Origin of the sequence: Streptomyces sp. NPDC053069 (genome assembly GCF_044546895.1) — a bacterium.
Taxonomy (GTDB): domain Bacteria; phylum Actinomycetota; class Actinomycetes; order Streptomycetales; family Streptomycetaceae; genus Streptomyces.
The window spans coordinates 224,923-454,788 of the sequence record NZ_JBITZN010000006.1 but is presented as its reverse complement, the minus strand read 5'-3'; the positions used below and the strand labels follow the sequence as shown (position 1 = coordinate 454,788).

Genomic DNA, 229,866 nt, shown 5'->3' with positions numbered 1-229,866 from the left:
GTCCCTTCGGGGAATCCCGGGAATGCGGGTGTTCGCCGGGGGCGTAGCGCGTGGGGCTCCACCGGATGCAGGGCGCGGTTTGCGGGGACTGGTGCGCCTGGTCGTCGGGCTGCGGGTGCGTGGGGGGCGTGCGCGCAGTTCCCCGCGCCCCTTGAGGTTGGTCAGCCGCCCGGCAACGCAAACGGGCCCCGGGGATGGTCCCCAGGGCCCGCTGTACGTGCCTTACCGGCGCCGCAGGGCTGCTCAGCCCTCGGCGTTCTCCTCGGAGGTCTCCGACGCCTCTGCGGCCTCGGTCTCCTCCTCCTCGTCGTCCAGGTCGACGATCTCGCCGTTGGTGTCCTTCACCGTGGCGGCCTCGACCACGACGGCCAGGGCCTTGCCGCGGGCGACCTCGCCGACCAGGAGCGGCACCTGGCCGCCCTCGACGACGGCCTGGGCGAACTGGTCGGGGGACATGCCGGAGGAGGCCGCACGCCGCATGAGGTGCTCGGTGAGCTCCTCCTGGTTGACGTTGAGGTTCTCCTTCTTGACCAGCTCGTCGAGGACGAACTGGGTCTTGATGCCCTTGACCGCGGCCTCGCGGGTCTCGGTGTCGAACTCCTCGGCGGTCTTGCCCTGGATCTCCAGGTACTTGTCGAGGGTGAGGCCCATCTGGCCGAGCTGGTGGTGCTCCAGGTTGTGCTTGCGGGTGTTGATCTCGTCCTCGAGCAGCTTCTCGGGGACCGGGACCTCGACCAGCTCGAGGAGCTTCTCCAGGACGCGCTCCTGGGCCTGGGTGGCCTGGTCGAACTGCTTCATGTTCGCGAGGCGCTTGCGGCTGTCGGCCTTGAGCTCGTCCAGGGTGTCGAACTCGGAGGCGAGCTGCGCGAACTCGTCGTCCAGCTCGGGCAGTTCACGGGCGGCGACCTGGGTGACCTTGACGGTGACCTCGGCCTCCTTGCCCGCGGCGGAGCCGCCCTTCAGCTCGGAGGTGAAGGTGGCCTCCTCGCCGGCGGACAGGCCCTTGACGGCGTCGTCGATGCCGTCGAGGAGCTCACCGGAGCCGATGGTGTAGGAGACGCCGTTGGCGATGCCGTCCTCCAGCACCTCGCCGTCGACCTTGGCCTCCAGGTCGATGGTGACGACGTCGCCGTCCTCGGCGGCGCGCTCGACCGGGGAGGTGGAGGCGAAGCGCTCGCGCAGCTGCTCGACCGACTTCTCGACGTCCTCGTCGGTGACCTCGACGGCGTCGACCTCGACCTCGATACCGGAGTAGTCCGGGATCTCCAGGGCCGGGCGGACGTCGACCTCGGCGGTGAAGTTCAGCGTCTCGCCGTCCTTCAGCTCGGTGATGTCGACCTCGGGCTGGCCCAGCGGGCTCAGCTCGGCCTCGTTGACCGCCTCGGTGTAGAACTTCGGCAGCGCGTCGTTGACGGCCTCCTCCAGCACCGCACCGCGGCCGAACCGCTGGTCGATGACGCGGGCCGGGATCTTGCCCTTGCGGAAGCCCTTCACCGTGACCTGCTGGTTGATCTTCTTGTACGCCGCGTCGAGGCTGTCCTTGAGCTCCTCGAAGGGCACCTCGACAGTGAGCCGAACCCGGGTCGGGTTCAGGGTCTCCACGGCGCTCTTCACGGTTCGGTCTCCTTGTGGCTGACTTCTTGGGTTCTGCCGGAGCCAGACTGGTCCGGCGGATTTCGCCGCCCGGAGGAGTTCGTAGGCCGAGTGGGCCGGGACACACGGGCGCGCAGCTTGCATAGTAACCGCAGCCGGTCAGCGCCCCAAAAGGCGATCATCACGTGCCGTCGAGCCGGTGGTCGGGGTGGCGGGATTTGAACCCACGGCCTTCCGCTCCCAAAGCGGACGCGCTACCAAGCTGCGCCACACCCCGTCTGGTGCGACACGTAGGGTACATGCCCCGGACGATCGCGTCGGCCGCATTACCGGAGACGGCACGCGCGAGGGCTCCGGAACCAACTCGTTGGCCTCGGCGGCGGGCGACCCGCTACGATGCCTCCAGTGCCGCGGTCACCGACCTGCGGCGCAGTGTTGCGGGCGTAGCTCAATGGTAGAGCCCTAGTCTTCCAAACTAGCTACGCGGGTTCGATTCCCGTCGCCCGCTCTTCACGCCGAAGGCCCAGGTGAGAGGGTGTTTTCCTCTCCCTGGGCCTTCGGCCGTCCCGGGATCCGCCCAGCACTCCGTGTCGATGCGTCGATGTATCGATGCGTCGATGTATCGATCGTTCGGCCTGAATCCTGGCGTTCGACCTAGAGCCTGGGCTGATTGAACATGTTGCCGTTCGAGCAGCTGTTGGCGTGGACGGGGACGTAGTCGGTCAGGATGGGCAGCACCGACACCCCTGCGCCTTCCAGTCCGCAGACGGATGCCGGCGCGAAGGTCCAGTTGGGGGTCGACTCGTTGTCCGCATGGGCGGGAGCGGCCATGGCCATGGCTGCCAAGGCCAGCGTGGCGGTCGTGATGATCTTTCGCATGCTCGCTCCAACGACCATGAGAATCACCGGACACGGCTCACCATGGGCGTGTCCCCCGGGTGCCCGAATCGGTCAGGGGCTCTGGAGGGTGTTCACGTCCACGCTGTAGACCGAGCGCAGGCCGTAGGGGACGTAGAGGGCGTCTCCATGGAGGACCGGTTGCGCGCCGGTGTCTCCGGTGAAGGGTTCGAGGCCGGTGCCGCGGCCGGGCACGCTGTGGACCTCCTTGCCGCTGCGGCGGTCCAGGGCGGCGAGGCGGCCGCCCGGGGAGGCGATGAGGACGTAGTCGCCGGAGACCAGGGGCGAGCCGGGGCGTTCGATGGAGGAGTGGGCGTCCCACAGGGTGCGGCCGGTGGCCGGGGCGACGGCGCGGATCTCGCCGCTGTCGAGGACGAAGTAGAGGGTGCCGCCGGCCAGGGTGGGCGTGGCGGCCCAGGGCACGGCGCGGTCCAGCGGTACGACGCGGCGCGAGCGGTCGGCGAGGTCCAGCAGGGTGATGCGACGGTAGGGAGGAATCGTGGTCGCCTCCGGCCCCACGGGGGAGTCCGGGGAGGTGACAAGGACCAGGCGGCCGCCGGTCTGGCCGGCCAAGGTGAAGGGGCCGTCCACCCGGGTGGCCCAGCGGGCCGTGCCGTGGGCGGGGTCGAGCCGGGCGACCGTGGTGTACGTGCTGTCGTCGTCGACGCACACGAGATAGCCGTTGCCGGCCACGCTGCGGACCTGGCAGTTGCCGTACTCGGGCATGGTGCGTGTCCAGCGGGGGGTCCCGTGGGCGGGGTCCAGCAGGGAGTAGGTTCTGCCGCTCTCGCCGTAGGTGACGATCGGGCCGTCGGACGTGATGGCCACCGTGCCGTCCACGGTGGTGGGCTTCTCCTCGCCGACGGGCTTGTTCCAGCGGACCTTCCCGGTGCGGGCGTCGACGGCCTGGAAGACGAAGCGGCTGTTCTCGGCCGAGCGGGGCTTGCTGTCGGCGACGGTGTAGACGTCGTGTCCGTGCGTGCCGATCACCCCGCTGTCGGGGTAGCTGCCGCCCCCGTTGTTCCGGTCGGGGTGGTCGGCCTCCGGGAGGCTCCACGCGATCTTGCCGGTGGCCAGCGAGAAGCGAACGGCCTTGAGGCCGTCTCCGGCGCAGACCAGCCCGCCGTCGAGCGCGGCACAGGAGGTGAACGACCCACCGGCGGTGGTTGCCCTGTCGGTCTCCCGGGCCTGCCAGGCGTGCCACCCGGCGGGCAGGTCGCCGCGCGAGCCGTCCGCGCCCCCGGTCAGCCGCAGCGCGGCCGCGGAGGCCGTCGCCGCGAGCACCAGTGCGCCCGCCGCCGATGCCAGCCAGAGCCTGCGGCGCCGCACACGCGGCCGTACGGGCTCGGTGTGCGGCTGTGCGGGCTGCAGGCGCGGTTCGGGCAGGCGGCCCTCGCGGAGCAGGTGGAGGAGCTCGTCGGAGGTCGGCCGGGACTTGGGGTGCTTTTCCAGGCAGAGCCGGATGAAAGGGAGCAGATCGCCGGGCAGTCCGTCGAGGTCCGGCTCGCCCTCGACGACCTTCGTGGCCGTCTCCCAGTAGCCGGCGCTGTCGAAGAGCCCGCGCCCGGTGGCCGCGTACCCGAGGACCGCACCCAGGGAGAAGACGTCGGTGGCGGGACCGACCTCGTGCGGCGAGGTGAACTGCTCGGGGGACATGAAGGGCGGGGTGCCCATCACCCGGCCCGTCTGGGTGAGGGCGTCGGCGGCGGTGGACTCGGCGGCGCGCGAGACGCCGAAGTCGATGACGCGCGGGCCGTCCGCGGCGAGCATGACGTTGGCCGGTTTCAGGTCCCGGTGGACGACTCCGGCACGGTGGATGTCACGCAGTGCCTCGGCGAGGCCGGCGGCGAGTTCGCGCAGCCGGTGCGGCGGGAGCGGACCGTGGCGCCGGACATGGGTGCCGAGGTCCTCGCCGGGGATGTAGAGCGTGGCCATCCAGGGGCGCGGGGCGTCGGCGTCCGCGTCCACCACGGGGGCCGTGAAGGCGCCGCTGACCTGACGCGCGGCGGCCACCTCGCGGCTGAACCGGATGCGGAACTCGTCGTCGTCGGCGTACTGGCCGTGGACGACCTTGACCGCGAGCCGGCGGCCGGAGGCGGACCGGGCGAGATACACCACGCCCATGCCGCCGCTGCCCAGGCGGTCCTCGATCCGGTAGCCGCCGATCTCCGCCGGATCCGTCTCGCGCAGCGCCATACTCCTGAGGTCCCCCGTTGCTTCAGTTGTTCAGCACGTTCTGCTCCGGTCGCCCCGCACCGGTCAGAACTTGATCGAGCTGATGGAGTCCGCTATCGAGTTCAGGAAGCGGTCGATGGACGGGGCCATGCCGGTCGAGGCGAGGAAGAAGCCGAAGAGGATCGCGACGATCGCGGGTCCTGCCTTGATGTTCCCCCCTCGCAGCAGCACTACAAGGATGATCGCCAACAGCAGCACCACAGACAGTGAAATGGCCACAACTGATCACACCCTCGGTCGGTCCGCTCTCCCGGCCCGGAGGTACGGTCCGCGCACCCCCGCCAGAACCATCGTGCCACCAACCCGGCCGGGCTATGCGGCCCATGACGCAACGTGGGGCGCGGGCTCGGCACGAGGGGCGCGCCGGACAGTAATTCGAGGAGGCCTCCGCGGACGACTGCTCGGGATATTGCGCGACTTCGTTTCGCTGCGCACACACCATCTGCGCAGGTAATTCGAATTGACCGCACAGGCGTGACATATGCACCAATTGGCTTGGATTAATCGGACAACAGGGACGAACAGGCGGCCTACTGTGTGCCCATCATCACGCAGGTGCGGACGTCAAGTTCGGTAAATCGGGGGTATACGAAGCCGCTAACCAGGAATGCCTGCGGGAGTTTTACGAAATCCCACACACGACGCTAGGGTGCCTCAGATGTTTGACGCCGCCTCGCTCCCCGGCCAGAACCGCAGGCCGCTCCCCCCGGCACAGCCGCCGGCGGACGGAGCAGCCGGTCCGCACACCCCGATGGGTACGCAGGAGCGGCAGCCCCCGGTGGACAGACCGGGCAAACAGCGCGACGCGTTCTTCGACAACGTCAAGTACCTGGCGATCGTCCTGGTGGCGGTGGGCCACTCCTGGGCTCCGGTGAAGAGCGACAGCCGGATCCTCGAAGGCCTGTACGACGTGGTGTACACCTTCCACATGCCGGCGTTCATCATCATCTCCGGCTACTTCTCCCGCAGTTTCGATCTGCGGCCGGACCGCCTGAAGCGTCTGATCACCGGTGTCGCCGTGCCGTACGTCCTGTTCCAGGCGGCCTACTCGCTGTTCCGGCGCTACGTCGGCCATGTCACCGACCAGCCGTTCAACCTCTTCTCCCCCTGGTACCTGACCTGGTTCCTGTGCGCGCTGTTCGTCTGGCGCCTGCTCAGCCCCCTGTGGAAGCTGGTGCGCTGGCCGGTGCCGGTCGCGCTGGGGGTCGCCATGCTCGGCTCGGTCTCCGCGGGCACGGAAAGCGGTCTCGACCTCGGTCGTGTCCTGCAGTTCCTGCCCTGTTTCGTGCTGGGCCTCAGCCTGAAGCCCGAGCACTTCACCGCGCTGCGCCGCAGGTGGGTGCGGATCGCGTCGGTACCGGTGGTGGCAGCGGCACTGGCCGTCGGCTGGTGGAGCGCACCGCGCATGGACGTCGGCTGGTTCTACCGGGAGAGCGCCGCGCAGGACCTGGGTGCACCCTGGTGGGCCGGGCCGCTCATGACGCTGGCACTGTTCGGCTGCTCCCTGCTGCTGACCGCGTGCTTCTTCGCCTGGGTGCCGCGCCGCAGGATGTGGTTCACCGCTCTCGGAGCGGGCACGCTGTACGGCTATCTGCTCCACGGCTTCGTGGTGAAGGGCTGTCTCTACGCGGGCGGTTTCGACTTCGCCCAGCGGTACGGCGTGCTCGGCTCGGCCGCGGTCACCGTCCTCGCGGCCGCCGCCGTCACGCTGCTGTGCACCCGGCCGGTGCAGCGGGTGTTCCGCTTCGCGATGGAGCCGAGGCTGGAGTGGGCGTTCGAGCAGGACGCGGCCGAACTGGCCCGCGAGCGCCAGAAGAAGGAACGCGAGAAGGTCAGCGTCTAGTACCCGGCTCCTCCGGACCGAGCAGTGCGCGCATTCGTGCGTACTTCTCGGTCAGGCGTTTCCGGGTCGGCTCGTCCAGGGCCGCGAGCCGCTCCGGGTCGGCGTTGTGCGCCAGGTCGGCCTGCTTCACCAGCCGGGCGCCCTCCGTGGCGAGGATCCGCCGTGCGTACGCCTGCGGCCCCTCCCCCGGCCGCTTGGTGAGGGCGTCCACGATGGCCTTGGTCCGCGCGCTCAGCGCCGCCTGTGCGAGCCACTCCCGGGACAGTGCGTCGTCCTCTACGGAGTCGTGCAGCCAGGCCGCCGCGATCTGCTCGGCGTCCCCGCCCCGCGCCCGCACCCCCGCGGCGACGGCGGCGAGATGCTCGGCATACGGCCGCCCCGCCTTGTCGGTCTGTCCTGCATGGGCGGCACGGGCGAGAGCCTCGACCTCGGCGAGCGTGAGCTGTGTCATCGGCCCAGTGTCTCGCGAAGCCGCCCGTGACCGCGCCGTGGACGAGTCGTGGACGAGCGGTGGGACGTACGGCCCCTGCCCGGGCAGTCCCTCCCGGCGGAGCAGGCGCACGGCCTCAGCGGGCGGGTCCCGACGCCTGGCGGCAGATCAGGAGGAGGGCCCTGTCGTCGTTGACGTCCTTCGCGACCGCCTCGATGAGGTGCCAGGCGGCGCCGTGGAAGCCGCCGGCGACATAGCGGTCGGCCTCGCCGGTGAGGCGGTCGATGCCCTCGACGATGTCGCGGTCGGAGGTCTCCACCAGACCGTCCGTGAACAGCATCAGGACGTCGCCGGGGCGCAGGGAGCCCTTCACCGGGTCGAACTGCGCGCCGTCGTACACGCCGAGCAGCGGGCCCTCGGCGGCCTTCTCCTCCCAGCGTCCGCTGCCCGCGCTCAGCTGCAGGCCCGGGGGGTGGCCGGCGGAGTACAGCTCGTAGTCGCCGGAGTCCAGGTCCAGGACCAGGTGGATGGAGGTGGCGAAGCCCTCCTCCCAGTCCTGGCGCAGGAGGTAGCCGTTGGCGGCGGGGAGGAAGGCGTGCGGGGGCAGGGAACCGAGGAGGCCGCCGAAGGCGCCGGAGAGCAGCAGGGCGCGCGATCCCGCGTCCATGCCCTTGCCGGACACGTCCGTGAGGACGACCTCCAGGGTCCGGCCGCCGTTGGTACGGGCCGCGACGACGAAGTCGCCGGAGAAGGACTGGCCGCCGGCCGGGCGCAGCGCCATCTCGTGATGCCAGCCCTGCGGCAGCTTGGGCAGCTTGCTCTGCACCCGGATCCGCTCGCGCAGGTCGAACAGCATGGTGCCGCCGCGCCGCCAGGGCACGCCGACCCGGCTGCGGAACTGGGCCGTGAGCAGGCCGAAGAAACCGCAGGCCGCCACGACCAGGACGACGCCCGGGGTGACCCGGGAGGGGCCCTCGGTGTAGGGGCCGAGCCGTACCGACTCCACGATCAGCGCGGTGGCCCCCGCCGCGTACAGGCCGAGCAGGCTCGCCGGGCGCAGCAGCAGACCGCCCGCGACGATCGGCAGCACCAGCGTGGCCGGGGAGCACCACACCGAGTCGGCCAGCGTCATGGCCATGAGGACCGGGATGGCGAGCAGCAGTCCGGCGAACGCGATCCAGTCGGAACCGTCGCCGCGGAAGTAGTCCACGGCGCTTCTGCGCAGGCCGACGCGGACCCGGTGCCACTGCATCTTCCACCGGGCCGTGAACGTCTCGGCCTTCGCGCGCCGCCCTCGTCCTGCTGCCATTAGTCCGGGACCCTATCCATCGGACCGGCTGCTTGGCACGGGAGGTCCCACTTGTCCCTCGTGCGAGGCCCAACTTCATGGTTCGCCGGGTCGTTCGTCCCGCAGTGAACGGCACGCGGGGCCATCGCGCCGCCGGCGGGGAGAAATTCACTGGCTCGTCCCGCAATGCCCTGATAGGCATGGCTCATGGGGACTGACCGCGGGACCGAGCCGAAGACACTGCGCCCTGAGGAGTTCGACCGGTGGTGGGACCACCTGGTCCGTGCGTTCGGGGGCGGGCCCGCCTCGCCCGAAGAGCGCGAACTGGACAAATCCGTCACCGAGTTCGACCGCTCCCTGGCCGTCTGGGACGCGGACGCGATCGTCGGTACGTCCGGGGCCTTCAGCTTCCGGATGACCGTGCCGGGCGGAGCGGTGGTGCCCACGGCCGGCGTGACCATGGTCAGCGTGGCGGCGACGCACCGGCGGCGCGGGATCCTGACGGCGATGATGCGGCGGCTGCTGGACGACGCGCACGCCAAGGGCGAGCCACTGGCGGCCCTGTTCGCCTCCGAACCCGCCATCTACGGCCGCTTCGGCTTCGGCACGGCGACCTTCCAGATCAACGCCGAGATCGACACCGGCCGGGTCGGCCTGACCCTGCCCGCGGGCACCGACGAGGTTCGGGTGCGCTACGCCCCGCCCGCCGCGGTCCTGGCGGAGTGCGAGGCGGTGTACGCGGCGCTGGTGCCCCGCCGCCCCGGCATGCTGGCCCGGCAGCCCGGCTGGGAGCAGGTCGGCCTGCTCGACCCGGAGAGCGACCGGAACGGGGCGTCGGCCCTGCAGTGCGTGGTCGCCGAACGGGACGGGGAGGTCACCGGGTACGCCCGCTTCCGCACCAAGACGGGCTGGGGGCCGAGCGGGCACGACGGGACGGTGACCCTTGAGGACCTGGCCGCCCTCGATCCGGCGACCGGGGCCGCGCTGTGGCGTTTCCTGTTCGGCATCGACCTGATGACGACACTGCAGGTGCGGGGGCGGCCGGTCGACGAGGCCTGGCAGCACCTGGTCTCCGACATCCGCCGCTGCCGGCCACGGCTGCGGGACGCCGGACACCTCCGTCTCGTGGACGTGGGCACGTCCCTGCCGGCGCGTACGTATCTGGCGCCCGTGGACGTCGTACTGGACGTCGAGGACACCTTCTGCCCCTGGAACGCGGGGCGCTGGCGGCTCACCGGGGACGCCAAGGGGGCGTCCTGCGAGCGCACCTCCGATGCGGCCGAGCTGGCGCTGTCCGTACGGGAGTTGGGCGCGGCCTATCTCGGCGGGGTCTCCCTGCTGTCGCTGGCGGGCGCCGGACGGGTGCGGGAGCTTCGGCCGGGGGCGCTGGCACAGGCGTCGGTGGCGTTCGGATCAGCGGTGGCCCCGTGGCTGCCGCACGGCTTCTAGGGCCTGTGGCAGACCCCGCGGCTGCGACAGGATCCGGCGGACAGGTCCTGGGTCCCCGGTGTCATCGTTTCTGACAGGCGGGACACCAGAAGAGGTTGCGGGCGGCGAGGTCGGCGGTGCGGACACCGGTGCCGCAGATGTGGCAGGGCAGGGTGGCGCGGCGGTAGACGTACACCTCGCCGCCGTGGTCGTCCACGCGCGGCGGCCGGCCCATGGCCTGCGGGGTGTGCTCGGGCCGTACGGTGTCGATCCGGTTGTTCCGCACGCCCTCGCGCATCAGCGCGACGAGGTCGCACCAGAGGGCGTCCCACTCGGCCGGTGTGATGTCCCTGCCTGCCCGGTACGGGTCGATGCCGTGCCGGAAGAGGACCTCGGCGCGGTAGACGTTGCCGACGCCGGCGACGATCTTCTGGTCCATGAGCAGCGCGGCGATCGTCGTACGACTGCGGGAGATCCTCCGGTACGCCGCGGTGGGGTCGGCGTCCCCACGGAGCGGGTCGGGGCCGAGACGGGCGTGTATCGCGCGCTTCTCCTCGTCCGTGATCAGCGCGCAGGTGGTGGGGCCGCGGAGGTCGACGTACGACGTGTCGTGCGCGAGCCGGAGCCGGACGGTGTCGGTCGGTGGGGGCGCGGGGGCGTCCCCGAAGCCGACCTTGCCGAACAGGCCGAGGTGGATGTGGACCCAGTCGGTGTCCCGGAAGCGCAGGAAGAGGTGCTTGCCGTGGGCTTCGGTGGCCGTCAGCTCGGCGCGGTCCAGGAGGGCGGCGGCGTCGGAGAACTTGCCCTGGGGGCTGGTGACGCGGGGGGCCGTGCCGCGGAAGCGGGCGGCGTAGTCCTGGGCCAGCCGATGGATGGTGTGCCCTTCCGGCACGGCGGGGGTGTCCTTTCGGGTCCTCTTCGCCCGCCCGCCCACCCGGCTCGGTCGACCGAGGGACGAACGAGCGGGCCGGGCGGGGCGGACCAGCCGGCGGAGGCTACTGCTCGGGGTGGTGGGCGGGGATCGGCGGGAGGTCGCCGGTCGTCTCGTACGCCGACAGCATGTCGATCCGGCGGATGTGCCGCTCGTCACCGGAGAAGGGGGTGTTCAGGAACACCTCGACGAACTTCGTCGCCTCCTCGGTGCTGTGCATACGCGCCCCCACGGCGACCACGTTGGCGTTGTTGTGCTGCCGCCCCAGCGCCGCCGTCTCCTCGCTCCAGGCCAGCGCGGCCCGCACGCCCTTCACCTTGTTCGCCGCGATCTGCTCCCCGTTGCCGGAGCCGCCGATCACGATGCCGAGGGCGTCGGGGTCCGCACCCGCCTTCTCCGCGGCGCGCAGACAGAAGGGCGGGTAGTCGTCCTGGGCGTCGTAGATGTGCGGCCCGCAGTCGACGGGCTCATGACCCGCCGCCTTGAGCCAGTCGACGAGGTGGTTCTTGAGTTCGTAGCCCGCATGGTCGGAGCCGAGATACACGCGCATGCAATGAGTGTGACACGCCTCTTTGGGGGCAGCAGCCTCGGGTGGCGGCGCCACAAAATGTGCCAAAAATGTGAGCCGGGCCATAGAACCTCAAGGGAACCTCAAGTAACGATACGGATTCAGAGGTTCCCGAATTCGTTCGCCTCGGATTCACTGGACCGACTCGTACACCGCTCATACGAGCTGCTCCTCCTGGCGTAAAGGAAATCCGTCCATGACCCCTGGTTCGGGCCTCCAAGCAGGACTCAAGAACCGCCATCTGTCGATGATCGCGATCGGTGGTGTGATCGGAGCCGGCCTCTTCGTCGGTTCCAGCTCCGGCATCGCCACCGCGGGACCCGGCATCCTCCTGTCGTACGCCCTCGTCGGCACCCTCGTCGTCCTCGTCATGCGAATGCTCGGCGAGATGTCGGCCGCCAACCCCACCTCCGGCTCCTTCTCCGCGCACGCCGACCGTGCCCTCGGCCGCTGGGCCGGCTTCTCCATCGGCTGGCTGTACTGGTTCTTCTGGGTCGTCGTGCTGGCCGTCGAGGCCACCGCCGGCGCCGGGATCCTCCACGGCTGGGTCCCGAACGTGCCGCAGTGGGCCTGGGCGCTCATCGTGATGATCGTGCTGACCGCGACCAACCTGGTCTCCGTCGGCTCCTACGGCGAGTTCGAGTTCTGGTTCGCCGGCATCAAGGTCGTGGCGATCGGCGCGTTCATCGTCATCGGTCTGCTGGCCGTGTTCGGCGTCCTGCCGGGCGCACACGCCGACAAGGCGTCCTTCGGCAACCTGACGAACCACGGCGGCTTCCTGCCACACGGCCCCGGCGCCATCCTCACCGGTGTGCTGCTCGTCGTCTTCTCCTTCATGGGCAGCGAGATCGCGACCCTGGCGGCCGGCGAGTCGGAGGACCCGCAGCGCGCGGTCACCAAGTCCACCAACAGCATCATCTGGCGCATCGGCGTCTTCTACCTGGGCTCGATCCTGGTCGTCGTCTCGCTGCTGCCGTGGAACGACCCGTCCATCAAGAAGGACGGCTCCTACGTCGCCGCGCTGGACTCGCTCGGCATCGCCCACGCCGGCGAGATCATGAACGTCATCGTGCTGACCTCGGTGCTGTCCTGTCTCAACTCGGGCCTCTACACCGCCTCCCGCATGGCGTTCTCGCTGGGCCAGCGCGGCGACGCCCCGAAGGCGTTCGCCCGCACCACCTCCCGCGGTGTGCCGATGACGGCGATTCTCGCCTCGGTCGTCTTCGGTTTCGTGGCGGTGTTCTTCAACTACGCCTACCCGAAGACCGTGTTCCTCTTCCTGGTCAACTCCAGTGGCGCGGTCGCGCTGTTCGTGTGGCTGGTCATCTGCTTCTCGCAGCTGCGGATGCGGAAGATCATCCAGCGGGAGGCGCCGGAGAAGCTCATCGTGAAGATGTGGCTCTACCCGTACCTGACCTGGGTCACGGCCGCCTTCATCGTCGGCGTCCTCGGCTACATGCTGACCGACACCGAGGGCGAGAGCAGCGGCCGTACGACCGTGCTGCTGTCGGTGGGTGTGGCGGCGGTCGTGGTGCTGATCGCCGTGGTGAAGCAGAAGGTCCAGGCGAACCGCCCGGTCCCGGCCGCCGAGGCCCCGGCCGACAAGGTCTCCGTCGGCTGATCCGCCCTCCGGCTGAACATGGCCGCATAACCTGACGGCACTTGTCAGGTTATGCGGCCATGCTGCATGCCATGACCTACGTGGACGAGCACCTGGACCTGACCCTCCTGCGCCCCGGCGACGCCGGTTACGACGACGAACTCGCCGGTTTCCAGCTCGGTTTCGCGCAGCGGCCCGCCGTGATCGTGCCCGCCCGCTCGGCGGCCGACGTGGTGGCCGCCGTACGGTACGCGGCGGCCCAGGGGCTGCCCGTCGGGGTGCAGGCGACCGGGCACGGGCTGCCCGGCGGTTACGACGGCGGAATGCTCGTCACCACGCGGCGGATGAACGGGATCGGCGTGGATCCCGGGGCCCGTACCGTCCGGGTGCAGGCCGGGGTGCGCTGGGGACAGGTGGTCGCGGCCACCGAGCCGTACGGGCTGGCGCCGCTGAACGGTTCGGCGCCGAGCGTGGGCGCGGTGTCGTACACCCTGGGCGGCGGACTGGGCATCCTCGCCCGTGAGTTCGGGTACGCGGCCGACCATGTGCGCTGGCTGGAGGTCGTCACCGCCGACGGTGAGCTGCGCCGGGTCGGCCCGGAGTCCGATCCCGAGCTGTACTGGGCGCTGCTCGGTGCCGGGCAGAATCTGGGGATCGTCACCGAGCTGGAGATCGGGCTCGTGCCGGTGCGCACCCTGTACGGCGGCTCGCTCGCCTTCGACGGAGGCGTGGTGGACCCGGCGGCGGTGCTGCGGGCCTACGAGGCCTGGACACGGACCGTGCCGGACGGGCTGACCTCGTCCTTCGCCGCCGTACCGTACCCGGACCTGCCCGCGTTGCCCCCGCATCTGCGCGGCACGTACGTCGTCTCGATCCGGGTCGCCTGGACCGGCACCGACGGTGAGCGGATCGTGGCCCCGCTCCGGGAGATCGGCCCGCTGCTGTCGGACTCGCTGCGCGCGATGCCGTACGCCGAGAGCCACACCATCCACAGCGACCCCGACTTCCCGCACGCCTACTACGGGGACAGCGCGGTACTGCGGGACCTGGACGTCGAGCGGGCCGGTGACCTTCTGAGGGCGACCGGGCCGGGGGCGGGCCCGATGTGCGTGGTGCAGATCAACCACCTGGGCGGCGCGCTCGCCCGGCCGGCGCCGAACGCGGTGCCGTACCGCGAGGGGCGGTTCCTGGTGCGGTTGCTGACGGCCGGGGAGCGTGAGCAGGCGCGGGCCGTGCTGGACCCGGCGTTCGCGCTGCTGGCCGAGGACACCCTCGGCCGCTCACTCAACTTCGCCTTCGGGGCCGGGGACAGGAACACCGGGCTGTACGGCCCCGAAACGCGCAAGAGGCTCGCCCGGGTCAAGCAGACCCATGACCCGGCGAACCTCTTCCGCAGGAACTACGGCGTCTAGTGTCGGGGCACTAGCGCTTGTTCGCGAACTTCCAGGCGGTGGGCAGCGCGCCCATCGCCAGGGCGGCCTTGAGGGCGTCGCCGATCAGGAACGGGGTGAGGCCGAGCGCGACGGCCTGGGAGAGGGGCAGGTGGCCGGCGAGGGCCAGGTAGGGCACGCCGACGGCGTAGATGATCGCCTCGCCGAGGATCATCGTGGCCGCCATGCGCAGCGGCGAGCGGTCGGCGCCGCGCCGGGCCAGGGCGCCGACGGCCGCCGAGGCGAGCAGCATGCCGAGGAGGTAGCCGAAGGAGAGCGAGGCCGCACCGGAGGTGCCGCCCGCGAACCACGGCACTCCCGCGACACCGGCGAGCACGTACAGGGCGAGGGACAGGAAGCCGCGGCGGGCGCCGAGCGCGGTGCCGACGAGCAGCGCGGCGAAGGTCTGGCCGGTCACCGGCACCGGGGACCCGGGCACCGGGAGGGCGACCTGGGCCGCGAGCCCGGTGAGCACGGCGCCGCCGACGACGAGGGCCGCGTCGCGGACGCGGGATGCGGGGAGCAGGTCGGCGAGGACTGCGCCGGGGCGAGCGGTGGCGGTGGCGGTGCTCATGGGGACTCCGCGGGTGACGGGAACATGCTCGGACACGGTGACGCTATCCCAGCCGCCTCGGGTCGATCACCGTCAGCGCTCGACAAATGGCGGAACGAGAGCTTGGTGGGCTCCGGACAAAGAGTGCGGGTTACACCGATCAGGGCGTGACACTGGTCACTGAGGCAGGGGCGTGTCGCTCACTCGGGGGCGCACCGTGAGAACTGTGGAGTCCCACCAAAGGAATCCTGCCAAAGGAATCCGGGTCGTCTGGCCGGATCCAGCTTCCTGCCCTACTCTTCCAGCCATGGTTGCCCAGGCCCGGTACTTCACCTCGCGTCGCTATGTCGACCTGCGACGCCAGGGCACGGCCACCTGTCGCCGCCCGGGGTAGGGGCGGGCTTCGCGGCGCGCCTCGCCTTTCCGAGACGTGTCGGCCCCGCTTCCGAGGACGGTCCTCCATGCCCCGTACCGCGGTATCCACCCTTGTCTCCCCCGTTCCGCGTGCCGCCGACAGCGACCGGCGGCGCACCAGCGCCAGCGTCGTGCTGCGGTCCGTGCTGGAGCACGGGCCGGTGGCGCGCAGCACCATCGCCCGGCTGACCGGGCTGTCGCCCGCGTCGGTGACCGAGCACTGTGCCCGGCTCAGCGGACTCGGCCTGATCCGGGAGTCCGCCGCGCCCCGCCGCTCGAACGGGGTGGGCCGGCCGCACGTGCCCGTCGATCTGGACGACACGGGGTTCCTCGTCGGCGGGGTGCATGTGGCCGTGCCGTACACGACCGTCGCACTGCTGGATCTGCGCGGCCGGGTGGTGGCCCGGCGGGAGCTGAAGCACGAGCGGACCGATGCGGGGTGGGTGCTGGCCCGGGCCGCCGAGGGGCTTTGCGAGCTGCTCGCCGGGGTGCCGGGCCGGCGGCCGCTGGGGGTCGGGGTGGCGGTCGGCGGCTGGGTGGACCGGGAGACGGGCAGCGTGGTCGAGCACGAGCTGCTGGGCTGGCGCGAGGTGCCGGTACGGGAACTGCTCGGCGCCCGCACCGGACTGCCGGTTCATGTGGACGGGCATGCGCGGGCGTTGGTGAACGGGGAGCGGCTGTTCGGGCGGGCCCGGGGCAGCCGGAGCGTGCTGCACCTGTTCGTGGGCAATGTGGTCGACGCGGCCTTCGCCACCAACGACGAGGTGCACCACGGGCCGCGTTCGGCGGCCGGGGCGATCGCGCATCTGCCGGTGCCGGGCGGCACCGAGCCGTGCGCGTGCGGCCGTAGCGGCTGCCTCCAAGGGGAGCTGAGCGAGCGGACGTTGTGCCGGCGGGCCCGGGCGGCCGGGGTGATCGACTCGGCGAACCCGATGCATGTGGTGGCCGCGGCGGCGGCCGGGGACACGGTGGCCCGGCGGCTGCTGGTGGAGCGGGCGCGGGCCACCGGGCGGGCGGCCGGGCTGCTGCTGGACGTGCTCAATCCGGAGACGGTCGTGGTGACCGAGGTGGGCACGATCCACTTCGAGGACTGCCTTGCCGCGCTGCGGGAAGCGGCCGGAAAGAGCCGTGCGGCGGCCGTGATACCGACGAGTTTCCCGGCGGCCGTACTCGCCGTGGCAGGCGGATCCGTGGTTTTGGACGTCCTCTACCGGGACCCGTGGGGCACGTCGCCCGAATCGAATTAATTCAGAAACTCGGAATGTTGACAGGGGCTGAACATGGCCGGGAACATCCTGTTCATGAGCTGTCGCACCTTCTGTTGCTGACGCGCCGACGCGCCTCGGAGCGCGTGTCTCCCTGCGTGAATTCCCCTCTTCCCGCCCGGAATTCCGCATGTCTTCCTGCTTTCCCCGCATGCAGAAATCACGGAGTCCTCCCATGCACCGTCGTGTCTTTCTCACCTCCCTGCTGGGCGCGTCCGCCGCCGTCGGCCTCAGCGGCTGCGCCAAGGGCGACGCCTCCGCCGACACCAGCGGCGCCGCGACCAGGCCGCTCGCCGACAAGGTCCCGGCCGGCACCAGCCTGAAGATCGCCTCCTACCAAGGTGTGCAGCAGCTGCAGTTCAAGCTGGCGAAGCTGCCCCAGCTGCCGTTCGCGGTGTCGGACTGGCTGAACATCGGCGCCGGTCCGGATGTCATCAACGCCTTCCGCGCCACGTCGCTGGACCTCGCGAACAACGCGGGCATCCCGCCGATCCAGGCGCACTACCAGGGCTTCGACGCGAAGATCGTGGCGATCGACATCACCCGCAAACCCAACTATCGCTTCGCCACCAGGCCCGGCAGCGACATCCGCGCGGTCGGTGACTTCAAGGGCAGGCGGCTCGCGTTCTCGCAGGGGCAGGCGCAGGGTGTCGTCCTGCTGCGGGCGCTGAAGCAGGCGGGCCTGTCGTACGACGAGGTGAAGCTCGTCCCGCTGACCAGCAACCAGTTCCTGACCGCGCTGCAGTCCGGGCAGGTCGACGTGGCCCCGCTCCCCAACAACCAGGTGCCCGCGTATCTGAAGCAGTACGAGGCCAAGGGCGCCCGCACCGTCTCCACCGACGTGGTCGACCTGCTGAACCTGCTGTGGGCCCCGCAGTCGGTGCTGAACGACCCCGCGAAGGCCGCCGCGATCGCCGCGTACATCCCGCAGTGGGCCAAGGGCCAGGTGTGGCAGTACGAGCACCCGGACGTGTGGAACGAGGAGTTCTACGTCAAGACGCAGAACCTGACCCTCCAGCAGGCACAGGGCATCACCAGGCTCGCCAACAAGCCTCTCTTCCCGCCCAGTTGGGACGAGGCGATCAAGTGGGAGCAGGAGACGGCCGATCTGCTCGCCGAGGGCGGCTTCGTGAAGAAGTTCGACGTCTCCTCGCTCTTCGACCACCGCTTCGAGCCGATCGCCGCCAAGGCCGTACCCGAGGAGTACCGGAAATGAGCGCCGTGACCACGACGACGACCGCCGTCGCGGCGGCGGAGGCCGGGGAGCTGCCCCAGGTCCGCCGGCGCCGCCGCCTGTCCCCCGGCCGCCGGCTGCCCGCCGCCCGGCTGATCGGCCCTCTCGCCGTCCTCGCCCTGTGGGCCGCCGCCTCCGCCGCCGGAGCGCTCGACACCGGTGCGATACCGGCGCCCTGGACGGTGCTGAGGACCGCCGGCCACCTGTGGACCGACGGCACGCTGTCCACGGACGTCCTGACCTCGCTGACCCGGGCCGGATACGGCTTCGCGATCGGTCTCACCGCCGGCGTGCTGCTCGCGCTCGCCTCCGGGCTCAGCCGGACCGGGGAGGCGCTGATCGACGGGACCGTGCAGCTCAACCGGGCGATCCCGCCCCTCGGTCTGATCCCGCTGTTCATCCTCTGGCTGGGCATCGGCGAAACGTTCAAGATCGCCATCATCGCGATCGTCGTCTACATCCCGATCTATCTGAACACGCACGCCGCGCTCTCCGGTATCGACGGCCGCTACGTCGAGCTCGCGGAGGTGCAGGGCCTGTCGCGGCTCGCCTTCGTCCGCAAGGTCGTCGTCCCCGGCGCACTGCCCGGATTCTTCGTGGGGCTCCGGCTCGGCGTGACCGGCTCCTGGCTGGGGCTGGTGGTGCTGGAGCAGATCAACGCCACCAACGGGCTCGGCTACCTGATGTTCCAGGCGCAGAACTACGGCCAGTCCGACGTCATCCTGGTCGGCTTGCTGATCTACGGCGTCTTCGGCCTGGTCTCCGACAGCGTGGTCCGTCTGATCGAACGGAGGGTGCTGTCGTGGCGCCGCACACTGAGCAACTGACCCGGCCGGCCGTCCGGCTCCGCGGCCTGACCAGGTCCTTCGAGGGCCGTACGGTCCTCGACGGCATCGACCTCGACCTGCCCACGGGCCAGTTCACGGCCCTGCTCGGGCACAGCGGCTCGGGCAAGTCCACCCTGCTGCGGGCGGTCGCGGGCCTGGACCACGGGGTGACGGGCAGCGGGCGGCTCGCCGCGCCGGAGCGGGTCTCGGTGGTCTTCCAGGACTCCCGGCTGCTGCCCTGGCACCGGGTCCTGGACAACGTCGTCCTCGGCCTGGACGGCAAGGACGCCGCGGAACGCGGCCGTGCCGCCCTCGCGGAGGTCGGTCTCAAGGGCCGCGAGCGGGCCTGGCCGGGCGAGCTGTCCGGCGGCGAGGCCCAGCGGGCCGCGCTCGCCCGCTCCCTGGTCCGCGAACCGGAACTCCTGCTGGCGGACGAGCCGTTCGGTGCGCTGGACGCGCTGACCCGGATCAGGATGCACAACCTGCTGCGCGCCCTGTGGCAGCGCCACCGCCCGTCCGTGCTCCTGGTCACCCACGACGTCGACGAGGCGATCGCGCTCGCCGACCGCGTCCTCGTCCTCGACCGGGGACGGATCGGCCTCGACCTGGCCGTCGACCGCACAGCGCACGCACACGGCGAGTACCGGACACGACTGCTGACCGCACTGGGCGTCACGGAGGACCACCGGTGACACGGAGAAAGCTGCACCTGAACGCGTTCCTGATGAACACCGGGCACCACGAGGCCTCGTGGCGGCTTCCGGAGAGCGACCCGTACGCGCACGTCGATCTGCAGCACCATGTGCGGCTCGCGCGGATCGCCGAGCGCGGCACCTTCGACTCGCTGTTCCTCGCCGACGGCCCCCAGCTGTGGAGCAACCTCGCCCAGCGCCCGGCCGGTGCCCTGGAACCGCTCACCCTGCTGACCGCGCTGGCGACGGCCACGGAGCACATCGGCCTGATCGCCACCGCCTCCACGTCCTACAACTCCCCCTACAACCTGGCCCGCAGGTTCGCCTCGCTGGACATCATCAGCGGCGGCCGGGCCGGGTGGAACATCGTCACCACGGCGGGAGCGGAGGCCGCCCGGAACTTCGGGCTCGCCGCGGAGCCCGCGCACGCCGAGCGGTACGCCCGTGCCGCCGAGTTCCTCGACGTGGCGCGGAAGCTGTGGGACAGCTGGGAGGACGACACGGTCGTCGCCGACAAGGCAGCCGGTGTCTGGGGCGACGACAGCAAGATTCACCCGGCCCGGCACCAGGGCACGTACTTCGGTGTCGCCGGCGCCCTCAACGTCCCCCGTAGCCCCCAGGGCCACCCGCTCCTGGTGCAGGCGGGGTCGAGCGAGGACGGCAGGGCCTTCGCCGCCCGGTACGCGGAGGCGGTCTTCACCGCCCAGCAGACCCTCACCGACGCCCAGGCCTTCTACGCCGACCTCAAGTCCCGCGCCGAGCGGGCCGGACGCGACCCCGAGCACATCAAGGTGCTGCCCGGGATCGTGCCCGTCCTCGGGTCGACGGAGGCGGAGGCACGGGCGGCCGAGCAGCTGCTGGAGGACCACATCGTGTACGAGCACGGGGTGGTCCGGCTGGAGAGCCTGCTGCAACTCCCCCAGGGCACACTGGAGTTGGACGCCCAGCTGCCCGCCGACCTGCCGCCCGAGTCCGCCGTCGAGGGCGCCAAGAGCCGCTACACACTCGTCGTGGAGCTGGCCCGGCGCGAGCGGCTCACCGTCCGCCGGCTGATCGCACGGCTCGGCGGCGGGCGCGGCCACCTCACCTTCGCCGGGACGCCCGAGCAGGTCGCCGACGAGATCGAGACCTGGTTCACCCGGGGCGCGGCAGACGGCTTCAACATCATGCCGGCCGTGCTGCCCTCCGGCCTGGAGGCGTTCGTCGAGCACGTCGTACCGGTGCTGCGCGCCCGCGGTCTGTTCCGCGACGCGTACGGCCCCCGCCAGACCCTCCGGGAGCGCTACGGCCTCCCCCGCCCCGCCAACCAGTACCTGACCCCGGCCTTCACCTAGAGAGGACCCGCACATGTCCATCGAGATCACCAAGGTCACCGCCCGCATCGGCGCCCGCGTCTCCGGCGTCGACATCACCCGCCCGCTCGCCCCGAAGGAGGTCGCCGCGATCCGCGAGGCCCTGAACGTCCACAAGGCGCTCGTCTTCGACGCGGGTGCCGCCGGAGATTTCGACGACGCCGGCCAGCAGGCCTTCGCCCGCCACTTCGGCGATCTGACCACCGCCCATCCGACGGTCGGCGCGGTGGACGGCGCCCCGAACGTGCTGCCCGTGGACAGCGAGCGGGGCCGCGCCAACCACTGGCACACCGACGTCACCTTCGTCCTCAACCCGCCGCAGGCCAGCACCCTGCGTTCGATCACGGTCCCGCCGTACGGCGGCGAGACACTGATCGCGAACGCGGCGGCCGCCTACCGGGACCTGCCCGAGCCGCTGCGCCGCCTCGCCGACACCCTGTGGGCCGAGCACACCAACGACTACGACTACGCCGTACCGGACGAGGAGATCGACGAGGAGAAGGCGGCCCAGCGGGCCCAGTTCACGTCCATCACGTACCGCACCGCCCATCCGGTCGTCCGGGTGCATCCGCTGACCGGGGAGCGGGGGCTGTTCATCGGCGGGTTCGCGCAGCGGATCGTGGGCCTGTCGGCCGGCGAGTCCCGCAAGATCCTGGACCTCCTGCAGGGGTACGTCACCCGCCCGGAGAACATCCTGCGCCACCGCTGGGCGGAGAACGAGCTCGTCCTCTTCGACAACCGGATCACCCAGCACTACGCCGTCGACAACTACGACGGACAGCCGCGGCGCCTGCACCGGGTGACCGTCGCCGGTGACGTCCCGGCCGGCATCGACGGCAAGGAGAGCTACTCGATCGAGGGTGACGCCTCGCACTACACGCCGGTGGCCGCGTGATCGCTCGGTGACTCTGCGTACAGCGGATGTCCGGATACTGGACGGCCCCTTCGCCTGAGCGGACGGGCCGCCCAGACTGGCGGGGTTTTACCCGCCCATTGCCCGGGGGAGAGCCGCGCCCAATGCCCAGCAGCAGCACGACCACCGAGACGCCGCCGCAGCAACAGTCCGGCGGCTCCCTCTCCCACGGCCTCAAGCAGCGCCATCTGTCGATGATCGCCCTCGGCGGGGTGATCGGCGCGGGTCTGTTCGTCGGCTCCGGCGCGGGCATCGCCGCCGCCGGCCCGTCGATCGTCGTCGCCTACACGATCTCCGGCCTCCTGGTGATGCTGGTGATGCGGATGCTCGGCGAGATGTCCGCCGCGTATCCGTCGTCCGGTTCCTTCTCGGCGCATGCCGAGCGGGCGATCGGTCCCTGGGCGGGCTTCGCCGCCGGCTGGTCGTTCTGGGTGCTGCTGTGCACGGCCGTCGGCCTGGAAGGCATGGGCGCCGCACACATCGTGTCCGGCTGGCTGCCCGGCACCCCCGAGTGGCTCTGGGTCGCACTGTTCATGGTCGTCTTCTGCGGCACGAACCTGGCGGCCGTGAAGAACTTCGGCGAGTTCGAGTTCTGGTTCGCCGCACTGAAGGTCGGCGCGATCTCCCTCTTCCTGATCCTCGGCGTGCTGGCGATCACCGGCGTGCTGCCCGGCACGGACGCCCCCGGCACCGCGCACCTGACCCACTTCCTCCCGCACGGCGGAAACGGCCTGATCATCGGCCTGCTCGCGTCCGTCTTCGCCTACGGCGGCCTGGAGACGGTCACCATCGCGGCGGCCGAGTCGGAGAACCCGGTCAAGGGCGTGGCCCTGGCCGTCCGTACGGCGATGTGGCGCATCGCCCTCTTCTACATCGGCTCCATGGCGGTGGTGGTCACCCTGGTCCCGTGGGACTCCGAGGACGTCGTGGCGAAGGGCCCCTACGTCGCCACGCTGGACCACCTCGGCATCCCCGGCGCCGGCCAGCTGATGAACGTGGTCGTCCTGGTGGCCCTGCTCTCCGCCATGAACGCCAACATCTACGGCTCCTCGCGCATCGCCTACTCGCTGGTCGAGCGCGGCCAGGGCCCGAAGGTGCTGGCGAAGCTCTCCGGCGGGGTTCCCCGGATCGCCGTCCTGACCTCCTGTGTGCTGGGATTCGTCTGCGTGCTGCTCAGCTACTGGCGGCCGGACGACGTCTTCAAGTGGCTGCTGAACATGATCGGTGCGGTCATCCTGGTCGTCTGGATGTTCATCGCGGTCTCCCAGCTGCTGCTGCGCCGCCGTATCGAGCGCGAGGCTCCCGGGAAGCTGGTCGTGCGCATGTGGGCGTTCCCGTGGCTGACCTGGGTGGCGCTGGCCGGCATGGTCACGATCTTCGCCCTGATGGCCCGCGAGCCGGACACCCGGATCCAGCTGTACTCCACCGGCGCGATGACCCTGTTCCTGGCCGCGGCCGGCTACGCCTGGCAGCGGGCGCGCGCCCGGCGCTGACACCGCCGGAGACCGGCGAGGCCCCCACGTGCGACACGTGGGGGCCTTTCTGTCGTCCGCTCTGCTGCCCGGCCACTCTTGTTGCTGGTGTGCACTTGCAAGATAGTTGCAATAAGGTGGACGTCCTGCCTCGTGATCGTCTTCTCACCCTTCACGGCGGCAGACGGAGAAACGGAAAGCCCCCGTGAGGACGTGACTCACGGGGGCTTTCCCAGTCGGTGACCTGTCCGGTGACCTACAGGTTGCTGAAGTCGGGGCCCTTGGTGCGGGTCCGCTTGATCTCGTAGAAGCCCGGCACCGAGGCGACCGCGAGCGTGCCGTCCCACAGGCGGGCCGCCTCCTCGCCCTTCGGGGCCGGGGTGACCACCGGGCCGAAGAAGGCGATCTGCTCGCCGTCGGGGCCCGGGACCGCGATGACCGGGGTGCCGACGTCCTGGCCGACCTTCTCGATGCCCTCCTTGTGGGAGGCGCGCAGTTCCGTGTCGTAGGTGTCCTTGTCGATGAACCCGATCAGGTCGGCGGGCAGGTCCGCGTCGGCGAGGGCGGCGGCGATGCTGTCGCGGTTCACGCCGAGGCCCTCGTTGTGGAAGCGGGTGCCGAGCGCGGTGTAGAGCCTGCCGACCACCTCGTCGCCGTGCAGCTGCTGGGCCGCGATCGCCACCCGTACCGGCCCCCAGGTCCTGCCCCCGGGCCGCATGTTCTCGGCGTACTCCTCGGGCAGTTCGTCCAGCCTGTTCTCGTTGAGCACCGCCAGGCTCATCACATGCCAGCGGACCTCGATGTCGCGGACCTTCTCCACTTCCAGGACCCAACGGGAGGTCATCCAGGCCCAGGGGCACACCGGGTCGAACCAGAAGTCGACGGGGGTCTTGTCCGACATGTCTCTCCTCAAGGGGAACGCTTTTCCAGGCAAACACCCGTGTCCGCCCGGCCATTCCCCGGTGCTGCCCGTCAGGGGCACATGGCAGGATCGGTGCTGTTCAGCCGTCATCCACGCGATCACAAGGGAGTGCCGCCCGTGCCCGGTGAGAATCTGTCCCGCGACGAGGCCCGGGAGCGGGCCGCTCTGCTGTCCGTCGACGGGTACGACGTGTCCCTGGACCTCAGGTCCGCCGTCGGCGACGGGGACGGCGAGCCGCGCACGTTCCGCTCGGTGACCACGATCCGCTTCCGCTGCAACGAGCCGGGCGCGGCGAGCTTCGCCGATCTGGTCGCGCCGAGCGTGACCGCCGTGTCGCTGAACGGCCGTGACCTGGACCCCAGCGAGGTCTTCGACGGCTCGCGGATCACGCTGGAGGACCTGGCCGCCGAGAACGAGCTGGTGGTGGACGCCCAGTGCGCCTACTCGCGCACCGGCGAGGGCCTGCACCGCTTCGTCGACCCCGAGGACGGCGAGGTGTACCTCTACACCCAGTACGAGCCCGCCGACGCCCGCCGGGTCTTCGCCGACTTCGAGCAGCCGGACCTGAAGGCGCCGTACCGCTTCGAGGTGCGGGCGCCCGAGGGCTGGACGGTGTGGAGCAACGGCGCGGGTGAACTGGCCGACGGCGTGTGGCGGTTCGCGGAGACCAAGCCGATCTCGACGTACATCACCTGTGTGGTGGCGGGCCCGTACCACTACGTGACCGACTCCTACACCCGCAGGTTCGAGGACGGCACCGAGCTGGAGATCCCGCTCGGCGCGATGTGCCGCAAGGGGCTCGCCCCGCACTTCGACGCCGACGACGTCTTCCTGGTCACCAAGCAGGGCCTGGACTTCTTCCACGACCACTTCGACTACCCGTACCCGTTCGGGAAGTACGACCAGGCGTTCGTGCCCGAGTACAACCTGGGCGCGATGGAGAACCCGGGTCTGGTGACCTTCCGTGAGGAGTACATCTTCCGCGGGAAGGTGACGCAGGCGTCGTACGAGGGCCGGGCCAACGTCATCCTGCACGAGATGGCGCACATGTGGTTCGGCGACCTGGTCACCATGGAGTGGTGGGACGACCTGTGGCTGAAGGAGTCCTTCGCGGACTTCATGGGCACCTTCGCGAACGTCGGCGCGACCCGCTTCAAGGACGCGTGGATCACCTTCGCCAACCGCCGCAAGGCCTGGGCGTACCGCGCGGACCAGCTGCCGTCCACGCATCCGATCACGGCGGACATCCGTGACCTGGAGGACGCCAAGCTGAACTTCGACGGCATCACCTACGCCAAGGGCGCCTCGGTGCTCAAGCAGCTGGTGGCGTACGTCGGCCAGGACGCGTTCCTGGAGGGCGCCCGCCGCTACTTCAAGCGCCACGCGTACGGCAACACGCGCCTGGGCGACCTGCTGTCGGTGCTGGGCGAGACCAGCGGCCGGGACATGAGCGCGTGGGCCCGCTCCTGGCTGCAGACCGCCGGGGTCAACTCGCTGACGCCGCAGGTGCTGCTGGACGCGCAGGGCCGGGTGGCCGAGCTGGCGGTGGTGCAGGAGGCGGCCCCCATCGCCCCGGCGGAGCACCCCGAGGAGCGTCCGCACCGGGTCGCGGTGGGCCTGTACCGGCGGACGCCCGAGGGCGCGCTGGAGCGCTACGCGCGCGTGGAGACGGATGTGGAGGGCCCCCGCACGGTCGTCGCGGACCTGGCGGGTGCCGAGGCCCCGGAGCTGGTCCTGGTCAACGACGACGACCTGACGTACTGCAAGATCCGCTTCGACGACGTCTCGCTGGCCACCCTCAAGGAGCACCTGGGCGCGCTGACCGACCCGCTGGCCCGTGCCCTGTGCTGGTCGGCGCTGTGGAACCTGACCCGGGACGCGCTGCTGCCGGCACGGGACTTCGTGGATCTGGTGCTGCGGTTCGCGGGCCGCGAGTCCGACATCGGGGTGCTGCAGATGCTGCACGCGTGGGCGAACTCGGCGCTGGTGCACTATGCGGCGCCGGAGTGGCGGGAGACCGGCGGGGAACTGCTCGCCGAGGGCGCGCTGCGGGAGCTGCGGGCGGCCGGGGCGGGCAGTGAGCACCAGCTGGCCTGGGCCCGTTTCTTCGCGACCGTGGCCTCCGCCGAGCCGGACCTGAAGCTGCTGCGCGAGCTGCTGGACGGCACATCCACGGTCGAGGGCCTGGAGGTGGACCAGGAGCTGCGCTGGGCGTTCCTGGAGCCGCTGGCCGCGCACGGGGTGGCGGACGAGTCGGTGCTGGCGGCCGAGCTGGCCCGCGACGACACGGCGTCCGGCAAGCGGCACCAGGTGCGCTGCCTGGCCGCCCGTCCCTCGGCCGCGGTGAAGGCACAGGCGTGGGCGCAGGTGGTGGAGTCCGACGCCCTCTCCAACGCCCTGGTGGAGGCGACGATCGCGGGCTTCGGCCAGCCCTCGCAGCGGGAGCTGACCGCGCCGTACGCGGAGAAGTACTTCGCGGCGATCGAGCGGCTGTGGCGGGAGCGGTCCATCCAGATCGGCATGGACGTCGTACGCGGCCTGTTCCCGGCGCTGCAGGACCGCCCGGAGACGCTTCGGGCGACGGACGCGTGGCTGGACGCGCACCGGGACGCGGCGCCGGCGCTGCGCCGGCTGGTGCTGGAGGCGCGGGACGACCTGGCGCGGGCGCTGCGCGCCCAGGAGTGCGATGCGACGTCCGTCGGCCACTGAGCCTTGGCCTGAGCTTTCCCGGCCGGTGACCGTTACGAAATTCGGGCAAGAGTAGCCGTAACCCCTGGTCCGCACCCGATCGGACCAGGGGTTTTGCTTCCCTACTCGGCATCCGAACACCTGACCTTTAGTCCCGGCTTGTCCGCATTTCTCGACGGGCGTGTAACAGCGGTTACAGCGGGTACCGGGCGCGGGAATCCCGACGCCATGAACAACACCCCGCTCTCCCCCCGCCCCCTCCGTCACCTCTCCGAGGTCCACCGCCGCGTCCTGACGGCGGCTCAACTCCGGGCCCACGGTGTGACGACGGCCGAGCTGACCGAGCAGTGCCGCCCCGGCGGCCCCTGGCAGCTGCTGCTGCCGAACGTGGTCCTGCTGCACCCCGGACCGCCGACGAGCGAGGAGCGTCTGCACGGGGCGCTGCTGTACGCGGCCCGCGAGTCCACGCCGGGTGTCCCGGCCCAGCCGACGGCGGAGGAACCGCACCGCCCGGTCTACGCGGAGGCGATGATCACGGGCCTGGCCGCCCTCACCCTCCACGGCTTCTCGACCACCCCGCCGCTGCTCTCCCTGGACCACGTCGACGTGCTGGTCCCGCGGCTGCGCCGGCTGCGTTCCGCGGGCTACGTCCGGGTCCTGCGCACGCCCTCGCTGCCCAAGCCGCGCGCGGTGACGGGCCTGCCGGTGGCGCCGGTGCCGCGGGCGCTGGCGGACGCGGTGGCGGAGCTGACGGACGCGCAGGCGGTACGGCGGCTGCTGACCGAGGCGGTGCGCGGCGGCCACTGCGAACCCGCCTCGATCGTACGGGAGTTGACCCACGCCAAACTGCTGAACCGCCCCCACGTGGTGGACGCGGTGGACGCGCTCGTGGCGGAGGGCCGCTCGATCGCCGAGGACCGGCTGTACCGGATGGTCACCGAGTACGGGCTGCCCGACCCGGTCTGGAACGTCGACCTGCGCCTGCCCGGCGGCCCGCACCTCGGCGGCGTGGACGCGTACTGGCCCGACCAGGCGGTGGCGGTGGAGCTGGACACCCGCGCGACCCGGCAGGGCCACCAGCAGGACGACGACGCGCTGTGGTCGGAGTACGCCCGCAAGCGCGAGCACCTGGAACGCCTGGGGATCACGGTCGTGTACATCACCCCGAAGAAGCTGCGGGACGGGTTGGAGCAGCAGGCGGCGGTGGTGCGTACCGCCCTGATGGCGTCGGCCGACCGCGACCCGGCCGCCTATGTCGTGGTGCTTCCCCGGTAGTGACGGCCGGGGAGGACACCAGGAGGGGAGAGGAGGGGCCACCGGGCCGCACCGGTGGCCCCTCCTCGTGCGTGCCGCCTCCCGGCAACTTCTGCTGCGCCGCCCGGGTGAGCGTTCACCGGAACGGACCAGCACGGCGGGCGGGGCCGGGCGGGTCCGCGATAGGAGGGGACTCATGAGACAGTCCCGAACAGCGGCGGGTGCCTGCTCCCTCCTCCTGGCGGCTGCCTGCGCCTTCGCCGACCCCGCGACGGCAGAAGTGGCACCCGCGGCCACCGGCTACGTGGCCCTCGGCGACTCCTACTCGGCCGGTGTCGGAGCCGGCGACTACCTGTCCTCCGGCAAGGAGTGCAAGCGCAGCGCCCGGGCGTACCCGGCCCTGTGGGCCGAGGCCCATGCGCCGTCGTCGTTCGCCTTCGCCGCCTGCAACGGCGCCCGGACCACCGACGTCCTCGCCGACCAGCTCGGACACCTCAGCGCGCGCACGGGCCTGGTCACCCTCACCGTCGGCGGCAGCGACTCGGGCTTCGCCGGGGTCATGACGACCTGCGCGCTGGGCGGCGACACCCGGTGCCTGTCCGCCGTCTCCCGGGCCCGCACCTCGATGGACGGGACGCTCGCGCGCAACCTCGACCGTCTCTACACCGCGATCAGGGACCGGGCGCCCGCCGCCCATGTCGTGGTGCTGGGCTATCCGCACCTGTACCACCTGAGGGGCGCCTGCCGCATGGGCCTCGCGGACAAGGACCGCGCCGCCGTCAACGGCGCCGTGGACCACCTCAACGAGGTGATCGCCCGAGGCGCCGTCGGCCACGGCTTCACCTTCGCCGATGTCACCGCCGCCTTCGCCGGCCATGAGATCTGCTCGGCCAGCCCCTGGCTGCACGGCGTCGACGTGCCGGCGATCACCGAGTCGTACCACCCCACGGCCCCGGGCCAGTCCCTCGGCTACCTCCCGGTCCTCACCCGGGTGTCCTGACCTGGGTTCCCGGCCGCTACCGCGGCTCGGGCAGCGTCGGCAGCTGTGCGGTGCTCATGTGAACGCCGTCCAGCAGCGCGGCGTACGCCGCGATCATGCGCGTCCGGCTGAAGCGCTCGCGGCTCGCCGCCAGTGCCGGGGCGAGGCCGGCGCGGCCGGCGACCGCCGCCGTCCAGGCCCGCGCGACGGCGTCGGGGTCCTGCGGGGTCACGAAACCGTGGCCCCGGACGATCTCCGCGCTGTCGCCCACGTCCGTCGTCACGGGCACGGCGCCGCACATCATGCCCTCGATCAGGCACAGCGGTGCCGCCTCCCCCGAGGCGGAGGTCAGCGCGACGACGTCGGCGCCGGCGTAGACGGTCTCCATGTCGCGGCGCACACCGAGCAGGCGAATCCTTTCTGCAAGCTGCCGGTCCGCGCCGAACGCGCCCTCGATGTCGGACCACAGCGCCGGGTTCGTGTCGCTCATGCCCGCACCGCACATCAGGACGTGCCCCTCGGGCTCGCGGGCGAGCCAGGCGCGGGCGGCACGCAGGAGGAGCGGGATGTTCTTCATCGGGGCATAGCGGGCCGCGAAGACGACCACCGGGGCGGCGGCCGGGATGCCCAGGGACACCCGGAACGCCAGCCGGGCCGCCGGGTCCGGGCGGAAGCGGAGCAGGTCGACGCCGTTGGGGATGACATGCAGCAGCCGGCCCGGGATGCCGGCGGCCTCGTAGGCGGCCCGGGTGGACTCGGCGCAGCACACGCACGCGGCCACCGTGCCGTCGGCGATGGCGGCCTTCAGCTCGTCCAGCGCCGGGCCCTGGTTCTCCGGGTCCGAGCGGTGCAGGCAGACCACGACCGGGCGGCGGGGCAGACCGGCCCGGTTCAGCAGGGCCAGCGGCTGCTCCTTCAGGGAGAGGATCACATCGGCCCCGGCCATCGCCCGGGCCGTCTCGGCCATCTCGGGCCCGCTGAAAACGTTCGCCGCCAGAGCCCCGTCCACCAGTCCGGCGCTGCGGCCGAGCGAGGTGACGCCGATCCCGTCGGCGGTCAGCGCCCGGTAGCAGGCGTCGTCCTCCATGCGCTGCCGGGTGGCCTCGCGCCGGACCTCGCCGTGGATGCTGAGTACCCGGTGGGACTGGCCGCCCTCGGCCAGTCCCCGTATGACGTCGCTGTGCACGATCCGGGCTCCTCCGGAGAAGAAACCCTCGTAGACCGACAGCACCCGCAGTCCGCGCCCGTGCCGCACGCGACCACCCGCCTTGCATAAATGATCGAGAAGATCGAGCCATCCCCGTCCAAAGCGGGTTAGCCGATATGAGGCGGTACGGACATTGCGTACGGGTTAACACGGAATGTCGTGCATGAAACGGCGGCTAACAGAATTCCCCTTCGATCACGGGGTCCGCGTCCCCCGACCAGTCACCGTTGAAATTCAGCGCCAGGGAATGCCGGCCGTCGGCCGTCGCCACCGCCGCCGAGGCGGAGCCATGGATCCCTCCGCCGTGCCCCCAGACATGAACGCCGCAGGTCAGCCGGGTGTCCATGAGGCCGAGGCCATAGCGCGTGTCCGGGATGCCCTTGGCCTCGACGGTGGTCTTCATTTCCTTCAGCTGCTCGGGCGGCAGCAGCTTTCCGCGGAGCAGGGCGCTGTAGAAGCGGTCGAGGTCGGCGGAGTCCGAGATCATTTCACCCGCGGCGGAGGCGAACGAGGGGTTGAGGGTCGTGACGTCGTACGTCGGGCTGTCCGGATCGGTGAATTTCGAATAGGCACGGCTGCTCGGCCGCGGCACGGTGACCTTCGTACCGGGCAGGGAGGTGGCCCTCAGATGCAGTGGGCCGAGGATGCGGCGCTCGATCTCGGTCGCGTACGGGTGTCCCGTGACCTTCTCGATCACCATGCCCGCCACGACGAAGTTGGTGTTCGAGTAGCGCCAGGACGTGCCCGGCGCGAAGGACGGCTCGTGCCGCATCGCGACCGCCACCAGTTCGCGCGGGCGGACGGTGTCGTAGCGGTGCCGGGCGAAGCCCGCCGGGGTGAAGTAGTCACGGGCGAAGTCCGCGTCCTCGGTGTAGTCGGCGATGCCGCTGGTGTGGTTCAGCAGCTGCCGGACGGTGATGTGCCGGCCGTCGTGACCGTGCCCGTGGACGACGCCGGGCAGCCGCCTGTCCACCGTGTCGTCCAGGGACAGCCGGCCCTCCGCCTCCAGCTGGAGCAGGACGGTGGCGACGAAGGTCTTGGTGATGCTGCCGACGCGGTAGCGGTCGGCGGTGGACCGCGGCTCGCCCGTGCGCAGGTCGCCCACGCCGGCGGTGGTGGACCAGTTGCCGTGGGCGTCCCTCGCGGTGGCGGTCACTCCGGGAACACCGGCCGCGACGGCCGCCTCGACGGCCTTGCGGGTGGCGGTGTGCCCGTCGTCGAGACGGGCGCCGGTGGTGGCGGCGGCCGGTGCCGCCAGGGCCGCCGAGACGAGCAGGGCGGTGGCGCCCACCAGGGTCGTGCGTACGCGCATGTCTTCCCCCAACCTGGAATGTTCGGTCCGGTCGGGAAGGAGAACCTGCGTCGGATGCGCGAAGGTTGCCGTGCTGTACCCCAGTTGAGTGAATTTCAGCCCTTCTTCAGTACCAGCTCGGTGTTCCGGTCGGCCTCGCTGCCCGCGAGGGTCTTGTTGGCGCCGGGGGCGTTGTAGGCCAGCTCGCGGTAGAGGGCGGCGAGGCCGGTCTGGGACAGGTCGGCGTAGTCGGTGCGGTGCGGGGCGGCGGACTCGATCAGGGTGGTGAACACGGAGATCGTGCCGTCCTTGTTGTCGGCCAGCTCGATGATGCGGGCCAGGTGGGGGTAGTCGATGTGGGAGGCGGTGGAGATCTCCCAGAAGGACCGGCCGCCGAAGCCCTGGTGCGGGGTGATGACGTTCCTGTGGACGTGGCCGTTCACCCAGGCCAGGACACGGGCGTGGGCGGAGAGGACGGAGAGCACCTCGGCGCCGGTGTGCCGCTTCTCACCGGGGCGGGCCGGGTCGGGGCGGGTGTTGTTCATGCTCGTGCTGGTGTGGTGGCTGAAGACGACGGCGTAGGAGTCCTTGTTGCCCTTGAGCGTCCGCTCCAGCCACTTGAGCTGGGCGGTGCCGATCGAGCCGTTGTAGTGGCCGCCGGGATCGGTGGTGTCGAGGCTGATGCCGATGACGTCCTCGGAGATGCGGAAGGCGTAGTACTGGGTGCCCGCGTCGAGGTTCGCCGAGGAGTAGCCGTGGCCGGCCGGGCCGTGGCCCTGGTGGGCCGGGTCCAGGTGGGCCTTGAGGTAGTCGGCCTGGGTGTACGGGGCGCGCCTGTCGTCCGGGGTGACCGAGCGCATGGACCGGGCGTGGGCCTTGAGGAAGTCCCGGTAGCCGGTGCCCTTGGGGTCGGTGGCGTTGTTGATGCTCGCCAGGAGCTTCTTCGCGTCGGCGGCCGGGACATCCATCAGCTTCCTGCCGCCGATGGCCGCCTCGGCGAGGTAGGGGTCGCCGTGGGAGCCGTACGCGCCGAGCGGGAGGGCGTCGTGGTTGCCGACGGTGGAGTACCAGGGCAGATCGAGGCCGGGGCTGTTCACCTCGCGGATCGCGGCGGCCAGGAAGCCCTGCAGGTGCGGGAAGCCGAGCGCCTTGTCGCCGTCGCGGACGGCGGAGCCGGGCTGCCAGTACAGCTTCAGGCCGCTGTTCTGCACGCCCTCGTAGTGCCTGGGGTCTCCGGAGTTGGGGGTGATACGGCCACCGCTCATCACCTTCATGAACCACTCCAGCTCGGAGTGGGCGTTGTTGTCGGTGTTGTCGCCGGTGGTCATGACGAAGTGGAGCGGGGCGCCGGTGACGGGGGCGCCGCGCAGCGCGTTGACCCGCTCGACGAGCGAGACGGCGCCGGGCACGGTGAGCGCCTCGTGCGGGCGCCAGGAGTGCTGGTCGGCCGCGCGCAGGAACTCCCAGCGCAGGGGATGCTGGACGTCCATCAGGTGCAGGTCCGTGAACTGGACGAACGCGGCAAGGGCCGTACGGCGGTCGGCGCGGCCGGACTTGGCGGCGGCCAGCTCGCTGCGCACCACCCGCTTCCAGCCGGGGCCGTCGCCCAGACGCCGGTAGCCGGAGCTGTTCCGGGGCGCGGCGACGGAGGCGAGGGTGGTGCCCTTGGTGTAGGGGGCGGGCGAGGCGGAGGTGGAGACCTTCCGGGAGGCGGCGACGGGCGCCTCGGTGGAGGAGGTGGTGGCGGCCTGGCTGTCGGTGGGGCGCAGGGCGTAGCCGACGCCCGCGGAGAGCGAGACGGCTCCGGCGGCGGCGAGGACGGTACGGCGGTTGACCCCCAGAGCGGAGGCGGCGACAGAGCGTATGCGCGACATGGCGCGATCTCCCGGGTGCGAACGCGTCGGCAGTGGTCACGGGCCGTCGCTCGCGCGAACGCCCCGCTCACTGTGGATGCTTGGCACCCGGGATGACCTGCGCGTGAACGCGGCGGCAACGTGCAGCGCCGATCACCGTACGTGGATCACGGGGTACGGGACGCGGTCACGGAGTGGATTGCGCATGGCCGGGGCGCGGTTACTCCTCGTTCATCTCGCGGGGTAGGAGACGGGCTCCGGCGGCGAGATGGCCGTCCGTGGGACGCTCCCGCCACAGCCGCAGCGCGACGTCGACCAGGCGCACCCGGTTCAGGTCCAAGACGGCCGAAAGGTCCTGCCATGCGGCGAAATCGGTGGAGCCGCCGACCTCGTACCGGAGTTCACCGCCGGTGACCTCTCCTTCATAGAGGAGACGCAGGGCGTGGTGGTCGGTGGCGCGCCGCAGCCCCCGGCGGGCGAAGAGATGGTGCCGTGAGTCCACGCCGAGGAGACCGGTCACCTCGATGCGGTAGCCGGTCTCCTCGGTGACCTCGCGGCGGACCGTGTCGTACGGATCCTCGCCGTGCTCCATGCCGCCGCCGGGCAGCACCCACTCGGGGGTTCCGTCGGGGGATGGTGAACGAGCGAGCAGGATCCGTCCGTCCCGGACGCACACGGCGTAGGCCGCCACCCTCAAGTTCCGTCGCATTCCTGGACGTTAGCGCGCAGGGGCAGGGCGGCCGGAACCCACAGGGCCTCCTGTGCGGCAACCGCGCGAAGGCGTTCCCGGCATTACGCGCGCTCGAAGGAGAGTTGACCCATAGCGGGTTTTCCCTATACCTCCATATCGATTCGGTCAACGGTCACCAAAATTCCGTCCCTTGGGTAAAGCTGAGCGCCCTCGTTCGCTCGCTTCTTCACCTGAGGGATGCCGATGACCGAAATACCCGAGCGCACCCCCCGCCCCAGACGCCTGGCCCGCACAGCCGTCGCCGTGGGCGTGGTGGCCGCCCTGTCCGCGGCCGGGCCGATACCCCTGGCTCTCGCTGCGGACGCTCCCCCCTCCGGTGTCAAGTCCGCCCAGAAAAAGCTGGGTCCGGACGACGCCGGTCTGCTCGCCGAGGCCAAGGCCGACGGCGACAAGAACGTCACGATGATGATCGCGACGGCCCCCGGGCAGACCGAGCAGGTCGCCAAGGAGCTGGACGCGGTCCAGGGCGGCTCGGTGGGCCGTACCTACGACAAGGTCGGCTATGTCCGCGCCACCGTGCCGACGGCCCGGGCGGACTCGGCCATCGCCGCCGCCGCGAAGCTCTCCTCGGTCCACGCCATCGACCTCAAGCAGGAGATACCGCTCGACGACCCGTCCCCGAACGGCACCAAGTCCGGGAGCACGGCGTCCCCTTACCCCGGCCCCGGCAAGGGCACCCCCGCCGCGAACCCGTACAACCCCTCCTTCGAGACCGGTGCCGTCGAGTTCGTCAAGGAGCACCCGAAGGCGGACGGCCGCGGCATCACCATCGGCATCCTCGACTCCGGCGTCGACCTCGGCCACCCGGCCCTGCAGAAGACCACCACCGGCGAGCGGAAGATCGTCGACTGGGTGACCGCGACCGACCCGATCGCCGACGGTGACCAGACCTGGCGTCCGATGGTCACCGCGGTCTCCGGGCCCAGCTTCTCCTACGGCGGCGCGACCTGGACGGCGCCTTCCGGCTCGTACGGGATCAGCACCTTCAAGGAGTCCGCCACCACGGGCGGCGACGAGAAGGGCGACCTGAACCGGGACGGCGACACGACCGACAGCTGGGGCGTGCTGTACGACCCGGCGGCCGGCACGGTCACCGTCGACCTGGACAACAACCACGACTTCACCGACGACACGCCGATGAAGCCGTACAAGGACGGCTACCAGGTCGGTTACTTCGGCACCGACGACCCGAAGACCGACGTGGCCGAGCGGGTGCCGTTCGTCGTGCAGATCCGCAAGGACGTGCCGATGGACCCCTACGGCGGGACCTGGGTCGGCAAGAAGGCGGACTTCGTCAACATCGGGGTCATCGAGTCCGAGCACGGCACGCACGTCGCGGGCATCACGGCCGCCAACGGCCTGTTCGGCGGGAGGATGAACGGCGCTGCCCCGGGCGCGAAGCTCGTCTCCTCGCGCGCCTGCACCTGGACCGGCGGCTGCACCAACGTCGCCCTCACCGAGGGCATGATCGACCTGGTCACCAACCGGGGCGTCGACATCGTCAACATGTCGATCGGCGGCCTGCCGGCCCTGAACGACGGCAACAACGCACGCGCCGAGCTGTACACCCGGCTCATCGACACCTACGGCGTCCAGCTGGTGATCTCCGCGGGCAACTCCGGGCCCGGCGCCAACACCATCGGCGACCCCGGCCTGGCCGACAAGGTGATCTCGGTCGGCGCGGCCGTCTCCAAGGAGACCTGGGCCGCGAACTACGGCTCGGTCGTGGAGAAGAAGTACCAGATGATGCCCTTCTCCTCGCGCGGCCCGCGGGAGGACGGCGGCTTCACCCCGACCCTGGTCGCGCCCGGTGCCGCGATCAACACCACCCAGACCTGGCTGCCCGGCTCCCCGGTGGCCGAGGCGGGCTACTCGCTGCCGGCCGGCTACTCCATGCTCCAGGGCACCTCGATGGCCTCCCCGCAGGCGACGGGAGCGTCCGCGCTGCTGCTGAGCGCCGCCAGGGAGAAGGGCATCGACCTGACGCCCGCCAAGCTGCGCACGGCACTGACCTCGACCGCCGACCACATCAAGGGTGTGCAGGCGTACGAGGAGGGCGCGGGCCGCATCAACATCGTGGACGCGTGGGACGCGATCCGCGACGACGCGACCGCGCACGACTACACCGTGAAGGCCCCGGTCGACACCGCGCTCGACCAGGCGCTGAAGACCCCGGGCTTCGGCACCGGTCTGTACGACCGCGAGGGCGGTCTGAAGGCCGGCCAGAAGAAGACGTACGACGTCACGATCACCCGTACGTCCGGCCCGGACAAGGCCGTTTGGCACACGCTGCACTTCGAGAACAACGCGGGTGACACCTTCCGTCTCCTCGGCTCACCCCTGGTGAAGCTGCCGCTGAACCAGCCGGTGACCGTCAAGGTCCAGGCCGCGCCGAGGTCCGCGGGCATCAAGAGCGCGATCCTGGAGGTCGACGACCTGTTCACCGAGGGCGTCGACAAGCAGATCCTGACCACGGTCGTGGTGTCGACCCCGGTCGAGTACACCTACTCCGCGTCGAGTTCGGTGCAGCGCAACAGCACGCAGTCGTACTTCCTGAACGTGCCCGCGGGCGCCAAGTCCCTCGAGGTCGCGATCGGCGGGCTGAAGGACAAGAGCCAGACCCGGTTCATCGCCATCCACCCGTACGGCACCCCGGTGGACAACACCGGCACCCCGTACTGCTACCCGAACTATCTGGACGGCAACGGCTGCAAGCCCGACGTGCGCTCCTACGCCGACCCGCAGCCCGGCGTCTGGGAGGTGGAGGTCGAGTCCCGGCGTACGTCCCCGCTGCTGGACAACCCGTACACGCTGGACGTCTCCGTCCTCGGGGCGGCCTTCGACCCGGCGACGGTGACCGTGCCCGAGGCGAAGGTCGGCACGCCGGCCACCGCCGCCTGGAAGGTCACGAACGCGTACGCGGCCCTGGACGGCAAGCTGGCCGGTGGCCCGCTCGGCTCCGCCAGGACGACCCGCCCGTCCCTCAAGCAGGGCGAGAAGCAGACCACCACGGTGGACGTCCCGGCCGGCGCCAAGTCCCTGGACGTGGCGATCGGCAACGTCTCCGACGCGGCCGCCGACCTCGACCTGACCGTGTACGACGCGAGCGGCAAGCAGGTCGCCCAGTCCGCCGACGGCGACTCGGAGGAGTCGGTGTCCGTGCCGTCCCCGGCCGCCGGGACGTACACCATCGAGGTCGTCGGCTACTCGGTCCCGTCGGGTGCCACCGACTACGACTACCGGGACGTGTTCTTCTCCCCCACGCTCGGCACGGTCACGGTGGACGACTCGGCCCCGGTCGGGCTCGGCACCGGCGACTCCGCCACGGTCACCGGTCGGGTCACGGCCGCCGCCGAGGCACCGGCCGGCCGTGAGTTCTTCGGCCGGGTCCAGCTGGTGAATGCGCGCGGCACGGTCGCGGGCGTCGGCAGCGTGAAGATCGGCAAGGTCACGCCGTAACGGGCGGGTCAGGCTGAGGGGCGGGTGTCCGGGGGGACACCCGCCCCTCTTCGTCACGGGGGCGGGCCGCCCACGCCGGGACGGCGTCCACCGGCCGTGCTCATGCGTCGCCGTGCCACAGAGGTGTACGTCACACCGCCGTGTGGCCGCGAGCCGGACGGGCAGGGACGGGACAGCACAGCTTGCGGCCCGGGCGCCCAGCGGAGGGAATATCTCCAGCTCAGCGCGGTGTCCGACGGACACAGGGAACCGTCCGGCGGGTGATCGTGTCCCACTCTTCGGGCACGCCTCGCAAAGAATTGGACAGGTGGACCGGGGTCGGCCGCATGATGGAAAAGCCCCGGTCATGCACGAGACACAAAGAGGGAGTCACTGTGAGGGTCGGAATCGTCGGAGCCACCGGTCAGGTCGGCACGGTCATGCGCAGGATCCTCACGGAACGCGACTTCCCGGTGACGCAGCTGCGCCTGTTCGCCTCGGCCCGCTCGGCCGGGACCGTGCTGGACGGGGTGACGGTGGAGGACGCGGCGACCGCCGACTACACCGGCCTGGACATCGTGCTCTTCTCCGCCGGCGGCGCGACCTCCAAGGCGCTGGCCGAAAAGGTCGCCTCCCAGGGCGCCGTGGTGATCGACAACTCCTCCGCCTGGCGCCGGGACCCGGACGTACCCCTGGTGGTCTCCGAGGTGAACCCGCACGCGGTCGCCGACCGCCCCAAGGGCATCATCGCCAACCCGAACTGCACGACGATGGCCGCGATGCCGGTCCTGAAGCCGCTGCACGAGGAAGCGGGCCTCGAAGCGCTCGTCGTCGCCACGTACCAGGCGGTGTCCGGTTCGGGTCTCGCGGGCGTGGCCGAGCTGCACGGCCAGGTGCAGAAGGTCGCCGCCGAGGCCGACAAGCTCACCCACGACGGCCGGGCGGTCGACTTCCCCGAGCCGAACGTCTACCAGCGCACCATCGCCTTCAACGTGCTCCCGCTGGCGGGCTCGATCGTCGACGACGGTCTGCACGAGACCGACGAGGAGCAGAAGCTGCGCAACGAGTCCCGCAAGATCCTGGAGATCCCCGCCCTGAAGGTCTCCGGCACGTGTGTGCGCGTCCCGGTCTTCTCCGGCCACTCCCTCCAGGTCAACGCCCGTTTCGCCCGCCCGGTCAGCCCGGAGCGCGCGACCGAGCTGCTCGCGAAGGCGCCGGGCGTCGCCCTGTCCGACATCCCGACCCCGCTGCAGGCGGCCGGCCAGGACCCGTCGTACGTCGGCCGCATCCGCCGTGACGAGACGGTGGACAACGGCCTCGCCCTGTTCATCTCCAACGACAACCTCCGCAAGGGCGCCGCGCTGAACGCGGTCCAGATCGCGGAGCTGGTGGCGGCGGAGCTGTCCGCGAAGTAGGTCGTCCGCGGGCAAGGGGCGGTCACGGTCACGTGGCCGCCCCTTGCGCACGCCGGCCCCGGTCCCGCCGCACCTCGTACAGAAAGCACCCGTACTCGACCGCCCGCACATGCACCACCGCCACCTCCGGATCGCTGAAGGCGTCCGTGAAGGCGTCCGCGAAGGCCCCGTCGCGGTTCTCCGCGGGCTCCACCAGGCGGCCGCCCAGGATCCGGCCGTCGGCTGCATAGCGGCGCAGTACGCGGTGGGCGTTCGTGAAGGGCAGGGCGGCGGTGCCGGACGGGCCCGGGCAGTCCTCCGCGTGGATGAAGACCGGGCCCTGCTCGTCGTACGCGCCGGGAGCGGCGCCCGTCTCGGCGGCCCAGCGGCGCAGCGGCGCGTACGAGACCAGGGCGATCGTCTCGCCGGGCTCACTGCGGCGCAGGCAGCAGCGCAGCGGGGCGCCGCCCTCCGCGTCGGTGAAGGGGGTCATGGGGCGCCCGGCGTCATCGGCGGCCCGCAGCTCCTTCAGGACCCGGGGCGGGACGGGGCGCGGGGTGTGTGTCGTCGTCATGGGTCCAGCGTCCTGCCGCGGCGCCCCGCTGACCGGCGGGAACCGGACATCGCGTTCCCTATGGGTCCCATGGAAGGATGGCGGAACCGACACATAACGAGGAGATGACCGCGTGCCTGGCACAAACCTGACTCGCGAAGAGGCGCAGCAGCGGGCCGAGCTGCTCACCGTTGACTCGTACGAGATCGATCTCGACCTCTCCGGTGCGCAGGAGGGCGGCACCTACCGGTCCGTGACCACGGTGCGCTTCGACGTCGCCCGCACGGGCGCGGAGTCGTTCATCGACCTGGTGGCCCCGGCCGTCCACGAGGTGGTCCTCAACGGCGACCAGCTGGACCCCGCCGAGGTCTTCAAGGACTCGCGGATCGCCCTGCCGGGGCTGCTGGAGGGGCGCAACGTCCTGCGCGTCGTCGCGGACTGCGCCTACACCAACACCGGCGAGGGTCTGCACCGCTTCATCGACCCCGTCGACGAGCAGGCCTACCTCTACACCCAGTTCGAGGTCCCGGATGCCCGCCGCGTCTTCGCCTCCTTCGAGCAGCCGGACCTGAAGGCCACCTTCCAGTTCACCGTGAAGGCGCCCGAGGGCTGGACGGTGATCTCGAACTCGCCGACGCCCGAGCCCAAGGACAACGTCTGGGCGTTCGAGCCGACCCCGCGCATCTCGTCGTACATCACGGCGCTGATCGTCGGCCCCTACCACTCGGTGCACAGCGTGTACGAGAAGGACGGGCAGAGCGTGCCGCTGGGCATCTACTGCCGTCCGTCCCTCGCCGAGTTCCTGGACTCGGACGCGATCTTCGAGGTGACCCGGCAGGGCTTCGACTGGTTCCAGGAGAAGTTCGACTACGCGTACCCCTTCGCGAAGTACGACCAGCTGTTCGTGCCGGAGTTCAACGCGGGCGCGATGGAGAACGCGGGTGCGGTGACCATCCGGGACCAGTACGTCTTCCGGTCCAAGGTGACCGACGCGGCGTACGAGGTGCGGGCCGAGACCATCCTGCACGAGCTGGCCCACATGTGGTTCGGCGACCTCGTCACGATGGAGTGGTGGAACGACCTGTGGCTGAACGAGTCGTTCGCCACCTACACCTCCATCGCCTGCCAGGCCGCCGCGCCCGGCTCCCGCTGGCCGCACTCGTGGACCACGTTCGCCAACTCGATGAAGACCTGGGCGTACCGGCAGGACCAGCTGCCGTCCACGCACCCGATCATGGCGGACATCCGCGACCTGGACGACGTCCTCGTCAACTTCGACGGCATCACGTACGCCAAGGGCGCGAGCGTGCTGAAGCAGCTCGTCGCGTACGTCGGCGAGGACGAGTTCTTCAAGGGCGTGCAGGCGTACTTCAAGGCGCATGCGTTCGGCAACACGCGCCTGTCCGACCTGCTCGGCGCGCTGGAGGAGACCTCCGGACGTGATCTGAAGACGTGGTCGAAGAAGTGGCTGCAGACGGCGGGCATCAACGTCCTCCGCCCGGAGCTCCAGACGGACGCCGAGGGTGTCATCACCTCCTTCGCCGTCCGCCAGGAGGCCCCGGAGCTGCCCGCCGGCGCCAAGGGCGAGCCGGTCCTGCGCCCGCACCGCATCGCGATCGGCCTCTACGACCTCGACGCCGGCTCCGGCAAGCTGGTGCGCACCGAGCGCATCGAGCTGGACGTCGACGGTGAGCTGACGGCCGTACCGCAGCTGACGGGCAAGCGCCGCCCGGCGGTCGTCCTGCTCAACGACGACGACCTGTCGTACGCCAAGGTCCGGCTGGACGAGGAGTCGCTGAAGACGGTCACCGAGCACCTCGGCGACTTCGAGCAGTCCCTGCCGCGCGCCCTGTGCTGGGCGTCGGCCTGGGACATGACCCGCGACGGGGAGCTGGCCACCCGCGACTACCTGTCCCTGGTGCTGTCCGGCATCGCCAAGGAGTCGGACATCGGTGTCGTCCAGTCGCTGCACCGCCAGGTCAAGCTCGCCATCGACCTGTACGCCGACCCGGCCGCCCGCGAGTCGCTGCTGACCCGCTGGACCGACGCCACGCTGGCCCACCTGCGTGCGGCCGAGCCGGCGAGCGACCACCAGCTGGCCTGGGCCCGTGCCTTCGCGGCGACCGCCCGCACCCCCGAGCAGCTGGACCTGCTGGAGGCGCTGCTGGACGGCACCCAGACCGTCGAGGGCCTGGCCGTGGACACCGAGCTGCGCTGGGCGTTCGTGGAGCGGCTGGCGGCGGTCGGCCGCTTCGACGAGGCGGAGATCGCGGCCGAGTACGAGCGGGACAAGACCGCGGCCGGTGAGCGGCACGCGGCCACCGCCCGCGCGGCCCGCCCGACGACGGAGGCCAAGGCGGAGGCCTGGGCCTCGGTCGTCGACTCCGACAAGCTGCCGAACGCCGTGCAGGAGGCCGTGATCGGCGGCTTCGTCCAGACCGACCAGCGCGAGCTGCTCGCGCCGTACGCGGACCGCTACTTCGAGGTCGTCAAGGACATCTGGGACGCGCGCTCGCACGAGATCGCCCAGCAGATCGCCATCGGCCTCTACCCGGCGGTCCAGGTCTCCGAGGAGACCCTGGCCAAGACGGACGCCTGGCTGGCCGCAGCCGAGCCGAACGCGGCCCTGCGCCGCCTGGTCTCGGAGTCCCGCGCGGGCATCGAACGCGCGCTGAAGGCCCAGGCGGCGGACGCCGCGACGGCCGAGTAGTCACGCACCCGAGGGGCGCCCGGCAGCACGCCGGGCGCCCCTTTCGCCGTCCTGGTCACTGCCCTGGTCACGGCGGGTCGTCTCGGTGAGTTCCCGTACGCGTCCGGTCCGGCGTGACCCGGGCCCCGGCCGCCGCCCGTAGGGCTTCGAGTACGTGTGCCACCGCCCGCCCCGTCTCCCCGCCCCTGCGCACCGCCGCCGTCACATGCCGCACCGGGCCGTCCGGGCCGAGGTCGCGCATGAGGACGCCGGCCCGGCGGACCGCCGCCATCCGTGGGACCAGGGCCACCCCCATGCCCGCCTCCACCATGGCCAGGATCGCGGTCCAGCCGGAGGCCGAGTGGCCCTGGTGGGGGCTGAAGCCGGCCGCCTCGCAGGCGCGGCGGGTGATGTCGGACCAGGGGCCGCTGCCGCCGAAGATCCAGGGTTCGGCGGCCAGGTCGGTGAGGGTCGGGGCGGGGGCCGTGGCCAGGGGGTGGCCGGGGGGCAGGGCGATGTCCAGGGGGTCGGTGAGCAGGGGGACCCGGGTGAAGCGGGGATCGGCCGCGCTGGGCGCCGACGCCGCGAGAGACAGGGCCAGGTCGACCTCTCCGGCGGCCAGCAGGTCGTAGGCCTCGGCGGCCTCCGCCTCCCGTATGCGGACGGTCACCCCGGGGTGCGTGTCGCGCAGGGCCCGTACGGCCGGTACGACCAGGGCGGGGACCGCGGTGGAGAAGGCGCCCACCCGTACCTCCCCCGCCTCCCCCTGGCGGTACGCCGCCAACGCCGCCTCCGTACGCTCCAGTTGCTCGAAGACCGGCTCGGCGTGGACCAGCACCAGGCGCGCCGCGTCGGTGAGCCGGACCCCGCGGCCCCGCGCCTCCAGCAGGGGTACGCCCAGCTGCCGGGCGAGGTTGGTGAGCTGCTGGGAGACCGCGGACGGGGTCATGTGCAGGGCCTCGGCCGTCGCGGTCACCGTCCCGCGCTCGCGCAGGGTGCGCAGGATCTGCAGCTTCCGGATGTCCCACTCGGCCATGCGGGCACGCTACCTGCCGGTCTCCCGTGCGACCGGATTCACCGTGCTCCAGTCCTCCTTGCCGCGCCCCTCGGCCAGCGCCGTGGAGAAGAGGCTGAGCACGCCGTCGAGGAGGGGATGGTGGCGCTGTCCCGTCGCGTCGGCCATGCGGGCCGCGTAGGCGAGGTCCTTGTGGGCCCACTCGGCCGAGAAGTTGACGGGCTCGGGCGGAGTGAGGTGACTGTCCCAGGCGAGCCGGGTGACCACGCCTCCGGGGCGGTCCAGCAGGGCCTCGCCGACCTGGCGCGTGTCCAGCCCCGCCGCCTCGGCCAGCCGCAGGGCCTCACCGAAGCCGGCCAGGTGGACGGCCTGGAGGGCGTTGAGGATGAGCTTGAAGCGGGTGCCCGCGCCGGCCGGCCCGAAGTGCCGTACGTCCCGGGCGATCGCGTCGAACACGGGCCGCAGCGCGGGCAGTCCGTCCGGGTCGCCGCCCGCGAGGAGCACCAGGGTGCCGGTGCGGGCCCCGGCGGCGCCTCCGGTGAGCGGCATGTCGTAGAAGGTACGGCCGCCCTGCGCGCAGAGCCCGGCCAGTTCCTCGATCCAGGCGACCGACAGCGTGGCGGAGGCGATGAGTACGGCGTTGCGGCGGGCGCCGGCCAGGATGCCGGCCGGGCCCTGCCACACCTCGCGGGAGGAGGCGTCGTCGGCGGTCACCTCGAAGACGACGTCGGCGTGGGACGCGGCCTCGGCGGGAGTGGCCGCCACCCGCGCGCCCGCGTCGGCCAGTTCGGCGGCCCGCTGCGGGCTGCGGTTCCAGACGGTCACGGTGTGCCCGTGCTTCAGCAGGTTCTCGGCCATGCCCCGGCCCATGATGCCGAGCCCCACCACGGCGACCTCTGCCATCTCCGGCTCCTCACATTCGGTCATGTCGTTCGGTGTCCCCCAGTCTGCGCGGCGGACCCCGCCCCGGGGACGCCCGCCGAAGAGGGGCCCTGGCAGGGCCCCGCACCGGCACCGCCGTGATCGTCATACTCGGTGGGTGGACATCGACAAGGCACCGGGACTGGGCGAGTTCCTGCGGATACGGCGGGCCAGGGTCACGCCCGAGCAGGCCGGGCTGCCGGCCACCACCGGCCGGCGGCGCACGGCGGGCCTGCGCCGGGAGGAGGTGGCGCTGCTCGCGGGCGTGAGCATCGAGTACTACCGGCGGCTGGAGCAGGGCAAGCAGCACCGGCCGGGGCCCGCCGTACTGGAGGCGGTGGCCCGGGTGCTGCGGCTGGACGAGGACGAGCGACGGCACCTGTTCGAGCTGGCGCAGGCCCCCGACACCCCGGCACCCTCCGGGGCCCCGGAGCGTGCGCTGCGCCCGGACGTGCTGCGCATGCTCGACATCGTCGACCCCTGTCCGGCGTACGTCCTCAGCCGCGCGAACGACCTGCTCGCCGCCAACCCGCGAGGCCTGCGGCTGCTCCCGGGCATCGAGGAGTGGCCCGGGCCGCGCCGCAACACCGCCCGCTACACCTTCCTGCACCCGGCCGCGCGCCGGCTGTACGGCAACTGGGAGGAGGTCGCCGCGGCCACCGTCGCCCATCTGCGCGCGGCGGCCGGCCGTCATCCGGACGCGCCGGACGTCACCGGCGTGGTCGGCGAACTGGTCGTCAAGAGCGAGGAGTTCGCCGCTCTGTGGCAGCGGTACGAGGTGCGCAGCCGGACCAACGGCCGCAAGCACTTCACCCATCCCGCCACCGGCACCATGACCTTGAGCTACGAGGCGTACGAGGTCGCCCGCACCGACGGCCACCGGCTGATCGTGTACCAGGCCGAGCCGGGCAGCCCGGACCACGACGCCATGATCCTGCTGGGACACGCCGGCAACACCGCCGCCGTCAGCGCCGGGAGCCGGCGCCCAGGATGACCCCGCCCAGGATCAGCGCGGTCGACAGCAGTTGCGGCAGGCCCGTCGTCTCGCCGAGCACGGCCCAGGACAGCAGGGCCACACAGACCGGCTGAAGGTGGTAGACGATGCCCGCACGGGTCGCGCCGATCAGGGTGACGGCCTTGTTCCAGGCGAAGAAGGCGAGCGCGGAGGAGGCCACGCCGACGTAGAGGAGGGGCAGGATTGTGCCGGGGGTGGGGTGGAAGGACCCCTGCACGGTCACACTCACCGCCTGTGCGGGCAGCAGCAGGACCGTGCCGGTCAGGAACGTGGCGAACAGGAAGCCGGTGCCCGAGAGCCCGGCGGGCCGGCGGCGCAGCAGTGCGCTGTAACCGGCGAAGCAGCAGGCCGCGGCGATCATCCACAGGTCGCCGGGCGAGAAGTCCGCTCCGCCGCCGAGCAGCAGGGCCACGCCCGCGCAGGCGATGAGCAGCCCGGTGGTGCGCCGCGCGCCGAGCCGTACGCCGCCCAGCCGTTCGCAGACCGCCATCAGCACCGGCGAGGCGGCCATGATCATGCCCATGGTGGCGGCGGGGGTGGTCAGTCCGGCCTGGTTGACGAGGGTGTTGTAGACGGCCACGCCGAGGAGGGAGGCGAGCAGAATGTAGCCGGCGTGACGGCGCAGCAGGGCCCGCCGGCGCCAGGCCTCCCGCGCACCGAAGGGCGCTACGGCGAGGAGGGCGATCACCCAGCGCCAGAAGGCGTGCTGGACGGGCGGGACGCTGTCGTGCAGGCCGCGTGAGGTGACGAAGCTGCCCGACCAGACGACCGTGGCGAGCGCGGCGCAGGCGAGGCCGAGCAGGGGGGCGGCGGCCTGGCGCGGGCGGCGGGCGGCGGCCGGGGCGACGGTGGTGGGGGTCCGGTGCGGGACGGCTGTCACAGAGGTCCTTTCGGCGAGGTTCCGGTGCTGTGTGCCCTACCGTCGCAGCGGACGATCGGTCAGGTCCATCGAAAGTTTCCGACGGTTCTTTTCAGAGAAACTGAACGATGTGGGGCGGCTTCTGCGCTGGCCCGCCAGCGTCGCGCCGAAGGCCAGCGCCATGCCCGTCACCTGCACCGGGGTGAGCGTCTGGCCGAGGGCCGCCCAGCCGACGACGGCCGCGGTCAGCGGGGAGAGCGGGCCGAGGAGGGCGACCTGGGGGGCGCTGAGCCGGCCGATGCCGCGGAACCAGAGCCAGTACGCCACCGCCGTGTTGGCCAGCGCGAGGTAGGCGTAGCCGCCGACGGCCGGGGTGTCCAGGGCGGGCGGGGTGCCCTCGGCCAGGAGAGCGACGGGCGCGATGAGCAGGCCGCCCGCGGTGAGCTGCCAGCCGGTGAGCGCCAGCGGGCCGACCCCGTCCGGGCGGCCCCACCGCTTGGTCAGGACCGTACCGGCGGCCATCGAGGCGGTGGCGGCGACGGCCGCGAGCAGGCCGACGGCGTCGAGCGTCCCGGTGCCCTGGAGGACGACGAGGCTGACGCCGAGCGCGGCGACGACGCCGGTGACGAGCGTGCGCGGAGCCGGTCGCTGCCCGAGCAGCAGCGCCGAGAGGCCGACGACGAACAGCGGCTGAACCGAGCCGACGACGGCGGCCATACCACCGGGCAGCCGGTACGCCGACACGAACAGCAGCGGGAAGAAGGCACCGATGTTCAGCGCGCCGAGCACCGCCGACCGCCACCACCAGCCGCCGCGCGGCAGCACCCGGGTCACCGCCAGCAGGACGAGTCCGGCGGGCAGGGCCCGCAGCAGCGCCGTGAACAGGGGGCGGTCCGGCGGCAGGAGTTCCGTGGTGACCGCGTAGGTGGTTCCCCAGGAGACCGGGGCGAACGCGGTGAGCAGGACGGTGGCGGATCGCCTCATGCCCGGACCCCTTCCGGGCCGGCAGTGACGGCAGCGGACGCGGCGGCCGGGACAGCGGCCCGGGCCGGGGCGGGGGCGACGGTGCGGGCCACCGGCGCCGGCAGGGGTGCCGCCTCGGCCGGCAGCGGGCGTACCGCCTCCGGCGGCAGGTGGCGTTCCGTGCGGATCAGGAGGGCGGCGGCCGCCGCCGAGGTCAGGACGAGCACGGCCCACGGTGCCCGGCCGTCCAGCGCGAGCAGGGCCGTGAACAGGGAGGGCGCCACCGCCTTCGCGAGCGACCAGGACATCTGGTACGCCGCCAGATACCGTCCGCGCACCGCCTCGGGTGCCGTCTCGACCGCGAGCACCTGGGCGGCGGGGCTGTGGATCAGCTCGCCGAGGGTGTAGACGACGACCACGGTGACCACGGCGCCGCCCAGGACCGCGGCCGACGTCGGCCGCACGGTGCCGAGCACGATCTGTGCGGTGAAGGCGGTCGCGAACAGGGCCCCGCCCAGCGCCGCCGCCCGGGTGCGCCGGGCACCGGCCCGGCGGACCCGCGCACCGACGCCGACCCCGGCCACCGCGCACAGCACGGTGTTGAGGGTGAACGCGGCACCGGTGAGCACCGAGGGACCGTGCAGCCACTCCACCATGAACAGCGGGAAGAGGACCGACAGGGCCGAATAGCTCAGTGCGTTCAGGAAGTTGGCGCCGGTGACGACCAGGAAGGGCCGGTCGGCGAGGACGAGCCGGTAGCCGGCGCCCGCCCGGTGCGGGACCGGGGCCTCCCCGGTCGTACGCACCGGCCGCAGGGGCCGCAGCAGCAGCGCGGCGAGCGCGAAGGAGAGGGCGTTGCCCCAGGCCGCGTACGTGTAACCGGCACTGCCCGCCAGGGAGATGACCAGCGTCGCCAGCAGCGCACCCGCCCCGCTTCCGGCGTTCTGCAGCGCGCGCGTCGACGCCTGCAGCCGGTCCCGCCCCGCCCCGCGCGCCACCTCACCGATCAGGGACTGCTGTACGGCGGGGAAGGCCCGGTCGGCGGCGGCCGTGACCAGGGCCACGGCCGCGAAGGCGGCGAGGGAGCGGGCGAAGGGGTAGAGGGCGAAGCCGGCGACCCGGACGCCGTACAGCGCGTACAGCACGCGCTTGGCGCCGTATCGGTCCACCGCCGTCCCGGCGAGCGGGAGTACGGCGATGCCCGCGAGGCCGGTGGCGGTGAGCACGGCGCCCACGACCGTGAAGGACAGCCCGGTCACGGCGTGGAAGAAGACCAGCGTGAACGGGACGTACATACCGGTGCCGACGCCGTTGACGGCGGCGGTGAGCGGCAGGGCCCGTTCACCCGGGATGCGCTCACTCTTTCGTGTCTCCATGCCTGCTCCCTTGAAGTAGCTTGGTGAAAAGTAGCTTAGCACTAAGCGACTTTCCATCAAGCTACTTTCTTGCTGACGACTGTCCGGGAGGCGATACTCGGACCATGAGTGCAGGCAAGGATCCCGTCGACGCGATCGTCGACCAGTGGGCGGCCGTGCGGCCCGACCTCGACTACCGGGCGATGGAGGTCTTCGGGCGGATCTACCGCCTCTCCCGGGCCATGGGCGACCGTATGGAGAAGGCGTACCAGCCGTACGGCATCTCCCGCGGCGAGTTCGACGTCCTCGCGACCCTGCGCCGCGCCGGCGAGCCGTACACACTCTCGCCGCGGCAGCTGTCGGCCACCCTGATGCTCACCACCGGCGGGATGACCGGCCGTCTCGACAAGCTGGAGAAGGCCGGACTGCTGCGCCGCTCCCCCGACCCGCACGACCGCCGGGGGCTGAAGGTGACGCTGACCGAGAAGGGGCTGGACGTCATCGACCGGGCGGTCGGCGCGGGCCTCGCGGTGCAGACCCAGGCCCTGTCACTCCTCGACGACGAACAGGTCGGCCAACTGACCGACCTGCTGAGGGAGTTGCTCGCCGGAACCCTGGAGGCGCCGCACTAACCGCCGACGTGCGCGGCGACCGCCGCCTCGATGTCCGCCCGGGCGGCCGAGTCGGCGGCCCAGGCCGCGTACCCGTCGGGGCGGACCAGCACGGTCGTACGGCGGTCGCTCGCCCAGTGCGCCACGGCCAGCCGGTCCGCGCGGGCGGGGTCCGCCGCGTACGGCTCGGCGGTGATCAGCACGAACCGGCCCCCGCGCAGCGCCTCGTGCAGCCGGCCGCCGCCGGCCAGGGCGACGTCCGGGACGCGGGCGCCGGTCAGAGGGTGGGCGCCGCGCGGCGCGGGGTAGCGGTAGCCGATGCCGGTGATCTGGGCGGCGACCGCGCGCCGGGCGGGGCCGACGGCGTTCAGGAACGCGGTGAGCGCGGCGCGGGCCGCGAGGGCCCAGGGACGCTTGGCCATGGCGAGACGGACGATCCCGCCGCTGCTGTGCAGCACTGCCCGGCCCACGGGGTGCCGCTCGGCCTGGTAGGTGTCGAGCAGGGCGGGATCCGCGTGCCCGGTGACGACCGTGGCCAGCTTCCAGCTCAGGTTGGCCGCGTCCTGCAGCCCGGTGTTCATGCCCTGACCGCCGGCCGGGGTGTGCACGTGGGCGGCGTCTCCGGCCAGGAAGACCCGCCCGACCCGGTAGGCGGGCGCCTGCCGTTCGTCGCTGTGGAAGCGGGACATCCAGCGGGCGTCGTGCATCCCGAAGTCCCGGCCCAGGGCGAGGCGGGTGATCTCCTGGATCTCGGCCAGGTCCAGCGGCTCGGTGTCGGGGACATTGCGGCCGCGGTGCCAGCCGATCACCCGGTAGTAGCCGTCGCCGAACGGCGCGAGGAAGGCGAAGGCGTCACCGACGGCGTTGACGGTGAGCAGGGCCGGCGGCTTCTCGGCGAGCCGGACATCGGCGAGGACCACCGACCGGATCACCGACTTGCCCGGGAAGGGCAGCCCGATCGCGTCCCGTACGGCACTGCGCATGCCGTCGGTGCCGACGACATACGCCGCGCGCAGGGTCTCCGTGCGCCCCTCGGGGCCGCGCACCTCGACGCTCACCCCGTCCGCGTCCTGGGTGAGCCCGGTCAGCTCGGTCTCGTGACGGAAGTCGGCGCCCGCCTCGACCGCGCGCCGCTCCAGGGCCTTCTCGACCTCGTACTGCGGCAGGACGAGGAGGTGACGGAAGCGGGAGGGGAGGGCGGCGAGGTCCACGGTGAGCCGGCCGAAGAGACGGAGGCGGTCGAGGGGCCGGCCCACGGCCTCCAGATCGTCGGCGACACCGCGCGCGTCGAGCTGCTCCAGGGTGCGGGCGTGCAGCACGAAGGCGCGGGAGAGGTTGCTGACGGTGTGGGGGCGCTTTTCGAGGACGGTGACCGGGACGCCGGCGGCGGCGAGGTCACCGGCGAGGAGCAGGCCGGTGGGGCCGGAGCCGACGACGATGATGTTTCCCTTGGTGCCGTTCATGGTGACCTCCTGGGTGCCAACGCCTGTTGGTCAACGTGTGTTGGTCAACGCTTGTTGGCAACGCTAGGACCGGGCTGCGGAGGAAGTCAACACTTGTTGGCACACAGTTGTTGGCCTACGCTCGTTGGCATGACCGGCAGCACCAGGACCACCCAGGCACGCCGCTCGGATGCCACCCGTACCGCCATCCTCGACGCCGCCCGCGAGCGGTTCGCCGCCGACGGCTACGAGCGGGCCACCATCCGGGCCATCGCCAAGGACGCGCGCATCGACCCGTCGATGGTCATGCGCTACTACGGCAGCAAGGAGGGACTGTTCGCGGCGGCCGTCGCGCTGGATCTGCGGCTGCCCGATCTGGCGGGGGTGCCGAAGGACGAGGTCGGGCGGGAGCTGGTGGGCCACTTCCTCGGCCTGTGGGAGGAGAACGAGGAGCTGACGGCCGTCCTCCGGGTCGGCGTCACCAACCCGGCCGGAGCCGAACGGATGCAGGGCATCTTCCGGGACCAGCTGCTGCCGGTGGCCCGGCAGGTGTGCCCCGACCCCGAGCAGGCCCCCGCCCGGGCGGCGCTGTGTGCCGCCCAGCTGCTCGGGCTGGCCCTGACCCGCTACGTGCTGCGCCTGCCACCGGCCCGGGAGCTGACCCACGAGGAACTGCTGGCCTGGCTGGGGCCGACCGTCCAGCGGTATCTGACGGCGCCCAGTCCCTGAGCCGCACCGCCACCACCCCGACGCCCCCGAGCGCACCGCCGCGGCACCGGACGAACGGGTGCCCGGGCTCAGCCGGTGGAGGTGCGGGCCGGGGACGGCGTCGGGGCGGGCCATGGCTCGGCGTCCGGCTCCGGATGGCCCGAGGGCACCGACTCCGGCCGGGCGTCGGCGCAGTCCAGGCGGCACATGGCCGCCTCGTCCGGGGTACCGGGGGCCGCCTGGTAGACCACCATCCGCTGGCCGCCCGTCCGGGCCAGCCGCATGACCTCGTAGGTCAGGGTCATCGGTCCGACCTTCGGATGCCGGAAGGACTTTTGCCCACCGCCCCGCTCGCACACGTCGTACCGCTCCCACAGCCGCGCGAACTCCGGTGACTTCAGCACCAGTTCGCCGACGAGCGCGGTCAGCTCGGGGTCGTCCGGATCGGCCCCGGCGACGGCCCGCAGATGCGCCACCGAGAGCGCGACCGTCTCCTCCCACGGCTCGTAGAGCGTCCGGCCGACCGGGTGGAGGAAGAGATAGCGGGTCAGGTTGCGCTGGTCCTGCGGCCAGTCCCAGAGTCCGGGCAGCAGTCGCCGGGCGGGCGGGTTCGCGGCCAGTACGCGGTTGTAGCGGCTCACCACATAGGCGGGGAGCGGGCGCACCGACTCCAGCATGCGCAGCACCGAGTCGCGGACGGTGTTGTCGGACGAGGCGGGCAGCTCGGCGATCCGGCCGGAGGCCAACTCCACCAGCTCGTGCAGGCGTTCGTAACCGTCGCCGCGCAGTCGCAGGGCACGGCCGATGGCGTCCACGACGGCGGGCGAGGGATTGGTCTCCCGGCCGCGCTCCAGGCGGATGTAGTAGTCGACACTCACCCCGGCCAGCGCGGCCAGTTCCTCCCTGCGCAGTCCGGGAGTGCGGCGCAGGCCCGCGCCGACCGGGAGGCCGACGTCCTCCGGGCGGACCTGCGCCCTGCGGGCCTTGAGATATCTGCCGAGCTCGGTGCCCCGTGCGTCTGCTGCTGCCATTCGGCCCATTGTGGCAGGCGGGCCGGGAAGGTGGGGGGCCCTGTCAGGGCCTGGAACGCCGCACCCCGGGAACAGCCCGGTCTGCCGGACGGCCGCGTGGCGACGGAGAGTTGTTCCTGCAGCGGGCGGCCCGGCCGCCGGGGCCCAGGGGGTGCGAGGCACAGGACCGCGGCCCCCGCGGACCGGAGCCGCCCGCCCACTCCCCTGACCCCGCGTCAATCACCCCTTGCCCAAAGGAGTTCACCATGCGGTCCACCCCTTCCCTTTCCGCGTCCGCGTCCTCGTCCTCGTCCACCGCGTCGGCCCACGGGCACGGCCAGGAGTCGTCGGTGCCCGCACTCCGGCGACGGCATCCGCACCGGTCCCGACCAGCCGCGCCGCCCGCCGACGCGCCCGCCGTGCCGCGGCGCGGCGGCGTCGCACTGATCGCTTCGCTGCTCGGCTTCACGGTGATCACCATCGACGTCTCGGCCGTGAACATCGCCCTGCCCGCGATAGGCAAGTCCCTCAGCGGCGGGATGGCCGGACTGCAGTGGGTGGTGGACGCGTACACGCTGATGTTCGCGGCCCTGATGCTCTCCGCCGGCGCCCTCGCCGACCGCGCCGGCGCCCGCCGCGCCTACGCCTGGGGCGTCGCCCTGTTCACCCTGGCCTCCCTCGGCTGCGCGCTCGCGCCGGGCATCGGCGTGCTCGTCGGCGCGCGCGTGGCGCAGGGCGGGGCCGCCGCTGTGGTGCTGCCGGCCTCGCTGGCGCTGATCCGGCACTCCTACGAGGACGCCCGGGAGCGTGCCCGCGCCATCGCGCTGTGGACGGTCGGCGGCTCGGTGGCGATGGCCGCGGGCCCGGTACTGGGCGGGCTGCTCACCGACTCGGCCGGCTGGCGGGCGGTCTTTCTGCTCAACCTCCCGGTGGGCGCGGTGATCCTGGGCCTGCTGGTCCGCGTGCCGCGCTCCCCGCGCCGGCCTGCCGCGCTGGACGGCGGCGGCCAGCTCACCGCCGTACTGGCCCTGGCCGGGCTTGCCTTCGCGGTGATCGAGGGCGGCCACCAGGGCTGGACCAGCGGCCCGGTGCCGGCCGCCGCCGCGATCGCCGTCGTCTCCGGGTACGCCTTCCGCGTGGTGGAGGCCCGGCACCGCCGGCCCATGGTCCCGCTGGACATGCTGACGGACCGCCGGGTGGCCGTCCCGCTGGCGGTCGGCTTCGCCGTCAACGCCGCCTTCTACGGCGGGATCTTCCTGCTCGGGCTGTACTACCAGCAGCTGCGCGGGATGTCGGGGATCACGGCCGGGCTGATGTTCGTCCCGATGTCGGCGGTGGTGACGGCGACCAACCTGGTGTCGCCACGGCTGGCGGAGCGGATCGGGCGGCGGCCGGTGATCGTCGCCGGACAGCTGATCTTCACCGGAGCGATGCTGGCGATGCTGCCGCTGGCCGCGCACACCCCGGTGTGGCTGGTGCTGGTCCTGCTGCTGCCGCTGAGCATCGGCGGGGCGCTCGTGGTGCCCGCGCTGACCGCGCTGCTGATGGACGCCGTCCCGGGAGAGCGCGCGGGGACCGCGTCGGGGCTGCTCAACTCGTTCCGCCAGACCGGTGGCGCGCTCGCCGTCGCTCTCTTCGGCAGCCTGCTCTCCGGCGCCGACGGCGGCTTCTCCCTTCCGGGCATGCGCGTCGGCCTGCTCGCCGTCGCCGGCCTCCTCCTCGCCACCACCGCGTTCTCCCGCCTCCTCCTGCCCCGTGGCTGACCTGCGGCCATGGGCCCGCGCCGGAGGCAAAAACGCCGGGGGCACCGTCCTCACCGCGGTACGGCATCACGCGCGTACCGGTGGGAGGACAGGTGCCCCCGGCGATCGAAGCGGTGTCCGGTCAGGCCTTGGCCGCCGACTTCGCCCTGGACGAGGGGGTGGTGACCCTGGCCTTGGACCTGTCCAGCGCCATCACCAGTCCGGTGATGACCACGAACAGCGCGATCGGAAGCAGCACGTAGAGGCCCAGCGTCTGGATGACGCTCAGGCCATGGCCGGGGTCGTCGCCGTCGTCGCGGGTCAGCGCGAGCGCGGGGGACGACATGAGCAGCATCATCAGCGTCGTACCGGCGGCCAGGGCGCCGGCGCGCAGGGCGTTCTTCTTGTCCACGATCTCAAGTTAGCGAATCACCCGGAAGGCCGCGCGGGCGGGGTCCTGTACCGGGCGTTCACCCACCCCTGAGCTGCGTGAACACATCGAGCAGGGCGCGCAGCCGGGGCGCTGCCGTCAGCTCCTCCAGCGGCACCGGCCGGCCCTCGCGGTCCGCGATCGGCAGCCGCCAGTTCGGGTACTGGTCCCAGGTTCCCGGCAGGTTCTGCGGGCGGCGGTCCCCGACACCGTCCGGGAGCCAGATGCCGATCAGCCGGGCGGGGGTGCGCAGCAGGAAGCGGTGGACGGCGCGGATCTCCTCCTCCTCGTCGGTGCCGGGCGGCCCGGCGGCCGTCAGGTCCAGCAGGCCGAGGCTGCCGAGCAGGGCGAGCCACTCGGCGGTGTCGGCGACGGCCTCGGCGCGTTCCTCGGCGGCCGGGCGGGTGAGCAGGCCGAGGCGGTCGCGCAGGTCGACGTGGTCGCCGGTGAGCCGGGCGGCGGTGGGCGGCAGATCGTGCGTGGTGGCGGTGGCCAGGCAGTCGGCGCGCCAGCGGTCGGGCGGCAGCGGGCGTCCGTCGCCCTCCCAGTCGCGTTCGAACCACAGCACCGAGGTACCGAGGACCCCGCGCCGTTGCAGGGTCTCGCGGACGCCGGGCTCGACGGTGCCGAGGTCCTCGCCGATGACGACGGCTCCGGCGCGGGTGGCCTCCAGGGCGAGGATCGCGAGCATGGCGTCGGCGTCGTAGCGGACGTACGTGCCGCCGGTGGGCGGGCTGCCCTGAGGGACCCACCACAGCCGGAACAGGCCCATGACGTGGTCGATGCGCAGCGCGCCGGCGTAGCGGAAGAGGGCGCGCAGGAGGTCGCGGTAGGCGCTGTATCCGGAGCCGGCGAGGCGGTCGGGGCGCCAGGGCGGCAGGCCCCAGTCCTGGCCGCGGGCGTTGAAGGCGTCGGGCGGGGCGCCGACGGACATGCCGGCGGCGAACACGTCCTGCTGCGCCCAGGCGTCGGCGCCGGCCGGGTGCACGCCGACGGCGAGGTCGTGCACGATCCCGACCCGCATGCCGGCCTCACGGGCGGCGCGCTGGGCGGTGCGCAGCTGGCCGTCGGTGAGCCAGGCGAGACGGGCGTGGAACTCGATCCGGTCGGCGAGCTCGGCGCGGGCGCGGGCGGTGGCGGCCGAGCGGGGGTCGCGCAGGCCCTCGGGCCAGGTGTGCCAGTCGGGGCCATGGGTCTCGGCGAGGGCGTACCAGGTGGCGTGGTCGTCGAGGGCCTGGCCGTGGGCGGCGCGGAAGTCGTCGTAGGCGGCCCGGCGGCCGGGGCCCAGGGGGACGGCGAGGACCAGTTCCAGTGCCTCCCGCTTCAGCTCCCACACCGCGTCGCGGTCGATGAGGGCGCCCTTGTCCAGGACGGCGGCGCGCAGCCGCTCGGCCCGCTCCAGCGGCCCGCTCAGCCGCCCGCGGTCCGCGATGTACGCGTACTCGGGGATGTCCTCGATCCGCAGGTGCACGGGGTCGGGGAAGCGGCGGGAGGAGGGGCGGTACGGGGAGGGGTCGGTGGGGGCGCCGGGTACGGCCGCGTGCAGCGGGTTGACCTGCACGAATCCGGCGCCGGCGGTGCGTCCGGCCCAGCCGGCCAGCTCGGCGAGGTCACCGAGGTCGCCCATGCCCCAGGAGCGGCGGGAGAGCAGGGAGTACAGCTGGACGAGGAGGCCGTGGGAGCGGCCGGGCGGGGCGGGCAGCCGGTCGGGGGCGACGACGAGGTGGGCATGGCCGGTGCGGCCGTCGGGGGCGGTGGCGGTGACGCGGTGCACGCCGAGCGGGAGGTTCCAGGTCCCGTCCCGCTCCTGACCCTCCTCGGTCCGCACCCGCAGGCGGGTGCCGGGCGGCAGCGCAGCGAGGGCTGCGGAGCCCTGCGGGTCGCCGGACCAGTGCACGACCGTCGGCGGCAGCAGGCGCTCGCGCAGTGCGCGTTCGCGGGCGGCGAGCGCGGTGCGTACGGCGTCGGGTCCGGCCGCGTCGACGTCGAGGGCGGCCAGCGCGGCGACCACGGCGGAGGCGGGGACCGGGACGTCGCGGCCCGGGGCGGGGCTGTAGGAGGTGGCGACCCCGTGCAGCTCGGCGAGCCGGGACAGTTCCGCGTCCGCGAGGTCCTCGAACGCCGCGGCCATCTACAACCCCGCGCCGAAGCCGTCGGACTCGCTGGTCAGCGGGGTGGCCTCGGCGAGCGGCGGCTCGCTGGTCAGGGGCTCGGCGTCGGGCAGGGGCGGTTCGCTGGTCAGCGGGGCCTGGGCGCTGGCGCCCTCCGCGCTGAAGACGCACAGCGGTGCCTCGGCGGTCGTGGCGGACGGCTCCGCCACGGGTTTGCACTGGGCCGGGATCGAGAGTCGAGCGGGTGCGGCCACGGGGGTCTCCTCGGGGTGGGTCGATCGGTCGCGTCGGATGATGCGCCTTTGAACGGGTTACGGCAGGCCTACCCCGTGACGGCGTCCGCACTCGCGGCCGTTTTCGGGCGCACCGGCAGCTGGAGACCCAGTCGGTGAGCCCCGACGCTTCTTCTCCGTGGGGGAGCGACCGGCCGCGGAGCACCCGCAGCCGTCGCACGACAACCACCGCGCCCCCTGAGGGGCGCAGAAAACACCGGCCCGTATCTCAGGCGGAGATGCCGTCGATCCGGGCCAGGGCATCATCCGCACCATAGGGCTGCAGATAGGGCAACCACCGCGGATCCCGATGCCCGGTACCGATGATCCGCCAGGCGAGCCCGGTCGGCGGAGCCGGCTTGTGCCGCAGCCGCCACCCGAGTTCGACGAGGTGACGGTCGGCCTTGACGTGGTTGCAGCGGCGGCAGGAGGCCACCACGTTGTCCCAGCGGTGTTGGCCCCCGCGGCTGCGCGGGATGACGTGGTCGACGCTGGTTGCGACGCCACCGCAGTACATGCACCGGCCCCCGTCGCGGGCGAAGAGCGCGCGGCGGGTGAGAGGAACGGGCCCCCGGTAGGGAACCCGTACGAATCGCTTGAGCCGGACCACGCTGGGTGCGGGGACTGTGACGGTTGCGCTGTGCATATAGGCGCCGGATTCCTCCAGGGAGACAGCCTTGTTCTCCAGGACGAGGACGAGCGCGCGGCGGAGCGGTACGACGCCGAGCGGCTCGTACGACGCGTTGAGGACCAGGACATGCGGCACGGGTGCCTCCTTGGGCGTCGGCGGCGCGTGGCTCGCGCCGGGACGATCTGCAGTCAGTCTCCCCTCATGCCTGGTGGAAGCGCCACCATGTCCCGGTAACGGGCTGGGAGTGTTTTCGACCACACCCGATTCATCCCCCGGATCATGGCCGGTTCAAGCCAGGTGAGCCCTGTCTCTCCTGCGCCCCTCCTTGGCGGATCCGCGCGGGGCACACACAATGCCCCGTTAGTGTGGTGGTCCTGTCCGTCCGGTGACCTTTTCGTGACCTTGAAGACCGTGACCGCCCCGCCGGTACGGACCGCGCAGCACCTTGGAGGTACCTGCCGTGTCGTCCTTGCCCGCCGTCCTGCTGGCCGCCGGTGCGTCGCCGACCCCGTCCCCTTCCCCCTCGCAGTCGACGCCGACCGTGCCGTCGTTCCAGGACGCCCAGCAGAGCGCGACGAACGCGGCGAGCTGGGTCGAGCAGAACTGGTCGACGTGGCTCGCGATGGGACTGCAGATCCTGCTGATCGTGGTCGTGGCGGTGGCACTGCGCGCGGCGGTGCGCCGGGCGATAACCAAGCTGATAGACCGGATGGGCCGCACCGTACAGGCCGTGGACGGCACGGCGCTGGGCGGGCTGCTGGTCAACGCCGAGCGGCGGCGGCAGCGGTCGGCGGCGATAGGTTCCGTGCTGCGGTCGGTGGCGAGCTTCCTGATCCTCGGTACGGCCGCGCTGATGGTGCTGTCCACCTTCAAGATCAATCTTGCGCCGCTGCTGGCGTCGGCCGGTGTGGCCGGTGTGGCGATCGGTTTCGGCGCGCGGAACCTGGTCACCGACTTCCTCTCCGGTGTGTTCATGATCCTGGAGGACCAGTACGGCGTCGGTGACGTGATCGACGCCGGGGTGGCCACCGGTGAGGTGATCGAGGTCGGCCTGCGCGTGACCAAGCTGCGCGGCGCGGACGGCGAGATCTGGTACGTCCGCAACGGCGAGGTCAAGCGGATCGGCAACCTCTCCCAGGGCTGGGCGACGGCGGGCGTGGACGTCACCGTGAAGGCGTCCGAGGACCTGGACCGGGTCAAGGCCACCCTCGACGACGTCGCCGAACACCTGAGCAAGGAAGAGCCCTGGAACGAACTGCTCTGGGGCCCGGTCGAGGTGCTCGGACTGGACTCCCTCCTGATCGACTCCATGGTGGTGCGGGTCTCGGCGAAGACGATGCCGGGCAAGGCGCTGACGGTCGAGCGCGAGCTGCGCTGGCGGATCAAGCGGGCGTTCGACCGGGCGAGCATCCGGATCGTGGGCGGTGCGACGTCGGTCGAGGACGCGGAGGACATCCCCGACCCCGCGGCCTCGGTGGCGGCCCCGTCGGTCTTCGCCAACGCGGACTCGCCGCAGGCGGCCGCGACGACACCGATCACTCCGCAGCGGGCGACGCCCCCGGGCAAGTAACGGAACGGTTCGGCACACACCAAGACCGCCCAACCGCTCCTCCTCCCCGGCCCCGAGACAACAACTCCGTCACCTCGGGGCCGCTGTCTATTGACGCCCCCTTCCTCCTGGGCTTACGTTCCTCGCACCGCGATAGGAAACTTTCCTAACAGTGATCTTCCCGCGGCCGGTGATCAAGGCTGGACGCCGTGCCGGGGTCACTGAAAAGCTGGGTGGCTGGAAAGGCAGGTGTCGAACTCCATGGCAGGAACCGCCGGTACGCCGGGCACCCCGCGCGTGCTGCGCGCCATGAACGACCGTGCCGCACTGGACCTCCTGCTGGAGCACGGACCGCTCTCGCGCACCCGGATCGGCAAACTCACCGGCCTGTCCAAGCCCACCGCCTCGCAGTTGCTGGCCCGCCTGGAGGCGGCCGGCCTGGTCCGGGTGACCGGCACCAGCGAGGGCCGGCCGGGCCCCAGCGCCCAGCTGTACGCCGTCAACCCCGCGGCCGCGCACGCCGCCGGGCTCGACGTCACCCCGGACCGCATCCGCGCCGCCGTCGCCGACATCACCGGCCGGACGGTGGGCGAGTTCGAGCTGCCCACACCGGGGCGGCGCCCGGCGCAGCCCGTCGTACAGCAGGTCACCGGCGCGCTCGACGGCGCCGTGAAGGCCGCCGGTCTCACCCGGTCCGACGTGCACCGGCTGGTCATCGGCACCCCGGGCGCCTTCGACCCGAACACCGGCCGGCTGCGCTACGCCTCCCATCTGCCGGGCTGGCACTCCCCCACCCTGCTCGGCGAACTCGCGGCGGCACTCCCCATGCCCGTCGAGTACGAGAACGACGTCAACCTCGTCGCCCTCGCGGAACAGCGGCTCGGGGCCGCCCGGGGCCACGGCGACTTCGTGCTGCTGTGGAACGAGGAAGGGCTCGGCGCCGCCCTGGTCCTCGGCGGCCGGCTGCACCGCGGCTGGACCGGCGGCGCCGGCGAGGTCGGCTTCCTGCCGGTGCCCGGCACACCGCTGGTGCGCCAGGTGGCCAGGACCAACAGCGGTGGCTACCAGGAGCTGGCCGGCTCGCAGGCCGTGCCGAAGCTGGCCCGCGAACTCGGCATCGAGGACGTGCCCTCCGGGCCGTGCACGGAGGTCGCCGCCGAACTCGTCGCCCGTGCCGCCGACCACGCGAGCGGCCCCTACCGGAAGCTGCTCCAGAGCTACGCGACGCGGCTCGCCATCGGCCTGGCCTCGCTCGTCTCCGTCCTCGACCCCGAACTCGTCGTCCTCAGCGGCTCCGCGCTGACGGCCGGCGGCGAGGTGCTGCGCACCCTCGTCCAGGCCGAGCTGGAGGAGCTGGCCGCGGCCCGCCCCCGGCTGGTCGTCGGCGACGTCCAGGAACACCCCGTACTGCGCGGCGCGCTGGAGTCCGCGCTCGTCACCACCCGCGACGAGGTCTTCGACACCTCGCGCTAGAGCGCCCCCTCTTTCCCGACCCCGTCCCCCTGGGAGACCTCGCCATGCCCGAAGTCATACCTTCCGCTGCCCGAAAAGCGGCCTTTGCCGTGGCTGCGTCGCTCGCCTTTTTCGCCACCGCCTGCACCGGGCAGTCGGGCTCCGGCGCCACGGACGACGCCTCGCAGGACACGACGATCAACTTCTGGCACGCCTGGAGCGCGCCGAACGAGGTGAAGGCCGTCAAGTCGCTGGTCGCCGGCTTCGAGAAGGCGCACCCCAACATCCACGTGCACATCGTCGGCAACATGACCGACGACAAGATCAATCAGGCGCTGCGGTCCGGGGGTGACCAGGCGCCGGATGTGATCTCCTCCTTCACCACCAACAACGTCGGCAGGTTCTGTTCCTCCGGAGCGCTGGTCGATCTCACTCCCTTCTTCAAGAAGTCGGGCATCGATCCGCAGGCGACCTTCCCGAAGCCGATGAACGAGTACACCCGGTTCGACGGCAACCGCTGCACCGCACCGCTGCTCGGTGACGCGTACGGGCTCTACTACAACAAGACGGCGTTCGAGAAAGCGGATATCGCGCACCCGCCGAAGACGTGGTCCGAATTCGAGGCGGACGCCAAGAAGCTGACCGTCCCGCAGGGCGACAGCTACCAGCAGCTCGGCTTCATGCCGGACTACCACGGCTGGGAATCCACCACCGAGCACTACTTCGGGCAGTTCTCGCCGACGTACTTCGACAAGAACGGAAAGTCGAACCTCGCCAAGGATCCGGCGTTCCGGAAGGGCTTCGAGCTGCAGAAGCGGCTCGTGGACGAACTCGGCGGATTCCAGAAGCTGGAGAAGTTCCGGTCGACGCTCGGTGACGAGTGGGGTCCCCGGCACCCCTTCCACACCGGTCAGGTCGCCATGCAGCTCGACGGCGAATGGCGGCTCGGCATGGCCGAGCAGGCCAGGCCGAAGTTCGAGATCGGCGTCGCCCCGCTGCCCGTCCCCGACGACCAGGTGAGCCAGTACGGCAAGGGCTACATCACCGGCACCGTCGCGGGCATCGCCGCCACCAGCCACAAGCAGAACGCCGCCTGGGAGTTCCTCAAGTACATCACCACGGACACCGACGCCGTGGTCGGCTTCGCCAACGACATCCACAACGTGCCCTCGACCTTGGCCGCGCTGAAGTCTCCGAAGCTGACGTACGACCCGCGTTTCAAGACCTTCCTCGACATCGCCGCCAATCCGAACTCCACCACCACGCCCGCCTCCCTCAACGGCGGTGTGTACCTGGTGACGATCCAGCAGTTCGGTTACGACTACGAGAGCGGCAAGGTGAAGGATCTGAAGGCCGGTCTGCAGCGGACGGCCGCGCAGATCGACACGGACATCGCGCAGGCGAAGTAGCCGATGCGTACGGTCACTCCGGCGTCGAAACGCCTGCGCTCGGCGCTTCGCACGGCCGCCTTCATGTCGCCCTGGCTGATCGGTTTCGCGGTGTTCTTCGCGTATCCGCTGATCTCGACGGTCTATTTCTCGTTCATGCACTACGACGGGTTCCGGCCGCCGACGTGGAGCGGCGGGAAGAACTGGACGTACGTCTTCGAGCACTACCCGCTCTTCTGGCCGGCCCTGCGCAACACGCTGTGGCTGGTGGTGGTGATGGTGTCGTTGCGGGTCGTCTTCGGGCTCGGCATCGGACTGCTCATCACCAGGATCAAGACCGGTACGGGGGTCTTCCGCACCCTGTTCTACCTGCCGTATCTCGCCCCGCCGGTCGCGGCGACCATGGCCTTCGCCTTTCTCCTCAACCCCGGCACCGGACCGGTGGACGCCGTCCTGGAGAAGGCCGGCATCCCGGCGCCGGGCTGGTTCGGCGACCCCGCCTGGGCCAAGCCGGCCCTCACCCTGCTGGCGTTGTGGGGCATCGGCGACCTGATGGTCGTCTTCATGGCCGCGCTGCTGGACGTGCCGGCCGAGCAGTACGAAGCGGCCGAACTGGACGGGGCGTCGGCGTGGCAGCGGTTCCGGTACGTCACCCTCCCGAACATCTCCCCGATCGTGATGTTCGCGGTCGTCACCGGCGTGATCCAGACCATGCAGTACTACACCCAGCCGCTGATCGCCGGAAAGGTCGCCTCCGGGGTGATCCAGGGCGCGGGCACCCAGTTCGAACCCGGCTACCCCGACAAGTCCACGCTCACCCTCCCCCAGCTCGTCTACAACCTCGGCTTCCAGCGCTTCGACTACGGCTCGGCCTGTGTGGTGGCCCTGGTGCTGTTCGCACTGTCGATGGTGTTCACCGCACTGCTGATGCGGCGCCGGGGCGGTCTCATCCAGGCAGGTGACTGACGTATGACCCGCCGCAAGGCGCATCTCGAATGGATAGCGGTCCACTCCCTCGGCGTCGCCGCCGCCCTGTTCTTCACCCTCCCCTTCGTGTTCGTTCTGCTGACCTCGCTGATGAGCGACACCCAGGCACTCAGCCGCGATCTGGTCCCGCACACCTGGGAGTGGGGCAACTACACGAAGGTCTTCCACACGCCCGGCTTTCTGACCTGGTGGAGGAACACGCTGATCTACGCCGGGCTCGGCACCGTGCTCACCGTCGTCTCCTCGGTCCCGGTGGCGTACGCGCTCGCCAAGTTCCGCTTCCGGGGCCGCAATCTGTCGCTCATGCTGGTCATCTCGATGATGATGCTGCCCCCGCAGGTGGTCGTCATCCCGATGTACCTGTTCTGGGCGAAGCAGCTGGACCTGTCCGGAACGCTGTGGCCGCTGATCATCCCGATGGCGTTCGGCGACGCGTTCTCCGTCTTCCTGCTGCGCCAGTTCCTGATGACGATCCCGAACGAGTACCTGGACGCGGCCAAGGTCGACGGCTGCGGAGACCTCAGGACCCTGCTCAGGATCGTGCTGCCGATGGCCAGGCCGGGCATCTCCGCTGTCGCCCTCTTCCAGTTCTTCTACGCCTGGAACGACTACTTCGGTCCGCAGATCTACGCGTCCGAGAACCCCGGCGCCTGGACCCTGTCCTACGGCCTGGAGTCCTTCAAGGGCGCCCACCACACCGACTGGAACCTCACCATGGCCGCGACGGTGCTGGTCATGGCCCCCGTGATCCTCGTGTTCTTCTTCGCCCAGAAGGCGTTCGTGGAAGGCGTCACGCTCACCGGAGTGAAGGGTTAACCCGTATATGAAACTCACCGTGGTCGGCGGAGGCTCGACCTACACCCCCGAACTCGTCGACGGCTTCGCGCGCCTCAGGGACACCCTGCCCGTCGAGGAGCTGGTCCTCGTGGACCCGGCCGCCGAACGCCTGGAACTGGTCGGCGGCCTGGCCCGGCGCATCTTCGCCAAGCAGGGCCACGGCGGCCGGATCGTCACCACCGCCGACCTCGACGCGGGCGTCGACGGCGCCGACGCCGTGCTGCTCCAGCTGCGCGTCGGCGGGCAGGCGGCCCGGCAGCAGGACGAGACCTGGCCGCTGGAGTGCGGCTGCATCGGTCAGGAGACCACCGGCGCGGGCGGCCTCGCCAAGGCGCTGCGCACGGTACCGGTGGTCCTGGACATCGCCGAACGGGTCCGTCGTACCAACCCGCGCGCCTGGATCATCGACTTCACCAATCCGGTCGGCATCGTCACCCGCGCCCTGCTCCAGGCGGGGCACCGGGCGGTCGGGCTGTGCAACGTGGCGATCGGCTTCCAGCGGAAGTTCGCGGGGCTGCTCGGCGTGACCCCGGCGGATGTGCACCTCGCCCATGTGGGGCTCAACCACCTCACGTGGGAGACCGGTGTGCGCCTGGGCGGCCCCGAGGGCGACGACGTCCTGCCGAAGCTCCTCGCCGACCACGGCGACGCGATCGCCGACGACCTGCGCCTCCCGCGCCCCCTGCTGGACCGCCTGGGCGTGATCCCCTCCTACTACCTGCGCTACTACTACGCCCACGACGACGTCGTCCGCGAACTGCGCACCAAGCCGTCCCGCGCCGCCGAAGTGGCAGCCATGGAGCGTGAATTGCTGGCGATGTACGGCGACCCGGCGCTGGACGAGAAGCCGGCGCTGCTCGCCCGGCGCGGCGGCGCCTACTACTCGGAGGCGGCCGTGGACCTGGCGGCCGCGCTGCTCGGCGGCGGGGGCAGCCCGTACCAGGTGGTGAACGCGGTCAACCGGGGCACGCTGCCCTTCCTGCCCGACGACGCGGTGATCGAGGTCCAGGCGGCGGTCGGCCCGAACGGTCCGGTGCCGCTGCCGGTACCGGAGCCGGACCCGCTGTTCACCGGGCTGATCGCGAACGTGACGGCGTACGAGGAACTGGCGCTGGAGGCGGCGCTGCGCGGCGGCCGCGACCGTGTCTTCCGCGCCCTGCTCGCCCACCCGCTGATCGGCCAGTACGGCTACGCCGACACCCTGACCGACCAGTTGATCGCGCACAACCGGGAGCACCTCGCGTGGGCCTGACCTCGACCGTGCTTGCGGTGGACGCGGGCAACAGCAAGACCGACGTGGCCGTGGTCACCGCCGCCGGGGAGGTGCTGGCCACGGCCCGCGGCGGTGGCTTCCGCCCGCCCTCGGTGGGCGTGCCGGCGGCGCTGGACGCGCTGGCCGAACCGGTCGCGCGGGCCTTCGCGGATGCGGGTGTCACCTCGGTGGCGCATGTGTCGGCCTGCCTGGCCAACGCGGATCTCCCCGTGGAGGAGGAGCGGTTGGCGACCGCGCTGGCGGCACGGGGCTGGGGCGCGTCGGTGGAGGTCCGCAACGACACCTTCGCGATCCTGCGGGCGGGCGTCGCCGAGCCGCGCGGGGTGGCCGTGGTGTGCGGGGCGGGCATCAACTGCGTCGGCATGCGCCCCGACGGCCGTACCGCGCGCTTCCCGGCCCTCGGCCGTATCTCAGGTGACTGGGGCGGGGGCTGGGGCCTGGCCGAGGAGGCGCTGTGGCACGCGGCCCGCGCGGAGGACGGCCGGGGCGGGCCGACGGCCCTGGCCCGCACCCTGCCGGCGCACTTCGGCCTGCCGACGATGTACGCGCTGATCGAGGCGCTGCACCTGGAGCACATCGACCACGACCGGCGGCACGAGCTGACTCCGGTGCTGTTCACGACGGCCGCCGGAGGCGACGCGGTGGCCCGCGCGATCGTCGCCCGGCTCGCGGAGGAGGTCGCGGTGATGGCCACGGTGGCGCTGACCCGCCTGGAGCTGCTGGACGAGGAGACGCCGGTCCTGCTCGGCGGCAGCGTCCTGGCGGCCGGCCACGCGCTGCTCGACGACGGCATCCACGCCCTGCTGACGGCCCGCGCCCCGAAGGCCGGCGTCCGCGTGGTGACGGCCCGCCCGGTCCTGGGCGCGGCGCTGCTGGGCCTGGACCGGCTGGGCGCAGGAGCGGCGGCGCGGGAGCGGGCGCGGGGGTACTGGGAGCTGTCCGGAAAACGCCACTGACCGGAAAAAGCGGGTTTGTTCACAAGATCGCCCGGAGTCCGTGGAGTCCGGGCACCGGCACGGCTAGCTTCACGCAGGTCTGCACCAACCGCCTAGGGAAGGACAGCCTGTGTTCCGACGTACAGCTGCCGCCGGCCTGGCCGCGATCGCGGCGCTCGTGGGACTCGCAGCACACCCCGCGAGCGCCGCGCCGAAGGCGGGCGCGGACCCGGCCGCGCTGAAGGACCTGACCCTGACGTCGTCGAGCAACGGCCGCCGCCTCGACGTCCAGAACGGCAACACCGGCGACGGCGTCTTCCTCGTCACCAACTCCGCCCCGGGCCACCACCAGAAGTGGAGCGCGAACCTCACCGGCACCGACGGCTCCTTCACCCTCGTCAACAACGACACGGGCAAGTGCGCGGACGCCGGTCTGCCGCTCAGACAGCAGTCCTGTGACGGCCGGACCACGGAACGCTGGTTCTTCCAGCCGGTCACCGGCGCCCCCGGCGCGTTCATGATCCGCAACGACCGGGACGGCACGTGTCTGGACGTCTGGTACGACGCCCAGTACGACGACGCCTGGACCGACACCTACGACTGCAACGGCAGCCGGGCCCAGCAGTGGCGGCTGCCCGCCGCCGCCCAGGACGCCGCCGTCGCCGCGGCCGTCGACCACGCGGCGGCGCGCTGTGTGAAGGACACCTCCAGCTGCTCCTGGCGCACCCGGTCCCAGGCCCCGGCGGCGCCGCTGCCCAGGAAGTGCGTCTCGCCGGTCTGGTACAACGGCACCTCCGCGCCGGTGCCGTGGACGTTCACCATGAACAAGCACACCGGCTGGACCTCGACGCTCGGCTTCACCTTCGGCACGGCGCTCGGCGCCGGCGGGGCCTCCCCGGTCACCGCCCAGGTCAGCCAGCAGATCACCGGCAGCGTCTCGCAGAACCTCGTCGAGGACCTCGGCAACAGCCTCACCGTGACGGTGCCGCCGCGGCAGTACGGCTGGGTCGCCCTGTCGGAGCTGGCGACGAAGGTCACCGGCACCTGGACGTTCGACGTGAACGGGTACGCCTGGACCGCCGACGACACCCTGACGGTCCCGCTGCGCACCGACGACCAGGGCGGCGCCAGCATCTATCTCGCGCAGACCAGCGACACCTTCACCAGCTGCGACCGCGCCAACTGAGCCACCGGTAGGGCGAAACGGTTCCTCGGCCCGGCACTCACCCGCCGGACCGGGGAACCGATCCGCCCGGACCGGCGTGTTCCTTCGCAGGGGGTGGTGCGCCGGGCACTGCGCGCCGCCGGGCACACTGCGATCCGATCAAGATCCAGTGAAGGCCGGTGCGGATGCCGGTCCGTGCGGTGATACTTGGCGGCGAACGGATGACCATGGGGGAGGTCAAGTGACACACCCGCCGAAGAGCACGGCACCGCCGGTGGCGGGCCCCGGTGTGCCCGCCGCCCCCGGCATCCCCGCGCAGCCCGCCCGGCCGGCATCCGTGGTCCCCCCCGTACCGCCCGCCCGCCGGACCGCCTTCGCCGAGGGTGTCGACCGGCTGCGGGCCGCGGCGACCACCGAGCCGGGGCGGCTGCGGATCATCGGGGCCGTGCTGGCGCTGCTGGTCGTGGCGTTCGGTGCGGTCACCGCCTGGCAGGCCAGTGAGCGGGCGGCCGCCGCCGACGACGTGCTGCACCGCAGCCAGCCGCTCAGTTCGGGTGCCGCCGACATCTACCGGTCGCTGGCGGACGCCAACACGGCCGCCTCCAGCGGGTTCCTGGCGGGCGGCCAGGAGACGGCCGCCGCCCGGGACCGGTACGAGAAGGACATCCGGACCGCCGCCGCGGGGCTGGTGACCGCCGCCGCCAACGCCGAGCCGGGCTCGGCCTCCGAGGCGACCATCGCCAAGCTGAACAAGCTGCTGCCCGAGTACAAGGGGCTCGTCGAGCGCGCCCGGACGTACAACCGGCAGGGGTATCCGGTCGGCGGCGCCTATCTGCGCTACGCCAACGAGAAGATGCAGCAGGAGATGCTCCCGGCGGCGGAGGATCTCTACACCAAGGAGAACGCCCGGCTCGACGCCGACTACGCGGACGCGACGCCGTATCCGTGGATCGCCATCGCGCTCGGTGTGCTCGCGCTGGCCGCGCTCGGCTGGGCCCAGCAGCGCATGTACCGGCGGACGAACCGGGTGCTCAACCACGGTCTGGTCGCGGCCAGCGCCGCCACCACGGTCGCCCTGCTGTGGCTGGTCGTCGGCCACGCGGTGGCCCGCTCGGAGCTGAACGGCTCCTACGACCACGGCATCCGTTCGCTGACCGTGCTGCACGACGCCCGGATCGCCTCCCTGAAGGCACGCGGGAACGAGAACCTGAGCCTGGTCGCGCGCGGCGCCGAGACGATCACGGTGGGCGGAAGGACGTACGACGCCTACTACTACGACTTCGACAAGGACATGGCCGTGCTCGGCAAGGGCCTGACCGGGGCGGAGAAACTCGCCGACGACCAGGGCGGCCGTACTCCGGTGAAGGCGGCCGAGGGGAACATGGCGGTGTGGAAGCAGCGCCACACCTCCGCCCGCACCGAGGACGAGAACGGCAACTACCAGCAGGCGCTGGACAAGGTCATCGGTGCCAGCGGCGCCACCGGTGAGTGCTTCGACAGCGTCGACCGCAACCTCGCCCGGGCCATCGACCATGAGCAGGGCGAGTTCCAGCGGGCCGCCGGTGACGGGCGGGACGCGATGACGGGGCTGCCGGTGGGCGCGGCCGTGCTCACGGTGCTCGGCGCGGCCGGCGCGCTGGCCGGTATCGGGCGCAGACTCTCGGAGTACCGGTGACAGGGGGCATGACGATGTACGCGGCACGTGTACGGGCCTCCCTGCGGGGCTGGGGCGGGGTCGGCGCGATGGCGGTGCTGTGCGCGCTGGCGCTGATGTTCGTCCTGCTGCTGCCGTGCACCCAGAAGGCACCGGCCCAGGGCAGGCCCGCCGGACAGCCGGTGGCCGCCGCACTCCAGGCCCGCGCCGGGGACTGCAAGGACTCCGAGGCCCATGACCGGACGCTGTCGCCGTCCGGCGCCGACGGGCCGACCATCGACGCGATCAAGGCCCGTACGGGCGCCAGGCGCAAGCTGATCGTCGGTGTCGACCAGAACAGCTACCACTGGGGCTACCGCAACCCGAACACCGAGGGCGCGGAGCTGGAGGGCTTCGACATCGACCTGGCGCACCGGATCGCACAGGACCTCCTCGGCGACCCGGACGCGGTGCAGTTCAAGGCGATACCGACCAGCCAGCGGATCTCCGCGATCCAGGACGGGCGGGTGGACATGGTCGTCCGGACCATGACGATCACCTGTGAGCGGCTGCAGCAGGTCGCGTTCTCCGCGCCCTACTTCAAGACCGGCCAACAGGTGCTGGCACCCAAGTCGTCGTCCATCACGGGCTACAACAGCACCCTGGCGCACAAGAGGGTCTGCACGGCGGCCGGTTCGACGGCGTACATCAAGCTGGACGCCGACCGGAAGAGCGGCGCCCTGCCCGCCTCCACGGACATCGCCGGCACCGTGCCGAACCAGCTGGACTGCCTGGTCCGGCTGCAACTCGGCGAGGCGGACGCGGTGGTGACCGACGGTGCGCTCGCCGCCAGCCAGGCCGCGCAGGACCCGACCGTCGAACTGAAGGGCGGGGCCTTCACCACCGAGTACTACGGCGTGGCGATGAAGAAGGACGCCTCCGATCTGGTACGCCGGGTCAATCGCGTTCTGGTGGACTACCGCGCCAACGGCTGGCAGGCGTCGTACAACACGTGGCTGTCGGCGACACTGGGGAAGGACCCGGCCGCGTCGAAGCCGCCCGCGCCGCGGTATCTGCGGACGAGTTGAGCCACATCCGACCGGAAGACCGGAACACTGAAACGCAGCGAGAGGTGATCGATGGGCGTCACGGACCCCGCCGGGCCGGTGATGGACCGGGACGAGGTGGACCGTGCGCTGGCGCGGCTCGGCCAGGAGCACGAGGCGATCGAGACCTCGCTGCTGGCACTGCAGGACCACGCGGGCCGCAGACTCCTCGAAGGCGCCGAACTGGCCGGTGTGACCAGGGAACGCTGGCAGGCCACGGAGGCGCGGATCACCCTGCTGTGGGGATACTTCGACGCCTACGCGGACGCGCTGCGCTCCGCCCGCGAGATCCGCGCCCGGCGCCGCTGGTCCAGCCGTGAGGACCTGCAGGAGCTGACCGAGCTGCTGCGCGGGCAGTCCGTGACCGTCGCCGGGAACGGCCGGCTCAGCGAGTCCTTCTCGCTGGCCACGCTGGTGGACCGGATGAACGAGCTGTACGCGTCCAGCCTGGACCTCGTCGTCGCCGCCGACGCGGTGTGGTCGGCGCTGCCCGCGCGGATCGATCTGCTCGCCGCGGAACTCCAGCGCACCCGGACGCTCGCGCACTCCGTCGGCGTCCGCCCCGGCGAGCACCCGGCGGGTGACGACCTGGAGCGGATCACGCGCACCCTGACCAGGCTGCGGGAGGACGTCGTCGCGGACCCGCTCGCCTTCTGGGTGCCGGCCGAGGGCAGTTCGGCGCCGGGCGGCGGCCGGCCGGACACCACGGTGTACGACCGTGAGGCGCGCGCCCTGGAGGACGTGCGCCGGGAGATCGACGCGGTGCTGACGGTCCGGCAGGACGCGGAGGCGCGGCTGATCCGGCTGCGGGACGTGCTCTCGCGCGCGGACCGCACCCTCGCCGAGGCCCGCACCGCGCGCGGCGAGGTGCTGGCGAAGATCGCGGCGACCGAGGTGCCGGTGGTCAGCGGCCCGCCGACGGTGCTGCAGGAACAGCTGGCGACGGCGGCCGAGTACCGGCGGCAGGCCCAGTGGCACCGGCTCTCCCCGCTCCTCGAATCCCTGGAGCAGAAGGCCGAGGACGAACTGCTGCGCGCCCGCGAGTCGTTGACCGCGGTCACCGCACCGCTCGCGGTCCGCGCCGAACTGCGCGGTCGGCTGGACGCGTACCGGGCGAAGGTGGCCCGGCACGGGCTCGCCGAGGACCCGTTCCTGGTCGAGCGGTACGACGCGGCCCGGCGGATGCTGTGGAGCGCACCCTGCGACCTGCGCGTGGCCGAACAGGCCGTGCTGCGCTACCAGCAGCTGGCGGCCGAGCTGCTCGGCACGGGCGCGCCCGAGGACCGTAAGGGGGAGCAGTCATGAGTCAGCCGGGGCAGAGCTGTCAGCGGCCGGACTGCGAGGGGTCGTACGAGGACGTCGGCGGCGGTGAGCTGTACTGCGACACCTGCGGCCTGGCACCGGTGGTGTCGTCGGCCGGGGGTGCCCCCTCCGGGGGAGGCATGGTCGGCTCGCAGCCCACCGGGCTCACCAAGGCCGCGGCGGACAGCAGCAGTTCCGGCAGCAGCTCGCGTACGTCCTCACAGTCGTCGAAGTCCCGCCGCTCGGTGTCCGGCCGGCTCTCCCGGTCCCTGTCGGGCCGGTCCAGCGGGCGCTCGGTGTCGGTGCGCAGCTCCGGCTCCTCCTCCGGCGCATCCACGCGCGGGCGGCTCGGCGCCGGGCTGGTGAACGTGCCGCAGGTGCCCCGGCCCGACCCGCGCGCGATGGTGCTGGAGAACCCGGAGGTGCCCGAGCGGAAGCGGTTCTGCTCGCGCTCGGCCTGCGGGGCGCCGGTGGGCCGGGCCAGGGGCGACCGGCCGGGGCGCACGGAAGGTTTCTGCACCAAGTGCGGGCACCCGTATTCCTTCGTGCCGAAACTGAAGGCCGGGGACGTGGTGCACGGGCAGTACGAGGTCGCCGGCTGTCTCGCCCACGGCGGCCTCGGCTGGATCTACCTCGCCGTGGACCGGGCCGTCTCCGACCGGTGGGTGGTGCTCAAGGGCCTGCTGGACACCGGTGACCAGGACGCGATGGCGGCGGCGATCTCCGAGCGGCGCTTCCTCGCGGAGATCGAGCACGCCAACATCGTGCGGATCTACAACTTCGTGGAGCACCTCGACCAGCGCACCGGCTCCCTCGACGGCTACATCGTCATGGAGTACGTCGGCGGCAAGTCACTGAAGGAAATCGCCAACGCCCGCCGCACGCCGGACGGCCGGCGCGATCCACTGCCGGTGGAGCAGGCGTGCGCGTACGGCATCGAGGCGCTGGAGGCCCTCGGCCACCTGCACAGCCGTAACCTCCTCTACTGCGACTTCAAGGTCGACAACGCCATCCAGACCGAGGACCAGCTCAAGCTGATCGACATGGGCGCGGTGCGCCGCATGGACGACGAGGAGTCGGCGATCTACGGCACGGTCGGCTACCAGGCGCCGGAGGTCGCCGAGGTGGGCCCGTCGGTGGCGAGCGACCTGTACACGGTGGGCCGTACGCTCGCGGTGCTGACCTTCGACTTCCAGGGCTACACCAACGTCTACGTCGACTCCCTGCCCGACCCCGAGAGCATCGACGTCTTCCGCCGCTACGAGTCCTTCTACCGGTTCCTGGTCCGCGCCACCGACCCCGACCCCGCCCGCCGGTTCGCCTCCGCACAGGAGATGGCCGAGCAGCTGACCGGCGTACTGCGCGAGGTGGTCTCGCTGCAGACGGGACAGGCCCGGCCCGCGCTGTCGACACTGTTCGGCCCGGAGGTGAAGGTCGTCGACCGGGAGTTGTTCCCCCGGCTGGACGGGGACGTGTCCTGGCTGGGGGCGCGGCCCCTGTCGTCCAGGGCCGCACCCGCCGGCCCCGCACTCTCCCCGCCCGCCCTCGTCAGACCCGTCGACACGCCCGCCACCGCACTCGCCCTGCCGGTCCCGCTGGTCGACCCGGGCGACCCCAGCGCGGGTTTCCTGGCCGGTCTGCTGGCCTCCGCGCCGGCCGAGCTGATCAGCGCGCTCGACGCGGCGCCCGCGCGGACCGTGGAGACCCGGCTCCGGCAGATCCGCGCCCGGCTGGAGAGCGGCGACCACGAGGCCGCGCTGATGAGCCTGGCCACCCTGGACGAGGAACGGCCCGACGACTGGCGGGTGGTGTGGTACCGGGGTGTTGCCGCCCTGGTCACCGGCGACTTCGAGGGCGCCGCGCTCGCCTTCGACGCGATCTACGACGCCTTCCCCGGGGAGGCCGCGCCCAAGCTCGCGCTCGGCCTGTGCGCGGAGGTGCTGGGCCAGCTGGACAACGCGGCCGAGTACTACCACCTGGTGTGGACGACCGACCCCAGCTATGTGAGCGCCGCCTTCGGGCTCGCCCGGGTGCAGCTCGCGGCCGGGAACCGGCAGGGTGCCGTGCGGACCCTGGAGTCGGTGCCGGAGTCCTCCATCCACTACACGGCCGCCCGGGTCGCCGCCGTCCGGGCGCGGCTCAGACAGCGCACCGCGGCCGCCGCTGACGTACCGTTCCTGGACGACCTGACGGCCGCCGCCGGGCAGGTCGAGGCGCTGGACGCGTACGGCCTGGACCTGGCGCGGCGTGAACAGCTGGCCGCGGAAGTGCTCGGCTCGGCGCTGGACTGGATACTCTCCGGGGGCCAGGGCACCCGGCAAGCCTCCGGCGGACGGGTGCTGTTGGGCAGCGGTCTGGACGAGCGGGGCCTCCGCTTCGGCCTGGAGCGCGCCTACCGCACGCTGGCCCGGCTGGCGCGCAGCGGCGAGGAGAGGATCGAACTGGTGGAACGGGCGAACCGTTACCGCCCCCGGACGTGGGTGTAGTTGATGTCGCAGATGCCCCAGCAGGCCGCACTGTCGAAGTGCCCGAGCTGCGCGGAGCCCGTCGAGTCGGGCGACCTCTTCTGCGGAGCGTGCGGGTACGACCTCTCCGTCGTACCCGCGCCGCCGCAGGACCATCCGACGCTCACCATGACCGGCTCCGCGGCCGGCTCCCTCGGGGACGGCGTGGACTGGCCCGCCCCCGAGCCGGAGAGCTCCGGCACCCCGCCGGCGGTGCATCTGCCGGCCGACCTGCCCGGCACCGACTCCGGCGGCACACCGCTGCCCGAGCACGAGTCCGGTCCGCAGGGTGGTGCGGGGCAGCAAGCCGGTTCCGGGGTGCGCTTCGACCGGCCCGAGGAACCCGAGGAGTACCCGCTGCAGGCACCCGATCCGCGCGTGGCCGAGAGCCCCGAGAACACCGCCGCGCCCGAGGAGCCGGCACAGCTGTGCGTGGCCTGCCGGGCCGGCCGGGTGGACAGCGACGGCTACTGCGAGAACTGCGGGCACGCCCAGCCCCGTGAACGCGACCACGTGGAGCGCGAGTCGGGCCCGGTGGCGGCCGTCAGCGACCGGGGCCTGCGCCACCACCGCAACGAGGACGCCTTCACCGTCGGCCGGACCACGCTGCCCGACGGCACCCCGGCCGTCCTCGCGATCGTCTGCGACGGCGTGTCCTCCGCCACCCGCCCCGACGACGCGTCGTCGGCCGCGTCCCAGGCCGCCGGTGACAGCCTGCTGGCCGCACTGCCGCGGGGCACGCATCCGCAGACGGCGATGCACGAGGCGATCGTCGCCGCCGCGCAGGCCGTCAACGCGCTCGCCGAGGAACCCGCCACGGCCCGCGAGCACGCCCCGCACCAGAACGCCCCGGCCTGCACGATCGTCGGCGCGGTGGTCGCCGCCGGACTGCTGGTCGTCGGCTGGGTCGGTGACAGCCGCGTCTACTGGGTGCCCGACGACCGCGGCGCGCCCGCGGCCCGGCTCACCGAGGACGACTCCTGGGCCGCGCAGATGGTCGCCGCCGGCCTGATGAGCGAGGCCGAGGCGTACGCCGACGAACGCGCCCACGCGATCACCGGCTGGCTCGGTGCGGACGCCTACGAACTGGAGCCGCACACCGCGTCCTTCAAGCCGGACCGCTCCGGCGTCGTGGTGGTGTGCACCGACGGCCTGTGGAACTACGCCGAGACGGCCGAGGAGATGTCCGAGGTCGTCCCCCCGGACGCGGCCGCGCGCCCGCTGCACAGCGCCCGGGTGCTGGTCGGCCACGCCCTGGACGGCGGGGGCCACGACAACGTAACAGTGGCCGTCGTGCCGTTCCCGGCACCGCCCCAGGGGGCAGGATCGGCCTGAGGCCGCGGACGCGGGGAGCCTCGAAGGACCGGAGGGGACCGGTCCTGTCACAGCCGTCGCCCTGCCGGCAGGGCGGTCTAGGGGGATTTGAGTACGCATGGCCAATTTCGCGAAGTCGCAGGTGCCGCAGTTCTCGGTGGACGTCTACCAGAACGAGTACCTGCCCGAGGGCGGGCGCGAGGTCAACGCCGTCGTCACCGTGACGGCGACCGGCGGCGGCACCATCGGCAGCACCGTGGCTCCGGTGTACCGGCAGGGCCACGGCCCGTCCGCCGCAGTGGCGGTCATGGTCGACTGCTCCGGCTCCATGGACTACCCGCCGACCAAGATGCGGGGCGCCCGGGACGCCACGGCCGCCGCGATCGACGCCCTGCGCGACGGCACGCACTTCTCGGTGATCGGCGGCACGCATGTGGCCAAGGAGGTCTATCCGGGTGGCGGACGGCTCGCGGTCGCCGACGCCGCCACCCGCGAGCAGGCCAAGCAGGCGCTGCGCCGGCTGAGCGCGGGCGGCGGTACGGCCATCGGCACCTGGCTGCGCCTGGCGGACCGGCTGCTGAACTCGGCGGACGTCACCATCCGGCACGGCATCCTGCTCACCGACGGCCGCAACGAACACGAGTCGCCTCAGGATCTGAGGGCCACGCTGGAGGCCTGTGCCGGACGGTTCACCTGTGACGCGCGGGGTGTGGGCACCGACTGGGAAGTGAAAGAAGTCACAGGGATCGCCTCCGCGCTGCTCGGCACGGCCGACATCGTCGCCGACCCGGCCGGTCTCGCCGCCGACTTCAGGCGGATGATGGAGACGGCGATGGGCAAGGAGGTCGCCGACGTCTCGCTCAGGGTGTGGACGCCGGTCGGCACGAGCATCCGCTTCGTCAAGCAAGTGGCGCCCTCCGTCGAGGACTTGACCGCCCGCCGCACCGAGGCCGGACCGCGTGCCGGGGACTACCCGACGGGGTCCTGGGGCGACGAGTCCCGCGACTACCACCTGTGCGTTCAGGTCCCGCCGGCCGGCCTGGGCCAGGAAATGCTCGCCGCCCGGGTCTCGCTGGTCGTGCCACAACCGGACGGATCGGTACAGAACCTGGGCGCCCAGGGCCTGGTGCGGGCCGTGTGGACCGACGACATGACGGCCTCGACCTCGATCAACCCCCAAGTCGCCCACTACACCGGGCAGGCCGAACTGGCACAAGCCATCCAGCAAGGCCTCGACCTTCGCAAAGCGGGCAATTTCGATGGAGCAACGGCCAAACTGGGGCGCGCCGTTCAGCTCGCCAACGCCTCCGGGAACGCCGATACTGCGAAACTGCTTGCGAAGGTGGTGGACGTGGTCGATGCCGCGACAGGTACTGTGCGGTTGAAGACGAGGGTCGCGGAGGCGGACGAGATGACTCTGGAGACCCGGTCCACAAAGACTGTTCGTGTAAAGAAGTGACCCAGTAGAACATCCGGAGAAGGGGAAGCGCCGACATGCCGACCTGCCCGAACGGACACCAGTCGGGTTCCGACGACTGGTGCGAGGTCTGCGGTCACCGCATGGCCGGTGCCGTACCTCCACCCCCTCCGCCGCCCCCGCCCGCGGGTGGCTACGGCTTCCCGCCCCCGCAGGGCGGCCCGGCCGGCGGACGCCCGCCGGCTGCGTCGGCCCCGGAGCCGGAGCTGTGCCCGCAGTGCCGTACGCCCCGCGAGGGCGGCGCGCCCTTCTGCGAGGAGTGCCGGTGGAACTTCCTGACCAACACGGCCACCTCGTACACCCCGGCCGCGCCGCGCTCACCGCAGCCGCGGTTCCAGCCGCCGAGCGCGACGTACGGCGGCGGTGACGGGTACGAGTACCAGGGCTCGCGGCCCTCGCAGGTGAACCGGCCCGCCGAACCGATCCCGTCCTTCGGCAGCGAGCCGTCGGGCCCGACGCCGTTCGGCGGCGACCGCGGCCCGTCGGGACCGCCGGCCTCCCCCGGCCCCTCGGGTCCGGGCGGTCCTTCCGGTCCCTCCGGCTTCGGCGGCCCGGGTCGGGGCCCCGGCGGTCCGTCCGGTTTCGGCGGCGGTCCGGGGCAGGGTCAGGGGCCCGGTGGTCCTGGCGCTCCTGGTGCTCCTGGTGGTGCCGGTCCTGGTGGTTTCGGTGCTCCCTCCGGCTTCGGCGGCGGGCAGGGGCAGGGCCCCGGCCCCGGTGGTCCCGCCGGTCCGCCGCCCTTCGGTCGTGAGCCGTCCGGTCCCGGCGGCCCCACTCCGCCCGCGCCGACCCAGGGCGGCCCCGGCGCGCCCGGCCCCTCGGGCTTCGGCGACCCCTCGCGTCCGGTGCCCCCGCCGCCCGGCCCCACGCCGCCCGCGGGTCCCGGTGCCGGTCCCGGCGGTGCCCCGCAGGCGTACCAGCAGTCCGGTCCGCCCGCGCCGCCCGCGTTCCCGCACGAGACCGGCCGGCCCCCGGCCGGCGGCCCGCCGTTCGGCGGGGGTGACGACGACTGGGTGATCTCCCCGCCGTCGTCCGCCAACCCCGCGGGACCGGGGCAGCCGCAGGGTCCCGGCGGCGGCCCGGCCGGCGGATACGGCTACCCGCAGCCCGGCGCCACGCAGGCGCCGCCCGGCGGCCCCGGCTTCCCGCACCAGCCCGCGGGACCGGCCACCTGGACGGCGACCATCGGCCCGGACCGCGCGTACTTCATGGCGATGATGCACCGCTCGGGCCCCGAGGCCGCGGGTCTGAACCTGCCCGCGTACTCGCCCGAGCAGCAGCGCACGCTCAGCGGCAACCAGATCACCATCGGCCGTCGCCGGCACTCCACCGGCGACACCCCCGACATCGACCTGTCGGTGCCGCCGGAGGACCCGGGCGTCTCGCACCAGCACGCGGTACTGGTGCAGCAGCCGGACGGCAGCTGGGCGGTCGTCGACCAGAACTCGACCAACGGCACCACGGTCAACATGTCCGAGGAACCGATCCAGCCGTTCGTGCCGGTTCCGCTGCAGGACGGCGACCGGGTGCACGTGGGCGCCTGGACGACGATCACCATCCGCCGGGGCTGAGCGCCACGGCGGGACGGGTCACGGCAGGGACCAGGCGTACGGCCCCTCCGGCTCGTCCAGCCACGCCCAGGTGTGCTCGCCGGCGACCGTGACGCCGTACCGTTCGCGCTCCGGCATGCCCTCGCGCTCCCACAGCGCGTAGGCCTCGTGGGGGTCGAGGGTGCCCCGGGTCAGGGCGAGCAGGAAGCGGAACGTCTCCTGCTCGCGGGCCCGGCCCGGCAGCCCGGCGAGCGACACGCCCTCCGGCTGCGCCCGGCCCTCGCCGCGTAGCGGTACGAAGTAGGCGGCCGAGGACAGGAAACGGCCCTCGGCGTGCGCCGCGTCCCGCACCGTGAGCGCGAGCAGACCGGTGGCCAGTGGGGTCAGGATCCGGACGCCGGGGCGGCACTGGGCGAGCCAGGCGCGCGGGACCGTGGACAGCTCGCAGGTGGCGATGATCCGGTCGAAGGGGGCGCGTTCGGGGACCCCGCGCGCGCCGTCGCCGGTGACGACGGCCGGGTGGAATCCGGCCGCGTCCAGATGCCGGCGGGCCGACTCGGTGATCTCCGGTTCCAGGTCGATGCTGGTGACCAGGTCGTCGTCGCCGAGCCGGTGGGCGAGCAGGGCGGCGTTGTAGCCGGTGCCGGCGCCCACCTCCAGGACCCGGTTGCCGTCCTCGACCTCCAGCGCGACCAGCATCAGGGCCATCAGGGAGGGCTGGCTGCTGGAGGAGACCAGCTCACCGTCGCGCAGCCGGGTGGCGAGCGGTACGTCCGCGTAGGCGCCGCGTACCCAGCGGGCGCGGGCCTCGGGGTCGGGGCTCTCTCCCCAGCGGCGCTCATAGCCGCGTGCACCGGCGACGTAGTAGTACGGCACGAACAGGTGCCGGGGCACCGCCGCGAACGTCTCCCGCCACACCGGGTCCCCGGCGAAGACCCCGTCGGCGTCGATCTCCCGCACCAGCGCGGCCCGCGCGACGGCGGCCAGGCGGTCGGTCTCGGTGTCGTAGGCGCCCATGGGTCCACAGTAGGGGCGAGCCGGCCGGCGGGTCCTAAGGCTCGGGACCTCGGTCACCCGGTCTGAGACCATAGGGGACGTGAATGAGATTCGGCGCGGCACGCTTCAGGAGCAGACCTTCTACGAACAGGTCGGCGGGGAGGAGACCTTCCGTCGGCTGGTCCACCGTTTCTACGAGGGAGTCGCCGAGGACCCGTTCCTGCGGCCGATGTACCCCGAGGAGGACCTGGGCCCGGCCGAGGAGCGCCTCGCTCTGTTCCTGATGCAGTACTGGGGCGGCCCCACCACCTACAGCGACAACCGCGGCCACCCCCGGCTGCGCATGCGGCACGCCCCGTTCACCGTGGACCGTGCGGCGCACGACGCCTGGCTGCGGCACATGCGGGTGGCCGTCGACGAACTCGGCCTGTCCGAGGAGCACGAGACGACGCTGTGGAACTACCTGACGTACGCCGCCGCGTCGATGGTCAACACCCCGGACTGACGAACTGGAGCGCGGCCGGCCGCCGGCCGCTTCCCGCGGCGTGAAACCGGTGGCTCAGCGCACGCTGACACCCAGCGAGCCGAGCCCGGCCCGCCGTACCGCGACGGATCCGTAGGGGGTGCGCAGCCGGAGCCACGCCCCGGAGGAGAACAGCCCGGTGTCGGCCGGATCGGCGCCCGGCCTGAGGAAGCCCAGGGACTGGGCGGCATGCACGGCCCGCACCGGAAGCCCGGTCCGCCCGACCTCCCGGGACCAGATGTCCCGCCCGATCCGGTCCAGCTCCGCGCGGGTACGGCCGTCCGGCGCCAGTTCCTCCGTACGGGAACGGAACTCGGTGACCGCCGCGGCGACGGTCGCCCGCAGCGCGTCCGGGGCGGGCAGCCCCGGCTCGGCCTGCCATCCGCCGCGCGGCGGCAGCACCCCGGCCCACGGCGGACCGGTGACCGCGGCCGGTACGGCGGCCGTGGCCGCGCGCTCGTCCACGGACTCCAGGAGCTCACCGGCGGAGACGGTCACGTCGAGGGTGACGTCGAGCCCGTTCTCGTACGGCTTCGCCAGCCGTACCGCGCGTACGGCCAGCACCTCGAAGGACGGCGGGCGGCCGAAGACGGCGAGCGCCGTGCCGGCCGCCTGCAGGCGCACCGCGGCTCCACGGTCGTAGTGGAGCAGCCGGGAGAGGAAGGCGGCGAGGTCGGCCGCCTCCGTCTCGTCGGCCAGGTGCAGCACCGTCATGCGGCGACGGCCTCCTCGTCGGCGTCGTCCTGGTACTTCTCGAGGAACTCTCGCTCCTCGGCGGTGATCCGGCGCGGCCGCTGCCGCTCGAAGTCGAACGGCACCACGACGGTGCGGGCACGCACGTACACGGCCTCCTCGTCCTTCACCTCGTAGGAGACGGTGAAGGACGCGGCCTTGATCTCCGTGACCCACAGCTCGATGTCCACGGGCGTGGGCCGGTGGACGAGCTGCCGCTTGTAGTCGATCTCATGGCGCGCCACCACGGAACCCTGTTTGGACTCCGTGCCGCGGCGGGACAGGAAGTCGATACGGGCCTCCTCCAGGTAGCGGAGGAAGATCGCGTTGTTGACATGTCCGTACGCGTCCATGTCCGACCAGCGCAGCGGGCAGCGGTAGATGTGGCGCAAGATCGATCAGCCCCGGGTCAGCTTCTTGTAGGTGGCGCGGTGCGGACGCGCGGCGTCCGGCCCGAGCCGCTCGATCTTGTTCTTCTCGTACGACTCGAAGTTGCCCTCGAACCAGAACCACTTGGAGTCACCCTCGTAGGCGAGGATGTGCGTGGCGACGCGGTCGAGGAACCACCGGTCGTGGGAGACGACCACGGCGCAGCCGGGGAACTCCAGCAGCGCGTTCTCCAGGCTGCTGAGCGTCTCCACGTCCAGGTCGTTGGTGGGCTCGTCGAGGAGCAGCAGGTTGCCGCCCTGCTTGAGGGTCAGCGCCAGGTTGAGGCGGTTGCGCTCACCGCCGGAGAGGACACCGGCCGGCTTCTGCTGGTCCGGGCCCTTGAAGCCGAACGCGGACACGTACGCCCGGGACGGCATCTCGACCTGGCCGACGTTGATGTAGTCCAGCTCGTCGGAGACGACGGCCCACAGCGTCTTCTTGGGGTCGATGTTCGCGCGGCTCTGGTCGACGTAGGAGATCTTGACGGTGTCGCCGACCTTGATCGAACCGGAGTCGGGCTGCTCAAGACCCTGGATCATCTTGAACAGGGTCGTCTTGCCGGCGCCGTTCGGGCCGATGACACCGACGATGCCGTTGCGCGGCAGGGTAAAGCTCAGGTCGTCGATCAGGACCTTCTCACCGAAGGCCTTGCTGAGGTTGTCGACCTCGACGACGACGTTGCCCAGGCGCGGGCCCGGCGGGATCTGGATCTCCTCGAAGTCCAGCTTCCGCATCTTCTCGGCCTCGGCGGCCATCTCCTCGTACCGGGCGAGACGCGCCTTGGACTTGGCCTGCCGCCCCTTGGCGTTGGACCGCACCCACTCCAGCTCTTCCTTGAGCCGCTTCTGCCGCTTGGCGTCCTTCTGGCCCTCGACCTTGAGACGGGCGGCCTTGGTCTCCAGGTACTTGGAGTAGTTGCCCTCGTAGCCGTGCAGGCGCCCGCGGTCGACCTCGCAGATCCAGCCCGCGACGTTGTCCAGGAAGTACCGGTCGTGGGTGACGGCCACGACGGTGCCCGGGTACTTGGCCAGGTGCTGCTCCAGCCAGTTCACGGACTCGGCGTCGAGGTGGTTGGTGGGCTCGTCGAGGAGCAGCAGGTCGGGCTGCTCCAGCAGCAGCTTGCACAGCGCGACGCGGCGCTTCTCACCACCGGAGAGGTTGGTGACGGGCCAGTCGCCGGGCGGGCAGCCGAGGGCGTCCATGGCCTGCTCCAGCTGGGCGTCCAGGTCCCAGGCCTCGGCGTGGTCCAGCTCCTCCTGGAGCTTGCCCATCTCCTCCAGCAGCGCGTCGGAGTAGTCGGTCGCCATCAGCTCGGCGATCTCGTTGAACCGGTCGAGCTTGCCCTTGATCTCGGCGACACCCTCCTGGACGTTCTCCAGGACGGTCTTCTCCTCGTTGAGCGGGGGCTCCTGCAGCAGGATGCCGACGGTGTAGCCGGGCGAGAGGAAGGCGTCACCGTTGGACGGCTGCTCCAGCCCCGCCATGATCTTCAGCACGGTCGACTTACCGGCACCGTTCGGGCCGACGACGCCGATCTTCGCCCCCGGCAGGAAGTTCAGGGTGACGTCATCGAGGATCACCTTGTCGCCGTGCGCCTTGCGCGCCTTGCGCATGGTGTAAATGAACTCAGCCAAGAGAAACCGTCCGGCAGCTTGAAATCAGGCAGTGGGCAGATACACCCCATCTTGCCGTACGGCCACCCCTGGGCGGAAACCCGTTAGGTCGAGCGGCTCTGACCTGGGGTTTTGGTGGTGGCGACGGTGGCCTGTGCGTCGGTGGGCCGGCGTCAGGGGGCGCGGGTGATCGATTGGCGGTCGGTGCATGTGGAGCCCGGGTCCGCGCTCTTCGCCTGCCGGCCCTTGATCTCCACACGTGCGCCGGGCTCGATGGCGTCGTACACCCACTTCCCGGCTTCGGGTGCGAGGGCGATGGAGCCGGGCGGGGCGTCGTCGCCGATGCTGGCGAGACCGGCGGAGGGGTCCAGCGCCCACATCAGGAGCCGCTGGTGGTGACTGCGGTCGGTGAAGGTGATCGCCCACTGCTTGACGTCCGGATACTTGGTGATCACGTAGGGGCGCAGGGTGAGGGTGGGGTACTTGGCGGTGACGGTGACCGTCTTCTCGCCGATCGGGCAGTTCTTCTGCGGCGCGCTGATGGGGAACCTCCTGCCCTTGATGGTCAGGGTGTGGGCGTCCAGGTCGATCGTCACCCGCTGGACGGGTGCCGGGGACGGGGCCGGTGTGGGGGTGTGGGACACGGATGTCGCGGGGGGCGTGGCCGGCTTGGCGGAGGAGCCGAGGGCGCCGGAGGCGACGGTGGCGAGGGCCGCTGCCGCCAGCGCGCTGCTGGAGAGCACAACGCGTCGGCCGCGGCGGCGGCGTTGCGCCCGGCTCCTCACCTGGGCCCCCGTGGCCGGGGCCGGGGCCGCGCCGTGCGCGGCCAGGTCACGGAGCCGGGCGGACAGCTCCGCCTCGGTCAGGGGATGTGGTGGCGGCTGGTCAGACACAGGCTTCCTCCGTCGGGTGGGATTCCTCGCTCACCAGGTGAGCGGCGAGTGCGGAACGGCCGCGTGACAGCCGTGCCTTGACGGTGCCGACGGCCACGCCGGTCTCGGCAGCCACCTGCTCCACACTCAGATCGCACAGGTGGTGCAGCACGATCGCGGTCCGCTGGGCTTCGGGCAGGCGCCGCAGAGCGGCGACCAACGCCACGTGGTCCGGGCCGGGTTCGGGCACCGGCCGCTGCGCGGACTCGCCCCGCACCAGCTCCCACCAGCGGCGCGCCCGCCGCCGGCGGCTCAGCGCCAGACGGTGTGCCACCGTGCGGATCCACGCCTCGGGAACCCGGTCGCCGGTCAGGACGGACGAACGGCGGTCCCAGGCGCGTACGAACGCCTCCTGCACCACGTCCTGGGCTTCGGCGTAATCCCCCGTCAGGGCGTACAGCTGGCCGACCAGACGCGGGTAGGCAGCCGTGTAGAAGAGGTCGAACTCGTCCTCGGTCACCTTGTCGTGCTCTCTCTCACGGCGCGGGGCGCGCCGTGCGGGGCCGGTGCGGCGGGGGTCATGCGGTCGTGCTCTGCCCGGTGGCGCTGTGCGCGAGCCACTGCTTCCAGGTCAGGTTCCAGTCGCCGTAGCCGTTGCCGGCGGCGACGGTCGCCTTGTCGGCCCCGGTGACCGTGACGACGTCACCGACCCGTACCTGGTCGTAGAAGCGCCGGGCGGTGCCGTCGGTGGCCAGGCCGACACAGCCGTGGGTGACGTTGCGGTGTCCGGCCTCGGTGTCGGCCCGCGGGTTCTGGTGCACATACGTCCCCGACGTCGTCAGGTGCACGGCCCAGAAGTAGGTGCCGCGGTACTCCTTGCCCAGGCCCACGGTGCGGGAGTCCATGAGCACCTTGGACTGTTTGTCCATGACGACCATCGTCCCGTTCCAGGTGTCCAGGCCCGGCGCCCCGGTGGTGACCGGGATGCGCCTCGTCGTGTCGCCGGTGCGGACGGTCATCTCGTGCGTCCGCGCGTCGACCGTGGCGACCAGTGACCGGCCGATGGTGAAGTGCCGGACGCCGTGCGAACCGACACGCAGACCGACCTTGGTACCGGACTGCCAGTAGGTGGTACGGGGGCGGAAGTCGACGCGCTGCCCGTCCAGGAGGCTCTGGTCCTTCACCCAGCTCCACGCACCGGGCGTGCCGGACGAGGTCTGCACCCGCAGCCAGCTCTCCACGGCCTTGCGCTCGGCGGCGGGAACCGGCCGGGAGAAGGTCACGGATATCGGCATACCCACCCCCACCGTCTGCCCGTCGGCCACGTTCACCCGCGCCTGCGCCAGGACAGCGGGCTCCGGCACGGACGGAGCCGGACGCGCCTCGGACGCCCTGCCCGTGCCGTCCTTCCCGCCCTTGGCCTTCGCGGCCGCCGAGGGGGTCCGCGCACCTGGTGCATCGGCGACCGTACGCACGCCGGTACCCGCGTCCGCCGAGCAGCCGACGGCCGAGAGCAGGGCGATACAGGCCGTGGCAGCGGCGGCGAGACGGCCGGCGGTCCGACCGGCCGAACGGTCCAAATGCATGAGGTCCCCCCAAGTGAAGTGCGGTATCGCCTCCTATACGCACGGGCTCGGGGGGAGGTTGCATCCGACCGGCACTCTTTTCTGCTGCCGGTCGGCTCCGGATGCCGGGGCCGCCGTGCAGACCCGCCGGACCGTCAGTCGCCCGGCTGCTCGCGCTTGCGCAGCACCACCAGGACCGCCCCGCCGATCACCACGAACCCGATGGCCACACCGGCGATCAGCGGGGTGATCGCGGAGCCGCCCGTCGCGGCGAGGTCGGTGTCGGGTGCTGTGGTGCCGCCCGCCACCGTGGCGGGGCTGGGCTCGTTGTGGACCTTGGCCGTCTGCGTCGTGATCGCGCCCTGCGTCCGGCAGTCGAGGACGCCGGTGAAGCGGCGGCTGAAGCCGTGCGGCCCGGTGATCGTGAAGTCGTAGGCCTGGTCCTCCTGGAGCGGGACGGTCACCGTGCGGGAGGCGCCCGCGGGGACGGTGTGCTCGGCGCCCATCAGCTCGAAGGTGAAGGGCTTGTCGCCCTTGTTGGCCGCGACGATGTCCACGCCGCTCCCGGCACAGTCCTTGTGGGCCGACAGCTCCGGTATGGCACCCTCGGCGGCCCAGGTGGCGGTTGCGGTCGCGGAGACCGTGGACTCACTGGAGCCGGCCAGGATCTGGGTCTGGCTGCGGCTGTCGGAGGCGAAGGCACGGCCCACGGGCACGGTGGTCGACGCCTGCACGGTCAGCTGGGCGGTGCCGGCGGAGGCGTCCTCGGGGATGTGGAAGTACAGCCGGCTGCCGTCCTTCGCGGAGGTGATCGCCTTGCCGGTCTTGTCGGTGATCCGCACCCCGCTGGTGGCCTCGTCCGCCAGCGGGCTCACCGCGACCGTGCCCGCGTTGGTGTGCACGGTCACCGGTCCGAGCAGGCCGCCCGGCCGCCCGGAGACCGCGGGCGGGTCCAGGGTGAGCGAGGCCTGCGGTTCGCCGAGGTCGCGGGCGCTCTTCTGCAGGTAGTCGGCGAGCTTCTCGGCCTGCGGGTCGACGGCGTCGACCTTCGCTCCGTCGGAGTACCGCCAGATGGCCACCTGGGTGCCGGCCGCCGCGTCCTGCTCGGTCAGAGCGCCGGCGCCCGCCTGGCGGGCGAGCGCGGCGAGGTCGTTGACCTGGGGGTAGGAGTGCTGCAGGATCCAGCGGATCCGGCCGGCGTCCTTGTTGGCGCCCAGCGAGGTGCCGCTCCAGGGCGTCTCCTGGTAGTGGGCGTCGCGCTGGGTGGGGTTGTGGAGGTCGACGCAGTACGTCTGCAGGGTGCCGCCGCCGTCGACGGACATCTCGAACAGGCCGGCGTGCACATGCTGGTCGCCGCCGTCCTGGTGGATCACGGCCTCGCCGTAGGTCTTCAGACCGTTGATCGTGGCCGTCGCCCCGCCCTGGGTCTGCGGTCTCTCGTCGGCCGCTGCCGAACCGGCGCCGGACAGGACACCGGCCGCCACCAGACCGGACGCCGACGCGGCGGCGGCCACGCGGGCCGCTTGGGCGGAACGGCGGAGCCCACAGAACGCAGCAAGCACAGAATTCCCCTTCGAGCAGGACCCGTTGGACGTGGGGGACGGTCCCACCAGCAGAATCGGCAGCCCCTAGGGGCACGCCCGGCATCCTATGGATCAGGCGGAGCCTCTCCGGCCGGTCGGATGATCCGATGGGCGATCCGATCCGCAATCGTTATCGCCGGGACCGTCCATGAGCTGGGCATATCGACAAATCAACCCGTTCGTACCATCGCTGACGTCATGTCACCGCCATGGCTTGGGGCGCCCTTTGGGTCATTTCCTCGTCCGGTGTGCCGGCAGGCCCGGGTGGGGTCTCCCAGTTCGGCTCCGGCCGGTTCGCCGTCGCAGGTGTTTCCGGCCTGCCCGCGCGCTGGAAGACGGCCGTACCGCGAGAGAGGTCGTGGCCGATCGCCACGGCGTCGATGTCGGCGGAGGCCCACTGCTGTTGTCCGTCGCGCACCTCCGTGCGCACCTTCAGCCGGCCCTGTACGACCACCGGCTGGCCCACCTCGACGCACGCCGTCACGTTGACCGCGAGCTGGCGGTTGGCCCACACCGTGAAGAAGTTGGTGTGCCCGTCCGTCCAGACGCTCTTCGCCCGGTCCCAGTACCGCGCGGTCACCGCCAGCCGGAACCGGGCCGACTGACCCGCCGGTGTCTCCCGGTACACCGGCGCGGTCGCCACATTGCCCACCACACAGACGATCGTCTCGTTCATGTCCTCGCTCCCCTCCCCCGCCCGGCCCGGCATGGCCGGGCGGACACACGTACGGGCCCGTCCCGTACGGCTGCGTCTGCCGCGCCGGCACGTACGACCGCCGTACGTGCCCGCACGTCCCGCCGATCGCGCGCCGCTCCCGCCGTCCTCCGGCCGGTCCCGCCGTGCGATCGCCGCGAACCCAGACTGCCTCCGTCGGGCCGGGCCCGCTGAGCGCTGTGGACGACCATGCACCTGTGGAAAACCCCGCCACCTGCACGGGTGACGCCCGCCCCCGCCACCGCCTTCACCCCCGGTGACCGCATCCGCTCCTCGATCGGCCCGCCCACGGGCCCGTCGGCAGCCCCCTCGGCCGGCCCCGCAGCACCCGTGGGCCGGCCCCTCGGCTCCCCCTCGGCAGGCGCCCCCTCAGCAGGCCCCTCAGCAGGCCCATCGGCAGGCGCCCCCTCAGCAGGCCCTTCAGCCGACCCGCACCCCCGACCCGGTCCGCACGACCCGTGCGTACTGCTCCCGCACCTCCCGGTAGCGCAGCAGTTCCGCCGCCACCGGGTCGAGCACGCGGGCCCGGCCGCAGCCGGCGGCCGCCTCCCGCAGCCGCCGTTCCGCCTCCTGGCCGTAGCGCCGGGCCGGTCCTCTGGCCGCCATCCGGCAGCCCCACTCCACCAGCGGCCCGCCGATGATCCCGCACAGCATCAGCAGCACCGGGACCCCGAGGTTGGGCGCCATGACGCCGGCGATCTGGCCCGCCAGCCACACCCCGCCCACGATCTGCAGCAGCGTCATGGCCGCCTGGACCAGCACCGCGGCCGGCCACCAGCCGGGCCGCGGCGGCCGGCCCGGAGGCAGTCCGGCCCGCTCCGCCAGCTCGTCCAGCGCCTCCGACAGCCCCTGCGAGCCGCGTACGGCCGCCTCGCGCACCGCCTGCGCCCACGGCCCCGGCAGCCCGGCCGAGGCCCGGTCGGCCACCGTGCGGACCGCCTGCTCGACGCGCTGCCGTGCCGTGGCCTCCTCGTCGGCCTGCGTGCGCACCGCGTGGCGGCCCGTCGTGGAGTCGCCGCGCCCCTGGTACCAGCGCCACAGCCGCAGCCAGGGCGTGCCGCAGGCGCGGTTGGCGTTGCGCAGCCAGGCCCGCTCGGCGGCCTCGCCCGCCGCGGTGGCGCCCACCGCGTCCGCGAGCCGCGCCCCGAACTCCTCGCGCGCCTCCTCACTGAGGCCGACGCGCCGTTCGGCGGCGTAGACGGGCCGCAGTTCGGCCGCGGCGGCGTCCACGTCGGCCGCGACCCGGCGGGCCGCCGCGCCGCGCTCCGCGACGAACTGGCCGAGCGCCTCGCGCAGTTCGCCGACGCCCTCGCCGGTGAGCGCGGACAGCGCGAGCACGGTCGCGCCGGGCTCCCCGTGCTCGCCGAGCGCGACGCCGTCCTCGTCCAGCAGCCGCCGCATGTCGTCCAGGACCTGGTCGGCGGCGTCCCCGGGCAGCCGGTCGACCTGGTTGAGGACGACGAACATGACCTCGGCGTGGCCGGCCATGGGCCGCAGATAGCGCTCGTGCAGGATGGCGTCGGCGTACTTCTCCGGGTCGACCACCCAGATCACCGCGTCGACCAGCTTCAGGATCCGGTCGACCTGTTCGCGGTGCTGTACGGCGGCGGAGTCGTGGTCGGGCAGGTCGACCAGGACCAGCCCGCGCAGCTCCGCCTCGGTTTCCGGGTTGTGCACGGGGCGGCGGCGCAGCCGGCCCGGGATGCCCAGTCGGTCGATCAGGCCCGCCGCGCCGTCGCTCCAGCTGCACGCGATGGGGGCGGCCGTGGTGGGGCGCCGTACGCCGGTTTCCGAGATGGCCACGCCGGCGAGGGCGTTGAACAGCTGCGACTTGCCGCTGCCCGTGGCGCCCGCGATGGCGATGACGGTGTGCCGGCCGGAGAGCTTGCGGCGGGCGGCCGCCTCGTCCAGGACCCGGCCGGCCTCGGAGAGGGTGTGCTTGTCCAGCCGGGTGCGGGAGAGGCCGACGAGTTCGCGCAGGGCGTCGAGGCGGGAGCGCAGCGGGCCGTCGTACGCCAGGGGGGCGGGCGGGTTGTTGCCCAGGCCCCGGGTGGTGGTCTCCCGCTCTGCGGCGAGCGCGGCGGCCGCGGCGTCCGTGACACGCCGGGCGATGAGGCCGTCGTCCCATGTCTCCGTGGAGTCGGCGTCGGCGTCGGCACGGGCGTGGGTGCCGGGATCGGCGTCGGTGCCGGTGCCGGTCCCGGTGCCCGGCGTGCGTCGGGGGGTCGCCTCGTCACTGGGGCCGGGCTGCCGGGGCGTGCGGTGCGGCGGGCGGGAGCGCTGACCGCCACCCGCGTCGGCGTGCTTGGCGAGGCCGGCCCTGTCCCGGCCCGCGCCCTGATCCGCCACCCGCGCCTCGGCACCCTTCCCGAGCCCAGCCCTGCCGGTCCCCGTCACGCCCGCATCGGCACCCTTCCCGACCACAGCCCGGCCCGGCCCCGTCACGCCCCCGTCCGCCCCCTTCCCGAGGCCGGCCCCGTCCCGCCCCGCACCCTCCGCCTCGGCACCCTTCCCCAGCCCAGCCCTGCCCGGCCCCGTCACGCCCGCATCGGCACCCTTCCCGAGCCCACCCCAGCCCGACCCCCGCCCCGCACCGCCCCCATCCGCGCCCTTCCCCAGGCCGGCCCCGTCCCGCCCCGCACCCCGTCCCGTGGCGCCCGGGTCCGCGGGCTTGCCGAGCCCAGGCCTGCCCGGTGCCTTGTCCGTCACGCGCGCGTCGGTGCTCTTGTCCGGCACGCCCCCGCCCGCGCCCTGGTCCGTCACGCGCGCCTCGCGCTCGACGGCCGGTTCCGCCGGCACCGTGCGGATCTGTGACTCGGGGCCCGCGTCCGCCCCCGTCACGCGCGCGTGCCACCCCCGGTCACGGTCCTCGGCCTCGGACCCGACCCCGGACTCGGTCCCCAACCCGAACCCGGGCTCCGACATGAACCCGGCCCCCGACCCGAACCCCGACTCGGCCCCGGACTCGGCCACGGCCACGGCCCCGGGCCCGGACCCGGCACCGGCACCGGCACCGGACTCGCACTCGGACTCGGACTCGGCTGTGGCCGCGTCGCCGCCCCGGTCGTCGGCCTCGGCCGGGTTCTTCGGCGTGTCGGCGTCCGCCGTCGATGCGGGCGGTTCGGAATCCCTGCCCGCGCCCTCGGGCCGGTTCCCGGGGGCGGTGGCGGAGGTACCGCCCGGGGTGCCGTCCTCCGGTACGGCGCCGGCGTCGCCGGGCACGCCCGAGCTCGGGGGCGGCAGTTCCCCGAGCAGGTCGCCACGCTCCATTGGTCTCCTGACCTCGGCATCCAGGTGACCGCTGTGCTCGGTGCGCGCCGTGCGGTCGGTGTGCTCCATGTGGTCCTGATCAGTGGCGGCCGTCACCGGTCACCTCTCCTTCTGCAGTACGGACAGCGCGGCGATGAGTTCGGCCTGGGGTCCGGGGTTGACGCCGAGGGCGTCCAGCGGGGCGAGGCGCCGCTCGCGTTCGGCGTGCATGACCCGGTCGACGTACTCGGCCAGCAGGCGCGCCGCCCGGTCGCGCAGCCGCAGCGCGCCATGGGCGCCGAGCTTGTCGGCGAGCCCCTCGCCCACGTTGCGCGTGCGGCGCCCGCCCAGCAGCGAGGTGGCGACGACGGCGGCGACGACCTCGGGGTCGGGTGCGGATGTGCGCTCCAGTACCCGCACCTCGTCCTCCGCGTACTCCTCCAGCTCCCGCCGCCAGCGCCGTACGGCGAGGCCGATGCGGTGCTCGGCGCTCTCCGGGGAGCGGTCACGGCCGGCGAGGCCCGGGGCGCCGGCCGCGGGCTCGTGCCGCCAGGCCTCGTCGACCCGCTCGTCGGCGGCGGTGACGGAGCACAACAGCAGGGCGGCCAGGCTTTCCACGAGCGCGTCGAGGAGTTCCCCGGGGGTGCAGTCCAGGGGGAAGGCCCGCCAGCGCTTGAGCGCGTCCCCGGCGAGTACGGCGCCGGCCTGCAGACGGCCGCGCACCCGCGCGTGCTCGCCGTCGTAGGCGGTCTCCACGGCGGTGGTGAGCCGCACGGCGGCCGCGTACTGGGCGGCGACGGCGCCGGCCAGCTCGGGCATGCGCGACTTGAGCGAGTCGAGGAGGCCGTGAGCCGTGCGGGCGATCACCTGCTGCCGGGAGGCGGGGTCCTGGGCGTGGTGCACCAGCCAGGTCCTCAGGGGCGCGACGGCGGTGGCGGGCAGCAGTCCGGCGCCCCACGCGGACTCGGGCAGCTCGGGCACGGTGAAGCGGGGTACGTCGCCGAGCCCGGCCTTGGTGAGCAGGGCGCCGTACTGCCGGGAGACCTCCGAGACCACCTGGTGGGGCACCCGGTCCAGGACGGTGACGAGGGTGGCGTCGTACTCCTTGGCGGTGCGCAGCAGGTGCCAGGGGACGGCGTCGGCGTAGCGGGTCGCCGTCGTGACCATGATCCAGACGTCGGCGGCACAGATCAGCTCCGCCGCGAGGACACGGTTGTCGGCGATCAGCGAGTCGATGTCGGGGGCGTCGAGGAGGGCTAGCCCGCGCGGGATGGTCTCGGTGGTCTCGATGCGCAGCACGCGCGCGGGGGTCTCGCGGTCGGGCAGCAGCAGTTCGTCGACGGGGTCCTGCTGGTGCGCCCACACGCGCGTGAGCTCGGGGAGCACGCGCATCCCGCTGAACCAGTGATGGTCGTCCGGGTGGCAGACGAGAACCGGCGTCCGGGTCGTCGGCCGCAGCACGCCCGCCTCGCTCACGCGCCGCCCGACGAGGGAGTTGACGAGCGTCGACTTGCCCGCGCCGGTGGAGCCGCCGACGACGGCGAGCAACGGCGCCTCGGGCTCTCGCAGACGGGGTACGAGATAGTCGTCGAGCTGCGCGAGGAGTTCGTCGCGGTTGGCACGCGCACGTGCGGCCCCGGGCAGGGGCAGCGGAAAGCGTGTGGCGGCGACACTGTCGCGCAGAGCGGAGAGTGTGTCGAGCAGCTGAGGCCTTACGTCCAAGGTCACCACATGCGAAGAATGCCCAATTTTAGGGGAATTCTGAAGCATATAGACATGTCTGCGCGCCGAGGGGACGGAACGGACGTAAGGAACCATTGGGACACGGGCACAGTCGAGGCATAACGAGTGCACAACACCCGGTGCGTCGGAGGCCAAAAGCGATGCACGAATCGCACCTGCCTGCGATTATCAGGACCGCTTCACCGAACCTCCACATCGAGCCACGGAGGGGAAGCGACAGGGTCAGGGAACCGGGAGCCCTATCCTTGTCCCCGGGCAACGTCAGGGATCAGCCCCTCGGGGCACCCGGCACGAGGCCACCACACCAGGCCCCCGTAGCTCAGTGGATAGAGCAGGCGCCTTCTAAGCGCTTGGCCGCAGGTTCGAGTCCTGCCGGGGGCGCCGGTTTCCGCCCTCCCCTCAGGGAGGGCGTTTTCGTCGTTCAGGCCGGCACCGAGGCGACACGGCCCGCACACAGAAGAGCGCCGGACCCTCCCCGGTGCTTGCGGGGACGATCCGGCGCGGTACGTCCGGGTCAGAGCGCCTTGCTGTTGCAGCCCATGTCCGAGCCGAGGTGGCTCTGCTGCGCGCCCGGGTTGCCTTCGCCGTTCAGCAGGTTGCCCGCCAGGCCGTTGACGGCGCCGACGCTGCCGAGCACATCGATGTTCATGTCGTGCGAGCGGCATTCGATGCCCTGCGTGACGTCGAGGTCGTGGCCCGGCTCACCGTGGGCGGAGGCGGGGCTGACACCGAAGGTGCCGACGCTGCCGAGGACGGCGCCCACGAGGACGGCCTTGTGAAACGTGCGCATTACTTCTCCGATGGTCTAGCGGATGCGATCTGCAGCAGATCGAGAAGGGGCGGCGGAGCGCGGCTGGGCGATCAGCCGAGGCGGGGAAGACCCAGCTGGCCGACGGGAGGCGCCGCGACCTGTCCGAGGCCGAGCCCGGGAACCTGCGGCGTGCCGGCCCCTGCGACCAGCGGGTTGACGAGCGGGTTGACCTGGGGGTTCACCTGGGGGTTCACCTGCGGGGCGACCTTCGGCGGGGCCTCCGTCGCGCCGAAGGTCTGGGGAACGGCGACCTGCGGGGCGACCCGCGGCATGACCTCCGGCGCGGACTGCGGGCTGACCTGGGGCATGACCTGTGCCGCCGGCTGCGGCGCGGCCGCCTGCTGGGGGGCGTACGGCGAGTTGGAGGCCTGCGCGGAGCCCAGGGACGTGGCCGTCGCGGCGGCGTAACCGGTCTGCTGCGGCGGCGCGGGCGGCGCGGGCGGAGGCGGCGGCATCACCGGCTGGGCATACGGCTGCGGAGCGGCGACCTGTGCGACGCCCCGCGAGTTGGCCGTCGCCGCGGCCTGCGGACCGCTCGGCGGGGGCGGCGGGTACTGAGGAGGCGCGTACTGCGGGGGCGCGTACTGGGGCACGGCGTACTGCGGAGGTGCGTACTGGGGCGGCGCGTACTGGGGCATGGCGTACTGCGGAGGTGCGTACTGCGGAGCCGCGTACGGGGGTGCGGGGTACTCGGGAGCCGGCGCTGGAGCGGCACCACCGCCGTATCCGACGGGAGTGTCGGCATGGCTGACGCCGGCGCCGATGGCGGACAAGCCGCCGGCCGCCGCTACGACGAGCGCGGCCTTGTGAATCTTGCGCATGGAACCCTCGGCCCTTCAATACCTGAACAGGGAAATCCGTTGTATTCGGTGCGGTCTCGTATGCACTCGGCCCGGTATTCGTATGGTCGTACTGCGCCGTTACGGGGGTAACTCCCGGGCCGCACACGGACTTACGCCAGAGCTGGCAGCGAACTCCCTTTACCCCTCCGTGATCCATGATCGCTGCCCTCTCCCAGCTGGCAACGACATTTCCCCCGCCCCGGTCACGGGACCCGGAAGTCCGTCACCCATTTGCCATTGACGGACGGACGCGTCGGGTCAGGATTGCAGGGGAGTCCGCAACGTCATACCGAGGCGCGCGCACCCCTGGGGCAAATGGGTGACCGGAGCCCGACAGCCGTATCCGGCTCGGCACTTGTGTCGTTCCCCACGAGGACAGAGCGATGGTCCATCGCAGCCGCCCAGGGCAGCAACCACAGCAACAGCTGCAGTGAGACACCAGTATTCCGACACGTTCCGTGCACAGGTCAATGAAGGGCCGAGGGTTCCATGCGCAAGCTTCAGCAAGTCGCGCTCGTCGTCGCAGCAGCCGGGGGTCTGTCCGCCGTCGGCGCCGGCCCCAGCTCCGCCGCGGCTCCCGCCTACAACGGTTACAACGGCGCTGCGCCGCCCCCCGTTTCGCAGCTGGACGCCCAGGCGGACTCGGCCACTTCCGCCCAGGCCAGCACGCAGAGCTATGGCGCCCCTCGGACACCGCAGGCCCCGCAGCGCGGCGCCGAGGTCACCCCGCAGGTCAACCCGACACTGAGCCCGTCGATCAGCCCGCAGATCAGCCCGCAGGCCACCCCGGGACAGGGCGGCGACTCCTCGTCCCTGCAGAGCAACCTCTTCCGCCCGTCCCAGGAGTGCAGCCCGCAGTCGCTGCTCAACGCGGCCGTCCCGGTCGCCGTGCTCGCCGCCGCCGACACTCACGGCATCGACTGCGGCCAGTCCAACATGCAGTCGAACGCCCTCGCCCACGCGACCGCGCACTAGGGCCTCTCCGCCCTCGGACCGGACTCCGCGCACCAGGACAACTCCCCCTGGGATAAGGGGAGAAGCCGGACATCGACGCCCAGCCACGGGCCCTTCGGGGATCGCCCCGAAGGGCCCGTCCGCATGCGTTGCGGCTTTCGGGTGCTTTTGCTCAGGGATCATGAAGTCGGCGCGTCGCTGTCCGTTTTGAGCTATTTCTGATTAACCTCCCGTAACTGTAAGAAGTCGATCTGTCACAGATCGCAATCAACTTCACTCCACCGGAGATGACATGCACAAGCTTCGCAAGGCTGCCGTCCTGGTCGCGGCCGTCGGCAGCATCGCCCTCATGAGCGGCACCGCCCACGCCGGCCAGGACGGCTGGGGAGGCAAGGGCGGCGAGAAGAGCGACAAGTTCAGCGTCCTGCAGAGCTCCAACTGCAAGTCGCACGACCTGAACCTGGACGTCCTCGGCGAGGTCGGCATCCTCAACGGCCTCCTGGGCAACGCGCTCAACGGCGAGGGCGACCCGGGTGCCCAGTCGACCCACATCGGCTCGACCATGGGCTGCAACAACAGCGCCTTCTGAGTACACGGTCGCACAGGCGACTAAAAGCGGGAAATAATACCGGCCCCGAGCTCCACACTCGGGGTCGGTTCCTTTTTGTGTGCGCATGGGCATTCAGAGTGACAGGAATTCCGAATTCGGCGCGTCGCCGATTGGCCTTGGTTATTTCGTATTAGCCTCCATAACCGTACGAAGTCGATCTGTCACGGATCGCATCCACTTCATCACCCCACCGGAGATGACATGCACAAGCTCCGCAAGGCTGCCGTCCTGGTCGCCGCCCTCGGGAGCATCGGGCTCCTGAGCGCCGGCGCCGCCCACGCCGACCAGGGCTGGCACAAGGGCGGCGACAGCGACCGCTTCAGCGTTCTGCAGAGCACCACCTGCAGGTCGCACGACGGCAATGTCGACGTCCTCGGAGAGGTCGGCATCGCCAACGGCCTGGGCGGCAACCTGCTGAACGGCGAGGGCAACCCGGGGGCGCAGCAGTCGTCCCTCGGCTCGACCATGGGCTGCAACAACGCGGTCGGAAAGTAAGCGAGAAAAGTCGGAAAATAAGCAGGAAATCAAGTAGGAATCTTTCCCCGGTGTCCCGGCCGCAGGTCGGGGCACCGGGGAATTCCATGTCACCGGAAGACCCCCGCGGTCACATGAAGTCGAAATGCCGGACCGGGAGCGATCCCGGTCCGGCATTTCTCTGATCGCCTGTCAGAAACGGATGTGGGGTTTCTTGAACTTCAGCTTCGGCGCCTGGGGCTTGTTGACCTGAGGCTTCTTGAAGCCCTTGGGCAGCTCCAGTTTGTTGGAGCAGTCCACAGCCGGCCCCACGTTCTTGGTTCCGCCGCCCAGCAGATCGTCGTCGGGGAACAGCACGCGCGGCCGGTCGGCGACCGCGCAGTCCCGCGTCTGCTTGATGGCGTGGGCGCCGCGCTTGTCGACGTCCGTCTCGCTCTTGCGCATGCAGATGGTGTCGCCCAGAACGGTGTTCCGGCAATCGCTCCTGGGTTCATCGGCGTGCGCGTGCGCGGCGCCGACGCAGATCACGGCGAGACTTCCGACGAGCCCCGAGACGGTCGCGATCTTCTGCCGAGTGAACATGGCTTGTGTTCCTTTGCATTGGAGGCCCGGACGCCGACGCCGTGGAACGGCGCGCACCCGGGCCTTGGAGAAAGCCGAACGTCGAACCAAGCGCCTTGACGCCTTGTCAGGCGCGTCCGGCGACGACACAGCCGCAGCCCGGACGCGCACCCTGAGGTGTCTGCCGCGCGTCCGGGCTGCCTTCGCCATGGGGTATTACTCAGCACACCGGCGAACAGTCCGAGTTGATCCAGGACAGGGACGTTCAGTTCGTACGATGTGCATGTCGTGCTCCAAAGGGGTGTCGATGCGCTACGACCGCAGCGCGCTCAACGTGCGCATCGAGACCTTGGGGTTCTTCTACTACTGCTGCTGCTGCTGACCGCTGTCGGTCGGAGCGGAGTACTGGCCGTAACCCTCCTCGCCCGTGGGGGCGTCCTTGTGGCCACCGTCACCCGGCTGGGGAGTGAAGTAACCGCCCCACGTGGCCACGGCGTTGGCCGACGAGTTGGCCACCGCGTTGATCTGCGGAGGGGTGTCGTCGTAGCCGCCGGCGAAGCTGACGCCGACGCCGAGGGTGGACAGACCCGCAACCGCCGCGGCTACGACTGCGGCGCGCTGAAACTTACGCATGGTTTGACCCTTTCTTACCCGGGCAGGAAGCCCTGGCTTGACTACTTAGTGTGAGCATATACACACAATCGGTAGCAATTTGGGATCTTTCCATACGTCGTGTCGGATTACGGCAGGAATTCCACCGGAAGGTCCGGCCCCAGGCTCACCCCAACAGGTCGGTCACGTCCGGCTTGTCACCCCTGTCGGGCGTCACACCCCTGCAGGTCACCTCGGGCCCGATCCGCATCGTCCCGTTGCCCAGGGCGGCGGGCAGCAACAGGGGCTGCATCGGCATGCAGTTCTCCTGGTGGGGCATGACCCCGTTCTCCGGCAGTTCGCCCTGGATCCTCTGGATGCAGCTGACGTTGCCCTGGAGGTCGCGCGTACAGACACCCGGACCGGCCATGGCGTACGGCTGGGCGAGACCGGCGCAGGTCACGGCGAGGCCGCCAACAAGCCCCGAAACGGCCGCGATCTTCTTCCTACTGAGCATGGGATGCGTTTCCTTTGTGAGGGGCGCCCGGACGCCGTGTGCCGCGAACCGGCAACGCCGGGCTCTGTCTTCGTCTTCGAGGTTCAGGCAACCGGCCCGGCGTGCACGGAACCCTTCGGGGGCTGACCCGAAGGGTTCCGCGGGAGGCGTCGCATGCGACGACGCCGTCGACCTCAGCCAGTGAAAGCGTTGTTGAACTGGCCGCAGGTGGTGTCCAGGGTCTGGGAGAGACCGAGCACGCCGATCGGGAGGTTGCCGTCGGCCACCGTCTGCGGGCTGCACTCCTGGTAGGGGCGGTAGAGGTCGTTCACCTCCAGCCCGCCGCCACCGTGAGCGTAGGCGGTACCGGCGGCGCCGCCGACCGCGGACAGACCGCCGGCCGCCACTGCTGCGATCACGACCTGCTGAAGCTTGCGCATGGAACCCTCGGCTCTTCTTGCTTGTACGTCGAGGCTGATTGCCTACCGTGACTGACTGAACACTAGCAGTAGCGATACTCGGTATTCCACTTTGGCGGATATCCGTGTCCCAAAGGGGACATGAGCGTGAATGCATTACCGGGTGATGACAACTGCCGCCGTACTGCAGCGGGTTGTCATTCGGTGCCCCAACACGAATGCCGGAAAAGGCAGTTGTATTAAGAGCAGGTCGGCTCCGCGGCCCGCATGCGATCGGGAGCGGGCACGGACAGTACGAGGTCGCGCAGCGCCTCGATGTACCGCCGGAGGTTCTTGTACGCGACGTCGGTGTCGGGGTAACGGCAAGCAAGCCACAGGCCTTCGTACAGCCGGTTGACCCACACGCACACCTGGTCGCCGTACGACACCCGGATCAGCGCGTACGCCTTCTGCCCGGTCCAGCGGTCCGCACCGGGGACGACGCGGGCGTCGACGTACGAGACGATCGAGTACAGGTCGGGCGAGGTCGGCCGGAAGTCCGCGCCGAGCAGGCGCAGTACGCGGGCCAGCGGAATGCGCGCCAGCGACCGGTTGGCCTGCAGCTCGGCGCGGACCGTGGCGAGCGCGGTGTCGAAGTCCCGTGCCGCGGGCACCTCGATGGGCGCGCCGCCGACGTACCAGCCCACGGAGTCCGACCAGGCGGATTTCACCCGGGTGTGGAACGGCACGACCGTGCGGTAGACCGGCTGTCCGCCGAGCTGGTGCACGATGAGGCTGGTCGCGGCCAGGACGCCCACCATGCTGCCGCCGTGGGGCCGGCAGTACGCCTCGAACGCGGCGGCGGCGTCCGCGTCGACGAGCGGCTCGCGCAGCAGCTGCTGGGCGGGCAGCGTGCCACCGGGCCGCAGCCCCAGGTCGACGGGAAAGTCCGGGAGTTTCCCGTCGCACCGGGCGATGAACTCCCGCCAGCGGTCGACGATCGTGTGCGTGTCGTCGATGCCGTCCGCGTTCGCCCGCTCCTGCTCGCAGAAGTCGACGTAACTGCCCACGGCGTGATCGGCCACGGACCGGCCCGTGAGGCCCGCCCGGTACAACTCGCCGATCTCGTCCGGGATGCGCTGCAGGGAGTAGGCGTCGACGTTGGTGTGGTCGAAGGCCAGGTACACGCTGGTGGAGTCCTCGCGGAGGACCGCCGCGTAGATGAGGTTCGGCCAGCCGAGCGCGTCCGCCGCGACGTCGAACCGGTTCTGCAGATACCGGACCAGGGTGTCCGCGTCGGTGAAGTCGCCGACCACCTCGCGGCGCAGCGACACGTCGTCCTCGTCGAGCGTGAACCGGTGCATGTCGTCACCGGCCCATCTGAAGCCGCTGCGCAGTGTCTCGTGCCGGAGCGTCCAGCCGCGCAACGCCCGTTCGAGCGCGGCGAGTTCGGCGTGGCCCGGCAGATCGAACGCCGCGCCGATCCAGGTCGGCACGAACAGTCCGCCCTCGCGCACCGACCGTGCGGTTCTGATGTGCGACTCCTGGATGTACGCCGGCGGCCGAGGATCCGGCGGGAGCACTGCCGCGGCGGCGACGGTCGCCGGGCCGAACGTCCACTCGACGAGCCGGCCGGGCCGGACTTCGCAGCGCTGAATGTCAGTAATTCGCACGGGAGCGTCTCCTTCGCAGAAGACACAGACTTGATCAAGGACCGGCCTGGATCGAGTGGCGGGTGCTGTGTCGCCGGCTTTTCAGCGGGACGTGTGACACCTCGAACGGCATAGCGAACGGGCTGAGGCACACGGGAAGTTGGCTGCCTCCCGTGTGCCGTCTGCCGGATGCGGCCTCACTCGTACCGGTAGATCCCGCTCACATCCTCCAGCTGGTCCGGCGTCACGTCCCACGGCGGCAGCCGCTCGTGCCGGGCCACGATCCGGCCGTGCTGGGCGTCGCGGGCGCCGGGCGGCTCGGCCGGGAGGTAGCGGTGCTCGCGGTGCCGCTGCTGCCAGCGGGTCCACTGCAGGTCGACGAAGGAGTGGTGCAGCCAGAAGACGGGGTCGTTGACGGACGCACCGCCGACCATCACTCCGCCCACCCAGCGGTGCACCCGGTTGTGGTTGTGCCAGGAGACGCTGCCCCGGCCCTGCCCCCACCCCTCCAGCTTGTTGCGGAATCCCCTGGTGACCGTCGAGTCCCAGGGTGACGTGTCGTAGACCGGGTCGGCCAGCGCCGACTCCAGGTCACGGGCGGTCGGCAGCTCGATCGGGTTGCGGGCGCGGCCGAGGTCGCGGGTGAGGTACTGCCGGTCGGTCACCCCCTCGGTGATCTTCCAGTGGCCCGATCGGTAGGCGAACGGACCGGTCATCACCTGCCGGTCCGAGCGCCGCCCGTTGCCGCCCATCAGATCGTCGGTCCACGGCAGCGAAGTGGCCGTGCGGTCGCGGGTCCAGTCCCAGTACGGCACCGTCACCGACGCGTCCACCCGGCGCAGCGCCCGCTCCAGTTCCAGCACGAGCTTGCGGTGCCAGGGCAGGAAGGAGGGCGTCATGTGGGCGGTGCGGAGCCCGCGTTCACCGTCGGGGGTGTTGTACTTGATGTGCATCCGTACGAACTCGTCGTACTCGCCGCGCCGTTTGACCTCCAGCAGGGCGTCCACGAACCGGCGCCGCTCGCTGCGGGTCAGCCTGCTGATGTTCTTACGCGTGTACGCCATGGCCGCCTCCCCCGTGCTCCGGTGCGCCGCCCATCGGTCCCGGTGCCAGGTCGCGCACCTGCTCGTCGGGACCCAGCTCGTCGACCGCTCCCCGGGCCGCGGCGAGCGGGGTCGCGTACGAGCGGTAGTGGTCGACCATGCTCAGCCAGCTGCCGTCGGCGCGGCGCATCAGGTGCAGGGGGCGGCCGTCGATCGTGACCGCCCACTGGGTGCCGGCGGCCCGGCCGGAGGTGCGGACCTCGACGCCCCGGATGTGGCGCCCCCGGTAGTTCTCGTCGAAGGCGCCGGCCTGCCTGCCGTCGTCCGGGGTGTGCTGGGGCCGTCCGCAGGCCGTGGCCACCGGGGCGAGCGCCACGCCGACGGCCGAGGCGAGCAGCCTCCGCGTCACGTCCCGCCGCGTTCTGTCCCGGGGCCGCGCTCCGCCCGCGACCGGCGTCCCGCGCTGCCCGCCTCCCGGCACTCCGCCGACGCCAAGAACCATCGTTCACTCCTCGTCCGGTCCGGTTGTCGATGCCGTAACCGACGGACGGCCCGGCCGGTCACCGACGTGCGGCCGGACCGGTGACCCGGGCACCGAGCCGGGCCTGCCGCGGCGGCCCTGCCGCGGCGCCGCGCGATCCGCCGCCGGCGGGAGTGATCAGCTGGTCGCGAAGCTCCGCCGACGGGTCTGTACTTGTCCGGGGTGCCGACCCGGAAGGCCGGCGTCCCGGCTCGCCGCTCACCACCACCGGCAGCAGCGCGAAGCCGCGGCTGCCGGCCACCGTCCGGGGCACGGACGCCGCCGGCAGGCGGGGAGCCCGTCCGGGCCGCGGCCCGCGCCGTCGTGCCGGGCCCCGGCCCGGACGGATCGGGACGGCACGGGGACGACCGCCCGGACCTCCGGCGCCGGCACCGGGACCGTCCCGCCGGGCCGGGCGGGACGGCCCGGGGCGGCGGGGCGGAACAGGCGCGTGTCGGCGGCGGCTGAGGTCACGGCGCGACCTTATCGGCACCGGACGGGACGGCCCGGTGCTCGCTCACCCGACCGGAGGACGGCGGCCTGCGCTCCACACGATCGAGGGACGTGCGGGCCGCGTCCGGACGGAGCGTCGTAAGGGCGCCCCTCGACCCTGGTATTCGGGGGCACCCACGACACTCGCCCCTGGGCCGCCGCTGCGGTACGGCCCAGGTCGGCGCCTCGTCAGGCGGCCGGCAGGTCACCTCGGTGACGGTGTCCTCGGCGGCCTGGACGCGGGTGGCGGCCTGATCGGCGGGGAGCCGGCCGTTGCCGGTGTGGCGCGTGGACCGCCCATGGACGTTCCTTTCACTGGTGCGTCGGATCGCCGGTACGACGGGTTCCTGAGCCCACCGTGGGATCACCCGGCGGCTTCGGCAACCGGTCGGGCTCATTCCGGTGAACCGCCCGTCCATTCGGGGCACGACATCCGCACCCGGGACCCATGGACCGTGCGGCAGAACGCGGTGCTGAGCGGCGGCTGAGGCCGCTCACCGTCGGGCGTGGGCGGGCAATCGGGTGAATTCTCCGGCATTCCACGCCTCTCGGTATCTTCGGGCCTTCATATCTCGTTCACAGTTCGCAGGTCGTGGCGAGTGTGAACGTGCGGCATCACGGTCCCCTGCGGCGACCCTGTGGAACCCGGCAATCGACAAGGCCGGATCAGCGGCCGACGCCGGCTTCCCCTTCCCGCCTGAGAGAAAGACAACGAGAGTGCGACAGACCCTGACCAAGGGATTGGTCGTGGCCGCCGCCGCGACAAGCGCCCTGACTCTGTCCGGCACATGGGCGTTCGCGGACTCCGGTCCGCAGGCGACAGGCGCGGACTCACACACGGTGCTGTCGGGCGATACGGCTGCCCAGCAGGCCGTCCCCGGTGAGTCAAGTGCCCTGAGGGCGATCGCTCGTGCGCAGGCCGCCGTGCGGCAGGCGCACCGGGAGGTGGGGTACACGGCCCCGGCTTCCGACAGCCCCACGACGAAGGCGAGCGACGAGGGCTCCAGCTACGGCTCGGACGACAGCTCCACCGCCGGCTCCGGTTACGGCGACGACGGGCCGGGTTACGGGTCCGACTGCCCCTGCTACGGCGAGGACACGCCCACGCCTCCCCCCACCAAGACGGTCCCGCCACCGCCCCGCAAGCACGCCCCGGCGCCCAAGCCCGTCCCCGTGAAGGCACCGCCCGTGAAGCGGACTCCGCCGCCCCCGGAGCTGGCCAAGACCGGCGCCGAGACCACCTCCGCAGCCATCGCCGCCAGCGGTGCGCTGCTGGCCGCCGGAACCGTCCTGTACCGGCGAGGCCGGGCCGCGGCCCGTCGGTAGTGCACCGGGTGCCGGACACCTCGTGCCCGGCACCCGTCGGCTCTGCTTCCGTTTGCTGCGCCATCCGAGCCGGCGGCGCAGGGGACGGACGGGCCTGCCCCGATGGGCCCCGGCTCACGCCCGTCCGTCGAGGGCGTCGAGCAACTCCGCCGACTGCGCTGACGCGACCTTGCGGGTGAAGAACATCCGGGAGGCCTCGATCGCCGGGAGATCGGCGAGCGTCCGCGTACCCGTGAGCAGCCGTTCCAGGTGGTGGAAGTTGGTGAAGTCGGCGGTGCCTCGCCCGGCCCGCGGCCGCAGGACCGGGTCCTCCACCTCCTCGCGCCAGCCGCTGTTCCAGACGAGCGTGTGGAAGAACATCTCGTCGGGCGCGTGCGTCGTACGGAACAGGTTCTTCCAGCGGGGGTCCTCCGCCTTGCCGAGCAGGTCCGCGACGCAGTCGGCGGTCAACGCCGTCCACTGGCTGCCCGCGACCGGCTCGATGTCACCGAACACCGAGGGCCTGCGCCGGGGGGTCAGCTCCGTGATCCCTCTGCGCAGCAGGGCGCGGGGCAGAGCGGTCGGCCCCGGTCCGGTCGGCACGGCGTCGAAACACCACCGCTTGAGGAGCCGGCGGGCGGTGGTCGCGTCGTCGAGCACCGTGGCGGCCCGGCAGTGCTGCCGGAACGGCGCCGAGGCGAGGTGTGCGGCGAATGCGCGCACCGGCCGGGCGGGGTAGCACTGCCCCGACAGCAGAACGATGTGGTCGGACGGCTGCGCGAGCTCCAGCGCCGTGCGGTACAGGGCGAGCGTCGCGCGGACGACCGAGAAACCTCCCCACCGGACGGCGACGCGGTCGCGGACGTACGTGGTGCGCGGCACCCCCGCGAAGTCGGCGGCGCGCGACCGTGCGTCCACGTGGACGACCACCGGGTACGGCGCCAGCCGCTCGGCCAGCCGCGCGAACAGCCGGGGCTCGGTGTGCGCGAGCACGGCAAATACCGGCATCGTTCTCTCCTTCCTCGGTCCACCGGCTTCTCCCCACGGTGATCGCGAGGCCATGGCTCGCGGCGCGGCTCGCTCGCGCGTGGGAGGGATGTCCCCCGTATGGCGCGTCGCCGAAGGCCGCACCGGCCGCCGTTGAACACCGCACCGGCGCCACCCGCTCAAGGCGGCGTGCGGGGCGCGCCGCGACGTCACACGGCGCGGTCGAGCGGCATCGTGAAACGCAGGGGCTGGAACATCTCGGCGTGGGCGCAGCCGACCCGGCTGCCGTGCAGCACGGCCCGTGCGCGGACCGCCTCGGCCCCCAGCTCGGTGCGGGTGCCGGTCTGTGAGGCGTGCGCTGCGAGGAGGGCGGTCTTCCGCTCGATCACCGCGCTGATGTCCACGCTGATGCCCGATGACAGCAGGGGGGACCGGGGAGACTCGTAGAGCAGTACGTTGTCCAGGCGCCGAGCGGCGATCCTGAGGGCCTGGTGCGTTCTGACGTGGTCCTGGTGGATGTCTTCGGGCAGATGCGCGTAGACCAGGTCGGGGGCCGCGTTCTCGATCTCCTCCTCAAGGCGGTCCACCAGCTCGCGCAGCGGCCCGAGCCGGCCGTCGGGCCGGTGCAGCATCACCGCCTTGGCGCCCAGGAGCTGTGCGGCGTGGTCCTGTTCGGCGGCGCGCACCACGGCGTCCCCGGCGAGGGCTCCGTCACTGACGACGACCATGGTGATCGAGGCGCCGTGCGCCGCGTGCCGCAAGAGGGCACCTCCACAGCCGAACTCGATGTCGTCCGGGTGAGCTCCGACCGCCAGCACTCTGTTCCACATAAGCGCCCCTCAGATGCGGCTGATGGTTCCTCAATGTCCTGATAGTACACATATGATGCTCTCCTAACACTTTCCTCACATACGCCCATCACACGCCCTCGTCACCGACCACACTCTCGTACCGAATGACATTGTTTTGTGAAGAATGCCTGATATAAGTAGTGGCCGATGAGAGCGACTGGGGGCTTCCGAAGGAGAGCCATGGGGCGGTCCACCAACGCGGTGTCTGGGCAGGCGCCCTCCTCCACGCCGTACAAGACGCTTCACCGCGAAGTCACACGGGTCCATGGGTACGGCGCGCTCTCCGTCTGTGTGGATCTCGTCGGGGCGGCGCTGCCCGTGCCGGCGGCGGTCCTCCAGGGCTGGGAACCGCGTGCGCTGCTTCTGGCCGCTGCCGCCGCCGCGTTGTGGCCGCTGATCGGGGTGGCGAGCAAGCGCTACGCGTCCGGGGTCGGCACCGACGCGGTCGATCTGCGGGCCGTCCTGAGGGACTGGCTGATCCTGGTCGGCGCCCTGGCCGTGCTGCGTGTGCTGTGCGGACCGGACAACGGCCCCATCGAGGCCTTCACCGCACTGCTGCCCGCGCTGGTGCTCACCGCGACCTGTCAGAAGGTGATCCGCCGCCGGCTGCGGGCCGCACGCAGGGACGCCCGCGTACTGCACCGCGTCCTGGTCATCGGCGAAGGCCCCCTGGTGGACGCCGTGGTCGCGCAGCTCGCCCAGCGCACCGACCACGGATACGTCATCGTCGGCGCCTGCGCGGTGGGCGGGCACCCGGTGTCCTCGGGTGTCACCGTGTGCGTACGGCTGGCCGGCGAAGCGCCGCAGCCACCGGAGACGGACGCGGCGGGAGTGCTCGGAGCCGTCGACGAACTGGCCGCCGACCTGGTCTTCGTGGCGGTGAGCCGCCACATGTCGGGCGAGCGGCTGCGCCGGCTGTCCTGGGCGCTGCACGACCGGGGCTGCCCCCTCGTCGTGCTGCCCGGCATCGTCGACGTCGCACGGCGCCGGCTGCGTGCCACCTCTGCCGCCGGGCTGACGATGCTGCACATCGCACCGCCCGCGCGCCGCGGGATCCCGGCCCTGTTCAAGACCGTCGTGGACCGGCTGGGCGCCCTGCTGCTGATCGTCCTTCTCTCCCCCCTGCTGCTCGGCGTGGCACTGGCGGTGCGGCTCGGCTCACCCGGTCCCGCCCTGTACCGGCAGACGCGCGTGGGCCGGTACAACACGCACTTCTCCATGTGGAAGTTCCGCACCATGGTGGTGGGCGCGGACCGGCTCAAGAGCGAGCTGGAAGAGGCGAACGAGAACGACGGGCACATGTTCAAGTTGCGCCGTGACCCGCGGATCACCCCCGTCGGACGCGTCCTGCGCCGCTACTCGCTCGACGAGCTTCCCCAGCTGTTCAACGTCCTGCTCGGCCACATGTCCCTGGTCGGACCGCGCCCTCCGCTGCCCGAGGAGGTCGTCAAGTACAACCCGGTGGAACGGCGCCGGCTCACCGTCAAACCGGGTCTGACGGGGCTGTGGCAGGTGAGCGGACGAGCGGACCTCTCCTGGAACGAGACCGTCGCGCTCGATCTGCGGTACATCGACAACTGGTCCCTGGCCGGGGACGTCAACGTGATGGCCCGCACCGTGCGAGCGGTACTGGACGGCCAGGGCGCCTACTGAAAGGTACAGCGTCATGGCAGCGACATGGTCCCTGCGCGGCTTCACCGGCGCCGGGTACGACAAGGGGCGTCCCCTGCTCGTCCAGGCCGCCTGGTTCGCCGTCCAGCACCTCGTCTTCGTCAAGTGGTGGTGCCCGGACCGCTGGCGTCCGCCGCTGCTGCGGGCCTTCGGCGCCCGCATCGGACAGCGGGTGCTGATCCGGCACGGGGTGCGGGTGCACTGGCCGTGGAAGCTGGACGTCGGCGACGACGTGTGGATCGGCGAGAGCGCCTGGATCATCAACCTCGAACCCGTCACCATCGGCAGCGACTGCTGCGTCTCGCAGAACGCGCTGCTGTGCACGGGCAGTCATCTGCGCCGTTCCCCCACGTTCGAGTACGACAACGGACCCGTCCGCCTGGAGCCGGGCAGCTGGGTCGCCGCGCGGGCGGTCGTCCTGCGCGGCGTCACCGTCGGTCAGGGCGCCGTGGTGGGCGCCGGTGCCGTGGCCCACCGGGACCTGGCACCGGGCACCGTCCTGACGGCGGGCGGCATGCAGGGGACGGCCGCGTCCGCGTCCATGAAGGAGGTCGGGGCATGAGAGTGGTCCAGGTGGTCACGCTCGTCAGCGACGACGGGACCTTCGGCGGCCCGCCGAGCGTGGCGCTCGCCCAGCTTCAGGAGCTGGCCGAACGCGGCCACGACGTACGGCTGGTGTCGTTGTGGCGGGGTGCGACGCCGGCTCCGCCGCGCCTCGGCGCCGTCCCCTTCCTCTCCCGCCGGGCGCGGACCGTCGTCCCGGGCCAGGGGTGCCTCGGCCTCATGCACCCCCTGCTGCTGTGGGATCTGTGGCGGGCCATGGGGCACGCCGACGCCGTGCACCTCCATGTGGGCAGGGACCTCGTGTCCCTGGCCGCGCTCACCGTCGCCCGGCTGCGGCGCGTCGACTTCGTCGTCCAGACGCACGGCATGGTCGAGCCCCGCACCGGTGCCCTCGCGCGCGTCTTCGACAGCGTCTACGTCCCCCTGCTGCGGCGGGCGCGCCGCTGCCTCGTGCTCACCGAGCGGGAACGGCGGGCCCTGCCCGCGGTGCTGGGCGCCGGGCACCCGCCGCTGGTGACGCTGGCCAACGGCATGGGCCTGTCCCCTCATGCAGGGCACGAGCAGGGGCGCGACCCGCATGAGGTGATCTTCCTCGCCCGGCTGCACCCGGGCAAACGCCCCGAGGTGTTCGTGGAGATGGCCGCCCTGGTGCACAAGGAGATCCCGGAGGCGCGGTTCACGCTCTACGGTGCCGACGAGGGATCGCTGGGGCAGGTGAACCAGCTCATCGCCGACCGGGGGCTGACCGATGTGGTGTGCTACGGCGGCCCGCTGGACCACTCCGCGGCGCTGGAGGCCTACCGCAGGGCCACCGTGTACGTGCTGCCCAGTCTTGTCGAGATGTTTCCCATGACCGTTCTGGAGGCGCTGGCCGAGGGAACGCCTGTCGTGTGCACGAGCAGCTGCGGCATCGCGGGCGAACTGGCGGACAGGCAGGCGGCGATGGTCACCGACGGCAGTCCGCAGGCGCTGGCCGAGGCGGTCGGCCGGCTGCTCACCGACGCAGCGCTGCGCCGCCGGCTGGTCGATGCCGGCCACCGGGCGATCAGGGAGGTCTTCTCCATCCGCGCGGTCGTGGACCGGCTGGAGGACATGTACCGGGACCGGTCCCGCAGGAGGTAGAGGACGGCACCGGCGGATCGGTGTCCCGCCGGGAGACCGTCCGCCGGCCGACAGGATCCGGCCGGCTCAGCGGGCCGAGGTGCCGGTCACCCTTGTGAGGATGTCCTCGAAGCGGGAGGCGGAGGCCTCCAGGGCGAACTCCCGCTCGGCCAGCACGCGGCTCTGCTTGCCCAGGGACGCGGCGTGTTCCGGGTCGGACAGGACGTCCTGGATCCAGGCGGCGGCACCCTCCAACGAGGATTCGTCCGGTGGGAAGACCGCCGAGCCGGCCTGCCGCAGCAGCCGGGCGGCCAGGTTGTCGGCGGGCATCAGGCCGAGCACCGGACGCCCGGCACACAGGTACGACAGGGTCTTCGACGGCACCGAGAACATCCCGGCGTCCGCTTCGAGGAGGACGACGAGTACGTCGCCCGTGCCCAGCACCTCGGACAGCCGTCGGTAGGGCTGGAACGGCAGCAGCGTCAGCTCGACCCCGCGGGCGGCGGCGGCCTCGGTGAGGACGGGCACGGCCGGGCCTTCGTTGACGACCACGAGGCGCACCCGCTCCCCCCGCTGCCGCAGGCGCTCCGCCAGCTGCACCAACAGCACGGGGTTGTGCTTCAGGCCCAGCGTGCCGGCGTAGAGCAGGGTTCTGACGTCGCTCAACCGCTGCTCGTCCGACCATGCGTTGGCCCTGGCCACCGGGACGATCTCATCCAGCGGCGCCCAGTTGGGGATCACCGTGACCTTGTCGGCGGTGCCCCACTGCCGGTGCACCTGCACGAAGGAGTCGGCGATCACCACGATGGCCGCGGCCTGCCGTGCCGCCCACTTCTCGGCGGCGCCGAACACCTTCGCCGCGACGCCCATCGCGCCCGCGACATCGGCGGCGGCGAAGCGCTGGAGCGCGACGGCGGTGATGTCCTGGTGCCACAGCACCCAGGGAATCCGCAGCCGCTTCAGGACCGCCGCGGTCACCGCGAGTACCGGAATCGGCAGGTTGGACAGGAGCGCCACCCCGGGCCTGGCCCGTGCGACCTGCCGGGCCAGCTCGACGCCCAGCCGGGTCTCCTGGCAGAGCCGGTGCGCATAGGCCTGTTTCCTCAGCACCGTGCGCTCCCCGATGGTGGCGAAGCGCAGGCCGGCGACGTCCGCCCCGAGGTCGCCCTTGCCGCTGAGATAGGCCGCGCAGGTCGAGTGGACCACCGCGTGCCCGCGGCGTGCCAGCTCCCGGCTGAGCTGGGCCTGGAAGGGATGACCGCTGTAGTCGTGTACGAAGATCCTCATCGGCTTGTCGCGTCCTCGCACCGTCGCCTCAGCCGTGCGAACGCTTCACCTGGTCGTAGACCCAGGCGTAGGTCCTCTCCAGGCCGTTGAGCAGGGGGACCGAGGGTTCCCAGCCGTAGATCTCGCGGATCAGGGTGTTGTCGGAGTTGCGGCCGCGCACGCCCTGCGGGGCGTCGAGCCGGTAGCTGCGTTCACAGCGGATGCCCGCGATCTGCTCGACCAGGTCGACGAGCTGGTTGATGGTCACGAGTTCCGAGGAGCCGAGGTTGACCGGTACGCCGCTGTCGCCGCGCATGATCATCCGGGTGCCGTGCAGACAGTCGTCGATGTACATGAAGGAGCGGGTCTGCTGTCCGTCGCCCCAGATCTCGATCCGGTGGTCGCCGGAGAGCACGGCCTCGGCCACCTTGCGGCACACCGCGGCCGGGGCCTTCTCCCGGCCGCCGGCCCATGTGCCGTGCGGGCCGTAGACGTTGTGGTAGCGGGCGACGCGGGTGGTGAACCCGTAGTCCTCCGCGTAGTGCCGGCACATGCGCTCCGAGAAGAGCTTCTCCCAGCCGTAGCCGTCCTCCGGCTGTGCCGGATAGGCGTCCTGTTCCTTCAGCGCGGTGACGTCCGGGTCCGTCTGCTTGCCGGCGGCGTAGACGCAGGCGGAGGAGGAGTAGAAGTAGCGCTCGGCACCGGCCTCGTGTGCGGCCTGCAGCATGTGGGTGCTGGTGAGCACCGACATCATGCACGCGGCCTTGTTGTTCTCGATGAAGCCCATGCCGCCCATGTCCGCGGCCAGCATGTACACCTGCCGGGCCCCCTGGACGCCGCTGCGCGCGCCGTCCAGGAGCGAGAGGTCCGCGATCACGTTCTCCGCGCCGTCGTGCACCTGGTACCAGTCACGCAAGGGCTTGATGTCGATGGAGCGGACCGTCAGCCCCTCGGCCAGGAGCGCATTCACGAGGTGTCCGCCGATGAATCCCCCGCCACCGGCTACGACGGCGTCGACCTGCTTGTTCATGGACAACTCCTCGGGTGAAGGGGGCCTATGGGGGGCCGGCTGTGCCATCACTTGGCATCCGCTCGCCCAGAGTATTGATGTTTGACCGATTTCCTCCGTATTGGCGCGCCTGAGGTGGTTTGCAAGATTGTGACGCTATATATCGGCCGGTGAGGTTCCCAGCCGAGGGGGACTGCGACACATGCCGGCAGGCGCGTCCGCCCCCCACCTCTCCCCCATCACTTCCTCACCCAGGAGGCCACCTGTGACCGGTCCGATCCCCTTCGACGACCGCTTCGACGAACGGGACCAGCTCCGTGAGCAACTGCGCCTGCTCCTGCGCTACCGCGTCGTGATGGCACTGGGAGTCCTCCTGGGACTGCTCGGCGGGCTGGCCGTGGCGCTGTACGGCGCCACCACCTACCGCGCCACCAGCGATGTCCTCGTCCGCGCCGACGCCGACCCCTTCGGCCCGGTCAGCGTGCCCGCCGACAACCAGATCAGCATGGGCACGGAGCAGCAGATCGCCGGCAGCACCGCCGTCGCCGTCCGTGCCGCGCGCGCCCTGGGACAGGCCGGCAGCCGGGCCTCGGCACTGCAGAACCATCTCCGGGTCACCAACCCTGCGAAGTCCCAGGTGCTCCGCTTCGAGTTCACCGCCGGCTCCCCGAAGCGCGCGGCGCGCGGCGTCAACGCCTTCGCCGAGGCCTATCTCGCCGACCGCAGGAGCCGTAACGACACGGCCGTACGGCGGACCATCCGCGGCCTGAATCAGCAGATCGCCAACCTGACCCGGCAGAAGAAGAAAAAGGACGCGGACGGCGCCGACGACTCCGCCCTGAACAGCGAGATCGCCGGCCTGCAAAAACGTGTGTCCGAGCTCAGCTCCCGCGACACCAGCGGCGGCGACGTCGTCCGCCCGGGCGCGGCACCCGCGCACCCCTCCGGCCCCGGGGTACGGACGCTGCTCGTCCTCGGACTGGCCGGCGGTGCCGTCCTGGCCGTCCTCCTGGCCTGGCTGCGCTCGGCCCTCGACAGCCGGGTGCGGTCGGCCCGCGAGGTCCAAGCCGCCCTGCGCGCACCGGTGCTGGCCACCCTGCCCCACTCCAGGCGCACCGGCGACACCCTGCTGACGGTCGACGGCACGGGCAGCGCCCGCGCCCAGGCCTACCGGTCCGTGGCCTTCCGCCTGGCGCAGACCGGCCTCTCGGAAGGTACCGGCCATCTCCTCGTGGTGTCCCCGCGGCGCAGCGACGCCGTCCAGGAGGTCGCCGCGAACCTGGCCGCCGCCTTCGCGGAGCACGGACGGCAGGTGGTGCTCGTGGACGCCGACCCCGAGGCACCCGGGCTCGCCGCACGCCTGCCGCTGCTGTCCGAGGCGGAGCACGCCCGGCAGCAGACACCCCTGCCCGACGGGGGCGTCCTGGTCGACGCCGGCGCCGCGGGACGGTTCGCCCTCTGCTCCAGCGGCAGCACCGGCCGGCCGCTCCACTACGAGCTGCGCGAGGTGCTGGAGAAGGTGTCGTCCGGCGCCGACTCCCCCACCGCGGTCATCGCCACCGGGCCCCTGCTGGAGCACCCCGGCGCGCTGCTGACCGCCGAACACCTCGGCAGTGTCCTGGTCGTCACCCGGGCCGGCACCCGCCGGGAGGACCTCAGGCAGGTGAGCGAACTCATCGACTGCTCCCGCGGACGCCTGCTGGGCGCCGTGGTGGACGCCGGACGCGCCCGCAAGGGGGTGCGCGCGGCGCTGCTCCGCCGTGTGAAGCCCCGCACCCCGGCCGAGACCGTCCTGCCGGCCACGCAGCCTTCCGGGCAGCACGACACGCTCACGGTCTCCCAGGGATGACGGCGCCCGGGACGGCCCCTCTCAGCACGTCCGGGGCCATCACCCGCAGCACGGTCGCCGCGGCCGCACGGGGAGGGCTGTGGGGTGCGGTCGGCAGCGCGACGAACGCCGTGTTCGCCTTCCTCTTCGTCGGCCTGGTCACCCGCGCGGTCGGAGCCCACGGCGCCGGAACCATCTTCACGGGCGTCGCCGTGTTCACCATCGCCAGCAATGTCTGCAAGCTCGGCGGCGACACCGGGCTCGTCCGCTTCATCCCCGGGGACCTCGCCCTCAACGGGGGCCGCTCGGTGGGCTCCCTGCTGCGCATGGCCGTGCTGCCCGCGGCGGCGGCCGCCACCGCCACCGCCCTGGTGCTGCTGCTGTGCCCCACGGTGGCGACATCGCTCCTGCCCTATCTGCCCCGCGCCGACGCGGTCGCCCTGATCCGGTTCTTCGGCCTGCTCCTGCCGGTCGCCACCGTCAGCCTGGTCCTGCTGGCCGCCGGCCAGGGATACAGCACCGTGGTGCCGTTCGTCTCCGTGGAGCAGATCGGCAAGCCCGTGCTCCGGGTGCTGATCGCGGTGCCGGTGGCGTACGCGGCCCCCGGGATGCTGTCCCTGGCGGCGGCCTGGCTGCTGCCGGCGCTGGCCGGTCTGGCGGCCGCGTGGCTCGGCCTGAACCGCTGCCGGGCCGGCCACGTCCCGGCGGCCCGGGTGGGCGGAGAGGCCGTCTCCTGGCGGGCCTTCTGGTCCTTCTGCGCGCCTCGCGCCGTCTCCTCGGTCTTCGACATCAGCTCGGTCTGGGTCGGGGTCATCCTGCTGTCGGCGCTGGCCACCGACGCCGAGGCGGGCATCTACACCGCCATCAGCCGTGTCGTCACCGCGGGCACCCTCCTCCAGCTCGCCGTCCGCCTGGCCGTCTCCCCGCAGCTCAGCCGACTCCTCGCGGTCGGCGAGACCGCCGAGGCCCACCATCTGCACCGCATCTCGACCTGCTGGGTCGCCCTCTTGTCCTGGCCGCTGTTCGTTCTCCTCGCCGACTTCCCCCGCACCGTCCTCTCCGTCTTCGGACCGGAGTTCACCAAGGGAGCGGCCGCCCTGGTCGTGATGTGCGCCGCCTCCATGGTCAATGTCGCGGTCGGCAGCGCACAGACCGTGCTCCTCATGGCGGGGAAGAGTTCGTGGCATCTGGCCTGCACGGCCGCGTCGTTCACGGTGCAGCTCGGCCTGGGCGTGTTCGCGGCGCCCCGCTGGGGCATTGTCGGCGCGGCCGTCTCCTGGGGCGCGGCCGTCATCGTGGAGAACCTCTCGGCCGCCCTGCTGGTCCGGCTGGGCCTCGGCTTCCCGACCGTGGCCGCCGGGTACCGGCGGGCTTTCGGTATCGCCCTGGCCGTCGCCGTGGTCCTGGCGGCCGTACGGATCCTGGCCGGTGACGCCCCTTCAGGGCTCGCGCTGGGACTTGTCTTCGGAACACCCGTATTGGGCGCTCTTCTGTGGTGGTACCGCGCGCCGCTGGGAGTGAGCGAACTGGTGCAGGTGCGGCACCGTCGCACCGTATGAGTGCATAAAACAGGGACTCAGGAAAACAAGCCTCTCGAATAATCGTAGTGCCATACGCGGGCTGTTACGATGCCAAAATCTCTCGCCCCTCCTGAAAGAACTGAATGAGGCACCATATTGATGCACAGGTACATCAAGGTCGATGCCGAGATGGAACAAGCGCTGACAGAGGTCACGAACGCTTTTCCGTTCCCCGACTATTTCTATCCGTGGCTGTGCGGTCACATCACCATCGCCCAGACCGTCCAGCGGTTTCTGAGGCCGGGGGCACGGATCCTTGACTTCGGAGCGGGCCCCGCGGACAAGACCGCGGTGCTCGCGGCGTTGGGCTACAAGTGCACCGCCGCCGACGACCTCCAGGACGACTGGCACAAGCGTGGCGACACCCGCCGGCGCATCCTGGACTTCTCCGAGAAGATGGGCATCGAGTACATCCAGCTCGACGGCGGTGCTCTCCCGGACACCGGGGACTTCGACATGGTGATGCTCCACGACGTGCTGGAACATCTCCACGACTCGCCGCGCGACCTGCTGATCGGCCTGCTGGAGCGGGTCCGCGACGACGGGTATCTGTTCGTCACCGTGCCCAACCACGTCAACCTGCGCAAGCGCCTGGACGTGCTGCGCGGCAGGACCAGCCACCCGCCGTACGAGCTGTACTACTGGTATCCCGGCGCCTGGCGCGGCCACGTGCGCGAGTACACCGAGGGCGACTGCCTGGCGCTGGCCAAGGCGCTGGGGCTGCAGGTGCGCGAGCTGGGCGGCACCCACCACATTCTGTCCAAGGTGCCGCCCCGGCTGCTGCGTGCCTATCTGGCCGTCAGCCGGTTCATTCCATCGACCCGGGACACATGGTCGATGGTCGCCCAGAAGCCCCCGGGGTGGGTGGCCAAGCCGGAGCTGGACGGCCAGGAATTGCGCGAGCTGACCGGACTGAAGTCGTGGGGCGAATTGGCCCACTGACCCTCGGGGCGACCGGAATATCTCCGCGGCCCCGGAAAGCGGAGATCCCGGCAGAATTCGACTGGAGCGTATTTGCTTCCGCGGTCCGCGTATGCGACGAACCCGGGTCTCGCCCGGTCATCCGACAGCAAGGCCCCCCACTCCTCAGTGAGGCTTCCGTTGAATCAGTCGTCCATCAGGGGGATCCGGATGCGGGACGATCGCGTCCGCAGTCTGCCCGCGGTCTGTGCCTGGGCCGTGGTGCTGGTCGTCCTGCTGCCGGTGCTGTTCCTCCGGCCGCAGGGCGGGCCGGTGCCGATGGCCCTTGTTCTGCAGGGCGTCGTCGTTGCGCACACCGGTGGAGCCCTCACCCGCGTGCTCACCGCGCCCAGGATCCGGCTGGTCGGTCTCGGATTCTGGATGTTCTCCTACATCTGGTTCGGCCTGGCCCCCCTGACGATGCTCAGCTCGGACACCTACCCCTGGCCCTACCGGGCCGGTGCGGACACCTCCCTCGCGGCCGTGGCGCTCGTCGAGCTGGGGCTGGTCGCCTACAGCGCCGGAACCGCCCTCGCCGCACGCCGGGAACACACGACTTCCGTACGCCGGGCCGCCTTCCGGCCGGGCGTGGTGGAACGGCTGCTGGCTCGTCGCCTCGCGCCCTGGCGCGTCCTCCTGCTGTGCGGCCTCGCGCTGGCACTGGCGGTGCTGCTGATTCCCCGCCAGCCGGGCGGAGTTGCCGTGTACTTCACCAGCCGCCAGGCCGTTCAGGAGACCGGCACCCCGGGCGACTCGGCGGAGTCCTTCCTGGAGCCGCTGCGCAGCTGGTCGCTGGCCGTGCCCGCCTTCTGGGCGCTGCTGGGCCTGCTGCGCCTGCCGCGCGTCCCGGGCGGGGACCGTCTGCTGCGCGGCGTCCGCCGGCTGCTGCTGCCGCTGCTCGTCGCAGTGAACATCGTCGTCAACAACCCGATCAGCAAGCCGAGGTTCTGGGCCGGGACGGTGCTGCTGACGCTGCTGTTCAGCGTGCCCCGGCTGTGCCGCCCCCGCGCCTCGCGTGCGATCGCCGTCGGCCTTCTCGCCATGGTGCTCGTCGTCTTCCCCTACTGCGACTACTTCCGCTACGACGACCGTCAGGCGGTCTCCGTCATCTCGCCGGCCGAGCAGTTCACGGCCAAGGGCGACTACGACGCCTTCCAGCAGCTGCAGACCGGCATCGACTACGTGCGGGAGAAGGGGTTTTCTCCCCGGTCGGCGCTCGGCCCGGTCCTCTTCATGGTGCCGCGATCGGTGTGGCCGGACAAACCCGAGGACACGGGTATCGCCTTGGCGCGATTTGCGGGCTACGACTTCTTCAACCTCTCCGCGCCCCTGTGGATCGAGAGTTACCGGCGGGCCGGAGCTCCCGCAGTGGTCGTCGTCTTCTGCCTGCTGGGCGCGGCAGGACGCCGCATGGACCAGACCCGGGAACGCCTGCGCGACCGGCCGGACACCCTGGCGGTTCTTCTGGTACCGGCCTTCGCGTTCTACCAGTTCGTCTTCCTGCGCGGCAGTCTGCTCGGCATCTCGGGCCCGATGTTGCTGACGATGACCATCCCGCTGCTCATCACGACCCCGGGCAGCCGGGTGTCCCGGCCCGCCCTCGGGGCGGTGCCGTCCGTGCCGGCGCCGGCTGTGCCTGCTCCCGCACCGGCACCGGCCCCTTCGCCGCGGTAGGCGTGCCCGCCGGCTGGCAGATCGGCATGCGGCCCCACACACCCTGCTGGGTGACACACCGTCAGAACTTGCTCGCGGTCCAACTTTTGAAATGTTCGCATTTGGTACTTTTATGTGGCGATATCGTACGCCGCTGGAAGTGAGCGAGCAGCCGGCCGCGTCATCGCCCTTCCGCCCCGCTCCCTTACGTCGAGGTGCCCCGTGCGTCACAGCAAGCCCCCCAAGAAGGCGGTCACCGGCTCGGCTGCCGCGGCCCTGATGTGTGCAGGCGCTCTGTTCGGCGCTCCCGCCGCAGCGGTGACGAGCGGGCAGCCGGCCACGCTCGGCGCCGATCCGCTGCCCACCTGGCAGACGAACGGCGTCGTCTGGTCCCTGGCGTACGCCCGCGGTGTCGTCTACGCCGGAGGCACCTTCGACACGGTCCGCCCGCCCGGCGCCAAGGCCGGCACCCGAACGGTCGTGCGGCACAACTTCGCCGCGTTCGACGCCGTGACCGGCAAACTGCTGCCCTGCGCCCCGTCCTTCCGGGACGGCGGCGGCCCGTACGTCACCGGCACGGTGCGGGCCCTGAAGGCCTCCCCCGACGGCCGGGTGCTGTACGTGGGCGGTCTGTTCCACCGCGTCGGGTCCACGGGAGTGGTCAACGCCGTAGCCATCAACACCTCCGACTGCTCCCTGCGCAAGGACTTCCGGCCCGTGGTGTCCGCAACCGTCCGGGCGATCGAGACGACCGGCAAAGAGGTGTACCTGGGCGGCGACTTCCACATGGTCGACGACCAGGTCAGGTACCGCGTCGCCGCCCTCACGCACAGCGGCTCCCTGCTGCCCTTCAAGGCGGACATCGACCTGTCGGTCCGTGCCTTGTCGGCCGTGCCCGCGCAGCGCGAGCTCCTGGTCGGAGGGGACTTCGTCTGGGTCAACGGCGACTTGGTCCGCTCCCTGGTCGCGCTGAACCCCACCACCGGAGCGACGGTCCACACCTATCCCGACTGGCTCCCGCCCGCTTCACGCGTCAAGACGATCGCCCGGGACGGCTCGCGCTTCTACATCGGGGCCGAAGGAGACGGACAAGGCGTCTTCGACGGACGTATCGCGGGCCGCCTCCGCAACAACACCATGGTGTGGAAGGACACCTGCCTCGGCGCCACCCAGGCCGTGCTGCCCGTCAAGGACGTTCTCTACAGCGCCTCCCACGCCCACGACTGCTCCAGGACACCCGGCGGCTTTCCCGAACAGGGAATCCGGCACACCCTCCTGGCCCAGTCGGTCACCGACCGGCACATCCTGCACTGGTTCCCCGACACCGACGGCGGACTCGGGGAAGGTGTGGGTCCCCGCACCCTGACCGCGGCTCGGGACACCCTCTGGGTCGGAGGCGAGTTCACGCAGGTCAACGGCCGGCCGCAACAAGGACTCACCCGCTTCGGCACGAGTGCCCCGAAGAGCGCGCCACAGGCCCCCGCGCTCACGCTCGCGTCCGTGAGCCCGGGAAAGGCCACCATCGGCTGGCATGCCGTGTGGGACCGCAACGTCGCACTCCTGACCTACCGGCTCTACCGGGACGGAAAGCTGATCTCCCGGCAGACCAAGTCCTCCACGCCCTGGCACCTGCCGGACATGAGCTACACCGACTCCGTGCCCGCCGGCGCACACCACCGGTACACGATCGAGGTCACGAACGGCACCCGCACCTCGCCCCGGTCCGCCCCGCTGCCCGTGACGGTGCCCGCCCCCGGCGGCCGGAAGAGCGGAGCCTGATCTGTGGAAGCGGCACGCACCGGGTATGCGCCCGGCGTCTGGGACCTGTTCCACATCGGGCACCTCAGCATCCTGCGGGAGGCGCGCCGGCACTGTGACCGCCTCGTGGCCGGGGTGGCGTCCGACGAGCTGACCTGGCGGCTGAAGGGCAGGCCACCGGTGATTCCGCTGGCCGAGCGCCTGGAGATCGTACGCAGTGTGCGGCACGTCGACGATGTCGTCGTGGAGACGCACGAGGACAAACTGCACGTCTGGCGGCAGGTGGGTTTCCACATCGTGTTCAAGGGCGACGACTGGAAGGGCACTCCCAAATGGAACGTCCTCGAACGCCGCTTCGCGAAGGTCGGTGTCGAAGTCGCCTACTTCCCCTACACCGTGCACACCTCCAGCACCCTATTGCGCAGGGCACTGGAGCTGATGCAGCTCACGGAACCACTTCACCAGGAAAGCGGCCATGAACAGGACATGAGCCATCAGGAGCGCACAGTACAGGACAAGGAAGAGACGGGGGCGGCCCAGAAATAGAAAGCAGGCGCAGGTCGTGCCGTAGTCGACCGGCAGGAGCAGCACGGACCTCAGCGCCGAGGCGGAACCCCCACCCCTTTCCGCCGCCGCCCGGCCCTTGAGCTGCTGCGTGAGAATGCCGGCGAAAAAGATCACCACCGCCGCCGTCTGGAACACCATGGGCGCCAGCAGAAAGAGCGGACTGGGAAGGGGGAAGAAACGGTAGAACGCCACCAGCACCACCAGATGCAGCGTGACGGTCCTGACGCAGTCCAGCACATGGTCCAGCCATTCCCCCGACAGGCTCGCGGAGCGCTGGCCACGCGCGAGCTGACCGTCCGCGGCATCCAGGGCGAAGCCCAGGGCGAGGGCCGCACCGACACAGACCGACATCACGGGCCCGGGACGCAGCAGGGCCACAGCCGCCAGGGCCGGAAAGGTGAACAGGGCACCGAGCACCGTCAGCTGATTGGGGGTCGCACCGGCCCAGGAGGCCAGCGCTGCCAGCACACGGCCGGCCGGGCGATTGACGAACCGACTGTAGACCGACACCCCCTTCGCCGATTTCTGTGCCGTCGCCAGCTGCCTCAACGCCTCCGCGAACTCGGGCATAACCCTCCTTGTGACATAAAAATCTAGAAAGGAAGGCAACTATGACAGAACAGGATGGTGAGAGGGCCCGCAATCGTCGGCGTATTCTGCGCGGCGGAACATCACTGCTGGTCGCGGCATCCCTGTCCGCCGGCAGTGCTTCCGCCAAAAGTGCGTCCCGCCGGGGCCCGTCCGCCAAGGAAGCACCGATCGGACCGATGTCCTCGGTCAACGTCGTCGATCTCGGTGCCGTGGGCGACGGACGCACCGACGACACCAAGGCTTTTGAAACCGCCTACGCGCTCGCGGCCGCCCGGGTCCGCGACGGGGTGGGCCGACTGGTGGTCGAGATTCCCGCCGGAGACTTCCTCATCACCCGTCCGCACGCCCTGCTGAACGGCGCCGCCCCGCCACGGCCCGCGAACGGGCTGCGCTTCGTCGGCGCGGGCAAGAACATGACCACCCTCGTCTTCCGCCCGGACACCGGCCCCGGCTCCTTTCTGTGCCGCAACGAGGACAGCTGGTCCAACCTCTCCTTCGAGCGCATGCAGTTCCGCTCCGCCACACCGGGCGCGTCCTTCTTCCGTTCCTACTCCACCGGACACGCCCAGGACTACCGGTTCTGGGAGTGCGAATGGCTCGGGGAATGGGAGTACGGGCTGGCCCTGGACGGGACGAACACCAACTCGGAGATGCTGTGGGAAGCCTGCACGGTCGCCGGCAGCTACCGGAAGGCGTTTCTGTACTCGGGCCTCACGGGGCACGCGCAGGAAAGGCCTGACGACCAGGACCAGTTCCTGAACTACTGGTTCACCGACATGAAGGTCGAATACGAGTGGGGCAACTTCCTGGAGTTCCCCTACGGCGGATCCATCACCTGCCGGGGCGGCTCCTACATCATCACCGGCAAGCGCCCCACGAGCACCGACGGGTACGGCACCACCAGCACCTTCTTCCGCTTCCCGGTCAGCGACCACCGCGACTCGGTGCAGCGTTTCCACGCCCAGGACATCCGGTTCGAGGTGCGCAACCCGGACGTGCGGATCATCGACTGCACGTGGAGCAGCGGGACGGTCCACTTCACCGACTGCGACGACACCTCCAACGCCTTCAAGGACTTCGCCCCCGAGGCCCGGCCGCACCGGTACACCGTGGGTTCCCGGGGGCCGCTGATCCGCTACGACTCCTGCCAGCTCGTGGGCCGGCACCAGTACCGGACGACCGTCCGGCAGGCCACCCAGCCGGCCGTCGTCCGCTACGACATGTGTCTGCTGCGGAGCCAGCCGCAGAGCGAGTTCGCCGTCACCGACGGCCCCCGCGCGACCCCGGCCCCCTTCGTACGCTTCACCGACTGCATCGACGCCGACCCCGCCGGCGTCAGGGCGGCACCGGCCGCGCCCGCCGCCCCGCCCGTGTCCCCCGGCGAGACCTCTTCCACGGACTGAACCCCGGCCGTCCGACCGCCGTTCGGCCTGTGGGGGCCCGGGACGTTCCGGGCCCCCACATCTGTGTACGGCGCGGTCGTGCGGCAGGGCCGGGCGTTGCCGGGCGCCGCCGTGTCAGTACTTGGTGGGCTTGACGCAGAAGTCGATACGGGTGATGAGCGGGTCCTTCCCGCTGGAGTCGGCCGGGGCGTGGAGCCCCGCGTCGGCCGCCGTGCCGTCGGGGAAGCCCGTCGAGCTGTCGTAGTTGTAGACCTTGGCGCCCGTGCTGCCCGTGACCGTGACCTGGACGGCGGAACGGTGCGCGGACGAGGGGATGCTGAAGCCGAACACCTCCCCCTGGGTGCCGTTGGTGACGGTGAGCTGGAGGCTTCCGTCGCCGGGGATCGCCACCGGTCCGGTCAGCGGATTGGTCACGCTGAACCCGGTTGCGCCCGCCGGGCAGGTCGGAGGGGGCGGGGGCGGGGTCGTCTGGCACGGCGTGCAGCCGGACGGGGGCGGCGTCGACGGCTGGCACGCCGAGCACCCTGGTGTGCCGTTCGACTGGCATGTCGTGCACGACGACGTGCCGGTCGTCGGGCAGGACTTGCACGCCGGCATCACCCGGTCAAGGGCGTGGGCCGACGCGGGGCCGGCGGCGATACCGAACGCCACGGTCGCGGTCAGGCCGGCGCCGACGAGCCGCGCACCCCAACTCCGCCCTCGTGCCTGCGTTCTCGTTCGGGCAGCTACTCGCATAACGAGTACTCCTCCTCAATGCTTGGGTACCTGACCTCGGATACCTGAACTCGCCCTGGCGAACTCTCACGCCATTTCCATTGGCAGTTCGAGCTTGACCAAGCGTCCGCCGCCGGGCGTCCCCACACTTGCACGAGTGGACTGCCGTTATGGATTACGACTCCTTTTCCTAGGCCATTTGAGCTTCAGTAAGGGCCTGAAGGGTGGAGCGCCCGCTTGTCGAATCCTGGGATCCGGTGCCGGATGTCTACTTTCGGAAAGCTTCTCGCCCCGTATCCCTCGACCCGGGATGTGCCATGCGTCTAAGGAAAAGCACCTCCAGAGCCGCCACCACGGCATGTGCGACGGTCCTCCTTGCCGCCGCCTCACTCACCACCGCGTCCGGCGCGCAGCCGCGCGACGAAAAGACCCTGACCGCCGCCCCGTTGGCGACCTGGCAGACGGACGGAATCGTCTGGTCCGTCGAGTACGCGCGCGGTGTCGTCTACGTCGGCGGCACCTTCGACAGCGTCCGCCCGCCCGGCGCCGAGCCCGGTGAGCGGGAGGTCGTCCGGAAGAACTTCGCGGCGTTCGACGCCGTGACGGGCAAACTGCTGCCGTGCGAGCACTCCTTCACCGGCGGTATGGACACGGTACGGGCCCTGAAGGCCTCGCCCGACGGCAAAGTGCTGTACGTCGGCGGATCGTTCGGTCACGTCGACCGCACGGGTGTGGCCAGTGCGGTCGCGCTCAACACGGCCGACTGTTCACTGCGCAAGGACTTCCGCCCCGCGATGGGCGCGCTCGTGCGGGCCATCGAGACCACCGGCAGGACGGTCTATCTGGGCGGTGAGTTCACCGTCGTCGACGGCCAGTCCAGGAAGCGCGTCGCGGCGTTCACCCCGAGCGGCTCGCTGCTGCCGTTCAGTGCCGACATCGACGAGCCGGTCCGTGCCGTCCTGGCCGCGCCCGATCGCGGCCAGGTCCTCGTCGGCGGCGACTTCCACAACGTCAACGGCCGTCCGGAGCAGTCGCTGGTCTCCCTGGATCCCGCAACCGGCGCGACCGTGCGGTCCTTTCCGGACTGGGTTCCGGAACGGTCCGCCGTGACGTCGCTGGCACGCAACGGCGACCACTTCTATCTGGGCGCCGAGGGCTCGGGGACGGGAATCTTCGACGGCCGTATCGCCGGCCGGCTGTCCGACGGAGCGATGGTCTGGAAGGACACCTGCCTGGGCGCCACCCAGGATGTCGTCGTGCACAAGGGCGTCCTGTACAGCGCTTCCCACGCCCACTACTGCGGGCTGACACCGGGCGGCTTCCCCGACGGGGCCCGTCGGCACTTCCTCGCGCAGTCGGCCGACGACAAGCGCATCCTGCACTGGTTCCCCGACACCGACGACGGCATCGGCGAGAAGGTGGGCCCGCGAACGCTCGTGATGGCGGGCGACATCCTGTGGGCGGGCGGTGAGTTCACCGCGGTCAACGGCACACCCCAGCAGGGCCTGACGCGCTTCGGGGCCGGTCCCCTCGACACGGCTCCCCAGGAGGCTCCCCGGCTCACGAGCGACGGCTCACGCACCGGGAAGGTCACACTGATCTGGCGCGCCTCCTGGGACAGGGACGACGCGGAGCTGACCTACCGGATCTACCGGGACGGGGTCCTCGTGGCCACGCGGAAGCAGCGGTCGGCCGAGTGGTACCGCCCGGAGATGTCGTACACGGACGAGGTCTCTCCCGGCTCTCAGCACCGCTATACGATCGCCGTCACCGACGGAAAGAACACCACGCCCCGGTCGGCGCCGCTCGACGTGACCGCGTTCGCCGCCAAGTGACCGGCCGGGGCCTGCTGAGGGGACGACGCCGAAGGGACGGCGCCCTCACGTGGTGATGGACTCCCTGCTCTGGCTGGGCACGAACGGCGTGGTGCCGATGCCGAGCAGTTCCCGGTACACCTCGCTCACCGCGTCCCTGGTCTGCTGGACGTCGTGGGCGGCGACCACGTGCGCGCGGCCCTGCGCACCCAGGGCCGCGCGCAGCGGCGTACGGCGCAGCAGCGCCGCCAGCGCCCGCGCCAGCGCGTCGGAGTCCTCCGGCGGCACCAGGCAGTGCGGCAGATGGCCGGGCGGCAGGCTCTCGCGCAGGCCGTCCACGTCCGTCACGAGGACCGGCCGGCCGCACGCCATGGCCTCCAGGGGGACGAGCGCCCGGCCCTCCCGGCGGGATGGCAGGACCACCACATCGGCGGCCCGGTACCAGGGGGCGGCGTCGGCTGCCGGGCCGGCGAACTCCACCGACGCGGGCGCCGCCGCGCGCAGTCGGCCCGCGTCCGGGCCGTCGCCGACCAGCACCAGCCGGGCGTCCGGCACCTGCCGTACGACGGCGGGCCAGGCCCGCAGGAGCACATCCTGGCCCTTCTGCCGGCACAGCCGTCCCACGCACACGACCAGGGGGCCCGCCGCGAACCGGGCGATGCTCCCCTCGGGCCGGAACCTGCGTGTGTCGACGCCGTCGGGGACCATGAGCCACTGGGCGGTGATGCCGTGCTGTTCCCCGGTACGCCGTTCCGCCTCGCTCACGCAGAGGACGCGCGCCGCCCACCGCGCCCCGAACTGCTCCCAGCGCACAGCGGCGTGGGCCTTGACACCGTCGACGGCCTCGAACGACCACGCGTGCGGCTGGAAGACGGTCGGGAGCCGGCCGCGCACCGCGAGCCGGGTGGCGAGCCCCGCCTTCGCGCCGTGCGCGTGCACCACGTCGGGACGCACCTCGCGCAGCACCCGGGCCAGCAGGGCCACTTCACCGGGGAGCCGGGGTCCGGGTGAGCGGGTCGCGTTCCACGGAAGCACCCTGCAGCCCTCGGCGCGCAGCGCGTCCGTCAGTGTGCCGCCGCGCGGGCAGGCGACACTGACATGCAGCCCCGCAGCGAGCTGAGCCACCGTCAGGTCCGTCACGAAACGTGCGACACCGCCCTCGACCGGCTGAGTGACGTGCAGGACGTTCGGCTCACGGGGAATGCGCATGACCGAGGCTTCCCTTCCGACGAAAAACTTGGAACCAGCGCAAAGCATCTAGTCCCTTTTTCTGCGGAGCCGTCAACCGTGTCGGAAGAATTCACCTGCTTGGACCTGCCACAGTCCGGCGTAATGCACCGATAATCCGACAAGCATTTCTGCGATGTCGTTCAGGATGTATGAGTTCCGGGGAAGTTGCGGTCAACGGAGTTTCCCGCGGCGCCCCTCTCTCGTTAGCCCAGCGGAAGCGAGAGAAAGGAACACAATGAAGAGTCTGAAGGCTGCCGCCATCGTTGTCGGCACCCTGGCCATGGCGGGCGCCGCGGCGCCGGCTTTCGCGGCGGACGTACCGGCGCAGGGCCTCATCGATGACGGGAAGACGGTTGCCCGGTCTCTCCCCCACGCGGCCGAGATGCCGACCGGCGCCCTGGCCAGCGATGTCAAGCACGCGGCGGACGGGGTGAAGAAGTCGGGTGTCGTCAAGACCCCCGTTCTGGGCGGCGCCCTGCCGAACCCCCTCAACGGCAAGCCGCCCGCCGCGCTTCCCGTCTTGAAGTAGAAGACGCATCCGCTGGGATTTCAGGCCGGCTCCGGGGTTCTCGGAGCCGGCCTTCCTCGTGTCCGGGAAAAGCAGATGGCGGCCCGCCGAGCGTCGGCGGGCCGCCAGGCTCCGGGCTGCTCAGAACAGCAGACCACCGGTGTAGGGAGCCAGCTGCGACTGGTCGACGCCCGCGGTGTTGCAGGCGGCGTAGTGCGAGTTCGGCGCGGCGACACCGGCACCGCCGAGGACGCCGACCGAGCCGTTGGACCACGGCGCGATGCAGCGGCCGTCGATGAGCGAGCCGTTGGAGACCAAGAGGCCCTGCTGAGGGGAGTTCACGACGACCGGGGACTCCGAGAAGCCGTTGCCGCCGGTGACGGTGGTGGTGTTGTCGGCCGCAGCGGTGCCACCGGCTGCCAGGACGAGGCCCGCTGCCAGGGCGGACAGGGCCGTAACCTTCTTACGCATGGATGCGCCTTTCGGATGGGAGGGGCAGGTCGGGCGGGCACGTCTGCCGACGTCCCCGCCCTGCTCCGGGATGGTTCGGAGCATGAAGGGGGCTCAGAAGAGCAGGCCACCCGTGTACGTGGCACGCTGCGACTGGTCGACGCCCGCGGTGTTGCAGGCGGCGTAGTGCGAGTTCGGCACGATGGTCGCGGCACCGCCGAGGACGCCGACAGCACCGTTGGACCAGGGCGCGACGCAGCGCAGGTCGACGAGCGTGCCGTTGGAGACGACGGCGCCCTGCTGCGGGGCGTTCACGACAACCGGGGACGACGAGAAGCCGTTGCCGCCGGTGACCGTCGTGCAGTTGTCGGCTGCGGCAGTGCCGGCGGCCGCGAGGACGACGCCCGCGGCGAGGGCGGAGATGGCCGTAACCTTGTTACGCATGGAGTGTCCTTTCCGGACTGCGAGGGGTTCACCTGCTCGGAATGACTCGAAGCAGGGGTCAGAAGAGCAGGCCGCCCTGGTAAGCGGCCTTCTGCGACTGGTCGACCGGCGCGGTGTTGCAGGCGGCGTAGTGCGAATTCGGCACGATGGTCGCGGCACCGCCGAGGACGCCGACGGCACCGTTGGACCACGGCGCGATGCAGCGGCCGTCGATGAGCGAGCCGTTGACGACAACCACGCCCTGCTGAGGGGCGTTCACGACGACCGGGGACTCCGAAAAGCCGTCACCACCAGTGACGTTGGTCGTGTTCGAGTGGGCGGAGGCAACGCCGGCGCTGCCGCAGAGCGCGCTAAGGGCGAGTGCTGTGACGACCGCGAACTTCCTGGTCAACTCGGTTCCTTCCTGGATTCACGGTAAGCCGCGCTTACATAGCAAGAAACCGAAATATGCGGCGAAAAGTCACGCGGACACCGGGCATACCGGGCGGATTCCACCGGATGGCGGAACGGTGCCGTGCGCCGATTCCTGGAGCCGCCCGAGGCCCGAAGTGAACGCCGACATGCGTCCGGCCCACTGGCAAGGAGGAATCCAGTGGGCCGGACAGGTTTGTGGCGTATGCGCGGCACGACATCGGCGCCGGGGTGGGTGCGCGGCACTGCGGTGCCGGGTCTCCGACGAGGGAACCGGATCAGAGTGTCAGAATCCTGGTCACGCCGACTCCTGACGGTTTCCGCGTCACCCCTGATTGAGGAGGCTACCGACCCCGGCACTGGTCGGCCCGTTCAACGGGTGGAGCTGAACCGATCCGGTTCCGAGCGGGTTCTTCACCGGAATAGCGGGCTTCTTGTTGGTGCTGCGCCCCATACCGTCCAGGTATACGCCGGAGATTTTCGCGGCCTTGTTCTTGCCGGTGACCGACGACGCCTGGCTCTCGTCGAACGCGCTGCCCTTGGTGAGGCTGCCCTGCTTGGCCACGCGCATCACGGTGTCGGCCGCGGGCACGAGCGCCGGAGTGACATCGGTCTGGGACATGAGGCCGAGCGGGCCGGTCGTTTCGCGAGCGGGCGCCTTCCCGGCGGCCGACGCGGCGACGGCGGAGCCACCCACGAGACTCGCGCCGATCGCCAATGCCGCAGTTGTGAAAACTGCCTTCTTCATGATTCACCTCACTTGAAGTTACCTCTGATCCGACAGACGCAGAACATAGCAGTCCGCAGTCCGCCAAAAGCGACGCACTACTCCATACGCATGAATGCCATGGGAGTGAAGGAGCGCATTCCCGGGTTTTATACAGAGGTATTCACATCTGGTCGGCGAATCGATTGATCGTATGGTGCTTCAAGCGTGGGAAAACTACGACACCACGTCCTTGCGGGCGAACCCGCGGAAGGCCAGGGCGATGAGCACGAGTGCGTAGCTCAGGGAGATCGCCGTCCCCTGGATCATGCCGGACCATTCGGGGTGCGGCTGGACGGTGTCGGCCCAGGCGAACTGCCAGTGCGCGGGCAGGAAGTCACGCCAGTGGCCGAGGGCGGTGACGGCGTCCAGGACATTGCCGACGATGGTCAGGCCGACCGCGCCGCCGACCGCGCCGAGCGGGGCGTCGGTCTTCGTCGACAGCCAGAACGCGAGCCCCGCGGTGACCAGCTGCGACACGAAGACGTACGCCACGGTCACCGCCAGGCGCTGCAGCGCCGTACCGGGATCCAGCGCACCGCCGGTGGGTATCTGCAGCGGCCCCCAGCCGTAGGCCGCCGTACCGACGGCGAGGGCGACCAGCGGGAGCAGGATCATCGCGGCGAGACTCAGCCCGAGCGCCACGACCAGCTTGGACCACAGCAGCCGGGCCCGCGGCACGGGCGCGGCGAGCAGATAGCGCAGGGAGGACCAGCTCGCCTCCGAGGCGACCGTGTCCCCGCAGAACAGGGCGACCGGGATGACCAGCAGAAAGCCGGCCGAGACGAACAGGTTCACGGCGGCGAAGTTCGCGCCGGAGGCGGTGGCCGTGTCCATCAGGGTGATCTGGTTGTTCCGGCCGCCCGGATCACCGCCGACGGCGAAGGCTATGAGCAGCACGAACGGCAGGAGGGTGAGGATCGCGCCCATGACCAGGGTGCGGCGCCGCTTGAGCTGGCGGACCAGCTCGACCCGCGGGGGCAGGGTGTGCCGCGTCCGGTAGCCGGAGGCGACCTCGGTGAGCGTGCTCATGCGGAACCTCCGATCAGGGTGAGGAAGGCGTCTTCCAGGCGGCGGTGCGGGCCGACCGAGGCGACGGGCACGTCCAGCCGCACCAGCTCCACGACCAGCCGCTCGGCCGTGCCGCCGGGTTCGAGCCGGATCAGCAGTCCGCCGTCGGCGCGCACGGCGGAGGCGACGCCGGGCAGTGCGGCCACCTTCTCCACGACCGGCTCCTCCACCGGGACGGCGGTGCCGACGAGCAGGGTGTCGCCGGAACCGACGATCTCGCCGACCGGACCGGCCTGGACCAGCCGGCCGCGGTCCATGACCACCAAGTGGGTGCAGGACTGCTCGACCTCGGCGAGGAGATGGCTGGAGACGATCACCGTACGGCCGGCGGCCGCGTAGCGGATCATCACCTCGCGCATCTCGCGTATCTGGGGCGGGTCGAGGCCGTTGGTGGGCTCGTCGAGGATGAGCAGGTCGGGCAGGCCGAGCATGGCCTGGGCGATGGCGAGGCGCTGGCGCATGCCCTGCGAGTAGGTGCGCACCGCACGGGCGAGCGCGTCGCCGAGCCCGGCGATCTGCAGGGCCTCGTCCAGGTGGGCGTCCTCGGGCGGGCGGCCGGTGGCCTGCCAGTACAGCTCCAGGTTCGCCCGGCCGGACAGATGCGGCAGGAAGCCCGCGCCCTCCACGAAGGCGCCGACCCGCGACAGCACGGGCGCGCCGGGCCGGACGGCGTGACCGAAGACGCGGATCTCGCCGTCGTCGGGGGTGATCAGGCCCATCAGCATGCGCAGGGTGGTGGTCTTGCCCGCGCCGTTGGGTCCGAGCAGGCCGAGCACCTGGCCCTTCTCGACGCGGAAGGACAGCTCACGCACCGCGTACCGGTCGGTGGACCTCGCGTACCGCTTGCTCAAGTCCCTGATGACCAGCGGGACTTCGGCCAGTCCGGGGTCGGGTGCGGGACCGGCCGTACGGCGGCGGGCGGTGACCAGCAGGGCGAGTGCGGCCCCCGCTGCGGCCACCGGCAGCCACCACACCCAGGCCGGCAGGGGCGCCGCGGCGGTGGCGACGGCCGGGGCCGTCGGCACGCTCAGGTCTCCCTTGAGGGAGACGGTGTAGGTGGCCGGGGCGGCCGGTGAGGCGTAGCCGAGGTCGGTGGAGGCGAGGACCAGGCGGAGCCGGTGGCCCTTCTGCACCTCGTGGTCGATCGCCGGGAGGGTGAGCGTGACGTCCCTGCCTGCCTTGGCGCCGGTCACTCGGAAGGGGGCGACGAGCTGGGAGGGCAGCACCTGCTGGGTGCCGTCGGGGCCGACGTCGTAGACCTTGCCGAACAGGACGGCGTCGTCGCGGGTCGAGGTGAGGTGGACCGTCGCGGTCGGGGTGCCGGTGATCTGCAGGTCGCGGGTGAGCGGGGCGGAGTCGAACTTCGCGTACTGACCGGGGAAGTCCAGGGAGACACCGAGACCGAGCGCGGACAGCTGGGTCAGGCCGCCCGAGCCGCCGAGGCCGGGCAGCGCGGAGACGCCGGGCGGGCTGGCGCCGGCCGGGTTGGCGATGTGCTGGGTGCCGCCGGTCAGGGCGACGGCGCGCGGGTGGTCGCGCAGGCCGGGGTAGGCGGTGGCGCTCGCGCCGCGCAGCTGGGCCGTGCCGTCGGTGGAGTTCACGCCTCCGGTGCGGGTGATCCGGAAGGCCGGGCCGGTGCCGGTGGTCTCGTCGCCCTTCAGATACCGGTCGAACCACGCATGCACGCGTGCCTCGCCCCGGCCGCTCTCCATGTCGCCGCCGTCATGACCGCCCGCGATCCAGTCGACGTCCACGGGGGCGCCGTTCGCCCGGATCGCCCGCTCGGCCGCGTCGGACTGGGCGAGGGTGAACAGGGAGTCCGTCTGGCCCTGCATGAGCAGCGTGGGCACCTTGATGCGGGAGCCGACGGCGGACGGTGAGCGGGCGCCGAGCAGCCGGCGGGCGGCCGCGTCCGGGACGCCGGACTCGGCGACCCTGTCGTACATCCGGCACAGCGCGGGCTCGAAGCGGGCGCAGCCGCCGCCGGTGTTGAAGAAGACACCGGTCCACAGCTTCTTGAAGACGCCGTTCGGGAACAGGGCGTCCGCGAGGTTCCAGTAGGTGATGGCCGGGGCGATGGCGTCGACCCGGTGGTCGTATCCCGCGGCGAGCAGCGAGACCGCGCCGCCGTAGGAGCCGCCGGCCATGCCCACGCGCGGGTCGCCCGGTTTGTCGAGCCGGACCTGGGGCTGCTTCGCCAGCCAGTCGATGAGCCGGGAGACGTCGGCGACCTCGCCCTTCGGGTCGTTGAGCCCGATCTTTCCCGTGGACCTGCCGAAGCCGCGCGCGGACCAGGTCAGCACCGCGTAGCCGTCCCGGGCGAGGTCCTCGGCCTGCTTGCGCAGGTCGTCCTTGGTGCCGCCGAAGCCGTGCGCCAGCATCACGGCCGGGCGGCGGCCGGCGGAGGGGGTGACGAAGTACGAGGTGTCGATGCGCACCCCGGCTGCCGTCGTCATGACCTGGTCGGTCCGGCGCACCGCGGGCGCGTCCCCGGATGCGGCGGCCGTCCAGGTGCCGGCGCCGGCGAGCACCACGACGGCGGCCGCGGCGGCCATCAGCCGCCGCGGCCCCTTGAGTACTTCTCGCAGCGCGGGGACGCGAAGATCCATGCCTCAACGGTACGGGCCACCGCTGACATCCGCCGGAGCCTGTGGGCTGAACCCCGGGCCCTTCCCCAGGAGTACGGGGCCGGTCCGGCGTACACCAGGCGCGGTACGGCAGCCTGTCGGCCGAACGCAGGCTTCCTACGCCACCGTTTCCTCGGCCTGGACGTCGTCCGGCAGGGAGACCAGCCAGCGGGTCTCGCGGCGGGGGCGGAGGTAGAAGGCCCAGTAGAGGGTGGCGACGGCGGTGATGCCGCCGGTCCACCACAGGTACGACGGGTCCTGCTCGACGAGGATGTAGACGAGCACCGCGACCAGCAGGACCGGCATGGCCGGCCACAGCGGCATCCGCCACGCCTGCTTGCCGCCGTGCGCCCCGCGGCGGGCCAGCAGCGCGGCGACCGCGACCAGCAGGTACAGGCCGGTGACGGCGACCCCGGTGACACCGTAGAGGGTGTCCAGGTTGACGAAGCAGAGGAAGGCGCCGGGGACACCGACGACGAGGGTGGCGACCCACGGGGAGCCGAACCGGCCGAGCTTGGCCAGGGCCTTGTTGACCGGCGCGGGCCAGGCCTTGTCGCGTGCGGAGGCGAACAGGACGCGGGAGTTCTGGATGACCATGACGATGCCCGCGTTGATGATCGCCAGGGCGACGCACAGGCTGACGAAGGTGCCGACGGCCGAGTTGCTCCAGGCGATGACCATGCTGCTGATGTCGCCGCCGGTCAGGCTCTTCAGGTCACCGGCGCCCACGGTGATCGCGGCGACCGGGACCAGGATGACCGCGCTGGAGATGACGAGCGTCGCGAGGACGGTGCGGGCGACGTTGCGGCGCGGGTTCTCCAGTTCCTCGGAGAGGTAGACGGCGGTGGAGAAGCCCTGGGTGACGAAGAGGGCGATGGCGAGGCCGGAGACGACCATCATGGCCGTGACGGGGTTGACGTGCGCGTGCTCACCGGCGACCTGCAGCGAGCCGAGGCTGCTCACCCCGCGGTGCGGGTGGCTGAAGCCGAGCACGGCCACCACGCCGGCGGCGACGACCTCCAGGACCAGGAAGATGCCGGTGATCCAGGCATTGGCGCGCAGGTCCAGCAGACCGGCGAGGGTGGCCGCGATCATCACGCCGGCGCCCGTGAAGGACGGGTCGAGGTGGATGACCGGGGCGAGGTAGTCGGCGGTGCCCATCGCGATGACCGGAGGGACGATCATCACGACGAGCAGCGACATCACGAAGGCCAGCCAGCCGGCGAGCCGTCCGGCCAGGGTGGAGACGATGGCGTACTCGCCGCCCGCGCTGGGGATGAGGGTGCCCAGCTCCGAGTAGCAGAACGCCACCGGGATACAGAGCAGCGCGCCGATGGCGATACAGAGCGCCGTCGCGGTGCCCAGGCTGGAGAACAGGTCGGGCACGATCACGAAGAGCGTGGAGGCGGGCGTCACGCACGAGAGGGTGAGCAGGGTGCCGCCGACCACGCCGATCGAACGCTTGAGCTTCTGGGGACTCTCGGGAGCGTCCGTGGCGGCTGTGTCGACAGGGCGGAGCGTGTCGGTCATGCGGCGGTTCCGATCGACTCGGGTGACTGAGGTGGGGGACGGGAGCGCTATCGCCTCCGGCGGATCGTCGTACGTTCACTCGTCCGCTCCCGGCGCTGCATAGAGAACCCCGACGAAAACCGCTGCGTCAATGCCCGTTTACCTTCGGAATCCGCACTTGAGGCGGCGCTCACGTCACATCAGATTCGTAGGCTGCGAAGCCCTATAGGGACATCCATCAAGCCTTATGGGTAAGTGACCTTGCTTTCAAAGGTCAACCGCCAAACGTTCCTTAGTCACCCGTTTCATCCCTCGTAAACGGGAACCGAAGCCAACGTGTCAAAAAAATGTCAGGCCGTCCGGAATCCGGACGGCCTGACGAAGGGCTGGCGGCCCTCAGTGGTTGCGCGGGAAGCCCAGGTCCACGCCCGCCGGGGCGTCGGCCGGGTCGGGCCAGCGGGTGGTGACGACCTTGCCGCGGGTGTAGAAGTGCGTGCCGTCGTTGCCGTAGATGTGGTGGTCGCCGAAGAGCGAGTCCTTCCAGCCGCCGAAGGAGTGGTAGCCGACGGGGACCGGGATCGGGACGTTCACGCCGACCATGCCCGCGTCGATCTCCAGCTGGAAGCGACGGGCCGCGCCGCCGTCCCGGGTGAAGATCGCGGTGCCGTTGCCGAACGGCGAGGCGTTGATGAGGTCCACGCCCTCCTCGTACGTGTCGACGCGCAGGACGCACAGCACCGGGCCGAAGATCTCGTCCTGGTAGGCCTTGGCACTGGTCGGCACCTTGTCCAGCAGCGAGATGCCGATCCAGTGGCCGTCCTCGAAGCCCTCGACGCTGTAACCGGTGCCGTCGAGCACGACCTCCGCCCCCTCGGCGGCGGCGCCCTCCACGTACGAGGCCACCTTGTCGCGGTGGGCGGCGGTGATCAGCGGACCCATCTCGGACGCCGGGTCGTTGCCCGGACCGATCTTGATCTTCTCGGCGCGTTCGCGGATCTTCTCCACCAGCGTGTCACCGATCGCGCCGACCGCGACGACGGCCGAGATCGCCATGCAGCGCTCGCCCGCGGAACCGTAGGCGGCGGACACCGCGGCGTCGGCCGCCGCGTCCAGGTCGGCGTCCGGCAGGACCAGCATGTGGTTCTTGGCGCCGCCGAGGGCCTGCACCCGCTTGCCGTTGGCGGAGGCGGTGGTGTGGATGTAGCGGGCGATCGGGGTCGAGCCGACGAAGGAGACGGCCTTGACGTCCGGGTGCTCCAGGAGGCGGTCGACGGCCACCTTGTCGCCGTGCACGACGTTGAACACGCCGTCGGGCAGACCGGCCTCCGACAGCAGCTCGGCGATCCGGACCGACGCCGACGGGTCCTTCTCGCTCGGCTTCAGCACGAACGTGTTGCCGCACGCGATGGCGATCGGGAACATCCACATCGGGACCATCGCCGGGAAGTTGAACGGCGTGATGCCGGCGACGACACCGAGCGGCTGGCGGATCGCGGCCACGTCGACCCGGCTGGCGACCTGCGTGGACAGCTCGCCCTTCAGCTGGACGTTGATGCCGCAGGCCAGGTCGACGATCTCCAGGCCGCGCGCGACCTCGCCGAGCGCGTCCGAGTGCACCTTGCCGTGCTCGGCGGTGATCAGCTCGGCGATCTCGTCGCGGTGGGCGTCCAGCAGCGCCCGGAACCGGAAGAGGATGGTGGTCCGCTGGGCCAGCGAGGACTGGCCCCAGCTCACGAAGGCGTCCTTGGCCGCCGCGACGGCCGCGTCCACCTCCTCGACCGACGCGAACGCGACCTTCGTGGTGACCGCGCCGGTCGCCGGGTCGGTGACCGGCCCGTACGTGCCCGACGCGCCTTCGACGGTCTTCCCGCCGATCCAGTGGTTGACGATCTTCGTCATGCCCAGAGACTCCTTATTACAGATGGCGGCGTCGGGTCGAGACGTGCCGTTCGTACAGCTCACGTGCCTTGACCGCGGACGGTCGGGTCGCGGTCTCGGCCACAGGAACATCCCACCAGGCCTGCGCGGGGGGCGCGCCCGACACAGTGTCGGACGTTTCGGTCTCCACGTAGACACATGTGGGAGTGTCGGCGGCCCGCGCCTCGGCGAGCGCCTCGCGCAGGTCCCGTACGGTCTTGGCGCGCAGCACCCGCATGCCGAGGCTGGCCGCGTTCGCGGCGAGGTCGACGGGCAGCGGGGCGCCGGTGAAGGCGCCGTCGTCCGAGGTGTAGCGGTAGGCGGTGCCGAACCGCTCGCCGCCCACCGACTCCGAGAGCCCGCCGATGGACGCGTACCCGTGGTTCTGCACCAGCAGGATCTTGATCGCGATGCCCTCCTGCACGGCGGTCACGATCTCCGTCGGCATCATCAGATACGTGCCGTCGCCGACCAGCGCCCACACGTTCCGCTCGGGCGCGGCGAGCTTCACGCCGAGCGCGGCCGGGATCTCGTAGCCCATGCAGGAGTAGCCGTACTCCAGGTGGTACTGGTCGTGCGACCGCGCCCGCCACAGCTTGTGCAGATCGCCGGGGAGCGAACCCGCCGCGTTGATGATGATGTCCGACTCGTCCACCAGGGCGTCCAGGGCGCCGACGACCTGCGGCTGGGTCGGCCGTACGTCGGCCTCCTCGGCCTCGAAGCAGGCGTCGACGCGCTGCTCCCAGCGCTCCTTGTCCTCCGTGTACTCGGCGACGTACGACTCCGCCGCCTCGTGCCCGTGCATCACCAGTGCCTCGGTCAGCTCGCCCAGGCCGCTGCGGGCGTCCGCGATCAGCGGGAGTCCGGCCAGCTTGTGGCCGTCGAAGGGCGCGATGTTGAGGTTGAGGAAGCGGACGTCCGGGTGCTCGAAGAGGGTGCCGGAGGCCGTGGTGAAGTCGGTGTACCGGGTGCCGACGCCGATCACCAGGTCGGCCGTGCGGGCCAGCTCGTCGGCGGTCGCGGTGCCGGTGTGGCCGATGCCGCCGACGTCCTGCGGGTGGTCGTACCGGAGCGAGCCCTTGCCGGCCTGGGTGGAGGCGACCGGGATGCGGGTGGCCGAGGCGAACTCGGCGAGGGCCGCCTCGGCGCGGCTGTGGTGGACCCCGCCGCCCGCGATGATCAGAGGCCTCTTCGAGGCGCGGATCGCCCGCACCGCCTCGGCCAGCTCGGTCGGGTCCGCGCCCGGACGTCGTACGGTCCACACACGCTCGGCGAAGAACTCCTCCGGCCAGTCGAAGGCCTCCGCCTGCACGTCCTGCGGCATCGCGAGCGTGACCGCGCCCGTCTCCACCGGGTCGGTGAGGACCCGCATCGCCTGGAGGGCCGACGGGATCAACGCCTCCGGCCGGGTGATGCGGTCGAAGTACTTCGAGACCGGGCGCAGGGTGTCGTTCACCGACACATCACCCGCGTACGGCAGCTCCAGCTGCTGCAGGACCGGGTCGGCGGGACGGGTGGCGAAGACGTCGCCGGGCAGGAGCAGCACCGGCAGATGGTTGATGGTGGCCAGGGCGGCGCCCGTGACCAGGTTGGTCGCACCCGGGCCGATCGACGTCGTCACCGCGTGCGTGGACAGGCGGTTCGACTGGCGGGCGTAGCCGACGGCCGCATGCACCATGGACTGCTCGTTGCGGCCCTGGTGGTACGGCATCACATCGGCGTACTCGATCAGCGCCTGGCCGATCCCCGCGACATTGCCGTGGCCGAAGATGCCCCAGGTGGCGCCGATCAGCCGCCGCCGCTCGCCGTCGCGTTCGGTGTACTGGGCGGCGAGGAAACGGACGAGTGCCTGGGCGACGGTCAGCCGGATCGTCATCGGTAGCCCCCTGTGGTTTCTACGTGGTCGGGGTGGAAGCAGATCCGCCACTCCCGGGTCTCGCCCGGACCCGCCATGACGTTCAGGTAGTACATGTCATGCCCGGGCTGGGCGATGGACGGGCCGTGCCATCCGTCGGGTACGAGGACGGCGTCGCCGGAGCGGACCTCCGCGAGGACGTCCGCGCCGCCCGCGCGCGAAGGGAACACGCGCTGGTAACCGAGACCGTTCGGGCCGTCGATCTCGAAGTAGTAGATCTCCTCCAGCTCGGACTCCTCGCCCGGCCGGTGCTCGTCGTGCTTGTGCGGCGGGTACGACGACCAGTTGCCGCCCGGCGTGATCACCTCCACGGCGATCAGCTTGTCGCACGCGAAGGAGTCGGCGGACGCGAAGTTGCGCACCCGGCGGGCGCAGCCGCCGCTGCCGCGCTCCTCGACGGGGACCTCCGGCGCGGGGCCGTAGCGGGCGGGGAGTCGTCGCTCGCACTTCGCTCCTGCCAGGGCGAAGCGGCCTCCCGCGCCGGAGGCGATCTGGACCCGGGTGTCCCGGGGTGCGTACGCGAAGTCGGAGACGTCCGCGAACACGCTGTCCCGTCCCAGGAGTTGGAACTCACTCAGCTCAGTTGATGCGGTCTCAATTTGTACGGTACATCCGCCTTGCAGCGGAAGCACGATCCACTCGCTGTCCCCAGTGGTGAACGTATGGCTGCCCCCGGGCGCCAATTCGACGACACGCAGGCTGCTGTGCGTCCAGCCGGCCGACTTGGGGCCGATGTCGACGGCGTACCGGGCGTTCGCGGTGGCACCCCGGGGCAGGTGCAGGTCGGTGCTGGTCATACGGCCCTCACAGCAGTCCTACGGCGGTGTCCACGGCGGCGGCCACGTCGCCGTCCGCCGGGTACAGCAGTGAGCGGCCGACCACCAGGCCGCGCACGGTGGGGAGTTGGAGCGCGCTGCGCCACTTCTCGTACGCCTTCTCCTGCTCGTCCCCGACATCGCCGCCGAGGAGCACGGCCGGGAGGGTGGAGGTCTCCATCACGCGGGCCATGTCATCGGGATCGTCGGTGACGGGCACCTTCAGCCAGGTGTAGGCGGAGGATCCGCCGAGGCCGGAAGCGATGGCGATGGACTTGGTGACCGCGTCGGCGGACAGGTCGTTGCGGACCTTCCCGTCGGGCGTGCGGCGGCTGATGAACGGCTCGACGAAGACCGGCAGCCGGCGCGCGGCCATCTCGTCGATGGCGCGGGCGGTGGACTCCAGGGTGGTCAGGGAGCCGGGGTCGTCGTAGTCGATGCGCAGCAGCAGCTTGCCGGCGTCGAAGCCGAGGCGCTGAATGTCCTCGGGGCGGTGCCCGGTGAAGCGGTCGTCCAGCTCGAAGCTGGCTCCCTGCAGGCCGCCCCGGTTCATGGAGCCCATGACCACCTTGTAGTCGAGGGCACCGAGCAGCAACAGGTCGTCCAGGATGTCGGCGGTGGCGAGGACGCCGTCGACGCCGGGGCGGCTCAGCGCCAGGCAGAGGCGTTCGAGCAGGTCGGCGCGGTTGGCCATGGCGAGCTTGCGGTCGCCGACGCCGAGCGCGCCGCGGGCCGGGTGGTCGGCGGCGACGATCATCAGCCGGCCGCTGTCGTTCAGCAGCGGGCGCCGGGCCCGGCGCACGGCGGCCTCGGCGATCGCCTCGGGGTGGTGGGTGCGGATGCGGACCAGTTCGGCCACGTCGACACGGGAACGCGGGGAGCCCGCGGCGCCCTCGCCCCGGAGAGTCACGGTGCCTTCGGGGGCGGTGCCCGCGGCGCCCTCATGGCGGGGAACCGCGGTGGCGTCGGTGCCCGCACCGCCCTCGGGGTGCGTGCCCGCGACCCGGCCGGCCCTCACAGCACCGCTCCGGCGTCGAGCGCGGCGGCCACCTCGTCCGGGGTGGGCATCGCGGAGGAGCACTCCAGGCGGGAGGCGACGATGGCGCCGGCCGCGTTGGCGTGCCGCATGATCGTCTCCAGGTCCCAGCCTTCGAGGAGGCCGTGGCAGAGGGAGCCGCCGAAGGCGTCTCCGGCGCCCAGGCCGTTGAGGACGTTGACGGGCAGCGGCGGGACCTCGGCCGAGTCGCCGTCGCGGCTGACGGCGAGCACGCCCTTCGGTCCCTGCTTGACGACGGCGATCTCGGCGCCGGCCTCGAGGAGCGCCCGGGCCGCCTCATGCGGGTCGCGCACGCCGGTGGCGACCTCCACCTCGTCCAGGTTTCCGACGGCGACGGTCGTGTGCTTCAGGGCCTCGGCGTAGAACGGGCGGGCCTCGTCGGGGTGGGTCCAGAACATGGGCCGCCAGTCGAGGTCGAAGACCGTCGGGCCGGCCTTCGCCCGGTGGGCGAGCGCAGCGAGGGTGGCCGTACGACTGGGCTCCTCGCTCAGGCCGGTACCGGTGACCCAGAAGATGCGGGCCGCGCGGATGGCGTCGAGGTCCAGCTCATGGGCGTCGATCTCCAGGTCGGGCGCCTTGGGCTGCCGGTAGAAGTAGAGCGGGAAGTCGTCCGGCGGGAAGACCTCGCAGAAGGTGACCGGGGTCGGCAGCCCGGGGACCGGGGTGACCCAGCGGTCGTCGACGCCGAAGCCGCGCAGCGCCTCGTGCAGATAGGCGCCGAACGGGTCGTCGCCCGTACGGGTGATCACGGCCGTGTGCCGGCCGAGACGGGCCGCGGCGACCGCGACATTCGTTGCCGACCCGCCGAGGAACTTGCCGAAGGACGACACCTGGGCTAGCGGGACACCGGTCTGCAGCGGGTAGAGGTCCACTCCGATCCGCCCCATGGTGATCAGGTCGTAGGCCATCGGCTTCCCTTCGTCGTGGCTCTCCCCGGCTTTCTAGCCCCGCGCGCCGCGCCCTGTCAATGTTTTGTCCAGACATTCGGACCAGTACTCTCTCCGCCCTCCTCCTCACGGGTTTCTCGCACAGTTCCCCTCACTCCCGAGCACACTGCGGTTACCGCTCGTAGCATGGTCGCGTGTGGGAAACCGTAACCGCGCGACCCCGTTCCGTGTTGCGGCCCGGAATCATCAGCTATCGCGGGATCCGGCTGAACCTCGGTCAGCCGCGGCGGCGGCTGGAAGTGCCCATCGGAGCCGTCACGCTGCTGCTCGGCTTTGAGCAGCCGGTACGCATCTCCCGGCCCGGACGGCCCGCGGTGAGCCTCGTCTCCGTGGTCAACGGGCTGAGCACCACGCCCGCCCTCGGTGAGCACGGCGGCCGGCTGTCCGGGATCGAGGTACTGCTGGAACCGTGGGCCGCGTTCGCCCTGCTCGGCACGGAGCAGTACGAACTCGCCAACCGATCGGCGGCCCCGGACGAGCTGGACACGCACCTCGGCCGGCTGGCGGGCACCCTCGCGGCGCTGCCCGGCTGGCCGGAGCGGTTCGCCCTGCTCGACCGGGTGCTGCTGGAGCGGCTGCGTTCGGGCGTGCCCGCGTCCGAGCGGGTGGTGCACGCCTGGTCACTGCTGCGGCGCAGTGCCGGTACGGTCCCGGTGCCCCGGCTGGCCCAGGAGGCGGGCTGGAGCGTACGGCACCTGGAGAACCGCTTCCGGGAACAGATCGGTCTGCCCCCGAAGGCGGCCGGCCGGGTGCTGCGGCTGCAAAGGGCGCGGCGGCTGCTGACCGAGGGGCACGGACAGGCGGAGACCGCGGCGATGTGCGGGTACTACGACCAGGCGCACTTCAGCGGCGACTTCAAGAACATGACGGGCTGCACCCCGGGGGAGTTCCTGGCGGCCCGGCGGCTGCCGGCTGCGGACACGGTGACCGACCGGCTGGCGGGCGAGGTGACCAGCCTGCTCCTCACCTCCGGCCGCGGTGCGCTTTTTTCCAAGACCCGCGCGGGCAGGTCCTGACACGCTGATCGTCCGGCTTCGGGATCCCGGAGAAAGCGGGGGCCTTCGGCGGCCGGGGGGATCCAGGAGACCCCCTCGGGGGAAGCGGCCGCCGGAGGATGCGGGGAAGCCGGCGGGCCGGGTCCGACGCAGCGGACCCGGCCCGTCATCGCGATATCGGCACGACCCCGCCGTTGCCCCGGCGTACGCCTTTGCGGCGGCTGTGTCACAAACACCCGGCCTGTGTCACACGTGTCTCATGTACGCCGGTTGTGCGTCACATCCTCTCGACAGGCACTGTCCTCCGGTCACTGTGTGTCGTTCACCGGACACAGGCTTGGTGATCGCCAGCGCAGTGCCCGGCTCCCCCGACGACCACCCCCGGTCGCCGCTGCGGCGCGCGCAGGGAGGTGCAACTCATGACCGACCAAAGGCTCTGGTCCTACAAGGAGATCGCGGCGCACATCGGAGTGCAGCCGGACACCGTACGGTCCTATCGCAAGCACGGGCTGCTGCCCCCGCCCGACCATGTGGAGGGCGGCAAGCCCTACTGGTACGCCGACACCGTCCGCGCCTGGGTCGCCTCCCGGCCCCGCAACCGCAGCCGCCGGCCGGACTGATCCGCACCGCAACCGGACTGATCCGCACGGTAATTCGACTGCGCCCCACTCCACGGGTGGGGCACAGTCACGCCATGAGCTTCTCCGTCAAACCCCGCCTGACCGGCCGGAAGACCGTCCTGCGGCCCTTCACCGAGTCCGATGCCGACATCATGTGGGAGATCATCGCCGACCCCGAGGTCGTCCGCTTCACCTACGAGCCGTCCACCGAACTCACCCTGGAACGGCTGCGGTCCTGGTACGGCTCCCGGGCCACCGCCCCCGACCGTCTCGACCTCGCCGTCACCGACCCCGGGACCGGCGAGGTCCTGGGCGAGGTCGTCCTGTACGACTACGACCCGGCCGCCCGGAGCTGCACCTTCCGCACACTCATCGGCCCCCGGGGCCGCGGCCGGGGCATCGGTACCGAGGCGACCCGGCTGATCGTCGGGCACGGCTTCGGGCAACTCGGCCTGCACCGCATCCAGCTGGAGGTGTACGGCCACAACGCGCGAGCCCGGCGGGTCTACGAGAAGGCCGGTTTCGTGGTCGAGGGCGTACGGCGGGAGGTCCGGCTTCAGGACGGCGCCTGGGCCGACGAGGTGATCATGTCGATCCTGGACCGGGAGTGGGCCGCTGTCGTCTCCACGGCTCGATGACCGTGACCCCGGCCCCCGGTGCCGTGCCCATCGCCGCGAGGGCCGCCGGTGTCGCGTCGAGCGTGATGGTGGACGTCACCAGGAGGTCGGGGCGCAGGACACCGGAGCGGACCAGGCCGAGCATGCCGGGGTAGGCGTGGGCGGCCATGCCGTGGCTGCCGAGGAGTTCCAGCTCCAGGGCGATGGCGCGGGCCAGCGGGACGGGAGTGGTGCCGTCGGCCGAGGGCAGCAGCCCCACCTGGACGTGCCGGCCGCGCCGGCGCAGACCGTTCACGGAGGCCGCGCAGGTGGCGGCCGAGCCGAGGGCGTCCAGGGAGAGATGGGCACCGCCGTCGGTGAGCTCGCGGACGGCGGCGGCCGGATCGGACACACCGCTTGCGTCCACGCACTCCGCGGCGCCGAACCGCCGCGCCAGGGCGAGGGCTTGCGGTGACACGTCGACGGCGACCACGCGTGCCCCCGACGCCGCCGCGATCATCACGGCCGACAGCCCGACTCCGCCGCAGCCGTACACCGCGACCCACTCCCCCGTCGCCACCCGGCCCTGCTGCACCACCGCACGGAATGCGGTGGCGAAGCGGCAGCCGAGGGCGGCGGCGGTGGAGTACGCCATGCCGTCCGGGATCGCCACCAGGTTGACGTCGGCGTGGTCGAGCGCGACGTACTCGGCGAAGGAACCCCAGTGATGGAAGCCGGGCTGGGTCTGGCGTTCGCACACCTGCTGGTCGCCCGCGGCACAGGCCGGGCAGGTGCCGCAGGCGCAGACGAACGGCACGGTGACCCGGTCGCCGGGCCGCCATCCGCTCACCCCGGTGCCCACCGCCTCGACGACACCGGCGAGTTCGTGCCCGGGCACGTGCGGCAGCGTGATGTCGGGGTCGTGGCCCATCCAGCCGTGCCAGTCGCTTCGGCACAGGCCCGTCGCCTCGACCCGTACGACGACTCCGTGGTCGGCCGGCCGGGGGTCGGGCACCTCTCGCACCTCGGCGGGGGCGCCGTATCGTTCGAAGACGACGGCTCGCATGCGCGCTCCTTTCGGGAACCTCCACGAAGACCAGGGCCTTCGATGGTCACCCCTCGCTGACCCCGAACCGTTCGTGGAAGCGCCGCAGCGGCGCCGGTGCCCACCAGGTGGCCCTTCCCGTGAGCCGCATGATCGCCGGGACCAGCAGGCTGCGTACCACCATCGCGTCCATCAGGACGGCCAGGGCGATGCCCAGGCCGAGCATCTTCGTGTTGGTCACCCGAGACGTGCCGATCGCGACCATCACCACCGCGAGGATGACCGCCGCCGCGGTGATGAGCCCGCCGGTGCGCTGCAGTCCGAGCCGTACCGCCGCGTCGTGGTCGCCCGTGCGGTCGTACTCCTCCTTGATGCGGGAGAGCAGGAACACGCCGTAGTCCATGGAGAGCCCGAAGGCCACACAGAACATCAGCACGGGCAGGGTGGTCTCGATGGAGCCGGAGCTGGTGAAGCCGAGCGCGCCGGACAGATGGCCGTCCTGGAAGACCCAGACCACGGCACCGAACATCGCGGTCAGGCTGAGCGCGTTGAGCACCACGGCCTGCACGGGTATCAGCACGCTTCCGGTGAGCAGGAAGACCAGCAGCAGGGTGACGACGGCGATGAACGCGGCCGCCCAGGGCAGGCGCTGGGCTATCGCGTGCTTGGTGTCGACGAGCACGGCGGCCGTACCGGTCACCTTGGCTGCGAAGGGGGTGTGCAGGGCACGCAGATCGCCGACCAGGCGCTGCGCCGCCTCGTCCACGGCCTCCCCCTTCGGCTGCACCGTGAAGTAGGCGGAGTCCCCCTTGACCAGCGGGCCGTCGACCCGGGCCACCTCGGGCAGGGCGGCCATCTGCTGCTTGTACGCGGCGTACTGGGACTCGGTGGCCCTGCCCTCGGCGAGGACCTCCAGACCGCCGCCGGGGCTGCCCGGGAAGCCTTCCCTGATGTGCTGCTGCACCGCGTGGGACTCGGCGGTGGAAGGCAGCTGGCGGTCGTCGGCGGTGCCGAACTTCACACCCAGGAAGGGCAGTCCGAGGGTCACCAGCAGGACGGTGGTGCCGAGTGCGAAGAGAGGGGCGCGGCGCATCACCAGGCCGGCGGTCCGCGCCCAGGCCGTCCCTGCGGCGGGCTTCGGACCGCGGCGCCGGCGCAGCAGGCGGCGCAGATCCAGGGAGTTGACCCGGTGGCCGAGCAGGATCAGTGCGGCCGGGAGCAGAATCAGGGCGGCGGCAGCGGCGAGCAGGACCACGGCGATGCCGGCGTAGGCGAAGGACCGCAGGAAGTACTGCGGGAAGACCATCATGGCGGCCAGGGACACCGCCACCGTGAGGGCGGAGAAGAGCACCGTGCGCCCGGCCGTGCGCAGGGTCGCGCCGACCGCGGTCAACGGGTCGGCGCCCGTGGACAGTTCCTCGCGGTAGCGGCGGACGATGAACAGGGCGTAGTCGATGGCCAGGCCCAGGCCGAGGGCCGTGGTGAGGTTGAGCGCGAAGACGGAGACGTCGGTGAAGGCCGTCAGTCCGCGCAGGACCGCGTTGGTGCCGAGGATGGCGACGATGCCGATGCCGAGCGGCAGCAGGGCGGCGACGGCGCTGCCGAAGACCATCACGAGCAGGACGAGGGTGATCGGCAGGGCGATCAGCTCGGCACGGGTCAGGTCCTCCTTGATGATCGTCTGCATCTCGTGCCGGACGGCGACGATGCCGCCGAGCTTCACCTCGACCGGGCCGTGCGTGCCCCGGTAGTGGGGTGCGATGCGGTCGAGCGTCCTGCCCATCGCGGTCTCGTCGCCGGTGATGCGCGCGGCGATCAGCGCCTCGTGGCCGTCCTTGGCACGCAGTGCCGGTGACCTGCTCTGCCAGTAGGAGCCGACGCCGGTCACGCCCTCCTCCCGCGCCAGCCGGCCGGCCAGATCGCGGGCCTCGGCGGCGACCGCCGGATCGTCGACCGAGGCGCGGCCCGAGTCGAGAAGGAGCAGCAGATTCGGCTGGGAGTCGGGGAACTCGCGCTCCAGCGCCTTGGCCGCGTACGTCGACTCGGCGGCCGGATCCTCCCAGCCTCCGCTGCTCAGACGGTCCGCGACCCCGCTGCCGGCCAGCACGGCGAGCGCGGTGAGCAGCAGGGCCACCAGCAACGACAGGCGTGGCCGCGCGGTGACCAGCCGGGTGTAGCGGCCGGGGCGGGGCGGCGCCTCGTCCGGCGCCCTCTCCACGGTCCGCGGTGGTGTGTTGACTTCGGTCATCTTGCGGTGTCCCCTTCACCACGAACCGTGCGCGCGCGGAGGGCGGCACGGAGGAGTCGTTGCCATAGACTGGCAAACACGAGACATCGCTCGCGTTTCTCAAGAATGCGAGCGACCACTCGCGTTTGTCAATGACCTTTGGAGAGCTGGGGATCACGCGTGTCCGACACCTCGGAGAAGGAGCAGCCACTGGAGGCGGGGCAGCCGCGGGAGAAGGAGCAGCCCCGCCGCCGGCAGGCCCGCGGGGAACGCCGCATCGCCCAGCTGCTCGAAGCGGCCGCCCGGGTCTTCTGCACCACCGGCTACACGGCCGCCAGCACCAACGCCATCGCCCGCGAGGCCGGCGTCTCGCCGGGCACGCTCTACCAGTTCTTCCCGAACAAGGAGGCGATCGCGATCGAGCTGGGCGACCGGCTCGTCCACGAGATGCGGGCGGCCTACGGCGAGGCGCTGGGCCCCGTCGACCCGGCCACCCCACTGGAACAGGCCATCGGGTCCGCCATCGACCGCTTCATCACCTTCAACACCGAGCACCCGGTGTTCTTCGCGCTGATGCACGGCCCCGACATCCCGGGCCGGATGGCCGAGCAGCACGACCAGCTGCACACGACCGTGCTCGGCCGGATCGAGGGCCTGCTCGCCTCGCTCATGCCCGGCGCCGCCCCGGCCGACGTCACCCGCACGGCGCATGTCTGCCTCGGCGTCTACAAGGCCGGCCTGGAGCTGGTCCTCGCCCATGAGGGCGCCGAGCAGGCGGCCTATGTCCAGGAGATCAAGGATGTCCTGATCCGCTATCTGGAACCACTGGTGGGTGACCGGCTCGGCCGCACATGACCCCGGATGCGGCGCCGCAGGGACGATCCCGGAGTGCCGTCCCGGAGGGGTGATCCCGGGAATCACCCGGACTGCGACACCCGGCAGACCGGACTGCGACACCCGGCACATCTGCCTAGAGTGCGGATAAATTGCCCAGCAGCTGTCCGAGGGGGTCCCCGTGAGCCACTCCCCGCCTCCCGGCGCGCCCAAGGCCCGCATACCCGGCCCGCAGCAGCCGCCACCGCCGTACCCGCGCATTCCCGCCGGCCTGTGGCGGCGCTGTCTCGGCGGCGGGTTCGCGTTGTGGGCACTGGCCGCGTGGGTCACGTACGAGACACGGAACGGCACACTGCTGCCGACCCTGATCCTGCTCGGCGGCTTTCTCCTGCCGGTCGCCTTCGTGCTGTGGGCGTACGAGCGGCACGGCCGCGACCTGGGCGTCAGCGCGATCCTCGGCTGCTTCCTGGCCGGCGCGGCCCTCGGCGCGCCCGGGGCCTCGCTGACGGGGTCGTACCTGCTGCGCCCCTCCCTCGGGATGTTCCTCGGGGCCGGCCTGATCGAGGAGGCGGCCAAGCTCGCGGCACTGGTGTTCGTGCTGCGCCGGCAGCCGGGCATCCGCGGACTGCGCGCCGGGCTGGTGCTCGGCGCGGCCGTCGGCTTCGGCTTCGCGGCCCTGGAGAGCGTCGGGTACGCCTTCACCGCGGCCGTCTCCGCCGAAGGGATCGGACTGCGCGCGCTGCTGGAGACGGAGTTCCTGCGCGGGGTGCTCGCTCCCTTCGGGCACGGCCTGTGGACCGCGATCGCCGGGGGCGTGCTGCTGTCCCGGCGCCGCCTGACCGGACACTTCCGGTTCGCCACGCCGATGGCCGGCACCGTCCTGGGCGTCTCCCTGCTGCACGCGCTGTGGGACTCCACGCAAGGCATCGCGCTCTGGGTGGTCGCCCGGCTGACGGGCACCGGCATACAGGGACGACTGTTCACCCAGGGGTACCTCGTCCGGCCGAGCCCCGGGCAGGAGCACCTCTTCACGCTGTTCTCGGTCGGCGGACTGCTCCTGGTGGCCCTGGCGGGCGTCGGGTGGGCGCGCTCGCTGGCTCGCCGGGACACTCCTTGGAGAAATACCCCCTAGGGGTATAGTGTGGAAAGCGTGGGGTCCCCTTCACGGACCCCACCGGCCCCACACGCCTCGACGAGGAGCAACCACATGACCGCCCACACCGACACCCCGGGATCCGTCACCGCCGTCTACAAGGTGACCGGCATGAGCTGCGGCCACTGCGAGGGCTCCGTCTCCGGTGAGATCTCCCAGATCCCAGGCGTCAGCTCGGTGAAGGCCGTCGCGTCGACCGGCGAGGTGACCGTCGTCTCCGACGCGCCGCTGGACGACGAGGCCGTGCGCGCGGCCGTCGACGAGGCCGGCTTCGAGCTGGCAGGCAAGGCCTGAACACCCCTTTCCCCGACCAGGCCGTGCCGACCAGCTGATACTGGATCCGTACGGCCCGGTCCGATGTCTGGAGTCCGGACATGACCAGCACCACCGCAGAGACAGCCATAGCCACGGGTACGACGTCCGAGGTCGAGCTGCTCATCGGCGGGATGACCTGCGCCTCCTGTGCCGCCCGGGTGGAGAGGAAGCTCAACCGGATGGAGGGCGTCAGCGCCACCGTCAACTTCGCCACCGAGAAGGCGAAGATCGCCTTCGGCGAGGGTGTCCGGGTGGCCGACCTGATCGCCACCGTGGAAAAGACGGGGTACACCGCCGAGGAGCCCGCGCCGCCGGAGCCCGAGCCCGAGGCGGCACCGGAAACCCCCGGCCAGGACCCCGAACTCGGCGCCCTGCGCCACCGCCTGCTCGTCTCCGCACTGCTCGCCGCACCCGTGGTCCTGCTCGCGATGATCCCCGCGCTGCAGTTCGACAACTGGCAGTGGCTCTCCCTGACCCTCGCCGCGCCCGTCGTCGTCTGGGGCGGCGCGCCCTTCCACCGGGCCGCCTGGACCAACGCCCGGCACGGCGCCGCCACCATGGACACCCTGGTCTCGGTCGGCACGCTGGCCGCGTTCGGCTGGTCGCTGTGGGCGCTGTTCTTCGGCGACGCGGGCATGCCCGGCATGCACGACGAGTTCCGCCTCACCCCCGGGGCGGTGGCGACCGATGTCGCAGCGCGGATGGACGGCGCCTCCACCATCTACCTGGAGGTCGCCGCCGGAGTCGTCGCGCTGATCCTGCTCGGCCGCTATCTGGAGGCCCGCTCCAAGCGGCGCGCCGGGGCGGCCCTGAAGGCACTGATGGAGCTGGGCGCCAAGGACGTGGCGGTGCTGCGGCAGGGCCGCGAGGTACGGGTCCCGGTGTCGTCCCTGGCCGTGGGCGACCGGTTCGTCGTACGGCCCGGCGAGAAGATCGCCACCGACGGCACGGTGGTCGAGGGCGTCTCCGCCGTCGACGCGTCCATGCTGACCGGCGAGTCGGTGCCGGTGGACGTGGCACCCGGCGACCGGGTCACCGGCGCCACGGTCAACGCGGGCGGCCGGCTGGTCGTGGAGGCCACCCGGGTCGGCGCCGAGACCCAGCTCGCCCGGATGGCGAAGCTGGTCGAGGACGCGCAGAACGGAAAGGCCGAGGTGCAGCGGCTCGCCGACCGGATCTCCGCCGTCTTCGTGCCCGTGGTCGTCCTCATCGCGCTCGGCACCTTCGGCGTCTGGCTGGGCGTCACCGGGGACACGGTCGCCGCGTTCACCGCGGCCGTCGCCGTACTGATCATCGCCTGCCCCTGCGCACTGGGGCTCGCCACGCCGACCGCGCTGATGGTCGGCACCGGCCGCGGCGCCCAGCTCGGCATCCTCATCAAGGGTCCCGAGGTCCTGGAGTCCACGCGCCGCGTGGACACGGTCGTCCTGGACAAGACCGGCACGGTCACCACCGGCCGGATGACCCTGCAGCAGGTGTACGCCGCGGACGGCGAGGACGAGAAGGAGCTGCTGCGGCTCGCGGGCGCCCTGGAGCACGCCTCCGAGCACCCGGTCGCCCGCGCGATCGCCGCGGGTGCCGAGGAGCGGGCCGGACGGCTCCCCGAGGCCGAACACTTCGAGAACGTCCCCGGGCGGGGCGTACGCGGGCGCGTGGACGGCCGCGAGGTGGCCGTGGGGCGCCTGTACGACGAGCTGCCGCAGGAGCTGGCCCGCGCGGCACGCGAGGCCGAGCAGGAGGGCTGTACGGCCGTCGTGGCCGGCTGGGACGGCCGGGCCCGCGGGGTGCTCGCCGTCGCGGACGCGGTCAAGGTGACCAGCGCCGAGGCGGTACGGGAACTGCGCGCACTGGGCCTGCGGCCGGTACTGCTCACCGGGGACAACCGTACGGTCGCCGAGGCGGTCGCGCGCACCGTCGGCATCGATCCGGGGGACGTGTTCGCCGAGGTGCTGCCCGAGGACAAGGTGGACGTCGTCCGGCGGCTGCAGCGCGAGGGGCGGGCCGTGGCCATGGTGGGCGACGGCGTCAACGACGCGGCCGCGCTCGCCACCGCCGACCTGGGCCTTGCCATGGGCACCGGCACGGACGCGGCGATCGAGGCCGGCGATCTGACGCTGGTGCGCGGGGACCTGCGGGTGGCCGCCGACGCCATCCGGCTGTCGCGGCGGACGCTGGCCACCATCAAGGGCAACCTGGTGTGGGCCTTCGGCTACAACGTGGCCGCGCTGCCGCTGGCCGCCGCCGGGCTGCTGAACCCGATGATCGCCGGCGCGGCGATGGCGTTCTCCTCGGTCTTCGTGGTGACCAACAGTCTGCGGCTGCGCCGGTTCCGTTGAAGTACGTCCGGGTTGCCGACGATTCACCGGCAGCCGAAGTAAGAGACCCCCTAGAGTCCGGCGCGAGCCTCACATAAGCTCTTCACAAGGCTCGCGCATCATCCTTACGCTTGAGCCTCGATCGCCGTATCGGGGCTCTTGCGCATCTAAAGGACATATGCAAGAGACGCAGATCACAGTGATGCGAACGTAACCATCGAAGGGGTTCGAAGGTCTAAGTTGGCGATGTCGGTTCGGCGTCTTGGGGGGCGTCAGTCGGCATCTGGGGATGTCTTGGGGGACTTCCTCAGAGATGCGTTGCCGGGGCACGCACACCGGGAAGCTTTGAGCGGCCGTCCCAGCGTGTGTTGTCCCGGCAGATCGCACCGCATCACTGGGGGCAGGACGAGTTTTGCTCATTCTGCTCACAGACAGCGATTCAGGCGCTGTCCTCTCCGAGCGCCCGGCCGGATCCCGTGGGGGGAATCCGCACCGGGACATGGGAAGGCGCCCTGATCGTCGGCCCGTGGGGGGACCGGCGGCAGGGCGCCTTCCGCTTCACCTGGTCAGCGGGCTCAGCCCGGTCAGCGAGGGTGACCGCACAAGCCCAAGGGGCGCGGGGAACTGCGCGACGAGCCACCACGGCCCCGCAGCCGCCCACGCACCCCCAGCGGCACCTCATCGGGCGCACTCGGCCAAGGGCACGACTCCGGCGAGAGGCACCGACAGACGCGGCGCCCCTCACCGGCAGGTGTCAGCGCTCCTCGACCGGCACGAAGTCGCGCAGCTCCACGCCCGTGTAGATCTGGCGCGGGCGGCCGATGCGGGAACCCGGCTCCTTGATCATCTCGGTCCACTGGGCGATCCAGCCCGGCAGGCGGCCGAGGGCGAACAGGACCGTGAACATCTCGGTCGGGAAGCCCATGGCCCGGTAGATCAGACCGGTGTAGAAGTCGACGTTCGGGTACAGCTTGCGCTCGACGAAGTAGTCGTCGGACAGCGCGTGCTCCTCCAGCTTCAGGGCGATGTCGAGGAGCTCGTCCTCCTTGCCCAGCGCGGAGAGCACATCGTGCGCGGCGGCCTTGATGATCTTGGCGCGGGGGTCGAAGTTCTTGTAGACCCGGTGGCCGAAGCCCATCAGGCGGACGCCGTCCTCCTTGTTCTTCACCTTGCGGATGAAGGTGTCGACGTCGGAGCCGGAGTCGCGGATGCCCTCCAGCATCTCCAGCACGGACTGGTTGGCACCGCCGTGCAGCGGGCCCCACAGCGCGCTGATGCCGGCCGAGATCGACGCGAACATGTTGGCCTGCGAGGAACCCACCAGGCGGACCGTCGAGGTCGAACAGTTCTGCTCGTGGTCGGCGTGCAGGATCAGCAGCTTGTCCAGCGCCGCGACGACGACCGGGTCCAGCTCGAACTCCTGCGCCGGGACCGAGAAGGTCATCCGCAGGAAGTTCTCGACGTAACCGAGGTCGTTGCGCGGGTAGACGAACGGGTGGCCGATCGACTTCTTGTACGCGTACGCCGCGATCGTCGGAAGCTTCGCGAGCAGCCGGATCGTGGAGAGGTCGCGCTGCTTCTCGTCGAACGGGTTGTGGCTGTCCTGGTAGAAGGTGGACAGCGCCGAAACGACCGAGGACAGCATGGCCATCGGGTGGGCGTCGCGCGGGAAGCCCTTGTAGAAGTTCTTGACGTCCTCGTGCAGCAGCGTGTGCCGCGTGATGTCGTTCTTGAACGTCGTCAGCTCGTCGACGGTGGGCAGCTCGCCGTTGATCAGCAGGTACGCCACCTCCAGGAAGGTGGAGCGCTCGGCCAGCTGCTCGATCGGGTAGCCGCGGTAGCGGAGGATGCCCGCCTCGCCGTCGAGGTAGGTGACAGCGGATTTATAGGCGGCCGTGTTGCCGTACCCGCTGTCCAGAGTCACCAGACCGGTCTGGGCGCGGAGCTTCCCGATGTCGAAGCCCTTGTCGCCGACGGTGCTGTCGACCACCGGGTAGGTGTACTCGCCGTCGCCGTACCGCAGTACTACAGAGTTGTCGCTCACGTCTTCCCTCACCGACGTAGTGCCTCATCTTCGAGGTGCCCTGACTGTCTCTACCATCCCCCATTTGGCTCAGGAGAGTGCACTCGGGGTCGACCATTGGGCCTATTGGCGGCACTCAGTGCCGCCAACCTGCTCATCCTGCCCCCTCCGAACGGCATCTGGAAGTGCTCTGTGACCTTCACGACTCATTTGATCGATCATTTTTTGTGATGCCGTCCGCCGGCCCTACGAGCGGGTTACGCCAGCCTGAAGTCCAGGGCCGTGCAGCGCCGCCCGGCCGACACCGTGCGCACCGCCTGTCCGATCGCCTTGCGGGAACCGACGAGAACGACCAGCCGCTTGGCCCGGGTGACCGCCGTGTAGAGCAGATTCCGCTGGAGCATCATCCATGCTCCGGTCGTGACGGGAATCACCACTGCGGGATATTCACTCCCCTGCGAACGGTGGATGGTCACCGCGTACGCATGTGCCAGTTCGTCCAGTTCGTCGAATTCGTACGGAACCTCCTCGTCCTCGTCCGTCAGCACCGTCAGGCGCTGGTCGACCGGGTCGAGCGAGGTGACGACGCCGACGGTGCCGTTGAAGACACCGTTCTTCCCTTTCTCGTAATTGTTGCGAATCTGGGTCACCTTGTCGCCGACGCGGAACACCCGGCCCCCGAACCGCTTCTCCGGCACATCGGGCCGCCCGGGCGTAATGGCCTGCTGCAGCAGCCCGTTGAGCACGCCGGCCCCGGCCGGCCCCCGGTGCATCGGCGCGAGCACCTGCACATCCCGGCGCGGATCGAGCCCGAACCTGGCCGGAATCCGCCGTGCGGCCACGTCCACGGTGAGCCGCCCGGCCTCCTCGGTGTCGTCCTCGACGAAGAGGAAGAAGTCGTTCAGCCCGTCGGTGAGCGGATGCTGCCCGGCATTGATCCGGTGTGCGTTCGTGACGACGCCGGACTGCTGGGCCTGCCGGAAGACCCGGGTGAGCCGGACGGCGGGGAGGGGACTCGCGTCGGCGAGCAGATCCCGCAGGACTTCACCGGCGCCGACGCTGGGCAACTGGTCCACATCCCCGACGAAGAGCAGATGAGCACCCGGGGGCACGGCCTTGACCAGCTTGTTGGCGAGCAGGAGGTCCAGCATGGAGGCCTCGTCCACCACGACGAGGTCGGCATCGAGCGGCCGGTCCCGGTCGTACGCCGCATCCCCTCCCGGCTTCAGCTCCAGCAGCCGGTGCACGGTCGAGGCCTCGGCTCCGGTCAGCTCGGCCAGCCGCTTGGCGGCACGCCCGGTCGGGGCGGCGAGCAGCACCTTGGCCCGCTTGGCCCGGGCCAGCTCCACGATCGAGCGAACCGTGAAGGACTTGCCGCAGCCCGGCCCGCCGGTGAGCACGGCGACCTTCTCACTGAGCGCGAGCTTGACGGCGGCTTCCTGCTCGGGGGCGAGATCGGCTCCGGTACGGCCCTTCAGCCAGCCCAGGGCCTTGTCCCAGTCCACGTCCCGGAAGGCGGGCATGCGGTCCTGGTCGGTCCGCAGCAGGCGCAGCAGCTGGGCGGAGAGGGACAGCTCGGCGCGGTGGAAAGGAACGAGGTAGACGGCGGTGACGGGCTCGCCGGCGGCACCGTCCGGGCCGGGCACCTTCTCCCGTACGACACCGGGATCGCCGCCGTCCTGCGGGGGTTCGGCCAGCTCGGCGAGGCACTCGATGACAAGCCCCGTGTCGACGGCGAGCAGCTTCACCGCATCCGAGATCAGCCGCTCCTCGGGAAGGAAACAGTGCCCCTGGTCGGCCGACTGGGACAAGGCGTACTGCAGCCCGGCCTTCACCCGCTCCGGGCTGTCGTGCGGGATGCCGACGGACTGGGCGATCTTGTCGGCGGTCAGGAAGCCGATGCCCCAGACGTCCGCGGCCAGGCGGTACGGCTGCTCCTTCACGACGTGGACGGACGCGTCGCCGTACTTCTTGTAGATCCGCACCGCGATGGACGTGGACACCTCGACGGTCTGGAGGAAGAGCATGACCTCCTTGATCGCCTTCTGCTCCTCCCAGGCGTCGGCGATCTTCTTGGTCCGCTTGGGCCCGAGGCCGGGCACTTCGATCAGCCGCTTGGGCTCCTCCTCGATGATCCGCAGCGTGTCCAGCCCGAAGTGCTGCGTGATCCGGTCGGCGAAGACCGGCCCGATGCCTTTGACCAGCCCGGACCCCAGGTAGCGCCGGATGCCCTGGACGGTGGCGGGCAGGACGGTCGTGTAGTTCTCCACATGGAACTGCTTTCCGTACTGAGGGTGCGACCCCCAGCGGCCCTCCATCCGCAGGGACTCCCCGACCTGGGCACCGAGCAGCGCGCCGACGACCGTGAGGAGATCGCCGCCGCCTCTTCCGGTGTCGACCCGGGCGACCGTGTAGCCGTTGTCCTCGTTGGCGTACGTGATCCTCTCCAGCACGCCTTCGACCACGGCAAACCGCCGCTCGCCGGTCTGGGTCCCCGCCTGCTGAGCCATGATCCGACAGTACCGGCGGGGTCTGACAAGGAGGGCCGAGCGCAAAGATGAGTGCAGCGACGACGGGCGGCCCCTGGAGCATCTCCGGCGGCGGTCCGCCCGACGTCATCTGTCCGGGGAGTCATGGGGAGTCAAGAGATGTACGACTACGACCTGCTGGTGGTGGGTTCGGCCAACGCCGACCTGGTGATCGGTGTCGAGCGGCGGCCGGCCGCCGGCGAGACGGTGCTCGGCGGCGACCTGGCCGTCCACCCGGGCGGCAAGGGCGCCAACCAGGCGGTCGCCGCGGCCCGGCTCGGCGCGGGTACGGCCCTGCTGGCCCGGGTCGGTGATGATGCTTACGGCCGGCTGCTCCTCGACTCCCTGCGCGCGGCCGGCGTGGACACGGTCGGTGTACTGGTGGGCGGGGCGCCGACGGGCGTGGCGCTGATCACCGTGGATCCTTCCGGGGACAACAGCATCGTGGTGTCGCCGGGTGCCAACGCCCGGCTCGCCCCGGCGGACGTCCGGGCGGCGGTGAGCCTCTTCCTGGCCTCCCGGGTGGTGTCGGCACAGCTGGAGATCCCGCTGGAGACGGTCGTGGAGGTCGTACGGAACCTGTCCCCGGACAGCCGCTTCGTGCTGAACCCGTCCCCGCCCCGGCCGCTGCCCACGGAGGTGCTGGCGGCCTGCGATCCGCTGATCGTCAATGAGCACGAGGCGCGGGTGATCCTCGGCGAGGCGTGTGTGAGCGGGGACCCGGCGGACTGGGCGCGGCTGCTGCTGGCCAAGGGCCCGCGCTCGGTGGTGGTGACGCTGGGCGCGCAGGGGGCGCTGGTGTGCGACGGCTCCGGGGTGGCGCGGGTCGGGGCGGTGAAGGTGGACGCGGTGGACACCACGGGTGCCGGGGACGCGTTCACGGCCGCGCTGGCCTGGAGGCTGGGGTCGGGATCGGCTCTCGCCGAGGCGGCGGCCTACGCGGCCCGGGTGGGGGCGGCGGCCGTGACGAAGCGGGGCGCGCAGGAGTCGTATCCGACGGCGGAGGAAGTCGGCGCACTGTGAGACGGGGTGCGAAGGAGTTGTCGGCCTATTGTGTGTCCGGGCGGGGGGCAGGATCGTCCAGGACGATGCCCCAGGTGTCGCCCTCCGCGATCCGCACCGTGAGTTCCTGGGTGCGGCGCGGCCCGGAGAAGTGCAGGACCACCTCCTGGCGTACGGAACCCTCGTCGAGGAAGTCGGCGGTCACTTCGGCGCGGGCCGCCGTGCCGTAGGCCCTGACCCAGGCGCGGGCCGCCGGGCCCGCGTCGTCGCCCTCGGTGTTCAGTGCGGCCAGGCCGTCGGCGTCCCCGTCGGCGAGCCGCCAGACGACCTTCTGGACCGTCTCCAGGCTGCCTGTACTGGGATGGCCCGTCACCCGCAGCGGACGGTGGTTCGCGTAGTCCGTCTGGTAGTCCAGGCCGTCCTGTCCGCCGGAGCAGGCCGTCAGGGCGGCACCGAGGACGAGCGTGACCGCGGCGGCCCGCATCAGGTTCGGTTGCACGGCCGGCTCCTCGGCTCGGGGCGCGGGTGATCACGCGCTCGGTGCGGTTCCACTTGGACAGGACGATGTCGCCGGCCCCGGCGTTCCCCGACCGAGCCGTGCGCCCCTGCTCTCCGCGACCGGTTTGACGTCCCGCAGGGATTGACCGAGCCTCCGGGCGAGACGGCGGAGCTCTTCCAAACCCGGTGCGCTGGGCCGCGGTTACAGGAAAGTCCGGTGGAAACGGTCCGCCGTCTCCGCCAGCACCTCCCGGCCGTCCCTGGCCCACAGCTCTTCGTTGAAGAGTTCGACCTCGATCGGGCCCGTGTAGCCGGCCGCCTCCACATGACCCCGCCACTCGCGCATGTCGATCGCGCCGTCGCCGATCTGGCCCCGGCCGGTCAGCACCCCCTCGGGCAGGGGTGTCGTCCAGTCGGCCAGCTGGAAGGCGTGGATACGGCCGCCCGCGCCCGCCCGGGCGATCTGCGCCGGCGCCTGGTCGTCCCACCAGATGTGGTACGTGTCCACCGCGACGCCCACCTGCTGGGCCGGGAAGCGTTCGGCGAGGTCGAGGGCCTGGGCCAGGGTGGAGACCACACAGCGGTCGGAGGCGTACATCGGGTGCAGCGCCTCCAGGGCGAGACGCACGCCGTGCTGCTCGGCGTAGGGGCCCAGTCGGGTGAGGGCGTCGGCGATCCGCTCGCGCGCCCCGCGCAGATCCCGGGAGCCCGCGGGCAGACCACCGGAGACCAGGAGGAGGGTGTCCGTGCCGAGGGCCGCCGCCTCCTCGATCGCGCGCCGGTTGTCCTCCAGGGCGCGGGACCGGTCCGCCGGGTCGATCGCCGTGAAGAAGCCGCCCCGGCACAGCGAGGTCACCGTCAGGCCCGCGTCCCGGACCAGCTCGGCGGTCTTCTCCAAGCCGTACGCGTGGACCGGTTCGCGCCACAGGCCCACCTGGCCGATGCCCAACCGGGCGCAGGCGGCGACCAGTTCCGGCAGCGACAGCTGCTTCACCGTCATCTGGTTGATGCTGAAACGCCCGAGACCGGTCATTGGTCCACCCCGTACAGGGACAGCAGGTTCTTCATCCGCTCCTCCGCGAGCCCGGGGTCCGGGAACAGGCCGAGGCCGTCGGCGAGTTCGTAGGCGCGGGCCAGGTGCGGCAGGGAGCGGGCCGACTGGAGGCCGCCGACCATGGTGAAGTGCGACTGGTGGCCCGCGAGCCAGGCCAGGAGGACCACGCCCGTCTTGTAGAAGCGGGTCGGGGTCTGGAAGAGGTGGCGGGACAGCTCCACCGTGGGGTCCAGCAGCCCCCGGAAGCCGGTCACATCCCCCGTGTCCAGGACCCGTACCGCCTCGGCCGCCAGCGGGCCCAGCGGGTCGAAGACGCCGAGCAGGGCGTGGCTGAAGCCCTGGTCGTCGCCCGCGATCAGCTCGGGGTAGTGGAAGTCGTCGCCGGTGTAGCAGCGGACCCCGCGGGGCAGACGGCGGCGGAGGCCGATCTCCCTCTGCGTGTCCAGCAACGACACCTTGATGCCGTCCACCTTGTCCGGATGAGCGGCGATGACCTCCAGGACCGTCTTCGTCGCCGCGTCCAGGTCGCCGGAGCCCCAGTAGCCCTCCAGCGCCGGGTCGAACATCGGTCCCAGCCAGTGCAGGATCACCGGCTCGGCCGCCTGGCGGAGCAGCCGGCCATAGATCTCCTGGTAGTCCTCGGGGCCGGAGGCGGCCGAGGCCAGCGCCCTGGAGGCCATCAGGATCGCCTGGGCGCCCGACTCCTCGACCACGGCCAGCTGTTCCTCGTAGGCCCCGCGGATCTCCGCCAGGGAACCGCCCGTGATCTGGTCGGTGCCGACCCCGCAGGCGATCCGGCCGCCCACGCTGTGAGCCTCCGCCGCCGACCGGCGGATCAGTTCGGCCGCGCCCGCCCAGTCCAGGCCCATGCCGCGCTGGGCGGTGTCCATCGCCTCGGCGACGCCGAGTCCGTGGGACCACAGGTGGCGGCGGAAGGCGAGGGTGGCGTCCCAGTCGACTGCGGCGGGCGAGTCGGGAGTCGTATCGGCGTACGGGTCGGCGACGACGTGGGCCGCCGAGAACACCGTACGGGAGGTGAAGGGGATGCCCGGTGTCACCGTCAGCGGTTCGGTGCGGGGCTCGTACGCCCGGAAACCCCCTTGGAGGTCCGGCAGTCGGATGGTCACAGGGCGATCTCCGGTACGTCGATACGGCGGCCCTCCGCCGAGGACCTCAGGGCCAGTTCGGCGAGTTGCACGCCGCGGGCGCCGGCCAGCAGGTCCCAGTGGTACGGCGCGTCGGCGCAGACGTGTTTGAGGAACAGCTCCCACTGGGCCTTGAAGCCGTTGCCGAAGTCCCCGTTGTCCGGTACCTCCTGCCACTGGTCGCGGAAGACCTCCGTGACGGGGAGGTCCGGGTTCCAGACCGGCTTGGGGGTCGCCGACCTGTGCTGCACCCGGCACTTCCTGAGTCCGGCCACCGCCGAGCCCTCGGTGCCGTCGACCTGGAACTCGACCAGTTCGTCGCGGTCGACCCGGACGGCCCAGGAGGAGTTGATCTGGGCCACGGCGCCGCCCTGCAACTCGAAGATGCCGTAGGCCGCGTCGTCCGCCGTCGCGTCGTAGGGCTTGCCGTCCTCGTCCCAGCGCTGCGGGATGTGGGTGGTGGCCAGGGCCTGGACGGAGGTCACCCGGCCGAACAGCTCGTGCAGGACGTATTCCCAGTGCGGGAACATGTCGACGACGATGCCACCGCCGTCCTCGGCGCGGTAGTTCCAGGAGGGGCGCTGGGCGGGCTGCCAGTCGCCCTCGAACACCCAGTAGCCGAACTCGCCGCGGACGGAGAGGATGCGGCCGAAGAAGCCGCCGTCGATCAGCCGCTTCAGCTTCAGCAGGCCCGGCAGGAAGATCTTGTCCTGGACGACACCGTGCTTGATGCCCTTCTCATGGGCGAGGCGGGCGAGTTCGAGGGCGTCCGCCAGTCCCGTCGCCGTCGGCTTCTCGGTGTAGATGTGCTTGCCCGCGGCGATCGCCTTCCTGATCGACTCCTCGCGGGCGGAGGTGACCTGGGCATCGAAGTAGATGTCGACGGCCGGGTCGGACAGGACGGCGTCGAGGTCGGTGGACACGTGCTCCAGGCCGTGCCGGCCGGCGATCTCGCGCAGGGCGTGCGCGCGGCGGCCGAGCAGGACCGGCTCCGGCCACAGCACGGTGCCGTCGCCGAGATCGAGGCCGCCCTGGTCGCGCAGGGCGAGGATCGACCGGACGAGGTGCTGGCGGTAGCCCATGCGCCCGGTCACGCCGTTCATGGCGATACGCACCGTCTTGCGTGTCACGTCAGTTCCCTTCGCGCAGCACGGAGACCACCACGGCAAGCGCTTTCTACAAGGTGAGAAGCTAGCCCTTGGCCGGTGTCTGCACAAGACCGTGTCCCCTTCGAGTTGTTCGAGGGGGCGAACAAAGAGGGTCCTTGGCTTTAAGGTCTGCTGGAAGTCCGCTCGGAACCAGGAGCAGGACCTGCCTGTCTACGAGGGCGTACGACACAATGCGCGACCGGAGGACGACGACATGACGGTGACCCTGGCGGATGTGGCGGCCCGCGCCCAGGTCTCCCCCGCGACGGTGTCGCGCGTACTGAACGGCAACTACCCGGTGGCCGCCTCCACGCGCGAACGGGTACTGCGGGCGGTGGACGAGCTGGACTACGTCCTCAACGGCCCGGCGAGCTCCCTCGCTGCGGCCACCTCCGATCTGGTCGGCATCCTCGTCAACGACATCGCCGACCCTTTCTTCGGCATCATGGCGAGTGCGATCCAGGCCGAGATCGGGGGCGTCGGGGGCGGCCGCGCGGGCGGTGAGCGGCTCGCGGTGGTCTGCAACACGGGCGGCTCACCGGAGCGTGAGCTGACGTATCTGACCCTGCTGCAGCGGCAGCGGGCGGCGGCCGTGGTGCTGACCGGCGGGGCCGTGGAGGACGCGCCGCACGCGGCGGCGGTCGCGGCGAAGCTGCGCAAGCTCACGGAGGCCGGGACCCGGGTGGTGCTGTGCGGGCGGCCGCCGGCACCCGACACCGGCGCCGTCGCCCTCACCTTCGACAACCGGGGCGGTGCCCGCCGGCTCACCGAGCACCTCGTCGGCCTCGGCCACCGCCGCCTCGGCTACATCGCGGGCCCCGAGGAGCGTACGACCACCCGGCACCGCCTGGAGGGCCACCGGGCGGCGCTGGCCGCGGCGGGCATCGAGGAGGACCCGCGCTGGACGGTGCACGGGCGCTACGACCGCCAGTCCGGTTACGAGGCCACGGTCGAGCTGCTGCGCCGCGATCCGTCGCTGACGGCGGTCGTCGCCGCGAACGACTCCGTGGCGCTGGGAGCATGCGCGGCGTTGCGGGAGTCGGGGCTGAGGATTCCGGAGGACGTGTCGGTGGCCGGGTTCGACGACCTGCCGTTCAGCATCGACGCGGTGCCTTCCCTGACGACGGTGCGATTGCCGCTGGCGGAGGCCGGGGCGCGGGCCGGGCGGGTCGCCATGGGGCGGGAGGAGCCGCCGCCCGGGGGTGTTGCGGCCGTGCAGGGGGAGTTGATGGTGCGGGGGTCTTCGGGTGTGCCCCGCGTCTGAGCTGCCGTGAGGCGTCCCGTTCACTGCCGGCCGGGAAGTGTCCGGCCCAGCAGCGGCAGCGCGGCCTCGCCCCTGCGGCGGTCCCGGTACCAGCGCCTTCCGGTGTCGTAGGCCCGCCGGGCCCGGCGTACCGCGGCGATCTGGGTGGCGAGGTGGACCTGGTAGCGCCAGGGGTGCTGGCGGCCCTGGCGTACGGACATGGCGTAGGCGAAGGAGACCGGGTCACGGTCCAGGTAGTCGTCCAGTTGCTCGAACCAGGCCATGCTGGAGCGCGCTCCCGCCTGCACGGGGTGCAGTTCCGCACGGCGGTGCCGGTCGTACTCGCGCAGCGCCACCTGCGTATCGGGGTACCGCGCGAGGCTGTGGGCCAGCACGATCGCGTCGATCATCGCCAGCCGGGTCCCGGAGCCCAGCGTGAAGTGTGTGGTGTGCGCGGCGTCGCCGGCCAGGACGAGGTTGCCGTCGGCGTCGTCGTACCACGTCTTGTTGCTGATGTGCTGGAACCGCTGCCACTTCGCCGGTTCTCCGCGTGCGCTGCTGATCAGGGAGTGGCCGTCGAGGGCACGGTGGAAGATCTTCTCCAGCAGGGGCAGGGCGTCGTCCGGTTCGAGCGTGTCGAGGCCCAGGCCCTGCCAGGTCTGCGGTGAGCACTCGACGATGCAGGTGCTGATGCCGCGGATCGACGGGTAGGCGTGGAACCAGATCCAGCCCGCGGGGGTCTCCTCGAAGTCGAACACGAAGCTGGCGAACTGCCGGTCCGTGCCGAGCCAGATGTAGGGGTTGCGGCCGGTCTCGATCCGGGTGCCGAAGTGGTCGGCACGGCTTTGCCGGATCCGGCTGCCCGCACCGTCGGCGGCCACGACCAGGTCGGCCTCCGGCAGGTCGGCGGGGTCCGTGAGGTTCTGTCCGTGCCGGACGTCGACGCCGAGCGCCCGCGCGCGCCGGGTCAGTACGTCCAGCAGGGCCGCGCGGCCCATGCTGTAGCCGTAGCCCCCGAAGTACGCCGTGCCGTCGTGCCGGCTGCCGTGCAGGCGGATCTCCTGGTCCTGCCAGAGCACGGAACCGGCGCTCACGGCGCGGGCGCTCTCGGGGTCGTTGCGGTGCAGGATGTCCAGCAGGTCGTTCCAGTACACGACGCCCCAGCCGTAGGTGGCCTCCGGCGGGTCGCGCTCGATGACGATGATCTCGTGCCCGGCGTCCCTCAGCTTCGCGGAGATGGAGAAGTACAGCCCGGCCGGGCCTCCGCCCACGCAGACGATCCTCATCAGGTCCTCCCACCGCCGTCACGGCCAGGGGCCCGGAAGGCCCCCTCCGTCCCGCACCGCAGATGTCCGACAGGGATCCGGGCGCCCCATGGGTCGGGCACCCGGATCTCCTGTCGTGTCAGAGGGTGTCGATCGCGACGGGCGACTCAGTAGTCGTCGTCGTCATCGCCCCAGCCCCAGCCGCCGTGGTCGTCTCCTCCTCCCCAACCGCCGTCGCCGTGGTCGCCCCAGCCGCCGCCGTGGTCGCCTCCGCCCCAGCCACCACCGTGGTCCGAGGCTGCGACGTGGTCGGGGGCGGCAGCAGTGGCCGCGCTGACGGCTCCGGCTCCGGCGGCGATGGCCAGGATCGGCGCCGAGCAGACCGCGATGGCCACTCTCTTGATGCGGGTGGTGTGCGCGCGCATGATGAGCCCCTCTCCGGAGGGTGTGATGGATTTCCGGCGGCCGTGACGGGCCGTCAGTCTGCGCTCCGTAGCCTGCGCGTAGCTCCGTGCGTGATCGCGCCGCCCGTGATGTGCTCCGGCGGCGGATCGTCACTCCCGATGCAGAACGGGCATATGTGACGTTTGTTCTTAAACTACGACGAGGTTGCGACGAAGTCAAAACGAGCGGGCCGGCGCGGAGAGGCAGCGGGAGCGAGGCCCAACTTCCCGTACGCGTATGCCGTTTCCCCGGCCGTGGACGCGGGCGGGCAGCGGGTTTACGCTCGGACGGGCGATATCTCTGACTGAGTCAAGCATCCGGGGGCCGATCATGACCGTGCAGGACGTCCGCGCCTTCAACCGCTTCTACACGGGCGTCATCGGCGCCCTCGACTACGGCCGCCATCTCTACGCCCCGTACACCCTCACCGAATCCCGCGTGCTGTACGAACTCGCCCAGGTCCCGCACCTGGACGCGGCCGACCTGCGCGCACTGCTCGGCCTGGACGCCGGGTATCTGAGCCGGATCCTGAACAAATTCGAGGACGCCGGGCTGATCGAGCGCGGACCCTCCGAGAACGATCCGCGCCGGCGGCGGGTGCGGCTCGCCGCGCGGGGTCACGAGGCCGCCGGGCTGCTGGACGAGCGGGCACGGGACACGGTCGGGGCCCTGCTCGACACCGTGGCCACGGCCGACCGGCCCCGCCTCGCGGAGGCCATGCGGACCATCCAGGACCTCCTCGGCGAGGGGCGCGCCCGGTCCGGCGAGGTGGTGCTGCGCGAGCCGCTTCCGGGGGACCTCGGCTGGATCGTCCAGCGCAACGCCGCGCTGTACGCGGCCGAGTACGGCTGGAACGCCGACTACGAGGGGCTGGTCGCCCGGATCGTCGCCGACTTCGCCGAGGATCACGACCCGCATCTGGAGCGGGTGTGGATCGCCGAGCAGGGCGGGCGGCCGGTGGGCTGCGTGATGTGCGTACGGGACGACACGCCCGCCACCGCGCGGCTGCGGCTGCTGCTCGTCGAGCCCGAGGCCCGCGGGCACGGTATCGGGGACCGGCTGGTGCGGGCCGTGATCGACTTCGCGCGCGAGGTCGGCTACCGCGACCTGGTGCTGTGGACCAACGACGTGCTGAGCGGCGCCCGCCGCATCTACCAGCGCCACGGCTTCGTCCTCGCCGCCGAGAAACCGCACCGCTCGTTCGGCAAGGACCTGGTGGGTCAGGACTGGCGGCTGGAGCTGCGCGCGACGGGCGGATGACCGGCGCACCCCTCGTCCTCGGCACCGAGAACCCCAGCACTCCCTCGCTGAGAAGCTCACCGGCCGGAACCGGCGGCGAGCGACTGACGGCCGGGACTGGCGGCGGTACTGCGCGGATCGGGCGTGTGGCGAGTAGGGTCCGCCCCATGAAGCTGGCGTTCTCCACTCTCGGTGTCCCCGGCCTGCCCGTCACGGAGGTCCTCGCGCTCGCGACCGCGCACGGCTATCACGGAGTCGAACTGCGCGCCCACCCGGAGGAGCCGGTGCACCCCGGCCTCTCCCCCGCCGAACGAGCCGAGACGGCCGCCCTGTTCAAGGCGGCCGGAGTCGAGGTGCTGGGCCTCGCCGGGTACGCACGTGTCGCCGCGCCCGGCGCGGACGCACCCGTACTGGCGGAGATCCGGGACCTCCTCCACCTCGCCCACGACCTGGGCGCGCCCTTCGTCCGGGTCTTCCCCGGCGCCGACCCCGAGCGTCCCGCCGAGGAGTCCGACGCGCTCGCCGCCCGGCGGCTCGGCACCGCCGCCGAGGACGCTGCCGCGCTGGGGGTGCGGATCCTGCTGGAGACGCATGACTCGCATCCCACCGGTGCCGACGCGATCCGCGTGCTGGGCCCGGTCGGCCATCGGCAGGTGGGTGCGCTGTGGGACGTGATGCACACCTGGCTGGGTGGCGAGCAGCCCTCCGACACCTATGCGGCGCTCGCTCCGCACCTCGGGTATGTGCAGGTCAAGGACATCGCGTCGGCCGACGACACGGCGCCGCTGCCGCTGGGCTCGGGGGTGCTGCCGCTCACCGAGTGCGTGGATGTGCTCTTGCGGCGCGGGTGGGACGGATGGCTGTGCTGGGAGTACGAGAAACGGTGGTACGAGGCTGCCGCCCCGCTCGCGGGGTTGCTGGATGCGGGTCGGGAGCACTTGCTGCGCTTGCTGGACGAGGCGGCCTAGGCCGACGGGGCCCAGCCCGGCGCCCTCGCGGCGCAGCCGCATGTCGCACACAGCCCCGCGCCGCCACCGGCGCTGCCCCGCACCCCGGTTAATTCGCTGGCCGGAGCGCAGGCGCCCGGCTAGCCTCCCCCGGTGATTCGGGGCTCGCTCATCGACATACGGCCGCTGCGCACCTCGCCCGTCTTCCGGCGGCTGCTGATCGGGCGGACCGTGTCCACGCTGGGTGGGTTCATGACCGTGGTGACGGTCATGTACCAGGTGTGGGACGTGACCCGCAGCACGGCCTGGACCGGCGCGGTCGGGCTCGCGCAGGCGCTGCCGCTGGTGGTGTTCGGGCTCTTCGCGGGGGCCTGGGTGGACCGGGCGGACCGGCGGCGGATCTTTCTGACGGCGACCGTGGGCCAGGCGGCCTGTTCCCTGCTGCTGGCCGTGCAGGGTTTCACCGGGCATGTCCCGGTGGTGGCCGTCCTCGCGCTGGTCGCCGCGCGGTCGGCGTTCGGCGCGCTGGGTGCCCCGGCGGCCGGGGTCTTCGTGCCGCGGCTGCTGCCCCGGGACCAGGTGGCCGCCGGTCTGGCCCTCAACCAGATCACCGGCCAGGCGATGCTGCTCCTCGGTCCGGCGCTGGGCGGTGTGCTGCTGGGCTGGCTGGGTCTCGGCACCTGTTATCTGCTGGACGCCCTCAGCTTCGGCCTCGCCTTCTACGGCGCGTTCGGGCTGCCCGCGCTCCCTCCGCAGGGCGAGCCGTCGCGGGCGGGCGTGCACGGGGTGCTGGACGGGCTGCGGTTCCTGGCCGGGCACCGGGTGGTGCGCGGCGCGCTGATCACCGATCTCGCCGCGACCGTGCTGTCCTTCCCGGTCAGTCTGTTCCCGCTGGTCAACGCCGAACGGTTCGGCAACGACCCGCGCACCCTCGGCCTGTTCCTGTCGGCTGTGGCGGTGGGCGGGATCGCGGCGACGGCGCTGTCGGGGGCCGTGACCCGGCTCGGCCGGCCGGGCGCGGTCATGCTGGGCGCGGCGGCCGTGTGGGGCGCCGCCCTGGTCCTCTTCGGGCTGACGACGAACCCGTGGACCGGCCTCGCCCTGCTCGTCGTCGCGGGCGCCGGGGACACCCTCTCGGTCGTCTCCCGGTCCACGATCGTGCAGACCCGCACCCCGGACGCGCTGCTCGGCCGGGTCACGGCGGCCGAGCAGATCGTCGGCCAGGCGGGCCCCGACCTCGGCAATGTGCGCGGCGGCCTGGTCGCGGGCTGGACCTCCGGCGCGACCTCGCTGATCACCGGCGGTCTGCTGTGCCTGCTGGCGGTGGCGACGGTCGCCGCGACGACGCCCGAGCTGAGGGAGCAATCCGCGCCCTCCATGGAGCCGACAGCAGCTGACTGACCATCAGTGACGGCCCCGGAACACGCGTCTCCCGTCGTCTCGCGCAAATCCCCCTGGCGTGACACCAGTTGCTCCGATAGCTTCCGGCGCACATGTGTCTCACAACAGTCACCCAGGGGAGAGTGCGCATGCACAAGGTGCTCAGATGGCTGCTGGCGCTCGCGGTGTTCATAGGCACGCTGAGCAGCACAGCGGCCGGCGCGGCCACCGCCGCACAGTCCGGGCCCACCGACATCAAGGACCGGCTGCTGTCCATACCGGGCATGAGCCTGATCGAGGAGAAGCCGTACCCCGGCTACCGCTTCTTCGTCCTGAACTACACCCAGCCGATCGACCACCGGCACCCGGAACGCGGCACCTTCCAGCAGCGGATCACCGTGCTGCACAAGGACACCAGCCGCCCGACGGTCTTCTACACCAGCGGCTACAACGTCTCCACGGCCCCCTCGCGCCGCGAGCCCACCCAGATCGTGGACGGCAACCAGGTCTCCCTGGAGTACCGCTTCTTCACTCCGTCCCGCCCCGACCCCGCCGACTGGTCCAAGCTGGACATCTGGCAGGCGGCCAGCGACCAGCACCGGGTCTACCAGGCGCTGAAGCCGGTCTACGGCGGCAACTGGCTCGCCACCGGCGGCTCCAAGGGCGGCATGACGGCCACGTACTACGAGCGGTTCTACCCGCGTGACATGGACGGCGTGGTGGCCTATGTCGCCCCCAACGACGTCGTCAACGACGAGGACTCCGCCTACGACCGCTTCTTCGCGCACGTCGGCACCAAGGAGTGCCGGGACCGGCTGAACGCCGTCCAGCGGGAGGCGCTGGTGCGCCGCAAGCAGCTGGAGCAGCGGTACGCGCAGTACGCCGCCGGCAAGGGCTACACCTTCGACACCGTCGGCGGGCTGGACAAGGCGTACGAGGCGGTCGTCCTGGACTATGTGTGGGGCTTCTGGCAGTACAGCCTGCTGAAGGACTGCGACACCGTCCCGGCGAACGCGGCCACGGCGAGCGACGAGGAGATCTGGAACTCGGTCGACACCATCTCCGGTTTCTCCGCCTACACCGACCAGGGCCTCGCGCAGTACACGCCGTACTACTACCAGGCGGGGACCCAGCTCGGCGCTCCGACCATCCACTTCCCGCACATCGAGCGCACGTTGATCCGCTACGGCTACCAGCCGCCGCGCAACTACGTGCCCCGCTCCATCCCGATGCGCTTCCAGCCGTACGTGATGCGGGACGTGGACGCATGGGTCCGGCACCACGCCACGCACATGCTCTTCGTGTACGGCCAGAACGACCCCTGGGGTTCGGAGCGCTTCCGGCTCGGTTCGGGTGCGCGTGACGCGTACGTCTTCACGGCGCCCGGCATGAACCACGGCGCGAACGTGGCGGGCCTGGTGCCGGATCAGAAGGCTCTCGCCACGGAGCGCATCCTGGAGTGGGCCGGAGCCTCCTCCACCGCCGTGGCCCGGGCGAAGCCCCTGGCCGGCTTCGACGCCGGGCTGGACGTCCGGGATCCTGAGCGCGAGCCCGCGCTGAGGCCGTAGAGGACAGTCACACCCGCCCGGCGCAGCCCACCGGGTTCCGGCCGCCCAGCTGGACGTACAACGACGTCGACGCCGGGCAGTCCTCGCGGGCCGGCGCCGCCCTGGTGATCCGGTACTGGGGCCGGTGTCCGCCGGAGCCGTCGCAGGGCGTCTCGCGGACCTGGCCCTCGCCGGAGGTGTACACGCAGTCGCCGGGGATCGTGCGCGGGCCGCCCCCGCCGCCGGGGTCGCCGGGGTGCGGGGGCTCCAGGTTGCGCATGCAGGCGTAGCCCTGGGGGATGGCGCCGTCGCCGTCCTCGTCGCCGGCTGCGGCCTGGGCGCTGATGTGCAGCACGAAGTCGGTGGTCGTCGGGCACGAGGGGCCGTCGCTCGCCGCGCCGTCGTAGCGGGCGACGACCCTCGCCGCCGCCCGCTCGCTGGTGCAGGGCACCTCGGTGAAGCTGGTCGTGCCGAAGGAACTGCACTCGCCGACCGCGAGGAACTCGGCGCCGTAGCCGCTGGTCGCGGCGGGGGTGGGGCGGGCGTCGCCGACGGGGGCGCCCGCCGGGGCCCGGCAGCCGGTCAGCAGGACGGCCAGCAGCAGGCACGCGAGTCCTGCGGCACCCTTCCCACGCATGGCAACCCCCCTGACACCCCGGTCCAGCGTGGCCCTTGGCAGTGCGGCCACGCCAGACATGCGGGCGGGTTTCCGCCCATTGGGGGTATTGCGCCCGGTGTGTGGCGTACGGCTAGTACGTCAGCCCGTGCCCGATCGGGTACAGCACCTGCGTGGGGTCGTCGGCCCGCTGCACCGGCACCGGCAGCCTGCCGCGCGGCGCCACGCGTCCGGCGATCACGCGTGCGGCGGCGCGCACTTCGACGTCCGTCCAGCCGTAGGACGCCAGGCAGGCCTTGACGGCGGGGAGTTGAGCCACGTCGTAGGGGTTGCGGACGGCGAGGGCGACCAGGGGGCTGCCGGTGTCCAGCAGGTGGTCCACCAGCGTCTGCTGGGCACTGCCTGCCGTCACGTTGTACGTCGCCACGATCACCGCGTCCGCGTCCTGCGCGGCCGTGACCGCCTTGGCGATGGTCGCGGCGGAGGGCGAGGTGCCGGTGGACAGGGCCGTGGCGGTGAAGCCCAGCTCGGTGAGGGCGGCCGCCAGCACGGCGGTGGGCGGGCCGGTGGTGCCGGAGGGGGAGGCCGGGTCCGCGCCGACGACGAGGAGGCGGGGCTCGGTCCGGGGGTCGAAGGGAAGCGTGTGGTCCTCGTTGACCAGCAGGGTGGTGGTCCGCTCGGCGATCCGGTCGGCGGCGGCCAGGTGCGCCTTGGTGCCCACCGTGCGCTCGATGCGGTTCCGGTCGGTGTACGGGTCGTCGAGGAGACCGAGCCCGGCCTTCAGACGCAGGATGCGCAGGATCGATTCGTCCAGCCGGGACTCGGTCAGCTCGCCCTCCTGGACGGCCTTCAGCACGGCGTTCCAGGCCACGTCGAGGTACGGCGGGTTGAGCAGCTGATCGACGCCGGCCTTCAGCGCGAGCACCGGCACCCGGTCGTCGCCGTACTTGGTGCGGACGCCCTCCATGCCGAGGGAGTCGGTGATCACGACGCCGTCGTAGCCGAGTTCGCCGCGCAGGATGCCGGTGAGGATCGGGTGGGAGAGGGTGGCCGGGTCGCCGGAGTCGTCCAGGGCCGGGAACTGGATGTGCGCGGTCATGATGGAGTCGATGCCGGCGGCGATCGCCTCCCGGAACGGTACGGCGTCCAGCTTCTCCCACAGGTCCCTGCTGTGGGTGATGACCGGGAAACCGGTGTGGCTGTCGACGGCGGTGTCGCCGTGGCCCGGGAAGTGCTTGGCGGTGGCCGCGACCCGGGACTTCTGATAGCCCCTCACCTCGGCGGCCACCAGCGCGGCGACGGCGTCCGGGTCGGCACCGAACGACCGTACGCCGATGACCGGGTTGGCCGGGTTGACGTTGACGTCGGCGTCCGGGGAGTAGTCCTGGTTGATGCCCATCGCGCGCAGCTCGGCGCCGGAGATGCGGCCGAGGGTGTGCGCGTCTGCGCGGGAGCCTCCGGCGCCGATCGCCATCGCGCCGGGGAAGAGGGTGGCGGGCTTGCCGACCCGGCAGACCGCGCCGTGCTCCTGGTCGGTGGCGATGAGCACCGGCAGGCCGCGCGGCTGGTCCAGACTGGCCTGCTGGATGCCGGCGGAGAGGTCCGCGATCTGGTGCGGGTCACGGGTGTTGTGGGCCCAGGTGAAGTAGATGATCCCGCCGACGCGGTACCTGGCGATCAGCTCGGCTGCGGTGCGGACGCCGATCTCCTTGAGGTTGGCGTCGATGTCGGCCTGGTCGGGGGCGGTCGCGGAGTGGCCGTAGACCCGCATCACGAAGAGCTGGCCGACCTTTTCCTGAAGCGTCATCCGGGAGATCAGGGCGCGCAGCCGGCGGTCCTCGCCGGCTGCGGCGGCGCGGGCGGTCGTCGGTACGGTCAGCGCGGCGGTGAGGCCCGCGGTGGCGGCGAGGACGGCGCGTCTGGACGGCCGTGCGGTGTTTCCCGTGCTTCCCGTGCTGGTGTCGCTTCCCGTGCTGGTGTCGGGCACGTGCGCTCCTTCCAGAGGAGAACCGCTGAAGGAAACTTCCGAGGAGTCACCAATATCCAGGAAGTTTCTTTCCGTCAAGGGAATGCACAGTAACCGCAGAAGGGGCCGCCACCGGCGCAGGGGAGGGGGGCGCGCCGGTGGCGGCGGGCTGTCGGCCGCGCCGCGGCAAAGAGGGTGGGTCGGCGTTCGCGGCCAGTCGCGAAGGGCCGACACCACGGCACGGGGACTCGTCCGGCAACCTGCGCGTTGGACGCAACCGACCCGCGCCGGGTTCCGTGCGGGCGCGCCGTCGCCCGGACGGACCGCCCTCGGTGGCGCCTGCCCCGCAGGACGGCGAGGCTGGGGCCGTCATGACCCAAGGCGGATCGGTCCGGGCGTCCGGCCCGCTGGAGGAGGCCGCATGCACGACCGGAAGCGGACGCCGATCTCCGAGCGGCTGCACCGCGCCCACGCCGCGGTGCTACGGCGCGGCTCCTCCGACCCGCCGAGGGCCGAACACCGCATCGCCCTCGTGATGAACGGCGGCGTCAGTCTCGCCGTGTGGATGGGCGGCGTCACCCATGAACTCGACCTGCTCCGGCGGGCGTCCAGGGGGGACCCCGCGAGCAGTGTCCCGCCGGAGGAACGCGAGGTCTTCCGGATCTGGCAGCAGGTGGCGGAGGACGCCGGGGCCGAGGTGAAGATCGACATCATCTCCGGCACGTCCGCGGGCGGCCTCAACGGCCTGCTGCTGGCCACGGCCGTCGCCCGTGGATCCCGGCTCGTGAACCTCCGCGACCTGTGGCTGCAGGTCGCCTCGCTGGACAAGCTGTGCCGGACCGGGCGCCGGGCCCGCAGGAAGACCCTCCTCGACGGAAGCTGGTTCGAGAAGAAGGTGACGGAAGCCCTCGCCGACCTGTTTCCGGGACGGCAGCAGCTCTCGGAACGCGTCACGCTCTTCGTCACCGCCACCGCGCTGGACGGCCGTCACCGCACCTACGAGGACAGCGCCGGCAGTGCCTTCGGCGTGCGCGACCACCGCCGCATGTACCGGTTCCGCAATGAGCCCGAGACCTTCGGCTATGTGGAGCGGGGGACCGCGTGGGAGCTCGACGAGTCCGCCTTCGACGACTTCGCCGACACCCGCCTCCGGGCCCTGGCCAGGGCGGCACGCGCCACGGCCGGCTATCCGGTGGCCTTTCAGCCGGTCAGCGAACATCCCCTCCTCGACCACCGGGTCCACCCGGAGAAACGGCTCGACGTCCCCGCGAGCTGTGTGATGGACGGTGGTGTCCTCAACAACGCGCCCTTCACCCCGGTGCTCGACGAGATCACCGAACGCCGCGGCGGCCCGGCCGAGCGTGTCCTCATGTTCGTGGTCCCCTCCGGCGGAATGCCGGCCGACGAGGCGGTCAAGAACCAGCGGTGCCACGACATCGGCATCGTGACGGCGGCCTGGAGCGCACTCAACTACCCCCAGGAGGTCGACTTCCGTTCCGGGATCGACGACGTACAGCTCCGCCTGGAACTCAGCGGGCCCAGATCCCAGGACGAACTGCTGGAGCGGCTGCTCGACCCCGGCCGGGGCCACGAGGAGGAGCGCGCCATGCGGGAGGCGGCACAAGCGCTGTACGCCGAGTACCGCAGGGGCCGGGTCATGGCCGTACGGAGACGGCTGGCCCTCACCAATGCGCGGGTGACCGCGCTGAGAACCGCCGAGGGGCCCGACGAGCGCACCCTGCGCGAGATCCTCGCGCTGGACCTGCTGTGGCTGCCGCCCGCCGACGCGACAAGCCTGACCGAGCCCGGCCTCCAGGAGTGGCGCTGGGGTCTCACCCCCGCGGAACGCCTTCTGCAGGGCCTGCTGTTCCAGCTCCATCAGCTGCTCGACGCGGCACGCCAAGCCGCGGACCGGACGAGGGAGAGCAGGGCCGCCGCCGCGATCCGGCTCGTCAACGACAGCCTGTTGAAGGTCATCGCCGTCAACGAGGCCGTACGCGAGAAGACGCGCTGGGACGAGTGCCCGCCGGGGCCCTGGGAGGAGGCGCAGCGGCTCGACAAGGTGTTCGCGGATCTCTCGGTCCCGGCACAGGCCGGGAAGCAGGTGCGTGAGGCCGCGGCCTGCTTCCTGGAGACGGCGCACGCCGACGGCCGTTACGAGCGATGGGAGCGACCGGAGGACGTGGTGGCCGCCATGCTGGTGGTGGAGGTCCTCACCCAGGCCTTCGCCCCTCCCGCGCGGGCCATGGAGAAACTCTCCCCCGACTTCCGGTTCCTGCGGCTCGGCCCGGACGACATGGGCCCCCTGTTCAACGAGGACTGGTCGGTGGGCCTGGGCGGCAAGAAGCTGTACGGGCTGCGCTGCTACCACTTCGCCGCGTTCATGAGCAGGAAGTGGCGCCATTACGACTTCACCTGGGGCCGGCTCGACGCCGCCCATCACCTGCTCGGTCTGCTCAGGGGACAGCAGGACGGCGAGGAGACCGAACGGCGGCTCCACGAGGCGATCCTGCGGGCGGAGACCCCGCCCGGGAAGGGCGACCCCGTCGCGTACATGAGGGCCCGCCTGAAGGAACTCGTGAACATGACCGACGACGAGATCCTGGTGCACGGGCTGCCCGCCAGGACGGTGCGGAACCTGCTGCACCCGCTGGGCCGTTGGCGGCTCCTGGGCGATGTGCTGGTCCGGGGATACCTGTGGCGCGCGCGACGGCGGGGCCGCCGCCGGTGAGACCGGCGCGTGCGGTGCCCGTCCTGCGCACCCGGGGCGCCGGCCACGACGACCCCGGGTGCGTCCGCACGTCAGCTCAGCACAGGATCCATCCCGAGTCGACCGACCCGCGCGTTCCCACCGAGCCCTTGACCCACACGCAGCGACGGCCGGCGTGGACCGTCACCGGGCCCGCGAGCAGCCGGTAGCGCCCCTTGTCGACGACCGGGCGGCCGCCACGGACCTGGACGCTGACGGACATCGTCTGGGTGGTGCCGGGGTGCCGGGCGACGGTGACCGCACAGACGTAGCCGTCGCGCTTGTAGACGTGTGTCACCCCGCTGCTGAACTGCCGGGTCCACACCTCGCGCCCGGCGCAGCCGCCGGCCGTGCCCGCCGCCGCGGCGGTACCGGATGTCACAAAACCGAGCACGCCGGTCGCGGCCAGCACTGCCGCGCCGAGCGCCAGGCGTCGGCGTATCCCACCACTGTCCACTGTCATCCTCCCCGTATGTGGTCGTGCACCCCCGAATGCCGTACTGATGTACGGACGCACGACGTATGTCGGATGGTTGCACGACCGTCAGCAGCACGCGTCGACAGGGTCCTCGCAATGCCTCAGCGGGACGCGGTGACCGGCTCCTCCGGTTCGGGGCGGCCGACGAAGGTGCGCCACAGTGCGGCGTACCGGCCGTCACGGGCGAGGAGTTCGTCGTGGGTGCCGTCCTCCGCGACCCGGCCGTGGTCCATCACCACGACCCGGTCCGCGCGGGCCGCCGTGGTCAGGCGGTGGGCGACCACCAGCGTGGTACGGCGGCCCGCCAGGCGGTCGGTGGCCTGGTTGACCTGGGCCTCGGTGGCCAGGTCCAGGGCGGCCGTGGCCTCGTCCAGCAGCAGGATGTCGGGGTCGACCAGCTCGGCCCGGGCGAGCGCGATCAGCTGGCGCTGGCCGGCCGAGAGGTTGCGGCCGCGCTCGGCGACCTCGTGCAGATAGCCGCCGTCCAGCGTGGCGATCATGTCGTGCGCGCCCACCGCCCGTGCCGCCGCCTCCACCTCGGCGTCGGTGGCGTCGGGACGGCCGTAGGCGATGGCGTCCCGGATCGTGCCCGGGAAGAGGTAGGCCTCCTGCGGGACGACACCCAGGCGGTGCCGGTACGAGGTCAGGTCCAGGGCGCGCAGATCCGTGCCGTCGACCGTGATCCGCCCCGCGGTGGGGTCGTAGAAGCGCGCGACCAGCTTGACGAGGGTCGACTTGCCGGCGCCGGTCTCGCCGACGAAGGCCACGGTCTGCCCGGCGGGGATCGTCAGGTCGATGCCGGTCAGCGCCGCGTCGGTCTCATCGGCGACCCCGTAGGCGAAGTGCACGTCCTCGAAGGCGATGTCACCCCGCAGGGACAGCACCTCCACGGGTTCGTCCGCCGGTTTGGTGGACGTCGGCTCGCGCAGCAGCTCCTGGATGCGGCCCAGGGACACCGTGGCCTGCTGGTAGCCGTCGAAGACCTGGGAGAGCTGCTGGACCGGGGCGAAGAACAGGTCGATGTAGAGCAGGTACGCGACCAGGGCGCCGGTCGTCAGCGTGGCCGCCTCGATCCGGTGCGCGCCCGCGATCAGCACGCTCGCCGCCGCCACCGACGACAGCAGCTGTACGAACGGGAAGTAGACGGATATCAGCCACTGGCCGCGGATGCGGGCGCGCCGGTAGCTGTCGCTGCGCTCGGTGAACCGCCGCCCGCCGTCCCGCTCGCGCCGGAACGCCTGCACGATCCGCAGCCCGGCGACCGACTCCTGAAGGTCGGCGTTGACCGACGACACCCGTTCCCTGGCGAGTTCGTACGCCTTCACGCTCGCCCGGCGGAAGAAGAAGGTCGCGACGATCAGCGGGGGCAGCGTCGCGAAGACCACGAGGGCGAGCTGGAGGTCGAGCACCAGCAGGGCGGCCATGATGCCGAAGAAGGTGACGACCGAGACGAACGCCGTGACCAGGCCGGTCTGCAGGAAGGTCGACAGGGCGTCCACGTCCGTCGTCATCCGGGTCATGATCCGGCCGGTCAGTTCGCGCTCGTAGTAGTCGAGCCCGAGCCGCTGGAGCTGCGCGAAGATCTTCAGCCGCAGCGCGTACAGCACCCGCTCACCGGTACGGCCGGTCATCCGGGTCTCGCCGATCTGCGCGGCCCACTGCACCAGCACGGTCAGCAGGCCGAGCAGCGAGGCCGCCCAGACCGCGCCGAGGGCCATCTTCGACACACCCGAGTCGATGCCGTGCCGGATCAGCACCGGCAGCAGCAGGCCCGCGCCCGCGTCCACGGCGACCAGCAGCAGGCTGAGCAGCAGCGGCGTGCCGAAGCCGTGCAGCAGGCGGCGCAGGCCGTAGGAGTCCTCGCGGCCCACCGCCCGGGCCTCGTCGACGTCCGGGGTGTCGGTGGCCGGCGGCAGCGCCTCGACCTGCGCCAGCAGTTCCGGGGTGGCCGGTGTGCCGGTCAGCGCCTGGTCCTTGGGCTCCCGGTCGCCGGTCCACAGCCTCGGGGTCACGCCCCGCTCGGCGTCGAACTCGGCGTCCAGCTCCTCACGGACGGAGGTGTCCTCGCGCGGCAGGGCGGGCTCGGCGTGGCCCGGCGAGACTCCGCCCAGCTCGTCCGGGTCGGTGAGCAGCCGCCGGTACAGCGCGGACCGCTGCTGGAGTTCCTCGTGGGTGCCGAGGTCGGCGAGCCGGCCGCCGTCGAGCACGGCGATGCGGTCGGCGAGGTTCAGGGTGGAGCGGCGGTGCGCGATGAGCAGGGTCGTACGGCCCTGCATCACCCGCTTGAGCGCCTCGTGGATCTCGTGCTCGACACGGGCGTCCACGGCCGAGGTGGCGTCGTCCAGGACCAGCAGGCGCGGGTCGGTGAGCAGGGCGCGGGCGAGCGCGATGCGCTGGCGCTGGCCGCCGGAGAGGGTCAGGCCCTGCTCGCCGACCTTGGTGTCGTACCCCTCGGGAAGTTCGGCGATGAAACGATCCGCCTGGGCGGCGCGGGCGGCGGCCTCGATCTCCCCCTGGGTGGCGTCCGGGCGGCCGTACGCGATGTTGTTGCGCACGGTGTCGGAGAAGAGGAAGGAGTCCTCGGGGACGAGCCCGATCGCGGCCCGCAGCGAGTCCAGGGTCAGCTCGCGGACGTCGTGGCCGCCGATCAGGACGGCGCCGTGGGTGACGTCGTAGAAGCGCGGGAGCAGCAGGGAGAGGGTGGACTTGCCGGAGCCCGAGGAGCCGACGACGGCCAGGGTCTCGCCCGGCCGGATCTCGAAGCTCAGCCCGTCCAGGACCTGGGGCCCGCCGTCGTACCCGAAGGACACGTCGTCGAACTCGACGGTCGCCGGCGCGTCGGCGGGCAGCGTCTTCGTGCCGTCCCGCATCGTCGGCTCGGTGTCGATCAGCTCCAGGACGCGCTCGGTGCCGGCCCGGGCCTGCTGGCCGACGGTCAGGACCACCGCGAGCATGCGCACCGGGCCGACCAGCTGGGCGAGATAGCTGGAGAAGGCGACGAACGTGCCGAGCGTGATGTGCCCGCGCACGGCCAGCCAGCCGCCGAGGGCCAGCATGGCGACCTGGCCGAGGGCGGGGACGGCCTGCAGGGCGGGGGTGTACGTGCTGTTCAGCCGGATCGTGCGCAGCCGCCCGGCGAAGAGCCGGCGGCCGACCTCCCTGAGCTTCCCGGTCTCCTGGTCCTCCTGCCCGAAGCCCTTCACCACCCGTACGCCGCTGACGGCGCCGTCGACCACGCCCGCGACGGCGGCGGCCTGGGCCTGGGCGTACCAGGTGGCGGGGTGGAGCTTGCTGCGGCTGCGCTTGGCGATCGCGTACAGGGCCGGTGCCACGGCGAGGGCGACCACGGTCAGCGGCAGCGACAGCCAGGCCATGATCACCAGGGATATCAGGAAGAGCAGGACGTTCCCGATGGTCATCGGGAGCATGAAGAGCAGACCCTGGATCAGCTGCAGGTCGCTGGTGGCCCGGCCGACCACCTGCCCCGTGGACAGCTCGTCCTGGCGGCGGCCGTCGAGACGGGTGATCGTGCCGTACATCTCGGTCCGCAGGTCGTGCTGGACGTCGAGGGCGAGGCGGCCGCCGTAGTAGCGGCGGACGTAGGTGAGGACGTAGACGAGCAGGGCGGCGGCCATGAGGGCGGCGGCCCAGGGGCCCATCGCGCGGGTGTGGTCGCCGATGACGTCGTCGATGATCACCTTGGTGATCAGGGGGACCACGGCCATGACGGCCATACCGGCGAGGGACGAGCCGAGGGCGAGGACGACGTCCTTCGGATACCGCCAGGCGTATGCCGCCAGGCGTCGTGCCCATCCCCGTTGCGCTGCCACGCCGGTGCCTTCCTGTCGACCTGCTCTACCGGAAGGCACCAACGCACAGGTGAGCGGATTTCATCCCTCCGCAACAAAACAAGGGCGAAGTCAGACACGTACCCGCAAGTAATAGAACCTGGTCGTCTGGGCCGGGTTCTGGTTGTCGTCGCTCACCAGGAGGACCTTCAGACGGCCCCTGTGATCACGGCCGGTGATCGTCATGCCCTCGATGTTGTCCAGCAGCGGGTTCGGCTGGGGCTGCTTCGCCGTGGCGCCCAGGCTCGGGCAGTCGGCGATGTCCGTCAGCAGGGTCTTCTCGACCAGTCGGACGGAGGCCTGGCCGGTCAGGTTCTCTGTACCGCTGGTGTCGGTCGCATGGCGGAGGTCGGCCAGGTAGAGGCGGACGGTGTTGCCGACGCCGACGGTGAAGCCGCGCTCCAGGACGAGGAGGCGGCCGTCGGGGGTGGCCTGGACCTCGGGGACGCCGAGGCCGGGGTCGGTGCGGTAGGCGTACTGGGCGGCGAGACGGAAGTGGTCCTTGTGCCGCCGCCAGGTCTGGAAACGCACGATCCCCGTGGAGTCGCCCGAGATCGCGTCCTCCATGGAGGCCAGCAGGGTGCGGCCGCCGGGCAGCAGGGTCAGGCCCTCGAAGGTCTGGTTGGAGGTGGCACGGCCGGCCGGGGCGACGAGGAGGGAGGAGGGGACCGGGAGGCGGTCGAGGATCTTTCCGCCGGCGGAGTACCGGCGGACGGACGGCTCGGTCTCGGAGGTGATCAGCCGGGTGCCGTCCCTGTCGACGGCCAGGCCCTCGGAGTCGAGGTCGGCGCCCTTCTCGTCGGCGAGGCGGACGGCCGCCTTCGGCCGCAGGGTCGTCGGATCCAGGCTGAACAGGGACGAACGGTCCTCCAGCGCCGCGATCGATCCGTCCCGGTCCACCGCGAGGGCGGAGAAGTTGCCGACGAAGGTGCCGTCGTACGTCGTCTTGTCGAGCACGTCGGAGAAGCGGCCGAGGGAGACGGCCGGCGAACAGGCGTGGCCCGCGGCGGAGTCGGCGCCTGCGGGCCCGGCGGCGGTCAGGGAGGTGGCCGCCGCCAGGCCGGCGGCGAGGGTGGCGAGTACGGTTCTCAGGCGCATGCCGGTCACCGTAGGGCGGACGGGTGTCCGGCGGGAGCCCGCCTCGTGAACCACCGCGGCGGCGTCAGCCCTGCGGCGGCACCGCGACGAACGCCTCGCTGGGCTTGCTGGTCGGGGTGTAGACGGCCGTGCCGGACGTGGTCGGCACGATGTCCCGGTGGATGGCCTTGGCGACGTTCTGAATGGTGGTGACGCCGTAGTCCATGGTGCTGTTGTCCTGCGTCAGCACCGAGATCGTGTAGTCGTGGCCGGCGCCGTTGAAGGTGCCGAGGCTGTGCACCCGCCAGCCGTGCGTCGCGCGCTGCAGCCAGCCGTTCTTGACGTGCACGGAGACCGTGGACGGCGCGCCGGCCGGGGTGCCCCAGCGCTGGTCGGAGACGACCTGGCTCATCAGTTTCAGGATGTAGGCGCGGGCGTTGTCGCTCAGCACGCTGTTCCTGGCGGTGACGAGCCCCAGCAGCTTCTGCTCGTCGGTGACGTTCTCCTGGGTCAGGCCCCAGTAGCCGTCCGCGCCCGGCAGGGTCCTGGTCATCCCGGCGGCGGCCAGGAAGCCCTTGATCTTCGTCACGCCCAGCTGCTTCCACAGCGCGGTCGTCGCGTCGTTGTCCGACCGGGTGATCATGGCCTTGGCGAGCGTGGTCTCACGGTCCGTCAGGTACCGGTTGTGCTTCTTCGCGTCCCACAGCAGCGTGGCGAGCACGGTGACCTTGACGGTGCTGGCCGAGTCGTAGGAGCTGGTGGCGCGCAGGGTGCAGGTGGTGCTGGTGCTGCGGTCGTACAGGCCGATGGCGACCGTGCCCTTGCGGTTCGCGAGGGCGGCCGTGATGTCCTTCTGCAGCTTGGCGGCGAGGCCCGCCTTGGCGGACGTACAGCTGACGGTGGGCGTGGTCGCGGCGGCCGGGGTGGCGGCGGCCACGGTGGGTATGAGCACGCCGGCGCCGAGGGCTGCCGCCAGCACTCCGGCGCGTCGGGTCATGCGGTGGGTCATGGAAGGGTCCCCCTGGGGAATGTCGTGTGGGCGCAACGCCGGCGCCTGTTGGCTTGACTCATCAGGCCGGCCGGAAGTTGTACGCATGTTCCCAGGGCGGGAGTTCCACGTGACCGGCGGGTGGCGCCGGTTCGTTCCTGCCGGGACAGGGGGAGGTCAACACCGGTACAGGGCAGGCTGTTCGCGGCGCATTCCGGCCTCACCGGAGGGCGGCGGCGAGGGGCACGTGGCGCGGGATGTACGCCAGCCCGTGGGCTCCCGGTTCGCCGCGCTTGGTGATGTCGAGCCGGGTCAGGGTGCACAGAGTGTCCAGGTCGATGACATGGACGGTGGAGGAGACGACGCAGGCCACATAGGCGAGTCGGCCGTCGGGGGAGGACCGGACGGTCAACGGCATCGCTCCGACCTCCAGTTCACCGAGGCGTTCGAGGGTGGCGGCCGAGAACACGGTGAGGCGGCCCGGCACCTGGCGGCCGAGGGCGGAGACGGACTCGGGGCCGGAGCCGAGGGCGGGCCGGGTGCGCACCTCGCCGGTGAGCAGCTTGCCCGTCGAGGTCAGGTGCACCGGCATGACCACGTGCTCCGTCGGAAGGGTGGCGGTCACGGACAGCGTGCCGGTGTCGATCACCCGGATGCCGGGCGTCCGTCCCTCGGCGGCACCGGCGTACGGGGCGGCGACGAAGACGTGCGCGCCGTCGGCGGAGACGGCGATCCCCTCGCTGCCCGGCACCGCCACCTTCCCCGTGAGCGCGCCGCGTTCCAGATCGACCACCGACACGAACGGCGCCTCCTTGTTGGCGGCGTAGCCCGTCCGCCCCGTCGGATCGATGGCGAACCAGTGCGGTCCCGGCGCACCGGTGTCGATCCTGCCCAGGGGCCGACGGGTGGCGGTGTCGATCACCACGACGCCGCCGGGCCGGTCCGCCGCTCCCTCCACGCTGACGTAGAGACGGCCGCGTGCCGCATCCAGGGCCAGGCCGTGCGGGCCGTGTTCGGGGGCCAGGTCGACGACCTCCACGATCCGGCGGGTGTCGGGGTCGATGACGGTCAGCTCGGTGCTGCGGCCGGTGTTGGCGTGGTAGTAGCCCGAGCGGTAGGTGCTGCTGCACCACAGCAGCCGCTGCACCGGGTCGAAGCACAACTCATGGGGCTCGGCGGGGACTTCGACCGTACCGAGGTGCCGGTCGCAGGCGACGTCGTGGAAAGAGACCGCCGGTCCGCTCTGGCTGACCACGGCCAGCACATCGCCTTCTCGGCCGGCACGGGGTGACTGCTGATGCACAGGTGACTCCTCGCCACTGGGCTGATCCGGATTGCGTGGACCCCTCCACCCTCCGCACCGGGGAGTTCCGCAGCAATGCAAAGATCGGCAAGCGATCATTGCCCCAGACGTAAGAACGCAGCTCAGGAGCGTCCATGGATCTCAACCTGCTGCGCGCGCTGGACGCCTTGCTCCAGGAGAACAGCGTGACCCGCGCCGCCGAGCGGCTCGGCACCTCACCCGCGGCGGTCAGCCGTACGCTGGCCCGGCTCCGCCGTGCCGTCGGTGATCCGCTGCTGGTCCGCGCGGGCCGGCAGATGGTGCCGACGCCGCGGGCACTGGAACTCCGCGAGGAGGTGGCCGCGTTGCTGCGCGGCTGCGACGACGTCCTTCGGCCGGGGGCCGGTTTCGCACCGGTGCATCTCCGGCGCACGTTCACGGTGCAGGCCACCGACCTGCTGCTGACGGGGCTGGCCGGGACCCTGACCGACCGGGTCCACGCGGAGGCCCCGCACGTGGACGTGGTCTTCCTGCCGGAGGCGGTGGAGGGCGGCCCCGGGCTGCGGCAGGGGCTGGTCGACGTCGAACTGGGCGTCCTCGACCACCTGGATCCCGAGATCCACACCCGGCAGCTCCGGCGTGCGAACCTGGTCGGTGTCGCCCGCAGCGGTCATCCCCTCTTCAACGGGCGGATCGACGCCCGCCGTTTCGCCGCGGCCGGCCACATCGGCGTGTCCCGGCTGGGCAAGCGCACCGGGCCGATCGACCGGGCGCTCGCGGACCTCGGACTGCGGCGCCGGACCGCGGTGGTCGTGCCCGGTTACACGGCCGCGCTGATGCTGGCCCGGGACACCGACCTCGTCGCGCTCACCCTGCCCGACTGGCTCCCCGGCACCATCGCCGCGCTGGGCCTGCGCACCTTCCCGATCCCCCTCGACCTGGCGCCCCTGGAGCTCGGGATGGCCTGGCACCCCCGCAACGCGGCCGACCCGGGCCACCGCTGGTTCCGCGACCATCTGGCGGCCGCGGTCCTGGCACCGGCCGGGAACCCCTGACACACGCCCAACGTCCGCGGATCCGCCGCTACTCCCGCGGGCCGAAGCAGTGCCGCCGGCCCTCGCGTACCAGGCAGGCGCGTACGTGGTCCAGGTCCGACTGGGAGGCGGCGACCATCGGGGTGGACAGGGAGTCCCTGGCGTCGTACCCGTCCTTGACCTCGGTGCGCCACGGCGCGTGATGCGGTACGAGGATCTCCGCCCGGTCCCCCACCTTGCCGAGGTCGATCCGCGCCCACACCGCACCGCAGGCGGTACTGTGCCGGATCTTGACCACGGTCGGCCCGGGGAAGCTCCGCCGGCCCAGGGTCACCGGCACGGGGGCGGCTCCGCAGCCGTACGTCTCGGGGTCCTTGCCCGTGCAGCCGTCGCCGTGGCAGCCCTGTACCGGTACGGGGGCGGAGGGGGACGGGGACGCGCTCGCACCGGACTCGCTGAAGGCGCCGGTGGCCGCCAGGGTCACGGCGACCGCGGCGATGGCGAGTCCACCGCCCGCAAGCACGGCGAGCAGGCCACCGGCCCGGCGCCGGGACGAGCGGCCGGCGTCCTCGGACGGGGGCGGCTCGGCCACGGCGGCCGACGGCTCACCCGCGCATGGGCACCCACCTGACGCATGCCCACCGGACGCATCCCCACCCGCTGCCCGCCCGCCCGCCGTACGCCCACCCGCCGCACGCCCGCTGGCCACCGTGTCCGCCAGCTCCCACAGCGCGAGTATCCGCCCGGGATCCTCGTCCGCGAGTTCGCACAGTGCCGCGACGGCCTGCCGGGGCGGAACGGTCCCGCCGCGGAGATAGCGGTCCCAGGACGACTTGCTGTACGGCGTCTTCGCGGCCAGTGCGGCCAGGCTCAGCCCGGTCCGGGCCCGTAGCCCGCGCAGCGCCTCCGCCAGCCGCTCGCACTCCACCGCCCGCTCACCGGGCGTCATTTGCGCAGCACTCCCCAGGTGTCCTCGCCGACGACCCCGTCCACACGGAGGTGGGCCCGCTCCTGCAACCGCTCCACCGCGCGCTCGGTGCGGGAGCCGAACGCGCCGTCGGCGGTCCCCGGCGAAAGGCCGTGGTGGCGCAGCAGGCACTGTGCCTCGACGACGGCCCACTCGGCGGAGCCCTTGCCGATCAGGCCGACGCGGGTCGTGCTGTACCCCGCGTAGAGCAGCCCGTCCGCGGCGCGGTGCACCCTGCAGGGGTAGTCCTTGCCGGCCCGGAACGCGAACGCCCCCTTCGTTCCCTCGCCAGGAGATCCCGGGGCCGGCTCCGTGGCGTCCGCCGAGACCGGCCGGCCGTCGGTCCGGTCCCGTTCGCCGTCCCACGGTACGGCCACCAGCAGGGCGATCACCGCGGTCACGAGCACGGCCGACGCCAGTACGACGGCGAACAGCCGCCACCTCCGTCCGCGTCCCGCGGTTTCCTGCTCGCCAGGCCCGGAGCCCGGCCCGGAGTCAGGGCCTGAGCCCGGCCCGGAGTCCCTCCCCGCGTGCGTCTCCGCGCCCGTCTCCGCCGCCCGGCCGGCATTCCCCGGTCCGCCCCGCCCCGCCGCCACCGCCACCTCGTGCAGGGCCAGCAGCCGGGCCGGGTCGATGTCGCAGGCGCGGGCCAGTGCCTCCACCGCCTCCTGCGGCGGTAACGAACGGCCGTTGAGGTAGCGGTCCCAGGAGGCACGGCTGTAACCCGTGCGGGCGGCCAGGGCCTGCAGCCCCAGACCGCTGTGGTCCTTGATGCGGCGCATCTGTACGGCGAGTTGTCGCACTCGCGGGTCGAGCGAGTCCGGCAACTGCTTCCAACGAGACATGCTCCACCCCATGTCTGTTGCAACTCCCCGGACCAGGATGCCCGACAAGCACCGCTGGTTCCCCTGACCGGCCTTTCGAGCACACGGTTTCGGCCATCCCACCGGCATCCGGGTGTCCCGCCGGTGCCTCAGGGCGCGGGGGGTTCTCGCAGGTCGGAGGGTGGGACATCCCGCGTCGGCGGCAGCTGTCCGGCGGGCCTGGCCCCGTCCTGGACCCGGCCTGCACTGTCGGTGGTGCACGGCGGGCGGTGCGGTCCACCCCGCACCGCCCCAGCACTCGGCGGCCCGCCTCCACGGGGGTGGGGCGGGCCGCCTCAGGCAACCGAACCCAAGGAGCACCCATGCGATTCCGCATCGCGACCGCAGCCGTCCTGACCGCGTGCGCCATGACCGGGAGCGGGCTGGCCCTGTCCGCGCAGACCGCCTCGGCGTCCACCGCGGCCCGCCCGCACTGTCCGTATCCGTACGTGTGCTTCTACAACGGCAACACGATGACGGGAAAGTTCAAGGACACCGGCTACTGGCAGACGCTCGGCGCGAGCCGCAGGGCGAAGGGCGCGGTCAACACCCGGCACGACGACGTGGCCTACGTGAAGTTCTCCGACTACCGAACGATCTGCATGAAGCCGGGCCAGGGCTGGTCCTTCGGCGCGGCGCACCCGACGCAGGTGTACATCAGCACGTCGAGCACGTGCCACTGACGCACCCTCGGCTCCGGTGGGCCGTGCTCACGCCGTGAGGTGTGTCGGCGCGAACATCCGCAGGACCGCGGGGAGTACGACCACCGAAGGGCCGGGCGCGGACAGTGCCTTCGCCAGGTCCTCCTCCAGGGTCTCCGGGGTCGTCAGGACCCCGGGGACGCCGAAGGACTCCGCCAGGGCGACGTAGTCCGGGCGGGCCAGTTCCGTCGCCGTCGCCTGGCCGAAGGCGTCCGTCATGTACTCGCGCAGGATGCCGTAGCCGCCGTCGTCGACGATGAGCCAGGTGACCGGCAGGTCGTACTGCTTCGCCGTCGCCAGCTCGGCGATCGAGTACAGGGCGCCGCCGTCGCCCGACACCGCCAGCACCGGGCGGGTCGGGTCGGCCGCCGCCGCGCCCAGCGCCGCCGGGAAGCCGTAGCCGAGGCCGCCGGCGCCCTGGGCGGAGTGCATGGTGTTCGCACCGCGGGGGTCGAAGGCCGACCACGCCCAGTACGCCAGGATCGTCATGTCCCAGAAGGACGGGGCACCGGCGGGCAGCGCTCGGCGGACGGCCCCCAACACCTCCTGTTCCAGGGCGAGTTCCTGGGCGGCGATACGGGAAGCCACCTTCTCCAGCAGCTCCCGCACCCGCCCCGGCGCCGACTCGTCCGTGCGCTCCTCCACCGTCTCCAGCAGCGCCTGCAGCGCCAGTCGGGCGTCCGCGTGGATGCCGAGGGCCGGGTGGTTGGACTCCAGCTTGCCGAGGTCGGCCTCGATCTGGACGACCCGGCCGCGGGGCTTGAAGGTGTGGTAGTTGGAGGAGAGTTCACCCAGGCCCGAGCCGACCACCAGCAGGACGTCCGCGTCCTCCAGGAAGTCCGTCGTATGCCGGTCCTCCAGCCAGGACTGCATCGAAAGAGGGTGCTCCCAGGGAAACGCGCCCTTGCCGCCGAAGGTCGTGACCACGGGGGCGTCGAGCCGCTCGGCCAGCTGCAGCAGCTTTCCCGAGGCGTCGGACCGTACGACCCCGCCGCCCGCGATGATCGCCGGGCGGGCCGCACGGGACAGCAGGTCGGCTGCCACCGCCGTCAGTTCGGGGCGGGGGACCAGCTCCTCCGGCGTGGCGTCCGGCGCCGTCACCACCGGCAGCGCGGTCGGAGCCAGCAGCACGTCCTGCGGGATCTCCACCCACACCGGGCCGTGCGGCGCCGTCAGCGCCGACTTCCACGCCGCCGCGACGGCGGAGGGGATCTGGGACTGGGTGCGGACCGTGTGGACGGACTTGACCACGCCGCGGAAGGAGGCGGCCTGGTCCGGGAGTTCGTGGAGGTAGCCGTGCCGGCCGCCGCCCAGGCCGGCAGTCGGGATCTGGCTGCTGATCGCCAGTACGGGGGCGGAGGCGGCGGCGGCCTCCTGGAGCGCCGCGAGGGACGTCAACGCGCCCGGACCCGTCGACAGCAGCAGCGGTGCCGCCTCTCCCGTGATCCTGCCGTACGCGTCCGCCGCGAAGCCCGCGTTGTTCTCGACCCGCAGACCGACATACCGCAGGGAGGAGCGGCGCAGGGCGTCGAACATGCCGAGGGCGTGCTGGCCGGGCAGGCCGAAGACGGTCGTCGCGCCCAGCCCGGCCAGGGTCTCCACGACCAGGTCTCCGCCGTTGCGGCCGGGGGGAGGATTCAGCGCGGCCTCCTGCTGTGCCTCGGTCGGGCGGAGTACCAGGTCGTGGTCGTGAGTCACTTCGCTTCCGAGTCCTTCCGGGCCGCCGCGATCTGGCGGCTCATGATGGTGGTCAGTTCGTAGGCCGTGTGGGAGGCCGCCACCGAGGTGATCTCCGCGTGGTCGTACGCGGGCGCGACCTCGACGACGTCCGCCGAGACCAGGTTGCAGGACGCCAGCCCACGCAGGATCTCCAGCAGCTCGCGGGAGGTCATGCCGCCGGCCTCGGGGGTGCCGGTGCCGGGGGCGTGGGCCGGGTCGAGGCAGTCGATGTCGATGGAGATGTACAGCGGGCGGTCGCCGATGCGCTGGCGCAGCTGGTCGGCCACCTCGTCGGCGCCCCGGCGGTAGATGTCGGCGGACGTGACGATGCCGAAGCCCATCTTCTCGTCGTCCGTGAGGTCCTGCTTGCCGTACAGGGGACCGCGGGTGCCGACGTGGGAGAGGGCGGAGGTGTCGAGGATGCCCTCCTCCACCGCGCGGCGGAACGGGGTGCCGTGGGTGTACTCGGCGCCGAAGTAGGTGTCCCAGGTGTCCAGGTGGGCGTCGAAGTGCAGCAGGGCGACCGGGCCGTGCTTCTTGGCGACCGAGCGCAGCAGGGGCAGCGCGATGGTGTGGTCGCCGCCCAGGGTCATCAGACGGGCGCCCGTGCCGAGCAGCTCGTCCGCCGCACCCTCGATCGTCTCGACGGCCTCGTTGATGTTGAACGGGTTCACGGCGATGTCACCGCCGTCGGCGACCTGCGCCAGGGCGAAGGGAGAGGCGTCCTGCGCCGGGTTGTACGGGCGCAGCAGCCGGGACGCCTCGCGGATGGCGTTGCCGCCGAAGCGGGCGCCCGGCCGGTACGAGACGCCGGAGTCGAACGGCACGCCCACGACGGCGACGTCGGCGGTGCCGACCTCGTCGAGGCGGGGCAGCCGGGCGAAGGTCGCGGGTCCGGCGTACCGCGGGATGCGGGAGGAGTCGACAGGGCCGCGGGGCGTCTCGTTGCTGCTCATGGTGAATTGCCTTCTTTCTTGCGCTTCATCGCGCATGTACTGCTTTCCCTACGACTCTACTGGTGAGCCGGGACCGGTTCGGACACGAGTTCGGGATCGCCTCCGGCGAGGCGCTCGCGCCAGACGGCGAGGACGGTCTCGTCGGTGGGCCTCGTCGCCAGGGAGACGACGAGGTAGGCGGCGAGGGAGGCGAGCAGGCCGTAGTAGACGGGCTCGTTGGCGAGGATGCCGTAGCCCGCCATCAGGCCGATGACCGCGAGGCCGCCGACGATCACCGAGGCCAGCGCGCCCTGCACCGTGCCGCGCTTCCACAGCAGGCCGCCGAGGATGGGCACGAGCAGGCCGCCGACGAGCAGGTTGTACGCCACGGTCAGCGCCTCGACCACGTTGTTCAGCGCGATCGCCGTACCGATCACCGCGACACCCATGACCAGGATGAACGCCCGGTTGCCGGTGACCTCGTCGTGGTCCTCGCCACCGCCGCGCACGGCACCGCGCAGCCGCGACCAGATGTCGTTGTTGGCGACCGTGGCGCAGGCGATCAGGGCGCCGGAGGAGGTGGACATCACGGCGGCCAGGGCGGCGGCCAGGACCAGGCCGCGCACGCCGACGGGGAGTTCGTCCTTGACGATGGTGGCGAAGGCGTCGTCGGGGCTGCCGAGCTTGGGGTAGAGCACCTTGGCGGCGGTGCCGATCACCGCGCCGGCGAGGGCGTAGGCCAGACAGTAGGTTCCTGCCACCGTGCCGCCCCACTTGGCGGTCCTGTCACTGCGGGCGGTGAACACGCGCTGCCAGATGTCCTGGCCGATCAGCATGCCGAACGTATAGATCAGGACGTAGGTGAAGATCGTCTCGCCGCCGATGCCCAGCGGGTCGAAGTACGAGGTCGGCAGCTTGGCCTTCATCTCCGAGAAGCCGCCCGCCTTGACCACGGCGATGGGCAGGAGCAGGAGCAGCACGCCGACGGTCTTCACCACGAACTGGACCATGTCGGTCAGCGTGATGGACCACATGCCGCCGAGAGTGGAGTAGGCGACGACGATCGAGCCGCCGAGGATGATCGCGACCGTGCGGTTCAGGTCGAGGAGGACGTCGAAGATCGTCGCGTAGGCGATGGTGGAGGTGACGGCGAGCATGAGGGTGTACGCCCACATGACCACGCCGGAGATGACGCCCGCCCGGCCGCCGTAGCGCAGGTCCAGCATCTCGGAGACGGTGTAGACCTTCAGGCGGGCGATGCGGGCGGAGAAGAAGACGGAGAGTGCGAGGAGTCCGAGGCCGATGGTGAAGACCATCCAGGCGCCGGACAGTCCGTACTGGTACCCGAGCCCCACGCCGCCGATGGTGGAGGCGCCGCCGAGGACGATCGCCGCCATGGTGCCGGAGTACATGGCCGGGCCCAGGCGGCGGCCCGCCACCAGGAAATCGCTCTTGGACCTGGCGCGGCGCATGCCCCACCAGCCCATGGCCAGCATGCCGGCGAGATAGACGACGATCACTGTGTAGTCGACGGCCATGGGAGGGCCTCCTTCGCGCACTGTCCGGTGGCGTGTCGTGCAGATGCAATGGGGACGGACGGCAGCGGCTCGCGGGGACATCCGCCCGTACCCGCGGCTGCCGTGCTGACTTGACCCTAGGTGGCCGGAAAGCGACTGCGAAGTGTACGTTTCATCCAGATGAACGGGGCGGGATGGAGGAAACGCACACCATGCCCGAGACGATCACCCCAGCTGTCCCACCGACCCCACCGGTACCGCTGTCGGCGCTGCTCGCCCGCGAGGATCTCGGTCTGCGGCAGATCGCAGGCCCGTCCGATCCCTCCCTCGTGATCCACTGGGCGCACACCTCGGAGATGGCCGACCCGTACCCGTATCTGCTGGGCGGCGAGCTGCTGCTCACGGCGGGCGTGCACGTCCCGGAGGCGGCGGGTTCGGGCACCTACTTCGACGAGTACGTCTCGCGGATCGTGGCGGCGGGCGGGGCCGCCCTCGGGTTCGGGCTGGCGCCGGTGCACGACACGGTGCCGCGCGCGTTGGTCGCCGCCTGCGAGCGCCACGGGCTGCCGTTGCTGGAGGTCCCGCCCCAGACCACCTTCTCCGGGGTGGCCCGCGCGGTGTGGCAGCTGATGGCCCAGGCCCGGCTCGCCGAGCTGCGCCGCGTCACGGAGGCCCAGCAGAGCCTCGCCTCGGCCGCCGCCCGCCCGGACCCCGTGCGGTCCGTGCTGCGCCGCCTGGCCCGGCATGTCTCCGGCCACGCGGTGCTCTACGGCCCCGACGGCACGGCCCTGGCCGCCGCGGGCCGCGAGCCGGCCGACGAGGTACGCAGCGCACTGGCCGGCCTGGCGACAGTGGTACGCGCCACCGGCGACCCGGCACCCGAGGCGGACCGCGCGCCCGAAGCGGGCCCGCACGCGACGGGCGGCGGCACGGCAGGCACGACGAGAGCGGGCACGGGAAGCGGCGTCTTGCCGGCACCGGACCACTCCGCGACGCCGGACCGCTTCGCGGCGCCGGACCACTCCGCGGCGCCGCCCGCTTCCGGCCGCCCCACCGCGGCCCCTCCGGCCCCCGCTCCCCCGCCCCCCGCTCCCTCCCGTCCCCTCCCCGCCTCCGCCACCGACACCATCGGCTCCACGCACCTCGCCGTCTACGCCCTCGGCGCCGGTGAGGGGTTCGTCCTCGGGATGGCCGGTGCCCGGCGGGAGCCCGGGGACCACACCATCGCCTCCGTCGCCGCGGTGCTGCTGTCACTGCTGACGGGGGAGCATCACAGCGGTGCGGGGGCGGCGCGGTCCTCGGCGCTGGTGCGGCTGCTGCTCGGTGCCTCGCCGGAGGCGGTCGCGCCGCTGCTGGGGGAGGGCGGCTGGGTCGTCGTGCACGCCCGGCCCGAGGGGCAGCGCCCGGACGCCGTCGCCGCCTCCGCGCTCGGCGCCGCCCTGGGGTCGCCGCTGGTCGACCTCGCCCATGACGTCGTACGGGTGCTGGTGCCGGGCGGGCGGCTACCGGAGCCGCAGGCCGGGTGGACGCTCGGGGTGAGCGCCGCGGTGGCGCCACGGGAGTGGGCGGCCGCCGACGGTCAGGCGGCCCGTGCCCTCGCCCGGGCCCGCGCCACCCGCGCCCCGCTGGTCCGGCACGGCGCCCGGCCGGGGTGGGACGCCCTGGTGCCGCGGGCGGACGCCGAGGCACATGCCCGGGCCGTGCTCGCGCCGCTCGCCGGGCGGCCCGAGCTGGCCGAGACTCTGCGCAACTGGCTGGCCCTGCACGGCAGCTGGGACCGTACGGCGGTGGCGCTGGACGTGCACCGCAACACCGTGCGGCAGCGGATCGCCCGCTGCGCCGCGCTGTTGGACGCCGACCTGGACGACCCGGATGTGCGCATGGAGTTGTGGTTCGCGCTGCGGCACGGCTGAACCGGCGAGTGAGCCGCGTCCCAGCGGGCGATATGCCGAGGACGCCCGCAGCGCGCTGCCCCACAATGGAAGACATGCCGATATCCGGGACACCCAGCCGCGCCCAGCTCGTCGACCACCTGGTGAGGACCCGTATCGCGGGGGACGTCGCCACGCCCCGCGAGAACAACCTCTCCCACTACCGTCAGCTCGCCAACGGGGTCCGGGGCTTCTGGCTCGGGCTGGAGCTGGGCGACCGCTGGACGGACGAGCAGGACGTGCTCGCGGTGATGGCCGAGCGGGTGGGGGTCAGCGACGATCCCGAGTACCGGTACGGACAGGACACGATCGATCCCGAGTTGACCGTGGACGCGCTGGAGCGGATGGCGGCCCGGCTGCGCAAGGCGGCCGAGGGGCAGCAGCGGGTGCTGTTCGCGACCGGTCACCCGGGCGGCCTGCTGGATGTGCACCGGGCCACGGCCGCCGCGCTGCGCGCCGCCGGCTGCGAGATCGTGGTCATCCCGGACGGGCTGCAGACGGACGAGGGGTACGTCATGCAGTTCGCGGACGTGGCCGTGCTGGAGCACGGGGCGACGCTGTGGCACACCCACTCGGGTGAGCCGATGCGGGCCATCCTGACGGGACTTGAGCGCGAGGGCCGCCCCTTGCCGGACCTGGTGGTCGCCGACCACGGCTGGGCCGGGTACGCCGGACAGCACGGCCTGGACGCGGTCGGGTACGCCGACTGCAACGACCCGGCCCTGTTCCTCGCCGAGTCCGAGGGCACCCTGCAGGTCGTCGTACCGCTCGACGACCATGTGGTCAGCCCGCGTTACTACGACCCCCTGACGGCGTATCTGCTGGCCGAGGCGGGACTGGCGTAAGGCGGTACGCGCCGGGCTCAGCGCGGGACGCGGACCACGCCCTCCTGGATGACCGTGATGGCGAGCCGGCCGTCCTGCGTGTAGATACGGGCCTGGCCGAGACCGCGGCCACCGTGCGCCGACGGCGACTCCTGGTCGTACAGCAGCCATTCGTCGGCGCGGAAGGGCCGGTGGAACCACATCGCGTGGTCCAGGGAGGCGCCCACGACATCCCCGACGGCCCAGCCGCCGCGGCCGTGCGCGAGCAGCACGGAGTCGAGGAGGGTCATGTCGGAGACGTAGGTGGCGAGGACGACGTGCAGCAACGGGTCGTCGTCGAGCTTGCCGTTGGTGCGGAACCACACCTGGCTGTGCGGCTCGCGGGGAGCGCCGAACTGCCCGTACGGCGGCTCGTCCACGTACCTGAGGTCGATCGCCTCGCGGGCCTCCAGGAACCTCTCCACGACCTCGGGTGCCAGGTGGTCGTAACCGCGCAGCCGCTCCTGCGAGGTGGGCAGGGTCGCCGGGTCGGGCGAGGCGGGCATGGGCGCCTGGTGCTCAAGTCCCTCCTCGTGCGCCTGGAAGGACGCCGAGAGGTGGAAGATCGGCTTGCCGTGCTGGACGGCGACCACGCGGCGGGTGGTGAAGGACCGGCCGTCGCGAATGCGGTCGACGGTGTAGACGATCGGTGCGCCGGGGTCCCCCGGGCGCAGGAAGTAGGCGTGCAGCGAGTGGGCGGGGCGGTCCGCGGGGACCGTCCGCCCCGCGGCGACCAGCGCCTGTGCCGCGACCTGCCCGCCGAAGACGCGGGGGACGACGGCGGAGCGGGACTGGCCGCGGAAGATGTTCTCCTCGATCTGCTCCAGGTCGAGCAGATCGAGGAGATCCTGGAGTGCCTGACTCATGGGTTTCAGTTGTACCGGCCGGTGATTACGCCCGGTCACACGGCCCTTACAGGCCCATGTCCTTGGCGATGATCGTCTTCATGATCTCGCTGGTGCCGCCGTAGATGCGGTTGACGCGGTTGTCCGCGTACAGGCGGGCGATCGGGTACTCGTTCATGTAGCCGTAGCCGCCGTGCAGCTGCAGGCAGCGGTCGATGACGCGGTGGGCGACCTCGGTGCAGAACAGCTTGGCGCTGGCGGCCTCGGCGGGGGTCAGCTCACCGGCGTCCAGGGCCTCCGTGGCGCGGTCGGCGACGGCCTCGGCGGCGTCCACCTCGGCCTGGCAGGCGGCCAGCTCGAACTTGGTGTTCTGGAAGTGGGCGACCGGCTTGCCGAAGACGGTGCGCTCCTGGACGTACTGCTTGGCGAACCGGACGGCGGCCTTGGCCTGCGCGTAGGCGCCGAAGGCGATGCCCCAGCGCTCGGAGGCCAGGTTGTGGCCGAGGTAGTAGAAGCCCTTGTTCTCCTCGCCGAGCAGGTCCTCGACCGGCACCTTGACGTCGACGAAGGCCAGCTCGGCGGTGTCGGAGGTCTTCAGGCCCAGCTTGTCGAGCTTGCGGCCGACGGAGTAGCCCTCGGACTTGGTGTCCACGGCGAACAGGGAGATGCCGTGGCGGCGGTCCTCGGCGGTCGGCGCGGCGGTGCGGGCGCACACGATCACGCGGTCGGCGTGGACGCCGCCGGTGATGAAGGTCTTGGCGCCGTTGAGGACGTAGTGCGTGCCGTCCTCGGAGAGCTTGGCGGTGGACTTCATGCCCGCGAGGTCGGAACCGGTGCCCGGCTCCGTCATCGCGATGGCCCACATCTCCTCGCCGGTGACGAACTTCGGCAGGTAGCGCTTCTTCTGCTCGTCGGTGGCGAGCATCTTGATGTAGGGCAGCGCGAGCAGCACGTGCACGCCGGAGCCGCCGAAGTTCACGCCCGCGCGGGCGGTCTCCTCGTAGACGACGGCCTCGAACTTGTGGCTGTCCAGGCCGGCGCCGCCGAACTCCTCGGGGACGTTGATGCCGAAGATGCCCAGCTCGCCGAGCTTGTAGTAGAAGTCGCGCGGCGCCTGGCCGGCGGCGAACCACTCGTCGTAGACGGGCACGACCTCGGCCTCGATGAAGGCGCGCAGGGTCTCCCGGAACGCCTCGTGATCCTCGTTGAACACCGTACGGCGCACGCCGCCCACCTCCACGTACATGTCTAAGCGCTTGCTCAGACACCAAGGTACTGGTGAGTATCTTCCGCCGTCCAGAGGTCTCCCCCCGTAACGCTCATCACGCCGAGCCCCGCCCCGCCCCCTCGCCGCCCGGCCTCACGCCTCGCCGGCCGCCGTGAACGCACCCCGCGCCATCCGGTGCAGCAGTGCCGCCGTCGTCCCCCGGCCCGGCAGCGTGCCGGCGCGGCCCAGGTGGGGCGTGGAGTTCAGCAGGCCGAAGACCGAGTGGACCGCCGAGCGGGCCGTCGGCTCGGTCAGCGCCGGATACACCTCGCGGACCACCTCCACCCACAGCTCGACGTACTGCCGCTGGAGCTGGCGGACCAGCTTGCGGTCGCTGTCGCGGAGGCGGTCCAGCTCGCGGTCGTGCAGGGTGATCAGGGGACGGTCGTCCAGGGCGAAGTCGATGTGACCCTCGATGAGGGAGTCGAGGACGGCGGAGGCGCCCAGCCGGCCGTCCGCCTCCGCCAGGCGCCGCTTGGCGCCGGTCAGCAGCTGGCCGCTGATGCCCACCAGCAGCTCGGCGAGCATCGCGTCCTTGCCCGGGAAGTGCCGGTACAGACCGGGGCCGCTGATGCCGACCGCGGCGCCTATCTCGTCGACACCGACGCCGTGGAAGCCGCGCTCGGCGAAGAGCCGGGCGGCCTCCTTGAGGATCTGCTCGCGGCGGGTGGGGGCGTCGGTTCTGGTGACCATGCAGGTAATTCTAGACAGCGAGGTTAGCGGTCGTTAACCTGGAGGAAATGGTTAACGCTCATTAACACGTTCGACCAACAGGTTCGATCACCGGTGAGGGGACCGCAGGATGCAGGAGGCACCGGAGCTCCGGAGCGCGGCAGATCCCGCGTCGGAGGCCTGGCGGGCCAATGAACAGGCTCATCTCGCGCTGGTCGCGGAGCTGCGCGGCAAGCTGGCCGCGGCGGCGCTCGGCGGCGGCGAGAAGGCGCGGGCCCGGCACACCGCGCGCGGCAAGCTGCTGCCGAGGGACAGGGTGGACACCCTGCTCGACCCGGGCTCGCCCTTCCTGGAGCTGGCCCCGCTGGCGGCCGACGGGATGTACGAGGGGCAGGCTCCGGCCGCCGGCGTGATCGCCGGGATCGGCCGGGTCAGCGGACGCGAGTGCGTGATCGTCGCGAACGACGCCACGGTCAAGGGCGGCACGTACTACCCGATGACCGTGAAGAAGCACCTGCGCGCCCAGGAGGTGGCGCTCGACAACCGGCTGCCGTGTGTGTACCTGGTCGACTCCGGCGGTGCCTTCCTGCCGATGCAGGACGAGGTCTTCCCCGACCGGGACCACTTCGGGCGGATCTTCTACAACCAGGCCCGCATGTCCGGCGCCGGGATCCCGCAGATCGCGGCCGTCCTCGGCTCCTGCACGGCCGGTGGGGCGTACGTCCCGGCGATGAGCGACGAGGCCGTGATCGTGCGCGGTCAGGGGACGATCTTCCTCGGCGGCCCGCCGCTCGTGAAGGCCGCCACCGGTGAGGTCGTCACGGCGGAGGAGCTGGGCGGCGGCGAGGTCCACTCCCGGGTCTCCGGCGTCACCGACCACCTCGCCGAGGACGACGCGCACGCCCTGAGGATCGTCCGGAACATCGTCGCCACGCTCCCGGCCCGGCGGTCCCTGCCCTGGGAGGTGCAGCCGGCGGTCGAACCGAAGGTGGATCCGTACGGGCTGTACGGCGCCGTCCCGGTCGACTCCCGCACCCCCTACGACGTCCGCGAGATCATCGCGCGCGTGGTCGACGGCTCCCGGTTCGCCGAGTTCAAGGCCGAGTTCGGGCAGACGCTCGTCACCGGCTTCGCCCGCATCCACGGCCACCCGGTCGGCATCGTCGCCAACAACGGCATCCTCTTCTCCGAGTCCGCCCAGAAGGGCGCCCACTTCATCGAGCTGTGCGACCAGCGCGGCATCCCGCTGGTGTTCCTGCAGAACATCTCCGGGTTCATGGTCGGCAAGGACTACGAGGCGGGCGGCATCGCCAAGCACGGCGCCAAGATGGTGACGGCGGTGGCGTGCACGCGCGTGCCGAAGCTGACCGTGGTGGTCGGCGGGTCGTACGGCGCGGGCAACTACTCGATGTGCGGCCGGGCCTACTCGCCCCGTTTCCTGTGGATGTGGCCGGGCGCCAAGATCTCCGTCATGGGCGGCGAGCAGGCCGCGTCCGTCCTGGCGACCGTCAAGCGGGACCAACTGGAGGCGCGCGGCGAGGAGTGGTCCGCCGAGGACGAGGACGCCTTCAAGGCACCGATCCGCGCGCAGTACGAGCGCCAGGGCAACGCCTACTACGCCACCGCCCGCCTCTGGGACGACGGCGTGATCGACCCGCTGGAGACCCGTCAGGTGCTCGGACTCGCCCTGACGGCCTGCGCCAACGCGCCTCTGGGAGAGCCCCAGTTCGGCGTCTTCCGGATGTGAGGAGGGGAACCGTGTTCGACACAGTGCTGGTCGCCAACCGGGGCGAGATCGCCGTACGCGTCATCCGTACGCTCCGCTCGCTGGGCGTGCGCTCGGTGGCGGTCTTCTCCGACGCCGACGCCGACGCGCGGCACGTCCGGGAGGCCGACACGGCGGTACGGATCGGGCCGCCGCCCGCGGCCGAGAGCTATCTGTCCGTCGAGCGGCTGCTGGAGGCCGCCGCCCGCACCGGCGCCCAGGCCGTGCACCCCGGGTACGGCTTCCTCGCCGAGAACGCCGGCTTCGCGCGCGCGTGCGAGGAGGCGGGGCTGGTCTTCATCGGCCCGCCCGCCGACGCGATCGCGCTCATGGGCGACAAGATCCGTGCCAAGGAGACGGTGCAGAAGGCCGGGGTGCCGGTGGTGCCCGGGGGCCGTGACCCCGACCTCGCCGGTGCGGCCCGCGAGCTGGGTGCGCCCGTGCTGCTCAAGCCCTCCGCAGGGGGCGGCGGCAAGGGCATGCGCCTGGTGCGGGACATGACCGTGCTGGAGGAGGAGATCGCCGCCGCCCGCCGCGAGGCCCGCGCCTCCTTCGGCGACGACACCCTGCTCGTGGAGCGGTGGATCGACCGGCCCCGGCACATCGAGATCCAGGTGCTGGCCGACGGCCACGGGAACGTGGTTCACCTCGGCGAGCGCGAATGCTCGCTCCAGCGGCGCCACCAGAAGATCATCGAGGAGGCGCCGAGCGTGCTCCTCGACGAGGCCACGCGCGCGGCGATGGGCGAGGCGGCCGTGCAGGCGGCCCGCTCCTGCGGCTACCGGGGCGCGGGCACGGTGGAGTTCATCGTGCCGGGCGGTGACCCGTCGTCGTACTACTTCATGGAGATGAACACCCGTCTCCAGGTGGAGCACCCGGTCACCGAACTGATCACCGGCCTCGACCTGGTGGAGTGGCAGCTGCGCGTGGCGGCCGGGGAGAGGCTGGGCTTCGCGCAGGCGGACGTGACGCTCACCGGGCACGCGGTCGAGGCCCGGATCTGCGCCGAGGACCCCGCGCGCGGCTTCCTGCCCTCCGGCGGCACGGTGCTGCTGCTGGACGAGCCGCAGGGCGACGGCGTGCGCACCGACTCCGGGCTCAGTGAGGGCACCGAGGTGGGCAGCCTGTACGACCCGATGGTGTCCAAGGTGATCGCCTACGGCCCCGACCGGGCGACGGCGCTCAGAAAGCTCCGGGTGGCGCTGGCGGAGACGGTCACGCTGGGCGTGCAGACCAACGCGGGCTTCCTGCGCCGGCTGCTGGAGCATCCGGCAGTCGTGGCGGGCGAGTTGGACACGGGGCTCGTGGAGCGGGTGGTGGACGAGCTGGTTCCCACCGACGTGCCGGAGGCGGTGTACGAGGCGGCGGCCGCCGTACGCATGGAGGCGCTGAAGCCCCGTGCGAAGGGCTGGACCGACCCCTTCTCGGTGCCGAGCGGATGGCGCCTCGGCGGCACCCCGAAGCCGCCCGTCTTCCACCTCCGGGTGCAGGAACCGGTGACGTACACCCCCCGGGGCACCCACACCGTCACCGGCGACCGGGTGACGGTGACCCTGGACGGCGTCCGCCACGTCTTCCACCGGGCCGGTGACTGGATCGGCCGTCACGGCGACGCCTGGCACGTGCGCGACCACGACCCGGTCGCCGCGTCCCTCACCCGGTCCGGACACACGGGCGCGGACTCGCTGACCGCGCCCATGCCCGGGACGGTGACCGTCGTGAAGGTCGCGGTCGGCGATGAAGTGGCCGCGGGCCAGAGCCTGCTGGTGGTCGAGGCGATGAAGATGGAGCACGTCATCTCCGCCCCGCACGCCGGCACGGTCGCCGAGCTGGACGTGACGCCGGGCACGGCGGTCGCCATGGACCAGGTGCTGGCCGTGATCGCACCGCACGACGAGGAAGAGGTGGTGGCGGAGTGAGTGCCGAAGGACTGCCCATGGTCGTACCGGCCGGTGGTCTGCCCGCTCGGGTGCGGATCCACGAGGTCGGCGCGCGTGACGGGCTGCAGAACGAGAAGATGGCCGTACCGACGTCGGTCAAGGCGGACTTCATCCGCCGCTTGGCCGACGCGGGCCTGACGACGATCGAGGCGACGAGTTTCGTGCACCCCGAGTGGGTGCCCCAACTGGCGGACGCCGAGCATCTGTTCCGGCAGGTCTCCGACCTCGACGTGGACCTGCCCGTCCTGGTGCCGAACCGCCGTGGCCTGGACCGCGCGCTCGCGCTCGGCGCCCGCCGGATCGCGGTGTTCGCCAGCGCCACCGAGTCCTTCGCGAAGGCCAATCTGAACCGCACGCTGGACGAGTCGCTGGCCGTGTTCGAGCCGGTGGTGCGGCAGGCGAAGGACGCGGGCGCGCATGTGCGCGGCTATGTCTCGATGTGCTTCGGCGACCCCTGGGAGGGGGCGGTCCCCCTCCACCAGGTGGCCCGCGTCTGCACGGCCCTCAGGGACATGGGCTGCGACGAGCTGAGCCTGGGCGACACGATCGGCGTCGCCACCCCCGGCCACGTCCTCGAACTGCTCTCCCTGCTCAACGAGAAGGGCGTGCCGACGAACGTGATCGGCGTGCACTTCCACGACACCTACGGCCAGGCGCTCGCCAACACCCTGGCGGCCCTGCAGCACGGCGTCACCACCGTCGACTCCTCGGCGGGCGGGCTCGGCGGCTGCCCGTACGCGAAGTCCGCCACCGGCAACCTCGCCACCGAGGACCTCGTCTGGATGCTGCACGGCCTCGGCATCCAGACCGGCGTCGACCTCGGCCGTCTGACCGCCACAAGCGTGTGGATGGCCGCCCATCTGGACCGGCCCAGCCCGTCCCGTACCGTCCGCGCTCTCTCCCACAAGGACCAGTGATCAGCATGGACCACCGTCTCAGCCCCGAGCTGGAGGAACTCCGCCGCACGGTGGAGGAGTTCGCGCACGACGTGGTGGCGCCGAAGATCGGCGACTTCTACGAGCGGCACGAGTTCCCGTACGAGATCGTCCGCGAGATGGGCCGCATGGGCCTGTTCGGGCTGCCGTTCCCGGAGGAGTACGGCGGCATGGGCGGCGACTATCTCGCCCTCGGCATCGCCCTGGAGGAACTGGCGCGGGTGGATTCGTCGGTGGCGATCACCCTGGAGGCCGGGGTGTCGCTGGGCGCGATGCCCGTGCACCTCTTCGGCACGGAGGAGCAGAAGCGGGAGTGGCTGCCCCGCCTGTGCTCGGGCGAGATCCTCGGCGCGTTCGGCCTGACGGAACCGGACGGCGGCAGCGACGCCGGGGCCACCCGTACGACGGCCCGTCTGGACCCGGCCACGAACGAATGGGTGATCAACGGCACGAAGTGCTTCATCACCAACTCCGGTACGGACATCACGGGCTTGGTGACGGTGACCGCCGTGACCGGCCGCAAGCCGGACGGCAAGCCGCAGATCTCCGCGATCATCGTCCCGTCCGGCACGCCGGGCTTCACGGTCGCGGCCCCGTACTCGAAGGTCGGCTGGAACGCCTCGGACACCCGCGAGCTGTCGTTCCAGGACGTACGCGTCCCGGCGGCCAACCTCCTGGGCGAGGAGGGCCGCGGCTACGCCCAGTTCCTGCGCATCCTGGACGAGGGCCGCATCGCCATCGCGGCGCTGGCGACGGGCCTCGCACAGGGCTGCGTCGACGAGTCGGTGAAGTACGCCAGGGAGCGCCACGCCTTCGGCAGGCCGATCGGCGCCAACCAGGCCATCCAGTTCAAGATCGCCGACATGGAGATGAAGGCCCACACGGCCCGTCTCGCCTGGCGCGACGCCGCTTCCCGCCTGGTGGCCGGCGAACCCTTCAAGAAGGAGGCGGCCCTCGCCAAGCTCCACTCCTCCACGGTCGCTGTCGACAACGCCCGCGACGCCACCCAGATCCACGGCGGCTACGGCTTCATGAACGAGTATCCGGTGGCCCGCATGTGGCGCGACTCCAAGATCCTGGAAATCGGCGAGGGCACGAGTGAGGTCCAGCGGATGCTGATCGCACGGGAGTTGGGGCTGGTCGGCTGAGGCAGCTCCGGCGGCACACAGGCCGCGTACGGGTTCGGGTGCGGGGCGCCCCACCCCCTGGACATCGAGTGAGGTTAGGCTAACCTACCTTCAAACCTGTCCGGCGGGCGCTCCGCCCCGTTCGAAAGCAGTCATACCCATGCCCCAGGCCCGTGCCACCCATCTCACTCGCCGCGGTCTCCTCGCCGCGGGCGGCGCCGTCGGACTGGCCGCCGCGCTCAGCGCCTGCGGGGACGACAAGGGCAAAGACAGTGGCGCGGGCGGCGGGTCGAAGGCCGCCAAGTCCGGTCCCTGGTCCTTCAAGGACGACCGCGGCACGGTCGTGAAGCTGGACAAGGTCCCCGTGAACATCGTCGCCTTCACCGGCGTCGGCGCCGCGCTCCACGACTACGGCATCCAGGTCAAGGGCGTCTTCGGCCCGACCACGACCAAGGACGGCAAGGCCGATGTCCAGGCCGGCGACATGGACGTCAGCAAGGTGACGGTCCTCGGCAACACCTGGGGCCAGTTCAACATCGAGAAGTACGCGTCGCTCGCGCCGGACGTGCTGATCTCCACGATGTTCGACGGCGCCGGCACCCTCTGGTACGTCCCCGAGGAGTCGGAGAAGAAGATCTCCCAACTCGCCCCCGGTGTCGGCATCTCCGTCTACGACCGCCGGCTCACCGAGCCGCTGCAGCGCATGTGGGACCTGGCCGAGTCGCTCGGCGCGGACATGAAGGCCGCGAAGGTCACCGACGCCAGGAAGCGGTTCGAGGCCGCCGCCGCCCGGCTGCGCGCCGCCGCCAAGGCCAAGCCCGGCATCAGGGTGATGGCCGGCAGTGCGAGCGACCAGCTGTTCTACGTCTCGGGCACCAACCTCTCCGTGGACCTGGAGTACTTCAAGGCCCTCGGCGTGAACTTCGTGGAGCCGCCGGAGAGCGCCAAGAAGCAGGGCGGTGGCTGGTACGAGTCGCTGAGCTGGGAGAACGTCGACAAGTACCAGGCCGACATCATCATGATGGACGACCGGTCCTCGGCGATCCAGCCGGCCGACATCAGCAAGCCGACATGGAAGAAGCTGCCCGCGGTGAAGGCGGGGCAGGTGATCGCCCGGTCGCCCGAGCCGATTCTGTCGTACGACAAGTGCGTGCCACTGCTGACGAGTCTGGCCGAGGCCTTGGAGAAGGCGAAGAAGGTCGGCTAGGGGGTGTCGTTCGGATCATCCCGGCGTCGCGGGCCCTGGCACGCACGGGTCGGCCGGCGCACCGCTCGTCACGGCCGGCCTGATCCGAACACCCCCTAGGCGCCCATGCGGAGGGGCGCCGTGCATGGCGGGCGGCTGCGGACCGCGTGTGGCTGGTCGCGCCGTTCCCCGCGCCCCTTCAGGCCCGCTGCAATCCCCCGCATCGATGAGGAGCCCACATGACCACGGCCGTAGCCGCCCCGTTCCGGTTCTTCTCCCTGCAGGTCGTACGGACGAGGCGGCTGGGGCCGTCGCTCGTCCGTGTCACCTTCGGCGGAGCCGGTCTGCACGCGTTCCACTCCGACGGACGGGACCAGTCCCTCTCCCTGTTCCTGCCGCACCCCGGTCAGACCGAGCCCGTCGTCCCGCTGGAGCTGGGGGACGGCTGGTGGCAGGGGTGGCGGGAACTGCCGGACGACGTACGGGCCGTGATGCGCTCGTACACACTGCGGGCCCTCAGGCGCGACCCGGACGAGATCGACATCGACTTCGCGCTGCACGGCATCGAGTCCGGCGCGTCCACCCCCGCCGGCCCCGCCTCCCGCTGGGCCTCCCGGGCGACCGCAGGTGACCGGGTGCTGCTGCTCGGGCCGGCGGTCGCCGACAACCGCGCGATCCGCTTCCGCCCGCCCGGGGACACCGACCTCGTCGTCCTGTGGGGCGACGAGACCGCCGTACCGGCCGCGACCGCGATCCTGGAGTCCCTCCCCGCCGGCAGCCGCGCCCGCGCCTGGCTGGAGGTGCCGCACGCCGGGGACATCCAGGACGTGCGCACGGCGGCCGACGCGGAGATCACGTGGCTCGTACGGCACGACGGATCCCCCATGGCCGTCGATGCCGTACGGGCCGCCCACCTGCCCGCGGCCGAGCGGCCGTACGTGTGGATCGCCGGTGAGTCGGGGCAAGTGAAGGCGCTGCGGCGGCACTTCGTCGGTGAGCGTGGCGTCGACCGGCAGCGGGTGACCTTCGTCGGGTACTGGCGGCAGGGGATGACCGAGGAACAGCTGCGGGCCGCCGGGTAACCGCTCCTGGAGTGACGCCGGTCACGGGTCAGGGCATGCCTTGATCCAATTAACTTAGGTTAGGCTAACCTAAGCTGAACCCCCCGTACGGACTGTCCCCTCGGAGGACCCCCACATGCGCTCGCACCTGCTCAATGGCCTCACCGCGGAGCACTACCGCAGCTCCGTGACCGAAGGAGTCGAGCGGGTGGCGGCCAAACTCGCCACCACCGACCGTCCGTTCACCGGCGTCACCGTGGACACCCTCTCCCCCCGGATCGACGCCATCGACCTCGACCGGCCCCTCGGCGACACCGCCGCCGTACTCGACGAACTGGAGGACGTCTACCTCCGGGACGCCGTCTACTTCCACCACCCCCGCTACCTCGCCCACCTCAACTGCCCCGTGGTCATCCCGGCGGTGCTCGGCGAGGCCGTCCTCTCCGCGGTCAACTCCTCCCTGGACACCTGGGACCAGTCGGCCGGCGGCACCCTCATCGAGCGCAAGCTCATCGACTGGACCGCCGAACGCATCGGCCTCGGCCCGGCCGCCGACGGCGTGTTCACCTCCGGGGGCACCCAGTCCAACCTCCAGGCGCTGCTCCTGGCGAGAGAGGAGGCCAAGAGCGACAGCCTCGCGAAGCTGCGCATCCTCGCCTCCGAGGTCAGCCACTTCAGCGTGAAGAAGTCCGCGAAACTCCTCGGCCTGGGCCCGGACTCCGTCGTCGCCGTCCCCGTCGACCGCGACAAGCGGATGCAGACCGTCGCCCTCGCCCATGAGCTGGAGCGCTGCCGGCGCGACGGGCTGGTGCCGATGGCGGTCGTCGCCACCGCCGGCACCACCGACTTCGGCTCCATCGATCCGCTCCCGGAGATCGCCGGACTGTGCGCCCAGTACGCCGTGTGGATGCACGTCGACGCGGCCTACGGCTGCGGGCTGCTCGCCTCCCTGAAGTACCGGGACCGCATCGACGGCATCGAGCGCGCCGACTCGGTCACCGTCGACTACCACAAGTCCTTCTTCCAGCCGGTCAGTTCGTCCGCCGTCCTGGTGAAGGACGCGGCCACGCTGCGGCATGCCACCTACCACGCCGACTACCTCAACCCGCGCCGCATGGTGCAGGAACGCATCCCCAACCGGGTCGACAAGTCCCTGCAGACCACCCGCCGCTTCGACGCCCTCAAGCTGTGGATGACCCTGCGCACCATGGGAGCGGACGGTGTCGGACAGCTCTTCGACGAGGTCTGCGACCTGGCGGCCGAGGGCTGGCAGCTGCTCGCCGCCGACCCCCGCTACGACGTCGTCGTCGAGCCCACCCTCTCCACCCTCGTCTTCCGCTACATCCCGGCGGCCGTCACCGACCCGGCCGAGATCGACCGCGCCAACCTCTACGCCCGCAAGGCCCTGTTCGCCTCCGGCGACGCCGTGGTGGCCGGCACCAAGGTCGGCGGCCGCCACTACCTGAAGTTCACCCTGCTCAACCCCGAGACACGGGCGGCCGACATCGCCGCCGTCCTCGATCTGATCGCCGGCCACGCCGAGCAGTACCTGGGAGAGTCCCTTGACCGCGCTTCCTGAAGCCACCCGTGTTCATGACTTCGTGGGGATCGGGCTCGGCCCCTTCAACCTCGGCCTCGCCTGTCTCACCGAACCGATCGCCGGTCTGGACGGCGTCTTCCTCGACTCCAAGCCGGACTTCGAGTGGCACGCCGGGATGTTCCTGGACGGCGCCCACCTGCAGACCCCGTTCATGTCGGACCTGGTCACCCTCGCCGACCCCACCTCGCCCTACTCCTTCCTCAACTACCTGAAGGAGAAAGGCAGACTGTACTCGTTCTACATCCGCGAGAACTTCTATCCCCTGCGGATCGAGTACGACGACTACTGCCGCTGGGCGGCGGGCAAACTCCGCAGCGTCCGCTTCGGCACGACGGTCACCGAGGTGACGTACGAGGACGAGCTGTACGTCGTCCGCACGCAGGCCGGTGAAACGTTCCGCGCCCGGCACCTGGTCCTGGGCACGGGGACGACCCCGTACGTCCCGCAGGCCTGCCAGGACCTGCCCGGCGATTTCCTGCACAACTCCCAGTACGTGCACCGCAAGGCGGAGCTGCAGGCGAAGAAGTCCGTCACGATCGTCGGCAGCGGCCAGAGCGCGGCCGAGATCTACCACGAGCTGCTCGCCGAGATCGACGTCCACGGCTACCAGCTCAACTGGGTCACCCGCTCCGCGCGGTTCTTCCCTCTCGAATACACCAAGCTGACCCTGGAGATGACCAGTCCTGACTACATCGACTACTTCCGCGCGCTGCCGGAGGAGACCCGCTACCGGCTGGAGAAGCAGCAGAAGGGCCTGTTCAAGGGCATCAACTCGGATCTGATCGACTCGATCTTCGACCTGCTCTACCAGAAGAACGTCGAGAGCGGCGACCGCCCGGTCCCGACCCGTCTGCTGACCAACTCCACCCTGAAGAGCGCCCGTCACGACGCCGACGGCACCTACACCCTCGGCTTCCACCAGGACGAGCAGGGCAAGGACTTCGAGATCCGCACGGAGGGCCTGCTGCTGGCCACCGGCTACCACTACGAGCCCCCGGCCTTCCTCGCCCCGATCCGGGACCGCCTCCGCTTCGACGGACACGGCCGCTTCGACGTCGCCCGCAACTACGCCATCGACGTCACCGGCCGGGGGGTCTTCCTGCAGAACGCCGGCGTCCACACCCACAGCATCACCAGCCCCGACCTGGGCATGGGCGCCTACCGCAACGCGTACATCATCCGCGAACTGCTCGGCACCGAGTACTACCCCATCGAGAAGACGATCGCCTTCCAGGAGTTCGCGGTATGACCGACACGGACATGACCTTCACCTTCCGTCCCGTCGATCCCCTGACCCACGGCGAACTGCTGCACTCCTGGGTCACCCACCCCAAGGCGTCCTTCTGGATGATGCAGGACGCGAAACTGGAGGACGTCGAGCGGGCCTACATGGAGATCGCGGCGGACGAGCACCACCACGCGCTGCTCGGACTGCGCGGCGGCGTGCCCGTCTTCCTCATGGAGAAGTACGACCCCGCGCACCGCGAGCTGACCGGCCTGTACGAGGCACAGCCGGGCGATGCCGGCATGCACTTCCTGGTCGCGCCCACCGACACGCCCGTGCACGGGTTCACGCGGGCCGTCATCACGGCCGTGATGGCGCACCTGTTCGAGGATCCGGAGGTGAAGCGCGTCGTAGTCGAACCGGACGTCCGCAACACGGCCGTACACGAGCTGAACGAGGCCGTCGGGTTCGTGCCCGAGCGGGAGATCCAGAAGCCGGAGAAGAAGGCGCTGCTGAGCTTCTGCACGCGCGAGCAGTTCACCGCTGCGACGGGGGTGGCCGCATGACCCTCGCCGACACCGTTGCCCACCTCTCCCCCGAGCGCTGGGCGACCGCCAACTGTCTGCTGATACGCAAGGCGCTCGCCGAGTTCGCCCACGAGCGCCTGATCACACCTGCGCGGGAGGGGGACGGGTACGTCGTCCGCAGTGACGACGGCCTGACCTCCTACCGCTTCTCCGCCGTCCGGCGCGCCCTCGACCACTGGCAGGTCGACGCCGAGTCCCTCACCCGGCACCGGAACGGTGCCGAACTCCCCTTGTCCGCCCTGGACTTCTTCATCGAGCTGAAGGAGTCCCTGCGGCTGACCGACGAGATCCTGCCGGTCTACCTGGAGGAGATCTCCTCCACCCTCTCCAGCACCTGCTACAAGCTCACCAAGCCCCGCATCACCTCCGCCGAGCTGGCGGGTCGCGGCTTCCAGGCGATCGAGACCGGGATGACCGAGGGGCACCCCTGCTTCGTCGCCAACAACGGCCGGCTCGGCTTCGGCATCCACGAGTACCTCTCCTACGCCCCGGAGACCGCGAGCCCCGTCCGTCTGGTGTGGCTGGCCGCGCACCGCTCACGGGCCGCCTTCACGGCGGGTGCCGGGATCGCGTACGAGGAGTTCGTCCGGCAGGAGCTGGGCGCGGACACGGTCGACCGGTTCCACGGCCGGCTCACCGCCCAGGGCCTCGACCCCGCCGACTACCTCCTCATCCCCGTCCACCCCTGGCAGTGGTGGAACAAGCTCTCCGTCACCTTCGCCGCCGAGGTGGCCCGCCGGCACCTGGTCTGCCTGGGCGAAGGCGACGACGAGTATCTGGCCCAGCAGTCCATCCGGACCTTCTTCAACACGTCCCACCCGGAGAAGCACTACGTCAAGACGGCCCTGTCCGTCCTCAACATGGGCTTCATGCGGGGGCTCTCGGCCGCCTACATGGAGGCCACGCCAGCCATCAACGACTGGCTGGCCCAGCTGATCGAGAACGACCCAGTGCTGAAGTCCACGGGCCTGTCGATCATCCGCGAGCGGGCGGCCGTCGGCTACCGGCACCTGGAGTACGAACAGGCCACCGACCGCTACTCCCCCTACCGCAAGATGCTGGCCGCACTGTGGCGGGAGAGCCCGGTACCCTCGCTCCAGGACGGCGAGTCCCTGGCCACCATGGCCTCCCTGCTGCACGTGGACCACAACGGCGCCTCCTTCGCGGGCGCGCTGATCGCCCGCTCGGGACTCCCGCCGACGGAGTGGCTGCGCCGCTACCTCCGCGCCTACTACACCCCCCTGCTGCACAGCTTCTACGCCTACGACCTGGCGTTCATGCCGCACGGGGAGAACGTGATCCTGGTGCTCAAGGACGGCGTGGTGCAGCGGGCGGTCTACAAGGACATCGCCGAGGAGATCGTGGTGATGGACCCGGACGCGGTCCTGCCGCCGGAGGTACAGCGGATCCGTGTCGAGGTCCCGGACGACACGAAGCTGCTGTCGATCTTCACGGACGTCTTCGACTGCTTCTTCCGCTTCCTCGCCGCACACCTCGCCGCCGAGGGGACCCTGGAGGAGCACGCCTTCTGGCGCACGGTCGCCGAGGTCACCCACGAGTACCAGGAGGCGAACCCCGAACTGGCCGAACGATTCCGTCAGTACGACATCTTCACCCCCGAGTTCGCCCTGTCCTGCCTCAACCGCCTCCAACTCCGCAACAACAAACAGATGGTGGACCTCACCGACCCGTCGGGCGCCCTCCAGCTCATCGGCACCCTGACGAACCCGATCACCGGCCTCTGAGCGTGGGGCTTGATGCCTCCGCGCACCGGGTATCGCAGGCACATGCGGGCATGGCGAGCGGCCGTGTGGGCGGGGCCCTGGTGGGAGGCATTCGTGCTGGGTGTGGTGAGGCGGGTGCGGGCGGGGGCCGGTCCGCAGCCGTGGTGGATGCCGCGGCGCGTACTGACCGTGGTGTCGGCCGATGTCGACCCCGCCTCGGGAGTCGCGGCGGTCTGGATGCTGTGGCGTCCGAAGTCACCGCGGACGCGTGAGCACACCGAGCTGCTGGAGTGGTACGACGAGCGGTGGCGGTACGTGGGAGGCGGCTGGGGCGACGGAGACGGAGACGACGGTGCCGACGTCGATGTGCTCGACATTCGCCACGCCGCGGGCAGCCTCAGCCTCACCCGCCGCCTCGCCCCTCCTGGCTCCCTCATCTCAGCCCCATGGATCGGTTGCGAGATCGTGCGCCTCGGGCCGGACGTGGGGCATGTGCTCATCGGCGCCCGCCGGATCGAGGCTCCCGAGCAGCGCAGGCTCATCGCTGTCTGGACATCTCCCCGCACCGCCGGCCTCGCAGACCGTCCCGTCATCTCGGCCCTGGGCCGCGACGGCACGGAACTCTCCCGCATCGGGCCCCATGACGGCCTGGACAGCCATACCTGGACGCGGCTGAGAGACGAGCTTTGACCGGTCTGCTCCAGCAGTCGGCTCCGAAGACGGACGGGCACCCCGGAGTACGGTCCTCCGGGGTGCCCGTCCGGCTTCTCCGGTTGCCGCTACCAGCTGTAGCTCTGTCCCTCCGGCGTAACGCGGAGGGTGAACCGCTCCAGCTCAGGTGCTCCAGCGGCATACCAGCGGCCCAGTTGGTCTTCGGCAGCGTCCCACAGAGCGTGTGGACCGTCCTGCCGCACAGTCCACCGGCCGTTCTCCTCATAGAGAGCGGCCCAAGAGCCGGAGTCGACGTCGATCAGGACTTCCTCCCGGAGCCCGTCGCGTTCCATGGTCAGACGCTGGCCGCCCGGAAGCGCGGACTGCACAACGAAGCGGGACGCCCAGCCGTCCAGGGCGTCGGCCCCGACAGTGGCCGGGCGCTCCTCGCCTGCGCTCAGGTCTGGGAGCAGGCCGAGTGGTGGCGGCAGCTGCGGACGCGCGAGCATGAAGCTCACTCGGCCGCCCAACAGCGGCCCGGATGCGGTGCCGTCGTCGTGCACGGCCAATCGAGCGAGTTCCGAGGTGCCGAGCCAGCCACCGATGGTCGTCAGGATCTCTCCGCCAGGCCGAGCCTGCTCGATCCACTCCGAGGGCACGGTTCGCACGCCGCAGGTCGCGATGATCCGGTCGTACGGTGCACCTTTGGCAAAGCCGCGCAGGCCGTCACCGGTGATGAGAGTGGGGTACATCCCGATCCGGCCAAGAGCCGTCTGCGCCCGCGCGGCCACCTCCTTGTCGTACTCGATGGAGGTGACGGCGCCCTCGCCCAGCCGGGCGCAGAGCAGCGCGGTCGAGTAGCCGGTACCGGTGCCGATCTCCAGCACCCTCATACCTGGCTCCGCCCGCAGTTCCTCCAGCATGCGCACCACGAGCGAGGGCAGCGTGCTGGAGCTGGTCGGCTCACGCAGGATTTCCCCGCGAATGTCTGACGGAACGATCGTGTTGGCGATCTGTGTCACGAGCGACTCGTCGGCGAAGCAGCCCCGCATCCAGTCCGCGCTGCCCTCCAGAACAGGCTGCCAAGCTGCGGGGAAGGCGTTCGGCACCCGACGGAAGAAGCCGCTCCGGAGGAACTCGTGCCGGGGAACGGACTCCACCGCCCGCCTCCACGGCTCGGTCCGCAGCGCCCCTGTCTGCTGAAGACTGTCGACCAACCGCTGGTGCAGCTGTGTCACCTCGGTGTTCACGTCGTCCTCTCCAGTAGGTCGGCCATGGCCTGGAGCATCGGCATGCCGGTCTCCGGTTCCAGCCAATACCACTGGCCGGAGGGGTTGCACTCCAGGAACCACCATCGCCCGTCCGTGCCCACACAGAAGTCGAAAGCGCCGAAAACGAGCCCGAAGCTGTCCAGGTACCGGAAAAGTGACGCCCTAGTCCGTGGTGGCGGCTCCACAGGGGTGTACTTCAGACGGCCGTAGTCGGTACGCCAGTCCAGCAGATCGGAGTCGATGCGAACGCAGAACACCCGAGTGCCGATGACGGTGACGCGGACGTCCGCTTCCTTGGGGACGCGCTCCTGGAAGAGATGCGCGGTGCCGGCCACGTGCTCGTCGATGTCCTCGGCGGCGACCTCCGCGATCCGGACGACGGAGGAGACGCCGTCTACGTGGTACGCCGGGTTCGACAGCGGCTTGTAGATGACCGAGTGGTGGCGTTTGACGAAGGCCCGGGCGGCGTCCGGGCTGGAGGTGATGAGTGTGGCCGGTACGTCGAATCCTGCCTGCCTCGCCGCGACGAGGCCGGAGGGCTTGAATTCGGCGTCGCCGATCCTGTGCGGGTGGTTGACGTACAAGCACCCCGGCAGGGACTCGAGCACGCCTCCGAGTCCGTACCGGGCCTGGGTGACGGCAAACCGCGCATCTTGCTCGGGCAGGTGCGGGAAGGCGAACCCGGTCGGCCGTCGGTAGTACAGGGATCGTACGGCGGTCAGGTCGGCGGTCCGGGTGGGGGTGAGAAGGCACTGCCCCGTCACCGCGCGTGGGGGACCAGTTTGCAGATTTCAGTCACCAAGAAGCGCGGCAAGCTCGCCGAGGCTGTCGATCCGCCAGTCCGCGGCAGCAATCACATCAGCGTCGTCTGCCCACAGACGTCCCCACGGGCCGCGGCGGATGTGGGCCACGCGCAGTCCGGCCGCCTTAGCCGGGAACACGTCGTTCACCGGGTGATCTCCCACGTACACCGTGCGCTGCGGAGGAGCCTGCGCCACCTCCACCACTCGCCGGAAGAACTCCGGCTGAGGCTTGGCGACGCCCCACTCCCCCGATGTCGCGACCACGTCCGCAGGTAGATTCAGACCGCGCAGCAGCTCACCGGCCCGGACCGTCTGGTTCCCCGCGATGACCACTCGCACCCCGTGCTGCCGGAGCATGGTGAGCGCCGGTCGCACGTCCTCGTACAGGTCTGTCTCGTCCAGGGACTCACCGCGCCCTGCTGCTTCCCGCGCCCGGTACTCGGCGGCGACGTCGATGCCCGGACGGACGAGTCTCAGGGCCTCGGCGTTGTCGATGCCTTGAGCCACGACGGCTCCGACGAGCGCGGACAGGGTATGACGGGGAACGCTGAGCCAGTCGGCCCAGGACGCCCAGTACCGGTCATCCCTGGTGATCGTCTCTCCGACGTCGAACACAACCGTTTCAATCACTCGTGCAGCCTACGGCTCGTGAGCGTCGGGGCCGGTGTTGCCTGGGCGAATGGGGGCTTGATGCCCCGCGCATGGTGAGGCGGGCGCAGGCGAGGGCCGATCCGCAGCCGTGGTGGATGCCGCGGCGCGTACCGACCGTGGTGTCGGCCGATGTCGACGCCGCTTCCGGAGGCGCGGTGATCTGGATGCTCTGGCGTCCGCAGTCATGGCGGCGGCGTGAGCACACCGAGCTACTGAAGTGGTACGACGAGCAGTGGCATACGTGGGAGGCGGCAGCGGCGACGGAGGTGACGACGACGGTTGCTGAAGGCCGTCGACGACCTCCAGAAATAGTGGTTCACCGCCAGACAGATGCCCGGGTGACGCCGAGAGCCAGGACGGGTGCGGCGGACAGGACGGCGAGCCGTGCCCAATGGCAGGCGTTGGACCCCTTGAGACACAGGCCACAGGCGAGGCGTCAGCCCACCCACTCCCGCAACAGCCCCTCCCGCTCCGCTTTCCGAGGCGACCCGCCTTCCCGCGCGCGGCCCCACTCCGACATGGCCGCCAGCGTCGTCGCCATTGTCGCGGCTCCCTCCGTGAGGCGGGACAGGAGAGCGCGGGAGAGGTCGACCTCCGTCTGGGAGTAACCGACCGCCGCGGCGGCGTACGCCGACAACTCGTGCTCACCGTCGGTCGATTCCACGCACACCCTCATCATCGGCGGGTCCTCGCCCGTCAGGCCGACACCCCCGGACAGGGCCACGTCCAGCACCATGCCCAGGGCCAGGTCCTTGACCGCGCCGGCCTGCAGCTTCAGGGACTTCACGGGGACGTCCGTCACCGTCAGGGCGTGCACGTCCTCCCACAGGTGCAGGCCGGACTGTCTGTCGCCGAGGGCCACCACGCCCTCGGGGGTCAGACGTACCCCGGGAGCCAGACCGGACGGCTTCGCGCCCAGGTACACGTCGCTCCCGACGATGCAGAACAGCCCCACCATGGCCATGGTTTGCTCCCCCGACGACGGCACCACCGCCGTGTGACACATCAGAGATCAGGTCGCCCTCGCAACGTGCCAACGGGCCGTGGAGTTCCCGCCTCGCCGTCTCGACTCCATACCCAAGGACACCCAGGCAGACGGACGGGCACCCCGGAGTACGGTCCTCCGGGGTGCCCGTCCGTATGTGGTCAGCTCGTGGGCCAGGGGACCTGGGGTGACTTGTAGTAGGTGATGCCCAGGGCGTCCCAGCGTGGGGCCTGGGCGGCCAGGCGCACCTTGTACGTGTCCCAGTCGTGCGTCGCCGCCGGGGACCAGCCCAGTTCGGCGGCGCCGGGCAGGCGGGGGAACGCCATGTACTCGATGTCGGGGGACTTCTTCAGGGTCTCCGACCACAGGGGCGCCTCCACACCCCGGACGGCGGAAGCCGGGGCGCCCGGGAGGTAGGTGCCCGGGTTCCAGTCGTACGACCGCTTGACCTCGACCAGGCCTGCCCAGTCGAGGCCCAGCTTGGTGTCCTTGGTGTACTTCATGTCAAGGTAGATCCGGTCCGCCGGGGAGAGGATCAGGCCGGTGCCGTTCCGGGCGGCGTTGGCGACCTGGTCCTTCTCCGCCGCGCTGGTGCTGTCCAGGCCCCAGTACTGGGCGAGGGCGCCCTGGGCCGGGTGCGCGCCGGTGAGCTGGTGCCAGCCGATGACCGTCTTTCCGTACTTGGCGACGGTCGGCTGCACCCGGTCCATGAACGTCACATAGTCGGCGTGGCTGGTGGAGTGCGCCTCGTCGCCGCCGATGTGGAGGTAGCGGCCGGGGGTGAGGGCGGCCAGCTCCCGGATCACGTCGTCCGCGAAGTCGTAGGTGACCTGCTCGGGCACGCACAGCGAGCTGAAGCCGACCTTCGTACCGGTGTACAGCGGGGGTGCGATGCCGTCGCAGTTGAGTTCGGCGTAGGAGGCGAGGGCCGCGTTGGTGTGGCCGGGCATGTCGATTTCGGGGACGACCTCCAGGTAGCGGGAGGCCGCGTACCGGATGATCTCCTGGTACTGCGCCTTGGTGTAGTAGCCGCCCGGGCCGCCGCCGACCTCCGTGGAGCCGCCGTAGGTGGCCAGGCGCGGCCAGGAGTCGAGGGCGATGCGCCAGCCCTGGTCGTCACTGAGGTGCAGATGCAGCTCGTTGATCTTGTAGAGGGCCAACTGGTCGATGTACCGCTTGACCTGGTCGACGGTGAGGAAGTGCCGGGAGACGTCCAGCATGGCGCCACGGTAGGAGTAGCGGGGGTGGTCCTCCATGGTGCCGCCGGCGATCTGCCAGGGGCCCGCCTGCACCGTTTTCTTCTCGACGGCCGGCGGGAGGAGCTGACGCAGGGTCTGCACGCCGTGGAAGAGGCCTGCGGGGGCGCTCGCGGTGATGGTGACGCCGCTCGCGTCGCTGTGCAGCCGGTAGCCCTCGGCGCCGAAGTCGCCCGGTGCGAGGTGGAGTCGGATGCCGCCGCCGTGGTCGGTGAGCGGCAGCGGATAGCCGGTGGAGGGCCGCAGGATGCCGGTGAGGTACGCGCCGATCCGGCGGACCTCGGCCGAGTCGTCGACCCGGACGCCGGTCGCCCGCGTGATGCGGTACGGCGTCTTGCCCGGCGTGACGGAGGCGGGTGCCGGGATCACCCGGTCCAGCGGGGTGGGGACGGCCGCTGTCGCCGTGGGTGCCGCGGGTGCGGCGCCGAGCGTGAACACACCGGCCGCGGCCACCAGCAGCAGTGATCCGAGCATGCGGGTGGTTCGGGGAGTCGTGCTGTGTGTGCGTCTCACATGCGCTCCCTTCAGTTGTGGTCGAGACCACTCTCCCGCAGATCCGGTGAAACAATCCCTCCATGGCGGAAATCATCCAGAAGGACGGCACCTGGACCTTCGACGGCGATGCCCTGCGGCTCACCCCGGGCCGGGACAAGAACGTGAGCCTGCTCCGCCGTGAGCTGGGCGAACTCGTCGTGCCGCTCGGAGCGTTGGCCGGTGTCTCCTTCGAGCAGGGGCGGAAGTCGGGGCGGCTGCGGCTGCGGCTGCGGGACGGGGCCGATCCGCTGACGCAGGCCACCGGCGGCCGGCTCGGCGAGCCGCACGACCCCTACCAGCTGACCGTGGAGTCCGACCGGTACGGCGTCGCCGAGTACTTCGCCGAGGAGGTGCGCAACGCCCTTCTGCTGGACCGCGTTTCACCGGACCCGGTCGGCGAGTACCTGCTGCCGGGCCCGCCCCTGCCGGTGTCCGCCTCGGCCGGGGACGGCACGGCGAGCTTCGACGGGGAGCGGGTGCGGCTGGAGTGGAACTGGAAGACCGAGAACGCCAAGGCGAACGTCGGCACCCGGACCATCCCGCTCGCGGATGTCCTCGGCGTGGAGTGGCAGCCGGCGGCCGGTCTGGAGAACGGGCACCTGCGCTTCCGGGTGCGCGGTGCCCCGGTGACGGCGACGGCCAAGTACGACCCGAACGCGGTCGAGCTGTGGGGCTTCAAGAAGGACCCGCTGATGGCCCTGGTGGCCGCCGCCGTACAGGCCCGGCTGCCGCATCCGGCCGCGGCGGGGCAGGAGACGCCGAAGGATCCGCCGGTGCTCGACAGGGCGCCCGCCGGGAGCGACCACGACGCCCTGCTGCGCCGCCTGCGCGAGCTGGGCGAACTGCACCGCGACGGGGTCCTGACCGAGGAGGAGTTCACCCTGGCCAAGCAGGCGGTCCTCAAGCGCATGTGAGGACCGCCCGCCGGACTGTCACTTCGCCGTGCGGGACACCGTGAAGTGGTCGATGCGGTCGCCGGTCTCGGCGATGCCCGACACCGTCAGGGTGGTCTGGCGGCCCTTCGGCGCGGGGGTGACGTCCACGCGCAGGAAGGAGTAGTTGAGGTAGCGGACCCGGGACCAGGTGACCGTCTCGTTGACCTTGCCGTCCTTGGTGTTGATGAAGGAGGCGACCGAGTCCACCTCGTGCTCGTGGCCCTCGTAGGAGTCCGGGGCGGAGAAGGCGTACAGGCTGCGGCCCGCCGCGCCCGCCGTGACGTAGACCACGCCCTCGGTCTCGGGGTAGGCGGTACCGCCGATCGGGAGCTTCTTGGTGACCTTGTTGTCCTTGATCACGTCGGTGCGCTCGTACTGGTGGTTGTGGCCGTTGATGACCAGGTCCACCTGGTACTTCTCGAACAGCGGCACCCACTCCTGGCGCACGCCCCCCTCCGAGGCGTGCGCCGTGGACGTGCAGTACGCGCAGTGGTGGAAGAACACGACGATGAAGTCGACGTCGTCACAGGCCCGGTACTTCTTCAGCTGGGCCTCGAACCAAGTGGTCTGGGTTCCGCCGGATATGCCCAGGTTCGCCGGGATCTCGAAGGAGACGTCGTTCGGGTCCAGCGAGATGACCGCGGTGTTGCCGTGGACGAAGGAGTAGACACCCGGCAGGTTCCTGGCGTCGGGGCCGTTGTCCGGGAGTGTCCAGCGGGCCTCCTCACCGCCGTAGCCGTTGGGTGAGTACCAGGCCTCCATGTCGTGGTTGCCGTAAGAGACCATCCACGGGATCTGCTTGGCGACCGACTCGGTCTGGTACAGGAACTGGTCCCAGGTGCGGGAGTCGAAGCCGGTGTCGGTGGTCTTGCCCTGGCCGGCCGGGTCGCCGTACGCGATGTCGCCGGCGTGCAGGTGGAAGGCCGGGTTCTGGCCGAGGATCAGGCTGTCGTTGGCCAGGGCGTGGTAGCTGACGCCCTGGTCGCCGAAGGCGGTGAAGGTGAACGGCGCCTTGTGGGCGGGGGCGGTGGTGAAGGTGCCCAGGGTGCCCAGCAGGTGCCGCTCGGCCGGGTCGAAGCCCTCGTGGCCCACGCCGTAGTAGTAGGTCCTGCCCGGGCGCAGGTGGGTGAGCCGGGCGTGCAGGTAGTACTGCGTGTGGTCGCCGCTCGCGCCGACGCCGGCCGGGGTGTAGAGGCTGCGGACCTCGGCCTCGATCTTGCGGGAGAGGTCCCAGGGGTGGGCGCCGATGCGGATGAACGGCTTCTTCACGGCGACCGGGACCTGCCAGGAGACGGTCATCTCCGTGCGGGGGTCGTTGCCGTAGGCGAGGTGGCGGCCGAAGGGGGCGACGAGGGCGCCGTCCACGGTCTCGGTGGCGGGCGCCGTCCGCTGTGTGGGCACGGCCGCCCGGGCGGTGGCACCCGGGACGAACGCGCCGCCCGCGACGGCGCCCAGGGTGACGGCGCCGCCTCTGATCAGGTTGCGCCGCGAGAATCTGGCGCGCAGGTACTCGTGCTGTTCGGCCATGCTCATGCGCTCGGCCAGCTTCTCGGGTACTCCCATACGTGGAATGTCCATGGCGTCCGAAACTCGTGGGCCCGGGCAACGAGATGCAAGACACAGAGTGGACAGCTTGCGAACAGAGATCCAACAGCACTCACGGCGGACGTCTGCCCGAAATCGGGCACGCTCCTTGCGAAACCGTGGCCCCGTACCTCAGGATCTACCGGGTGCACGACGAACTCGTTGATCATCTGACGCGGTCCACGCCCCTTGCCCGGGGCGAGGCGCTGCGTGTGATCCAGGACGTGCTCGCCTATTTCGACGAGTCGACGGAGGGCTACGTCCGTCGCCGTCACCGTGAACTGCAGGCCCAGGGCCTGGTCAACGCGGAGATCTTCGAACAGATCTCGGCGGACCTCAAGTACCGAGCGGTGGCACCGCCCGAGCTGACGCTCAGGCAGCTGCGCCGCATCGTCTACGGCTAGGAATACCTATACATGTGCGGAATTGTCGGATACATCGGGAAGCGTGACGTGGCCCCGCTGCTGCTCGAAGGGCTGCAGCGGCTGGAATACCGCGGCTACGACTCGGCGGGCATCGTCGTCACCTCCCCGAAGGCGCCCGGCCTGAAGATGGTCAAGGCCAAGGGCCGGGTGCGCGACCTGGAGGCCAAGGTCCCGGCGCGCTTCAAGGGCACCACCGGCATCGCCCACACCCGCTGGGCCACCCACGGCGCCCCCTCCGACGTCAACGCCCACCCGCACATGTCGGCCGACAACAAGGTCGCCGTCGTCCACAACGGCATCATCGACAACGCCGCCGACCTGCGCCGCAAGCTGGAGGCGGACGGCGTCGAGTTCCTCTCCGAGACCGACACCGAGGTGCTCACCCACCTCATCGCCCGCGCCACGGCCGAGAAGCTGGAGGACAAGGTCCGCCAGGCGGTCCGGGTGATCGAGGGCACCTACGGCATCGCGGTGCTGCACGCCGACTTCCCCGACCGGATCGTGGTGGCCCGCAACGGCTCCCCGGTCGTCCTCGGCATCGGCGAGAAGGAGATGTTCGTCGCCTCCGACATCGCCGCCCTGGTCACCCACACCCGGCAGATAGTGACCCTCGACGACGGCGAGATGGCCACGCTCAAGGCCGACGACTTCCGCACCTACACCACCGAGGGCACGCGCACCACCGCCGAGCCCACCACGGTGGAGTGGGAGGCCGAGTCGTACGACATGGGCGGCCACGACACCTACATGCACAAGGAGATCTTCGAGCAGGCCGACGCCGTGGACCGCGTGCTGCGCGGCCGCATCGACGACCGCTTCTCCACCGTGCACCTCGGCGGCCTCAACCTGGACGCCCGCGAGGCCCGGCAGATCCGCCGCGTGAAGATCCTCGGCTGCGGCACCTCGTACCACGCGGGCATGATCGGCGCCCAGATGATAGAGGAGCTGGCCCGTATCCCGGCGGACGCCGAGCCGGCGTCGGAGTTCCGCTACCGCAACGCGGTCGTGGACCCCGACACCCTGTACGTCGCCGTCTCCCAGTCCGGTGAGACGTACGACGTCCTCGCCGCCGTCCAGGAGCTGAAGCGCAAGGGCGCCAAGGTCTTCGGCGTCGTCAACGTCGTCGGCTCGGCGATCGCCCGCGAGGCGGACGCCGGGATCTACGTGCACGCGGGCCCCGAGGTGTGCGTGGTCTCGACGAAGTGCTTCACGAACATGACGGTGGCCTTCGCCCTGCTCGCCCTGCACCTGGGCCGCACCCGTGATCTCTCGGTCCGCGACGGCAAGCGGATCATCCAGGGCCTGCGCAAGCTGCCCGAGCAGATCACCGAGATCCTCAAGCAGGAGGAGCAGATCAAGGAGCTGGCCGAGCTGTACGCCGACGCCCGCTCGATGCTCTTCATCGGCCGTGTCCGGGGCTACCCGGTGGCCCGTGAGGCCTCCCTGAAGCTCAAGGAGGTCTCCTACATCCACGCCGAGGCCTACCCCGCCTCCGAGCTGAAGCACGGCCCGCTGGCCCTGATCGAGCCGGCTCTGCCGACGGTGGCGATCGTCCCCGACGACGACCTGCTGGAGAAGAACCGCGCGGCCCTGGAGGAGATCAAGGCCCGCAGCGGCAAGATCCTCGCGGTGGCCCACCAGCACCAGGACAAGGCCGACCAGACGATCGTCGTCCCCAAGAACGAGGACGAGCTCGACCCGATCCTGATGGGCATCCCGCTCCAGCTGCTGGCGTACCACACGGCGAAGGCGCTGGGCCGGGACATCGACAAGCCGAGGAACCTGGCGAAGTCGGTGACGGTGGAGTAATTCCGCGACAACAGATCCGCGACAACGGAAAGGACCCCCGCGTGGCCACCTTCACGCGGGGGTCCTTCCGTGCTGCTGCTCATCAGCCGGCGGCCGTCACCCCCCGGCCCGCAGCACGCCCGGGAAGCGCCGTCGGCCAGTGCGCCAGCGCGGCCGTGGCGGCGTACCACGCCACCGCACCGGAGACGGCGGCCACCCAGCCCCCGACCTTGGCCAGGGAAGAGCTGTCGGCGAAGGCCGCGACGGCCAGCACCAGCATCGCCAGGAACAGCAGCCCGTGCATGAGCTGACCCAGGCCGTCCCCGCCCGCGAGGGTCAACGTGAGCGCCACGAGGGCGAACAGGAGCAGAAAGAGCCCGGCCGCGTCGGCGGAGGAGTGACCGCCGGCCGCCCAGGTGAACCACAGCGCGCCGAGGGCCACGAAGCCCGTTCCGGAAACGCCGTCGCCGCCGCGGAAGGCCAGCAGGCCGACCAGGAACAGAGCAACTCCGCCCACGTAATGGGCGACTGACACGGCGTCGGACGCGGCCACGCCGTGGATCACGCCTGTCGTACCGAGGCCGAACGCCAACAGGGTTATTCCCAGGGCGAGTCGGCCGACCACCGTAGTACTTCCGTTGTCCACGGCGGGCTCCCTTCATGTCGTGCAGTTGCGCGGTGACCGATATATGCCCTTCACAAGGGCACAAACCACCTCTACGCGCGAGTAGTTTCGCGCTGTACAAAGGGAGTCGCCGTACTGCTCCGGGGAGTTGGGAGCGTCAGGGAATGACGATCACGGGCCGCCGGGCCCGCTTGGCGAGCCGCCCCGCGACGGAGCCGAAGATCCGGCCGACGATGCCGTGCGTGGAGCCGACGACGATCGCGTCCGCCTCGTACTCCTTGCCGACCTCCTCCAGCTCGTGGCAGATGTCACCGCCGCGCTCCACGAGGATCCACGGCACCTCGGCCAGGTAGTCCGCGCACGCCAGTTCCAGACCGAGGACCTCGGTGCGGTGGTCCGGCACGTCGACGAAGACGGGCGGCTCGCAGCCGGCCCACACGGTGGTCGGCAGCCGGTTGGCGACATGGACGATGATCAGGCCGGAGTGGGAGCGGTGGGCCATGCCGATGGCGTAGGCGAGGGCTCGCTCACTGGAGGTCGAGCCGTCGAAGCCGACGACGACTCCGTGCCGGAAGGCGGGATCGCAGGAAGGGCGTGACGCTTCCGCCGCCAGGGGATCGGCCGCCGTGGGGTCGGCGACCGGCCGCTTGCGGTCCGCGGGTTCGAAGAATTCGTGACCGGCCATGGCTGTCTCGGCGTTGTGATCCTTTATGGGTGGGACGACAGTGTGCGGCGGAGCTGTGTCCGGGAAACATCTTCCCAACCCCATACCCCCAAGGGTACGGCGGCACGCCTCCTGAGCCCAGATCCCGCGCACGCTCCGTAAGCGGTCCCCGACATCCGTAGGGGTTCACCGGAGCATGCACGAGCCGCGCCCGTAACGCAATGGTTGCTGCCCCGTACAGGCGGTTTGCTCAGGATTCACAGACGTACGGGCGGTGACCGACCGCTCGAACAGACGTTGAACCGGGTGAGCCACCGCCACAGGGAGTACGAGAGATGCCCCGTCCCCGATCCACCTCCGATCCGCACTCCGCGCCGGACACCGTGAGTGATGTGATCCGCTGGGCCGCCTTCAGCTGCGTCCTCGTCCCCGTCGTCCTGGTCTGGTACGGCACCTCGCTGGCCGGCGCGGCGGGCGCGGCGCTGGGTCTGGCCGCCGTCACGGCCGTGTGCCGGATCCTGCTGCGCCGGTCGGAGCGGTGCGCCGAGCGGAACGCGCGCGGCCGCAGGCGTTGCCCGAAGCAAAGAGGCGGACGTCACACCCGCAGACGGACACCGGTCGACTGACCTGTTTCCGTACCCCCGAACGTATCTTTTCAGCCAACTTCTGAATGTCGCCCAACAGGCCCTCCAACCACCCTCCAACCCCCGTTCGACCTGCACGGAAAGGGTCTACGGGCAGTTGCGCACCCTACGCGGTTTGGCCACTGCGACAAGGCGCACTTCCCTCCACGCTCCGCGAGTGCAACGCTTCGTGATCGAATGCTTCACGCCAAGTTGTCATGTCGACAATCTGGGGCGTGTGGAACTGGTCACCGTGAGACCGCGGGAGCCAGTAGATTCGATCTTGACTGTCTTTACGGCGGGGGACTCGTGCAGGACCGAGGGGAAACGTGCAGGAGCGACACAACCGAGGAGCCGCGACCACCGAGGGGGGCTTAGCAGTATGAGCCACGACTCCACTGCCGCGCCGGAAGCCGCGGCCCGGAAGCTTTCCGGGCGCCGCCGCAAGGAGATCGTCGCGGTGCTGCTGTTCAGCGGCGGCCCCATCTTCGAGAGTTCCATTCCGCTGTCGGTGTTCGGAATCGACCGCCAGGACGCCGGCGTCCCGCGCTACCGACTGCTGGTGTGCGCCGGAGAGGAAGGTCCGCTGCGGACCACAGGGGGCCTGGAACTCACCGCACCGCATGGACTGGAGGCGATATCGCGCGCCGGGACGGTCGTCGTACCGGCCTGGCGTTCGATCACCGCGCCGCCACCGGAGGAAGCGCTCGACGCACTGCGCCGGGCGCATGAGGAGGGTGCCCGGATCGTCGGGCTGTGCACGGGCGCGTTCGTGCTCGCGGCAGCCGGACTGCTGGACGGCCGCCCGGCGACCACTCACTGGATGTACGCGCCGACGCTGGCCAAGCGCTATCCGTCGGTGCACGTCGATCCACGTGAGCTGTTCGTCGACGACGGCGATGTGCTCACGTCGGCGGGTACGGCGGCCGGAATCGATCTCTGTCTCCACATCGTGCGGTCGGACCACGGCAACGAGGCGGCCGGCGCGCTCGCCCGGCGCCTGGTCGTGCCACCGCGCCGCAGCGGCGGTCAGGAGCGCTATCTGGACAGGTCTTTACCAGAGGAGATCGGCGCCGACCCGCTGGCCGAGGTCGTCGCCTGGGCGCTGGAACACCTCCACGAGCAGTTCGACGTGGAGACCCTGGCGGCACGCGCCTATATGAGCCGCCGTACGTTCGACCGCCGGTTCCGTTCGCTGACGGGCAGCGCGCCGCTGCAATGGCTGATCACGCAGCGTGTGCTCCAGGCCCAACGGCTGCTGGAGACGTCGGACTACTCCGTGGACGAGGTGGCGGGCCGGTGCGGCTTCCGCTCCCCCGTCGCGCTGCGCGGGCACTTCCGCCGCCAGCTCGGCTCGTCCCCCGCCGCCTACCGGGCCGCCTACCGGGCCCGCAGGCCGCAGGGCGACAGGCAGGCCGACACGGAGCCGCCGGTGCACGCCGCAGGCCAGCCGGGCGCGGCCATGGGTCTGACGGGCCCCGGCCCGATGGGCCACGCACCCGTGCTGCACCCGGACCGCGACAGCGGCGTACCGATGCAGAGCCGCCGCACAGCGGCGGGGGCGGTGGGGCTGCTGCCGGGGCCGCGGAGCGGTAGCTGAGAGAAGGGGGGCGAGCAGGCACTCGCCCCCCTTTTCTTTTGCGCAGCCCCGTTTCCGGCGCGGCCCCCAGCATGCTCAGCGCCAGCACAGGGCGTCACAAAAGCCCAGGCCCGCTTTAGGGTGGTCGCATGAACGATCGCATGGTGTGGATCGACTGCGAGATGACCGGCCTCTCGCTGTCCGAAGACGCTCTCATCGAGGTGGCCGCCCTCGTCACCGACTCCGAGCTGAACGTACTCGGCGAGGGGGTGGACATCGTCATCCGCCCGCCGGAGCAGGCGCTGGAGACGATGCCGGAGGTGGTGCGTCAGATGCACACCGCGTCCGGGCTGCTCGCCGAACTGGAGAACGGTACGACCCTCCAGGACGCCGAGCAGCAGGTCCTCGCGTATGTGAAGGAATACGTGAAGGAGCCCGGCAAGGCCCCCCTGTGCGGCAACTCCGTCGGCACGGACCGCGGCTTCCTGGAGCGGGACATGGCGGCCCTGGAGAGCTACCTCCACTACCGGATCGTGGACGTCTCCAGCATCAAGGAGCTGGCCCGCCGCTGGTACCCGAGGGCGTACTTCAACAGCCCGGAGAAGAACGGCAACCACCGGGCCCTCGCCGACATCCGCGAGTCGATCGCCGAGCTGCGCTACTACCGCGAGGCCATCTTCGTCCCGCAGCCCGGCCCCGACTCCGACACCGCGAAGGCGATCGCCGCCAAACACGTCCTGCCGGCGCAGCACAGCTGAGAAGAGGGGCTCGCGAAAACGTGTGCGCGAGCACCCCTTCGGACCCTGTAGACTTCTTCTCGGCCGGTCGGGGAAACGACAAGTTCCACCGCCGGTCGTGGTGGGTGTAGCTCAGCTGGTAGAGCACCTGGTTGTGGTCCAGGATGTCGCGGGTTCGAGTCCCGTCACTCACCCTCACCGATCAGCCGGTGACTCCGTCGCGAGACGGGTCACCGGCTGATTCTTTTGTGCCGTACTGGCCGTGGCAGGCACCGCCCGGGTGAACAGCGAGCCGAGGACGGCCACGCCCACCGAGCCGCCGAGGGTGCGGAACAGATTCGTCGCCGCCATGGCCGCCCCCGTGTCCCGCAGCTCCACGCTGTTCTGCGAGCGCCCGTGCCGGGCATGCGGGCGCCGTCACCGGCCCCGTGCCGGGCCCCGGCCCAGGTGCGCCGCCAACCACGACGACGAGCAGCGGCCCCGACCCCCGCGCGGCCCTACGACGACGCCCGTGTCACCAGCTCCGTGGGCAGCACCGCGTGCTGCCGCTCCAGTCCCCGGGACAGGGGCGGGCGGCGGTCGGCGACTTCCGTGAGGAGCAGGTCGATCATCGCGCGGCCCATCTCCTCGATGGGCTGGCGCACGCTGGTGAGCGGCGGATCCATGTGGCGGGCGATGGCGGAGTCGTCGTAGCCGACCAGCGCCACGTCGTCCGGGATACGGCGGCCCGCCTCACGCAGCACCTGCCGGGCGCCGGCCGCCATCACGTCCGAGCCGGCGAAGACCGCGTCCAGGTCCGGGCGCCGCTGCAGCAGCACGGTCATCGCCCGGCGACCGCCCTCCTCCGTGAAGTCCCCCGGCGCGACGAGGAGTTCGTCCGGCTCGCGGCCCGCGTCACGCAGGGCGTCGCGGTAGCCGTCGAGGCGGCGCTGGGCGCCGTAGACGTCGAGGCGGCCGGTGATGTGGGCGATGCGGGTGCGCCCCCGGGACAGCAGGTGCTCCACCGCCGAGCGGGCGCCACCGTAGTTGTCCGAGTCCACCGAGGTGAGCGTCTCGCCGGCCGAGCGGGGGCCGCTGATCACGGCCGGGATCTCCAGCTGGGCCAGCAGGTCGGGCAGGGGGTCGTCGGCGTGGACCGAGACGAGCAGGACGCCGTCCACCCGGTGGGCCGCCAGGTACTGCGCGAGGCGCTGCCGCTCCCGGTCACTGCCCGCGAAGATCAGCAGCAATTGCATTTCGGTGTCGGAGAGCTGGGAGCCGACACCGCGCAGCATGTCCGAGAAGTACGGCTCCGCGAAGAACCGGGTCTCCGGTTCGGGGACCACGAGGGCGATGGCGTCGGTGCGGTTGGCCGCGAGGGCGCGGGCCGCCGTGTTGGGGACGTAGCCGAGCTCGGCCACGGCCGCCTCGACCGCGGCGCGGGTGGCGTCGCTGACCCGGGGCGAGCCGTTGATCACCCGCGAGACCGTGCCCCGGCCGACCCCGGCCCGGGCGGCGACCTCCTCGAGCGTGGGCCGGCCCCCGCCGCGGCCCCGCGCTCCGTGGCTTGCCATGGGCTCCGCCTCTCTCGACCGACTCCTGGTGCTGGCTGGAATGTAACAGCACCGTTCGCTGCCGTTGCCGTCCCAGGGGCTGCGCCCCCGGGCCCCCGTTCCCTGCCTCCGGCCGACCGCCGGACGGGCCGGCCGAGCGGCGACCGGCGCCCGGAGACACCGGAGAACACCGGCCCCCTTAACGGGCCGATAACTGAACGCGCTTGCCGATGTCCGCTCCCTTGACACCCCGCGCCGAACCGGCGACTCTTCAACACATCACTGGTGGGAGCGCTCCCACAGTACCTGACACCTACACAACCCGCACGTTCCCCGCCCGAGCCGCAGCGCGTACGAACGGGCCCGATTCCATGCAGTCGGCCGGGGGGTCGGCACGTCAGGCAACAGGAGGACGCAATGCGCACGAGCATCCGCCGGTCCCAGCGGCTGATGGCCCTCGCGGCCGTGGCCGCGCTGACCACGGGGCTGCTGGCCGGCTGTGCCAAGGACGCGGACGACGGCTCGTCCAACGACTCGGACGGCGGCGGAAACGGCAAGGGCAAGATCACGCTGACCATCGGCACCTTCGGTGTCTTCGGCTACAAGCAGGCCGGCCTCTACGACGAGTACATGAAGCAGCATCCGGACATCAACATCAAGGAGAACGTCACCACCCGTACCGACGTGTACTGGCCGAAGGTGCTCACCCGCCTCCAGGCCGGCTCCGGAACGGACGACATCGAGGCCATCGAGATCGGCAACATCACCGAGGCCGTGCAGACCCAGGCGGACAAGTTCCTCGACCTCGGCAAGGAGGTCGACAAGTCGCAGTGGCTGGACTGGAAGAACGCCCAGGCCACCACCAAGGACGGCAAGCTCATCGGGCTCGGGACCGACACCGGGCCGATGGCCATCTGCTACCGCAAGGACCTCTTCCAGCAGGCCGGGCTGCCGACCGACCGGACCAAGCTCGCCCGGATGTGGAAGGGCGACTGGAGCAAGTACGTCGACGTCGGCAAGCAGTACATGAAGAAGGCCCCCAAGGGCACCAAGTTCGTGGACTCCGCCGCCTCCGTCTACATGGCGGCGGTGGGCGGCGCGAGCGAGCGGTACTACGACAAGGACGGCAACGTCGTCTGGGACAGGTCCGAGGGCGTGAAGAAGGCCTGGGACGCCGCCATGACCGCCGCCACCAGCGACATGTCGGCGAAGCTCAAGCAGTTCGACCCGACCTGGGACCAGGGATTCGCCAACGGCACCTTCGCGTCCGTCGCCTGCCCGGCCTGGATGATCGGCTACATCGAGCAGAAGTCCGGTGACTCCGGCAAGGGCAAGTGGGACGTGGCGGCGGCGCCGGCGGCGTCGAACTGGGGCGGCTCCTTCCTCGGCGTACCGACCGCGACCAGGCACCAGAAGGAGGCCGTCGCGCTGGCGAAGTGGCTGACCGCGCCCGAGCAGCAGGCGAAGGTCTTCGCCAAGCAGGCCAGCTTCCCGTCGACCCCCTCGGTGTACCCGACCCTGAAGCCGCAGGCCGACACCACGGCGTACTTCTCGGGCGCCCCGATCACCCAGATCTTCTCCGACTCGGCGAAGACCATCCCGGCACAGCCCCTCGGCGCCAAGGACAAGCCGATCGACAACGCGATCAGCGACATCGGCATCCTCCAGGTCGAGCAGAAGGGCAAGTCGCCCGCGCAGGGCTGGGACGCCGCGGCCAAGGAGATCAAGGACGTGCTCGGCCAGTGACCAGCCCCGAGCAGGCCCTCGCGCACTCCGCGACGAGCGCCGACGCCGCGCCCGGTACCCCGCCGGGCGCGGCCCGGGACGCTCACGGTCGCGGTACGCCGGCGGGCGCCGACTCCTGGCGCAGCCGGCTGTACCGCTGGGACATGAAGGCGTCGCCGTACGCGTTCGTGTCCCCGTTCTTCGTCCTGTTCGCGGCGTTCACCCTGGTCCCGCTGCTCTACACGGCCTGGTACTCGCTGCACCACGTGCAGCTGTCCGCGCTGGACCACCAGACCTGGGCGGGCCTGGACAACTACCAGAACCTGTGGTCCTCGGACTTCTTCTGGAACGCCCTGAAGAACACCCTGACCATCGGGGTCATCTCCACCGTGCCGCAGCTGCTGGCCGCGATCGGGCTGGCCCATCTGCTGAACTACAGGCTGCGCGGCTCGACCGTCTGGCGCGTGGTGATGCTGACCCCGTACGCCACCTCGGTGGCCGCGGCGACCCTGGTGTTCACGCTGCTGTACTCGTGGGACGGCGGCATGGTCAACTGGATCCTGCACTTCTTCGGGGCGGACCCGGTCAACTGGCGCGAGTCCGACTGGGGTTCGCAGTTCGCGGTCTCGTCGATCGTGATCTGGCGGTGGACCGGCTACAACGCGCTGATCTATCTGGCGGCCATGCAGGCGATCCCGACCGACCTGTACGAGTCGGCGGCGATCGACGGCGCCAACCGCTGGCAGCAGTTCCGGCATGTGACGATCCCGCAGCTGCGCCCGACCATCCTCTTCACGGTCGTGGTCTCCACCATCGGCGCGACCCAGCTCTTCGGTGAGCCGCTGCTGTTCGGCGGGGTCAGCGGGTCCAAGGGCGGCTCGGAGCACCAGTTCCAGACGCTCGGCCTGTACATGTACGACCAGGGCTGGATCATCGGCAACCTCGGCAAGGCGTCCGCGATCGCCTGGTCGATGTTCCTGATCCTGCTGCTCGTCGCCGCGGTCAATCTGCTGCTCACCCGACGGCTGAGGAAGTCCCAATGACCACCAGTGAACTGACGCTGCCCCGGAAGGCGCCCCGCCGCCCGGGCCGGATGGGCGCGGGCAAGCAGCTGCACGCGGGTCCGGTGACGTACGTCGTGCTCACCGTCTTCGCGCTGGTCTCCCTGGCCCCGCTGGTGTGGACGGCCATCGCGGCCTCCCGCACCGACCGGAGGCTGGCCGAGACCCCGCCGCCGCTGTGGTTCGGCGGCAACCTGTTCAAGAACCTGCAGAGCGCCTGGGACCAGGCGGGGCTCGGTACCGCGATGTTCAACTCGGTGATCGTGGCGGGCACGATCACGGTGAGCACGGTGCTGTTCTCCACGCTGGCCGGCTTCGCCTTCGCCAAGCTGCGGTTCCGTTTCTCCGGCCTGCTGCTCCTGCTGACCATCGGCACGATGATGATCCCGCCGCAGCTGGCCGTCGTACCGCTGTACTTGTGGATGTCGGACCTCGGCTGGTCCAACCAGCTGCAGACGGTGATCCTGCCGAGCCTGGTGACCGCGTTCGGTACGTTCTTCATGCGGCAGTACCTGGTGCAGGCGCTGCCGACGGAGCTGATCGAGGCGGCCCGGGTGGACGGCGCGAGCAGCATCCGGATCGTCTGGCACGTGGTCTTCCCGGCGGCGCGTCCGGCCATGGCCGTACTCGGCCTGCTGACGTTCGTGTTCGCCTGGAACGACTTCCTGTGGCCGATCATCGCCCTGAACCAGCAGAACCCGACCGTGCAGGTGGCCCTGAACTCGCTCGGCACCGGCTATGTCCCGGACCAGGCGGTGATCATGGCGGGCGCGCTGCTGGGCACGCTGCCGCTGCTGATCGCGTTCGTCCTGTTCGGCAAGCAGATCGTGGGCGGGATCATGCAGGGCGCGATCAAGGGCTGAGAACCCCTCCCAGGGGCCGGGCCACCACCACCCCGGCCCCTCCGGATCCTCTCCATCCCCCCCGCACTACGCCAGGTCTCCTACGACCCCCAATGGGAGCGCTTCCATGCCCGAACCCGTTACCTCCGTGACCTTTCCTTCCGCCTTCCTCTGGGGTGCCGCGACCTCGGCGTACCAGATCGAGGGGGCGGTGCGGGAGGACGGCCGCACGCCCTCGATCTGGGACACCTTCAGCCATACGCCGGGCAGGACGGCCGGCGGTGACACCGGGGACATCGCCGTCGACCATTACCACCGCTACCGCGACGACGTGGCGCTGATGGCGGAGCTGGGCCTGAGCGCGTACCGCTTCTCGGTCTCCTGGCCCCGGGTGCAGCCGACGGGCCGGGGCCCCGTGGTCCAGCGCGGTCTGGACTTCTACCGCCGCCTGGTGGACGAACTCCTCGCCCGGGGCATCAGGCCGGCGCTCACCCTCTACCACTGGGACCTGCCGCAGGAGCTGGAGGACGCGGGCGGCTGGCCGCAGCGGGACACCGCGTTCCGGTTCGCCGAGTACGCCCGGCTGGTCGGCGAGGCGCTGGGCGACCGGGTGGAGCAGTGGATCACCCTCAACGAGCCCTGGTGCAGCGCCTTCCTGGGATACGGCTCCGGCGTCCACGCCCCCGGCCGTACCGACCCGGCAGCCTCCCTGCGCGCCGCCCACCACTTGAACCTCGCACACGGCCTGGCGGCTTCGGCCCTGCGCTCGGTGATGCCGGCCCGGAACGAGATCGCGATCAGCCTCAACTCGTCCGTGGTACGGCCGCTTTCCCAGGACCCCGCCGACATCGCGGCGGCCCGCAGGATAGACGACCTGGCCAACGGCGTCTTCCACGGCCCGATGCTGCACGGCGCGTACCCCGCGTCGCTGCTGGAGGCGACGGCCTCGGTCACCGACTGGTCGTACGTCCTCGACGGCGACACACGCACGATCAACGTGCCGCTGGACGCGCTGGGCCTGAACTACTACACCCCGGCCCTGGTCTCGGCCGCGTCCGGCGGGACCGCGGGTCCCCGGGCGGACGGCCACGGCGCCAGCGACCACTCCCCCTGGCCGGGCGCCGACGACGTGCGGTTCCACCAGACGCCGGGCGAGCGCACCGAGATGGGCTGGACCATCGACCCGACGGGCCTGTACGACCTGCTCCTGCGCTACACCCGCGAGGCGCCGGGTCTGCCCCTCTACATCACGGAGAACGGCGCCGCCTACGACGACAAACCCGACCCCGACGGCCGCGTCCACGACCCCGAGCGCATCGCCTACCTGCACGACCACCTCGCGGCGGTCCGCCGGGCCATCACCGACGGCGCCGACGTCCGCGGCTACTACCTGTGGTCCCTGCTGGACAACTTCGAGTGGGCGTACGGCTACGGGAAGCGGTTCGGGGCGGTGTACGTGGACTACGGGACGCTGGAGCGGACACCGAAGTCGAGCGCGCGGTGGTATGGGGAGGTGGCCCGGACGGGGGTGTTGCCGGGGGTGGAGCCTGGAGTCTGAGCATGCCGGGACGGCGTGCGGCAGTAAAGGGAGTACCGCACCCCGCGTCTGCCGAGGTCGGTTCTCGGTGAGCTAGTCGTCGAGGCCGAGGTGCGCAAAGACGGCGTCCCGGACGCAGCGCACGGCGCCGGGGTCGACCACGGCCAGGACGGGAACGGCGTGGTACCAGCCCTCCGGGGTGAGTGCCTCGGCGAGGAGGGACCTCGCCCGAGCGGGATCCGGGCCGTCGGGGGGCGGGTGGAGGTGCGCGGCGATGCGGCGGGCGAGTGCGGCGCGGATGCCGCCGCCACCGCCGATCAGGCCGCCGGGGTCGACGGGTGCGCAGGCAGCGTGACCGGCGAGGGCGGAGAGGGCGGCCGACGCGAGCTCCTCATCGCGCCCGAAGCCCTGGACAACGGCCCTGGCCTCGGCGTGGTTCCCCAACGCGGTGTGAGTGAAGGCCTCCGCGACCGCCGCCCGGAGATCCCGCACCGCTCTGTCCTCCCGCGCCAGTCGGTCGAGTCGGCCCCGGGTCCTCTCCGGATCGTTCGCGGCGGTGGCCAGCACGATCAGGGCCCTCTCCCCGTATTCGCATGCCGTGGGATCGTCCACGTCGACCCGCCGCAGCAGTGCCTGGACACGGGCGGCGCGCTCGGCGTCGTGGGGAGCCGTCGCGGCCAGCAGCCCGAGGAGGGCAGGCACGGATGGAGGGTGCCTGTCCCGGTGCTCGCGGAACAGGGCATCGGCCAAGTGCTCCGCCCTGTCCGGATCGTGCGGCCACAGGGATGTCACCACGATCGCACGAGCTTGATCGGCGAAGAAGTAGTCGGTCCGGCCTCTTCCGAGCTGTTGCACCAGCTTCATGGCCCGCTCAGCCCCTCCTGTGCTCGCCAGTGCCTGGACGACGGCGGTCAGCACTCCGGCACGCACGACCTCGTCCCAGCCGCCGCCGAGCTCGGCCGTACGGGCCGCCTGCTCCGCCAGACATGTCGCTCGAGAAGCGTCCACGTCCCCGAGGGCCACCGCCGCGGCGGCGTACGCGAAGGCACACATGTCGGGCGTGCGGATCGCCTCGACAAGACACTCGGCGTCGTCCGGTGAGCCCGTGGCGGCGAGTGCTCCCGCGAGCACGGCGAGGCGCTCGTCCTGGCGGGAGGCGTCGATCCAGCTGTAAGTCTCGTCCGTCCCGCCCCTCAGCTGGTTGCCACGCTCCGCCTGGCGGAGCAATCTCAACGACCGGGCGGGATCGGTGTCGGCGAAGTGGTCCGCGAGCGCGGCGAGTGCTCCGGCGACCCCTTGCCACCACCAGGTGTTCGTCCCGGTGAGCAGCAGGGTCTCCAGCTCGTCGGCGGCTCCTGCCGTGGCGAGCAGTCCCACGACCCGGCCGACGGAATCGTCCTCCTCGGAGGGGTCATGAAGCTCCCAGAAGCCCTCGAGTTCCTCCCACGCTTGCAAGACGCGACCCTCCCGGGCCCACCCCACGGCCATCGCAGGTCCCACACTCCGCGACGGATGGGACCACCGCAGCAGAACCTCCCGGAGTTCGTGTGCCTCGGCTGTGCGATGGGTCTCGGCGAGCGCGGACACCGTGTCGTAGGCGTCCTCTTCATTGCCGGGCGCCATCAGCCCCCCTCGCCCGTGAGCTTCGAGGGCGAGCCGGATCATGCGCTCCGCCTGGGGCCGGTTCACGGTGTGCAGGATCCGTGCGGCGGCCGCGGGGACATTTCCTGAGGCGTAGGCGTGCTCCTCGGCGAGGGCGGCCACTTCGTCGTACAGACGTGCGGCACGGCTCGGCGCTGCATGGGCCGTCCATGCTTCGGCCGTGGCACCCAGCGCACGGACACGGTCGGGCAGGAAGGTGATACCTCGCGCCAGTTTTTCCGTGTGGTGCAACAAGTCGGCCGCGCACTGTGGGTCCTTGGCAGCGCGGGCGACCATGGCCAACGCCTCGACGCCCCGCCTCTTGCTCGGCGGTCGCGACTCGCCGAGCCGGCGCAGTGCCTCACCCTCCTCGCCCGTCGCCATCAAGACGGCGGCCAGCTCCCGCAGCGCGTCGTCGACGATCCCGTCGCCGTGGGACCACTGATTCTCGCCCACCGTCCTCCGCGTCAGTTCCAGCGCTTCCTCGGCCAGCCCCACGGCCCGCCGGTCCCCCGCTTCGGCCAGAACGCGTGCAATCCGGGCCAGTGCGCGTGCGCTGTGGAACGGATCGAAGACACTGCGGGCGAGCCCGATCGCATGGCGCACGCGACCCAGGCGGGCGTAGACCGCGGGGATGTCCGGGTGCAGCGACTCGTTGCGCCAGGCGAGCAGATCCGCCACGGCTGCAAGGGCTGCCAGTGTCCCCAGGTCATCAGGGGCGTTGCTGCGTACCACCTGTCGTGCCGCCTCGATCTCCGCGAGGCACGCCGCGTCGCTGCCGGTGACCTCCCGCAGCCGGTCGCGTCGGCGAGCGTCCGTGGCGAGGGCACGGATACGACGTACGTCCTGGAACTGTGTGAGCAGACGGCCGTACGGCTGGAGCAGGTACAGCGGGGTGTCGGCCGGCCACCCCTTGCGTGCATGGGCCTCCGCCCAGCTGTGCAGACGCTCGGCGTACGTGTCCAGGTCCGGCCCGAGTTCCTCCTCGGCCGCGGTGAGAAGGGTCTCGTGTGCGAAGAGGTAGCCGCGGCCCGCCACGTACAGGGTCACGTCTCCGCCGCTGTCGACGCCGGTACCGCGCTCGCGCAGGATACG

At 71.3% G+C, this 229,866-nt stretch carries 191 protein-coding genes, 4 tRNA genes and 2 pseudogenes (1 of these 197 only partly in view); 95 read left to right on the top strand and 102 right to left on the bottom strand.

What is annotated here, in order from left to right:
* Positions 1-243: 243 nt before the first annotated feature.
* Together tig and ACIGXP_RS17155 are read right to left on the bottom strand one after the other, a co-directional pair.
* Positions 244-1,614 (bottom strand): trigger factor, encoded by a 1,371-nt coding sequence (gene tig / locus ACIGXP_RS17160; protein ID WP_399769035.1) that lies wholly within the window; start codon positions 1,612-1,614, stop codon positions 244-246.
* Positions 1,615-1,793: 179 nt separating this feature from the next.
* A tRNA-Pro gene (locus tag ACIGXP_RS17155) sits at positions 1,794-1,870 on the bottom strand.
* Between the two features lie 160 nt (positions 1,871-2,030).
* On the opposite strand from ACIGXP_RS17155, the gene ACIGXP_RS17150 reads away from it, so the two are divergent.
* Positions 2,031-2,101 (top strand) — tRNA-Gly (locus ACIGXP_RS17150).
* Positions 2,102-2,247: 146 nt separating this feature from the next.
* On the opposite strand, the gene ACIGXP_RS17145 is transcribed toward ACIGXP_RS17150, so the two are convergent.
* From ACIGXP_RS17145 to ACIGXP_RS17135, 3 genes are all read right to left on the bottom strand, one after another.
* On the bottom strand, positions 2,248-2,472 hold the full coding sequence (locus tag ACIGXP_RS17145) for a hypothetical protein (RefSeq protein ID WP_363214843.1): 225 nt from the start codon (positions 2,470-2,472) through the stop codon (positions 2,248-2,250).
* 72 nt (positions 2,473-2,544) lie between these two features.
* Positions 2,545-4,686, bottom strand: a complete 2,142-nt coding sequence (locus ACIGXP_RS17140) for a PQQ-binding-like beta-propeller repeat protein (RefSeq protein WP_399769033.1) — start codon at positions 4,684-4,686, stop codon at positions 2,545-2,547.
* Positions 4,687-4,749: 63 nt separating this feature from the next.
* Positions 4,750-4,944: a hypothetical protein gene (locus ACIGXP_RS17135; RefSeq protein ID WP_363214845.1), complete on the bottom strand. Its 195-nt coding sequence runs from the start codon at positions 4,942-4,944 to the stop codon at positions 4,750-4,752.
* Positions 4,945-5,383: 439 nt separating this feature from the next.
* Here ACIGXP_RS17135 and ACIGXP_RS17130 point away from each other — a divergent pair, with 439 nt between their 5' ends.
* A complete protein-coding gene (locus tag ACIGXP_RS17130; protein ID WP_399769030.1) occupies positions 5,384-6,568 on the top strand; it encodes an acyltransferase family protein in 1,185 nt (394 codons plus the stop codon).
* Here ACIGXP_RS17130 and ACIGXP_RS17125 read toward each other — a convergent pair.
* Both ACIGXP_RS17125 and ACIGXP_RS17120 read right to left on the bottom strand, forming a co-directional pair.
* Positions 6,558-7,019, bottom strand: a complete 462-nt coding sequence (locus ACIGXP_RS17125; protein ID WP_399769028.1) for an HD domain-containing protein — start codon at positions 7,017-7,019, stop codon at positions 6,558-6,560. The two genes, ACIGXP_RS17130 and ACIGXP_RS17125, sit on opposite strands and share 11 nt — an antisense overlap.
* Before the next feature lie 115 nt (positions 7,020-7,134).
* On the bottom strand, positions 7,135-8,307 hold the full coding sequence (locus ACIGXP_RS17120) for a PP2C family protein-serine/threonine phosphatase (RefSeq protein WP_399769026.1): 1,173 nt from the start codon (positions 8,305-8,307) through the stop codon (positions 7,135-7,137).
* A gap of 186 nt (positions 8,308-8,493) precedes the next feature.
* Here ACIGXP_RS17120 and ACIGXP_RS17115 point away from each other — a divergent pair, with 186 nt between their 5' ends.
* A complete protein-coding gene (locus ACIGXP_RS17115; RefSeq protein ID WP_399769024.1) occupies positions 8,494-9,735 on the top strand; it encodes a GNAT family N-acetyltransferase in 1,242 nt (413 codons plus the stop codon).
* Positions 9,736-9,796: 61 nt separating this feature from the next.
* Here ACIGXP_RS17115 and ACIGXP_RS17110 read toward each other — a convergent pair whose 3' ends face one another.
* The gene (locus ACIGXP_RS17110; RefSeq protein WP_399769022.1) at positions 9,797-10,606 is read right to left on the bottom strand and encodes an Fpg/Nei family DNA glycosylase; all 810 of its coding nucleotides are present in this window, start codon (positions 10,604-10,606) and stop codon (positions 9,797-9,799) included.
* Between the two features lie 103 nt (positions 10,607-10,709).
* Positions 10,710-11,195, bottom strand: coding sequence for a ribose-5-phosphate isomerase (locus ACIGXP_RS17105; protein WP_399769020.1), 486 nt, complete (start codon positions 11,193-11,195; stop codon positions 10,710-10,712).
* Positions 11,196-11,409: 214 nt separating this feature from the next.
* Here ACIGXP_RS17105 and ACIGXP_RS17100 point away from each other — a divergent pair, with 214 nt between their 5' ends.
* Both ACIGXP_RS17100 and ACIGXP_RS17095 read left to right on the top strand, forming a co-directional pair.
* The gene (locus tag ACIGXP_RS17100; RefSeq protein WP_399769018.1) at positions 11,410-12,834 is read left to right on the top strand and encodes an amino acid permease; all 1,425 of its coding nucleotides are present in this window, start codon (positions 11,410-11,412) and stop codon (positions 12,832-12,834) included.
* A gap of 71 nt (positions 12,835-12,905) precedes the next feature.
* Positions 12,906-14,225, top strand: a complete 1,320-nt coding sequence (locus ACIGXP_RS17095) for an FAD-binding oxidoreductase (RefSeq protein ID WP_399769016.1) — start codon at positions 12,906-12,908, stop codon at positions 14,223-14,225.
* Positions 14,226-14,235: 10 nt separating this feature from the next.
* Here ACIGXP_RS17095 and ACIGXP_RS17090 read toward each other — a convergent pair whose 3' ends face one another.
* The gene (locus ACIGXP_RS17090) at positions 14,236-14,817 is read right to left on the bottom strand and encodes a biotin transporter BioY (RefSeq protein WP_399769014.1); all 582 of its coding nucleotides are present in this window, start codon (positions 14,815-14,817) and stop codon (positions 14,236-14,238) included.
* 440 nt (positions 14,818-15,257) lie between these two features.
* Here ACIGXP_RS17090 and ACIGXP_RS17085 point away from each other — a divergent pair, with 440 nt between their 5' ends.
* The 7 genes from ACIGXP_RS17085 (at position 15,258) to ACIGXP_RS17055 (ending at position 22,986) form a co-directional block, all read left to right on the top strand.
* A complete protein-coding gene (locus ACIGXP_RS17085; RefSeq protein WP_399769012.1) occupies positions 15,258-16,457 on the top strand; it encodes an ROK family protein in 1,200 nt (399 codons plus the stop codon).
* A 169-nt stretch (positions 16,458-16,626) separates the two neighbouring features.
* Positions 16,627-17,691 carry an ABC transporter substrate-binding protein gene (locus tag ACIGXP_RS17080; protein WP_399769010.1) on the top strand — a complete coding sequence of 355 codons (1,065 nt, stop codon included), beginning with the start codon at positions 16,627-16,629 and terminating at the stop codon, positions 17,689-17,691.
* On the top strand, positions 17,688-18,536 hold the full coding sequence (locus tag ACIGXP_RS17075) for an ABC transporter permease (protein ID WP_399769008.1): 849 nt from the start codon (positions 17,688-17,690) through the stop codon (positions 18,534-18,536). Before ACIGXP_RS17080 ends, ACIGXP_RS17075 begins: the two co-directional genes overlap by 4 nt.
* Positions 18,512-19,228: an ABC transporter ATP-binding protein gene (locus tag ACIGXP_RS17070; protein WP_399769006.1), complete on the top strand. Its 717-nt coding sequence runs from the start codon at positions 18,512-18,514 to the stop codon at positions 19,226-19,228. Before ACIGXP_RS17075 ends, ACIGXP_RS17070 begins: the two co-directional genes overlap by 25 nt.
* Positions 19,225-20,562, top strand: a complete 1,338-nt coding sequence (locus ACIGXP_RS17065) for an LLM class flavin-dependent oxidoreductase (protein ID WP_399769004.1) — start codon at positions 19,225-19,227, stop codon at positions 20,560-20,562. Before ACIGXP_RS17070 ends, ACIGXP_RS17065 begins: the two co-directional genes overlap by 4 nt.
* 13 nt (positions 20,563-20,575) lie before the next feature.
* A complete protein-coding gene (locus ACIGXP_RS17060; protein ID WP_363214858.1) occupies positions 20,576-21,475 on the top strand; it encodes a TauD/TfdA family dioxygenase in 900 nt (299 codons plus the stop codon).
* A gap of 122 nt (positions 21,476-21,597) precedes the next feature.
* Positions 21,598-22,986, top strand: a complete 1,389-nt coding sequence (locus tag ACIGXP_RS17055; RefSeq protein ID WP_399769001.1) for an amino acid permease — start codon at positions 21,598-21,600, stop codon at positions 22,984-22,986.
* Between the two features lie 235 nt (positions 22,987-23,221).
* Here ACIGXP_RS17055 and ACIGXP_RS17050 read toward each other — a convergent pair whose 3' ends face one another.
* Positions 23,222-23,866, bottom strand: coding sequence for a DsbA family protein (locus ACIGXP_RS17050; RefSeq protein ID WP_399768999.1), 645 nt, complete (start codon positions 23,864-23,866; stop codon positions 23,222-23,224).
* Positions 23,867-24,004: 138 nt separating this feature from the next.
* Between ACIGXP_RS17050 and pepN (ACIGXP_RS17045) the strand changes: the two genes are divergently transcribed.
* From pepN (ACIGXP_RS17045) to ACIGXP_RS17035, 3 genes are all read left to right on the top strand, one after another.
* A complete protein-coding gene (pepN, locus tag ACIGXP_RS17045) occupies positions 24,005-26,596 on the top strand; it encodes an aminopeptidase N (RefSeq protein WP_399768997.1) in 2,592 nt (863 codons plus the stop codon).
* A gap of 207 nt (positions 26,597-26,803) precedes the next feature.
* Entirely contained in the window at positions 26,804-27,850 is a 1,047-nt protein-coding gene (locus ACIGXP_RS17040) for a hypothetical protein (RefSeq protein WP_399768995.1), read from the top strand.
* A gap of 175 nt (positions 27,851-28,025) precedes the next feature.
* On the top strand, positions 28,026-28,829 hold the full coding sequence (locus ACIGXP_RS17035; RefSeq protein ID WP_399768993.1) for an SGNH/GDSL hydrolase family protein: 804 nt from the start codon (positions 28,026-28,028) through the stop codon (positions 28,827-28,829).
* 16 nt (positions 28,830-28,845) lie between these two features.
* Here ACIGXP_RS17035 and ACIGXP_RS17030 read toward each other — a convergent pair whose 3' ends face one another.
* The 4 genes from ACIGXP_RS17030 to ACIGXP_RS17015 form a co-directional block, all read right to left on the bottom strand.
* Positions 28,846-30,039, bottom strand: a complete 1,194-nt coding sequence (locus ACIGXP_RS17030; protein WP_399769102.1) for a glycosyltransferase — start codon at positions 30,037-30,039, stop codon at positions 28,846-28,848.
* A gap of 151 nt (positions 30,040-30,190) precedes the next feature.
* On the bottom strand, positions 30,191-31,327 hold the full coding sequence (locus ACIGXP_RS17025; protein ID WP_399768991.1) for a serine hydrolase domain-containing protein: 1,137 nt from the start codon (positions 31,325-31,327) through the stop codon (positions 30,191-30,193).
* 95 nt (positions 31,328-31,422) lie between these two features.
* Entirely contained in the window at positions 31,423-33,180 is a 1,758-nt protein-coding gene (locus ACIGXP_RS17020; protein WP_399768989.1) for a TIGR03767 family metallophosphoesterase, read from the bottom strand.
* A 199-nt stretch (positions 33,181-33,379) separates the two neighbouring features.
* Entirely contained in the window at positions 33,380-33,868 is a 489-nt protein-coding gene (locus ACIGXP_RS17015; RefSeq protein ID WP_399768987.1) for an NUDIX hydrolase, read from the bottom strand.
* A gap of 225 nt (positions 33,869-34,093) precedes the next feature.
* On the opposite strand from ACIGXP_RS17015, the gene ACIGXP_RS17010 reads away from it, so the two are divergent.
* Together ACIGXP_RS17010 and ACIGXP_RS17005 are read left to right on the top strand one after the other, a co-directional pair.
* Positions 34,094-37,369 carry a S8 family serine peptidase gene (locus ACIGXP_RS17010; RefSeq protein WP_399768985.1) on the top strand — a complete coding sequence of 1,092 codons (3,276 nt, stop codon included), beginning with the start codon at positions 34,094-34,096 and terminating at the stop codon, positions 37,367-37,369.
* A gap of 374 nt (positions 37,370-37,743) precedes the next feature.
* The gene (locus tag ACIGXP_RS17005) at positions 37,744-38,763 is read left to right on the top strand and encodes an aspartate-semialdehyde dehydrogenase (protein ID WP_399768984.1); all 1,020 of its coding nucleotides are present in this window, start codon (positions 37,744-37,746) and stop codon (positions 38,761-38,763) included.
* 28 nt (positions 38,764-38,791) lie between these two features.
* Here the strand turns inward: ACIGXP_RS17005 and ACIGXP_RS17000 are convergent, their stop codons facing one another.
* Positions 38,792-39,316 carry a DUF1203 domain-containing protein gene (locus ACIGXP_RS17000; protein WP_399768982.1) on the bottom strand — a complete coding sequence of 175 codons (525 nt, stop codon included), beginning with the start codon at positions 39,314-39,316 and terminating at the stop codon, positions 38,792-38,794.
* A gap of 112 nt (positions 39,317-39,428) precedes the next feature.
* Between ACIGXP_RS17000 and pepN (ACIGXP_RS16995) the strand changes: the two genes are divergently transcribed.
* Positions 39,429-42,005 (top strand): aminopeptidase N, encoded by a 2,577-nt coding sequence (pepN, locus tag ACIGXP_RS16995; protein WP_399768980.1) that lies wholly within the window; start codon positions 39,429-39,431, stop codon positions 42,003-42,005.
* 67 nt (positions 42,006-42,072) lie between these two features.
* Here pepN (ACIGXP_RS16995) and ACIGXP_RS16990 read toward each other — a convergent pair whose 3' ends face one another.
* Complete coding sequence (locus ACIGXP_RS16990) at positions 42,073-43,020, bottom strand: LysR family transcriptional regulator (protein WP_363214871.1); 948 nt, start codon at positions 43,018-43,020, stop codon at positions 42,073-42,075.
* A 9-nt stretch (positions 43,021-43,029) separates the two neighbouring features.
* Complete coding sequence (locus tag ACIGXP_RS16985; protein WP_399769100.1) at positions 43,030-43,998, bottom strand: NAD(P)-dependent oxidoreductase; 969 nt, start codon at positions 43,996-43,998, stop codon at positions 43,030-43,032.
* 40 nt (positions 43,999-44,038) lie between these two features.
* Here ACIGXP_RS16985 and ACIGXP_RS16980 point away from each other — a divergent pair, with 40 nt between their 5' ends.
* Positions 44,039-44,914 (top strand): helix-turn-helix transcriptional regulator, encoded by an 876-nt coding sequence (locus tag ACIGXP_RS16980; RefSeq protein ID WP_399768977.1) that lies wholly within the window; start codon positions 44,039-44,041, stop codon positions 44,912-44,914.
* Here the strand turns inward: ACIGXP_RS16980 and ACIGXP_RS16975 are convergent.
* Genes ACIGXP_RS16975 through ACIGXP_RS16965 form a run of 3 tightly spaced genes read right to left on the bottom strand, consistent with a single transcriptional unit; the run spans position 44,886 to position 48,133 of the window.
* The gene (locus ACIGXP_RS16975; protein ID WP_399768975.1) at positions 44,886-45,815 is read right to left on the bottom strand and encodes a DMT family transporter; all 930 of its coding nucleotides are present in this window, start codon (positions 45,813-45,815) and stop codon (positions 44,886-44,888) included. The genes ACIGXP_RS16980 and ACIGXP_RS16975 overlap by 29 nt on opposite strands.
* A 36-nt stretch (positions 45,816-45,851) precedes the next feature.
* On the bottom strand, positions 45,852-46,778 hold the full coding sequence (locus tag ACIGXP_RS16970) for an EamA family transporter (RefSeq protein ID WP_399768973.1): 927 nt from the start codon (positions 46,776-46,778) through the stop codon (positions 45,852-45,854).
* Positions 46,775-48,133, bottom strand: a complete 1,359-nt coding sequence (locus tag ACIGXP_RS16965) for an MFS transporter (protein WP_399768971.1) — start codon at positions 48,131-48,133, stop codon at positions 46,775-46,777. The genes ACIGXP_RS16970 and ACIGXP_RS16965 overlap by 4 nt, the downstream gene beginning before the upstream one ends.
* A 104-nt stretch (positions 48,134-48,237) precedes the next feature.
* Between ACIGXP_RS16965 and ACIGXP_RS16960 the strand changes: the two genes are divergently transcribed.
* Positions 48,238-48,744, top strand: coding sequence for a MarR family transcriptional regulator (locus tag ACIGXP_RS16960; RefSeq protein WP_363214876.1), 507 nt, complete (start codon positions 48,238-48,240; stop codon positions 48,742-48,744).
* On the opposite strand, the gene ACIGXP_RS16955 is transcribed toward ACIGXP_RS16960, so the two are convergent.
* Complete coding sequence (locus tag ACIGXP_RS16955; protein WP_399768968.1) at positions 48,741-50,186, bottom strand: FAD-dependent monooxygenase; 1,446 nt, start codon at positions 50,184-50,186, stop codon at positions 48,741-48,743. The two genes, ACIGXP_RS16960 and ACIGXP_RS16955, sit on opposite strands and share 4 nt — an antisense overlap.
* Positions 50,187-50,315: 129 nt before the next feature.
* Between ACIGXP_RS16955 and ACIGXP_RS16950 the strand changes: the two genes are divergently transcribed.
* Entirely contained in the window at positions 50,316-50,894 is a 579-nt protein-coding gene (locus ACIGXP_RS16950) for a TetR family transcriptional regulator (RefSeq protein WP_399768966.1), read from the top strand.
* A 68-nt stretch (positions 50,895-50,962) separates the two neighbouring features.
* Here ACIGXP_RS16950 and ACIGXP_RS16945 read toward each other — a convergent pair whose 3' ends face one another.
* Positions 50,963-51,904 carry a helix-turn-helix domain-containing protein gene (locus ACIGXP_RS16945; protein WP_399768964.1) on the bottom strand — a complete coding sequence of 314 codons (942 nt, stop codon included), beginning with the start codon at positions 51,902-51,904 and terminating at the stop codon, positions 50,963-50,965.
* Between the two features lie 245 nt (positions 51,905-52,149).
* Between ACIGXP_RS16945 and ACIGXP_RS16940 the strand changes: the two genes are divergently transcribed.
* Positions 52,150-53,646, top strand: a complete 1,497-nt coding sequence (locus tag ACIGXP_RS16940) for an MFS transporter (protein ID WP_399768962.1) — start codon at positions 52,150-52,152, stop codon at positions 53,644-53,646.
* Between the two features lie 121 nt (positions 53,647-53,767).
* On the opposite strand, the gene ACIGXP_RS16935 is transcribed toward ACIGXP_RS16940, so the two are convergent.
* From ACIGXP_RS16935 to ACIGXP_RS16920, 4 genes are all read right to left on the bottom strand, one after another.
* Positions 53,768-54,037, bottom strand: a complete 270-nt coding sequence (locus tag ACIGXP_RS16935) for a hypothetical protein (protein ID WP_399768960.1) — start codon at positions 54,035-54,037, stop codon at positions 53,768-53,770.
* A gap of 58 nt (positions 54,038-54,095) precedes the next feature.
* On the bottom strand, positions 54,096-56,186 hold the full coding sequence (gene malQ / locus ACIGXP_RS16930) for a 4-alpha-glucanotransferase (RefSeq protein WP_399768958.1): 2,091 nt from the start codon (positions 56,184-56,186) through the stop codon (positions 54,096-54,098).
* Positions 56,187-56,420 (bottom strand): hypothetical protein, encoded by a 234-nt coding sequence (locus ACIGXP_RS16925; protein ID WP_363216881.1) that lies wholly within the window; start codon positions 56,418-56,420, stop codon positions 56,187-56,189.
* A 247-nt stretch (positions 56,421-56,667) separates the two neighbouring features.
* The gene (locus tag ACIGXP_RS16920; RefSeq protein ID WP_360086768.1) at positions 56,668-57,204 is read right to left on the bottom strand and encodes an HNH endonuclease; all 537 of its coding nucleotides are present in this window, start codon (positions 57,202-57,204) and stop codon (positions 56,668-56,670) included.
* Between the two features lie 325 nt (positions 57,205-57,529).
* On the opposite strand from ACIGXP_RS16920, the gene ACIGXP_RS16915 reads away from it, so the two are divergent.
* From ACIGXP_RS16915 to ACIGXP_RS16845, 15 genes are all read left to right on the top strand, one after another.
* Positions 57,530-58,639 (top strand): mechanosensitive ion channel family protein, encoded by a 1,110-nt coding sequence (locus ACIGXP_RS16915; RefSeq protein WP_399768956.1) that lies wholly within the window; start codon positions 57,530-57,532, stop codon positions 58,637-58,639.
* Between the two features lie 240 nt (positions 58,640-58,879).
* Entirely contained in the window at positions 58,880-60,091 is a 1,212-nt protein-coding gene (locus ACIGXP_RS16910) for an ROK family protein (RefSeq protein ID WP_399768954.1), read from the top strand.
* 44 nt (positions 60,092-60,135) lie between these two features.
* Entirely contained in the window at positions 60,136-61,479 is a 1,344-nt protein-coding gene (locus ACIGXP_RS16905) for an ABC transporter substrate-binding protein (protein WP_399768952.1), read from the top strand.
* 3 nt (positions 61,480-61,482) lie between these two features.
* Positions 61,483-62,424, top strand: a complete 942-nt coding sequence (locus tag ACIGXP_RS16900) for a carbohydrate ABC transporter permease (RefSeq protein WP_399768950.1) — start codon at positions 61,483-61,485, stop codon at positions 62,422-62,424.
* 3 nt (positions 62,425-62,427) lie between these two features.
* A complete protein-coding gene (locus tag ACIGXP_RS16895; protein ID WP_363216876.1) occupies positions 62,428-63,261 on the top strand; it encodes a carbohydrate ABC transporter permease in 834 nt (277 codons plus the stop codon).
* A 7-nt stretch (positions 63,262-63,268) separates the two neighbouring features.
* Positions 63,269-64,534 (top strand): 6-phospho-beta-glucosidase, encoded by a 1,266-nt coding sequence (locus ACIGXP_RS16890; protein ID WP_399768949.1) that lies wholly within the window; start codon positions 63,269-63,271, stop codon positions 64,532-64,534.
* Positions 64,525-65,511, top strand: a complete 987-nt coding sequence (locus tag ACIGXP_RS16885; protein WP_399768947.1) for an N-acetylglucosamine kinase — start codon at positions 64,525-64,527, stop codon at positions 65,509-65,511. Before ACIGXP_RS16890 ends, ACIGXP_RS16885 begins: the two co-directional genes overlap by 10 nt.
* A gap of 109 nt (positions 65,512-65,620) precedes the next feature.
* Positions 65,621-66,676: an RICIN domain-containing protein gene (locus ACIGXP_RS16880; protein ID WP_399768945.1), complete on the top strand. Its 1,056-nt coding sequence runs from the start codon at positions 65,621-65,623 to the stop codon at positions 66,674-66,676.
* 220 nt (positions 66,677-66,896) lie between these two features.
* On the top strand, positions 66,897-68,330 hold the full coding sequence (locus ACIGXP_RS16875; RefSeq protein ID WP_399768943.1) for a hypothetical protein: 1,434 nt from the start codon (positions 66,897-66,899) through the stop codon (positions 68,328-68,330).
* A 14-nt stretch (positions 68,331-68,344) separates the two neighbouring features.
* On the top strand, positions 68,345-69,376 hold the full coding sequence (locus tag ACIGXP_RS16870) for a glutamate ABC transporter substrate-binding protein (RefSeq protein ID WP_399768941.1): 1,032 nt from the start codon (positions 68,345-68,347) through the stop codon (positions 69,374-69,376).
* A gap of 51 nt (positions 69,377-69,427) precedes the next feature.
* The gene (locus ACIGXP_RS16865) at positions 69,428-70,699 is read left to right on the top strand and encodes a hypothetical protein (RefSeq protein ID WP_399768939.1); all 1,272 of its coding nucleotides are present in this window, start codon (positions 69,428-69,430) and stop codon (positions 70,697-70,699) included.
* The gene (locus ACIGXP_RS16860; RefSeq protein ID WP_399768937.1) at positions 70,696-73,182 is read left to right on the top strand and encodes a tetratricopeptide repeat protein; all 2,487 of its coding nucleotides are present in this window, start codon (positions 70,696-70,698) and stop codon (positions 73,180-73,182) included. The genes ACIGXP_RS16865 and ACIGXP_RS16860 overlap by 4 nt, the downstream gene beginning before the upstream one ends.
* Positions 73,183-73,185: 3 nt before the next feature.
* Positions 73,186-74,535 carry a PP2C family serine/threonine-protein phosphatase gene (locus tag ACIGXP_RS16855; RefSeq protein ID WP_399768935.1) on the top strand — a complete coding sequence of 450 codons (1,350 nt, stop codon included), beginning with the start codon at positions 73,186-73,188 and terminating at the stop codon, positions 74,533-74,535.
* Positions 74,536-74,632: 97 nt separating this feature from the next.
* Complete coding sequence (locus tag ACIGXP_RS16850) at positions 74,633-75,973, top strand: VWA domain-containing protein (RefSeq protein ID WP_399768933.1); 1,341 nt, start codon at positions 74,633-74,635, stop codon at positions 75,971-75,973.
* A gap of 35 nt (positions 75,974-76,008) precedes the next feature.
* A complete protein-coding gene (locus tag ACIGXP_RS16845; RefSeq protein WP_399768931.1) occupies positions 76,009-77,559 on the top strand; it encodes an FHA domain-containing protein in 1,551 nt (516 codons plus the stop codon).
* An 18-nt stretch (positions 77,560-77,577) separates the two neighbouring features.
* Here the strand turns inward: ACIGXP_RS16845 and ACIGXP_RS16840 are convergent, their stop codons facing one another.
* Positions 77,578-78,555, bottom strand: a complete 978-nt coding sequence (locus ACIGXP_RS16840; protein ID WP_399768929.1) for a methyltransferase domain-containing protein — start codon at positions 78,553-78,555, stop codon at positions 77,578-77,580.
* 70 nt (positions 78,556-78,625) lie between these two features.
* On the opposite strand from ACIGXP_RS16840, the gene ACIGXP_RS16835 reads away from it, so the two are divergent.
* Positions 78,626-79,039: a globin gene (locus ACIGXP_RS16835; RefSeq protein WP_363216885.1), complete on the top strand. Its 414-nt coding sequence runs from the start codon at positions 78,626-78,628 to the stop codon at positions 79,037-79,039.
* A 54-nt stretch (positions 79,040-79,093) separates the two neighbouring features.
* Here the strand turns inward: ACIGXP_RS16835 and ACIGXP_RS16830 are convergent, their stop codons facing one another.
* The 10 genes from ACIGXP_RS16830 to ACIGXP_RS16785 all read right to left on the bottom strand — a co-directional run bounded on the left by ACIGXP_RS16830 (position 79,094) and on the right by ACIGXP_RS16785 (position 91,546).
* Positions 79,094-79,771: a hypothetical protein gene (locus ACIGXP_RS16830; protein ID WP_363216865.1), complete on the bottom strand. Its 678-nt coding sequence runs from the start codon at positions 79,769-79,771 to the stop codon at positions 79,094-79,096.
* Complete coding sequence (locus ACIGXP_RS16825; protein ID WP_399768927.1) at positions 79,768-80,181, bottom strand: acyl-CoA thioesterase; 414 nt, start codon at positions 80,179-80,181, stop codon at positions 79,768-79,770. The genes ACIGXP_RS16830 and ACIGXP_RS16825 overlap by 4 nt, the downstream gene beginning before the upstream one ends.
* 6 nt (positions 80,182-80,187) lie before the next feature.
* Positions 80,188-81,852, bottom strand: a complete 1,665-nt coding sequence (ettA, locus tag ACIGXP_RS16820; protein WP_399768924.1) for an energy-dependent translational throttle protein EttA — start codon at positions 81,850-81,852, stop codon at positions 80,188-80,190.
* Positions 81,853-82,004: 152 nt separating this feature from the next.
* On the bottom strand, positions 82,005-82,724 hold the full coding sequence (locus ACIGXP_RS16815; RefSeq protein ID WP_399768922.1) for a L,D-transpeptidase: 720 nt from the start codon (positions 82,722-82,724) through the stop codon (positions 82,005-82,007).
* Positions 82,717-83,223 (bottom strand): SigE family RNA polymerase sigma factor, encoded by a 507-nt coding sequence (locus ACIGXP_RS16810; RefSeq protein WP_363216858.1) that lies wholly within the window; start codon positions 83,221-83,223, stop codon positions 82,717-82,719. Before ACIGXP_RS16810 ends, ACIGXP_RS16815 begins: the two co-directional genes overlap by 8 nt.
* A gap of 58 nt (positions 83,224-83,281) precedes the next feature.
* Positions 83,282-84,289 (bottom strand): Ig-like domain-containing protein, encoded by a 1,008-nt coding sequence (locus tag ACIGXP_RS16805; protein ID WP_399768920.1) that lies wholly within the window; start codon positions 84,287-84,289, stop codon positions 83,282-83,284.
* A gap of 134 nt (positions 84,290-84,423) precedes the next feature.
* Positions 84,424-85,782 carry a Cys-Gln thioester bond-forming surface protein gene (locus ACIGXP_RS16800; protein WP_399768918.1) on the bottom strand — a complete coding sequence of 453 codons (1,359 nt, stop codon included), beginning with the start codon at positions 85,780-85,782 and terminating at the stop codon, positions 84,424-84,426.
* Between the two features lie 265 nt (positions 85,783-86,047).
* Positions 86,048-86,527 (bottom strand): single-stranded DNA-binding protein, encoded by a 480-nt coding sequence (locus tag ACIGXP_RS16795; RefSeq protein WP_399768915.1) that lies wholly within the window; start codon positions 86,525-86,527, stop codon positions 86,048-86,050.
* Positions 86,528-86,986: 459 nt separating this feature from the next.
* The gene (locus tag ACIGXP_RS16790; protein WP_399769097.1) at positions 86,987-88,915 is read right to left on the bottom strand and encodes a GTPase; all 1,929 of its coding nucleotides are present in this window, start codon (positions 88,913-88,915) and stop codon (positions 86,987-86,989) included.
* Between the two features lie 1,020 nt (positions 88,916-89,935).
* On the bottom strand, positions 89,936-91,546 hold the full coding sequence (locus tag ACIGXP_RS16785) for a dynamin family protein (protein WP_363216854.1): 1,611 nt from the start codon (positions 91,544-91,546) through the stop codon (positions 89,936-89,938).
* Between the two features lie 320 nt (positions 91,547-91,866).
* On the opposite strand from ACIGXP_RS16785, the gene ACIGXP_RS16780 reads away from it, so the two are divergent.
* A tRNA-Arg gene (locus ACIGXP_RS16780) sits at positions 91,867-91,939 on the top strand.
* 133 nt (positions 91,940-92,072) lie between these two features.
* Here the strand turns inward: ACIGXP_RS16780 and ACIGXP_RS16775 are convergent.
* Positions 92,073-92,348, bottom strand: a complete 276-nt coding sequence (locus tag ACIGXP_RS16775) for a hypothetical protein (RefSeq protein WP_399768913.1) — start codon at positions 92,346-92,348, stop codon at positions 92,073-92,075.
* Between the two features lie 71 nt (positions 92,349-92,419).
* A complete protein-coding gene (locus ACIGXP_RS16770; protein ID WP_399768911.1) occupies positions 92,420-93,190 on the bottom strand; it encodes a hypothetical protein in 771 nt (256 codons plus the stop codon).
* Between the two features lie 510 nt (positions 93,191-93,700).
* Between ACIGXP_RS16770 and ACIGXP_RS16765 the strand changes: the two genes are divergently transcribed.
* From ACIGXP_RS16765 to ACIGXP_RS16755, 3 genes are all read left to right on the top strand, one after another.
* Positions 93,701-94,186, top strand: a complete 486-nt coding sequence (locus tag ACIGXP_RS16765) for a hypothetical protein (protein WP_363216852.1) — start codon at positions 93,701-93,703, stop codon at positions 94,184-94,186.
* A 271-nt stretch (positions 94,187-94,457) separates the two neighbouring features.
* Entirely contained in the window at positions 94,458-94,754 is a 297-nt protein-coding gene (locus ACIGXP_RS16760) for a hypothetical protein (RefSeq protein WP_363216851.1), read from the top strand.
* Between the two features lie 222 nt (positions 94,755-94,976).
* Positions 94,977-95,270 carry a hypothetical protein gene (locus ACIGXP_RS16755; protein WP_399768908.1) on the top strand — a complete coding sequence of 98 codons (294 nt, stop codon included), beginning with the start codon at positions 94,977-94,979 and terminating at the stop codon, positions 95,268-95,270.
* A 171-nt stretch (positions 95,271-95,441) separates the two neighbouring features.
* Here the strand turns inward: ACIGXP_RS16755 and ACIGXP_RS16750 are convergent, their stop codons facing one another.
* The 7 genes from ACIGXP_RS16750 to ACIGXP_RS16720 form a co-directional block, all read right to left on the bottom strand.
* The gene (locus ACIGXP_RS16750) at positions 95,442-95,831 is read right to left on the bottom strand and encodes a hypothetical protein (RefSeq protein ID WP_399768906.1); all 390 of its coding nucleotides are present in this window, start codon (positions 95,829-95,831) and stop codon (positions 95,442-95,444) included.
* Between the two features lie 342 nt (positions 95,832-96,173).
* Positions 96,174-96,443 (bottom strand): hypothetical protein, encoded by a 270-nt coding sequence (locus ACIGXP_RS16745; protein WP_363216848.1) that lies wholly within the window; start codon positions 96,441-96,443, stop codon positions 96,174-96,176.
* A 145-nt stretch (positions 96,444-96,588) separates the two neighbouring features.
* Positions 96,589-96,918, bottom strand: a complete 330-nt coding sequence (locus ACIGXP_RS16740; RefSeq protein WP_363216847.1) for a hypothetical protein — start codon at positions 96,916-96,918, stop codon at positions 96,589-96,591.
* A gap of 173 nt (positions 96,919-97,091) precedes the next feature.
* Positions 97,092-97,337, bottom strand: a complete 246-nt coding sequence (locus ACIGXP_RS16735) for a hypothetical protein (RefSeq protein WP_363216846.1) — start codon at positions 97,335-97,337, stop codon at positions 97,092-97,094.
* Positions 97,338-97,555: 218 nt separating this feature from the next.
* A complete protein-coding gene (locus ACIGXP_RS16730) occupies positions 97,556-98,968 on the bottom strand; it encodes a condensation domain-containing protein (protein WP_399768903.1) in 1,413 nt (470 codons plus the stop codon).
* Positions 98,969-99,144: 176 nt separating this feature from the next.
* The gene (locus ACIGXP_RS16725; RefSeq protein WP_399768901.1) at positions 99,145-100,011 is read right to left on the bottom strand and encodes a tyrosinase family protein; all 867 of its coding nucleotides are present in this window, start codon (positions 100,009-100,011) and stop codon (positions 99,145-99,147) included.
* A complete protein-coding gene (locus tag ACIGXP_RS16720; RefSeq protein WP_363216843.1) occupies positions 99,995-100,492 on the bottom strand; it encodes a tyrosinase family oxidase copper chaperone in 498 nt (165 codons plus the stop codon). Before ACIGXP_RS16720 ends, ACIGXP_RS16725 begins: the two co-directional genes overlap by 17 nt.
* A gap of 1,227 nt (positions 100,493-101,719) precedes the next feature.
* On the opposite strand from ACIGXP_RS16720, the gene ACIGXP_RS16715 reads away from it, so the two are divergent.
* On the top strand, positions 101,720-102,328 hold the full coding sequence (locus ACIGXP_RS16715; RefSeq protein ID WP_399768898.1) for an LPXTG cell wall anchor domain-containing protein: 609 nt from the start codon (positions 101,720-101,722) through the stop codon (positions 102,326-102,328).
* A gap of 114 nt (positions 102,329-102,442) precedes the next feature.
* Here the strand turns inward: ACIGXP_RS16715 and ACIGXP_RS16710 are convergent, their stop codons facing one another.
* Both ACIGXP_RS16710 and ACIGXP_RS16705 read right to left on the bottom strand, forming a co-directional pair.
* Positions 102,443-103,315, bottom strand: coding sequence for a beta-1,6-N-acetylglucosaminyltransferase (locus tag ACIGXP_RS16710; protein WP_399768896.1), 873 nt, complete (start codon positions 103,313-103,315; stop codon positions 102,443-102,445).
* 188 nt (positions 103,316-103,503) lie between these two features.
* Positions 103,504-104,124 carry a PIG-L deacetylase family protein gene (locus tag ACIGXP_RS16705; protein WP_399768894.1) on the bottom strand — a complete coding sequence of 207 codons (621 nt, stop codon included), beginning with the start codon at positions 104,122-104,124 and terminating at the stop codon, positions 103,504-103,506.
* 312 nt (positions 104,125-104,436) lie between these two features.
* On the opposite strand from ACIGXP_RS16705, the gene ACIGXP_RS16700 reads away from it, so the two are divergent.
* From ACIGXP_RS16700 to ACIGXP_RS16690, 3 genes are read left to right on the top strand one after another with little or no spacing between them, the layout of a single operon-like run.
* Positions 104,437-105,798, top strand: coding sequence for a sugar transferase (locus ACIGXP_RS16700; RefSeq protein ID WP_399769095.1), 1,362 nt, complete (start codon positions 104,437-104,439; stop codon positions 105,796-105,798).
* A 13-nt stretch (positions 105,799-105,811) separates the two neighbouring features.
* Positions 105,812-106,378, top strand: coding sequence for a DapH/DapD/GlmU-related protein (locus tag ACIGXP_RS16695; protein WP_399768892.1), 567 nt, complete (start codon positions 105,812-105,814; stop codon positions 106,376-106,378).
* Complete coding sequence (locus tag ACIGXP_RS16690) at positions 106,375-107,502, top strand: glycosyltransferase (RefSeq protein WP_399768890.1); 1,128 nt, start codon at positions 106,375-106,377, stop codon at positions 107,500-107,502. Before ACIGXP_RS16695 ends, ACIGXP_RS16690 begins: the two co-directional genes overlap by 4 nt.
* 66 nt (positions 107,503-107,568) lie before the next feature.
* On the opposite strand, the gene ACIGXP_RS16685 is transcribed toward ACIGXP_RS16690, so the two are convergent.
* A complete protein-coding gene (locus ACIGXP_RS16685) occupies positions 107,569-108,768 on the bottom strand; it encodes a glycosyltransferase family 4 protein (RefSeq protein ID WP_399768888.1) in 1,200 nt (399 codons plus the stop codon).
* A 28-nt stretch (positions 108,769-108,796) separates the two neighbouring features.
* Positions 108,797-109,777 carry an NAD-dependent epimerase/dehydratase family protein gene (locus ACIGXP_RS16680; RefSeq protein ID WP_399768886.1) on the bottom strand — a complete coding sequence of 327 codons (981 nt, stop codon included), beginning with the start codon at positions 109,775-109,777 and terminating at the stop codon, positions 108,797-108,799.
* A gap of 244 nt (positions 109,778-110,021) precedes the next feature.
* Here ACIGXP_RS16680 and ACIGXP_RS16675 point away from each other — a divergent pair, with 244 nt between their 5' ends.
* The 6 genes from ACIGXP_RS16675 to ACIGXP_RS16650 all read left to right on the top strand — a co-directional run bounded on the left by ACIGXP_RS16675 (position 110,022) and on the right by ACIGXP_RS16650 (position 118,081).
* A complete protein-coding gene (locus ACIGXP_RS16675; protein ID WP_399768884.1) occupies positions 110,022-111,605 on the top strand; it encodes a hypothetical protein in 1,584 nt (527 codons plus the stop codon).
* On the top strand, positions 111,602-113,143 hold the full coding sequence (locus tag ACIGXP_RS16670; RefSeq protein WP_363214034.1) for an oligosaccharide flippase family protein: 1,542 nt from the start codon (positions 111,602-111,604) through the stop codon (positions 113,141-113,143). Before ACIGXP_RS16675 ends, ACIGXP_RS16670 begins: the two co-directional genes overlap by 4 nt.
* A 120-nt stretch (positions 113,144-113,263) precedes the next feature.
* Positions 113,264-114,106, top strand: a complete 843-nt coding sequence (locus ACIGXP_RS16665; RefSeq protein WP_399768882.1) for a class I SAM-dependent methyltransferase — start codon at positions 113,264-113,266, stop codon at positions 114,104-114,106.
* 189 nt (positions 114,107-114,295) lie between these two features.
* Positions 114,296-115,798 (top strand): hypothetical protein, encoded by a 1,503-nt coding sequence (locus ACIGXP_RS16660; protein ID WP_399768880.1) that lies wholly within the window; start codon positions 114,296-114,298, stop codon positions 115,796-115,798.
* A 201-nt stretch (positions 115,799-115,999) separates the two neighbouring features.
* Positions 116,000-117,556 carry a fibronectin type III domain-containing protein gene (locus ACIGXP_RS16655; RefSeq protein WP_399768878.1) on the top strand — a complete coding sequence of 519 codons (1,557 nt, stop codon included), beginning with the start codon at positions 116,000-116,002 and terminating at the stop codon, positions 117,554-117,556.
* Between the two features lie 3 nt (positions 117,557-117,559).
* Positions 117,560-118,081 carry an adenylyltransferase/cytidyltransferase family protein gene (locus ACIGXP_RS16650; protein ID WP_399768876.1) on the top strand — a complete coding sequence of 174 codons (522 nt, stop codon included), beginning with the start codon at positions 117,560-117,562 and terminating at the stop codon, positions 118,079-118,081.
* Here ACIGXP_RS16650 and ACIGXP_RS16645 read toward each other — a convergent pair.
* A pseudogene (locus tag ACIGXP_RS16645) lies at positions 117,965-118,672 on the bottom strand (CDP-alcohol phosphatidyltransferase family protein); the annotation flags it as partial. The gene ACIGXP_RS16650 and the pseudogene ACIGXP_RS16645 sit on opposite strands and share 117 nt — an antisense overlap.
* 197 nt (positions 118,673-118,869) lie before the next feature.
* On the opposite strand from ACIGXP_RS16645, the gene ACIGXP_RS16640 reads away from it, so the two are divergent.
* Complete coding sequence (locus tag ACIGXP_RS16640) at positions 118,870-120,096, top strand: glycosyl hydrolase family 28-related protein (RefSeq protein WP_399768874.1); 1,227 nt, start codon at positions 118,870-118,872, stop codon at positions 120,094-120,096.
* A gap of 114 nt (positions 120,097-120,210) precedes the next feature.
* Here the strand turns inward: ACIGXP_RS16640 and ACIGXP_RS16635 are convergent, their stop codons facing one another.
* Complete coding sequence (locus ACIGXP_RS16635; protein WP_363214028.1) at positions 120,211-120,510, bottom strand: hypothetical protein; 300 nt, start codon at positions 120,508-120,510, stop codon at positions 120,211-120,213.
* A gap of 617 nt (positions 120,511-121,127) precedes the next feature.
* Between ACIGXP_RS16635 and ACIGXP_RS16630 the strand changes: the two genes are divergently transcribed.
* Positions 121,128-122,645, top strand: a complete 1,518-nt coding sequence (locus ACIGXP_RS16630) for a fibronectin type III domain-containing protein (RefSeq protein WP_363214027.1) — start codon at positions 121,128-121,130, stop codon at positions 122,643-122,645.
* A gap of 45 nt (positions 122,646-122,690) precedes the next feature.
* Here the strand turns inward: ACIGXP_RS16630 and ACIGXP_RS16625 are convergent, their stop codons facing one another.
* Positions 122,691-123,833: a glycosyltransferase gene (locus ACIGXP_RS16625; RefSeq protein ID WP_399768871.1), complete on the bottom strand. Its 1,143-nt coding sequence runs from the start codon at positions 123,831-123,833 to the stop codon at positions 122,691-122,693.
* A gap of 256 nt (positions 123,834-124,089) precedes the next feature.
* Between ACIGXP_RS16625 and ACIGXP_RS16620 the strand changes: the two genes are divergently transcribed.
* Positions 124,090-124,383, top strand: coding sequence for a hypothetical protein (locus tag ACIGXP_RS16620; RefSeq protein WP_363214025.1), 294 nt, complete (start codon positions 124,090-124,092; stop codon positions 124,381-124,383).
* A gap of 120 nt (positions 124,384-124,503) precedes the next feature.
* Here the strand turns inward: ACIGXP_RS16620 and ACIGXP_RS16615 are convergent, their stop codons facing one another.
* The 12 genes from ACIGXP_RS16615 to iolC form a co-directional block, all read right to left on the bottom strand.
* Positions 124,504-124,833 (bottom strand): hypothetical protein, encoded by a 330-nt coding sequence (locus tag ACIGXP_RS16615; protein ID WP_363214024.1) that lies wholly within the window; start codon positions 124,831-124,833, stop codon positions 124,504-124,506.
* Positions 124,834-124,926: 93 nt separating this feature from the next.
* Complete coding sequence (locus ACIGXP_RS16610) at positions 124,927-125,256, bottom strand: hypothetical protein (protein ID WP_351245713.1); 330 nt, start codon at positions 125,254-125,256, stop codon at positions 124,927-124,929.
* 58 nt (positions 125,257-125,314) lie between these two features.
* Positions 125,315-125,647: a hypothetical protein gene (locus ACIGXP_RS16605; RefSeq protein WP_363214023.1), complete on the bottom strand. Its 333-nt coding sequence runs from the start codon at positions 125,645-125,647 to the stop codon at positions 125,315-125,317.
* Between the two features lie 345 nt (positions 125,648-125,992).
* A complete protein-coding gene (locus tag ACIGXP_RS16600; RefSeq protein WP_363214022.1) occupies positions 125,993-126,415 on the bottom strand; it encodes a hypothetical protein in 423 nt (140 codons plus the stop codon).
* Between the two features lie 195 nt (positions 126,416-126,610).
* Complete coding sequence (locus ACIGXP_RS16595) at positions 126,611-127,465, bottom strand: ABC transporter permease (protein ID WP_399768867.1); 855 nt, start codon at positions 127,463-127,465, stop codon at positions 126,611-126,613.
* Positions 127,462-130,113, bottom strand: coding sequence for an alpha/beta fold hydrolase (locus ACIGXP_RS16590; RefSeq protein WP_399768865.1), 2,652 nt, complete (start codon positions 130,111-130,113; stop codon positions 127,462-127,464). The genes ACIGXP_RS16595 and ACIGXP_RS16590 overlap by 4 nt, the downstream gene beginning before the upstream one ends.
* A 135-nt stretch (positions 130,114-130,248) precedes the next feature.
* On the bottom strand, positions 130,249-131,661 hold the full coding sequence (locus ACIGXP_RS16585; RefSeq protein WP_363214019.1) for an APC family permease: 1,413 nt from the start codon (positions 131,659-131,661) through the stop codon (positions 130,249-130,251).
* 375 nt (positions 131,662-132,036) lie between these two features.
* On the bottom strand, positions 132,037-133,539 hold the full coding sequence (mmsA, locus tag ACIGXP_RS16580; RefSeq protein ID WP_399768863.1) for a CoA-acylating methylmalonate-semialdehyde dehydrogenase: 1,503 nt from the start codon (positions 133,537-133,539) through the stop codon (positions 132,037-132,039).
* Positions 133,540-133,555: 16 nt separating this feature from the next.
* Positions 133,556-135,433: a 3D-(3,5/4)-trihydroxycyclohexane-1,2-dione acylhydrolase (decyclizing) gene (gene iolD / locus ACIGXP_RS16575; RefSeq protein WP_363214017.1), complete on the bottom strand. Its 1,878-nt coding sequence runs from the start codon at positions 135,431-135,433 to the stop codon at positions 133,556-133,558.
* Complete coding sequence (gene iolB / locus ACIGXP_RS16570; protein WP_363214016.1) at positions 135,430-136,269, bottom strand: 5-deoxy-glucuronate isomerase; 840 nt, start codon at positions 136,267-136,269, stop codon at positions 135,430-135,432. Before iolB ends, iolD begins: the two co-directional genes overlap by 4 nt.
* 7 nt (positions 136,270-136,276) lie before the next feature.
* Complete coding sequence (locus ACIGXP_RS16565) at positions 136,277-137,197, bottom strand: deoxyribose-phosphate aldolase (protein WP_399769093.1); 921 nt, start codon at positions 137,195-137,197, stop codon at positions 136,277-136,279.
* A 104-nt stretch (positions 137,198-137,301) separates the two neighbouring features.
* Positions 137,302-138,252 carry a 5-dehydro-2-deoxygluconokinase gene (iolC, locus tag ACIGXP_RS16560; protein WP_399768860.1) on the bottom strand — a complete coding sequence of 317 codons (951 nt, stop codon included), beginning with the start codon at positions 138,250-138,252 and terminating at the stop codon, positions 137,302-137,304.
* A 173-nt stretch (positions 138,253-138,425) separates the two neighbouring features.
* Between iolC and ACIGXP_RS16555 the strand changes: the two genes are divergently transcribed.
* The 3 genes from ACIGXP_RS16555 (at position 138,426) to ACIGXP_RS16545 (ending at position 140,544) form a co-directional block, all read left to right on the top strand.
* Positions 138,426-139,307, top strand: a complete 882-nt coding sequence (locus ACIGXP_RS16555) for a helix-turn-helix domain-containing protein (RefSeq protein WP_399768858.1) — start codon at positions 138,426-138,428, stop codon at positions 139,305-139,307.
* Between the two features lie 398 nt (positions 139,308-139,705).
* Entirely contained in the window at positions 139,706-139,906 is a 201-nt protein-coding gene (locus tag ACIGXP_RS16550; RefSeq protein ID WP_399768856.1) for a helix-turn-helix transcriptional regulator, read from the top strand.
* A 74-nt stretch (positions 139,907-139,980) separates the two neighbouring features.
* Positions 139,981-140,544 (top strand): GNAT family N-acetyltransferase, encoded by a 564-nt coding sequence (locus tag ACIGXP_RS16545; protein ID WP_399768854.1) that lies wholly within the window; start codon positions 139,981-139,983, stop codon positions 140,542-140,544.
* Here ACIGXP_RS16545 and ACIGXP_RS16540 read toward each other — a convergent pair.
* Complete coding sequence (locus tag ACIGXP_RS16540; protein ID WP_399768852.1) at positions 140,492-141,568, bottom strand: zinc-dependent alcohol dehydrogenase family protein; 1,077 nt, start codon at positions 141,566-141,568, stop codon at positions 140,492-140,494. The genes ACIGXP_RS16545 and ACIGXP_RS16540 overlap by 53 nt on opposite strands.
* A gap of 46 nt (positions 141,569-141,614) precedes the next feature.
* Complete coding sequence (locus tag ACIGXP_RS16535) at positions 141,615-143,795, bottom strand: MMPL family transporter (RefSeq protein WP_399768850.1); 2,181 nt, start codon at positions 143,793-143,795, stop codon at positions 141,615-141,617.
* Between the two features lie 159 nt (positions 143,796-143,954).
* Between ACIGXP_RS16535 and ACIGXP_RS16530 the strand changes: the two genes are divergently transcribed.
* The 4 genes from ACIGXP_RS16530 to ACIGXP_RS16515 all read left to right on the top strand — a co-directional run bounded on the left by ACIGXP_RS16530 (position 143,955) and on the right by ACIGXP_RS16515 (position 148,412).
* Entirely contained in the window at positions 143,955-144,629 is a 675-nt protein-coding gene (locus ACIGXP_RS16530) for a TetR/AcrR family transcriptional regulator (protein ID WP_399768848.1), read from the top strand.
* A 160-nt stretch (positions 144,630-144,789) separates the two neighbouring features.
* Positions 144,790-145,740: a PrsW family intramembrane metalloprotease gene (locus ACIGXP_RS16525; protein WP_399768846.1), complete on the top strand. Its 951-nt coding sequence runs from the start codon at positions 144,790-144,792 to the stop codon at positions 145,738-145,740.
* Between the two features lie 75 nt (positions 145,741-145,815).
* On the top strand, positions 145,816-146,055 hold the full coding sequence (locus ACIGXP_RS16520; protein WP_360086554.1) for a heavy-metal-associated domain-containing protein: 240 nt from the start codon (positions 145,816-145,818) through the stop codon (positions 146,053-146,055).
* An 80-nt stretch (positions 146,056-146,135) separates the two neighbouring features.
* Entirely contained in the window at positions 146,136-148,412 is a 2,277-nt protein-coding gene (locus ACIGXP_RS16515; protein ID WP_399768843.1) for a heavy metal translocating P-type ATPase, read from the top strand.
* Between the two features lie 733 nt (positions 148,413-149,145).
* Here the strand turns inward: ACIGXP_RS16515 and ACIGXP_RS16510 are convergent.
* Both ACIGXP_RS16510 and ACIGXP_RS16505 read right to left on the bottom strand, forming a co-directional pair.
* Complete coding sequence (locus ACIGXP_RS16510) at positions 149,146-150,435, bottom strand: citrate synthase (RefSeq protein ID WP_351245679.1); 1,290 nt, start codon at positions 150,433-150,435, stop codon at positions 149,146-149,148.
* 236 nt (positions 150,436-150,671) lie between these two features.
* Entirely contained in the window at positions 150,672-152,924 is a 2,253-nt protein-coding gene (locus ACIGXP_RS16505; protein WP_399768841.1) for an ATP-dependent RecD-like DNA helicase, read from the bottom strand.
* Between the two features lie 138 nt (positions 152,925-153,062).
* Between ACIGXP_RS16505 and ACIGXP_RS16500 the strand changes: the two genes are divergently transcribed.
* Entirely contained in the window at positions 153,063-153,965 is a 903-nt protein-coding gene (locus tag ACIGXP_RS16500) for a ribokinase (protein ID WP_399769091.1), read from the top strand.
* 25 nt (positions 153,966-153,990) lie between these two features.
* Here the strand turns inward: ACIGXP_RS16500 and ACIGXP_RS16495 are convergent, their stop codons facing one another.
* The 4 genes from ACIGXP_RS16495 to ACIGXP_RS16480 all read right to left on the bottom strand — a co-directional run bounded on the left by ACIGXP_RS16495 (position 153,991) and on the right by ACIGXP_RS16480 (position 157,771).
* Positions 153,991-154,443, bottom strand: a complete 453-nt coding sequence (locus ACIGXP_RS16495; RefSeq protein ID WP_399768839.1) for a hypothetical protein — start codon at positions 154,441-154,443, stop codon at positions 153,991-153,993.
* 201 nt (positions 154,444-154,644) lie between these two features.
* Positions 154,645-155,475 (bottom strand): sugar phosphate isomerase/epimerase family protein, encoded by an 831-nt coding sequence (locus ACIGXP_RS16490; RefSeq protein WP_399768837.1) that lies wholly within the window; start codon positions 155,473-155,475, stop codon positions 154,645-154,647.
* Positions 155,472-156,623: a dihydrodipicolinate synthase family protein gene (locus tag ACIGXP_RS16485; protein ID WP_399768835.1), complete on the bottom strand. Its 1,152-nt coding sequence runs from the start codon at positions 156,621-156,623 to the stop codon at positions 155,472-155,474. The genes ACIGXP_RS16490 and ACIGXP_RS16485 overlap by 4 nt, the downstream gene beginning before the upstream one ends.
* Positions 156,620-157,771 carry a Gfo/Idh/MocA family protein gene (locus tag ACIGXP_RS16480; RefSeq protein WP_399768833.1) on the bottom strand — a complete coding sequence of 384 codons (1,152 nt, stop codon included), beginning with the start codon at positions 157,769-157,771 and terminating at the stop codon, positions 156,620-156,622. Before ACIGXP_RS16480 ends, ACIGXP_RS16485 begins: the two co-directional genes overlap by 4 nt.
* A gap of 232 nt (positions 157,772-158,003) precedes the next feature.
* Here ACIGXP_RS16480 and ACIGXP_RS16475 point away from each other — a divergent pair, with 232 nt between their 5' ends.
* A complete protein-coding gene (locus ACIGXP_RS16475; RefSeq protein ID WP_363213999.1) occupies positions 158,004-159,053 on the top strand; it encodes a LacI family DNA-binding transcriptional regulator in 1,050 nt (349 codons plus the stop codon).
* 20 nt (positions 159,054-159,073) lie between these two features.
* On the opposite strand, the gene ACIGXP_RS16470 is transcribed toward ACIGXP_RS16475, so the two are convergent.
* Positions 159,074-160,318, bottom strand: a complete 1,245-nt coding sequence (locus ACIGXP_RS16470) for an FAD-dependent monooxygenase (protein ID WP_399768831.1) — start codon at positions 160,316-160,318, stop codon at positions 159,074-159,076.
* A gap of 146 nt (positions 160,319-160,464) precedes the next feature.
* Positions 160,465-160,722 carry a hypothetical protein gene (locus tag ACIGXP_RS16465; protein WP_399768829.1) on the bottom strand — a complete coding sequence of 86 codons (258 nt, stop codon included), beginning with the start codon at positions 160,720-160,722 and terminating at the stop codon, positions 160,465-160,467.
* A 349-nt stretch (positions 160,723-161,071) separates the two neighbouring features.
* Between ACIGXP_RS16465 and ACIGXP_RS16460 the strand changes: the two genes are divergently transcribed.
* The 4 genes from ACIGXP_RS16460 (at position 161,072) to ACIGXP_RS16445 (ending at position 165,875) form a co-directional block, all read left to right on the top strand.
* Entirely contained in the window at positions 161,072-162,001 is a 930-nt protein-coding gene (locus ACIGXP_RS16460) for a GNAT family N-acetyltransferase (RefSeq protein ID WP_399768827.1), read from the top strand.
* 146 nt (positions 162,002-162,147) lie between these two features.
* Positions 162,148-162,948 (top strand): sugar phosphate isomerase/epimerase family protein, encoded by an 801-nt coding sequence (locus ACIGXP_RS16455; RefSeq protein WP_399768825.1) that lies wholly within the window; start codon positions 162,148-162,150, stop codon positions 162,946-162,948.
* A gap of 132 nt (positions 162,949-163,080) precedes the next feature.
* Positions 163,081-164,328 carry an MFS transporter gene (locus tag ACIGXP_RS16450; protein WP_399768823.1) on the top strand — a complete coding sequence of 416 codons (1,248 nt, stop codon included), beginning with the start codon at positions 163,081-163,083 and terminating at the stop codon, positions 164,326-164,328.
* Between the two features lie 128 nt (positions 164,329-164,456).
* On the top strand, positions 164,457-165,875 hold the full coding sequence (locus tag ACIGXP_RS16445; RefSeq protein ID WP_399768821.1) for a S28 family serine protease: 1,419 nt from the start codon (positions 164,457-164,459) through the stop codon (positions 165,873-165,875).
* 7 nt (positions 165,876-165,882) lie between these two features.
* Here ACIGXP_RS16445 and ACIGXP_RS16440 read toward each other — a convergent pair whose 3' ends face one another.
* Together ACIGXP_RS16440 and ACIGXP_RS16435 are read right to left on the bottom strand one after the other, a co-directional pair.
* Positions 165,883-166,491 carry a hypothetical protein gene (locus tag ACIGXP_RS16440; protein WP_399768819.1) on the bottom strand — a complete coding sequence of 203 codons (609 nt, stop codon included), beginning with the start codon at positions 166,489-166,491 and terminating at the stop codon, positions 165,883-165,885.
* Between the two features lie 112 nt (positions 166,492-166,603).
* Positions 166,604-168,457: a glycoside hydrolase family 3 protein gene (locus tag ACIGXP_RS16435; protein ID WP_399768817.1), complete on the bottom strand. Its 1,854-nt coding sequence runs from the start codon at positions 168,455-168,457 to the stop codon at positions 166,604-166,606.
* A gap of 400 nt (positions 168,458-168,857) precedes the next feature.
* Here ACIGXP_RS16435 and ACIGXP_RS16430 point away from each other — a divergent pair, with 400 nt between their 5' ends.
* On the top strand, positions 168,858-171,167 hold the full coding sequence (locus tag ACIGXP_RS16430; RefSeq protein ID WP_399768814.1) for a DUF3376 domain-containing protein: 2,310 nt from the start codon (positions 168,858-168,860) through the stop codon (positions 171,165-171,167).
* Between the two features lie 76 nt (positions 171,168-171,243).
* Here ACIGXP_RS16430 and ACIGXP_RS16425 read toward each other — a convergent pair whose 3' ends face one another.
* The 5 genes from ACIGXP_RS16425 to ACIGXP_RS16405 all read right to left on the bottom strand — a co-directional run bounded on the left by ACIGXP_RS16425 (position 171,244) and on the right by ACIGXP_RS16405 (position 178,879).
* Entirely contained in the window at positions 171,244-171,648 is a 405-nt protein-coding gene (locus ACIGXP_RS16425) for a hypothetical protein (protein ID WP_399768812.1), read from the bottom strand.
* A 116-nt stretch (positions 171,649-171,764) separates the two neighbouring features.
* Positions 171,765-175,493: an ABC transporter ATP-binding protein gene (locus ACIGXP_RS16420; protein WP_399768810.1), complete on the bottom strand. Its 3,729-nt coding sequence runs from the start codon at positions 175,491-175,493 to the stop codon at positions 171,765-171,767.
* 90 nt (positions 175,494-175,583) lie between these two features.
* Positions 175,584-176,609, bottom strand: a complete 1,026-nt coding sequence (locus ACIGXP_RS16415; RefSeq protein WP_399768808.1) for an esterase-like activity of phytase family protein — start codon at positions 176,607-176,609, stop codon at positions 175,584-175,586.
* A 64-nt stretch (positions 176,610-176,673) separates the two neighbouring features.
* Entirely contained in the window at positions 176,674-177,597 is a 924-nt protein-coding gene (locus tag ACIGXP_RS16410) for a serine hydrolase (RefSeq protein WP_399768806.1), read from the bottom strand.
* Between the two features lie 199 nt (positions 177,598-177,796).
* Entirely contained in the window at positions 177,797-178,879 is a 1,083-nt protein-coding gene (locus tag ACIGXP_RS16405) for a YncE family protein (protein WP_399768804.1), read from the bottom strand.
* A gap of 134 nt (positions 178,880-179,013) precedes the next feature.
* On the opposite strand from ACIGXP_RS16405, the gene ACIGXP_RS16400 reads away from it, so the two are divergent.
* On the top strand, positions 179,014-179,913 hold the full coding sequence (locus tag ACIGXP_RS16400; protein ID WP_399768802.1) for a LysR family transcriptional regulator: 900 nt from the start codon (positions 179,014-179,016) through the stop codon (positions 179,911-179,913).
* Between the two features lie 28 nt (positions 179,914-179,941).
* On the opposite strand, the gene ACIGXP_RS16395 is transcribed toward ACIGXP_RS16400, so the two are convergent.
* Positions 179,942-180,841: a helix-turn-helix domain-containing protein gene (locus tag ACIGXP_RS16395; protein WP_399768800.1), complete on the bottom strand. Its 900-nt coding sequence runs from the start codon at positions 180,839-180,841 to the stop codon at positions 179,942-179,944.
* Positions 180,838-181,704 (bottom strand): helix-turn-helix domain-containing protein, encoded by an 867-nt coding sequence (locus ACIGXP_RS16390; RefSeq protein WP_399768798.1) that lies wholly within the window; start codon positions 181,702-181,704, stop codon positions 180,838-180,840. Before ACIGXP_RS16390 ends, ACIGXP_RS16395 begins: the two co-directional genes overlap by 4 nt.
* A 341-nt stretch (positions 181,705-182,045) precedes the next feature.
* Between ACIGXP_RS16390 and ACIGXP_RS16385 the strand changes: the two genes are divergently transcribed.
* Positions 182,046-182,405, top strand: coding sequence for a hypothetical protein (locus ACIGXP_RS16385; protein ID WP_363213983.1), 360 nt, complete (start codon positions 182,046-182,048; stop codon positions 182,403-182,405).
* A 27-nt stretch (positions 182,406-182,432) separates the two neighbouring features.
* Here ACIGXP_RS16385 and ACIGXP_RS16380 read toward each other — a convergent pair whose 3' ends face one another.
* Genes ACIGXP_RS16380 through ACIGXP_RS16370 form a run of 3 tightly spaced genes read right to left on the bottom strand, consistent with a single transcriptional unit; the run spans position 182,433 to position 186,615 of the window.
* Positions 182,433-184,121: a thiamine pyrophosphate-binding protein gene (locus tag ACIGXP_RS16380; RefSeq protein ID WP_399768796.1), complete on the bottom strand. Its 1,689-nt coding sequence runs from the start codon at positions 184,119-184,121 to the stop codon at positions 182,433-182,435.
* Positions 184,118-185,098: an agmatinase gene (gene speB / locus ACIGXP_RS16375; RefSeq protein ID WP_363213981.1), complete on the bottom strand. Its 981-nt coding sequence runs from the start codon at positions 185,096-185,098 to the stop codon at positions 184,118-184,120. The genes ACIGXP_RS16380 and speB overlap by 4 nt, the downstream gene beginning before the upstream one ends.
* A 56-nt stretch (positions 185,099-185,154) precedes the next feature.
* Positions 185,155-186,615 (bottom strand): sodium:solute symporter, encoded by a 1,461-nt coding sequence (locus tag ACIGXP_RS16370; RefSeq protein WP_399768793.1) that lies wholly within the window; start codon positions 186,613-186,615, stop codon positions 185,155-185,157.
* A 173-nt stretch (positions 186,616-186,788) separates the two neighbouring features.
* Here ACIGXP_RS16370 and ACIGXP_RS16365 point away from each other — a divergent pair, with 173 nt between their 5' ends.
* Both ACIGXP_RS16365 and ACIGXP_RS16360 read left to right on the top strand, forming a co-directional pair.
* Positions 186,789-188,507, top strand: coding sequence for a PucR family transcriptional regulator ligand-binding domain-containing protein (locus tag ACIGXP_RS16365; RefSeq protein ID WP_399768791.1), 1,719 nt, complete (start codon positions 186,789-186,791; stop codon positions 188,505-188,507).
* 74 nt (positions 188,508-188,581) lie between these two features.
* On the top strand, positions 188,582-189,370 hold the full coding sequence (locus ACIGXP_RS16360) for a phosphatase (protein WP_399768789.1): 789 nt from the start codon (positions 188,582-188,584) through the stop codon (positions 189,368-189,370).
* A gap of 17 nt (positions 189,371-189,387) precedes the next feature.
* Here ACIGXP_RS16360 and tesB read toward each other — a convergent pair whose 3' ends face one another.
* The 3 genes from tesB to ACIGXP_RS16345 all read right to left on the bottom strand — a co-directional run bounded on the left by tesB (position 189,388) and on the right by ACIGXP_RS16345 (position 192,193).
* Complete coding sequence (tesB, locus tag ACIGXP_RS16355) at positions 189,388-190,254, bottom strand: acyl-CoA thioesterase II (RefSeq protein ID WP_399768787.1); 867 nt, start codon at positions 190,252-190,254, stop codon at positions 189,388-189,390.
* A 46-nt stretch (positions 190,255-190,300) separates the two neighbouring features.
* Positions 190,301-191,458 carry an acyl-CoA dehydrogenase family protein gene (locus ACIGXP_RS16350; protein WP_363214049.1) on the bottom strand — a complete coding sequence of 386 codons (1,158 nt, stop codon included), beginning with the start codon at positions 191,456-191,458 and terminating at the stop codon, positions 190,301-190,303.
* A 135-nt stretch (positions 191,459-191,593) separates the two neighbouring features.
* Complete coding sequence (locus ACIGXP_RS16345; protein ID WP_399768785.1) at positions 191,594-192,193, bottom strand: TetR/AcrR family transcriptional regulator; 600 nt, start codon at positions 192,191-192,193, stop codon at positions 191,594-191,596.
* Positions 192,194-192,302: 109 nt separating this feature from the next.
* On the opposite strand from ACIGXP_RS16345, the gene ACIGXP_RS16340 reads away from it, so the two are divergent.
* The 11 genes from ACIGXP_RS16340 to ACIGXP_RS16290 all read left to right on the top strand — a co-directional run bounded on the left by ACIGXP_RS16340 (position 192,303) and on the right by ACIGXP_RS16290 (position 206,012).
* Entirely contained in the window at positions 192,303-193,919 is a 1,617-nt protein-coding gene (locus tag ACIGXP_RS16340; protein WP_399768783.1) for a carboxyl transferase domain-containing protein, read from the top strand.
* 11 nt (positions 193,920-193,930) lie between these two features.
* Entirely contained in the window at positions 193,931-195,856 is a 1,926-nt protein-coding gene (locus ACIGXP_RS16335; RefSeq protein WP_399768781.1) for an acetyl/propionyl/methylcrotonyl-CoA carboxylase subunit alpha, read from the top strand.
* Positions 195,853-196,794 carry a hydroxymethylglutaryl-CoA lyase gene (locus ACIGXP_RS16330; RefSeq protein ID WP_399768779.1) on the top strand — a complete coding sequence of 314 codons (942 nt, stop codon included), beginning with the start codon at positions 195,853-195,855 and terminating at the stop codon, positions 196,792-196,794. Before ACIGXP_RS16335 ends, ACIGXP_RS16330 begins: the two co-directional genes overlap by 4 nt.
* Before the next feature lie 5 nt (positions 196,795-196,799).
* The gene (locus ACIGXP_RS16325; RefSeq protein WP_363213972.1) at positions 196,800-197,960 is read left to right on the top strand and encodes an acyl-CoA dehydrogenase family protein; all 1,161 of its coding nucleotides are present in this window, start codon (positions 196,800-196,802) and stop codon (positions 197,958-197,960) included.
* Positions 197,961-198,099: 139 nt separating this feature from the next.
* Entirely contained in the window at positions 198,100-199,146 is a 1,047-nt protein-coding gene (locus ACIGXP_RS16320) for an ABC transporter substrate-binding protein (protein WP_399768776.1), read from the top strand.
* 218 nt (positions 199,147-199,364) lie between these two features.
* Positions 199,365-200,207 carry a siderophore-interacting protein gene (locus ACIGXP_RS16315; protein ID WP_399768774.1) on the top strand — a complete coding sequence of 281 codons (843 nt, stop codon included), beginning with the start codon at positions 199,365-199,367 and terminating at the stop codon, positions 200,205-200,207.
* Positions 200,208-200,322: 115 nt separating this feature from the next.
* Positions 200,323-201,765 (top strand): lysine decarboxylase DesA, encoded by a 1,443-nt coding sequence (desA, locus tag ACIGXP_RS16310; protein WP_399768772.1) that lies wholly within the window; start codon positions 200,323-200,325, stop codon positions 201,763-201,765.
* Entirely contained in the window at positions 201,749-203,035 is a 1,287-nt protein-coding gene (locus ACIGXP_RS16305; protein ID WP_399768770.1) for a lysine N(6)-hydroxylase/L-ornithine N(5)-oxygenase family protein, read from the top strand. Before desA ends, ACIGXP_RS16305 begins: the two co-directional genes overlap by 17 nt.
* Positions 203,032-203,577: a GNAT family N-acetyltransferase gene (locus tag ACIGXP_RS16300; protein WP_399768768.1), complete on the top strand. Its 546-nt coding sequence runs from the start codon at positions 203,032-203,034 to the stop codon at positions 203,575-203,577. Before ACIGXP_RS16305 ends, ACIGXP_RS16300 begins: the two co-directional genes overlap by 4 nt.
* Positions 203,574-205,343, top strand: a complete 1,770-nt coding sequence (locus tag ACIGXP_RS16295) for an IucA/IucC family protein (RefSeq protein ID WP_399768766.1) — start codon at positions 203,574-203,576, stop codon at positions 205,341-205,343. Before ACIGXP_RS16300 ends, ACIGXP_RS16295 begins: the two co-directional genes overlap by 4 nt.
* 42 nt (positions 205,344-205,385) lie before the next feature.
* Positions 205,386-206,012, top strand: a complete 627-nt coding sequence (locus tag ACIGXP_RS16290) for a hypothetical protein (protein WP_399768764.1) — start codon at positions 205,386-205,388, stop codon at positions 206,010-206,012.
* A gap of 89 nt (positions 206,013-206,101) precedes the next feature.
* On the opposite strand, the gene tgmC is transcribed toward ACIGXP_RS16290, so the two are convergent.
* The 5 genes and pseudogenes from tgmC to ACIGXP_RS16265 all read right to left on the bottom strand — a co-directional run bounded on the left by tgmC (position 206,102) and on the right by ACIGXP_RS16265 (position 211,452).
* Entirely contained in the window at positions 206,102-207,223 is a 1,122-nt protein-coding gene (gene tgmC / locus ACIGXP_RS16285; protein WP_399768762.1) for an ATP-grasp peptide maturase system methyltransferase, read from the bottom strand.
* Positions 207,220-207,993 (bottom strand): annotated as a pseudogene (tgmB, locus tag ACIGXP_RS16280) (ATP-grasp ribosomal peptide maturase); the annotation flags it as partial. The gene tgmC and the pseudogene tgmB, both read right to left, overlap by 4 nt.
* Positions 207,994-208,035: 42 nt before the next feature.
* Positions 208,036-208,677, bottom strand: coding sequence for an HAD family hydrolase (locus ACIGXP_RS16275; protein WP_399768760.1), 642 nt, complete (start codon positions 208,675-208,677; stop codon positions 208,036-208,038).
* A 457-nt stretch (positions 208,678-209,134) separates the two neighbouring features.
* Positions 209,135-209,662 (bottom strand): hypothetical protein, encoded by a 528-nt coding sequence (locus ACIGXP_RS16270; protein WP_399768758.1) that lies wholly within the window; start codon positions 209,660-209,662, stop codon positions 209,135-209,137.
* Positions 209,663-209,844: 182 nt separating this feature from the next.
* The gene (locus ACIGXP_RS16265; RefSeq protein WP_399768756.1) at positions 209,845-211,452 is read right to left on the bottom strand and encodes a beta-N-acetylhexosaminidase; all 1,608 of its coding nucleotides are present in this window, start codon (positions 211,450-211,452) and stop codon (positions 209,845-209,847) included.
* A 62-nt stretch (positions 211,453-211,514) separates the two neighbouring features.
* On the opposite strand from ACIGXP_RS16265, the gene ACIGXP_RS16260 reads away from it, so the two are divergent.
* Complete coding sequence (locus tag ACIGXP_RS16260) at positions 211,515-212,387, top strand: DUF4429 domain-containing protein (protein WP_363213964.1); 873 nt, start codon at positions 211,515-211,517, stop codon at positions 212,385-212,387.
* An 18-nt stretch (positions 212,388-212,405) separates the two neighbouring features.
* Here the strand turns inward: ACIGXP_RS16260 and ACIGXP_RS16255 are convergent, their stop codons facing one another.
* Positions 212,406-213,971 (bottom strand): fibronectin type III domain-containing protein, encoded by a 1,566-nt coding sequence (locus ACIGXP_RS16255; RefSeq protein WP_399768754.1) that lies wholly within the window; start codon positions 213,969-213,971, stop codon positions 212,406-212,408.
* A 167-nt stretch (positions 213,972-214,138) separates the two neighbouring features.
* On the opposite strand from ACIGXP_RS16255, the gene ACIGXP_RS16250 reads away from it, so the two are divergent.
* Complete coding sequence (locus ACIGXP_RS16250; RefSeq protein WP_363214048.1) at positions 214,139-214,396, top strand: hypothetical protein; 258 nt, start codon at positions 214,139-214,141, stop codon at positions 214,394-214,396.
* Positions 214,397-214,408: 12 nt separating this feature from the next.
* Positions 214,409-216,226 (top strand): glutamine--fructose-6-phosphate transaminase (isomerizing), encoded by a 1,818-nt coding sequence (gene glmS, locus ACIGXP_RS16245; RefSeq protein ID WP_363213962.1) that lies wholly within the window; start codon positions 214,409-214,411, stop codon positions 216,224-216,226.
* Between the two features lie 82 nt (positions 216,227-216,308).
* On the opposite strand, the gene ACIGXP_RS16240 is transcribed toward glmS, so the two are convergent.
* Together ACIGXP_RS16240 and ACIGXP_RS16235 are read right to left on the bottom strand one after the other, a co-directional pair.
* A complete protein-coding gene (locus tag ACIGXP_RS16240; protein WP_399768751.1) occupies positions 216,309-216,851 on the bottom strand; it encodes a hypothetical protein in 543 nt (180 codons plus the stop codon).
* 136 nt (positions 216,852-216,987) lie between these two features.
* Entirely contained in the window at positions 216,988-217,515 is a 528-nt protein-coding gene (locus ACIGXP_RS16235; protein WP_399768749.1) for a universal stress protein, read from the bottom strand.
* A gap of 314 nt (positions 217,516-217,829) precedes the next feature.
* On the opposite strand from ACIGXP_RS16235, the gene ACIGXP_RS16230 reads away from it, so the two are divergent.
* The 4 genes from ACIGXP_RS16230 to ACIGXP_RS16215 all read left to right on the top strand — a co-directional run bounded on the left by ACIGXP_RS16230 (position 217,830) and on the right by ACIGXP_RS16215 (position 220,627).
* Positions 217,830-218,120, top strand: coding sequence for a hypothetical protein (locus ACIGXP_RS16230; protein ID WP_399768747.1), 291 nt, complete (start codon positions 217,830-217,832; stop codon positions 218,118-218,120).
* A 379-nt stretch (positions 218,121-218,499) separates the two neighbouring features.
* Positions 218,500-219,717, top strand: coding sequence for a helix-turn-helix domain-containing protein (locus ACIGXP_RS16225; RefSeq protein WP_363213958.1), 1,218 nt, complete (start codon positions 218,500-218,502; stop codon positions 219,715-219,717).
* A gap of 128 nt (positions 219,718-219,845) precedes the next feature.
* On the top strand, positions 219,846-220,454 hold the full coding sequence (orn, locus tag ACIGXP_RS16220) for an oligoribonuclease (RefSeq protein ID WP_363213957.1): 609 nt from the start codon (positions 219,846-219,848) through the stop codon (positions 220,452-220,454).
* Positions 220,455-220,554: 100 nt separating this feature from the next.
* Positions 220,555-220,627: transfer RNA gene (locus ACIGXP_RS16215), tRNA-His, on the top strand.
* Between the two features lies 1 nt (position 220,628).
* Here ACIGXP_RS16215 and ACIGXP_RS16210 read toward each other — a convergent pair.
* The gene (locus ACIGXP_RS16210) at positions 220,629-220,784 is read right to left on the bottom strand and encodes a hypothetical protein (RefSeq protein WP_399768745.1); all 156 of its coding nucleotides are present in this window, start codon (positions 220,782-220,784) and stop codon (positions 220,629-220,631) included.
* A gap of 146 nt (positions 220,785-220,930) precedes the next feature.
* Positions 220,931-221,986 carry a LacI family DNA-binding transcriptional regulator gene (locus tag ACIGXP_RS16205; RefSeq protein ID WP_399768743.1) on the bottom strand — a complete coding sequence of 352 codons (1,056 nt, stop codon included), beginning with the start codon at positions 221,984-221,986 and terminating at the stop codon, positions 220,931-220,933.
* 396 nt (positions 221,987-222,382) lie between these two features.
* Here ACIGXP_RS16205 and ACIGXP_RS16200 point away from each other — a divergent pair, with 396 nt between their 5' ends.
* The 4 genes from ACIGXP_RS16200 (at position 222,383) to ACIGXP_RS16185 (ending at position 227,151) form a co-directional block, all read left to right on the top strand.
* The gene (locus ACIGXP_RS16200) at positions 222,383-223,711 is read left to right on the top strand and encodes an extracellular solute-binding protein (protein WP_363213955.1); all 1,329 of its coding nucleotides are present in this window, start codon (positions 222,383-222,385) and stop codon (positions 223,709-223,711) included.
* Positions 223,708-224,733, top strand: coding sequence for a sugar ABC transporter permease (locus ACIGXP_RS16195; protein ID WP_363213954.1), 1,026 nt, complete (start codon positions 223,708-223,710; stop codon positions 224,731-224,733). The genes ACIGXP_RS16200 and ACIGXP_RS16195 overlap by 4 nt, the downstream gene beginning before the upstream one ends.
* Positions 224,730-225,614: a carbohydrate ABC transporter permease gene (locus tag ACIGXP_RS16190; protein WP_399768740.1), complete on the top strand. Its 885-nt coding sequence runs from the start codon at positions 224,730-224,732 to the stop codon at positions 225,612-225,614. The genes ACIGXP_RS16195 and ACIGXP_RS16190 overlap by 4 nt, the downstream gene beginning before the upstream one ends.
* 106 nt (positions 225,615-225,720) lie before the next feature.
* Positions 225,721-227,151, top strand: coding sequence for a GH1 family beta-glucosidase (locus tag ACIGXP_RS16185; RefSeq protein WP_399768738.1), 1,431 nt, complete (start codon positions 225,721-225,723; stop codon positions 227,149-227,151).
* A 72-nt stretch (positions 227,152-227,223) separates the two neighbouring features.
* Here the strand turns inward: ACIGXP_RS16185 and ACIGXP_RS16180 are convergent, their stop codons facing one another.
* Positions 227,224-229,866, bottom strand: partial view of a trypsin-like peptidase domain-containing protein gene (locus tag ACIGXP_RS16180; protein WP_399768736.1) — the 3' portion only. The gene runs 1,512 nt beyond the window's last position; only the last 2,643 of its 4,155 coding nucleotides appear in the window; the start codon falls outside the window, past its right edge; its stop codon occupies positions 227,224-227,226.

Excerpts from the sequence above, each read along its gene's own strand:
- ACIGXP_RS17145 (WP_363214843.1), bottom strand. The coding sequence starts at position 2,472 with ATGCGAAAGATCATCACGACCGCCACGCTGGCCTTGGCAGCCATGGCC.
- ACIGXP_RS17140 (WP_399769033.1), bottom strand. The coding sequence starts at position 4,686 with ATGGCGCTGCGCGAGACGGATCCGGCGGAGATCGGCGGCTACCGGATC.
- ACIGXP_RS17130 (WP_399769030.1), top strand. The coding sequence starts at position 5,384 with ATGTTTGACGCCGCCTCGCTCCCCGGCCAGAACCGCAGGCCGCTCCCC.
- ACIGXP_RS17125 (WP_399769028.1), bottom strand. The coding sequence starts at position 7,019 with ATGACACAGCTCACGCTCGCCGAGGTCGAGGCTCTCGCCCGTGCCGCC.
- ACIGXP_RS17120 (WP_399769026.1), bottom strand. The coding sequence starts at position 8,307 with ATGGCAGCAGGACGAGGGCGGCGCGCGAAGGCCGAGACGTTCACGGCC.
- ACIGXP_RS17115 (WP_399769024.1), top strand. The coding sequence starts at position 8,494 with ATGGGGACTGACCGCGGGACCGAGCCGAAGACACTGCGCCCTGAGGAG.
- ACIGXP_RS17105 (WP_399769020.1), bottom strand. The coding sequence starts at position 11,195 with ATGCGCGTGTATCTCGGCTCCGACCATGCGGGCTACGAACTCAAGAAC.
- ACIGXP_RS17100 (WP_399769018.1), top strand. The coding sequence starts at position 11,410 with ATGACCCCTGGTTCGGGCCTCCAAGCAGGACTCAAGAACCGCCATCTG.
- ACIGXP_RS17095 (WP_399769016.1), top strand. The coding sequence starts at position 12,906 with ATGACCTACGTGGACGAGCACCTGGACCTGACCCTCCTGCGCCCCGGC.
- ACIGXP_RS17090 (WP_399769014.1), bottom strand. The coding sequence starts at position 14,817 with ATGAGCACCGCCACCGCCACCGCTCGCCCCGGCGCAGTCCTCGCCGAC.
- ACIGXP_RS17085 (WP_399769012.1), top strand. The coding sequence starts at position 15,258 with ATGCCCCGTACCGCGGTATCCACCCTTGTCTCCCCCGTTCCGCGTGCC.
- ACIGXP_RS17080 (WP_399769010.1), top strand. The coding sequence starts at position 16,627 with ATGCAGAAATCACGGAGTCCTCCCATGCACCGTCGTGTCTTTCTCACC.
- ACIGXP_RS17075 (WP_399769008.1), top strand. The coding sequence starts at position 17,688 with ATGAGCGCCGTGACCACGACGACGACCGCCGTCGCGGCGGCGGAGGCC.
- ACIGXP_RS17060 (WP_363214858.1), top strand. The coding sequence starts at position 20,576 with ATGTCCATCGAGATCACCAAGGTCACCGCCCGCATCGGCGCCCGCGTC.
- ACIGXP_RS17055 (WP_399769001.1), top strand. The coding sequence starts at position 21,598 with ATGCCCAGCAGCAGCACGACCACCGAGACGCCGCCGCAGCAACAGTCC.
- ACIGXP_RS17050 (WP_399768999.1), bottom strand. The coding sequence starts at position 23,866 with ATGTCGGACAAGACCCCCGTCGACTTCTGGTTCGACCCGGTGTGCCCC.
- ACIGXP_RS17040 (WP_399768995.1), top strand. The coding sequence starts at position 26,804 with ATGAACAACACCCCGCTCTCCCCCCGCCCCCTCCGTCACCTCTCCGAG.
- ACIGXP_RS17035 (WP_399768993.1), top strand. The coding sequence starts at position 28,026 with ATGAGACAGTCCCGAACAGCGGCGGGTGCCTGCTCCCTCCTCCTGGCG.
- ACIGXP_RS17025 (WP_399768991.1), bottom strand. The coding sequence starts at position 31,327 with ATGCGCGTACGCACGACCCTGGTGGGCGCCACCGCCCTGCTCGTCTCG.
- ACIGXP_RS17020 (WP_399768989.1), bottom strand. The coding sequence starts at position 33,180 with ATGTCGCGCATACGCTCTGTCGCCGCCTCCGCTCTGGGGGTCAACCGC.
- ACIGXP_RS17015 (WP_399768987.1), bottom strand. The coding sequence starts at position 33,868 with ATGCGACGGAACTTGAGGGTGGCGGCCTACGCCGTGTGCGTCCGGGAC.
- ACIGXP_RS17010 (WP_399768985.1), top strand. The coding sequence starts at position 34,094 with ATGACCGAAATACCCGAGCGCACCCCCCGCCCCAGACGCCTGGCCCGC.
- ACIGXP_RS17000 (WP_399768982.1), bottom strand. The coding sequence starts at position 39,316 with ATGACGACGACACACACCCCGCGCCCCGTCCCGCCCCGGGTCCTGAAG.
- ACIGXP_RS16990 (WP_363214871.1), bottom strand. The coding sequence starts at position 43,020 with ATGGCCGAGTGGGACATCCGGAAGCTGCAGATCCTGCGCACCCTGCGC.
- ACIGXP_RS16970 (WP_399768973.1), bottom strand. The coding sequence starts at position 46,778 with ATGAGGCGATCCGCCACCGTCCTGCTCACCGCGTTCGCCCCGGTCTCC.
- ACIGXP_RS16965 (WP_399768971.1), bottom strand. The coding sequence starts at position 48,133 with ATGGAGACACGAAAGAGTGAGCGCATCCCGGGTGAACGGGCCCTGCCG.
- ACIGXP_RS16960 (WP_363214876.1), top strand. The coding sequence starts at position 48,238 with ATGAGTGCAGGCAAGGATCCCGTCGACGCGATCGTCGACCAGTGGGCG.
- ACIGXP_RS16955 (WP_399768968.1), bottom strand. The coding sequence starts at position 50,186 with ATGAACGGCACCAAGGGAAACATCATCGTCGTCGGCTCCGGCCCCACC.
- ACIGXP_RS16950 (WP_399768966.1), top strand. The coding sequence starts at position 50,316 with ATGACCGGCAGCACCAGGACCACCCAGGCACGCCGCTCGGATGCCACC.
- ACIGXP_RS16945 (WP_399768964.1), bottom strand. The coding sequence starts at position 51,904 with ATGGCAGCAGCAGACGCACGGGGCACCGAGCTCGGCAGATATCTCAAG.
- ACIGXP_RS16940 (WP_399768962.1), top strand. The coding sequence starts at position 52,150 with ATGCGGTCCACCCCTTCCCTTTCCGCGTCCGCGTCCTCGTCCTCGTCC.
- malQ (WP_399768958.1), bottom strand. The coding sequence starts at position 56,186 with ATGGCCGCGGCGTTCGAGGACCTCGCGGACGCGGAACTGTCCCGGCTC.
- ACIGXP_RS16910 (WP_399768954.1), top strand. The coding sequence starts at position 58,880 with ATGGCAGGAACCGCCGGTACGCCGGGCACCCCGCGCGTGCTGCGCGCC.
- ACIGXP_RS16905 (WP_399768952.1), top strand. The coding sequence starts at position 60,136 with ATGCCCGAAGTCATACCTTCCGCTGCCCGAAAAGCGGCCTTTGCCGTG.
- ACIGXP_RS16900 (WP_399768950.1), top strand. The coding sequence starts at position 61,483 with ATGCGTACGGTCACTCCGGCGTCGAAACGCCTGCGCTCGGCGCTTCGC.
- ACIGXP_RS16895 (WP_363216876.1), top strand. The coding sequence starts at position 62,428 with ATGACCCGCCGCAAGGCGCATCTCGAATGGATAGCGGTCCACTCCCTC.
- ACIGXP_RS16890 (WP_399768949.1), top strand. The coding sequence starts at position 63,269 with ATGAAACTCACCGTGGTCGGCGGAGGCTCGACCTACACCCCCGAACTC.
- ACIGXP_RS16870 (WP_399768941.1), top strand. The coding sequence starts at position 68,345 with ATGTACGCGGCACGTGTACGGGCCTCCCTGCGGGGCTGGGGCGGGGTC.
- ACIGXP_RS16865 (WP_399768939.1), top strand. The coding sequence starts at position 69,428 with ATGGGCGTCACGGACCCCGCCGGGCCGGTGATGGACCGGGACGAGGTG.
- ACIGXP_RS16860 (WP_399768937.1), top strand. The coding sequence starts at position 70,696 with ATGAGTCAGCCGGGGCAGAGCTGTCAGCGGCCGGACTGCGAGGGGTCG.
- ACIGXP_RS16855 (WP_399768935.1), top strand. The coding sequence starts at position 73,186 with ATGTCGCAGATGCCCCAGCAGGCCGCACTGTCGAAGTGCCCGAGCTGC.
- ACIGXP_RS16850 (WP_399768933.1), top strand. The coding sequence starts at position 74,633 with ATGGCCAATTTCGCGAAGTCGCAGGTGCCGCAGTTCTCGGTGGACGTC.
- ACIGXP_RS16845 (WP_399768931.1), top strand. The coding sequence starts at position 76,009 with ATGCCGACCTGCCCGAACGGACACCAGTCGGGTTCCGACGACTGGTGC.
- ACIGXP_RS16840 (WP_399768929.1), bottom strand. The coding sequence starts at position 78,555 with ATGGGCGCCTACGACACCGAGACCGACCGCCTGGCCGCCGTCGCGCGG.
- ACIGXP_RS16830 (WP_363216865.1), bottom strand. The coding sequence starts at position 79,771 with ATGACGGTGCTGCACCTGGCCGACGAGACGGAGGCGGCCGACCTCGCC.
- ACIGXP_RS16805 (WP_399768920.1), bottom strand. The coding sequence starts at position 84,289 with ATGCATTTGGACCGTTCGGCCGGTCGGACCGCCGGCCGTCTCGCCGCC.
- ACIGXP_RS16795 (WP_399768915.1), bottom strand. The coding sequence starts at position 86,527 with ATGAACGAGACGATCGTCTGTGTGGTGGGCAATGTGGCGACCGCGCCG.
- ACIGXP_RS16775 (WP_399768913.1), bottom strand. The coding sequence starts at position 92,348 with ATGCGCACGTTTCACAAGGCCGTCCTCGTGGGCGCCGTCCTCGGCAGC.
- ACIGXP_RS16770 (WP_399768911.1), bottom strand. The coding sequence starts at position 93,190 with ATGCGCAAGATTCACAAGGCCGCGCTCGTCGTAGCGGCGGCCGGCGGC.
- ACIGXP_RS16765 (WP_363216852.1), top strand. The coding sequence starts at position 93,701 with ATGCGCAAGCTTCAGCAAGTCGCGCTCGTCGTCGCAGCAGCCGGGGGT.
- ACIGXP_RS16760 (WP_363216851.1), top strand. The coding sequence starts at position 94,458 with ATGCACAAGCTTCGCAAGGCTGCCGTCCTGGTCGCGGCCGTCGGCAGC.
- ACIGXP_RS16755 (WP_399768908.1), top strand. The coding sequence starts at position 94,977 with ATGCACAAGCTCCGCAAGGCTGCCGTCCTGGTCGCCGCCCTCGGGAGC.
- ACIGXP_RS16750 (WP_399768906.1), bottom strand. The coding sequence starts at position 95,831 with ATGTTCACTCGGCAGAAGATCGCGACCGTCTCGGGGCTCGTCGGAAGT.
- ACIGXP_RS16745 (WP_363216848.1), bottom strand. The coding sequence starts at position 96,443 with ATGCGTAAGTTTCAGCGCGCCGCAGTCGTAGCCGCGGCGGTTGCGGGT.
- ACIGXP_RS16740 (WP_363216847.1), bottom strand. The coding sequence starts at position 96,918 with ATGCTCAGTAGGAAGAAGATCGCGGCCGTTTCGGGGCTTGTTGGCGGC.
- ACIGXP_RS16735 (WP_363216846.1), bottom strand. The coding sequence starts at position 97,337 with ATGCGCAAGCTTCAGCAGGTCGTGATCGCAGCAGTGGCGGCCGGCGGT.
- ACIGXP_RS16725 (WP_399768901.1), bottom strand. The coding sequence starts at position 100,011 with ATGGCGTACACGCGTAAGAACATCAGCAGGCTGACCCGCAGCGAGCGG.
- ACIGXP_RS16720 (WP_363216843.1), bottom strand. The coding sequence starts at position 100,492 with ATGGTTCTTGGCGTCGGCGGAGTGCCGGGAGGCGGGCAGCGCGGGACG.
- ACIGXP_RS16710 (WP_399768896.1), bottom strand. The coding sequence starts at position 103,315 with ATGCCGGTATTTGCCGTGCTCGCGCACACCGAGCCCCGGCTGTTCGCG.
- ACIGXP_RS16705 (WP_399768894.1), bottom strand. The coding sequence starts at position 104,124 with ATGTGGAACAGAGTGCTGGCGGTCGGAGCTCACCCGGACGACATCGAG.
- ACIGXP_RS16695 (WP_399768892.1), top strand. The coding sequence starts at position 105,812 with ATGGCAGCGACATGGTCCCTGCGCGGCTTCACCGGCGCCGGGTACGAC.
- ACIGXP_RS16690 (WP_399768890.1), top strand. The coding sequence starts at position 106,375 with ATGAGAGTGGTCCAGGTGGTCACGCTCGTCAGCGACGACGGGACCTTC.
- ACIGXP_RS16685 (WP_399768888.1), bottom strand. The coding sequence starts at position 108,768 with ATGAGGATCTTCGTACACGACTACAGCGGTCATCCCTTCCAGGCCCAG.
- ACIGXP_RS16680 (WP_399768886.1), bottom strand. The coding sequence starts at position 109,777 with ATGAACAAGCAGGTCGACGCCGTCGTAGCCGGTGGCGGGGGATTCATC.
- ACIGXP_RS16670 (WP_363214034.1), top strand. The coding sequence starts at position 111,602 with ATGACGGCGCCCGGGACGGCCCCTCTCAGCACGTCCGGGGCCATCACC.
- ACIGXP_RS16665 (WP_399768882.1), top strand. The coding sequence starts at position 113,264 with ATGCACAGGTACATCAAGGTCGATGCCGAGATGGAACAAGCGCTGACA.
- ACIGXP_RS16660 (WP_399768880.1), top strand. The coding sequence starts at position 114,296 with ATGCGGGACGATCGCGTCCGCAGTCTGCCCGCGGTCTGTGCCTGGGCC.
- ACIGXP_RS16640 (WP_399768874.1), top strand. The coding sequence starts at position 118,870 with ATGTCCTCGGTCAACGTCGTCGATCTCGGTGCCGTGGGCGACGGACGC.
- ACIGXP_RS16630 (WP_363214027.1), top strand. The coding sequence starts at position 121,128 with ATGCGTCTAAGGAAAAGCACCTCCAGAGCCGCCACCACGGCATGTGCG.
- ACIGXP_RS16625 (WP_399768871.1), bottom strand. The coding sequence starts at position 123,833 with ATGCGCATTCCCCGTGAGCCGAACGTCCTGCACGTCACTCAGCCGGTC.
- ACIGXP_RS16620 (WP_363214025.1), top strand. The coding sequence starts at position 124,090 with ATGAAGAGTCTGAAGGCTGCCGCCATCGTTGTCGGCACCCTGGCCATG.
- ACIGXP_RS16615 (WP_363214024.1), bottom strand. The coding sequence starts at position 124,833 with ATGCGTAAGAAGGTTACGGCCCTGTCCGCCCTGGCAGCGGGCCTCGTC.
- ACIGXP_RS16610 (WP_351245713.1), bottom strand. The coding sequence starts at position 125,256 with ATGCGTAACAAGGTTACGGCCATCTCCGCCCTCGCCGCGGGCGTCGTC.
- ACIGXP_RS16600 (WP_363214022.1), bottom strand. The coding sequence starts at position 126,415 with ATGAAGAAGGCAGTTTTCACAACTGCGGCATTGGCGATCGGCGCGAGT.
- ACIGXP_RS16595 (WP_399768867.1), bottom strand. The coding sequence starts at position 127,465 with ATGAGCACGCTCACCGAGGTCGCCTCCGGCTACCGGACGCGGCACACC.
- ACIGXP_RS16590 (WP_399768865.1), bottom strand. The coding sequence starts at position 130,113 with ATGGATCTTCGCGTCCCCGCGCTGCGAGAAGTACTCAAGGGGCCGCGG.
- ACIGXP_RS16585 (WP_363214019.1), bottom strand. The coding sequence starts at position 131,661 with ATGACCGACACGCTCCGCCCTGTCGACACAGCCGCCACGGACGCTCCC.
- mmsA (WP_399768863.1), bottom strand. The coding sequence starts at position 133,539 with ATGACGAAGATCGTCAACCACTGGATCGGCGGGAAGACCGTCGAAGGC.
- iolD (WP_363214017.1), bottom strand. The coding sequence starts at position 135,433 with ATGACGATCCGGCTGACCGTCGCCCAGGCACTCGTCCGTTTCCTCGCC.
- iolB (WP_363214016.1), bottom strand. The coding sequence starts at position 136,269 with ATGACCAGCACCGACCTGCACCTGCCCCGGGGTGCCACCGCGAACGCC.
- iolC (WP_399768860.1), bottom strand. The coding sequence starts at position 138,252 with ATGGCCTACGACCTGATCACCATGGGGCGGATCGGAGTGGACCTCTAC.
- ACIGXP_RS16550 (WP_399768856.1), top strand. The coding sequence starts at position 139,706 with ATGACCGACCAAAGGCTCTGGTCCTACAAGGAGATCGCGGCGCACATC.
- ACIGXP_RS16545 (WP_399768854.1), top strand. The coding sequence starts at position 139,981 with ATGAGCTTCTCCGTCAAACCCCGCCTGACCGGCCGGAAGACCGTCCTG.
- ACIGXP_RS16540 (WP_399768852.1), bottom strand. The coding sequence starts at position 141,568 with ATGCGAGCCGTCGTCTTCGAACGATACGGCGCCCCCGCCGAGGTGCGA.
- ACIGXP_RS16535 (WP_399768850.1), bottom strand. The coding sequence starts at position 143,795 with ATGACCGAAGTCAACACACCACCGCGGACCGTGGAGAGGGCGCCGGAC.
- ACIGXP_RS16520 (WP_360086554.1), top strand. The coding sequence starts at position 145,816 with ATGACCGCCCACACCGACACCCCGGGATCCGTCACCGCCGTCTACAAG.
- ACIGXP_RS16515 (WP_399768843.1), top strand. The coding sequence starts at position 146,136 with ATGACCAGCACCACCGCAGAGACAGCCATAGCCACGGGTACGACGTCC.
- ACIGXP_RS16505 (WP_399768841.1), bottom strand. The coding sequence starts at position 152,924 with ATGGCTCAGCAGGCGGGGACCCAGACCGGCGAGCGGCGGTTTGCCGTG.
- ACIGXP_RS16500 (WP_399769091.1), top strand. The coding sequence starts at position 153,063 with ATGTACGACTACGACCTGCTGGTGGTGGGTTCGGCCAACGCCGACCTG.
- ACIGXP_RS16490 (WP_399768837.1), bottom strand. The coding sequence starts at position 155,475 with ATGACCGGTCTCGGGCGTTTCAGCATCAACCAGATGACGGTGAAGCAG.
- ACIGXP_RS16475 (WP_363213999.1), top strand. The coding sequence starts at position 158,004 with ATGACGGTGACCCTGGCGGATGTGGCGGCCCGCGCCCAGGTCTCCCCC.
- ACIGXP_RS16470 (WP_399768831.1), bottom strand. The coding sequence starts at position 160,318 with ATGAGGATCGTCTGCGTGGGCGGAGGCCCGGCCGGGCTGTACTTCTCC.
- ACIGXP_RS16465 (WP_399768829.1), bottom strand. The coding sequence starts at position 160,722 with ATGCGCGCGCACACCACCCGCATCAAGAGAGTGGCCATCGCGGTCTGC.
- ACIGXP_RS16460 (WP_399768827.1), top strand. The coding sequence starts at position 161,072 with ATGACCGTGCAGGACGTCCGCGCCTTCAACCGCTTCTACACGGGCGTC.
- ACIGXP_RS16455 (WP_399768825.1), top strand. The coding sequence starts at position 162,148 with ATGAAGCTGGCGTTCTCCACTCTCGGTGTCCCCGGCCTGCCCGTCACG.
- ACIGXP_RS16445 (WP_399768821.1), top strand. The coding sequence starts at position 164,457 with ATGCACAAGGTGCTCAGATGGCTGCTGGCGCTCGCGGTGTTCATAGGC.
- ACIGXP_RS16440 (WP_399768819.1), bottom strand. The coding sequence starts at position 166,491 with ATGCGTGGGAAGGGTGCCGCAGGACTCGCGTGCCTGCTGCTGGCCGTC.
- ACIGXP_RS16430 (WP_399768814.1), top strand. The coding sequence starts at position 168,858 with ATGCACGACCGGAAGCGGACGCCGATCTCCGAGCGGCTGCACCGCGCC.
- ACIGXP_RS16425 (WP_399768812.1), bottom strand. The coding sequence starts at position 171,648 with ATGACAGTGGACAGTGGTGGGATACGCCGACGCCTGGCGCTCGGCGCG.
- ACIGXP_RS16415 (WP_399768808.1), bottom strand. The coding sequence starts at position 176,609 with ATGCGCCTGAGAACCGTACTCGCCACCCTCGCCGCCGGCCTGGCGGCG.
- ACIGXP_RS16410 (WP_399768806.1), bottom strand. The coding sequence starts at position 177,597 with ATGACCCACCGCATGACCCGACGCGCCGGAGTGCTGGCGGCAGCCCTC.
- ACIGXP_RS16400 (WP_399768802.1), top strand. The coding sequence starts at position 179,014 with ATGGATCTCAACCTGCTGCGCGCGCTGGACGCCTTGCTCCAGGAGAAC.
- ACIGXP_RS16395 (WP_399768800.1), bottom strand. The coding sequence starts at position 180,841 with ATGACGCCCGGTGAGCGGGCGGTGGAGTGCGAGCGGCTGGCGGAGGCG.
- ACIGXP_RS16390 (WP_399768798.1), bottom strand. The coding sequence starts at position 181,704 with ATGTCTCGTTGGAAGCAGTTGCCGGACTCGCTCGACCCGCGAGTGCGA.
- ACIGXP_RS16385 (WP_363213983.1), top strand. The coding sequence starts at position 182,046 with ATGCGATTCCGCATCGCGACCGCAGCCGTCCTGACCGCGTGCGCCATG.
- speB (WP_363213981.1), bottom strand. The coding sequence starts at position 185,098 with ATGAGCAGCAACGAGACGCCCCGCGGCCCTGTCGACTCCTCCCGCATC.
- ACIGXP_RS16370 (WP_399768793.1), bottom strand. The coding sequence starts at position 186,615 with ATGGCCGTCGACTACACAGTGATCGTCGTCTATCTCGCCGGCATGCTG.
- ACIGXP_RS16365 (WP_399768791.1), top strand. The coding sequence starts at position 186,789 with ATGGAGGAAACGCACACCATGCCCGAGACGATCACCCCAGCTGTCCCA.
- ACIGXP_RS16360 (WP_399768789.1), top strand. The coding sequence starts at position 188,582 with ATGCCGATATCCGGGACACCCAGCCGCGCCCAGCTCGTCGACCACCTG.
- tesB (WP_399768787.1), bottom strand. The coding sequence starts at position 190,254 with ATGAGTCAGGCACTCCAGGATCTCCTCGATCTGCTCGACCTGGAGCAG.
- ACIGXP_RS16345 (WP_399768785.1), bottom strand. The coding sequence starts at position 192,193 with ATGGTCACCAGAACCGACGCCCCCACCCGCCGCGAGCAGATCCTCAAG.
- ACIGXP_RS16340 (WP_399768783.1), top strand. The coding sequence starts at position 192,303 with ATGCAGGAGGCACCGGAGCTCCGGAGCGCGGCAGATCCCGCGTCGGAG.
- ACIGXP_RS16325 (WP_363213972.1), top strand. The coding sequence starts at position 196,800 with ATGGACCACCGTCTCAGCCCCGAGCTGGAGGAACTCCGCCGCACGGTG.
- ACIGXP_RS16320 (WP_399768776.1), top strand. The coding sequence starts at position 198,100 with ATGCCCCAGGCCCGTGCCACCCATCTCACTCGCCGCGGTCTCCTCGCC.
- ACIGXP_RS16315 (WP_399768774.1), top strand. The coding sequence starts at position 199,365 with ATGACCACGGCCGTAGCCGCCCCGTTCCGGTTCTTCTCCCTGCAGGTC.
- desA (WP_399768772.1), top strand. The coding sequence starts at position 200,323 with ATGCGCTCGCACCTGCTCAATGGCCTCACCGCGGAGCACTACCGCAGC.
- ACIGXP_RS16300 (WP_399768768.1), top strand. The coding sequence starts at position 203,032 with ATGACCGACACGGACATGACCTTCACCTTCCGTCCCGTCGATCCCCTG.
- ACIGXP_RS16295 (WP_399768766.1), top strand. The coding sequence starts at position 203,574 with ATGACCCTCGCCGACACCGTTGCCCACCTCTCCCCCGAGCGCTGGGCG.
- ACIGXP_RS16290 (WP_399768764.1), top strand. The coding sequence starts at position 205,386 with ATGCGGGCATGGCGAGCGGCCGTGTGGGCGGGGCCCTGGTGGGAGGCA.
- ACIGXP_RS16270 (WP_399768758.1), bottom strand. The coding sequence starts at position 209,662 with ATGGCCATGGTGGGGCTGTTCTGCATCGTCGGGAGCGACGTGTACCTG.
- ACIGXP_RS16260 (WP_363213964.1), top strand. The coding sequence starts at position 211,515 with ATGGCGGAAATCATCCAGAAGGACGGCACCTGGACCTTCGACGGCGAT.
- ACIGXP_RS16255 (WP_399768754.1), bottom strand. The coding sequence starts at position 213,971 with ATGGGAGTACCCGAGAAGCTGGCCGAGCGCATGAGCATGGCCGAACAG.
- glmS (WP_363213962.1), top strand. The coding sequence starts at position 214,409 with ATGTGCGGAATTGTCGGATACATCGGGAAGCGTGACGTGGCCCCGCTG.
- ACIGXP_RS16235 (WP_399768749.1), bottom strand. The coding sequence starts at position 217,515 with ATGGCCGGTCACGAATTCTTCGAACCCGCGGACCGCAAGCGGCCGGTC.
- ACIGXP_RS16230 (WP_399768747.1), top strand. The coding sequence starts at position 217,830 with ATGCCCCGTCCCCGATCCACCTCCGATCCGCACTCCGCGCCGGACACC.
- ACIGXP_RS16225 (WP_363213958.1), top strand. The coding sequence starts at position 218,500 with ATGAGCCACGACTCCACTGCCGCGCCGGAAGCCGCGGCCCGGAAGCTT.
- orn (WP_363213957.1), top strand. The coding sequence starts at position 219,846 with ATGAACGATCGCATGGTGTGGATCGACTGCGAGATGACCGGCCTCTCG.
- ACIGXP_RS16210 (WP_399768745.1), bottom strand. The coding sequence starts at position 220,784 with ATGGCGGCGACGAATCTGTTCCGCACCCTCGGCGGCTCGGTGGGCGTG.
- ACIGXP_RS16205 (WP_399768743.1), bottom strand. The coding sequence starts at position 221,986 with ATGGCAAGCCACGGAGCGCGGGGCCGCGGCGGGGGCCGGCCCACGCTC.
- ACIGXP_RS16200 (WP_363213955.1), top strand. The coding sequence starts at position 222,383 with ATGCGCACGAGCATCCGCCGGTCCCAGCGGCTGATGGCCCTCGCGGCC.
- ACIGXP_RS16190 (WP_399768740.1), top strand. The coding sequence starts at position 224,730 with ATGACCACCAGTGAACTGACGCTGCCCCGGAAGGCGCCCCGCCGCCCG.
- ACIGXP_RS16185 (WP_399768738.1), top strand. The coding sequence starts at position 225,721 with ATGCCCGAACCCGTTACCTCCGTGACCTTTCCTTCCGCCTTCCTCTGG.